This is a genomic window from Amycolatopsis sp. NPDC052450 (assembly GCF_044547565.1).
GTDB lineage: Bacteria > Actinomycetota > Actinomycetes > Mycobacteriales > Pseudonocardiaceae > Amycolatopsis.
This window is the reverse complement of the sequence record NZ_JBIUAQ010000007.1, coordinates 111,487-326,052: the sequence shown is the minus strand read 5'-3', so window position 1 is coordinate 326,052 and position 214,566 is coordinate 111,487. Positions and strand designations below refer to the sequence as shown.

208 protein-coding genes, 3 tRNA genes, 1 pseudogene and 1 riboswitch (1 of these 213 only partly in view) are annotated in these 214,566 nt (G+C 68.1%); of the genes and pseudogenes, 101 read left to right on the top strand and 111 right to left on the bottom strand.

What is annotated here, in order from left to right:
* Window positions 1-84 precede the first annotated feature (84 nt).
* From ACIHAO_RS15605 to ACIHAO_RS15590, 4 genes are all read left to right on the top strand, one after another.
* Window positions 85-2,337, top strand: a complete 2,253-nt coding sequence (locus tag ACIHAO_RS15605; RefSeq protein ID WP_396558247.1) for a DEAD/DEAH box helicase family protein — start codon at window positions 85-87, stop codon at window positions 2,335-2,337.
* Window positions 2,334-3,839: a restriction endonuclease subunit S gene (locus ACIHAO_RS15600; protein WP_396558245.1), complete on the top strand. Its 1,506-nt coding sequence runs from the start codon at window positions 2,334-2,336 to the stop codon at window positions 3,837-3,839. The genes ACIHAO_RS15605 and ACIHAO_RS15600 overlap by 4 nt, the downstream gene beginning before the upstream one ends.
* Window positions 3,836-5,395 (top strand): N-6 DNA methylase, encoded by a 1,560-nt coding sequence (locus ACIHAO_RS15595; protein WP_396558243.1) that lies wholly within the window; start codon window positions 3,836-3,838, stop codon window positions 5,393-5,395. The genes ACIHAO_RS15600 and ACIHAO_RS15595 overlap by 4 nt, the downstream gene beginning before the upstream one ends.
* A gap of 73 nt (window positions 5,396-5,468) precedes the next feature.
* Window positions 5,469-6,119, top strand: coding sequence for a hypothetical protein (locus tag ACIHAO_RS15590; RefSeq protein WP_396558241.1), 651 nt, complete (start codon window positions 5,469-5,471; stop codon window positions 6,117-6,119).
* A gap of 158 nt (window positions 6,120-6,277) precedes the next feature.
* Here the strand turns inward: ACIHAO_RS15590 and ACIHAO_RS15585 are convergent, their stop codons facing one another.
* The 4 genes from ACIHAO_RS15585 to ychF form a co-directional block, all read right to left on the bottom strand.
* Window positions 6,278-6,946, bottom strand: a complete 669-nt coding sequence (locus tag ACIHAO_RS15585) for a hypothetical protein (protein ID WP_396558239.1) — start codon at window positions 6,944-6,946, stop codon at window positions 6,278-6,280.
* Complete coding sequence (locus ACIHAO_RS15580; RefSeq protein ID WP_396558237.1) at window positions 6,943-7,560, bottom strand: helix-turn-helix domain-containing protein; 618 nt, start codon at window positions 7,558-7,560, stop codon at window positions 6,943-6,945. Before ACIHAO_RS15580 ends, ACIHAO_RS15585 begins: the two co-directional genes overlap by 4 nt.
* On the bottom strand, window positions 7,557-7,949 hold the full coding sequence (locus ACIHAO_RS15575) for a hypothetical protein (RefSeq protein WP_396558235.1): 393 nt from the start codon (window positions 7,947-7,949) through the stop codon (window positions 7,557-7,559). The genes ACIHAO_RS15580 and ACIHAO_RS15575 overlap by 4 nt, the downstream gene beginning before the upstream one ends.
* Window positions 7,950-8,068: 119 nt before the next feature.
* Entirely contained in the window at window positions 8,069-9,169 is a 1,101-nt protein-coding gene (ychF, locus tag ACIHAO_RS15570; RefSeq protein ID WP_396558233.1) for a redox-regulated ATPase YchF, read from the bottom strand.
* Between the two features lie 105 nt (window positions 9,170-9,274).
* On the opposite strand from ychF, the gene ACIHAO_RS15565 reads away from it, so the two are divergent.
* Both ACIHAO_RS15565 and ACIHAO_RS15560 read left to right on the top strand, forming a co-directional pair.
* Entirely contained in the window at window positions 9,275-10,738 is a 1,464-nt protein-coding gene (locus tag ACIHAO_RS15565; protein WP_396558230.1) for a DNA-3-methyladenine glycosylase 2 family protein, read from the top strand.
* Window positions 10,738-11,238, top strand: a complete 501-nt coding sequence (locus ACIHAO_RS15560; protein ID WP_016337152.1) for a methylated-DNA--[protein]-cysteine S-methyltransferase — start codon at window positions 10,738-10,740, stop codon at window positions 11,236-11,238. The genes ACIHAO_RS15565 and ACIHAO_RS15560 overlap by 1 nt, the downstream gene beginning before the upstream one ends.
* Before the next feature lie 84 nt (window positions 11,239-11,322).
* On the opposite strand, the gene ACIHAO_RS15555 is transcribed toward ACIHAO_RS15560, so the two are convergent.
* A complete protein-coding gene (locus ACIHAO_RS15555; RefSeq protein ID WP_396558228.1) occupies window positions 11,323-14,274 on the bottom strand; it encodes an AAA family ATPase in 2,952 nt (983 codons plus the stop codon).
* The gene (locus tag ACIHAO_RS15550) at window positions 14,271-15,422 is read right to left on the bottom strand and encodes an exonuclease SbcCD subunit D (RefSeq protein ID WP_396558226.1); all 1,152 of its coding nucleotides are present in this window, start codon (window positions 15,420-15,422) and stop codon (window positions 14,271-14,273) included. Before ACIHAO_RS15550 ends, ACIHAO_RS15555 begins: the two co-directional genes overlap by 4 nt.
* A 178-nt stretch (window positions 15,423-15,600) precedes the next feature.
* On the opposite strand from ACIHAO_RS15550, the gene rmuC reads away from it, so the two are divergent.
* Together rmuC and ACIHAO_RS15540 are read left to right on the top strand one after the other, a co-directional pair.
* Entirely contained in the window at window positions 15,601-16,515 is a 915-nt protein-coding gene (gene rmuC / locus ACIHAO_RS15545) for a DNA recombination protein RmuC (RefSeq protein ID WP_125799405.1), read from the top strand.
* Window positions 16,516-16,850: 335 nt separating this feature from the next.
* Complete coding sequence (locus ACIHAO_RS15540; protein ID WP_396558224.1) at window positions 16,851-17,738, top strand: DUF6542 domain-containing protein; 888 nt, start codon at window positions 16,851-16,853, stop codon at window positions 17,736-17,738.
* Between the two features lie 90 nt (window positions 17,739-17,828).
* On the opposite strand, the gene ACIHAO_RS15535 is transcribed toward ACIHAO_RS15540, so the two are convergent.
* On the bottom strand, window positions 17,829-18,842 hold the full coding sequence (locus ACIHAO_RS15535) for a 4-hydroxy-3-methylbut-2-enyl diphosphate reductase (protein WP_199745370.1): 1,014 nt from the start codon (window positions 18,840-18,842) through the stop codon (window positions 17,829-17,831).
* 151 nt (window positions 18,843-18,993) lie between these two features.
* Between ACIHAO_RS15535 and ACIHAO_RS15530 the strand changes: the two genes are divergently transcribed.
* The 6 genes from ACIHAO_RS15530 to ACIHAO_RS15505 all read left to right on the top strand — a co-directional run bounded on the left by ACIHAO_RS15530 (window position 18,994) and on the right by ACIHAO_RS15505 (window position 23,487).
* Window positions 18,994-19,665 (top strand): lipid droplet-associated protein, encoded by a 672-nt coding sequence (locus ACIHAO_RS15530; protein ID WP_396558222.1) that lies wholly within the window; start codon window positions 18,994-18,996, stop codon window positions 19,663-19,665.
* Window positions 19,662-20,927, top strand: coding sequence for an exodeoxyribonuclease VII large subunit (gene xseA / locus ACIHAO_RS15525; RefSeq protein ID WP_125791902.1), 1,266 nt, complete (start codon window positions 19,662-19,664; stop codon window positions 20,925-20,927). Before ACIHAO_RS15530 ends, xseA begins: the two co-directional genes overlap by 4 nt.
* The gene (locus ACIHAO_RS15520) at window positions 20,924-21,325 is read left to right on the top strand and encodes a hypothetical protein (protein ID WP_396558220.1); all 402 of its coding nucleotides are present in this window, start codon (window positions 20,924-20,926) and stop codon (window positions 21,323-21,325) included. Before xseA ends, ACIHAO_RS15520 begins: the two co-directional genes overlap by 4 nt.
* Complete coding sequence (locus tag ACIHAO_RS15515) at window positions 21,322-21,543, top strand: exodeoxyribonuclease VII small subunit (RefSeq protein WP_396558218.1); 222 nt, start codon at window positions 21,322-21,324, stop codon at window positions 21,541-21,543. The genes ACIHAO_RS15520 and ACIHAO_RS15515 overlap by 4 nt, the downstream gene beginning before the upstream one ends.
* 84 nt (window positions 21,544-21,627) lie before the next feature.
* Complete coding sequence (glpX, locus tag ACIHAO_RS15510) at window positions 21,628-22,698, top strand: class II fructose-bisphosphatase (RefSeq protein ID WP_199754253.1); 1,071 nt, start codon at window positions 21,628-21,630, stop codon at window positions 22,696-22,698.
* Window positions 22,699-22,707: 9 nt separating this feature from the next.
* Window positions 22,708-23,487 (top strand): S1 family peptidase, encoded by a 780-nt coding sequence (locus tag ACIHAO_RS15505; protein ID WP_396558216.1) that lies wholly within the window; start codon window positions 22,708-22,710, stop codon window positions 23,485-23,487.
* Between the two features lie 61 nt (window positions 23,488-23,548).
* On the opposite strand, the gene ACIHAO_RS15500 is transcribed toward ACIHAO_RS15505, so the two are convergent.
* Complete coding sequence (locus tag ACIHAO_RS15500; protein ID WP_396558214.1) at window positions 23,549-24,538, bottom strand: NAD(P)/FAD-dependent oxidoreductase; 990 nt, start codon at window positions 24,536-24,538, stop codon at window positions 23,549-23,551.
* A gap of 113 nt (window positions 24,539-24,651) precedes the next feature.
* On the opposite strand from ACIHAO_RS15500, the gene ACIHAO_RS15495 reads away from it, so the two are divergent.
* The gene (locus tag ACIHAO_RS15495; RefSeq protein WP_396558212.1) at window positions 24,652-26,049 is read left to right on the top strand and encodes a class II fumarate hydratase; all 1,398 of its coding nucleotides are present in this window, start codon (window positions 24,652-24,654) and stop codon (window positions 26,047-26,049) included.
* Here ACIHAO_RS15495 and ACIHAO_RS15490 read toward each other — a convergent pair.
* On the bottom strand, window positions 26,046-26,627 hold the full coding sequence (locus ACIHAO_RS15490; RefSeq protein ID WP_396558210.1) for a TetR/AcrR family transcriptional regulator: 582 nt from the start codon (window positions 26,625-26,627) through the stop codon (window positions 26,046-26,048). The two genes, ACIHAO_RS15495 and ACIHAO_RS15490, sit on opposite strands and share 4 nt — an antisense overlap.
* Between ACIHAO_RS15490 and ACIHAO_RS15485 the strand changes: the two genes are divergently transcribed.
* The gene (locus tag ACIHAO_RS15485; RefSeq protein ID WP_396558208.1) at window positions 26,596-27,126 is read left to right on the top strand and encodes an SRPBCC family protein; all 531 of its coding nucleotides are present in this window, start codon (window positions 26,596-26,598) and stop codon (window positions 27,124-27,126) included. The two genes, ACIHAO_RS15490 and ACIHAO_RS15485, sit on opposite strands and share 32 nt — an antisense overlap.
* Here the strand turns inward: ACIHAO_RS15485 and ACIHAO_RS15480 are convergent.
* Window positions 27,124-27,954 (bottom strand): annotated as a pseudogene (locus ACIHAO_RS15480) (DMT family transporter); the annotation flags it as partial. The gene ACIHAO_RS15485 and the pseudogene ACIHAO_RS15480 overlap by 3 nt on opposite strands.
* Window positions 27,955-28,159: 205 nt before the next feature.
* Between ACIHAO_RS15480 and ACIHAO_RS15475 the strand changes: the two are divergent.
* Complete coding sequence (locus ACIHAO_RS15475; protein WP_396558206.1) at window positions 28,160-29,002, top strand: helix-turn-helix transcriptional regulator; 843 nt, start codon at window positions 28,160-28,162, stop codon at window positions 29,000-29,002.
* A gap of 46 nt (window positions 29,003-29,048) precedes the next feature.
* Complete coding sequence (locus tag ACIHAO_RS15470) at window positions 29,049-30,560, top strand: ATP-dependent DNA ligase (RefSeq protein WP_396558204.1); 1,512 nt, start codon at window positions 29,049-29,051, stop codon at window positions 30,558-30,560.
* Window positions 30,561-30,629: 69 nt separating this feature from the next.
* Here the strand turns inward: ACIHAO_RS15470 and ACIHAO_RS15465 are convergent, their stop codons facing one another.
* The 3 genes from ACIHAO_RS15465 to ACIHAO_RS15455 form a co-directional block, all read right to left on the bottom strand.
* A complete protein-coding gene (locus ACIHAO_RS15465) occupies window positions 30,630-31,007 on the bottom strand; it encodes a hypothetical protein (protein ID WP_125791894.1) in 378 nt (125 codons plus the stop codon).
* On the bottom strand, window positions 31,004-31,345 hold the full coding sequence (locus tag ACIHAO_RS15460; RefSeq protein WP_396558202.1) for a hypothetical protein: 342 nt from the start codon (window positions 31,343-31,345) through the stop codon (window positions 31,004-31,006). Before ACIHAO_RS15460 ends, ACIHAO_RS15465 begins: the two co-directional genes overlap by 4 nt.
* A 180-nt stretch (window positions 31,346-31,525) precedes the next feature.
* Window positions 31,526-32,335, bottom strand: a complete 810-nt coding sequence (locus ACIHAO_RS15455; RefSeq protein ID WP_396558200.1) for an NBR1-Ig-like domain-containing protein — start codon at window positions 32,333-32,335, stop codon at window positions 31,526-31,528.
* Between the two features lie 118 nt (window positions 32,336-32,453).
* On the opposite strand from ACIHAO_RS15455, the gene ACIHAO_RS15450 reads away from it, so the two are divergent.
* Entirely contained in the window at window positions 32,454-33,155 is a 702-nt protein-coding gene (locus tag ACIHAO_RS15450; protein WP_396558198.1) for a Pr6Pr family membrane protein, read from the top strand.
* Here ACIHAO_RS15450 and ACIHAO_RS15445 read toward each other — a convergent pair.
* Together ACIHAO_RS15445 and ACIHAO_RS15440 are read right to left on the bottom strand one after the other, a co-directional pair.
* Window positions 33,099-34,328: an NADH:flavin oxidoreductase/NADH oxidase family protein gene (locus ACIHAO_RS15445; protein WP_396558196.1), complete on the bottom strand. Its 1,230-nt coding sequence runs from the start codon at window positions 34,326-34,328 to the stop codon at window positions 33,099-33,101. The two genes, ACIHAO_RS15450 and ACIHAO_RS15445, sit on opposite strands and share 57 nt — an antisense overlap.
* 73 nt (window positions 34,329-34,401) lie before the next feature.
* Entirely contained in the window at window positions 34,402-34,758 is a 357-nt protein-coding gene (locus ACIHAO_RS15440) for a YybH family protein (RefSeq protein ID WP_396558194.1), read from the bottom strand.
* Window positions 34,759-34,767: 9 nt separating this feature from the next.
* Here ACIHAO_RS15440 and ACIHAO_RS15435 point away from each other — a divergent pair, with 9 nt between their 5' ends.
* Window positions 34,768-35,172, top strand: coding sequence for a winged helix-turn-helix transcriptional regulator (locus ACIHAO_RS15435; RefSeq protein WP_396558192.1), 405 nt, complete (start codon window positions 34,768-34,770; stop codon window positions 35,170-35,172).
* Here the strand turns inward: ACIHAO_RS15435 and ACIHAO_RS15430 are convergent.
* A complete protein-coding gene (locus ACIHAO_RS15430; protein WP_396558190.1) occupies window positions 35,158-35,628 on the bottom strand; it encodes a DUF309 domain-containing protein in 471 nt (156 codons plus the stop codon). The two genes, ACIHAO_RS15435 and ACIHAO_RS15430, sit on opposite strands and share 15 nt — an antisense overlap.
* 35 nt (window positions 35,629-35,663) lie before the next feature.
* Between ACIHAO_RS15430 and ACIHAO_RS15425 the strand changes: the two genes are divergently transcribed.
* The 3 genes from ACIHAO_RS15425 to ACIHAO_RS15415 are packed head-to-tail and all read left to right on the top strand — an operon-like array spanning window position 35,664 to window position 39,771.
* Window positions 35,664-37,103, top strand: coding sequence for a GuaB1 family IMP dehydrogenase-related protein (locus ACIHAO_RS15425; protein WP_396558188.1), 1,440 nt, complete (start codon window positions 35,664-35,666; stop codon window positions 37,101-37,103).
* Between the two features lie 32 nt (window positions 37,104-37,135).
* Complete coding sequence (locus ACIHAO_RS15420; protein WP_396558186.1) at window positions 37,136-38,176, top strand: glycosyltransferase family 2 protein; 1,041 nt, start codon at window positions 37,136-37,138, stop codon at window positions 38,174-38,176.
* Entirely contained in the window at window positions 38,173-39,771 is a 1,599-nt protein-coding gene (locus tag ACIHAO_RS15415) for an alkaline phosphatase family protein (protein WP_396558184.1), read from the top strand. The genes ACIHAO_RS15420 and ACIHAO_RS15415 overlap by 4 nt, the downstream gene beginning before the upstream one ends.
* A 61-nt stretch (window positions 39,772-39,832) precedes the next feature.
* Here ACIHAO_RS15415 and ACIHAO_RS15410 read toward each other — a convergent pair whose 3' ends face one another.
* Window positions 39,833-41,119 carry a PhoH family protein gene (locus ACIHAO_RS15410; protein ID WP_396558272.1) on the bottom strand — a complete coding sequence of 429 codons (1,287 nt, stop codon included), beginning with the start codon at window positions 41,117-41,119 and terminating at the stop codon, window positions 39,833-39,835.
* 730 nt (window positions 41,120-41,849) lie between these two features.
* Here ACIHAO_RS15410 and ACIHAO_RS15405 point away from each other — a divergent pair.
* The gene (locus tag ACIHAO_RS15405) at window positions 41,850-42,098 is read left to right on the top strand and encodes a hypothetical protein (RefSeq protein WP_396558182.1); all 249 of its coding nucleotides are present in this window, start codon (window positions 41,850-41,852) and stop codon (window positions 42,096-42,098) included.
* A 78-nt stretch (window positions 42,099-42,176) separates the two neighbouring features.
* Here ACIHAO_RS15405 and ACIHAO_RS15400 read toward each other — a convergent pair whose 3' ends face one another.
* Window positions 42,177-42,953, bottom strand: a complete 777-nt coding sequence (locus ACIHAO_RS15400; RefSeq protein WP_037306485.1) for an isoprenyl transferase — start codon at window positions 42,951-42,953, stop codon at window positions 42,177-42,179.
* A 132-nt stretch (window positions 42,954-43,085) separates the two neighbouring features.
* Between ACIHAO_RS15400 and ACIHAO_RS15395 the strand changes: the two genes are divergently transcribed.
* Entirely contained in the window at window positions 43,086-43,727 is a 642-nt protein-coding gene (locus tag ACIHAO_RS15395; protein ID WP_396558270.1) for a hemolysin III family protein, read from the top strand.
* Between the two features lie 7 nt (window positions 43,728-43,734).
* Here ACIHAO_RS15395 and ACIHAO_RS15390 read toward each other — a convergent pair whose 3' ends face one another.
* Entirely contained in the window at window positions 43,735-44,160 is a 426-nt protein-coding gene (locus ACIHAO_RS15390; protein WP_396558180.1) for a cytotoxic translational repressor of toxin-antitoxin stability system, read from the bottom strand.
* The gene (locus tag ACIHAO_RS15385) at window positions 44,157-44,573 is read right to left on the bottom strand and encodes a prevent-host-death protein (protein WP_396558178.1); all 417 of its coding nucleotides are present in this window, start codon (window positions 44,571-44,573) and stop codon (window positions 44,157-44,159) included. Before ACIHAO_RS15385 ends, ACIHAO_RS15390 begins: the two co-directional genes overlap by 4 nt.
* A 79-nt stretch (window positions 44,574-44,652) precedes the next feature.
* Here ACIHAO_RS15385 and ACIHAO_RS15380 point away from each other — a divergent pair, with 79 nt between their 5' ends.
* The gene (locus tag ACIHAO_RS15380) at window positions 44,653-45,189 is read left to right on the top strand and encodes a pyridoxamine 5'-phosphate oxidase family protein (protein WP_396558176.1); all 537 of its coding nucleotides are present in this window, start codon (window positions 44,653-44,655) and stop codon (window positions 45,187-45,189) included.
* A gap of 36 nt (window positions 45,190-45,225) precedes the next feature.
* Window positions 45,226-45,972, top strand: coding sequence for a potassium channel family protein (locus ACIHAO_RS15375; RefSeq protein ID WP_396558174.1), 747 nt, complete (start codon window positions 45,226-45,228; stop codon window positions 45,970-45,972).
* Here the strand turns inward: ACIHAO_RS15375 and ACIHAO_RS15370 are convergent.
* Window positions 45,929-47,824: an acyl-CoA dehydrogenase gene (locus ACIHAO_RS15370; protein ID WP_396558172.1), complete on the bottom strand. Its 1,896-nt coding sequence runs from the start codon at window positions 47,822-47,824 to the stop codon at window positions 45,929-45,931. The genes ACIHAO_RS15375 and ACIHAO_RS15370 overlap by 44 nt on opposite strands.
* 99 nt (window positions 47,825-47,923) lie before the next feature.
* Entirely contained in the window at window positions 47,924-48,484 is a 561-nt protein-coding gene (locus tag ACIHAO_RS15365; protein WP_396558268.1) for a hypothetical protein, read from the bottom strand.
* Window positions 48,485-48,666: 182 nt separating this feature from the next.
* Between ACIHAO_RS15365 and ACIHAO_RS15360 the strand changes: the two genes are divergently transcribed.
* Entirely contained in the window at window positions 48,667-49,170 is a 504-nt protein-coding gene (locus ACIHAO_RS15360; protein WP_396558170.1) for a hypothetical protein, read from the top strand.
* Here the strand turns inward: ACIHAO_RS15360 and ACIHAO_RS15355 are convergent.
* Entirely contained in the window at window positions 49,151-51,169 is a 2,019-nt protein-coding gene (locus ACIHAO_RS15355) for a thioredoxin domain-containing protein (protein ID WP_396558168.1), read from the bottom strand. The genes ACIHAO_RS15360 and ACIHAO_RS15355 overlap by 20 nt on opposite strands.
* 63 nt (window positions 51,170-51,232) lie before the next feature.
* On the opposite strand from ACIHAO_RS15355, the gene ACIHAO_RS15350 reads away from it, so the two are divergent.
* Complete coding sequence (locus ACIHAO_RS15350) at window positions 51,233-52,600, top strand: 3' terminal RNA ribose 2'-O-methyltransferase Hen1 (RefSeq protein WP_396558166.1); 1,368 nt, start codon at window positions 51,233-51,235, stop codon at window positions 52,598-52,600.
* Entirely contained in the window at window positions 52,597-55,089 is a 2,493-nt protein-coding gene (locus ACIHAO_RS15345; protein WP_396558164.1) for a polynucleotide kinase-phosphatase, read from the top strand. The genes ACIHAO_RS15350 and ACIHAO_RS15345 overlap by 4 nt, the downstream gene beginning before the upstream one ends.
* Window positions 55,090-55,161: 72 nt before the next feature.
* Here the strand turns inward: ACIHAO_RS15345 and ACIHAO_RS15340 are convergent, their stop codons facing one another.
* Together ACIHAO_RS15340 and mca are read right to left on the bottom strand one after the other, a co-directional pair.
* Window positions 55,162-55,479: a hypothetical protein gene (locus tag ACIHAO_RS15340; protein WP_396558162.1), complete on the bottom strand. Its 318-nt coding sequence runs from the start codon at window positions 55,477-55,479 to the stop codon at window positions 55,162-55,164.
* Window positions 55,479-56,372, bottom strand: coding sequence for a mycothiol conjugate amidase Mca (gene mca, locus ACIHAO_RS15335; protein ID WP_396558160.1), 894 nt, complete (start codon window positions 56,370-56,372; stop codon window positions 55,479-55,481). Before mca ends, ACIHAO_RS15340 begins: the two co-directional genes overlap by 1 nt.
* Window positions 56,373-56,516: 144 nt before the next feature.
* Between mca and ACIHAO_RS15330 the strand changes: the two genes are divergently transcribed.
* The 3 genes from ACIHAO_RS15330 (at window position 56,517) to ACIHAO_RS15320 (ending at window position 58,687) form a co-directional block, all read left to right on the top strand.
* Window positions 56,517-56,972, top strand: coding sequence for a DUF4307 domain-containing protein (locus ACIHAO_RS15330; RefSeq protein ID WP_125799382.1), 456 nt, complete (start codon window positions 56,517-56,519; stop codon window positions 56,970-56,972).
* A gap of 199 nt (window positions 56,973-57,171) precedes the next feature.
* Complete coding sequence (gene greA, locus ACIHAO_RS15325; RefSeq protein WP_125789446.1) at window positions 57,172-57,672, top strand: transcription elongation factor GreA; 501 nt, start codon at window positions 57,172-57,174, stop codon at window positions 57,670-57,672.
* A 211-nt stretch (window positions 57,673-57,883) separates the two neighbouring features.
* On the top strand, window positions 57,884-58,687 hold the full coding sequence (locus ACIHAO_RS15320) for an MBL fold metallo-hydrolase (protein ID WP_396558157.1): 804 nt from the start codon (window positions 57,884-57,886) through the stop codon (window positions 58,685-58,687).
* A gap of 177 nt (window positions 58,688-58,864) precedes the next feature.
* On the opposite strand, the gene ACIHAO_RS15315 is transcribed toward ACIHAO_RS15320, so the two are convergent.
* Window positions 58,865-59,338, bottom strand: coding sequence for an Lrp/AsnC family transcriptional regulator (locus ACIHAO_RS15315; RefSeq protein WP_034305441.1), 474 nt, complete (start codon window positions 59,336-59,338; stop codon window positions 58,865-58,867).
* Window positions 59,339-59,460: 122 nt separating this feature from the next.
* On the opposite strand from ACIHAO_RS15315, the gene hppD reads away from it, so the two are divergent.
* From hppD to ACIHAO_RS15275, 8 genes are all read left to right on the top strand, one after another.
* Window positions 59,461-60,660 (top strand): 4-hydroxyphenylpyruvate dioxygenase, encoded by a 1,200-nt coding sequence (hppD, locus tag ACIHAO_RS15310; protein WP_396558155.1) that lies wholly within the window; start codon window positions 59,461-59,463, stop codon window positions 60,658-60,660.
* A 241-nt stretch (window positions 60,661-60,901) separates the two neighbouring features.
* Window positions 60,902-61,471, top strand: coding sequence for a YbaB/EbfC family nucleoid-associated protein (locus ACIHAO_RS15305; RefSeq protein ID WP_396558153.1), 570 nt, complete (start codon window positions 60,902-60,904; stop codon window positions 61,469-61,471).
* A gap of 32 nt (window positions 61,472-61,503) precedes the next feature.
* The gene (locus ACIHAO_RS15300; protein WP_125791870.1) at window positions 61,504-61,818 is read left to right on the top strand and encodes a type VII secretion target; all 315 of its coding nucleotides are present in this window, start codon (window positions 61,504-61,506) and stop codon (window positions 61,816-61,818) included.
* On the top strand, window positions 61,818-66,740 hold the full coding sequence (locus ACIHAO_RS15295; RefSeq protein ID WP_396558151.1) for a hypothetical protein: 4,923 nt from the start codon (window positions 61,818-61,820) through the stop codon (window positions 66,738-66,740). Before ACIHAO_RS15300 ends, ACIHAO_RS15295 begins: the two co-directional genes overlap by 1 nt.
* On the top strand, window positions 66,724-67,170 hold the full coding sequence (locus ACIHAO_RS15290) for a hypothetical protein (RefSeq protein ID WP_396558149.1): 447 nt from the start codon (window positions 66,724-66,726) through the stop codon (window positions 67,168-67,170). Before ACIHAO_RS15295 ends, ACIHAO_RS15290 begins: the two co-directional genes overlap by 17 nt.
* Window positions 67,170-67,613: a hypothetical protein gene (locus ACIHAO_RS15285; protein ID WP_396558147.1), complete on the top strand. Its 444-nt coding sequence runs from the start codon at window positions 67,170-67,172 to the stop codon at window positions 67,611-67,613. Before ACIHAO_RS15290 ends, ACIHAO_RS15285 begins: the two co-directional genes overlap by 1 nt.
* A 20-nt stretch (window positions 67,614-67,633) precedes the next feature.
* Window positions 67,634-68,500, top strand: coding sequence for a ferredoxin (locus ACIHAO_RS15280; RefSeq protein WP_396558145.1), 867 nt, complete (start codon window positions 67,634-67,636; stop codon window positions 68,498-68,500).
* 119 nt (window positions 68,501-68,619) lie between these two features.
* On the top strand, window positions 68,620-68,898 hold the full coding sequence (locus ACIHAO_RS15275) for a hypothetical protein (protein ID WP_396558143.1): 279 nt from the start codon (window positions 68,620-68,622) through the stop codon (window positions 68,896-68,898).
* A 509-nt stretch (window positions 68,899-69,407) separates the two neighbouring features.
* On the opposite strand, the gene ACIHAO_RS15270 is transcribed toward ACIHAO_RS15275, so the two are convergent.
* The 5 genes from ACIHAO_RS15270 to ACIHAO_RS15250 form a co-directional block, all read right to left on the bottom strand.
* Entirely contained in the window at window positions 69,408-70,565 is a 1,158-nt protein-coding gene (locus ACIHAO_RS15270) for a cystathionine gamma-synthase (protein ID WP_396558141.1), read from the bottom strand.
* Between the two features lie 51 nt (window positions 70,566-70,616).
* Complete coding sequence (locus tag ACIHAO_RS15265; protein ID WP_396558139.1) at window positions 70,617-71,207, bottom strand: hypothetical protein; 591 nt, start codon at window positions 71,205-71,207, stop codon at window positions 70,617-70,619.
* A 46-nt stretch (window positions 71,208-71,253) separates the two neighbouring features.
* Window positions 71,254-71,814: a hypothetical protein gene (locus tag ACIHAO_RS15260; protein ID WP_396558137.1), complete on the bottom strand. Its 561-nt coding sequence runs from the start codon at window positions 71,812-71,814 to the stop codon at window positions 71,254-71,256.
* A gap of 143 nt (window positions 71,815-71,957) precedes the next feature.
* The gene (locus ACIHAO_RS15255; RefSeq protein ID WP_396558135.1) at window positions 71,958-73,379 is read right to left on the bottom strand and encodes a hypothetical protein; all 1,422 of its coding nucleotides are present in this window, start codon (window positions 73,377-73,379) and stop codon (window positions 71,958-71,960) included.
* Between the two features lie 233 nt (window positions 73,380-73,612).
* Window positions 73,613-74,983: a cystathionine beta-synthase gene (locus ACIHAO_RS15250; protein ID WP_396558133.1), complete on the bottom strand. Its 1,371-nt coding sequence runs from the start codon at window positions 74,981-74,983 to the stop codon at window positions 73,613-73,615.
* A 179-nt stretch (window positions 74,984-75,162) separates the two neighbouring features.
* Here ACIHAO_RS15250 and ACIHAO_RS15245 point away from each other — a divergent pair, with 179 nt between their 5' ends.
* Window positions 75,163-76,383 (top strand): acetyl-CoA C-acetyltransferase, encoded by a 1,221-nt coding sequence (locus ACIHAO_RS15245; RefSeq protein WP_396558131.1) that lies wholly within the window; start codon window positions 75,163-75,165, stop codon window positions 76,381-76,383.
* Window positions 76,384-76,498: 115 nt separating this feature from the next.
* Here the strand turns inward: ACIHAO_RS15245 and ACIHAO_RS15240 are convergent, their stop codons facing one another.
* The 5 genes from ACIHAO_RS15240 to ACIHAO_RS15220 form a co-directional block, all read right to left on the bottom strand.
* Window positions 76,499-78,031 (bottom strand): DHA2 family efflux MFS transporter permease subunit, encoded by a 1,533-nt coding sequence (locus ACIHAO_RS15240; RefSeq protein ID WP_396558129.1) that lies wholly within the window; start codon window positions 78,029-78,031, stop codon window positions 76,499-76,501.
* Window positions 78,032-78,255: 224 nt separating this feature from the next.
* The gene (locus ACIHAO_RS15235; protein ID WP_396558127.1) at window positions 78,256-79,524 is read right to left on the bottom strand and encodes a YeeE/YedE family protein; all 1,269 of its coding nucleotides are present in this window, start codon (window positions 79,522-79,524) and stop codon (window positions 78,256-78,258) included.
* 211 nt (window positions 79,525-79,735) lie between these two features.
* Window positions 79,736-80,284 (bottom strand): hypothetical protein, encoded by a 549-nt coding sequence (locus tag ACIHAO_RS15230; protein WP_396558125.1) that lies wholly within the window; start codon window positions 80,282-80,284, stop codon window positions 79,736-79,738.
* A 145-nt stretch (window positions 80,285-80,429) separates the two neighbouring features.
* Entirely contained in the window at window positions 80,430-80,942 is a 513-nt protein-coding gene (locus tag ACIHAO_RS15225) for a hypothetical protein (protein WP_396558123.1), read from the bottom strand.
* Window positions 80,943-81,016: 74 nt separating this feature from the next.
* Window positions 81,017-81,856 carry a Bax inhibitor-1/YccA family protein gene (locus ACIHAO_RS15220; protein ID WP_125791854.1) on the bottom strand — a complete coding sequence of 280 codons (840 nt, stop codon included), beginning with the start codon at window positions 81,854-81,856 and terminating at the stop codon, window positions 81,017-81,019.
* A 315-nt stretch (window positions 81,857-82,171) separates the two neighbouring features.
* Here ACIHAO_RS15220 and ACIHAO_RS15215 point away from each other — a divergent pair, with 315 nt between their 5' ends.
* The 4 genes from ACIHAO_RS15215 to ACIHAO_RS15200 all read left to right on the top strand — a co-directional run bounded on the left by ACIHAO_RS15215 (window position 82,172) and on the right by ACIHAO_RS15200 (window position 87,666).
* Window positions 82,172-83,641 carry a SpaA isopeptide-forming pilin-related protein gene (locus ACIHAO_RS15215; RefSeq protein WP_396558121.1) on the top strand — a complete coding sequence of 490 codons (1,470 nt, stop codon included), beginning with the start codon at window positions 82,172-82,174 and terminating at the stop codon, window positions 83,639-83,641.
* A gap of 10 nt (window positions 83,642-83,651) precedes the next feature.
* A complete protein-coding gene (locus tag ACIHAO_RS15210; RefSeq protein WP_396558119.1) occupies window positions 83,652-84,341 on the top strand; it encodes a class F sortase in 690 nt (229 codons plus the stop codon).
* A gap of 99 nt (window positions 84,342-84,440) precedes the next feature.
* A complete protein-coding gene (locus tag ACIHAO_RS15205) occupies window positions 84,441-86,432 on the top strand; it encodes an SDR family oxidoreductase (RefSeq protein ID WP_396558117.1) in 1,992 nt (663 codons plus the stop codon).
* Between the two features lie 118 nt (window positions 86,433-86,550).
* A complete protein-coding gene (locus tag ACIHAO_RS15200) occupies window positions 86,551-87,666 on the top strand; it encodes a cell division protein DivIVA (protein ID WP_396558115.1) in 1,116 nt (371 codons plus the stop codon).
* Window positions 87,667-87,751: 85 nt separating this feature from the next.
* Here the strand turns inward: ACIHAO_RS15200 and ACIHAO_RS15195 are convergent, their stop codons facing one another.
* Both ACIHAO_RS15195 and ACIHAO_RS15190 read right to left on the bottom strand, forming a co-directional pair.
* Window positions 87,752-89,077, bottom strand: a complete 1,326-nt coding sequence (locus ACIHAO_RS15195) for an amidase (RefSeq protein WP_396558113.1) — start codon at window positions 89,075-89,077, stop codon at window positions 87,752-87,754.
* A gap of 28 nt (window positions 89,078-89,105) precedes the next feature.
* Entirely contained in the window at window positions 89,106-90,200 is a 1,095-nt protein-coding gene (locus ACIHAO_RS15190) for an alkene reductase (RefSeq protein ID WP_396558111.1), read from the bottom strand.
* Window positions 90,201-90,266: 66 nt separating this feature from the next.
* Here ACIHAO_RS15190 and ACIHAO_RS15185 point away from each other — a divergent pair, with 66 nt between their 5' ends.
* Window positions 90,267-90,680: a MerR family transcriptional regulator gene (locus ACIHAO_RS15185; protein WP_396558110.1), complete on the top strand. Its 414-nt coding sequence runs from the start codon at window positions 90,267-90,269 to the stop codon at window positions 90,678-90,680.
* A gap of 6 nt (window positions 90,681-90,686) precedes the next feature.
* Here ACIHAO_RS15185 and ACIHAO_RS15180 read toward each other — a convergent pair whose 3' ends face one another.
* Genes ACIHAO_RS15180 through ACIHAO_RS15170 form a run of 3 tightly spaced genes read right to left on the bottom strand, consistent with a single transcriptional unit; the run spans window position 90,687 to window position 92,133 of the window.
* Window positions 90,687-91,262, bottom strand: coding sequence for a TIGR03086 family metal-binding protein (locus ACIHAO_RS15180; protein WP_396558109.1), 576 nt, complete (start codon window positions 91,260-91,262; stop codon window positions 90,687-90,689).
* Complete coding sequence (locus tag ACIHAO_RS15175) at window positions 91,259-91,753, bottom strand: SRPBCC family protein (protein ID WP_396558107.1); 495 nt, start codon at window positions 91,751-91,753, stop codon at window positions 91,259-91,261. Before ACIHAO_RS15175 ends, ACIHAO_RS15180 begins: the two co-directional genes overlap by 4 nt.
* 29 nt (window positions 91,754-91,782) lie before the next feature.
* Entirely contained in the window at window positions 91,783-92,133 is a 351-nt protein-coding gene (locus ACIHAO_RS15170) for an ArsR/SmtB family transcription factor (protein WP_396558105.1), read from the bottom strand.
* A gap of 269 nt (window positions 92,134-92,402) precedes the next feature.
* Here ACIHAO_RS15170 and ACIHAO_RS15165 point away from each other — a divergent pair, with 269 nt between their 5' ends.
* The 4 genes from ACIHAO_RS15165 (at window position 92,403) to ACIHAO_RS15150 (ending at window position 96,847) form a co-directional block, all read left to right on the top strand.
* Window positions 92,403-93,644: a glycoside hydrolase family 3 N-terminal domain-containing protein gene (locus ACIHAO_RS15165; protein WP_396558103.1), complete on the top strand. Its 1,242-nt coding sequence runs from the start codon at window positions 92,403-92,405 to the stop codon at window positions 93,642-93,644.
* Between the two features lie 154 nt (window positions 93,645-93,798).
* A complete protein-coding gene (locus ACIHAO_RS15160) occupies window positions 93,799-94,791 on the top strand; it encodes an alpha/beta hydrolase family esterase (protein WP_396558101.1) in 993 nt (330 codons plus the stop codon).
* A gap of 108 nt (window positions 94,792-94,899) precedes the next feature.
* The gene (locus ACIHAO_RS15155) at window positions 94,900-95,604 is read left to right on the top strand and encodes a TetR/AcrR family transcriptional regulator (protein ID WP_396558099.1); all 705 of its coding nucleotides are present in this window, start codon (window positions 94,900-94,902) and stop codon (window positions 95,602-95,604) included.
* A gap of 37 nt (window positions 95,605-95,641) precedes the next feature.
* Window positions 95,642-96,847, top strand: coding sequence for a cytochrome P450 (locus tag ACIHAO_RS15150; RefSeq protein WP_396558097.1), 1,206 nt, complete (start codon window positions 95,642-95,644; stop codon window positions 96,845-96,847).
* On the opposite strand, the gene ACIHAO_RS15145 is transcribed toward ACIHAO_RS15150, so the two are convergent.
* Window positions 96,844-97,485: a histidine phosphatase family protein gene (locus ACIHAO_RS15145; protein WP_396558095.1), complete on the bottom strand. Its 642-nt coding sequence runs from the start codon at window positions 97,483-97,485 to the stop codon at window positions 96,844-96,846. The two genes, ACIHAO_RS15150 and ACIHAO_RS15145, sit on opposite strands and share 4 nt — an antisense overlap.
* A 98-nt stretch (window positions 97,486-97,583) precedes the next feature.
* Window positions 97,584-98,381, bottom strand: coding sequence for a TIGR03084 family metal-binding protein (locus ACIHAO_RS15140; protein WP_396558093.1), 798 nt, complete (start codon window positions 98,379-98,381; stop codon window positions 97,584-97,586).
* Between the two features lie 129 nt (window positions 98,382-98,510).
* On the opposite strand from ACIHAO_RS15140, the gene ACIHAO_RS15135 reads away from it, so the two are divergent.
* Window positions 98,511-98,966 (top strand): MerR family transcriptional regulator, encoded by a 456-nt coding sequence (locus tag ACIHAO_RS15135; RefSeq protein ID WP_396558091.1) that lies wholly within the window; start codon window positions 98,511-98,513, stop codon window positions 98,964-98,966.
* Between the two features lie 109 nt (window positions 98,967-99,075).
* Here the strand turns inward: ACIHAO_RS15135 and ACIHAO_RS15130 are convergent, their stop codons facing one another.
* Window positions 99,076-100,194, bottom strand: coding sequence for an acyl-CoA dehydrogenase family protein (locus ACIHAO_RS15130; RefSeq protein ID WP_396558089.1), 1,119 nt, complete (start codon window positions 100,192-100,194; stop codon window positions 99,076-99,078).
* Window positions 100,195-100,271: 77 nt separating this feature from the next.
* Window positions 100,272-100,823, bottom strand: a complete 552-nt coding sequence (locus ACIHAO_RS15125) for a DUF4190 domain-containing protein (protein WP_125792868.1) — start codon at window positions 100,821-100,823, stop codon at window positions 100,272-100,274.
* 224 nt (window positions 100,824-101,047) lie between these two features.
* Between ACIHAO_RS15125 and ACIHAO_RS15120 the strand changes: the two genes are divergently transcribed.
* Window positions 101,048-102,247, top strand: coding sequence for a sensor histidine kinase (locus ACIHAO_RS15120; protein ID WP_396558087.1), 1,200 nt, complete (start codon window positions 101,048-101,050; stop codon window positions 102,245-102,247).
* A gap of 30 nt (window positions 102,248-102,277) precedes the next feature.
* Window positions 102,278-102,925, top strand: a complete 648-nt coding sequence (locus tag ACIHAO_RS15115; protein WP_396558266.1) for a response regulator — start codon at window positions 102,278-102,280, stop codon at window positions 102,923-102,925.
* Here ACIHAO_RS15115 and ACIHAO_RS15110 read toward each other — a convergent pair.
* From ACIHAO_RS15110 to ACIHAO_RS15090, 5 genes are all read right to left on the bottom strand, one after another.
* Window positions 102,898-103,476, bottom strand: coding sequence for a DUF7010 family protein (locus ACIHAO_RS15110; RefSeq protein ID WP_396558085.1), 579 nt, complete (start codon window positions 103,474-103,476; stop codon window positions 102,898-102,900). The genes ACIHAO_RS15115 and ACIHAO_RS15110 overlap by 28 nt on opposite strands.
* A gap of 46 nt (window positions 103,477-103,522) precedes the next feature.
* The gene (locus ACIHAO_RS15105; protein ID WP_396558083.1) at window positions 103,523-104,359 is read right to left on the bottom strand and encodes an alpha/beta fold hydrolase; all 837 of its coding nucleotides are present in this window, start codon (window positions 104,357-104,359) and stop codon (window positions 103,523-103,525) included.
* Between the two features lie 39 nt (window positions 104,360-104,398).
* Entirely contained in the window at window positions 104,399-104,914 is a 516-nt protein-coding gene (locus ACIHAO_RS15100; RefSeq protein WP_396558081.1) for a winged helix-turn-helix domain-containing protein, read from the bottom strand.
* Between the two features lies 1 nt (window position 104,915).
* Window positions 104,916-106,178: a sulfite oxidase gene (locus ACIHAO_RS15095; protein ID WP_396558079.1), complete on the bottom strand. Its 1,263-nt coding sequence runs from the start codon at window positions 106,176-106,178 to the stop codon at window positions 104,916-104,918.
* 102 nt (window positions 106,179-106,280) lie between these two features.
* The gene (locus tag ACIHAO_RS15090) at window positions 106,281-106,709 is read right to left on the bottom strand and encodes a hypothetical protein (protein WP_396558077.1); all 429 of its coding nucleotides are present in this window, start codon (window positions 106,707-106,709) and stop codon (window positions 106,281-106,283) included.
* Between the two features lie 212 nt (window positions 106,710-106,921).
* Between ACIHAO_RS15090 and ACIHAO_RS15085 the strand changes: the two genes are divergently transcribed.
* Window positions 106,922-109,624, top strand: a complete 2,703-nt coding sequence (locus ACIHAO_RS15085) for a BTAD domain-containing putative transcriptional regulator (protein ID WP_396558075.1) — start codon at window positions 106,922-106,924, stop codon at window positions 109,622-109,624.
* 25 nt (window positions 109,625-109,649) lie between these two features.
* On the opposite strand, the gene ACIHAO_RS15080 is transcribed toward ACIHAO_RS15085, so the two are convergent.
* The 4 genes from ACIHAO_RS15080 to ACIHAO_RS15065 form a co-directional block, all read right to left on the bottom strand.
* Window positions 109,650-109,723, bottom strand: a tRNA-Leu gene (locus ACIHAO_RS15080).
* A gap of 202 nt (window positions 109,724-109,925) precedes the next feature.
* Window positions 109,926-111,254, bottom strand: a complete 1,329-nt coding sequence (locus ACIHAO_RS15075; protein WP_007028829.1) for an NAD(P)/FAD-dependent oxidoreductase — start codon at window positions 111,252-111,254, stop codon at window positions 109,926-109,928.
* A gap of 84 nt (window positions 111,255-111,338) precedes the next feature.
* Window positions 111,339-112,031: a uracil-DNA glycosylase gene (locus ACIHAO_RS15070; RefSeq protein ID WP_396558073.1), complete on the bottom strand. Its 693-nt coding sequence runs from the start codon at window positions 112,029-112,031 to the stop codon at window positions 111,339-111,341.
* On the bottom strand, window positions 112,028-112,708 hold the full coding sequence (locus ACIHAO_RS15065; RefSeq protein ID WP_396558071.1) for an endonuclease V: 681 nt from the start codon (window positions 112,706-112,708) through the stop codon (window positions 112,028-112,030). The genes ACIHAO_RS15070 and ACIHAO_RS15065 overlap by 4 nt, the downstream gene beginning before the upstream one ends.
* Before the next feature lie 28 nt (window positions 112,709-112,736).
* On the opposite strand from ACIHAO_RS15065, the gene ACIHAO_RS15060 reads away from it, so the two are divergent.
* Together ACIHAO_RS15060 and ACIHAO_RS15055 are read left to right on the top strand one after the other, a co-directional pair.
* Window positions 112,737-114,233, top strand: coding sequence for a S10 family peptidase (locus tag ACIHAO_RS15060; RefSeq protein ID WP_396558069.1), 1,497 nt, complete (start codon window positions 112,737-112,739; stop codon window positions 114,231-114,233).
* Window positions 114,234-114,368: 135 nt separating this feature from the next.
* Window positions 114,369-115,346 carry a hypothetical protein gene (locus ACIHAO_RS15055; protein WP_396558067.1) on the top strand — a complete coding sequence of 326 codons (978 nt, stop codon included), beginning with the start codon at window positions 114,369-114,371 and terminating at the stop codon, window positions 115,344-115,346.
* An 82-nt stretch (window positions 115,347-115,428) separates the two neighbouring features.
* Here ACIHAO_RS15055 and ACIHAO_RS15050 read toward each other — a convergent pair whose 3' ends face one another.
* The 12 genes from ACIHAO_RS15050 to ACIHAO_RS14995 all read right to left on the bottom strand — a co-directional run bounded on the left by ACIHAO_RS15050 (window position 115,429) and on the right by ACIHAO_RS14995 (window position 128,404).
* Window positions 115,429-117,156 carry a S8 family serine peptidase gene (locus ACIHAO_RS15050; RefSeq protein WP_396558065.1) on the bottom strand — a complete coding sequence of 576 codons (1,728 nt, stop codon included), beginning with the start codon at window positions 117,154-117,156 and terminating at the stop codon, window positions 115,429-115,431.
* 76 nt (window positions 117,157-117,232) lie between these two features.
* Window positions 117,233-118,231, bottom strand: coding sequence for an ABC transporter ATP-binding protein (locus ACIHAO_RS15045; protein WP_125782568.1), 999 nt, complete (start codon window positions 118,229-118,231; stop codon window positions 117,233-117,235).
* On the bottom strand, window positions 118,224-119,216 hold the full coding sequence (locus ACIHAO_RS15040; RefSeq protein WP_396558063.1) for an ABC transporter ATP-binding protein: 993 nt from the start codon (window positions 119,214-119,216) through the stop codon (window positions 118,224-118,226). The genes ACIHAO_RS15045 and ACIHAO_RS15040 overlap by 8 nt, the downstream gene beginning before the upstream one ends.
* A 6-nt stretch (window positions 119,217-119,222) precedes the next feature.
* Complete coding sequence (locus ACIHAO_RS15035) at window positions 119,223-120,176, bottom strand: ABC transporter permease (protein ID WP_125782564.1); 954 nt, start codon at window positions 120,174-120,176, stop codon at window positions 119,223-119,225.
* Window positions 120,169-121,095: an ABC transporter permease gene (locus ACIHAO_RS15030; protein WP_396558061.1), complete on the bottom strand. Its 927-nt coding sequence runs from the start codon at window positions 121,093-121,095 to the stop codon at window positions 120,169-120,171. The genes ACIHAO_RS15035 and ACIHAO_RS15030 overlap by 8 nt, the downstream gene beginning before the upstream one ends.
* A gap of 109 nt (window positions 121,096-121,204) precedes the next feature.
* Window positions 121,205-122,824 carry an ABC transporter substrate-binding protein gene (locus tag ACIHAO_RS15025; protein ID WP_396558059.1) on the bottom strand — a complete coding sequence of 540 codons (1,620 nt, stop codon included), beginning with the start codon at window positions 122,822-122,824 and terminating at the stop codon, window positions 121,205-121,207.
* Between the two features lie 256 nt (window positions 122,825-123,080).
* Entirely contained in the window at window positions 123,081-124,034 is a 954-nt protein-coding gene (locus tag ACIHAO_RS15020) for an exopolyphosphatase (protein ID WP_396558057.1), read from the bottom strand.
* 22 nt (window positions 124,035-124,056) lie between these two features.
* Window positions 124,057-125,253: a lytic transglycosylase domain-containing protein gene (locus ACIHAO_RS15015; protein ID WP_396558055.1), complete on the bottom strand. Its 1,197-nt coding sequence runs from the start codon at window positions 125,251-125,253 to the stop codon at window positions 124,057-124,059.
* A gap of 182 nt (window positions 125,254-125,435) precedes the next feature.
* Complete coding sequence (locus ACIHAO_RS15010) at window positions 125,436-125,951, bottom strand: DUF501 domain-containing protein (RefSeq protein ID WP_396558053.1); 516 nt, start codon at window positions 125,949-125,951, stop codon at window positions 125,436-125,438.
* A gap of 18 nt (window positions 125,952-125,969) precedes the next feature.
* Complete coding sequence (locus tag ACIHAO_RS15005) at window positions 125,970-126,332, bottom strand: septum formation initiator family protein (protein ID WP_396558264.1); 363 nt, start codon at window positions 126,330-126,332, stop codon at window positions 125,970-125,972.
* Between the two features lie 192 nt (window positions 126,333-126,524).
* Complete coding sequence (gene eno / locus ACIHAO_RS15000; RefSeq protein WP_396558051.1) at window positions 126,525-127,811, bottom strand: phosphopyruvate hydratase; 1,287 nt, start codon at window positions 127,809-127,811, stop codon at window positions 126,525-126,527.
* A 104-nt stretch (window positions 127,812-127,915) separates the two neighbouring features.
* The gene (locus tag ACIHAO_RS14995) at window positions 127,916-128,404 is read right to left on the bottom strand and encodes a glyoxalase/bleomycin resistance/extradiol dioxygenase family protein (protein WP_125791800.1); all 489 of its coding nucleotides are present in this window, start codon (window positions 128,402-128,404) and stop codon (window positions 127,916-127,918) included.
* Window positions 128,405-128,476: 72 nt separating this feature from the next.
* Between ACIHAO_RS14995 and ACIHAO_RS14990 the strand changes: the two genes are divergently transcribed.
* Entirely contained in the window at window positions 128,477-128,890 is a 414-nt protein-coding gene (locus tag ACIHAO_RS14990) for a tetratricopeptide repeat protein (protein WP_125782553.1), read from the top strand.
* A gap of 36 nt (window positions 128,891-128,926) precedes the next feature.
* Here the strand turns inward: ACIHAO_RS14990 and ACIHAO_RS14985 are convergent, their stop codons facing one another.
* Window positions 128,927-129,496 (bottom strand): helix-turn-helix domain-containing protein, encoded by a 570-nt coding sequence (locus tag ACIHAO_RS14985; RefSeq protein ID WP_396558048.1) that lies wholly within the window; start codon window positions 129,494-129,496, stop codon window positions 128,927-128,929.
* 54 nt (window positions 129,497-129,550) lie between these two features.
* Between ACIHAO_RS14985 and ACIHAO_RS14980 the strand changes: the two genes are divergently transcribed.
* Window positions 129,551-130,471, top strand: a complete 921-nt coding sequence (locus tag ACIHAO_RS14980; RefSeq protein WP_396558046.1) for an NAD(P)/FAD-dependent oxidoreductase — start codon at window positions 129,551-129,553, stop codon at window positions 130,469-130,471.
* Here the strand turns inward: ACIHAO_RS14980 and ACIHAO_RS14975 are convergent.
* On the bottom strand, window positions 130,444-131,151 hold the full coding sequence (locus ACIHAO_RS14975; protein ID WP_396558044.1) for a murein transglycosylase: 708 nt from the start codon (window positions 131,149-131,151) through the stop codon (window positions 130,444-130,446). The two genes, ACIHAO_RS14980 and ACIHAO_RS14975, sit on opposite strands and share 28 nt — an antisense overlap.
* 154 nt (window positions 131,152-131,305) lie before the next feature.
* Here ACIHAO_RS14975 and ACIHAO_RS14970 point away from each other — a divergent pair, with 154 nt between their 5' ends.
* Window positions 131,306-131,716: a PPOX class F420-dependent oxidoreductase gene (locus ACIHAO_RS14970; RefSeq protein ID WP_396558042.1), complete on the top strand. Its 411-nt coding sequence runs from the start codon at window positions 131,306-131,308 to the stop codon at window positions 131,714-131,716.
* 73 nt (window positions 131,717-131,789) lie between these two features.
* Here ACIHAO_RS14970 and ACIHAO_RS14965 read toward each other — a convergent pair whose 3' ends face one another.
* Genes ACIHAO_RS14965 through ACIHAO_RS14940 form a run of 6 tightly spaced genes read right to left on the bottom strand, consistent with a single transcriptional unit; the run spans window position 131,790 to window position 136,375 of the window.
* Window positions 131,790-132,350: a hypothetical protein gene (locus tag ACIHAO_RS14965; RefSeq protein ID WP_396558040.1), complete on the bottom strand. Its 561-nt coding sequence runs from the start codon at window positions 132,348-132,350 to the stop codon at window positions 131,790-131,792.
* Between the two features lie 8 nt (window positions 132,351-132,358).
* Window positions 132,359-133,732 (bottom strand): hypothetical protein, encoded by a 1,374-nt coding sequence (locus ACIHAO_RS14960; RefSeq protein WP_396558038.1) that lies wholly within the window; start codon window positions 133,730-133,732, stop codon window positions 132,359-132,361.
* Window positions 133,729-134,532: an ABC transporter ATP-binding protein gene (locus ACIHAO_RS14955; protein WP_396558036.1), complete on the bottom strand. Its 804-nt coding sequence runs from the start codon at window positions 134,530-134,532 to the stop codon at window positions 133,729-133,731. Before ACIHAO_RS14955 ends, ACIHAO_RS14960 begins: the two co-directional genes overlap by 4 nt.
* A gap of 17 nt (window positions 134,533-134,549) precedes the next feature.
* Complete coding sequence (locus ACIHAO_RS14950; RefSeq protein ID WP_396558034.1) at window positions 134,550-135,365, bottom strand: zf-HC2 domain-containing protein; 816 nt, start codon at window positions 135,363-135,365, stop codon at window positions 134,550-134,552.
* Complete coding sequence (locus tag ACIHAO_RS14945; RefSeq protein ID WP_125782537.1) at window positions 135,362-135,904, bottom strand: RNA polymerase sigma factor; 543 nt, start codon at window positions 135,902-135,904, stop codon at window positions 135,362-135,364. The genes ACIHAO_RS14950 and ACIHAO_RS14945 overlap by 4 nt, the downstream gene beginning before the upstream one ends.
* A gap of 54 nt (window positions 135,905-135,958) precedes the next feature.
* Window positions 135,959-136,375, bottom strand: a complete 417-nt coding sequence (locus tag ACIHAO_RS14940; RefSeq protein ID WP_396558032.1) for a winged helix-turn-helix transcriptional regulator — start codon at window positions 136,373-136,375, stop codon at window positions 135,959-135,961.
* 67 nt (window positions 136,376-136,442) lie between these two features.
* Between ACIHAO_RS14940 and ACIHAO_RS14935 the strand changes: the two genes are divergently transcribed.
* Window positions 136,443-137,357, top strand: a complete 915-nt coding sequence (locus ACIHAO_RS14935; RefSeq protein WP_396558030.1) for an NADP-dependent oxidoreductase — start codon at window positions 136,443-136,445, stop codon at window positions 137,355-137,357.
* On the opposite strand, the gene ACIHAO_RS14930 is transcribed toward ACIHAO_RS14935, so the two are convergent.
* The 4 genes from ACIHAO_RS14930 to ACIHAO_RS14915 all read right to left on the bottom strand — a co-directional run bounded on the left by ACIHAO_RS14930 (window position 137,354) and on the right by ACIHAO_RS14915 (window position 143,897).
* Entirely contained in the window at window positions 137,354-138,274 is a 921-nt protein-coding gene (locus tag ACIHAO_RS14930) for a MazG family protein (protein ID WP_396558028.1), read from the bottom strand. The genes ACIHAO_RS14935 and ACIHAO_RS14930 overlap by 4 nt on opposite strands.
* Window positions 138,271-139,275 (bottom strand): hypothetical protein, encoded by a 1,005-nt coding sequence (locus ACIHAO_RS14925; RefSeq protein WP_396558026.1) that lies wholly within the window; start codon window positions 139,273-139,275, stop codon window positions 138,271-138,273. Before ACIHAO_RS14925 ends, ACIHAO_RS14930 begins: the two co-directional genes overlap by 4 nt.
* Before the next feature lie 96 nt (window positions 139,276-139,371).
* Entirely contained in the window at window positions 139,372-142,926 is a 3,555-nt protein-coding gene (mfd, locus tag ACIHAO_RS14920; protein WP_396558262.1) for a transcription-repair coupling factor, read from the bottom strand.
* A 56-nt stretch (window positions 142,927-142,982) separates the two neighbouring features.
* On the bottom strand, window positions 142,983-143,897 hold the full coding sequence (locus tag ACIHAO_RS14915) for an LLM class flavin-dependent oxidoreductase (RefSeq protein WP_396558024.1): 915 nt from the start codon (window positions 143,895-143,897) through the stop codon (window positions 142,983-142,985).
* 86 nt (window positions 143,898-143,983) lie between these two features.
* Here ACIHAO_RS14915 and ACIHAO_RS14910 point away from each other — a divergent pair, with 86 nt between their 5' ends.
* Together ACIHAO_RS14910 and ACIHAO_RS14905 are read left to right on the top strand one after the other, a co-directional pair.
* Entirely contained in the window at window positions 143,984-144,748 is a 765-nt protein-coding gene (locus ACIHAO_RS14910; RefSeq protein WP_396558022.1) for a helix-turn-helix domain-containing protein, read from the top strand.
* 47 nt (window positions 144,749-144,795) lie between these two features.
* Complete coding sequence (locus ACIHAO_RS14905) at window positions 144,796-145,980, top strand: PQQ-dependent sugar dehydrogenase (protein ID WP_396558020.1); 1,185 nt, start codon at window positions 144,796-144,798, stop codon at window positions 145,978-145,980.
* Here ACIHAO_RS14905 and ACIHAO_RS14900 read toward each other — a convergent pair.
* Window positions 145,977-146,702, bottom strand: coding sequence for an SDR family NAD(P)-dependent oxidoreductase (locus ACIHAO_RS14900; RefSeq protein ID WP_396558018.1), 726 nt, complete (start codon window positions 146,700-146,702; stop codon window positions 145,977-145,979). The two genes, ACIHAO_RS14905 and ACIHAO_RS14900, sit on opposite strands and share 4 nt — an antisense overlap.
* A 32-nt stretch (window positions 146,703-146,734) precedes the next feature.
* On the opposite strand from ACIHAO_RS14900, the gene ACIHAO_RS14895 reads away from it, so the two are divergent.
* Together ACIHAO_RS14895 and ACIHAO_RS14890 are read left to right on the top strand one after the other, a co-directional pair.
* On the top strand, window positions 146,735-147,256 hold the full coding sequence (locus tag ACIHAO_RS14895) for an isochorismatase family protein (RefSeq protein ID WP_396558016.1): 522 nt from the start codon (window positions 146,735-146,737) through the stop codon (window positions 147,254-147,256).
* 3 nt (window positions 147,257-147,259) lie between these two features.
* Window positions 147,260-147,652 (top strand): NUDIX domain-containing protein, encoded by a 393-nt coding sequence (locus tag ACIHAO_RS14890; protein WP_396558014.1) that lies wholly within the window; start codon window positions 147,260-147,262, stop codon window positions 147,650-147,652.
* 6 nt (window positions 147,653-147,658) lie between these two features.
* On the opposite strand, the gene ACIHAO_RS14885 is transcribed toward ACIHAO_RS14890, so the two are convergent.
* The 3 genes from ACIHAO_RS14885 to ACIHAO_RS14875 all read right to left on the bottom strand — a co-directional run bounded on the left by ACIHAO_RS14885 (window position 147,659) and on the right by ACIHAO_RS14875 (window position 150,019).
* Window positions 147,659-148,294, bottom strand: a complete 636-nt coding sequence (locus tag ACIHAO_RS14885) for a hypothetical protein (RefSeq protein WP_396558012.1) — start codon at window positions 148,292-148,294, stop codon at window positions 147,659-147,661.
* 82 nt (window positions 148,295-148,376) lie between these two features.
* Window positions 148,377-148,970, bottom strand: coding sequence for a TetR family transcriptional regulator (locus ACIHAO_RS14880; RefSeq protein WP_396558261.1), 594 nt, complete (start codon window positions 148,968-148,970; stop codon window positions 148,377-148,379).
* Window positions 148,971-149,068: 98 nt separating this feature from the next.
* The gene (locus ACIHAO_RS14875; protein ID WP_125674120.1) at window positions 149,069-150,019 is read right to left on the bottom strand and encodes an acyl-CoA desaturase; all 951 of its coding nucleotides are present in this window, start codon (window positions 150,017-150,019) and stop codon (window positions 149,069-149,071) included.
* Window positions 150,020-150,192: 173 nt separating this feature from the next.
* Between ACIHAO_RS14875 and ACIHAO_RS14870 the strand changes: the two genes are divergently transcribed.
* The 5 genes from ACIHAO_RS14870 (at window position 150,193) to ACIHAO_RS14850 (ending at window position 155,570) form a co-directional block, all read left to right on the top strand.
* Window positions 150,193-150,264, top strand: a tRNA-Gln gene (locus ACIHAO_RS14870).
* Window positions 150,265-150,307: 43 nt separating this feature from the next.
* Window positions 150,308-152,056 (top strand): diguanylate cyclase, encoded by a 1,749-nt coding sequence (locus tag ACIHAO_RS14865; protein WP_125782517.1) that lies wholly within the window; start codon window positions 150,308-150,310, stop codon window positions 152,054-152,056.
* A gap of 44 nt (window positions 152,057-152,100) precedes the next feature.
* Window positions 152,101-153,588 (top strand): bifunctional UDP-N-acetylglucosamine diphosphorylase/glucosamine-1-phosphate N-acetyltransferase GlmU, encoded by a 1,488-nt coding sequence (gene glmU / locus ACIHAO_RS14860; protein ID WP_396558009.1) that lies wholly within the window; start codon window positions 152,101-152,103, stop codon window positions 153,586-153,588.
* Window positions 153,585-154,565, top strand: a complete 981-nt coding sequence (locus ACIHAO_RS14855) for a ribose-phosphate diphosphokinase (protein ID WP_396558007.1) — start codon at window positions 153,585-153,587, stop codon at window positions 154,563-154,565. The genes glmU and ACIHAO_RS14855 overlap by 4 nt, the downstream gene beginning before the upstream one ends.
* Before the next feature lie 129 nt (window positions 154,566-154,694).
* A complete protein-coding gene (locus ACIHAO_RS14850) occupies window positions 154,695-155,570 on the top strand; it encodes a TIGR03621 family F420-dependent LLM class oxidoreductase (protein ID WP_396558005.1) in 876 nt (291 codons plus the stop codon).
* Here the strand turns inward: ACIHAO_RS14850 and ACIHAO_RS14845 are convergent.
* Both ACIHAO_RS14845 and ACIHAO_RS14840 read right to left on the bottom strand, forming a co-directional pair.
* Window positions 155,564-156,181: an NAD(P)-dependent oxidoreductase gene (locus ACIHAO_RS14845; RefSeq protein WP_125791776.1), complete on the bottom strand. Its 618-nt coding sequence runs from the start codon at window positions 156,179-156,181 to the stop codon at window positions 155,564-155,566. The genes ACIHAO_RS14850 and ACIHAO_RS14845 overlap by 7 nt on opposite strands.
* A 97-nt stretch (window positions 156,182-156,278) precedes the next feature.
* Window positions 156,279-157,400, bottom strand: a complete 1,122-nt coding sequence (locus ACIHAO_RS14840) for a hypothetical protein (RefSeq protein WP_396558003.1) — start codon at window positions 157,398-157,400, stop codon at window positions 156,279-156,281.
* A 341-nt stretch (window positions 157,401-157,741) separates the two neighbouring features.
* Here ACIHAO_RS14840 and ACIHAO_RS14835 point away from each other — a divergent pair, with 341 nt between their 5' ends.
* From ACIHAO_RS14835 to ACIHAO_RS14820, 4 genes are all read left to right on the top strand, one after another.
* Window positions 157,742-158,353: a 50S ribosomal protein L25/general stress protein Ctc gene (locus ACIHAO_RS14835; RefSeq protein WP_396558001.1), complete on the top strand. Its 612-nt coding sequence runs from the start codon at window positions 157,742-157,744 to the stop codon at window positions 158,351-158,353.
* 10 nt (window positions 158,354-158,363) lie between these two features.
* A complete protein-coding gene (gene pth, locus ACIHAO_RS14830; protein ID WP_396557999.1) occupies window positions 158,364-158,960 on the top strand; it encodes an aminoacyl-tRNA hydrolase in 597 nt (198 codons plus the stop codon).
* A gap of 158 nt (window positions 158,961-159,118) precedes the next feature.
* Complete coding sequence (locus ACIHAO_RS14825; protein ID WP_396557997.1) at window positions 159,119-159,478, top strand: DivIVA domain-containing protein; 360 nt, start codon at window positions 159,119-159,121, stop codon at window positions 159,476-159,478.
* The gene (locus tag ACIHAO_RS14820; RefSeq protein ID WP_396557995.1) at window positions 159,478-159,807 is read left to right on the top strand and encodes a DivIVA domain-containing protein; all 330 of its coding nucleotides are present in this window, start codon (window positions 159,478-159,480) and stop codon (window positions 159,805-159,807) included. Before ACIHAO_RS14825 ends, ACIHAO_RS14820 begins: the two co-directional genes overlap by 1 nt.
* Window positions 159,808-159,869: 62 nt before the next feature.
* On the opposite strand, the gene ACIHAO_RS14815 is transcribed toward ACIHAO_RS14820, so the two are convergent.
* The 5 genes from ACIHAO_RS14815 to rsmA all read right to left on the bottom strand — a co-directional run bounded on the left by ACIHAO_RS14815 (window position 159,870) and on the right by rsmA (window position 166,938).
* A complete protein-coding gene (locus tag ACIHAO_RS14815; protein WP_396557993.1) occupies window positions 159,870-161,561 on the bottom strand; it encodes a fatty acyl-AMP ligase in 1,692 nt (563 codons plus the stop codon).
* A 51-nt stretch (window positions 161,562-161,612) separates the two neighbouring features.
* Complete coding sequence (locus ACIHAO_RS14810; protein ID WP_396557991.1) at window positions 161,613-163,388, bottom strand: ATP-binding cassette domain-containing protein; 1,776 nt, start codon at window positions 163,386-163,388, stop codon at window positions 161,613-161,615.
* 66 nt (window positions 163,389-163,454) lie between these two features.
* Window positions 163,455-164,420 (bottom strand): 4-(cytidine 5'-diphospho)-2-C-methyl-D-erythritol kinase, encoded by a 966-nt coding sequence (locus ACIHAO_RS14805; RefSeq protein ID WP_396557989.1) that lies wholly within the window; start codon window positions 164,418-164,420, stop codon window positions 163,455-163,457.
* A gap of 122 nt (window positions 164,421-164,542) precedes the next feature.
* On the bottom strand, window positions 164,543-165,553 hold the full coding sequence (locus tag ACIHAO_RS14800; protein ID WP_396557987.1) for a methionine ABC transporter ATP-binding protein: 1,011 nt from the start codon (window positions 165,551-165,553) through the stop codon (window positions 164,543-164,545).
* Window positions 165,554-165,763: 210 nt separating this feature from the next.
* Window positions 165,764-165,854: riboswitch (SAM riboswitch) on the bottom strand.
* A gap of 247 nt (window positions 165,855-166,101) precedes the next feature.
* Window positions 166,102-166,938 carry a 16S rRNA (adenine(1518)-N(6)/adenine(1519)-N(6))-dimethyltransferase RsmA gene (gene rsmA, locus ACIHAO_RS14795; RefSeq protein WP_396557985.1) on the bottom strand — a complete coding sequence of 279 codons (837 nt, stop codon included), beginning with the start codon at window positions 166,936-166,938 and terminating at the stop codon, window positions 166,102-166,104.
* 40 nt (window positions 166,939-166,978) lie between these two features.
* On the opposite strand from rsmA, the gene ACIHAO_RS14790 reads away from it, so the two are divergent.
* Together ACIHAO_RS14790 and ACIHAO_RS14785 are read left to right on the top strand one after the other, a co-directional pair.
* Window positions 166,979-167,563: a GNAT family N-acetyltransferase gene (locus tag ACIHAO_RS14790; RefSeq protein ID WP_396557983.1), complete on the top strand. Its 585-nt coding sequence runs from the start codon at window positions 166,979-166,981 to the stop codon at window positions 167,561-167,563.
* A gap of 145 nt (window positions 167,564-167,708) precedes the next feature.
* Window positions 167,709-168,731 (top strand): DUF222 domain-containing protein, encoded by a 1,023-nt coding sequence (locus ACIHAO_RS14785; RefSeq protein WP_396557981.1) that lies wholly within the window; start codon window positions 167,709-167,711, stop codon window positions 168,729-168,731.
* A 61-nt stretch (window positions 168,732-168,792) separates the two neighbouring features.
* Here ACIHAO_RS14785 and ACIHAO_RS14780 read toward each other — a convergent pair whose 3' ends face one another.
* From ACIHAO_RS14780 to metG, 3 genes are all read right to left on the bottom strand, one after another.
* Window positions 168,793-170,172 carry a transglycosylase family protein gene (locus ACIHAO_RS14780; protein WP_396558259.1) on the bottom strand — a complete coding sequence of 460 codons (1,380 nt, stop codon included), beginning with the start codon at window positions 170,170-170,172 and terminating at the stop codon, window positions 168,793-168,795.
* Window positions 170,173-170,585: 413 nt separating this feature from the next.
* The gene (locus ACIHAO_RS14775) at window positions 170,586-171,422 is read right to left on the bottom strand and encodes a TatD family hydrolase (protein WP_396557979.1); all 837 of its coding nucleotides are present in this window, start codon (window positions 171,420-171,422) and stop codon (window positions 170,586-170,588) included.
* 7 nt (window positions 171,423-171,429) lie between these two features.
* Window positions 171,430-173,223: a methionine--tRNA ligase gene (gene metG, locus ACIHAO_RS14770; protein ID WP_396557977.1), complete on the bottom strand. Its 1,794-nt coding sequence runs from the start codon at window positions 173,221-173,223 to the stop codon at window positions 171,430-171,432.
* Window positions 173,224-173,285: 62 nt separating this feature from the next.
* Between metG and ACIHAO_RS14765 the strand changes: the two genes are divergently transcribed.
* The 5 genes from ACIHAO_RS14765 (at window position 173,286) to ACIHAO_RS14745 (ending at window position 177,825) form a co-directional block, all read left to right on the top strand.
* On the top strand, window positions 173,286-173,879 hold the full coding sequence (locus ACIHAO_RS14765; RefSeq protein WP_125782481.1) for a PadR family transcriptional regulator: 594 nt from the start codon (window positions 173,286-173,288) through the stop codon (window positions 173,877-173,879).
* Between the two features lie 88 nt (window positions 173,880-173,967).
* Window positions 173,968-174,978 carry an ATP-binding cassette domain-containing protein gene (locus ACIHAO_RS14760; protein WP_396557975.1) on the top strand — a complete coding sequence of 337 codons (1,011 nt, stop codon included), beginning with the start codon at window positions 173,968-173,970 and terminating at the stop codon, window positions 174,976-174,978.
* Window positions 174,968-175,732: an ABC transporter permease gene (locus ACIHAO_RS14755; RefSeq protein ID WP_396557973.1), complete on the top strand. Its 765-nt coding sequence runs from the start codon at window positions 174,968-174,970 to the stop codon at window positions 175,730-175,732. Before ACIHAO_RS14760 ends, ACIHAO_RS14755 begins: the two co-directional genes overlap by 11 nt.
* Before the next feature lie 91 nt (window positions 175,733-175,823).
* Window positions 175,824-176,438 (top strand): glycoside hydrolase family 25 protein, encoded by a 615-nt coding sequence (locus ACIHAO_RS14750; RefSeq protein ID WP_396557971.1) that lies wholly within the window; start codon window positions 175,824-175,826, stop codon window positions 176,436-176,438.
* 109 nt (window positions 176,439-176,547) lie between these two features.
* On the top strand, window positions 176,548-177,825 hold the full coding sequence (locus ACIHAO_RS14745; protein WP_396557969.1) for an aminodeoxychorismate synthase component I: 1,278 nt from the start codon (window positions 176,548-176,550) through the stop codon (window positions 177,823-177,825).
* 1 nt (window position 177,826) lies between these two features.
* Here the strand turns inward: ACIHAO_RS14745 and ACIHAO_RS14740 are convergent, their stop codons facing one another.
* Window positions 177,827-178,786, bottom strand: a complete 960-nt coding sequence (locus ACIHAO_RS14740) for a zinc-binding alcohol dehydrogenase family protein (RefSeq protein ID WP_396557967.1) — start codon at window positions 178,784-178,786, stop codon at window positions 177,827-177,829.
* A gap of 99 nt (window positions 178,787-178,885) precedes the next feature.
* Between ACIHAO_RS14740 and ACIHAO_RS14735 the strand changes: the two genes are divergently transcribed.
* Entirely contained in the window at window positions 178,886-179,440 is a 555-nt protein-coding gene (locus tag ACIHAO_RS14735; RefSeq protein WP_396558257.1) for a QsdR family transcriptional regulator, read from the top strand.
* On the opposite strand, the gene rsmI is transcribed toward ACIHAO_RS14735, so the two are convergent.
* The gene (gene rsmI / locus ACIHAO_RS14730) at window positions 179,437-180,273 is read right to left on the bottom strand and encodes a 16S rRNA (cytidine(1402)-2'-O)-methyltransferase (protein ID WP_396557965.1); all 837 of its coding nucleotides are present in this window, start codon (window positions 180,271-180,273) and stop codon (window positions 179,437-179,439) included. The two genes, ACIHAO_RS14735 and rsmI, sit on opposite strands and share 4 nt — an antisense overlap.
* A 68-nt stretch (window positions 180,274-180,341) precedes the next feature.
* Between rsmI and ACIHAO_RS14725 the strand changes: the two genes are divergently transcribed.
* The 3 genes from ACIHAO_RS14725 to ACIHAO_RS14715 all read left to right on the top strand — a co-directional run bounded on the left by ACIHAO_RS14725 (window position 180,342) and on the right by ACIHAO_RS14715 (window position 183,700).
* Window positions 180,342-181,913: a dolichyl-phosphate-mannose--protein mannosyltransferase gene (locus ACIHAO_RS14725; protein WP_396557963.1), complete on the top strand. Its 1,572-nt coding sequence runs from the start codon at window positions 180,342-180,344 to the stop codon at window positions 181,911-181,913.
* A gap of 84 nt (window positions 181,914-181,997) precedes the next feature.
* On the top strand, window positions 181,998-183,050 hold the full coding sequence (locus ACIHAO_RS14720) for a hypothetical protein (RefSeq protein WP_396557961.1): 1,053 nt from the start codon (window positions 181,998-182,000) through the stop codon (window positions 183,048-183,050).
* Window positions 183,051-183,130: 80 nt separating this feature from the next.
* Entirely contained in the window at window positions 183,131-183,700 is a 570-nt protein-coding gene (locus ACIHAO_RS14715; protein ID WP_396557959.1) for a hypothetical protein, read from the top strand.
* A gap of 78 nt (window positions 183,701-183,778) precedes the next feature.
* On the opposite strand, the gene ACIHAO_RS14710 is transcribed toward ACIHAO_RS14715, so the two are convergent.
* Window positions 183,779-185,551 (bottom strand): serine/threonine-protein kinase, encoded by a 1,773-nt coding sequence (locus tag ACIHAO_RS14710; RefSeq protein WP_396557957.1) that lies wholly within the window; start codon window positions 185,549-185,551, stop codon window positions 183,779-183,781.
* A gap of 185 nt (window positions 185,552-185,736) precedes the next feature.
* Here ACIHAO_RS14710 and ACIHAO_RS14705 point away from each other — a divergent pair, with 185 nt between their 5' ends.
* Window positions 185,737-187,608, top strand: a complete 1,872-nt coding sequence (locus ACIHAO_RS14705) for a propionyl-CoA synthetase (protein WP_396557955.1) — start codon at window positions 185,737-185,739, stop codon at window positions 187,606-187,608.
* Between the two features lie 108 nt (window positions 187,609-187,716).
* Window positions 187,717-189,297: a beta-N-acetylhexosaminidase gene (locus tag ACIHAO_RS14700; RefSeq protein WP_396557953.1), complete on the top strand. Its 1,581-nt coding sequence runs from the start codon at window positions 187,717-187,719 to the stop codon at window positions 189,295-189,297.
* A gap of 55 nt (window positions 189,298-189,352) precedes the next feature.
* On the opposite strand, the gene ACIHAO_RS14695 is transcribed toward ACIHAO_RS14700, so the two are convergent.
* Both ACIHAO_RS14695 and ACIHAO_RS14690 read right to left on the bottom strand, forming a co-directional pair.
* Window positions 189,353-189,964: a TetR/AcrR family transcriptional regulator gene (locus tag ACIHAO_RS14695; protein WP_396557951.1), complete on the bottom strand. Its 612-nt coding sequence runs from the start codon at window positions 189,962-189,964 to the stop codon at window positions 189,353-189,355.
* Window positions 189,954-190,649 (bottom strand): MOSC domain-containing protein, encoded by a 696-nt coding sequence (locus ACIHAO_RS14690; RefSeq protein ID WP_396557949.1) that lies wholly within the window; start codon window positions 190,647-190,649, stop codon window positions 189,954-189,956. The genes ACIHAO_RS14695 and ACIHAO_RS14690 overlap by 11 nt, the downstream gene beginning before the upstream one ends.
* A gap of 40 nt (window positions 190,650-190,689) precedes the next feature.
* Between ACIHAO_RS14690 and ACIHAO_RS14685 the strand changes: the two genes are divergently transcribed.
* Window positions 190,690-191,262 (top strand): TIGR03086 family metal-binding protein, encoded by a 573-nt coding sequence (locus ACIHAO_RS14685; RefSeq protein WP_396557947.1) that lies wholly within the window; start codon window positions 190,690-190,692, stop codon window positions 191,260-191,262.
* On the opposite strand, the gene ACIHAO_RS14680 is transcribed toward ACIHAO_RS14685, so the two are convergent.
* Complete coding sequence (locus ACIHAO_RS14680; protein WP_396557945.1) at window positions 191,216-191,599, bottom strand: DUF779 domain-containing protein; 384 nt, start codon at window positions 191,597-191,599, stop codon at window positions 191,216-191,218. The two genes, ACIHAO_RS14685 and ACIHAO_RS14680, sit on opposite strands and share 47 nt — an antisense overlap.
* On the bottom strand, window positions 191,599-193,122 hold the full coding sequence (gene adh / locus ACIHAO_RS14675; RefSeq protein ID WP_396557943.1) for an aldehyde dehydrogenase: 1,524 nt from the start codon (window positions 193,120-193,122) through the stop codon (window positions 191,599-191,601). The genes ACIHAO_RS14680 and adh overlap by 1 nt, the downstream gene beginning before the upstream one ends.
* A 105-nt stretch (window positions 193,123-193,227) precedes the next feature.
* Between adh and ACIHAO_RS14670 the strand changes: the two genes are divergently transcribed.
* The 3 genes from ACIHAO_RS14670 to ACIHAO_RS14660 all read left to right on the top strand — a co-directional run bounded on the left by ACIHAO_RS14670 (window position 193,228) and on the right by ACIHAO_RS14660 (window position 196,117).
* Window positions 193,228-194,709 (top strand): GAF domain-containing protein, encoded by a 1,482-nt coding sequence (locus tag ACIHAO_RS14670; RefSeq protein WP_396557941.1) that lies wholly within the window; start codon window positions 193,228-193,230, stop codon window positions 194,707-194,709.
* 68 nt (window positions 194,710-194,777) lie between these two features.
* Window positions 194,778-195,578, top strand: coding sequence for an SGNH/GDSL hydrolase family protein (locus ACIHAO_RS14665; protein ID WP_396557939.1), 801 nt, complete (start codon window positions 194,778-194,780; stop codon window positions 195,576-195,578).
* A complete protein-coding gene (locus tag ACIHAO_RS14660; protein ID WP_396557937.1) occupies window positions 195,557-196,117 on the top strand; it encodes a TetR/AcrR family transcriptional regulator in 561 nt (186 codons plus the stop codon). The genes ACIHAO_RS14665 and ACIHAO_RS14660 overlap by 22 nt, the downstream gene beginning before the upstream one ends.
* Here ACIHAO_RS14660 and ACIHAO_RS14655 read toward each other — a convergent pair.
* Window positions 196,102-197,544, bottom strand: coding sequence for a phytoene desaturase family protein (locus tag ACIHAO_RS14655; protein WP_396557935.1), 1,443 nt, complete (start codon window positions 197,542-197,544; stop codon window positions 196,102-196,104). The genes ACIHAO_RS14660 and ACIHAO_RS14655 overlap by 16 nt on opposite strands.
* A 94-nt stretch (window positions 197,545-197,638) precedes the next feature.
* Between ACIHAO_RS14655 and ACIHAO_RS14650 the strand changes: the two genes are divergently transcribed.
* The 3 genes from ACIHAO_RS14650 (at window position 197,639) to ACIHAO_RS14640 (ending at window position 199,962) form a co-directional block, all read left to right on the top strand.
* Window positions 197,639-198,373 (top strand): DUF2786 domain-containing protein, encoded by a 735-nt coding sequence (locus tag ACIHAO_RS14650; protein ID WP_125782440.1) that lies wholly within the window; start codon window positions 197,639-197,641, stop codon window positions 198,371-198,373.
* A gap of 81 nt (window positions 198,374-198,454) precedes the next feature.
* On the top strand, window positions 198,455-199,198 hold the full coding sequence (locus ACIHAO_RS14645; RefSeq protein WP_396557933.1) for a GNAT family N-acetyltransferase: 744 nt from the start codon (window positions 198,455-198,457) through the stop codon (window positions 199,196-199,198).
* Between the two features lie 41 nt (window positions 199,199-199,239).
* Window positions 199,240-199,962 carry a class I SAM-dependent methyltransferase gene (locus ACIHAO_RS14640; RefSeq protein ID WP_396557931.1) on the top strand — a complete coding sequence of 241 codons (723 nt, stop codon included), beginning with the start codon at window positions 199,240-199,242 and terminating at the stop codon, window positions 199,960-199,962.
* On the opposite strand, the gene ACIHAO_RS14635 is transcribed toward ACIHAO_RS14640, so the two are convergent.
* Window positions 199,959-201,329 (bottom strand): UTP--glucose-1-phosphate uridylyltransferase, encoded by a 1,371-nt coding sequence (locus tag ACIHAO_RS14635; protein ID WP_396557929.1) that lies wholly within the window; start codon window positions 201,327-201,329, stop codon window positions 199,959-199,961. The genes ACIHAO_RS14640 and ACIHAO_RS14635 overlap by 4 nt on opposite strands.
* Before the next feature lie 31 nt (window positions 201,330-201,360).
* Window positions 201,361-201,933, bottom strand: coding sequence for a 5-formyltetrahydrofolate cyclo-ligase (locus tag ACIHAO_RS14630; RefSeq protein WP_396558255.1), 573 nt, complete (start codon window positions 201,931-201,933; stop codon window positions 201,361-201,363).
* Between the two features lie 218 nt (window positions 201,934-202,151).
* On the opposite strand from ACIHAO_RS14630, the gene glp reads away from it, so the two are divergent.
* From glp to ACIHAO_RS14610, 4 genes are all read left to right on the top strand, one after another.
* Window positions 202,152-203,423, top strand: coding sequence for a gephyrin-like molybdotransferase Glp (gene glp / locus ACIHAO_RS14625; protein WP_005155621.1), 1,272 nt, complete (start codon window positions 202,152-202,154; stop codon window positions 203,421-203,423).
* Window positions 203,423-204,094, top strand: coding sequence for a GNAT family N-acetyltransferase (locus tag ACIHAO_RS14620; RefSeq protein ID WP_396557927.1), 672 nt, complete (start codon window positions 203,423-203,425; stop codon window positions 204,092-204,094). The genes glp and ACIHAO_RS14620 overlap by 1 nt, the downstream gene beginning before the upstream one ends.
* A gap of 161 nt (window positions 204,095-204,255) precedes the next feature.
* Entirely contained in the window at window positions 204,256-205,065 is an 810-nt protein-coding gene (gene glpR / locus ACIHAO_RS14615) for a gephyrin-like molybdotransferase receptor GlpR (RefSeq protein WP_396557925.1), read from the top strand.
* 71 nt (window positions 205,066-205,136) lie between these two features.
* Window positions 205,137-205,209, top strand: a tRNA-Ala gene (locus ACIHAO_RS14610).
* Window positions 205,210-205,287: 78 nt separating this feature from the next.
* On the opposite strand, the gene xerC is transcribed toward ACIHAO_RS14610, so the two are convergent.
* Window positions 205,288-205,680, bottom strand: a complete 393-nt coding sequence (gene xerC, locus ACIHAO_RS14605; protein ID WP_396557923.1) for a tyrosine recombinase XerC — start codon at window positions 205,678-205,680, stop codon at window positions 205,288-205,290.
* A 619-nt stretch (window positions 205,681-206,299) separates the two neighbouring features.
* Here xerC and ACIHAO_RS14600 point away from each other — a divergent pair.
* Window positions 206,300-208,198: a hypothetical protein gene (locus ACIHAO_RS14600; RefSeq protein ID WP_396557921.1), complete on the top strand. Its 1,899-nt coding sequence runs from the start codon at window positions 206,300-206,302 to the stop codon at window positions 208,196-208,198.
* A 67-nt stretch (window positions 208,199-208,265) separates the two neighbouring features.
* Complete coding sequence (locus ACIHAO_RS14595) at window positions 208,266-208,475, top strand: hypothetical protein (RefSeq protein WP_396557919.1); 210 nt, start codon at window positions 208,266-208,268, stop codon at window positions 208,473-208,475.
* Window positions 208,476-208,650: 175 nt separating this feature from the next.
* Here ACIHAO_RS14595 and ACIHAO_RS14590 read toward each other — a convergent pair whose 3' ends face one another.
* The 4 genes from ACIHAO_RS14590 to ACIHAO_RS14575 are packed head-to-tail and all read right to left on the bottom strand — an operon-like array spanning window position 208,651 to window position 211,567.
* Complete coding sequence (locus ACIHAO_RS14590; RefSeq protein WP_396557917.1) at window positions 208,651-209,898, bottom strand: MFS transporter; 1,248 nt, start codon at window positions 209,896-209,898, stop codon at window positions 208,651-208,653.
* Window positions 209,895-210,242, bottom strand: coding sequence for a VOC family protein (locus tag ACIHAO_RS14585; RefSeq protein ID WP_396557915.1), 348 nt, complete (start codon window positions 210,240-210,242; stop codon window positions 209,895-209,897). The genes ACIHAO_RS14590 and ACIHAO_RS14585 overlap by 4 nt, the downstream gene beginning before the upstream one ends.
* Complete coding sequence (locus ACIHAO_RS14580) at window positions 210,239-210,397, bottom strand: CopG family transcriptional regulator (protein WP_125782406.1); 159 nt, start codon at window positions 210,395-210,397, stop codon at window positions 210,239-210,241. Before ACIHAO_RS14580 ends, ACIHAO_RS14585 begins: the two co-directional genes overlap by 4 nt.
* A 9-nt stretch (window positions 210,398-210,406) precedes the next feature.
* Entirely contained in the window at window positions 210,407-211,567 is a 1,161-nt protein-coding gene (locus tag ACIHAO_RS14575) for an MFS transporter (RefSeq protein ID WP_396557913.1), read from the bottom strand.
* A gap of 77 nt (window positions 211,568-211,644) precedes the next feature.
* Between ACIHAO_RS14575 and ACIHAO_RS14570 the strand changes: the two genes are divergently transcribed.
* Complete coding sequence (locus ACIHAO_RS14570) at window positions 211,645-212,202, top strand: helix-turn-helix domain-containing protein (protein ID WP_396557911.1); 558 nt, start codon at window positions 211,645-211,647, stop codon at window positions 212,200-212,202.
* A 143-nt stretch (window positions 212,203-212,345) separates the two neighbouring features.
* Here the strand turns inward: ACIHAO_RS14570 and ACIHAO_RS14565 are convergent, their stop codons facing one another.
* The 4 genes in view from ACIHAO_RS14565 to ACIHAO_RS14550 are tightly spaced (at most 58 nt apart) and all read right to left on the bottom strand, a layout consistent with a single transcriptional unit that may run on beyond the window.
* Window positions 212,346-212,753 carry a VOC family protein gene (locus ACIHAO_RS14565; RefSeq protein WP_125799319.1) on the bottom strand — a complete coding sequence of 136 codons (408 nt, stop codon included), beginning with the start codon at window positions 212,751-212,753 and terminating at the stop codon, window positions 212,346-212,348.
* A gap of 58 nt (window positions 212,754-212,811) precedes the next feature.
* On the bottom strand, window positions 212,812-213,012 hold the full coding sequence (locus tag ACIHAO_RS14560; RefSeq protein WP_396557909.1) for a DUF1905 domain-containing protein: 201 nt from the start codon (window positions 213,010-213,012) through the stop codon (window positions 212,812-212,814).
* A 2-nt stretch (window positions 213,013-213,014) separates the two neighbouring features.
* A complete protein-coding gene (locus tag ACIHAO_RS14555; RefSeq protein WP_396557907.1) occupies window positions 213,015-214,394 on the bottom strand; it encodes a pyridoxal phosphate-dependent decarboxylase family protein in 1,380 nt (459 codons plus the stop codon).
* Window positions 214,387-214,566, bottom strand: the final stretch of a protein-coding gene (locus ACIHAO_RS14550; protein WP_396557905.1) for a class I SAM-dependent methyltransferase. It continues 453 nt past the right edge of the window; only the last 180 of its 633 coding nucleotides appear in the window; the start codon falls outside the window, past its right edge — the gene reads right to left on this strand; its stop codon occupies window positions 214,387-214,389. Before ACIHAO_RS14550 ends, ACIHAO_RS14555 begins: the two co-directional genes overlap by 8 nt.

Genomic DNA, 214,566 nt, shown 5'->3' with positions numbered 1-214,566 from the left:
GATGTGTCCTCAGTCACAGATGGAGCCCTTCTGGGTCGCGTCCGACGACCCGATCTTGGTCCATCCGCGGCTTACACGGTTGTCATGACACGGCCCCATGATCGGCCGCGGGCGCTGATTCAAATGGCCACCGGTGCGGGCAAGACCTTCACCGCGGTGGCCCAGACCTATCGGCTGCTCAAGCACGCCAAGGCACGGCGGGTTCTGTTCCTCGTCGACCGCAACAATCTGGGCAAGCAGGCTTACGACGAGTTTCGCAAATTCACCACACCCGATGACGGGCGCAAACTGTCGGATATCTACAACGTCGACCGGCTCGGCGCCACAGGGCTTCAAGACACCTCGTCAGTCGTCATCTGCACGATCCAGAAAATGTACTCGCTGCTACGCAACGAGGCACTCGTCGACGACGATCCCTCGGATGAAGCTTCAGATAGCCTCGCCTACGAGGACACCTACGCCACGGACCAACCGATCGAGGTCTCCTACAACCCCGCGGTGCCGATCGAGTCCTTCGATCTGATCATCGTGGACGAGTGCCACCGCTCGATCTACGGCCTGTGGCGGGGAGTACTTGAGTATTTCGACGCGCACTTGGTCGGCCTGACCGCTACCCCAACGCTCCAGACACTCGGCTTCTTCGGGCGCAATCTGGTTTCCGAGTACACCTATCCGCAAGCGGTCGCCGACGGGGTAAACGTCGACTTCGACGTCGTGAGGATGCGAACGGATCTGCGAGAGAAGGGCGCGGCAACGATTGATGCCGGAACGACCGTGCGCGTCAAGGACCGCAAGACGCGACGGCAGCGTTACCAGGAACTGGCCGACGACTTCACGTACACGACTGGGCAAATCGGCCGGACGGTAGTTACGGTCGACGAGATCAGGGCGGTCCTCATCGCCTACCGGGACAACTGGCGGCGCTGGTTCCCTGGCCGAACCGAGCTGCCGAAGACTTTGATATTCGCTATCGGCGAGGACCATGCCGAGGACGTTCTCGCGCAGGTCAAGGACGTGTTCGGACGCGGAGACGACTTCGCGAAAAAGATCACATACAAGAGCCGTCAGGCCGGCGAGGACCCGGACGAGTTGATCCGTTCGTTGCGGACCTCGCCTCGGCTGCGGGTCGCTGTCACAGTAGACATGATCGCAACCGGTACCGACATCAAGGCCCTGGAATGCGTGATCTTCATGCGTGAAGTGCGTAGCGCGGTGCTGTTCGAGCAGATGAAGGGACGCGGCGCCCGGACCATCGACCCGACGGAACTCCACGAGGTCACTCCGGACGCGGACGACTCAGTCCGAAAGGACCGGTTCGTGCTCGTGGACGCGGTAGGCGTGACGGACTCGCCACTTGTAGACGCGAGACCGCTGGTGCCAGCAGGCGAGCGACAAGTTTCCCTGGCGAAGTTGCTCGACAAAGCCGGTACGAAGTCGATCAGTGCAAGTGAGGCCGAGATCATGGCGGGGCGGCTGGCGCGTCTCGACCGACAGCTGACTGACGAGGAGCGGGAGCTACTGACCCGAGCGGCGGGTGGGCGGACTCTGGCAGAGGTCGCAGGCGCCATCGTTAAGGCAGTTGACCCCGATCGGCAGGAGCGTGCACTGGAGGAGGGCGGTCAGACAGCGGCCCGGCAATTGATCGAGAAGGCGATCGCCCCGCTGACCGAGCATCCTGAATTTCGCCGGCACATCATCGAGATCCGGCGGGACAAGGACTACGTGTTTGACGAGTTCACCCCTGTCGAGGTGACCGACCTGGTCGAGGTCCCGCGGGAGGAGCGGGCCAGGGAGCAAGTTAACCGGTGGAGCCGACTCTTGCAGGAGCATCGTGATCGCCTGGCCGCTATCGACATCGCGTTAACCAGTCCCCGCGCTGTATCACCTGCTGAGGCATACGGGGCACTGAAGGAACTCGCACAAGAAATTCGACGTCCGGACTTCGCATGGACTCCGCAGACGTTGTGGGTTTTCTACGAAGACTTGGGCAAAGCAGCCCACTACCCCGGCAAGGAAGCAGGCGTACCAGATCTCATCTCCCTCATCCGGTTTGAACTGGGCGTAGATGACGAACTTAGACCGTACCGGTCGCTGGTGAAGGAACGTCTCGAAGGGTGGCTGCTGAAGCAGCGCCAAGCGGGAGCGAACTTCTCCGAGGAGCAGTTATGGTGGTTGCAGGCCATCGGTAACGTGGTAGCGAGTGACGTCGGCATCAGCCCGGCCGAATTCAATGCCGAACCCTTCAAAGGCAAGGGTGGAGGCCGAGGGTTCGCACACGCTTTTGCGGGGCGAGATGTCCGATCTTTATTGAACGACTTGAATCGAGAGCTGGCTTGAACGGGTTGAACGACATAAAACTTCCAGCCAGGTGGGCTTGGGCGCGCCTCGACGAAGTCGTTGAAGTACTTGACCGTCAACGGGTTCCGGTCAGCGCGCAGGAGCGAGCACAGAGGCCGGGAAGCGTACCCTATTACGGAGCTACTGGCCAAGTAGGCTGGATTGACACTGCACTTTTTAATGAAGAACTGGTTCTTCTTGGAGAAGATGGAGTTCAATTCTTCGACCACAACAAGGCTAAAGCGTACAGAATTTCTGGCCCCACATGGGTAAATAATCACGCACATGTTCTGCGAGTACGCAAAGATGCCACACTTGCCCGCTTTATAACTCACTACCTGAATATCTTCAACTACGAAGGTTATGCCAACGGAACCACTCGCCTCAAGTTGACCAAGTCGGCTATGTGCTCAATACCGGTACCTTTGCCCCCGCTCGCGGAACAGCACCGTATCGTTGAGGCACTAGAAGACGGTCTCTCTCGCCTCGACTCTGCTGCGCACTGCCTCACAGTTGCCCAGGTTCGCACCAGATCGCTTCAAAGATCAGCCATTGCGAGAGCAGTAAACGGCAAACTTAGCGCAAAGGATGATCGAGATGAGTCGGTTGACATCCTGCTCAACAAGGTAAGAACCCAACCCTCTCGAACATCACGAGCAAGGCATCGAGAGGCAAAGCCGGCTGCGCTAAACCCTTACGAGAACCTGCCATCACACTGGACCGTTCAGTCACTAGGAGCACTTTCCCTCAGGATAGATTACGGAACCTCAGCCAAGGCGCACACTGACCGCAATGAAGCAGACGTTCCCGTATTACGCATGGGAAACATTCAGGATGGCCACCTAGATCTACAAAATCTAAAATATCTGCCAGCCAATCACCCAGACGTTGCAAAGCTGTCGCTTGACGACGGAGACCTTCTATTCAATCGTACAAATAGCGCAGAATTAGTTGGCAAGTCTGCCGTTTATCGATCTACGGCAGGTCCCGCCACCTTCGCTTCATACCTCATTCGCTGCCAGCTTGCGCGTGGCGTCGAGCCAGAATGGGTAAGTCTGTGCATCAACAGCTCGGAAGGTCGACGTTACATCCGTTCCGTGGCAGCCCAACAGGTAGGCCAAGCAAATGTTAATGGCACAAAACTAGCCTCTTTCCCAATCCCCCTTCCACCTCATGATGAACAGCTCAGACTACTCGCAGAATTGCATGAGTGGAACGACCAGGTCGAGCGCGCGTCACGCGTCGCTAAGTATGCACTCAAGCGCTCTGCACATCTAAGGCGATCGCTACTTTCCCACGCTTTCAGTGGCAAGCTCGCCCCTCAAGATAGTGCCGACGAGTCTGCTTTTACCCTCCTTGACCGCATTCGCTCTGTGCGTGATACTAAAGACGCAAAGGCCAAGAGTGCCACCCGCTCACCTCGCAAAAAAGCAGCCAGCGCGGATGAATCGACCGAGCCCCCCACCCTCACCATCGCCGTTCAGCAGGAGCTCCCGCTGTGACCCTCGTATCTCCCGTCCACGCTCGCGCACAGACCAATGCGCTGGTTACCAAGCTCTGGAACTACTGCAACGTCCTTCGAGACAACGGTCTTTCCACCATCGAGTACGTCGAACAACTCTCGTACTTGCTCTTCCTCAAGATGGCCGACGAGATCGCCTCAGATCCATTCACTGAGGAAGAGGCCAAAGCTGTCGTATTGGCACCGTATGATTGGAAGTCACTCGCCCGCCTCAAGGGGATCGATCTAGAAGTCCATTATCGCAAGACCCTCGGAGTGCTCGCGAAAAACCCTGGTACCACCCTCGGCACGATCTTCGCCAAGTCGCAGAACAGGATTACCGAGCCCGCACTCCTCGAGAAGCTCGTTGTCGATCTAATTGGCAAGGAAGACTGGACGATCCAGGGCACGGACCTCAAGGGCGACGCATACGAGGGCCTGCTCGCCAAAGGTGCTGAAGATACCAAAACTGGGGCTGGTCAGTACTTCACGCCCCGCGCGCTCATCGACGCCATGGTCGATGTGATGCAACCGGGGCCAGAGGACACGATCACCGACCCCGCCTGCGGCACTGGTGGCTTCCTCATCGCTGCGCATCACTACATCCGCGAGAACCACATGCGGGATCTCTCCCGCGAGCAGCGTCTCGCGCTCGGGTCCGGCAAGATCTGGGGCAATGAGCTGGTCACCGGCACGGCTCGCCTTGCCGCCATGAACATGCTGCTGCATGGTATCGGTGACGCCGACGGCCCTTCACTCATCACCGTGGGCGATGCCCTCGCCGAACAACCTCGTCGGCACGCCTCGCTGGTCCTCGCCAACCCGCCTTTTGGCAAGAAGTCCGCGATCACCGTCGTCGGCACGGACGGTAGGGCGGAGAAGGAAGACATCTCCTACGAGCGGGATGACTTCCGTGCTACCACCACCAACAAGCAGCTCAACTTCCTTCAGCACATCATGTCTCTGCTGGAGATGAACGGCCGCGCGGCTGTTGTTCTCCCGGACAACGTGCTCTTTGAAGGCGGTGCGGGCGAGAAGGTACGCCGCCGCTTGCTCGAAGAGTTCGACCTCCACACCATCTTGCGTCTGCCCACCGGCATCTTTTACGCGGGCGGGGTCAAGGCCAACGTCCTGTTCTTCGAGAAGAAGCCGCCACGCAGCGGCGGCAAACCCAACACGTCACAGCTCTGGGTGTACGACTTCCGTACTGCCAAGCACTTCACCCTTAAGCAGCATCCGCTGCGCCGGGCGGATTTGGAGGAGTTTGTCGAGGCGTACCTGCCAGGTAAATCTCGCAACGAGAGGGTCGAGTCCGAACGCTTCAAGTCGTTTGACTACGAAGAGCTCATCGCTCGGGACAAGGTCAACCTCGACATCACATGGATGAAAGACCCGGCTCTCGACGACGACGACAGCCTGTTGCCGCCCGAGGTGATCGCACAGGAAATTGTGGAGGACCTACAGGCCGCGCTCAGCGAGTTCGCAGCCATCGCGGAGGCACTTGGCGGTGAAGTTCCGGCCGACGTCGATGCGGTCTCGCCAGGGGAAGTGGGGTGACGCCAATCGACTTGCCCCGCCCCTGCTCTTACCGGCATCGTAATGTCGATCAATCGACAGGATGGGGAGCCCGATGACCAACGCACATCCGCAGACGCGTGAGTTCCGGGCTTTCCTGAACAACATCGAGTACGCCCGGAAGATGATCCTGGCAGGACGCAGCCTAGCTGCCTTCCAGTCACCCGTCATCGACATCGGCGACTTCTACCGGGCCGCGTGGGTACAAGCCGTCAGCGCCATCGACCACTGGTTCCACGAGGAGCTTTACCGCCGAGTCGCTGAGCTGACCGCTGAGGACAGCCCCACAATGCCCTACCAGCTCACTAAGTTTGAGCTGCCACTGATCAAGGTGGAAGAAGTACGGCGGGGCACCACCACGCTCGCTGAGGCCGTCTCGGAGCATGTCAGGGCGAAGTGGTCGAACGCAGCCCTCCAGAACCCACGCAAGATCAGCGAGGCACTCAAACTGGTCACAGAGGAAGACATCTGGGCTAAGGCAGCAGCCAAGCTGAACGAGTGGAACCACGGTCGCACGTCCATGAATGCGCAGACTCTGAAGCAGCAGTACAACTCAATCACTGAGCGCCGTAACAAGATCGCCCATGACGCTGACCTGTTGGACGGTGACCTCAAGCGCCGGCGGCCTATCTCGGACGCGGAAGCTACGGACGCCATCGACTGGATCGAGCGAATCGCCCTCGCCATCGCGCATGTCCTCGGGTAGAAGCTCCTCCAGCATGGAGGTACTCGAATCACGGTCGCCACTGGCAACGTTCGCAGCTCACGTACCCAGGTTCTTGAGTTGTTCCTGTCGGTGACTCGCGTCGACTCCGCAGCGGGAGAAGAGCATGAGCCCTCGCATCTCGTCTCGCTGAGTGACGTTCACCGCTGATCACCGCTAGCGCTGGTGTCTCGTTTCACCAGGGTCGCCAGGCCGGTCGCCAGTCCGATGACGAGCAGCGGCACGCAAGCCACAACCGTGGTGACCGGCCACGGGGCGCCGGCGACGTGGGCAGCGGCCATGATGTGGCTGGCGATCTGGGCGCCACCACCCACCACCAGGCTGGCCAAGAATGATCGCCGAGCGAACCGCCGGGAGCGTTCGCTCAGCCGGTCCGAGGCGAGCAGCACCCGCAGGGCATATGCCGAGTAGAACTCGACCGACAGCGGCAGTACCACGGCCGTGTTCAGGGTGAAGCCGCCGCCGACTCCGGGCAGCAGGTTGATCGGTCCGAAACCGGTCAGCTCGCCCAGACGCACCCAGCCGCCCCAGATTGCCACGGCCGCGGCCAAGCCGATGAAAATCAACGGCCAGGGTCGAGGCAGACGGGCGGATGCACCGGGCGAAGCTGGCACTGTTGGCGGCTCAGGTTCGCCAGCGCTGGCGCCAGCTGGCCGTTCGTCGTCGGCGAGAGTGGCCAGGGCTTTGCGGACTTGGTAGTCGGTCGCGCCGGTCATCCTGACCAGCGTCGGGCGGCCGGGCCTGGGGTCGCCAGTTGCGCGAGCTTCGGCGACCGCCTGGCGAACCTGGTCCAAGATGTCGACGCTCATCGAGCGCCTCCGGCGCGGCGGGCGCTCGGGTGGCAGCGCGGACAGAGGGTCGAACGCGTTCGGTCGGCATCGAGCCACACCACTCGGGCCGAGACTGGATCATCCGGTCGGGCATCGCACTGGCCGCAGGGCGGCAGGAGCGGCGAGCGCGCCTCGGGCGCAGGACGGTTCCCTTGACGGTTAAGGAAGGTTCGGGGGCAAGCTTTGCCCCTCGTCGTGTCGCTGTTTGCCCCTCGCGTCGGCAGTGTCTGCCCCTCGCGCTGCTCAACGGGCGGCAGGCTCTGCCCCTCGTCGGCGGATTTGTCCACGAGATGGACAGCGAGGTTGTAGCCGTTGGGGCGCCGATCGGCACGCTTCACGTACGCGGCCACAATCTCGGGGTCGGAGGACCGGATCAGGCCCAGCTCCTCCAGCGCTCGCAGGGCGTAGCGGACCGATCGCTCGGACAGCCGGGTGTACCAGGCCAGCCTCGCCAACGAGGGGAAGGCATTGCAACCATCCGGATCGGCGTGGTTGGCCAGGCCGACCAGCACCATCGCCAGGCTGGACGCGTCGCGGCGGTCGCGAGGGATCGGGGCCGCATTGAGTGCCCAGTGGATCGCTTCGATGCTCACCAGGTCACCGCCTCGGAGAGCGCGTACAGCTCGGCGGCTTCGGCTTCGGTGATTCCGATGCTGCCGGTACGCCGACGAAGGTCCAGCTGGGCCTTGGTCCAGGCGTGGAATCCGTCCCGGACGTCGGTTTCGGCCATGTCCGTAGCAGCGGTGATCTGTGACCAGGAGTCGACAGTGCCTAATCGCAGCAGGTCAGCGACCACGCACCACCGACCGGCGGTGACTTCCTGCGCGATCCGGACTCCGTAGGCGAGTTCGGCGAACAGCTCGCGCGGATCGAGTTGGCGACCGCTGTGCTTGGCCAGGAACGTCCGGCTACGGGCAGTTGACCAGCGCTCGACAAGCGTGTCGACGGAAAACTGTGAGATGTTGTGCGGAGTGACGCTCACGGCGGGGCTCCATCCCGTCGGAGGCCCCGGTCAGCATCAGCGCCGAACGGGGCCGACCTGAAGTCGGGCCCGCTCAGCAGCGCACTACGTGGAGGAAGCCTCGCGGGCTTCCGACACGGTTACGCCTTCGATTTAGATGGTGATCCGTGTCGGAACTCGACCACGTCGCCGTCAGCCATGACGTAGTCCTTGCCCTCCATGCGCACCTTGCCCGCGGACCGGGCGGCGGCCATGGAGCCGTGCTCGATCAGGTCGGCGAAGGACACGACTTCGGCCTTGATGAAGCCGCGCTCGAAGTCGGTGTGGATGACGCCCGCGGCCTGCGGGGCGGTCGCGCCCTGCGGGATCGTCCAGGCGCGGGACTCCTTGGGGCCGGCGGTGAGGTAGGTCTGCAGGCCGAGGGTGTGGAAACCGGCGCGGGCCAGCGAGTACAGGCCAGGTTCGTGCTGGCCGACGGACTCCAGCAGCTCGCGCACGGAGTCCTCGTCGTCCAGCTCCAGCAGCTCGAATTCGACCTTGGCGTCGAGGAACACCGCGTCGGCGGGGGCGACCATCTTGGCCAGCTCTTCGCGACGGGACTCGTCGGTGAGGATGCCTTCGTCGGCGTTGAAGACGTAGAGGAACGGCTTCGTGGTGAGCAGGCTCAGCTCGCGCAGCGCCTCGAAGTCGACCTCCTTCTGCGCCTGGAACAGGGTCCGGCCGCCGTTGAGGATCTCCTTGGCCTTGACCGCGTTGTCGAGGGCTGGCTTGGCTTCCTTCTTGGTCCGCGCCTCCTTCTCGAGCCGGTGCAGCGCCTTGTCCAGGGTCTGCAGGTCGGCGAGGATCAGCTCGGTGTTGATCGTCTCGATGTCGCTCGCCGGGTCGATCCGGTCGTCGACGTGGATCACGTCCGGGTCGTCGAAGACGCGGACGACCTGGCAGATCGCGTTCGCCTCGCGGATGTTCGCGAGGAACTTGTTGCCGAGTCCGGCCCCCTCGGAGGCACCCTTCACGATGCCCGCGATGTCCACAAAGGACACGACGGCGGGCACGGTCCGCTCGGAGCCGAAGACCTCGGCGAGCTGATCCAGCCGCGGATCCGGCAGCGGGACGACACCGACGTTGGGCTCGATCGTCGCGAACGGGTAGTTCGCCGCGAGCACGTCGTTGCGGGTCAGCGCGTTGAACAGGGTGGACTTGCCGACGTTGGGCAGGCCGACGATGCCGAGGGTGAGACTCACGGGCCAGAAGTCTACGTGCCGTCCGCCGCCCCATCCGCCGAGGCCTTGATCGCCGTGTCGGATTTCCGCCAGCCGCGCTCTCGACCTGGTGGCACGATCGGTGTCATGACCGAGCAGACCTTGGCCGAACGGGCCGTGTGGCGCGACACCGAACGGTGTTACCGCGCCGTCGCCGCCCGTGATTCCCGGTTCGACGGCCAGTTCATCATGGCCGTGGCCACCACCGGGATCTACTGCCGTCCGTCCTGCCCCGCGTCGACGCCGAAACAGCAGAACGTCCGTTTCTATCCGACGTCGGCGGCGGCGCAGGCCAACGGCTTCCGTGCCTGCCGCCGCTGTCTCCCGGACGCCGTCCCCGGCTCCCCCGATTGGGACATCCGGGCCGACCTCGCCGCGCGGGCGATGCGGCTGATCTCGGACGGGGCCGTCGAACGCGACGGCGTCCCGGGGCTCGCACGGCGGCTCGGCTATTCCGAACGCCAGCTCGGTCGCGTCCTCACCGCGGAACTCGGTGCCGGGCCGCTGGCGCTGGCCAGGGCGCACCGGGCGCACTCGGCGCGCCTGTTGATCGAGATGTCCGGCCTCCCGCTGACCGACGTCGCGTTCGCGGCGGGTTTCTCCAGCGTCCGCCAGTTCAACGAGACGATCCGGGAGGTGTTCGCGACGACGCCTTCGCAGCTTCGCGCGGCGAGCCTGCGTCGCAGGCGTCGCAAAGCCGAAGAGTTGCCGACCGGGACCCGGCTGAGCCTGCGGCTGCCGTTCCGGAAACCGTTCGACGCGGCCGGGGTGCTGACGTTCCTGGCCGACCGGGCCGTCCCCGGTGTCGAGCACGTGACGCGCGACGAGTCCGGGGTGACCGGCTACGGGCGCACGCTGCGGCTCGCGCACGGCTCCGGTGTCGTGTGGCTGACGGCGAAGGACGACCACGTCCGCAGCGACCTGCGGCTCACCGACCTGCGCGACCTGAGCAGCGCGGTGGCCAGGGTGCGGCGGCTGCTCGACCTCGACGCCGACCCGGAGGCGGTCGCGCGGGTCCTGGGGGCGGACCCGGCACTCGCACCGCTGGTCGAGGCGATCCCCGGCATCCGGGTGCCCGGCACCGTCGACGGCGACGAACTCGTGCTGCGCGCGCTGCTGTCCCCCGCCGAGGCGGCGTCGCTCGCCGACGCCTTCGGCGAACGCCTGCCCAGCTGTGACGAGTCACTGGAAGGGCTGACCACGCTGTTCCCGACGGCGGCCCAGGTCGCCGAACACGGCCCGGAACGGGTGGCCGCCGTGGCCCGCGCGCTGGCGGACGGCGTTTCGGTCCACGTCGGCCGCGATCCCGCGGAGTTGCGCGCGGAACTGCTGGCGATCCCGGGAATCGAGCCGCGGACCGCGGATTACGTCCTGATGCGCGTACTGGGCGCGCCGGACGTCCTGCTGACCGGCGATCCGGCGGTGCGCCGAGGTGCGGCCGCGCTGGGGATCGCCGACGACGAAACGACGCTGGCCGAACGCGGGCGGGCTTGGCAGCCCTGGTCCTCGTACGCCGGCATGTACCTGTGGCGCGCCGAAAAGGGAGAATGATGAGCATCGCGTACTGGTCCACGATGGACACGAAGATCGGCCCGTTCACCGCCGTGGTGGCGGGTGACGGGGCCGTGCTCGCCTCGGGCTGGACCGGCGACGTCGCCGAACTGACGCCGCTGATCTCGCCTTCGCTGGCCCCCGGCGAGGTGAAGGAGCGACGCGACCTCGGACCGGTGAGCACCGCGATCCGCCGGTACCACGACGGCGACCTGGACGCGGTCGCCGACATCGAGGTGCGGCAGCGGTCCGGCGCTTTCCGGGAGCACGCTTGGGAAATCCTGCGGAAGGTGCCCGCCGGCGAGCCGGTGAGCTACGCGGAATACGCGGCGCTGGCGGGGAATCCGGCCGCGGTGCGGGCGGCCGCGTCGGCGTGCGCGAAGAACGCGGCGGCGTTGTTCGTGCCGTGCCACCGGGTGGTGCGGACCGGCGGCGGGGTGGGGAACTTCCGGTGGGGTGTCCCGGCGAAGCAGTGGCTGCTGACCCACGAAGCGGCCTGATTCCGCCCCTTCCGAATGCTAGGAAAGGACCGTTCCTTGCAAATTTTGCAAGGAACGGTCCTTTCCTAGCGCGCGAGGAGCGGGTCAGGCGGCGTGGATCTCCACCGAAGAGCCCGTACGCGACTTCCGGATCCGCAGCCGCGTCGGGATCCGCTGCCGTAGTTCCTCCACGTGCGACACCAGCCCGACCACGCGACCGCCGGCGCGAAGCTCGTCGAGGATGTTCATGACGATGTCGAGCGTCTCGGCGTCCAGCGTGCCGAAGCCCTCGTCGATGAACAGTGTGTCCAGTAGCGCTCCGCCGGTTTCGGCGGCGACGACGTCGGCGAGGCCCAGTGCCAGTGAGAGCGACGCGAGGAAGGACTCGCCACCGGAGAGTGTCTTCGCGGGCCGGACGGTGCCGGAGTAGTCGTCGAGTACGTCGAGGCCGAGCCCGCCTCGGGTGCCCCGCGCCCCGGCGGCGTCGGAGTGCACGAAGGAGTAGCGGCCCTGGCTCATCGTCCGCAGGCGAGCGGTCGCCGCGACCGCGACTTCCTCCAGCCGAGCGGCGAGGACGTACGAGCGCAGCGACATCTTGCGCGCGTTCTGCCCGCGCCCGTTGACCACCTCGGCCAGCGCCTTCAGTTCGCGATACCGCTCTTCGACCGGCGCCAGTTCCGCCATGAAGGACGTCATCCGCTCGGCCAGCCCGGTCAGGTCCGTGTGCCGGGTCGTGGCCGCCCGCAGTGCCGCGAACGCCCGTTCGGCCTCGCCCCGGGTGTCCCGCGCCGCTTCCTCCGAAGTCGCGACGTCGATCTCGTCCTCCGGTGAGATGCCGAACAGTTCCGGTTCGGCCAGCCTGCGGCGTTCGGTCTCTTCCATCATCTTGGCGTCGGCGAGGCTGTTCTCCAGTTTCGTGATCTGCTCGTCCGGCCGCGACGCGGCGCGCATTTCGTCGAGATCCGCGAAACCCTTGGCGCGCAAAGCTTCCTTGACCAGTTTCGCTTGCTCGTCGCGGCGTTCGCGGGCGCCGGCGACGGCGAGCCGTGCTTCGGCCAGCGCGTCGAGACGGGTCGCGAAGCCGAGCAGGTGCCGACGCTTCGCCCCGACGTCGGCGAACTCGCCGCGTGCGGATTCCAACCGTTCTTCGCGTTCGGCCAGCCGTTCGACGAGGCCTCGGGCCTCGGTCTCGACCTCGACGGCGGTCCGCTCGGCGGTGCGGCGACGTTCGGTCAGCTGCTCGATCTTCCGTTCCAGCGCACCGACCTGCGCCTCGAGAGCGGGCTTCCGACGAGCCGCCTCGGACAGCGTGGCGACCAGATCGCGTGCCTCGCCGAGTTCGGCCCGCAGTGTCTCGGCGGTGTGCTCGCCCAGCCGCTCGACCAGGACCGCCAGGCGGTTTTCGGCTTCCTGCAACGCGGCTTTCGCCTTTTCACGCCGCACGTGCGCCTGCTGTTCCGCGACTTCGGCGCGGCGTTCGTCCTCGGGATCGACCAGACCGCCGGTATGCGTCGCCGGCGACGGATGGTCGGTCGCCCCGCAGACCGGGCAGTCCTCACCGGCGTGCAGACCGGCGGCGAGTTCGGCCGCCATCCCTTCCAGGCGCCGCTCCCGCAGGTCCAGCCGGTGCTGACGGGCGTTCTGATGACCGTCCACGGCTTCACCGACCACTTCGCGCGCCTGCGTGACGGCCTGTCGCGCCCGAGGCACTTCGTCGGCGTCGCGCACCAGCGCGGTCAGTTCGTCGGCACGGGTGCGGGCACCGTCGAGCTTCGCGTTGGCCTCGGCGGCAGCGGCCTCTTCGGCCCGCGAGGCCGCGAGCTTCTCCGGCACGGTGCCCAATTCGGCGGCGAAGTCTTCGGCCTGCTTTCGCGCCTTCGCCGCGGCGGCGTCCAGCTGCGCCAGACGAGCCAGATCCCGTTGCTGTTGCTCGCTTTCCGCCACGAGTTCGGCGAGCGCACCCGCCTCTTCACGCAGACTGCCGGCGCGAGCGCGAAGTTCGGCGGCGGAACTGTCCGCGGCGTCGGGCACTTCCTGAGCACGGAGAGCTTCCGCGGACTCGGCCTCCGCGAGCTGAGCCAGCCTGCGTTCGAGGAGGTCGGCGTCGGCGGCCACCGCGGCGGCCCGATGTGCCGCCTCGACCTCTTCCGCCCACTCCGCGCGCTGCCCCGCCTGCTCGGCGATCGCCGAAAGGCGGGTGTACGCGGTGCGCACCCGGCGGATACGTTCAGCGGCCGACCGGTTCTCCTGCCAGACGATCTCGGCCGTTTTCGCCGCCGCGCGGGCTTTCGCTTCCCGCTCCTGTGCCTTGGCGACCCGCTCGGCCGACTCGGCGAGCACCGCGTCGACCCACTCGGCCTGGCCCTCTTCCGGCGCTTCCTCCTGTGCGACCTGCGCGAACCGCGCGACCCACTCCCGCAACGACTGCTGCCGCGCCGACAGCTCGCGGCCACGTTCGGCGCGCAGATTCGCGAACCAGTTCTCGACGTCGGAAAACCGCTCGGTGCCGAACAGCCGCTCCAGCAACTCCTCGCGCTCGGCCGTGTTCGCCCGCAGGAACCGGGCGAATTCGCCCTGCGGCAGCAAGACCACCTGGAAGAACTGCTCGTGCGTCATGCCGATGAGCCGTTCGACGGTGCGCGCCACCTCGTCGATGCGGGTGATGCCTTCGGCGACGTGTCCGGCGGGCACCGTGCCGACCCAGCTCAGCACCGCCTTCGCCTGCTGGAGGGTCATTCCCTCGCCGCGGCGCTTGGGCCGCTGGTACTCGGGGTTCCGCGCGATCCGCATCCGCTGGCCCTGCACGGTCAGTTCGAGGACGACCTCGGTGACCTGGTCGGGCTCGGCGAGATCGCAGCGCAGCCGTTTGACCTCGCCACGTGCGCCGGGAACCGTGCCGAACAGCGCGAACGCGATGGCGTCGAGCAGGGTCGTCTTCCCCGCGCCGGTGTCACCGTGCAGCAGGAACAGACCGTCGGCGCCGAGCGCGTCGAAGTCCACCACCTCGCGGCCCGCGTACGGCCCGAAAGCGGCGACCTCCAACCGGTGCAACCTCATACTTCGCGCTCCCTGCCCGCGGCGCCCAGCGCCGCCAGCACCAGCCGCTCCTCGCTGGCCGACGGCGCGGATCCGCGGCAGTCCTCCAGGAAACTGCGCGTGATCTCGACGTCGGACCGCCCGCGGACGGCTTCGGCGTACTTCAGCGCGGCTCCGTCATGCCCGCCCTCCGGCTGCCAGTCCATGTGCACGGCGTACGGGAACCGCTCACGCAGTTGGCGCATGGCGTCGATCGGGCGGACCCGGTCGGTCACCGTGAAGGAGAGGAAGTGTTCGGTGAGGCCGTCGTGCTCCGGATCCGCAAGGAGGTCCGCCAGCTCGCCGCGCAGCATCGCGAGATGTCGCGGCACCGGCAGTTCGTGGCGCCGGACCTCGGCGAGCCCGCCGGCGTCCAGATCCACCAGCCAGACGGATTTCCGTTGGCGTGTCTCGGAAAACGAGTACGCCAGCGGACTGCCCGAATAGCGCAGGTGCTCGGCGAGGGTCTGCGGGCCGTGCAGGTGGCCCAGTGCGACGTAATCGACGCCGTCGAACACCGAACCCGGCACCTGTTCGACGCCGCCGACCGCGATGGTCCGCTCGGATTCGGTCGGCTCGCCGCCGGTGACGAAGGCGTGCGCGAGCACCACCGACCGCGTCCCGGACGGCCGGGTGGCGAGATCCTCCCGGATCCGCCGCATCGCCTCGGTGAGCACGCCGGTGTGGCCGCGGGCCTCGGGCACGCCGAGGGCGTGGCGCGCGGGCTCCGGTTCGAGGTACGGGATCCCGTAGAGCGCGACCTCGCCGTGTTCGTCGGGCAGCAGCACCGGTTCGGCGAGACCGTCGATCGTGGCACGCAGGTACAGACCGCCCGCCGCGGCGAATTCGGCGAACGCGCCCAGCCGCGGCGCGGAGTCGTGGTTGCCAGGGGTCATCACCAGTTTCGCCCCGGCCTGCCGGATCCTGCCCAGCGCGGTCGTGGCCACCCGGACGGCCTCCGCCGAGGGCACCGCGCGGTCGTAGATGTCCCCGGACACGAGCACGACGTCGACCGCCTCGGCGATCACGAGATCGGCGACGTGGCCGAGCACGGCTTCCTGTTCGGCGAGCAGATCGGCGCCGTGGAAGGTACGGCCGATATGCCAGTCGGACGTGTGCAGGAGCTTCACGCAGCCCAAGGTAGGGCCGCGCACCGGCCGGAGAGGGGAGGCGCGCCCTTGGCGGCACCGCGCTTTCCGACACGCCGGGGACGGCGCAGGTCAGATACGGAGCGCGACCGCGCCGCTGCGTTTTTGTCGGTGGGTTCCGCCATGATGTCCCCGACTCGGATCCGGAGGGGAGGTACCGGTGGCGACGGTGATCACCACCGCGGCCGTCGTGCTCGCGTTGCTGCTGCTCGCGGCCGTCGCGCTGCTGTGGCGGCTGTACAACGACGGCATGCGGCGGGCGGACGCGGCGGCGAAACTGGTCGCCGCCGAACGGTCGAAGGCGGATCAGCAGCAGCTCGCGCTGCGCCGGTACGAGGTGGCGTTCGCCTCGATCAGCGGCCGCGGCGAACTGGGCGAACAGGTGCTCCTGGAGACCGCACGCGCGCTCGGGCTCCGCGAGGAACTGCACTTCACCCTGCAAACGGATCTGGCGGGCGGCGGCGCCGCGAAACCGGACATGGTGCTGCGGGTCGGCGGCGGCCGGACCGTCCCGGTCGACGCGAAGGCCAGCATGGCCTGCTGGGCCGAGGCCGTCGAAACGAACGACCCGGAGGAACGGCTGGACGCGCTGCGCGTCCACGTCCGGCAGCTCCGGTCGCGGGCGGCCGAGTTGGCGGGCAAGGGCTACCAACGCTGGGCCGACGCGATCTACGGGACGATCATGTTCGTCCCGTCCGACGCGGCCGTGGTGGCCGCGCTGGACACCGACCCGGAACTGCTGCGCTGGATGCTGGACAGGCGGGTCTTCGTCTGCGGGCCGACCGGATTCGCCGTACTGGCTTCCGCCGCGCTGTTCGCCGCGACCGAGCGGGCACTGGTCGAGGACGTCGAGCAGGTCCGGGCGGGCGCCGCGGCCGCGCACCGGGCCGCGGGCAACGCGGTCGACGCGCTGAACCTGTCGAGCACCCACCTGCAGCGCTTCATCTCGGCCCGGCGGCGGGAACTGGAGGCGCTCGAGAGCTTCCGGAGCACGGTCTCCCCGCTGACGGACGCCGCGGGCAGCCCGGCGGCGGTCCCGCTGATCAGGAAGGCGGACGAACTCCCGGCCTCGTGAGTGTTCAGGACGGCGGCGCGTGAAGGCCCCCTTCCCTCGGCTCAGCCGAGGGAACTCGACCTTCACACCGTCCCCAGTACATGAAGGACCCCTTCATGTACTTCCGGCGGCCGGCGCGCCCGTACCGCACGGCCGAGCACAGCCTTTCCCACCTGCGATTTCCGGAATCGGAGGCTCCATTTCGCCCGGCCTGACAACCTTGTCGGCCACTTACTCGTAGTACCTCCCGTAAACACCCGGACAGCCCGTACGGGTGGTGCGGAATGACCACTACCAGGCGATAGACACACCGCCTGTTGGCGGTATGCCCGCAGCTTGGATATACGGTGGGGCCTGTGACCGCGATTCGCGATCGCCAGAGCGATCCTGATGCCGACGACGTCCCCGTTGCCTGGGACGAGCGTCCGCTCGTCGGCGCCAGGCGCGGGCTGCCCTGGTGGGCTGCCGTCCTGGTCGGCTTCGGGCTCGCCATCCTTGGCGCCTTCGTCGACATGATGCTGCAGAAGGACCTGGGTCTGCTGTTCAAAGCCTGCTACGCGCTCGGCGCGGTGGCCGCCGTGGTGGCCGTCCAGCGCCGCGGGTTGTTCGGCCCGATGGTGCAGCCGCCCCTGGTCCTCGCCGTGACCGTCCCGGGAGTGATCCTCCTGACCTCGGACGGCAGCAAGGGCACGGACCTGCTTTCGAGAGCCTTCGACGTCGGAACGCCGCTGATCAACGGCTTCCCGACGATGGCCATCACCACCGGCGTCACCTTGGCGATCGGCGTCTTCCGGATCTACCGGGAACGCGATCCCGACGCCCCGGTGAAGGTGAAGCCGGGTACCAAACCGGAACGTCGCGACGAGGCCAAGCCCGCCGTCCGTCCCGCGGCCGCCGCGCCGGGTCGTGGCCGCCCCGCGTCCCGGACCGGGCAGACCCCGCCCCCGCCTTCCCGCCGTGGCGCTCCGCGAGACGGTGCGTCGCGAGAGGGCGCGCCGCCCCGCCGTCGTCCTGTCGACGACGAGCGACGCCCCCGCCGCGACGCCGAACCCGGCGCCCGCAAACCGCCGCCCCCGGGACGTCAGCCTCGGCGGCCGCGGCCGCCTGAAGACGGCGAACCCCGTCGCCGCGACCCGCGCGGCGAAAGCGCCCCCGGTGCCCCGCGCCGCCGTCCGCCGCGTGCGGACGACCCGCGCCGCGGAGGGCAGCCGCCGCGCCGCCGCCCCTGGGACGACGAGCGGTGAAGCAAGGGACCTTTGCTCTCAGCTGAGCCGCTGAACAGCGAAAAGGACCGTCCGAGGAATTCCTCGGGCGGCCCTTTTTCGTAAGGGTCGTCAGGCCTTGGCGGCCTTGCGCAGCTCGTGCGGCAGCGCGAACGCGATCTTCTCGTTGGCCGTGGTGACCTCGTCGACGTTGTCCCAGCCGCGCTCGGCCAGCCACGCCAGCAGATCCATGACCAGCACCTCCGGCACCGAAGCACCGCTGGTGACGCCGACGGTCTCGACGCCTTCGAGCCACGCTTCGTCGACTTCGTGCGCGAAGTCGACCAGGTGCGACGCGCGTGCCCCCGCCTTCAGCGCGACCTCGACCAGCCGCTTCGAGTTGGACGAGTTCGTCGAGCCGACCACCAGCACCAGGTCGCACTCGGCGGCCATGGCCTTGACCGCGACCTGACGGTTCGTGGTGGCGTAGCAGATGTCGTCACTGGGCGGGTCGGCCAAGCCGGGGAACTTGTCCCGCAGCTGATCGACGCGCTCCATGGTCTCGTCCACCGAAAGGGTGGTCTGCGACAGCCAGATGACCTTCGACGGATCGCGGACCTCGACCTTGTCGACGTCCTCGGCGGTGTCAACGAGCTGCACCTTGTCGGGAGCCTCGCCGGCCGTGCCTTCGACCTCTTCGTGACCTTCGTGGCCGATCAGGAGGATGTCGTAGTCGTCCTTCGCGAACCGGTTGACTTCCTTGTGCACCTTCGTCACCAGCGGGCAGGTCGCGTCGATGGTCCGCAGGTTGCGCTCGGCCGCCTCGGCGTGCACCGCGGGCGAGACGCCGTGCGCGGAGAACACCACCAACGCGCCTTCCGGCACCTCGGAGGTCTCGTCGACGAAGATCACGCCGCGGTCGCGCAGGGTCTCCACGACGTGCCGGTTGTGCACGATCTCCTTGCGCACGTACACCGGTGCGCCGTAGAGCTCGAGTGCCTTCTCGACGGCGATGACCGCGCGGTCGACCCCCGCGCAGTAACCGCGGGGCTTGGCGAGCAGGACACGTTTGCCACCTGCCGGCACACCGGACTCGGTGATCGTCGGGCTGCCGGCTGGCGTGATTCCGGGACTCGCAGAACTCATGCCCCCAGGGTACGGGCTGCCCTGGGGGCTCCTCGCACTCACGTTCAGGTGACCAGGGAACCCCTCGAAAGGATGTGCGTGGAGTCACGTCGGGTGAGCCGACCCACCCGTTCGGTTGGGCAGGATGGCCCAAATACGGCAGGCTGGACGCATGAAGCCTCTCCCGCTCCCCCTCCGGGTCGCCGCGGGCCTCGCCGTCACCACCGCCGAGCGGGTTCGCGAACTCCCCAAGCAGCTCACCGGGCTCCCTGTCACGGTGGTCAGCCAGGTGCTCCAGTTCTCCATGCGCGTGCAGCAGCACGTCACCGAACTCGCGATCAAGGGCGACGACGCGCTGTCCGTCCTCCGCCCGGTCGAGGACACGCCCAGCTGGGCCACCTTCGACGAGGATCTCCCGCCCGACGTCGGCGAACGCCGCTACGAACGCGACTCGTGCGTCATCCCGCTGAGGGAGGACGCCGAGAACCCCGAGGTTCCCCGGCCGCGCGCCGAGACCAACGGCCACCTCCCCGACCTCGAAGCGCTCACCGAGGATCCGTGGGCCGAGGAGGAGCGCGCGCTCGCCGAGGACCACGCCGACGGCGAGTTCGACAGTTCCGCGGCGCTCGTCGACGCGAACCCCGCCGGGCTGGACGACTACGACACGCTCACCCTGCCGCAGCTGCGCGCCCGCCTGCGCCGGTTCGACCTCGCGCAGCTGGAGGAACTCCTGACCTACGAACGCGCGAACGCCGACAGGCCGTCGTTCGTCGGCATGCTCGCGCGCCGGATCGGGAACGTGAAGAAGGCCGAGAGCGACGGCGACAGCGCGGAAGGCCGGTGAGCGCCGAGCCCGCCGCCGCTCAGGCCGGTCCGTCCACCACCGCCGAGAACCCGTGGCCGGTCCGCACGGTCGCGCGCAAGGTCGGCGAGTGGATCAACCGGCTCGGCGCGGTCTGGGTCGAGGGCCAGGTCACGCAGATCTCGGCCCGCCAGGGCACCAACACCGCGTTCCTGACGCTGCGCGACCCGTCGGCGGACGTCTCGATGTCGGTGACCTGCCCGATGGGCCTGCTGCGCACGATCGAACCGCCGTTGCGCGAGGGCGCGAGCGTCGTGGTGCACGCGAAGCCGACGTTCTTCATGAACCGCGGTTCGCTGAGCCTGCGTGCCAACGAGATCCGCGCGGTCGGCATCGGCGAACTGCTCGCGCGGATCGAGCGGCTGCGGCGGCTGCTGGCCGCCGAGGGCCTGTTCGCGCCGGAGCGCAAACGCAAGATCCCGTTCCTGCCCAAGGGAATCGGCCTGATCACCGGCCGCGCCTCCGCCGCCGAACGTGATGTGCTGGTGAACGCGCAGTCCCGCTGGCCGCATGTCGCGTTCAAGGTGATCAACACCGCCGTGCAGGGTTCGCTCGCGGTCCCGCAGATCCTCCAGGCACTGTCCAAACTGGACCGTGACCCGGATATCGACGTGATCGTGATCGCGCGCGGCGGCGGCAGCGTGGAAGACCTGCTGCCGTTCTCCGACGAGGCCCTGTGCCGCGCGGTCTCCGCGGCCGGGACCCCGGTGGTCAGCGCCATCGGGCACGAACCCGACACCCCGCTGCTCGACCACGTCGCCGATCTCCGCTGCTCGACGCCGACCGACGCCAGCAAGCGGATCGTGCCCGACGTCCGCGAGGAGACCCAGCGCGTCCACCAGATGCGTGATCGCGGCCGCCGCGCCCTGCACGGCTGGGTGGACACCCAGGTCAGGCTGCTGACCCAGATGCGCAGCCGTCCCGTGCTCGCCGATCCGCTCGGCCCGATCCAGCGGCGTTCGGACGACGTCGAGATCCACCGCGAACGCGGCCGCCGCGCGATGCTCACCCTGCTCGCCAAGGACCAGGCCGAAATCGCCAGCGCCCGCGCGCGGCTGACCGCGCTCGGCCCGGCGGCGACCCTCGAACGCGGCTACGCCGTGGTGCAGTACACCGACGAGCAAGGCAACCTCCAGGTACTCCGGTCCGTCTCCGAAGTCGCGGACGGCGCGAAACTGCGCGTCCGTGTGGTCGACGGCGCGCTCGGCGCCGTCGTCTCGGGCGTGCCGGAGGAGGAGCGTTGACGGCGAGTTTCCTGCCTTTGACCATCGACGCCGCGGAGCGCGCGGACGCGCCGGAGGTACTACGCAACGCGTGGCTGACCGACCGCGCCGCCGCCGAGTGCTGGACGGTGCTGCTCGCGGGATGTGAGTTCTCCACGAAACGTGGCCTCGACGCGCAGCTGCGCAAACTCTCCGAAGCGACGGCCGAGCACGTCGGCACCCGATGGTGGTTCGCGGACGGCACCGCGCACCGCAAACGGGTGGCACGCGCCCAGGAGAACCTCGTCTCGGCGATCGCGGAGGGTGACGGCCAGGAGTTCGCTCTCGCCTTCGTGGGTTACGACAACGCCATGGCCGGCGCGGTAGTGTGCGCGGGTATCGGCAAGCACCGACGTCCGGTAGAAGGAAGCACAGCGTGAGCGACACCGCCGAACTCGGCTACGAACAGGCCCGCGACAGGCTGGTGGAAGTCGTCCGCGAGCTCGAAGCGGGCGGGCTGTCCCTGGAACAGTCGCTCGCCCTGTGGGAGAAGGGCGAGCAGCTGGCGAAGGTCTGCGAGCACCACCTCGAGGGCGCGCGTGAGCGGATCGAGGCGGCGCTGTCCTCCGTCGAGGACGAGACCGGCAACGGTCAGTGACGTTCACCATGCTCGTGTGCCACCGAACAGCCGTGGGTATCTGAGAGACTGTGACCCCGCCGAGTTCCTGACCCGGGAGGCCTCATGCCCACCCCCACCTCGTCCGCCAGCTCTTCTCGACGCCCTGAAGCGCCCGATCGCAACCTCGCGATGGAACTGGTCCGAGTGACCGAAGCCGCCGCGATGGCCGCGGGCCGCTGGGTGGGGCGCGGGGACAAGATCGGCGGGGACGGTGCCGCCGTGGACGCGATGCGCCAGCTGGTCTCGACCGTGTCGATGCGCGGTGTCGTCGTCATCGGCGAGGGCGAGAAGGACGAAGCCCCGATGCTGTTCAACGGGGAAGAGGTCGGCAACGGCGACGGACCCGACTGCGACGTCGCGGTCGACCCGGTCGACGGGACGACCCTGATGGCCAAGGGCATGCCGAACGCGCTGGCCGTGCTCGCGGTCGCCGAACGCGGCGCGATGTTCGACCCGTCCGCGGTGTTCTACATGGAGAAGCTCGCCGTCGGCCCCGACGCCGCGGGCAAGGTCGACCTGGCCGCCCCGGTCGCGGAGAACATCCGCCGGGTCGCGAAGGCCAAGAACTCCAGCGTCTCCGACGTCACCGTGTGCATCCTCGACAGGCCGCGCCACGAAAAGCTGATCCAAGAGGTCCGCGAGGCGGGTGCCCGGATCCGGTTCATCTCCGACGGCGACGTCGCGGGCGCGATCGCCGCGGCGCGGCCGAGCACCGGCGTCGACATGCTGCTCGGCATCGGCGGCACCCCCGAAGGCATCATCGCGGCCTGCGCGATGAAGTGCCTCGGCGGCGAACTGCAGGGCCGCCTGTGGCCGAAGGACGACGCGGAGCGCGAGAAGGCGCTGGCCGCGGGCCACGACCTCGACCGCGTGCTCGGCAACGACGACCTCGTCCGCGGCGACAACGTGTTCTTCTGCGCCACCGGGGTCACCGACGGCGACCTGCTGCGCGGCGTGCACTACCGCGCGGGCGGCGCGACCACCCAGTCGATCGTGATGCGCTCGAAGTCCGGCACGGTCCGGATGATCGACGGCTACCACCGGCTGACCAAGCTCCGCTCGTACTCGTCCGTCAACTTCGACGGCCACCTCGACGATTCACTGGAAGACGACGTCGTTCCCCCGCTCCCCTAAGGAGAATCCGTGCTGAAGCGCGTGCTCGTGGTCCTGCTCGCGGCGATGGTCCTCACGCCGGTCGGACAGGCCACGGGCGCGGGCGACCTCGTCGGCGGCAGAGAGGCCGACGAGCCGTATCCGTTCGTCGCTTCCCTGCATTCGGCCTCCGGCAAGATCTTCTGCGCCGGGACGCTGATCGCGGCGGACTGGCTGGTGACGGCCGGGCACTGCGTCGAGGGCAAGAACCCGGCGAACCTGAGCGCGCGGATCGGCAGCAACGACAACACCCAGGGCGGCGAGATCGCGAAGCCCGCCGAAATCGTCGTGAACCCGTCCTACAACCCCGCGCCCGAGCACGCGGGCGGCGATCTCGCCCTGGTGCGGCTGGCCGCCCCGGTGAAGACGGCGCCGATCACGATCGGCGCCGTCGTGGCGCCGGGGACGCCGACGCGGCTGCTCGGCTGGGGTCAGACGTGCCCGGCTTCGGGTTGCGGCAAGGGGACGGCGAAACTGCAGCAACTGGACACGAAGATCGTCGAAGGTGTGCGCTGCACCGCGAAATTCGACGGCGCCGTCGAGCTGTGCACCGACAACCCCGGCGGGAATTCGGGCTCGTGCTACGGGGATTCCGGCGGGCCGGAGATCGCCAAGGTCGACGGGAAGTGGGTGCTGCTCGGCACGATCAGCCGTCCGGGGAACGCCGACCCGGTGTGCGCGACCTCGCCCTCGATCGCGACTTCGGTGGTGGCCTACGCGCAGTGGATCGCGGAGAAGATCACTCCGCCTACGCCCGCTCCGCCTGCCTGAAGTGCAATGAAGGGGCCTTTCATTGCAAATTTTGCGATGAAAGGCCCCTTCATTGCGCGCGCTACTCCGCGTTACTGGAGTGCCCAGGGAACAGATGCGCGTCCGGGTCCAGCATGACCGCGATGTTGTTCACCGCCGTCGCCGCTTCCCCGAACCCGGTCGCGATCAGCTTCACCTTCCCCGGATACGCCGCGACGTCGCCCGCGGCGTAGACGCGCTCCCGCGGGGTCGCCATGGTCGAGTCGACGGCGATCGCGCGGTGGTCGATCTGGAGTCCCCAGCTTTCGATCGGCCCGAGGTCCGCGGTGAAACCGAGCGCGGCGACGACCGTGTCGGCGCGCAGCACCTCGGGCTCCGAACCCTTGACCTGGACCTCGACTTCCGCCAGCGTGCCGTCGCGGTCGGAGAACCGGGTGACCTCGGCGTCGGTGATGATCCGCACGCCGAGTTCCCGTGCCTGCCGCACGATCGACTCGGCGGCGCGGAATTTCGCGCGCCGGTGCACGAGGGTGACGTTCGCGGCGACCGGATGCAGTGCGAGCACCCAGTCGAACGCCGAGTCCCCGCCGCCGACGACGACCACGTGCTGCCCTTCGTGCGCCTTCAACGAGGGCACGAAATGGACCATGCCGCGCCCGAGCCAGCCGTCACCGGCGGGCAGCGGCCGCGGGGTGAACTCGCCGATCCCGGCGGTGATCAGCACCGCGCCGGCGCGCAGGATCTGTCCGCCGTCGAGGGTGATGGTGACGCCGCCTTCGACGCTTTCGAGTTTTTCGGCCTTGCGTCCGAGCAGATACGCGGGTTTGAACGGCGCCGCCTGTTCGAGCAGGCCCTGCACCAGATCGCGGCCACGGACCTCGGCGAACCCGCCGACGTCGTAGATCATCTTTTCGGGGTACATCGCGGTGACCTGGCCACCGGCCTCCGGCAGTGAATCCACGACGGCCATCGAAAGGCCGCGGAATCCCGCGTAGTAGGCGGCGAACAGACCCGTCGGACCGGCCCCGATGATGACGAGGTCGTACGACGTTTCCCCAGCGGACTCGCTCATTCGGCACTCTCCCGGCCGGTGGTGGGCGGCGTGATCGAGAACACATTCGATCCTAGCCCTCGCGTGCCGAAAGACACGGAGCGCGCCAGAGGTCCCTGCGCGAAACTTGAGGCATGGCTGAACAGGAATACCGGATCGAACACGACACCATGGGCGAGGTGCGCGTCCCCGTCGACGCCCTCTACCGCGCGCAGACGCAGCGCGCCGTCGAGAACTTCCCGATCTCCGGCCGGGGCCTGGAACGCGCCCAGATCCGCGCGCTCGGCCTGCTGAAGGCCGCGGCGGCGCGGGTCAACGCGCGGCTCGGCGTGCTGGACGCCGAGGTCGCCGAGGCCATCGCGAAGGCCGCGGACGAGGTCGCCGAGGGCAAGCACGACGCGCATTTCCCGATCGACGTGTTCCAGACGGGTTCCGGGACCTCGTCGAACATGAACGCCAACGAGGTCATCGCGACGCTCGCGTCGAAGGCGCTGGGCCGCGACGTGCACCCGAACGACCACGTCAACGCTTCGCAGTCCTCCAACGACACCTTCCCGACGACGATCCACGTCGCCGCGACGGAAGCAGTGCTCTCGGATGTGATCCCCGCTCTGGAGTATCTGGCCGGCGCCATCGAGACGCGGGCGGCCGAGTGGGCAGACATCGTGAAGTCCGGCCGTACGCATCTGATGGACGCCGTCCCGATCACCTTCGGCCAGGAGGCGGGCGCGTGGGCATCGCAGGTCCGGTTCGGTGTCGAGCGGCTGAAGTCGGGTCTGCCGCGGCTCGGTGAACTGCCGATCGGCGGGACCGCGGTCGGTTCCGGGTTGAACGCGCCCGAAGGCTTCGGCGGGGCGGTCTCACAGGAACTGGCTTCGGTGACCGGTCTTCCGCTGACCGAAGCGCGCGACCACTTCGAGGCGCAGGCGACGCAGGACAGCGTCGTCGAGACGTCCGGGCATCTGCGCACGGTCGCGGTGTCGCTGAACAAGATCGCGAACGACCTGCGCTGGCTGGGTTCCGGTCCGCGCACCGGGCTCGCCGAACTCGCGCTGCCGGATCTCCAGCCGGGTTCGTCGATCATGCCGGGCAAGGTGAACCCGGTGATCCCGGAGGCGACGCTGCAGGTGGTCGCCCAGGTGATCGGGAACGACGCGGCGGTGGCGTTCGCGGGGGCGGCGGGCAACTTCCAGCTCAACGTGAACCTGCCGGTGATCGCGCGCAACGTGCTCGAATCGGCGCGGCTGCTCGCGGCGGTCTCGCGCCTGCTGGCGGACAAGGTGTTCGCGGGCGTGACGGTGAACGCCGACCGCTCTCGCGAGTACGCCGAGGGTTCGCCGTCGATCGTGACGCCGCTCAACAAATACATCGGCTACGAAGAGGCCGCCGCCATCGCGAAGCAGGCCCTCAAGGAGCTGAAGACGATCCGCGAGGTCGTGATCGAACGCGGTCACGTCGCGAACGGCAAGCTCACCGAAGCCCAACTGGACGAAGCCCTCGACGTGCTCCGCATGGCGCGCGGAGGCCGCTAAGCGCCGAGAGCGACCACAGCCGCGTGGAGCGGTGAGGCGAGCGAAGCCGCGAGCCCACCCGAAGGCGGTGTCTCGGTGAACAGGTGCAGCCACGTCAGCACCGGGCCGAGCAGGATCGCGTGCACGAGAGCCGGATCGGGCCGTCGCGAGAGTTCCCCTCTCTCGACGGCCCGATCCAGCATCTGGACCAGATATCCGCGTTCGCGGCCGAGGAACACCTCACCGAACCGCGCTTCCAGCACCGGATCCGCCCGGACGTCGGCGAGCAGCGAAGGCAGCGCCTGCCGCAGTTCCGCACCGTCCAAAGAGGACTGGATCACTTCGAGGACCGCGGCCACGTCGCCCCGCAGCGAACCGGTGTCCGACGGCGGTTCGAGCTCCACGGGATGGATCACCGCGGCGAACACGAGTTCCGCCTTCGACCGCCATCGCCGGTACACCGCCGCCTTGCCGACCCCCGCCCGCGCCGCGACCGCGTCGATCGTGCAGCGCTGGTAACCGGTTTCGGTCAGCAGCGCCCGCACGGCCTCGCGGACCGCGTCGTCGATGCCCTCTTCCCTCGGCCTGCCTCTCGCCATGCCCACAGTTTACGAGACTGACAGTTCCGTATATCGTCCGGGTATGATCTGGACCAGAACCTCCCGCGGAATCCTGCCCTGCCCGCCGTCCGCGCTCTGGGCGCCACTGGCCGATTTCGCCCGGTGGCCCGAGTGGGATCCCGACCTCGTCAGCGTCGAACTGCACGGTCCCGCCGAGGTGGGATCGACCGGTTTCCTCGTACCGAACGGATTCCGCGGCCGAGTGCACTCACGGGTCGCCGAGCCCTTCACGATCACGTCCCTGAGCGAGCATCGCGAAATCGCCTTCCGCCAGCCGATCCCGCTCGGTGCCATGGATCTCGTGCTGAGCCTGACCGAAGTCGACGGCGGGACGGAGTTCGTCCAGAAGGTCACCTTCGGCGGGCCGCTGCGCTCGGTCATGGTCGCGATCATCGGCGGCGACGTCGTGAAGCACTTCGATGTCAAATGCGCCAGGCTCATCGAGCTTGCGGCGGCGCAGGCCGATCACGACGCCTGAAGACACCAGCGCGACCCCGATCACTTGGGAGAAACGGAAATCCTGCATGCCGAGCAGGAGCGAGACGGCGAGCCCGGAGACCGGCATCAGCCCGGCCAGCACCCCTGCCCGGTCCGCGCCCAGCATCGAAACCGCCGAGTACCAAAGAAGAAACGCGATCGCCGTGACGACGACCGTCAGGTAGCCGAGCGCGATCAGTTCACGCCCGTCCGGCCACGCCCAGGCGCCGGACGGGTCGGCGATCGTGCCGACGACGGCGCCGCCGGCACCCGCGGCGAAACACCCCCAAGTCGCGGTCGCCAACGGTCCGAGCCTCTCGAGCACGCCGACGGCCAGCAGCGTGAACAGCGCTTCGCACACCATCGCCAGCGCCGCGAGCACCAGCCCTTGCCAGCGCGCCGCACCCCCGCCGGACAGCACGGCGATCCCGAGCCCGGCGAGCACCGCCCCGGTCACCGGCGCCCACGACGGCCGTTTCCCCTTGGCCAGCGGGCCGGCGAGCGCGAGCACGAGCGGCGTGCCACCGAGGAACGCCGCCACCAGGCCCGGCTCGGCGTAGCGCTGCGCGAACAGCAGGCACGCCTGGAACCCGATCATCCCGGTCGCCGCCAGGGCGAGCAGCGACGACACGTCGCGCGCCCCCGGCAACGGCAGCGGACGCCCGCTCAGCCGCGCCCACGCCAGCAGGAGGATTCCCGCCAGCGCGTACCGCAGCGCCTGTCCGGTGATCACCGGGTACGCGTCGAGCATCCCCGTCACCGGCACGGACGCGCCGACGATCAGCACCCCCAGTACGCCGATCGTCACGCCTCTTCGTTCGTTGTCCATCCCCCCACGATGCCCACCCTTTGGCCCGCCCCAAAGAGCCAAATCACACACACCCGACCGGACCATAAGTCAGCCGAATGTCCGTGAAGGACTCCTTGAGGGACCCAGAATCCCTCAAGGAGTCCTTCACGGAACTGCGGCGACGACCAGCCTGGGTCTGTCAGGACCAGGCACGCACCCCGCCCGGTCCGGGATACTCGACGGCATGACCGAGACGGCCGAACTGGGCGACTTCCTCAAGGCACGCAGGGCCGCGCTGGACCCGGCGGATCTCGGCCTGCCGACGGGGTTCAACCAGCGGCGGGTCGCCGGGCTGCGGCGTGAGGAGCTGGCGCAGCTGGCCGGGATCAGCGTCGACTACTACACGCGGCTGGAGCAGGGCCGGGCGCGCAACGTGTCCGATTCCGTCCTCGAATCGCTGAGCCGGGCGTTGCGGCTGCACCGCGACGAGGAAACCTACCTGCGCAACCTGGCCGCCCCGAAACGCAAACGCGTCGCGCGGCCGAAGGCGCGGCGGATCCGGCCGGAACTCCAGCTGATGCTGAACGCCATTCAGTCCCCGGCGCTCATGTTCGACCGCTACGGCGACGTGCTGGCCTGGAATTCGCTCGGGACCGCGCTTTCCTTCGACTTCGCCGCGCGCCCGGCGGGCGAGCGCAACATCCCCAAGATGTTCTTCCTCGACGAACGCGCCCGCGAGCTGCACCCGGAGTGGGGAACCGTGGCGAAAGAGATCGTGGCGAACCTGCGCTCCGAGGCCGGGAAGTATCCGGACGATCCGTACTTCGCCCAGCTGGTCGGCGAACTCTCCCTCGGCAGCGAGGCGTTCCGCAAGCTGTGGGCGACGCAAACCGTGCGCGAGAAGGCGCACGCGTGGAAGGTCGTGATCAACCCGATCGTGGGTGAACTCCGGCTGCGCTACGAAACGCTGCGGCTGCCCGACGATCCGGACCAGGCCCTGGTGATCTACACCGCCGAGCCCGGCTCCGACAGCGAACGCGCGCTCCGCCTGCTCGCCAGCTGGGTCGCCGATCCCGCGCACGCCTGAACCCGCTCGGCGCGAAACTGTCGGTGTCCGGGGTCATGATGGACCCATGTTGCTCACGGCGGTGGTGACCGCGTCGGCCGAACTGGCCGCCACGAGGTCCAGGAAGGCGAAGATCGCCACCCTGGCCGCGGTGCTGCGTGCCGCGGGCGAGCTGGAGCTGCCGGCGGTCATCGCGTTCCTCACCGGGCAGCCGACGCAGGGCCGCATCGGCGCCGGCTGGCGGACGCTGGCCGAGCTGAAGACGGCTCCCGCCGCCGAGCCGTCGTTGACCGTGGCCGAGGTCGACACGGCACTCGGCACGGTGGGGGCGGCGTCGGGTTCGGGGTCGGTGAAGCTGCGCGCGGAGACGTTGCGGACGTTGTTCGCCAAGATGACCAAGGAGGAGCAGGACTTCCTGATCCGGCTGCTCACCGGCGAGCTGCGCCAAGGCGCGCTCGAAGGGATCATGGTGGACGCCATCGCGGCGGCGTCCGAGATCCCGGCCGAGGACGTCCGGCGGGCGTTCATGCTGTCCGGGCAGCTGCCGGTGACGGGCCTGGCGGCCATGGCGGGCGGCCAGGAGCGGCTGGCGGAGTTCAAACTGGCTCTGGGCAGGCCGATCCGGCCGATGCTGGCCTCCCCGGCGGAGTCTCTGGACGAGGCCATCACCGAACACGCCGAGGCGATCGTCGAGTACAAAATGGACGGTGCGCGGATCCAGGTCCACCGCGACGGCGACGAGGTGCACATCTACACGCGGACGCTGCGGGAGATCACCGGCAGCGTCGGCGAGCTGGTGGATCTCGTGCGCTCCTTGCCCTGCACGTCGGTGGTGCTCGACGGCGAGACGCTGGCCCTGACCGACGACGGCAGGCCGAGGCCGTTCCAGGAGACGATGAGCCGGTTCGGCAGCAGCCGCGAGGAGCAGGTCAAGGCGCTGCTGCTGCGGCCGTATTTCTTCGACTGCCTGCACCTTGACGGCGTCGACCTGCTGGACGCTCCCCTGTCGAAACGGAACGTCGCCCTGCGGCAGGTCGCGGGCGAGCACGTCATCCCCGGCGAGATCGCGCCCGCCTCGGCCGAGAGCGTGCTGGACGCGGCGATGGCCGCCGGGCACGAGGGCGTGATGGTCAAGGACCTCGCGTCGCCGTACGCGGCGGGCCGCCGCGGGCGCGCTTGGCTCAAGGTGAAACCGGTGCACACGATCGACCTGGTCGTGCTCGCCGCGGAGTGGGGGCACGGCAGGCGCACCGGCACGCTGTCGAACCTGCATCTCGGCGCCCGCGACCCCGACGGCGGGCCGCCGATCATGGTCGGCAAGACGTTCAAGGGCATGACCGACGAGCTGCTGGCCTGGCAGACGAAGACGTTCCAGGAGATCGAGACCCACCGAACGGACTGGGTGGTGCACGTACGGCCGGAGCTCGTCGTCGAAATCGAACTCGACGGGGCCCAGGTGAGCACGCGGTATCCGGGCGGGCTGGCGCTGCGCTTCGCGCGCGTCGTGCGCTACCGGCCGGACAAGGAGGCCGCCGACGCCGACACCATCGACACCGTCCGCGGCCTCCTCAAGCCCTGAACCCCCGCAATTAGTCACCTACTTGCGATCCTTGCGTGCGCAACGACCGCAAGCAGGTGACGAATCGCGTCAGTAGCAGCGGTCCGAAGAGATCCGGTAGGTGTAGTTGTTCGAGAGGTTGGAGGTCACCTCGAACCGGATCTTGTGATACACCGGCGGCTCCCCGAGCACGCCGTGTTTGACCGTGCGTTCCTTGCCCGGCGCGATGGCCCCGCTCCAGAGGCCCTTGTCGAAGACGTCGTCGATGATCTGGACGAGCATTCCCCGATAGTCGTGGTTGTGCACGGTGATGTCGATGCTCTGCCCCGCGCTCACCTCGACGACCTTCGTCTTCCCGCCCATCAGCGGTCCGCCCTCGCAGACCTTCGACGCCGCCGAGGCGGACGGTGCCATCAACAGGGTGCCGGCCAGCGCGACCGGGACGACGGCGAACAGCTTCTTCTTCATCGGTTCCCCACAACGGTCTTGACGACATTGGACTGGACGGCCAGGTCGAGGCCGAATTTCATGTTCCCGCCGCAATAGGCCTTCTCGCCGTTCTTGAAATGCACCGTCAGATCCCCGGCGCATTCGAAGACCTTGACGTCCCAGGTGCGCGTGCCCGGTTTCAGGCAGATCGCGTCCTTCCCGGCCCGGCGCATCCAGCCGTGGTAGCCGGATTCGCAGGTGATGATCGGATCACTGCCCGAAGCGGGCGCCGGAGCCGCCTGTGCGGCGGCGGCAGGCAGGAGCGCCACGGTGAGCGCGGCCCCGGCCAATGCGGCGACCTTGACGTACGGACGCATGGATTCCCTTTCCGCAAATAATGTGAGAGTGTTTCGGAAAATCCCCATCCGGAATTCCCGGACTCCGATGACGTTAAAGGCGGCCGAAGCCACTCGGGAAGCGATTCACGGCCGCGAAATGGCCATGGCCAGGGAATCGATGTCCATGCAGGTCAGCGCTTTGGCCATCGGGGCGGAAGGTCAAATGACGCGGACCGAGAAGAACACGGCGCGGGTGTTCGGCAGCAGGATGTGACCCTGTTCGTCGGCCATCTTCCAGTACACCTGGCAGTGCCCGGGCTTGCCGGGCGCGCGCACTTCGACGGAGACGCGGACGCGTTCGCCGGGCGCGGTCTGCGGGACGGGTACGCGTTCGGGCGTGCCGCATTCGCCGGGGTTCCCGAAGGAACCGGCGCGGACCAGATAGCGGCCGACCCATCCGACCGTTCCCGCGTTGCGGAACTCCCAGGTCTTCACGAAGGTCGACCCGGCCGCGACCTCGCTGCCGTCGGGCACGGTCACGTCGGCGACGAACTCCGACGCGTCGCCGGCCGGAGTGGAGGGCTCGGCACCGAACGGGGCCGCGAAGACGAACACGAGCGCGGCGACGAGGACGAACGCCACGGCTCCGGCGAGGACGAACGCCGTCCGGCGTGAACGCTCCGGAGCGGGGGCGGGGCCGGCGGTCAGCGCGTCCCGCGCGCGTTCCCATTCGCCGCGCCACTCGTGGCGGACCTCGTCCTCGTCACGGCCGAGCACCCCGGCGGCCAGCACGCGGACGAACTCCCACGACGTCTCCCAGCTGGGCAGCCGCTCTCCGCGGGCGGCGGCCGAAAGCGCCGACTTCGATGCGAGCGCGCCGTACTCGTCGCGCATCCGATCGTAGGAAGGGTCACCGGCGGCCCGTTTCAGCTCCCACAGCCGCCGCGCGAATCCGGCGACGGGTCCGTTTTCCTCCGCCGGACCCCGCGCGACCCGTCCGCGGCGTCCGGGCCTCCGCTCGACGTCCATCGGTTCCCACGATATGACCCACCGGCCGGGAAGTCCCGGCGGCGTTCCGCCCCCGATCGAGTGGCGGCGTGCGGTGGTGACGGGACGTCTCCACCCGATCACCCATAAGGTAGGTGGAATGCAGGCTTCCAAGATCGCGCGTGCCTGGTTCGGCGCGACGGCGCTGGTGGTGTTCGCCGGTCTCGCCGCCCAGATCCCGGTGTCGGCGGGCACCACGGGCGGTACCTTCCACACCCCGGCCGGGCGGGTGGCCAACCTGCTGGCCTTCTTCACCATCGACTCGAACATCCTGGTCGGCGCCGGCAGCCTGCTGCTCGCGCTCGGTGTCGCGGGCCGGTCGACCCTGTTCGGCGTGCTGCGGCTCACCGGCCTCGTCGGCATCACCGTGACCGGGGTCGTCTTCCAGGTCGCGCTCGCCGATCTCTACGAACTGCACGGCTGGGCCGTCTTCGCCGACACGATGCTGCACAAGGTGTCGCCGCTGATGTGCGTCGCGGGCTGGCTGCTGTTCGGCCCGCGCGGCCAGTTGTCGTGGCGGGTCCTGTCGTGGTCGCTGCTGTACCCGCTGGGCTGGCTCGCGGTCACGCTGGTGCGCGGCGCGATCATCGGGTTCTATCCGTACCCGTTCGTCGATCCCGGCATCAACAGCTACGGCGGTGTCGCGTTCAACTGCGTGCTGATCGGCGTGCTGTTCATCGGCCTCGCGGCGGCCGCGGTCGGTTTCGACCGCACGTTCAGCCGCAAGGACGAAGTGGACGACTATCTAGCCCCGGACCCGCCGGAAGGCGTTGAGCGGATCCGCGACGCCGGCACGTACTAGCGTCCGGACCGCGCCGAGCCGCCGGTCCACCGGTTTCCCGGCGGCCACCCGGTGCATCTGCTGGGTGTGCCACTGGATTTCGAGCAGGCTGTCGGCCAGCCGGATGCCGGTCTTCGGGGCCGTGCGCTGGGCGCGGACGTCCTCGCCGCCCAGCAGGCGGCCGGGCAGTGCCGGGTCGACGATCAGCGGCCTGCCGAGACCGATGACGTCCAGCGAGCCGGAGCGCAGCGCGTCCGCCATTCCCGCCGGACTGGTGAAGCCGCCGGTGACCATCAACGCGACGTCGGTGATCTGCCGCGCTTTCGCGGCGTAGTCGAGGAAGTAGGCCTCGCGGCTCGCGGTGCTCGATTTGGCCGGCCCCATCATGGCGGCCTTCTCGTAGGTGCCGCCGGAAACCTCCAGCAGGTCGATACCGGCCTCACCCAGTTCGCGGACGACTTCGAGCGATTCCTCCTCGCTGAACCCGCCGCGCTGGAAGTCCGCGCTGTTGAGCTTGACCGCGATCGGCACGGCGTCGCCGACCTCGGCACGCACGCGGGCGACCACTTCCAGCAGGAACCGCCGCCGCCGGAGGGCGTCGCCGCCCCAGCCGTCGGTGCGCTGGTTGGTCAGCGGTGAGAGGAACTGCGAGACGAGGTAGCCGTGCGCGCCGTGGATCTGGACACCGGCGAATCCGGCGTCGACGACGGTCCGCGCGGCGACGCCGAACCGGTCGATGATCGCCTCGATCTCGTCGCCGGTCAGTGCCCGCGGCGTCGCGAACACCGAGCGGATACCGCGGTCGCCGAACGGCACCGCCGACGGCGCGACCGGTTGACGGGTGAGGAAGCGCGGGCTTTGCCTGCCGGGATGGTTGAGCTGGACCCACAACCGGGTCTCGGTCCCGTCCGACGACCGTGCCCACGGCTTGAACCCGGTGGCGTCCGGCTCCTGGGGTACCGCGACGTTGCGCGGTTCGCCGAGCGCGGTCGGATCGACCATGACGTTGCCGGTGATCAGCGTGCCTGCGCCGCCGCGCGACCACGTCCGGTACAGCTCGGCCAGTTCGGCGGTGGGCCGGTTGCGGCGGTCACCGAGCTGCTCGCTCAACGCGGCCTTGGCCAGCCGGTTCGGCAGGATCGCGCCGCACCGCAGTTCGAGCGGCTCGGCCAGCAGTTCCTTGGGCTCGCTCATCGCGCTTTCTCCCGCCGTTACCTACTGAGCAGTATCCCTACTCGAAGTAACATACTCGCGGTATGTCGAGTACTCAAGGTGCGCCGGCACCGAAGGGGTTGTCGATCACGTAGCGCCAGAGCCCGTCCTCGCCACGTCGGGCGACGTCGGTGGCCGTCGCCGCGAGATGCCCTTCGATCACCCAGTCGACGATCAGCAAGGCCAGGTCACCGGCCACGTGCACCTGGCGCGGAGCGACCTTGATGGGCTGCCCGAGCGCGAGGATCCCGCCGTTCGCGGCCCGGCGTTCCGCGCCGGTCACCCGCACCCCGTCCCGGCGGACGAACACGGCGTCCGGCTCGTAGACCGTGTCGAGGATTTCGGCGGATCCGGTGTTGAAGGCGGCCTGGAAGACGAAGGGATGTTCGGCCGCGTCAGCGGTCAAAGGCACACTGGGGGAATGCGTCATGCGGACAGCGAAACCGACCGCGAAGCAGGTCACCAAACGGAAACCTTCGACGGCGAACTTGTCCCGGACGCCCGCGGCCGCACCCGGCGGCCCGAGCCGGACTGTCCCGTCGAGGTCGCGCTCGCCGCGATTTCGGGCCGGTGGACGACGCTCGTGCTGCGGGAACTCATGGGCGGGGCGCGGTCCTTCAGCGACCTTCGCGCGGCGTTGCCCGACCTGTCCGCGAAGGTGCTGACAGAACGTCTCGGCGACCTGACCGCGCGACGCCTCGCCGTCCGCGAGGAGCTGCCGGGCTTCCCGAGCCGGACCAGCTACCGGCTCACCCCGGCGGGACTGGCCCTGCGGCCGCTGCTGATCGAGCTGTATCGCTCGGGCTCGGCGCTACTGGCCTTGTAGGCGCGGCGCGACCGGCTCCACCTGGGCACGCACCTTCACCGCTTCGGCCATCTCCCGCGCCCAAACCTGCAGGCCGGGGATGTCGATCCCGTGCGGGCCGGCCTCGCGGAACGGCTCGATGTTGTCCGCGCCACGCTCCAGCAGCGAGGCCGCGCCGTTCCCGTTCCCCCTGGCCACGTGGGTCAGGCCCACGGCGAGCTGCGCGAGGCCGCGCCACAGCTCCCGTTCCGGCCCGTCGGTGGTCTTCCACGCGTCCTCGAACACCTCGTGCGCGTGGAACGGGCGGCCCGCGTCGAGCAGGCGCTGGGCCTCGGAGAGGGTGTCCTCGGGGCTCCGTTCGATGCCCTCGGGCTGGCGCTCGACACCGTCGGCGCCGTACGGGAGCGGCCTGCCGAGGCCGTCTCGTGGCCGCGCGTTACGGGCTCGTCCGGTTTCGTCACGGTCCCGGTCGGTCATGCCGACATTGTCCCACGCGGGTATCCTGGGGCCTCGTGCGCTTTCTCGACGGGCATCGGCCCGCTCACGACCTGACCTACGACGACGTGTTCCTCTTGCCGAACCGGTCGGACGTGGAGTCCCGTTTCGACGTCGACCTGTCCACTGTGGACGGCACCGGCGCGACGATCCCGATCGTGGTGGCCAATATGACCGCCGTCGCCGGTCGCCGGATGGCCGAAACGGTCGCCCGGCGCGGCGGGCTCGTCGTCCTGCCGCAGGACGTCGACGTGGCCGCGGTCGCCGACATCGTCACCTGGGTCAAGGGCCGTCACACCGTGTGGGACACCCCGCTCGTGCTGACCGGCGGGGACGCGGTGGCCGACGCGCTGAACCTGGTCGGCAAACGCGCCCACGGCGCCGTCGTGGTGGTGGACGAGGACGGCAAGCCCGTCGGCGTCGTCGACGAAGCGGCCTGCGCCGGTGTCGACCGCTTCGCGCGGCTGGCCGACGTCGCGGAGCCCGCGGTCGTCACGGTGCCCCTGAACACCCCGCCGCGTGAGGTGTTCGAGCGTCTGCACGATCACGGCGGCCGTCTCGCGCTCGGCATCGACGAGAACGGCAGGCTCGCCGGCGTCCTGACCGAGATCGCGGCGCTGCGCGCGGAGATCTACACCCCGGCCGTCGACGACGGCGGCAGCCTGCGCGTCGCCGCCGCGATCGGCGTGAACGGCGACGTCGCGGCGAAGGCCGAGGCCGTCCTCGCGGCGGGCGTCGACGTGCTGGTCGTCGACACCGCGCACGGCCACCAGGAGAAGATGATCTCCGCGCTCAAGGCCGTCCGTTCGGTGCACCCGCGGGTCCCGGTGGTCGCCGGGAACGTGGTCACCGCGGAGGGCACCCGCGATCTGATCCACGCGGGCGCGGACGTCGTCAAGGTCGGCGTCGGCCCCGGCGCCATGTGCACCACCCGGATGATGACCGGCGTCGGCCGCCCGCAGTTCTCCGCCGTCGCCGAATGCGCGGCCGCGGCCCGTGAACTGGGTAAACACGTCTGGGCGGACGGCGGCGTGCGGCATCCGCGCGACGTCGCGCTCGCGCTGGCCGCCGGCGCGTCCGCGGCCATGGTCGGCTCGTGGTTCGCCGGCACCCACGAATCCCCCGGCGACCTGCGCTACGACGAGCAGGGCAAGCCGTACAAGGAATCGTTCGGCATGGCGTCGAAGCGCGCCGTCGGCGCCCGCACGCGCACGGACAACATCTTCGAACGTGCCAAGAAGGGCCTGTTCGAAGAGGGCATCTCGGCGTCGCGGATGGCGCTGGACCCGGCCCGCCCCGGCGTCGAAGACCTGCTCGACTCCATCGGCTCCGGTGTCCGGTCGGCCTGCACGTACGCGGGCGCGCGGACGCTGGAGGAATTCCACGAGCGCGCGCTGCTCGGGATCCAGTCCGCCGCGGGCTTCGCGGAAGGACGGCCGCTGCCGTCGGGCTGGTGATCCGCGGCACCTGAAGCACTAGGGTGCACCGGGTGAGACGCCTGAGACGGATCGTGGCGGCGGCGCTGGACCGCCGCCACGCGGAAAACGGGGAAATCGCCGCACTACGGTCCGCGATCGCGGACCAGGCCGAGGAAATCGAGCGGCTGCGCGCGGTGCTGGAACACCACAACGCCTGGCTCGAGGATCACGGCGGGGCCCTGCGCGACGGCGACGCGCGCGCCACCACCGTCGAAGCCAGGCAAGCCGCCCTCGACGCGAGGCAGGAAACGCTCGACGGCTGGCTGAAAAGCCATGACACCGCCTTCGAAGGCCTGCATCTCCGGGCCGGAAGTCTCGAAGCCGCCCGCGACGTCCGCACGTTCACGCACTGGCTCGATCAGCACGAACTCCGGGCCACACCGAAGATTTCGATCGTTCTGCCGACACACGACCGGGCCTCGCTGCTGCCCCGCGCCGTCGCTTCGGTGCGGGCGCAACGCTATCCGCACTGGGAACTGGTGATCGTCGACGACGCCAGTTCGGATTCCACGCCCAAGGTGATCGCCGGTTTCGAAGACCCGCGGATCCGGTCGATCCGGGTCGAACACGGCGGCGTCTGCGCCGCCCGCAACGCCGGGCTCGCCGAGGTCACCGGGGACGTCGTCGCCTATCTCGACGACGACAACACCCTGCATCCGTTGTGGCTCAAGGCCTTGGCTTGGGCGTTCGGTGAGCATCCGGAGATCACGGCGGCCTACGGCGGCTTCGTCATCGACGACATCGGCGGCCTGCCGGAGCTGTTCTTGCGGCGCTACGACCGGGAAACGCTGCTGCGGGAGAACCTCGCCGACATCGGCGCCGTCGCGCACCGGGCGGGTCTTCGCGAGGCCCGGTTCGACGAGTCGCTGGTCGAGATGGGCGACTGGGACCTGCTCCTGGCGCTGACCGCGGACCGCGACCCCTTGGTCGTCCCGGCGATCTCCTGCTACTACACGACGACTTCCGGGGACCGGCTCTCCCACGGGCCGACCTACGACGACGACTTCGCCGCCATCCGCCGCAAACATTCAGGACCGGAGCACCGATCATGACCGAACCCGCCAAGATCCTCGTGGTCGCGCTCGACGCCTGCGACCCCGGCACGATCCGCGATCTCGCCGCGGCGGGTGAGGTGCCGACGCTGGCGCGGCTGCTCGAAACCAGCGCTTCGGCGACCACGCACAATCCCTACGGCCTGTTCGTCGGCTCGCTGTGGAGCAGTTTCTTCACCGCACGCACGGCCGCGCGCACTGGATTCCACTGCTGGGAAGAGGTCGACACCAAGACCTACGAACGGCGGCTGACCAGCCCGCTGGAAATCCGGGGTACCCCGTTCTGGGAGACGCTGTCCGACGCCGGGAAACGCGTCGCCGTCCTCGACGTCCCGCATTCCCGTGCGGACAAACCGCTCAACGGGGTCATGGTGAGCGAGTACGCCTGCCACGACCGGCATTTCGGCTTCCACACTTCACCGCCGGAGCTGGCGAAGGAGATCGAGGCCGACATCGGGCTCACTCCCATCCTCACCGCCGAGCCCGATCTGGTCCGTGACTGGGCACCGGACGACTACCTCCACCGGGAAGGTCCACATAGGACACCCGAAGAGGAGCGCGCGCTGACCCACGGGCTCGTCGCCGGGATCGGGCAGAAGACCCAGGTGTCGACCAAGCTGCTCGCCGAAGGCGACTGGGATCTTTTCCTTTCGGTGTACGGGGAATCCCACAGCATCGGCCATCAGCAGTGGCATCTGCACGATCCCGCGCATCGCGACCACGACTTCACGCTCGCGACCGAACTGGACCCGATCCGCTCGGTCTACCGGAGTCTCGACGACGCGATCGGCGGGCATCTCGCACTGGCCGGGCCGGACACGACGGTCTTCGTGCTGCTGAGCCACGGCATGGGACCGCGGTACGAGGGAAGCCATCTGCTGCACGAAATCCTGCGGCTTCTCGACACGGTGGAGACCGAAGGACTGCGTGGCGGCGGCGCGATGACGCTGGCCAAACGCGCCTATTCCGCGCTTCCCGGTCCTTTGCGGACCAAACTGGCATCGGCCGCGATGCCGCTGCTGCGCAAGCGGCTGGCGGCGGCCCCGCTGCCCGCGGTGCCGAACTGGGCGACCGCCGAACAGCGGTCGAAGCAGCGGTTCTACCTGTCCCCCAACAACTTCGTCTTCGGCGGGGTGCGGATCAACCTGGCGGGCCGCGAACCGCACGGCGTCGTCCAGCCCGGCACGGAGTACGAAGCCGTCTGCGAGCAGCTGACCGAAGACCTGCTCTCACTGGTGAACGTCGCGACCGGGAAGCCGGTCGTGCGCGAGGTTTCCCGCACGAGCGACCACTACGACCGCGAGGCCGACGACACCCTGCCGGATCTACTGATCGACTGGGCCCGCACCGGTCCGATCGAGACGGTCTGGTCGCCCAAGACCGGCGTCGTCCACGGCCCGGACGAGCATTGGCGCACGGGAGACCACCGGCCGGACGGGCTACTCCTCGCCAGCGGGCCCGGTTTCGAACCGGGCGCGAAACTGCCGGATCTGGACGTCGTCGACCTGGGCGCGACGCTTTCGGCCATGCTCGGCGTCGAACTCACCGACGACGTGGACGGACGGCCGCTCCCCTGGGCGAAACCGGTCACCTAGCCGCCATGAAAGGTCCTTTCCTTGCAAAATTTGCAAGGAAAGGACCTTTCATTGCACGCGCCTAGCCGTGGTCCTCCAGCATCTCGGTGACGAGCGCAGCGATCGGCGACCGCTCGGACCGGGTCAACGTGACATGCGCGAACAGCGGGTGACCCTTGAGTTTCTCGATCACCGCCGAAACGCCGTCGTGCCGCCCGACCCGCAGGTTGTCGCGCTGCGCGACGTCATGCGTGAGCACGACCCGCGAGGCCGTGCCGAGCCGCGAAAGCACGGTCAGGAGCACGTTGCGCTCCAAGGACTGCGCCTCGTCGACGATGACGAACGTGTCGTGCAGCGAACGGCCGCGGATGTGGGTCAGCGGGAGCACTTCGAGCATGCCGCGGTCGAAGACCTCGTCGAGGACGTCCTGGCTGACCAGGCCACCGAGGGTGTCGAACACCGCCTGCGCCCACGGCTGCATCTTCTCGCTCTCGGAACCGGGCAGGTAGCCCAGATCCTGGCCGCCGACCGCGTACACCGGCCGGAACACCACGACCTTGCGGTGCTGGCGGCGTTCCATCACCGATTCCAGGCCCGCGCAGAGCGCGAGCGCCGACTTGCCGGTGCCGGCGCGTCCGCCCAGCGAGACGATGCCGACATCGGAGTCCAGCAGGAGATCCAGCGCCACCCGCTGCTCGGCGGAGCGGCCGTGCAGGCCGAACGCCTCCTTGTCACCCCGCACGAGCCGGATCCGCTTGTCCGCGGTGACCCGGCCCAGCGCGCTCGAACTGCCCGCGAGCAGCCTCAAACCGGTGTGGCAGGGCAGCTCACCGACTTCGGGCATCCCGAATTCCGCCGGATCCGCGGAAGACGCGCCGAACAGCGCGTCGAGCAGGGTCTGCGGGACGTCCACGTCCGCCATCCCCGTCCAGCCCGAGGGCGTCACCTCCTGCGCGCGGTACTCGTCGGCTTCGAGACCGACGGCGCCCGCCTTGACGCGCAGGGGGATGTCCTTGGTCACCAGCGTGACCGACGCGCGTTCCGCCGCCAGGTTGAGCGCACAGGCGAGGATGCGGTGGTCGTTGGAGTCGGTGCGGAAGCCGACCGGGAGCACCGTGGGATCGGAGTGGTTCAACTCCACCTGCAGGGTGCCGCCGTGCTCACCGATCGGGAGCGGCGCGTCGAGCCTGCCGTGCTGACGACGCAGGTCGTCGAGCATGCGAAGCGCTTCGCGCGCGAACCACCCCAGTTCGGGATGGTGACGTTTCGCCTCCAGTTCACTGATGACGACCAGCGGAAGCACGACCGCGTGTTCGGCGAAACGAGTCACCGACCAGGGGTCAGAGAGCAGGACCGACGTGTCGAGCACGTAAGTGGACCGCTGGGATTCGGGCGAGATCGAGGCTTTCTCCGGGCCAGGGGCACCGGTCGAAGAACGGCCAGAGGCCTTGCGGGGTGAACGCTGCGCAGTCACGACGGCATCTCCCTCGTGGGCGTGGCACCACGCCCGCACTCGCTGGGCCGGGCACTTCCCTGGCTAACCGTTCCTTCCGACGCTCACCGCGTCAGTCGGCACGACCACGAGGGCCGGGTGCCGGCCCCCTCGTGCATCCACTGGGCGGCTGTGCCGCCCTGTCGACTACCGCCACGACCAGGGCCTCCCGTGAGAGTCCGCATGGGACGCGAACCCTCACTTCCGGAAGGTACCTGCGTCCGGCCGATCGCGCAGGCAGCCACCACGGTGATTCGCCAAACCGTCATCTCACTGTCGGTCGCGTGACATCAACGCCTCGTCACCGTCACGGTGTGTAGTGATGATCTCCATTCAGGGACGCTCGGAGATGCGACCCGGATGGATTAACGCGACAGAGGGCGTTCACCTGATGGGATCGAGGGTTCTACCACGCCTCGTAGCGGAGCGCATTTTGTGACCTGGACAGAGAACCGGACCGAGTGAAGACAGCCATTTCGGGCTCACACAATGGGCTTACGAGACGGTCACAACTCCTGAATAGCGAGTAATTTTCTCACTAGCGGGACACCCCCACCGGATTTCGGTGCCCCCGATCCCTGAATATCTCTACCAAGGAGTGTGCGAAGTGCTGAAGAAGGCTGGTTTCGTTTCCGCCGTCGCCGCGGGCATCATGATGGTCGGCGGGACCGCGTTCGCCGCGACCGGTGACACCACCGGCACCCCGGACCCGACGTTCGGCGACGCCTACAACACCTTCATCGAGGGTGGCGGCGCGCTGGGCTACGGTGCCGCTTCGCTGGTCGCCGGTGCCTACACGGGCGTCGCCACCACCCCGGCCCTGATCCTCCACTCGCTGGAGCACCACGGCCACTGATCTTCAGTGACGACGTCGAAGGCCCCGGAGTGCACGCCGGGGCCTTCGTCATGTCACCGGTCAGGAACCTCGGGAATCTCAGGAACCGAAGCGCCGGTGCCGCCACGCGTAATCGCGCATGGCCCGCAGGAAATCGACCCGGCGGAACGCGGGCCAATAAGCTTCGGTGAACCAGAATTCCGAATGCGCCGATTGCCAGAGCAGAAATCCGGAAAGCCGCTGCTCACCCGAGGTGCGGATAATCAGATCCGGATCCGGCTGGCCGGAGGTGTACATGTGTTCGGAAATGTGGTCGACGTCCAGGATCTTCGCTAGCTCGCGGATCGACGTGCCTTCGTCGGCGTGCTGGAGCAGCAGTTTGCGGACCGCGTCGGCGATCTCCTGACGCCCTCCGTAACCGACCGCGACGTTGACCTCCATCCCGGAGCGCCCCTCCGTGCGCTCCGCGGCCGCGCTGAGGGCCTTCGCGACCTCCGGGGGCAGCAGGTCGAGGGCTCCCACGATGCGGAGCCGCCATGGCGTGTGCGGCGCGGCGAGTTCGTCGGTGACGTCGGTGATGATCTTCAGCAACGGGCTCAGTTCCTCGGCCGCGCGGCCGAGGTTGTCGGTCGAAAGCAGCCACATGGTGACGACCTCGACGTCGGCCTCGTTGCACCAGCTCAGGAAGTCGGCGATCTTCTTGGCACCCGCGCGGTGCCCGTCGGCGACGTCGGTGAAGCCCGCTTCGCGCGCCCAGCGGCGGTTGCCGTCCAGCATGATGGCGATGTGGCGTGGATGGCGCCCCTTGGCCTGCTGGATCAGGCGCCTGCCGTAGGCGCTGTACACGACGTCTGACAAGAAGGACCGAAGACTCACGCCACTGGAGAGTAGTCACCCCGCAAGCCCCAGTGGGACGCGCCACGGACACTGGCGAAAAACCTACGGTGCCGTAACCTGGGAAGAGTGAGCGTAGAGTCCGAACAGCAGCCGTCCGGCCCCGCGCCCTTGGTGGACACACGTCCTCGGTTGCGGGGGCACATCCACTTCTGGTCCTTCTTCGTCGCAGTCGCCGGAGCCGTGACCCTCATCAGTCTCGCCGCGTCCACTGTGTCGCCTATAGCCGCTTTGTCCACTTCGGTCTATGGGCTGACCGTGCTCGGCCTCTTCGGCGTCAGCGCGCTCTATCACCGTCGCTTGTGGAGCCCACGAGCATACGAATGGATGAAGCGCGCCGACCATTCGATGATCTTCCTGTTCATCGCCGGCACCTACACGCCGTTCACCCTTCTGGCGATGTCCCAGCCGACCGGGTACATCGTGCTGGCGATCGTCTGGGGCGGCGCGATCGGCGGCGTCACCCTGAAGATGCTGTGGCCGAACGCGCCCCGCTGGCTGGGCGTGCCGATCTACATCGCACTGGGCTGGGTCGCCGTCTTCGTCCTGCCCGAACTGGGCGCCCACGCCGGCATCGCGGCACTCGTCCTGCTCTGTGTCGGCGGGCTGTTCTACACGCTGGGCGCGGTGTTCTACGCGGTCAAGTGGCCGAACCACTTCCCGGAGACCTTCGGCTACCACGAGTACTTCCACGCCTGCACGGTTCTTGCGGCGACGTCGCACTACGTCGCGATCTGGCTGGCGATGTACTCCTAGCCGCAGGTCAGCAGTTCTCGGTCCAGAATCGCTGAAGCCTCGCGATGGCCTCGGCTTTGGTCATGACCGCGACCTCGGCTTCAGGCAGGCCGACCCGCGACAGCAGCATGTGCACCAGGTCGGCAGGCAAAGATTCAGCCTGCGGCACCGGCACTCCGCGGTCGGGTTTGACGCCGTCCTGCACACACGACCAGAAGCACGGCTCGTCAACGTCGAGCTGATCGCGAAGGATGTGCCTCCAGATACTCTTGCCGTACCCGGTCCGGTCCACCGGATGTGAGATCCGGGTTCGCAGGATGCGGCCGTCCAGGAGGCCGAGTTCGTAGGTGACGTGATGGATACCCGTTCGACCACGAGCGTCACGGACTCTCCGCCACTCTTCGACCTGACAGAACGACTCATGGCCCTTACGAGTGGGCAGTGGCCAGTTCACCGCGCGGCACCCGCCAGCCAATCGCGCAGCTGATCGTCATCGCTCAGGCTGATCAGCTGGACCAAGCCCCAGTTGTCACGGTGATTCGGGGCATCGAGCAGCCGCGACTGCCAGTCTTCCGCGTACTCCCGCAGAGCGTCGACCATCTCGGTCAGCGCCTCGTCGAAGGTGGCACCGTCCGCCGCTACCGGCAAACCTGGAATGAACACGGACCAGCCGCCATCCTCGGCTACGACCTGGGCAGACGCCGGCAGGAGCGACGCGAGGAAGTAGCGCAGACGCTCGACGTCCACGACAGCAGCCTGAGCCGAGTCACGCCGAACCGTGGCGACGCGACCTTTCTCCGCGGCGTCCAGCAGATCCTTCAGGTGCGCACGAGCTTCGGTATAGCTGTCGTAGTGGAGAGCTGACACAGGGGCCTCCCGATAGGTCGTAACTCAGTCTGCCCAAGTACGTCAAGTACGTCAAGTACGTCTGTGTTCACGGTGCCACGTGACCAGGACGGACACACGCGTGTTCCCTCTGGCACAAGAAAGTGCCTTCTTCCGCACCCCCGCCGCGCGAGCCATGATCACCACCATGGCCAAGAACGCACCGCCCCGCCCCCTCGACGACGCGGCTCTCAGCGACTTCCTCGCCGAGCACGCCTTCGGCGCCCTCGCGACCCTCAAGCGCGACGGCCGCCCTCACCTCTCCACGGTCGTCTACACCTGGGACCCCGAGGCCCGCACGGTCCGGATCAGCACGACCGAAGACCGCCTCAAGGTCAAGCAACTCCGCAACAACCCCACCGCCTCGCTCTATGTCTCCAGCGCCGACCACTGGAAATTCGCGGTGGTGGAAGGGAAAGCGGAACTCTCCGAGGTCACCCGGACACCCGGTGACACGGCTGGGCTCGAATATCTCGCCGCTCAGAGCCAAAAGCCGGAGGACGAGGCCGAGTTCCTCGAGACCATCGCGGCCGAGCGAAGGCTCTACATCACCCTCAAAACCGACAAACTCTATGGAACGGCGCTCGACATCGCTTAACGTGCACCTGGAAAAGGCCAGGTGAGGAGTCGCCCGATGTGGGAAAAGCGGATGGAGTGGCCGCTCAACGCCGCCGCCGTGCTGTTCCTGGCGGCCTACGCGTGGCCGATCCTCCAGCCTTCGCTCGGGCACACCGGCCGGGTCTGGTGTGAGGTCGTCACGTGGGTCGCGTGGGCGGTGTTCGCCCTGGATTACGGCGTCCGCCTGAAGCACGCCGAGGACAAGCGGGACTTCCTCAAGAAGAACCTCTTCGACCTGCTGATCATCGTGCTCCCGTTGATCCGGCAGCTGCGGCTGCTCCGGCTGGTCACCGTGCTCAACGTCCTCAACCGCAACGCCGGCCTGTCGTTGCGCGGCCGCGTCGTGGTCTACACGGTGGGCGCGACGGCGCTCGTCGTGTTCTGTTCGGCGCTCGCCGTACTCGACGCCGAACGCACTCAGGCGGACCCGCCGATCACCGACTTCCCGGACGCGGTGTGGTGGTCGATCACGACGATCACCACGGTCGGTTACGGCGACCGCTATCCCATCAGCGGCACCGGCCGGATCGTCGCGGTCGGGCTGATGGTGGCCGGGATCGCGCTGCTCGGTGTGGTCACCGCGACGCTGGCGTCGTGGCTGATCCGCCGGGTGACCGAGGCCGACGAGAACGCGCAGGCCGTGACGCGCGAGCATCTCGACGAGCTGACCCGCGAGGTCAAGGCGTTGCGGGCCGAGCTCGCCGAGCAGCGTGCCGGGGTCAGTCCCGCAGCATCGGAGCCGCTAGGTACTGCTCGGGGATAGCGAAGGCGTCCACGAGTGTCCGCGCGTGCGGGCGCAGGCCGGCGCACAGGGCGTTCACCGCCGCGGTGACGGCCTTCGAGCGCCCGGAGGTCAGGCGCCCGTGTTCGAGGAACCAGCCACGATCCGCCTCGATGTTCGCGAGCGCGTAGAGGTCGCACACCCGCTCCAGCAGTTCGCGGGCCTCGGCGTCGGCGCAGCGCTCGATGGCGTCGACGAACGCTTCCAGCACCACCCGGTCGACGTGCGCGCGTCCGGCACGGAGCACGTGGTCCTGGGCGTCATTGAAGACACCGAAGACGCCGGAGGGGTCCGAGCTACCTTTACGCAGGCGCTGCGCGACGCCGCCGAGTACGTGTTCTTCGCGGTCTTCGAACAGCTTCAGGTGCCACTCGCGGGAGTACAGCACGTCGCCGTCGTCGGCCTCGGTGAGCCGTTCGACGACCTTGCGCGCGGACGTCCGTTCGATCACGGCCTCGACGAGCTGCTCCGCCACGAAACGTGCGGTCGCGAGCGGGCTGAGGTCCTCGAAGTGGTCCTTGTAGCTGGTCAGCAGCCCTTTCGCGACCAGCTGCAGCAACACGGTGTTGTCACCCTCGAAGGTGGTGAAGACGTCCGTGTCGGCCTTCAACCCGGGAAGCAGGTTTTCCGAGAGGTAACCCGAACCACCGCATGCCTCACGGGCGGCCTGGATGGTCGCCGTCGCGTGCCAGGTCGAGACGGCCTTGATCCCGGCCGCACGCGATTCCAGCTCTCGCTGCTCTTCCTCCGGCGCGTCCTCGGCGATGTCGTTCAGCTTCGAAACGAGTGCTTCCTGCGCGAAATGCAGTGCGTACGACGTCGCCAGCGCGGGCAGCAGTTTCCGTTGGTGGGCGCGGTAGTCGAGGATCACGACCTCCTCGCCGCCGGGCCGCGCGAACTGCCGCCGCTGCTCGCCGTATCGGACGGCCAGCGCGAGCGCGCGCTTCGTCGCACTGCCGGCGCTGCCCGCGACGCTGACCCGGCCGCGGATGAGGGTGCCGAGCATCGTGAAGAACCGGCGGCCGTCGCTTTCGATCGGGCTGCTGTACGTGCCGTCCTCGGCGACGTCACCGAACCGGTTGAGGAGTGCCTCGCGCGGAACCCTCACCTGGGTGAAGGTGAGCCGTCCGTTGTCGACGCCGTTGAGGCCCGCCTTGCGGCCGCAGTCCTCGATCTCGACGCCGCTCACGTTCTCGCCGCGGATCGGCACCAGGAACGCGTGCACGCCGCGTGATTCGCCGCCGGTGATCAGCTGTGCGAACACCACCGCGAGTTCGCCGTCGCGGGCGGCGTTGCCGATGTACTCCTTCATCGCGCCCCGGTCCGGCGTGTGCACGACGAATTCGCGGGTGGCCGGATCGTAGGTCGCGGTGGTGCGCAGATGCTGGACGTCCGAGCCGTGGCCGTGCTCGGTCATCGCGAAGCAGCCCAGCAGCTCCAGATCCTTGATCTTCCGCAGGTAGCGCTCGTGGTGGCGTTCGGTGCCGAGCAGTTGCACCGCACCGCCGAACAGACCCCATTGGACACCGGCCTTGACCATCAGCGAGAGGTCACCGAAACCCAGCATCTCGAACGACATCACCGAGCCGCCGACGTCGCCGCCGCCACCGTGCGCCGGGTCGAAACCGAGCCCCGGCCGGTCGGTGCGGGCGAGCAGGCGCAGCCATTCGAGCACCTGGGCCCGGTGGGCTTCGACGTCGAGGTCGACAGGGTCCTTGAAGTCCTCCGCGGCCATCTGCGCGCGCACCGCGCGGCGGAGCCCGGCCCACCGTCCATCGAGGACGGTGGTCAGCGCGTCCGGGTCGATCTTCGCGGAAAGTCCTGGTGTGTCCACGATTCCTCCGATGCGGTGCGGTCTGCGTTCAGCCTGCCGCACCACATCGGGGGTCGCAGCACGAATCCCGGTTGATCGTCGTGACCCCGAACACCCGCCTCAGGCGAGGTCCGGTCCTTGTGAGCGGAGATCGTCCACCTTGGTCATCGCCTCCCGAAGCTCGGCGAGCCAGGCGTCCGCGTGTTCACCGACCAGCCGGACGGCCCACGCGAGCGCCTCCGACCGCGACCGTGCGACGCCCGCGTCGACGAGGGTGTCGAGGACCAGGCGTTCCGGCTGCCGCAGCCTGGTCATGACCGGCGCCGAATGCGTGGTGAACAGGTGCCTCGTGCCGCCGAGGCTCGCGCCCCAGGCGACCTTGCGCTGATACCGGTGCTCGGCCTGGCGCGCGATCTCGATCCGCTCGTCGCGGGTCTCCTCGCGGAACCGGCTGATCCGGCCGTCCTCGGCCGCCGCGCGGGCGGCAGCGTCGGCGTACTCACCGGTGAGCGGCTGGAGTTCGCCGACGATGACGATCTCTTCGCGATCCACCGTGACCTCGGGATCCCCGGTGAACCAGCCCTCCGGGAGCCGTCCGCCGAACCACGCGGCCGCGTCGTCCGCCGAGGGGATGTCCGCCTGCTGCCAGCCGCCCCGGCCCTTCCAGCCACTTCGTCCCATCTGCCTCGCCGCCCTGAAGTAGGTGTGCATGCTCGCCTCCGCGATTACATGATTACAACGCTACCGACGCTACGCTCGCAACGGCCGAGATTCACTCGCGTTCTCCCCCGGCGAAACTCGGGGCAACCTGATGACCTGCGCCGACGTGTTCCCACCAGCAGATGACGGAAAAGGGGAACCTCATGCTGAAAAAGGCCATGATCGGCGCTCTCGTGCTCGGAGCGGCCCAACTGGCGGTGATCGCGCCCGCCACGGCGACCACCGATCCCAGCTGGTACCTCGGCCCGAGTGAAGTCGGGCCCGGGGAGCAGATCTACGCCGAGACCAGAGCCGGAGCCGGCGGCTGTACCCCGAAGGGACCGGTGACCTCGCCGGGTCTCGCCGAGCCGATCACGTGGACCATCGGCGGGAACTTCGGGAAATACGGCGGCTACGGGCGCGTGGTGAAGACTCCCGGCAAGTACGTCGCGACCCTCACCTGCTCCGACGGCCGGAAGTCGACCCGGCCGTTCACGGTGACCGGTGTTCCGCCGACCACCACTACCAAGCCGCCGACATCCACGAAACCGCCGAAGCCGACGAAGTCCACCACGACGAAACCGAAGGCGCCGCAGGTCGCGGTGAAGCCGGCGGGGGCTCCGCAGACGGGTGGCGGCGCCTTCGGCCCTATGGCGTGGGATTGGTGAGCTGAGCGCGCAGATCCCCGGCGGTGGTGACCGGGCGTTCGCAGACATAGCCGCGGCACACGTACGCGGCGGCGGCGCCCTCCACCAGCGGCCGGTCGGCGAGCAGCGGCACTCCTCCGGCGTCCGGGACACCACTCACGACGACGGCGCCGTCCGGTGCCGACGCGACGGCCGCGGCCAGCAAGTCCGCGCGTGAAGCGGCGTCCGTCCCGACGACGGCCACCTGCACCGGACCGGCGGCCGCGGCTTCGGCGACCGTGAGCCAGTGCCCGGCGAACCGGGGCGCGTGGGCGGCAAGCCGTCCCGCGCGCGCCAGCGCCTGCTCGGCCGCCTCGCGGTAGCGGCCCACCTGGTCGTGCCCCGCCAGCACGGACGCGGTCAGCAACGCGTTCGCCAGCGCCGAAGCCCCCGACGGGCTCGCGTTGTCGGTCGGGTCGGAGGGCCGCTGCACCAGCACTTCCGCGTCGTCGGCCGTGTCGTAGTAGGCACCCGTCGAGTCCGGGACGCCGAAATGGGCCAAGGCGAGGTCCAGCAAGGTGACCGAGTCGGCCAGCCAACGCGGCTCGCCGGTCGCCTGGTGGAGTTCGAGCAGGCCCTCGGCGAGGCACGCGTAGTCCTCCAGTACGCCCGCCGTCGTGCCGACGACGCCGTCGCGCGAGGTCCGGCGCAGCCGTCCGTCCACGAAATGGTTGTCCATCAGGAAAGCCGCGGCACGGCCCGCCGCGTCGATCCACTGTGGACGGTTCAGCCGCGAGCCGGCTTTGGCGAGCGCGCCGATCGCGAGCCCGTTCCACGCGGCGATGACCTTGTCGTCGCGGGCGGGCTGAGGACGCGCGTTCCGCGCGGTCAGCAACGCCCGCCGAACTCGCGCATAACGCGTTTCGTCCTCTGGATGCGGCTCACGCAGCCGCAGCGTCGACGCGCCGTGCTCGAAGTTGCCCCGTTCGGTCACCTGGAACAGTTCGGCGGCCCAAGCGCCGTCCTCCTCGCCGAGCACTTCGGCGAGTTGCGCGGGAGTCCAGACATACGTGAGGCCCTCGACGCCGTCGGTGTCCGCGTCGAGCGAAGCGGCGAAGCCCCCTTCGGCCGTCCCGAGGTCGCGCAGCAGGAACTCCGCGGTCTCTTCGACCGTCCGCCGCGCGTACTCGACGCCGGTCACGCCGTGGAACTGCGCGTAGAAACGCAGGAGCAAACCGTTGTCGTACAGCATCTTCTCGAAGTGCGGCACTTCCCAGCGCGGGTCGACGGAGTAACGCGCGAACCCGCCTGCCAGCTGATCGTTGAGCCCGCCGAGCGCCATCGCCTCCGCCGTGTGCTCGACCGGGGAGAGATCGGAGCCGGTGCGTTCGTGGTGCCGGAGCAGGAAGTTCAACGCCATCGTCGGCGGGAACTTGGGCGCTCCGCCGAATCCGCCGCTCGCGGCGTCGTATTCCTTGCGGAGTGAAGCGGCCGCGGCTTCCAGCGCCGCACCGTCCACAACGGACTCCGGCAGCGGCCCGCTCTTCTCGGTGAGGTGGGCGATGATCTGCCGGGCGCCGGAACGCAGTTCGTCCGGGCGCTCACCCCAGGCTTCGGCGACCGCGACGAGCAGCTGCGGGAACGACGGCATCCCCGGCCGCGGCGACGGCGGGTAGTAGGTGCCGCAATGGAACGGCTCACCCTCCGGAGTCAGGAAGCACGTCATCGGCCAGCCGCCCTGACCGGTCATCGCCTGAGTGGCCGCCATGTACACCGAGTCGATGTCCGGCCGCTCCTCGCGGTCCACCTTGATGTTGACGAAGTTCGCGTTCATCAGCGTCGCGGTGGCTTCGTCCTCGAAGGACTCGTGCGCCATGACATGGCACCAGTGACAGGCCGCGTAGCCGACCGAAAGCAGGATCGGCACGTTCCGCCGTTTCGCCTCGGCCAGTGCCTCTTCACCCCAGGGCCACCAGTCCACCGGGTTCTCGGCGTGCTGCAGCAGGTACGGACTGGTCGCGGCCTTCAGGCGGTTCGACATGTCACCAGGGTCGCACGCGGAAAAGCGGGCGCGCAGAACGGCCGTCTGCGCGACACTCGTCCGGTGCTCCTGACCATGACGACCACCCGGAACCCCGCCACCGACCTGGGCTTTCTCCTGCACAAGCAGCCGGAGAAGGCGCAGTCGTTCACGCTTTCGGCCGGGAAGGCGCACGTCTTCTACCCCGAGGCGGCCGAGCAGCGCTGCACGGTGGCCCTGCTGGTCGAGATCGACCCGGTCGAACTCGTGCGCGGCGGCGGGACGTCGTTGACCCAGTACGTCAACGACCGGCCGTACGCGGGCGGCTCGTATCTGGCGGTGGCGCTGCGGGCGGTCTTCACCACGGCGCTGGCCGGGCGGTGCGTGAACCGGCCGGAACTGGTCGACGAGGCGTTCCCGCTGGAGATCCACGTGCCGTCGCTGACCGCGCGCGGCGGTGCGGAGGTCGTCCACAAGCTGTTCGAACCCCTCGGCTGGCAGGTCGAGGCCAAGGCCATCCCGCTCGATCCCGAGTTCCCGCGGTGGGGTGACTCCCGCTACGTCGACCTCCGGCTGACCGGGACTCAGCGCGTCGTCGACGCGTTGCGGCACCTGTACGTCCTGCTGCCCGCTCTCGACGGCGACAAGCACTACTGGATCGGCCAGGACGAGGCCGACAAGTTGCTGCGCGTCGGCGAAGGGTGGCTCGCGGGACATCCGGAACGAGAGCTGATCACCAACCGGTACCTCGAACGCCTGCGTCCGATCGTTTCGTACGCGCTCACCCGGCTGGCTGAAGCGGACGACGTGCCCGCGGAGGCCGAAGCGCGGGTCACCGAACTACCGGACCGGCCCGAACCGCTGGCCGTCCAACGGCACGGGAGCGTGCTCGCGGCGCTCCGGGCGGCGGGCGCGCGGCGGGTGCTCGACCTCGGCTGCGGCGGCGGCGCGCTGCTGCGCGTGCTCCAGAAGGAACCGTTCTTCACCGAGATCGTCGGTGTCGACGTGTCCGCGAGCGCGCTCGACATCGCCGACAAGCGGCTGAAAGACAAGACGCGGATCACCCTGAAGCAGTCCGCGTTGACCTACGCGGATCCGTCGCTGGCCGGATACGACGCGGCCGTGCTGATGGAGGTGATCGAGCACGTCGACGAGGAGCGCCTGCCCGCGCTGGAGCACGCCGTGTTCGGTGTCGCCGCGCCGCGGACCGTGCTCGTCACGACGCCGAACGCCGAGTACAACCGGCACTTCGAATTCCTCGCGGAAGGCCGGTTCCGGCACGCCGACCACCGTTTCGAATGGACACGCGAGCAGTTCCGCTCGTGGGCGGACGGCGTCGCCTCCCGGCGTGGCTACGACGTCCGCCACCTGCCTGTGGGACCCGAGTCCCAAGAATCAGGACCGCCGACCCAAATGGCGGTCTTCACGTCTCGGAAGGAGGCCGTGGCATGAAACTGACCATTCCCGACATGTCCCTCGTCGTGCTCGTCGGGGCCTCCGGCTCCGGCAAGTCGACCTTCGCGCGGACGCATTTCGCGCCGACACAGGTGCTGTCCAGCGACTACTTCCGCGGCCTGGTGGCCGACGACGAGAACGACCAGAGCGCGTCGGCCGCCGCTTTCGACGTGCTTCACTACGTCGCGGCGAAGCGGCTCGAAGCGGGCCGGATCACGGTGATCGACGCGACGAACGTCCAGCGTGCTTCCCGGGCGAGCCTCCTGAAGCTGGCCAAGGAGTACGACGTCCTGCCGACGGCGATCGTCCTCGACCTGCCGGTGAAGGTCTGCCAGCAACGCAACGAATCCCGGCCCGACCGTGACTTCGGCGAGCACGTCGTCCGGCGTCAGCGCGGCGAACTGCACCGCTCGCTGAAGTCGTTGGAGCGCGAGGGTTTCCGCCGTGTGCACGTGCTGCGGAGCGAGGCCGAGGTCGCCGAAGCGGAGATCGTCGTCGAGCCGCTGCGCAACGACCGTCGTGAGCTGACCGGGCCGTTCGACGTCATCGGCGACGTCCACGGCTGCCGCGAGGAACTGGAGGAACTGCTCACCGAACTGGGTTACGTCGATGACGTGCATCCCGAAGGCCGCACCGCGGTCTTCGTCGGCGACCTCGTCGACCGGGGACCCGACACACCCGGCGTGCTGCGCCGCGTGATGGCGATGGCCGAGGCGGGCAGCGCGCTGGCCGTCTGCGGGAACCACGAGCAGAAACTGGTCCGCGCGCTGAACGGGCGCAACGTCAAGACGACGCACGGTCTCGCGGAGTCGCTGGAGCAGCTTTCCGCGCAGGACGAAGAGTTCCGCGCGAAGGCGCACGCGTTCTGCGAAGGACTCATCGCGCACTACGTCCTCGACGACGGCAAGCTCGTCGTCGCGCACGCGGGCCTGCCCGAGAAGTTCCACGGGCGCGCGTCCGGCCGGGTGCGGAGCACCGCGCTCTACGGCGACACGACCGGCGAAACCGACGAGTACGGCCTGCCGGTGCGGCTGCCGTGGGCGCGCGACTACCGCGGCAAGGCGATGGTCCTCTATGGACACACGCCGACGCTGGAGCCGGAATGGGTCAACGGGACCATGTGTCTCGACACGGGCTGTGTCTTCGGCGGCAAGCTGACCGCTTTGCGTTACCCGGAGCGGGAAGTCGTCTCGGTGAAGGCGAAGAAGGTCTGGTACGAGCCGTCACGTCCGCTCGAACCCACGCGGCCGCTGGGCGGACGTGAGCCCGCGATCCTGGAACTGGGCGACGTCACCGGGAAGCGGATCGTCGAGACACGGCACCACGGCCGGGTCGGCGTCTCCGCCGAACAGTCGGCGGTGGCACTTGAGGTGATGAGCCGCTTCGCCGTCGACCCGCGCTGGCTGCCGTACCTGCCGCCGACGATGGCGCCGTGTTCGACGTCCGCCGCGGACGACTACCTCGAACATCCCGAGGAGGCCTTCGCCGAGTTCCGCGCGGCGGGTGTCGATCACGTCGTGTGCGAAGAGAAGCACATGGGCTCGCGTGCCGTCGTGCTCGTGTGCCGTGACGACGACGTGGCTCCCGCGCGATTCGGGATCCAGGGTCCGGGCGCGGTGTACACCCGCACCGGGCGGCCGTTCTTCACCCCGGAACAGAACGCGCGGCTGCTCGCCGGCGTGCGGGAAGCGTCGTCGGAACTGTTCGAGGAGTTGGACACCGGCTGGCTGCTGCTCGACACGGAACTGCTGCCGTGGAGCGCGAAAGCGGGCTCGCTGATCTCGGGACAGTACGCGGCCGTGGGCGCGGCGGCCCAGGCCGTGCTGCCCGCCGCCGTCGCTTCACTGGCCACCGCCGAGGCTCGCGGCGTCGACGTGTCGGAACTGTTGGAACGGACCCGGGTCCGCGAGTCCACTGTGGACGCGTACCGGCAGGCGTACCGGCGTTACTGCTGGCCGACCGACGGCCTCGACGGCGTCCGGCTGGCGCCGTTCCAGGTGCTGGCTTCGGAAGGCCACGCGTACCACGACCGGCCGCACGAATGGCACCTGTCGCTGCTGGACCGGCTCACCGGCGACCTGTTCACCCGCACGCGGACCCTCGCCGTCGACACCACCGACCCGGCGTCGGTGGCACGCGGCGTCGGCTGGTGGCTGGACCTGACCGGCGCGGGCGGCGAGGGCATGGTCGTCAAACCGGCGGCGAACCTGACCCGCGGCGCGCGTGGGCTGGTGCAACCGGGAGTGAAGGTGCGCGGGCGGGAGTACCTGCGGATCATCTACGGGCCCGACTACACGCTGCCGGAGAACCTCACGCGGCTCCGGAAACGCGGGCTGAACCGGAAGCGGGCGCTGGCGCTGCGCGAGTACGCGCTGGGGCTGGAGGCGCTGGAGCGGCTGGCACGCGCGGAACCGCTGTGGCGGGTGCACGAGTGCGTGTTCGCGGTGCTGGCGCTGGAGTCGGATCCGGTCGACCCACGCCTCTGACGCGCTTCGGGCGTGCAATGAAGGGGCCTTTCATAGCAAATTTTGCTATGAAAGGCCCCTTCATTGCAGCGCTCAGTCGGATTTGGCGGTCGGCTTCTCCGTCTTGGCGACCGGCTCAGCGTCAGCCTTCGGGGCTTCGGGAGCCGAAGCCTCCACGGGAGCGGCCGGCTCGTCGAAGCTCTCCGGAAGCCGCTTCAAGTGCTTGGTCATCGACCGCACCAGCAACGCGACGGCGATCAAGAACAGGATCAGGATCAGGAACCCCACCGGCGACGACTTGCCGAAGTCCTCACCTTGGCCGCCGTTGTCGCCGTTGCCGGGCTGCTGTGCCAGGAACTGCGACGTCGCCGTCACCGGAACGACGGCGAACGCCGGCACCACGAAACTCATTAGCCCTCCTTCAAACCGGCGAACAGATCGTCCTCCGGCAGGGTGCTGTCCACCAGTGAGCGGACCAGCTCGTACTCCTCGGTCGGCCAGACCTCGCGCTGCAGATCGCGCGGGACGGCGAACCAGCGGCTGTTCGGGTCGATCTGGGTGGCGTGCGCCTTCAGCGCCTCGTCACGCTGCTCGAAGTAGTCGCCGCATTCGACGCGGGTGGTCACCCGCTCCATGACGTCGGCCTTCTCCGGGTCCCACGACTTGAGCCACTCCTCGTACGGCGACTCCAGGCCGCGGGCGAGCAGTGCCTCGTGGAACACGGTCATCCTGGCGCGCGAGAACCCGTGCACGTAGTACAGCTTCATCGGCTGCCACGGCTCGCCCGCGTCCGGGTAGCGCTCGGCCTCGCCCGCCGCGTCGAAGGCCGCGACCGAGATCTCGTGCGTGCGGATGTGGTCGGGGTGCGGGTACCCGCCGTTCTCGTCGTAGGTGACGATCACGTGCGGACGAAACTCGCGGATGACCTTCACCAGCGCACCGGTGGACTCCTCGAGCGGGATGACCGCGAACGAGCCCTCCGGGACCGGGGGCAGCGGATCGCCCTCGGGCAGGCCCGAGTCGACGAAGCCGAGCCAGGTGTGGCTCACCCCGAGGATCTTGGCCGCGCGGGCCATCTCCTCGCGGCGGACCTCGGTCATGTTGGCCACTACTTCGGGACGGTCCATGGCCGGGTTCAGCACACTGCCCGCTTCGCCGCCGGTGCAGGTCACGACCATGACCTCGTGCCCTTCGGCGGCGTACCTGGCCATGGTGGCCGCGCCCTTGCTCGACTCGTCGTCGGGGTGCGCGTGCACCGCCATCAGGCGGAGGCGTGACTTCGGCGGTTCATTGGCTAGCACCATGCTCCGAACGTCCCCTTCTCGTTCCCTATTCCCCTGCGACCCTGCCTGACGGCCCGCCCTGCCGGGCGCGGATACTCGAGGGGACCACTCGCATACGACCCCATTGTCCCTGCGAGCACGACGACACCGACCGGGAGGCCCGGGTTGAGCACGGGACAGGACGCTCCCACCGCGGAAAGCACTCGGATGGACGTGCCGGAAGGCCGGTACGGCAAACCCCGTGCAGCGAAGCCCGCCGGCTGGCGGCGCCTGGTGTTCGTGGTGATCGCACTGCTGGTCAGCGGCGGTATCGCCTATGTCGCGTACGCGAACTTCGGCAGCGCGCCCATCGAGGGCGAACGCGTCTTGTTCGAGGAGAAGCCGGGCGACGCGATGGAGATCACCATCAACGTGACCAGGGACGACGTGAACCGTCCGGGGGTGTGCGTCGTCCGCGTCCGCGACAAGGCCGGAGCCGAGAGCGGGCGTAAAGAGGTCCTGATTCAGCCTGGTTCGAAGAACAGCCGGGTGACTACCACCATCAAGAGCATCGGAAAGCCGGTCACGGCTGATATCTTCGGATGCTCATACGACGTACCACGGTACCTGTCAAGGCCATAGCGGCCAACGGGGTGAAACGGGCGCCCAACGCCGAGGCGCGACCGAATTCGACCGGCGGCGATGCCTCGCGCCGTGTTACTCTGATCTACCGGCACGGCCCAAGACGGGCCGTGTTTTTCCTTTATCTCAGCCAGGCCGTCGCGCCATGCCGGCCTGGTGGCCGGCTTGTACACCCAAGCCTGGCAGGCCCTACTAGGAGATGGTGACCGTGAGCGACACAAAGGTGACCTGGCTGACCCAGGATGCCTACGACAGGCTCAAGCAGGAACTCGACCACTACATCGAGCTCCGCCCGGTCATCGCTGCGAAGATCAACGACAGCCGGGAAGAGGGCGACCTCAAGGAGAACGGCGGTTACCACGCCGCCCGCGAAGAGCAGGGCCAGCACGAGGCCCGCATCCGCCACCTCCAGGAGCTCCTCCGTTCGGCCAAGGTGGGCGAGCCGCCCGCCAACGACGGCAGCGCGGGACCGGGCAAGGTCCTCACCGTGCGTTACGACGGTGACGACCAGGACGAGAACTTCCTCTTGGCGACTCGCGAAGAGGGCACCGAGGGTGGCCTCGACGTCTACTCGCCGGAGTCCCCCCTCGGCAAGGCGCTGCTCGGCGCCAAAGAGGGCGAGACCCGCGAGTACGAGCTGCCCAACGGCAGCATCCAGAAGGTGACGCTCGTCAAGGCCGTGCCGTACACCGCCAAGTAAGCCCCCCGCGCGCCACTCCGCACGCCGCCTTGCGGCCGAAGGTCCCGGAAATCCCGATGAAGGGGCGCCCTCCGCACGCAGCGCGAGTTGCCTGCGAACCGGCGCCTCTTCGGCGAGTTTTCGTCAGCGCGCGGCAATGAACACCGCCCGATATGGCCGGGCGCGCATATGAGCCGTTAGCGTGACTTCCGGAGAAATCTGGAGGGAAACGATGAGCGAGCTACCGATCTGCGTCGCCTGCGGCATGCAGTACGCGGAACCCCGGTCCGACTGCCCGATCTGCGACGACGAACGTCAGTACGTCCCGCAGGCCGGACAGCGGTGGACCGATCTGAACACCGTCCGCGCGAGCGGGACGTACCGAGCGCGTGTCGAGGAGCAGGGACCCGGCCTCATCGGAGTCGGGTCCACCCCCAACTTCGCCATCGGCGAGCGCGCGCTGCTGGTCAAGGCCGAATCCGGCAACTTCCTGTGGGACTGCGCGGGCTACCTCGACGACGAGCTGGTCGCCGAGGTCCGCGAACTCGGCGGGCTCACCGGAATCGCGATCAGCCATCCGCACTACTACACCACCATGGTCGAGTGGGCCCACGCCTTCGACGTGCCCGTGTACCTGCACGAAGGCGACCGGCAGTGGATCGGCAGGCCGGATCCGGCGATCAAGCTGTGGAGCGGCGCGACCCTCGACGTCGCCCCCGACCTGCGGCTGATCAACCTCGGCGTGCATTTCGACGGCGGCACCGTACTGCACTGGCCCGCCGGGGAGAACGGCCGCGGCGCGCTGCTCTCGGGCGACATCCTGCAGGTCATCCCGGACCGGCGCTTCGTCGGCATGATGTACAGCTACCCGAACCTGATCCCGGAACGCCCGGAGGTCGTCCGCCGCGCCGCCGAAATGCTCGAACCGTACGAGTTCGAGGCGATCTACGGCGCCTGGTGGGACGCGATCATCCGCACCGACGGACACGAAGCGGTCCAGCGGTCGGCGAAGCGGTACCTCGGCCAGGTCGGCTAGCTCCGCGTCCTGCGAGTCATGTTCGCGGTCTTCGCGCCCAGCGGTCCCTGACGGCACGGGCGATGCTGTGGACGGGCCGGGTGGACCGACCCGGAGGCGAGAGCAAAGGTCCCCCGCTCCCTTTCCGCAGGCCAGCCCCCAGGCGATACTCACAGGACACGGCGTAGGTCGCGTCCGCTAGCTCCGCGCCAGTCGTTCCAGCAGCGGCCGTACGCGCGGCGGAACCGGCGTCGACAACGCGATCGACGTCGACGTCCGCCGCACGTACGGCGCGCCGACCACCTCGTCCACCACCCGCTGCAGGTCGTCGTTGTTGCGCGCCACCATCCGCACGAAGAGGTCGCCCTGGCCGGTCGTCGCGTAGACCTCGCACACCTCGTCGATCGCGGACAGCGCCTCCGCGACCTCGGCCCGGCGGCCCTGCGCGATCTCCAGGACGGCGAACGCGGTGAGGCCGTAGCCCATCGCCGCGAGGTCGAGTTCGGGCGGGAACCCGCCGAGGATCCCGCGTTCGGTCAACCGGTCCAGCCGGGCCTGCACCGTGCCCCGCGCGACGCCGAGACGGCGGGCGCATTCGAGCACCCCGAGGCGGGGCGAATCGGTGAGCAACAGCAGCAGCCGCGCGTCCAGCGCGTCGAGTGCTTCCGACATCGGGCCTACTTCCTACACAGGTTGTCCACTTTGACCGCGCTCCCCCGGCCATCACTGGTCATAGTGCACAGCAAAATCTTTGACCATTGCGCATTTTGTCACGCGCTCGGATCCTTCATGGCATGACGCACACAGTGGAACCCCAGGGTGCTCTTGACGACGTGAGCTACGACCAGCTGCGTCAGCTCGTCGGCCTCGTCGACCACGACTCTTCGACCGACCCCTTCCCGGTGAAGTCGATGGACGCGGTGGTGTTCATCGCGGGCAACGCCACGCAGACCGCGTGGTTCTATCAAATCGCGTTCGGCATGCGGCTCGTCGCGTACTCGGGCCCCGAGACCGGGAACTTCGAGCGCAAGTCGTTCGTGCTGAAGTCCGGCTCGGCGCGCTTCGTGATCACCGGCGGCGTCAAGCCCGACTCCCCGCTGCTCGACCACCACCGCCGCCACGGCGACGGCGTGATCGACCTCGCGCTCGAGGTCGCCGACGTCGACCGGTGCATCGAGCACGCCCGCTCGCAGGGCGCCACCGTCCTCGAGGAGCCGCACGACGTCTCCGACGAGCACGGCACCGTGCGCGTCGCCGCGATCGCGACCTATGGCGAGACCCGCCACACGCTGGTCGACCGGTCGAAGTACACCGGCGTGTACCTGCCCGGTTACGAGCCGCGCGAGAGCAGCGTCGTCCGCCCCGAAGGCGCGCCGAAGCGGCTGTTCCAGGCCGTCGACCACTGCGTCGGCAACGTCGAACTCGGCAAGATGGACTACTGGGTCGACTGGTACCACCGCGTCATGGGCTTCGTGAACATGGCGGAGTTCGTCGGCGACGACATCGCGACCGAGTACTCGGCGCTGATGAGCAAGGTGGTCTCCAACGGCAACCACCGCGTCAAGTTCCCGCTCAACGAGCCGGCGATCGCGAAGAAGAAGTCGCAGATCGACGAGTACCTCGAGTTCTACGGCGGCGCCGGCTGCCAGCACATCGCGCTGGCCACCAACGACATCGTCGCGACGGTGAAGGCGATGCGCGCGGCGGGCGTCGAGTTCCTCGACACCCCGGACTCCTACTACGACGACCCGGAGCTGCGTGCCCGGATCGGCGAGGTCCGGGTGCCGATCGAGAAGCTCAAGGAGCACCGCATCCTGGTCGACCGCGACGAGGACGGCTACCTGCTGCAGATCTTCACCAAGCCGATCGGCGACCGCCCGACGGTGTTCTACGAGCTCATCGAGCGGCACGGTTCGCTCGGTTTCGGCAAGGGCAACTTCAAGGCCCTGTTCGAGGCCATCGAGCGTGAGCAGGAGCGCCGAGGCAATCTTTAACGGCGAGGCGCCATCGGCGCAGCGCCGCGGCAACCTCTGACCCCGGCAGTTCGCAGGGCGTGAAAGGGCTCTTCATCGCACTTCGTGTGGTGAGGGGCCCTTTCGCTGCGTGACGGGGCCGACTTTGTCGGCGCTGGGTGGTACACCGGACGGGAACTAAACTTCGAGCACTCCCGGAACCGAAGGCTCCTTCGGACCGTCAGTGTGAAGACGTCAGCATGCAGCTTTTGGAAGGGTCCCGATGCCGGACAACGTCGACGCCAGCGAACGAATGGTGGACAACTGGACGAAGCAGATCCAGGAGACCGCCGCGCGCTATCAGGCGATGGCCGCCCGCATGCAGGGCCAGACCGTGACGGAGCGGTCGAAGGACAACACCATCGAGGTCACGATCGACTCGAAGGGCCTGCTCACGAACCTCGTCATCGCCGAAGCCGCGAGCGGCAAACGGATGGCGGAGGTCTCGTCGCAGGTCATGCGCCTCGTCCAGCTCGCGCAGTCCCGCATCCCGGAACTGCTGCAGCAGGCGATGGCCGAGACCGTCGGAACCACCGACGTGACCGCGAGCCGGGTGATCGCGGAAGCGCAGAGCACCTTCCCGGAGGCTCCTCCGGAGGACGACATCGCCCCGCCGGAGCCCGAGCGGCACCACCGCTTCGGCCCGGAAGAGGAAGAGCCCCCGCCGCCGCCCGCGCAGGCGAATCCGCCCCAGAACCCACCCCAGAATCCACCACAGCCGAAGCCGATCCCGCGCCGCCGCCGCACGCAGGACGACGATGACGACGAATTCGGCGGCAGCATCCTTTCGTAGACGTTCATCCGGCCTGGTAGAGGGGAGAAACCATGGCAGGCAAGGGTTATGAGCTCGGCGCCGACCTCGACGCGCACTCCAAGCAGATCGACGGCATCGCCGACGGGCTGCGCACGGCGGTCGACGCCGCGCAACAGGTGAGCATGCCGACGGACGCGTACGGGATCATCTGCCAGCCGTTCCGGATGATGCTCGACCCGGTCGAGCAGTTCGGCATCGACGCGCTGAACAAGGCTGTCGAGGCCGCGACGACGGTGGCGAACAACGTGCGGTCCGCTTCCAACGCCTACCGGACGCAGGACGAAAACTTCGCCGCCGAGTTCAAGAACGCGCAGGTGCCTGACTGATGCCCGAGGGAAACCCGCTCGTCGCGAAGGCGCCGACGGATGGCGACGGCCCCGGACCGCTGACGGCCGGGAACAGCGATTACGGCTACGCGGCGGGCATCGGTGTCGCCGAGTCGGCCATGGACGCCTTCAACGGCATCTCGAACGGTGACTGGATCGGCGGTGGGCTCGGCGTCCTGAGCCTCGCGGGCGAGATCGCCAGTGCCGCGATCGACCCGTTCGGCTATCTGATGTCGTCGGTGGCGTCGTTCCTGATGGAACACATGCAGCCGCTGAAGGACATGCTGGACGCCGTGGCGGGCGATCCGCCGGTCATCCAGTCGTACTCGGAGACCTGGGGCAACGTCGCCAAGAAGCTGGAAGACACCCAGGTCGACCTGGCGAACAAGGTCAAGAACGGCACTTCCGGCTGGACCGGCGAGGCCGCCGACCAGTACCGCAAGCAGGCTGCGGAGCAGGCAGAGGCGATCAGCGCGGCGGCGACGGTCGCGGGCGGGATCAGCACCGTCGTGATGATCTTCGGCGAGATCGTCGCGTTCGTCCGTGAGTTCATCCGCCAGCTGATCGCGGACGCCGTCGGCAAGCTCATCGCGTGGGTCATGGAGACGGTGTTCTCCCTCGGTTTCGGCACGCCGATCGTGGTCGCGCAGGCCGTCACCGCGATCGCCAAGTGGGCCGCGAAGATCGCCGACAAGCTCAAGGAACTGTGCGACGCGATGCGGCGGGTCTCGCCGCTGCTGGGCAAACTGGCCGATGTCTTCGAGAAGATCATCAAGATCTTCGGCAAGATCGCGGGCAAGGTCACCGGCCTGGACGTGATCAACACCAGGAACATCAAGCCGGGCGGCTTCGTCCAGCGCGGCGGCAGCGGTGGTGGGTCCGGCGGATCCGGCGGCGGCACGGGCTCCGGTGACGGCCCGGACGGCGACGGTTCCGGTAGCGGCTCCGGCGACGGCTCCAACGGTTCGGGCGATGGTTCGAACAGTTCGGGCGACGGCTCCAACGGTTCGAACGGATCCGACGGCGACTCGGGTTCTTCGAGTGACTCCGGTTCTTCCGGTGACTCGGGTCGCTCGGGTGATTCCGGCGGTGACGGCCCGTCGAACACCACGCGAGCCGGTGACGGCGGCGGTTCACCGTCCACAAGGGATGGTGGCGGCTCCCGCTCGGACGGCGGCTCCCCCAACCGTGCGGGCGATGGCGATGGACCGTCCACTTCGGACGGTAACTCCGGTGGCACGCCGGACGGTGGCTCCCCCAGCGCCGCCCGCTCCGACAGCGGGTCTCCCGGCGATTCCGGCACTCCGAACCGCACGCCCGACAACGGCTCCCCCAGCCCGAACCGTGCGGACACCGGCGGCTCGCCCAGCAACACACCCGACGCCGCCCCTCACACCCGCGCCGACAGTGGCGGCTCACCGAGCAACACACCGGACAGCGGCTCCCCCGCGCCCCACACCCGCGCGGACAGCGGCGGCTCGCCGAGCCACACACCCGACGCCCCGAACACCCGCGCGGACACTGGCGGCTCACCGAGTCACACACCCGACGCTCCCAACACCCGCGCGGACACCGGCGGCTCACCGAGCCACACACCCGACGCTCCCAACACCCGCGCCGACACCGGCGGCTCCCCCAGCCACACCGGCGACGGCGGCGGCTCGCCCCGGACGCACGGCGGCGACGGTGGCGGTTCACCCACGCCCCGTTCCGATCCGTCGCCCGGCCAGCACGGCGGCGGTAACGCCGGTGACGGCGGCAGCCCCACCCGGCCGACCGACAGCGGCACGACGACCAGCGGTACCGCACCCACGGCACCCCGTCTCGGCGACGCAGGCCCGTCACACGTGCCTTCGCAGCGTGGCGGTACCGGTGGCGACGGTTCGCCCGGCGTCCCGCCCCAGGGGCAGCCGATGGCAGGCGGCATGCCGCCCCAAGGCGCGCCTGGTGGCACTCCCGGCGGCACCCCGGGTTCGCCCGGCGGCAGGCCGCAGAGCGGCGGCTGGACGGGCACGCCCGGTTCGCCGCGCACCCCGGACACGCACGCCCCGCGCACTCCCGACACCCACACCGGCCCCAGCCGCGGTCCCGGCCAGACCGGTCCCGGCGGACGGCCGGACCAGCCGCAGCCCGTCGCCCGTGGCAACGACTTCGGCCCCGGCGCCCAGCCGCACACCGGCACGCCCGGAACGCACGGCCCCGGCAACCGGCCCGGCGGCACCGGTCCCGGCAACACCGGACCGGGCGGCCGCGGGCCCGGTGGCCACTCCGGGCCGCCGCATTCGCCGGACGGTCACGGCCCCGACGGGCACGGCCCGCGCCAGGACCCGAACGGCCACCCCGACGGTTCACCGCACGACCGCGGCCCCGACGCCGAGCCGGATCGGCCGCTGACGCCCGACGAGGTCAACCAGCGGCATTCCGAAGGCACCCCCGCGGGTAGCTCCTACCATCGCGGGGATCCGGACATGGGCGACCTGCCGCACCGGGTCCAGCCGGATCCGGACGGCCGCTACACGGTCGACGTCCACGTCACCCCGGACGGGCACGCCCGGATCGGCAACCGCACCTACACCCCGGAAGAGTTCGCGGACATCCTGCGGCGCAACGGGGATTACGACGGCCGCCCGATCCGGCTGATCGGCTGCGACGCCGGCTCGAACGACTTCGCGCGCCGTCTGTCGCGTGAACTCGACACCGAGGTGATGGCGCCGAGCAAGCCGGCATGGACCGACTCGAACGGGCGTGTCTTCTCGTCCGACTACGAGATCGGGCCCGACGGCCGCACCCGGCCCCGGATCCCGCCGAACGGTGAATGGGACGTCCACAGCCCCGACGGCACCGCCCGCCGGGCGAGCGACGACGGCTTCACCCCGGACACCTCGCACGCGGACAAGCAGGACGTGGACGCCGACAGCGCCCGCGATCGCGGTCAGGGCGACGATCTCAACCCCCAGCACCAGATCGAAGGACGCTGGGACGAGCCCGATTTCACGCCGCCCGCCCGTCCCGTCCAGCTACGCGACGATCAGTCGTTCTTCGACCCGACGACGCCTCCGCGCAGGCTCGACGCGGACACGCGGTACGACATCACCGACGCGGACGGCAACGTGCGCAGCCGGGTCTACACCGACGGGAACCGCAACGTGACGCACGTCGACGCCGTCGCGCCGAACAGGCTGCACGGCCCCGGTAACCCGGAGATCATGCGCCCGGCGCCGAATTCCGACTACCGCGTGCAGGTCGGTCATCGGCACGACACCTTCCCGACCGACGCGGACGGCAACGTCCGGACGGTGACGCACACCGACGTGAAGACCACGCAAGGCACCCGGGACGTCACGAGGATCGGTGACATCGCGTCCCCGCCGCAGCCCCACGACCAGGTCAGGATCAGGGCGGACGACCCGCGGGCGCCGGGTGCGAACGACGCGTTCAGCCGCCGGACCGATCTGGACGCGAACACCCGCTACCACGTCACGGACGCGGACGGGAACCCACGCGGCAGTTTCCAGACCGACGAGCACCGCAGGGTCAAGTGGGTCGACACCCACGAGGGAGCGAACAACCCGGAGCTGCGGGATCCGCTGCCCAACAGCAACTACCGGGTCGACCGCGGCCCGCTCCACCAGGAATACCACGTCGGACCCGACGGGCGGCCGGAACACGGCCAGGGCTACCACCCGCCGCAGCCGACAGGGACCCCGGTCGATCACCCGAACGCGGTCAAGCAGGACGAGGCATTCAACCGCCGGCACACCGACGAAAACGGGAACCCCAGGCTCGACGCGAACGACAGGCCGACGCTGGCGCCGAACAGTGTGCACCGCCCGACCGACGAGTTCGGCCACCCGCGGGGTGAGTTCCACACCGACGGGACCGGGCACATCAGCCACGTCGACACCACCAGCGGCCAGCGAGCCAGGACCAACCCGGAGGTCGGGGCCGCACCGGACGGCGCGCAGATCACCCAGGACGGTCACTACGGAACCAGGAACGCCAGGAACGTCCAGGATTCGTGGCCCGCGCCCGACCGCGAAGTCACCTACTCGCACCAGGTTCCGCCCAAGAGCGAGAACGCGGTCGCCCATCAGAACAAGGACCCGCGCGGGTTCACCGACGGTGATCCGAGCTCGATGTCCGACGCCCAGCAAAAGGCGATCAGCGACAAGCTCGCGCACAAGGATCCGATCGCGGGCCGGGACAATCTGCCGCCCAACACCCGGATCCACGTGGTGGACAAGGACGGCCTGCCGTACGGGTCGTTCCAGACCGGGCCGGACGGCAAGATCACCCACATGCACACCGGACAGCCGTTCAACGCGGATATGAACAACCCGCCGCCGAACGCGGTGGTCCGGGTCGACCATGGCCTGGAAATGCACGACGCCGACGGCAACCCGCTGGGCAGGCAGTCACCCGGCGAGATCCACCGGACGGACGCGCGAGGCAACACCGTGGTGACGTCGGCTCCCCCGGACCCGGGTGGTGCCAGCAACATCCGGCGTGACGGCTCGGCGCAGAGCCAGGTCGGCGGTTTGGGCGGCAAGGACGCCTCCGGGAAGAACATCGACGACGGCGGCCACCACCGCGGCACGTCCGTCGGCGGCTCCGGCGAAGCGCTCAACCAGGGCTCGCAAGGCCGTGTGGACAACAGCAACGCGGGCGCCAAGGAGCTCAAGGAGACCTACGACGCGGACGACAGCTGGTACCGGATGGAGCGGGATCGGGACGACAGCGGCCTCGCGGGTAGGTTGGAGAACGAGGACACGTTCGAACTTCGGGATGCCGGTATCGACGACGCGCACACCCGTCAATACCGGGCTTACGGCCCGGACACCGAAGGCCGGATCTCGGTAATCGTCAGGAGTTTCCCCAATGACCACAACAACCCACTCTGGCCCGATGACTTCCGGGGGTGAGAGTCACGAGGACCTGATCCAGCAGCTCGGCATCGCGCTGCTGAACCTCGTTCCGGAAGAAGGCTGGCGGCGCATCGACCTGGTCAGCTCGATGACCGTGCCCGTACAGGATCTCGGCCTGACCGTGATCATGGACGACGGCTCCCGTCCGGAGATCGCGCCGCCCACCGAGCTCAACGTGATCCTCGCGAAGCTGCGCACGCTGCTGTACGAGCCCGGCCGCGGAACCTGGTTCTCGGCACGGATTTCGCTGAACCCGCCGGGGCAGATCTTCTTCAACTACAACAACGACTACGAACCGGTCCTCACGCCGCCGATGGAACCGGGACACTACGCCGAAGACCTGAAGAAGTTCCCCCGGGATCCTGAGCACATCCCGGGCTGGCTCGGCGCGAAGCTCGCGGCGGCGGAAGAGAAGGAGCAGAACTGATGCCGATGCCCGTTGTGCCCACGAGCGCGGCACAGGCGAACGAGCTGTTCAAGGACTTCACCACTTGGATGGTGCACTCCGTCCCCGCGGATTGGGAGCAGCTGTTCATCATCTTCCGTTCCGTCGGTGACTACTACGAAATCTCCGCGCAGGTCCTGACCGTGATGGGCACCGCCACCCCGTGGACACCGCCGGAGGGCGTCGCGGACTTCTTCGTGGAACTGCGCGACAGCATGGCGAAGCCGGGCGAAGGCGCGTGGACTTCGATCCGCTATCACCTCGTGCACCCTGGCGGGTACTCGGCCGAGTACAACTGGGACAACGAACCCGTTTGGGATCACGTCCCGCCCGCCGAGTTCTTCGCGCAGGAGCTGGAGCGCTACCCGCGGACCGGTGAACGCGCGGAATGGCTTCAGCGACGTGCCGCCGGCCAGGCGGACTGACCATCGGTGAGCGAGGGCAGATGAGCCGACCACAACAACCGTTGAACCAGCAGCAGCAACAGCAGCTCGTCTGGCAGATCGGCCATGCCCTCGCCACGCCGCTGCCGCCCGGCTGGCAGCAGATGCGCGTCGAGTACCGGGCGGCGGGCAGGCATGTCGAGGCCGACCTGCTCGTCACCGGTCAGGACGGGCTCCCGCGCCCGGTGCCGCCGAACCCGGAGGCCGTGCGGCTGATCGGGAACCTGCGGTCGGGGATGTACCAGCCCGGCCGAGGGACCTGGCTGAGCGCGATCCTGGTCTACGGTTCGGCGACCGTGCTCAGTACGGACTTCCTCGCGGATGTGGAGCCGCCGTGGCGGCAGGCGCCGCCGTCGATCGGCTTCCAGGACGAGCTGCGCTTCTTCCCGCGAGCCGAACAGAACATCCCGCCGTGGCTGCGGCAGCGAGCGGGGCTCGACGCCGCGCCGCGGGCCGAGCCGCCGGTGGCCACTCCGCCCGCGGAAGCGCCGGAAGACTTGAAGTCGCCGCGGGTCTATGACGGACTCGACGAGTCCGGGCGTCCGGTGGTGAACCGCGAGCCGCTGCCCCCCGCCGAACGGGATCGCGTACTGGAGTACCTCGACGGCGCCCCGGTCGTGCTCGCGTCGCGGACTTACGAAGCCGATGCCTTCGATCCCGACAGGGAACCGTTGGTGCCCTTGAACTTCCGCACGGACGGCCGCTGGTACTGGCCGGGCGCGGTCGCCTACTACCTGCGCGAGCACGACGTGGCGCCCGACCCCGAACTGCTCGGCCACATCCGGGCGTCGCGGTTCACCCTGCCCGAGGTCGGCGAGCCCGAACGCGAACTCGCGGTCGCCGCCATCACCGGTCAACCGTCCACTTAGGACGACGTGGTTCGCGGGCCCCGGACGGCCGGATGATGCCACCTGACGGATACGTCACGTGACAAGTTCCCCGTCCGGGTACTCTTGACGATGGCGGCGAAGGCGACCAGGGAGTGCGCATGGCACGGGGGAACATCGGCAGGGTCCGGGCGACCCGTTCCGCCGGGATGCTGCCGGTCGTGCTGGCCCTCACTTCGGCCGCACTGCTGACCGGCGCCGCCGTCTACACGGTCGACCGCGCCGGTTGCGTGGATCCGGGCCAGTACATCCGGCACGACAACCACATCGAACTCGTCGGCGGCTGCGTCGACGGCTCCGAGCTGCCTGCCGCGCCTCAGGGCACTTCGCACGAGGCGGACGCGAAGAGCGGCGTCGCACCCAGCAACTTCCGCCCGTAACCGGGCGCTTCCTCCCACCACACCGCGCTGACCAGCGCGAACGAAGCAAGGGACCTTTGCTGTCACTTATTGAGAGATAAGGCAAACGTGGCGTGAAGGGGCGAGACGGTGGGCTGGTGACGCGGCACCGCACGCGCGTGCTCAGACCCGGATCTGGCGTTTTCAGACTCCGCACTCGCGTGTGCGGCATCCAGGCACGCGAGTCACGCCTTACCGAAGTACATGAAGGCCTCCTTCCTTGCGCTAGACGCAAGGAAGGAGGCCTTCATGTACTTCGCGACCAGCCGCCGAGGCCACAACCGCCCCACTGTCACCAGGGACCACATCCGACGGTAGCGAAGGCCTCCTTCACTACCGTCAGAGTAGGAAAGGAGGCCCTCACTACCAGGAGAACGCGTACGCAGAAGCGGACACCGGCCCCGCGCCACGTTTGACCTTCGGCTCAATGGTTAGCGTGGGTACGCTAACGATAGCAAGGGTCCCTTGCTATCGCCTGGGCTCGGCGGCGGTCAGCCCAGGGCCTTGGCCAGATCGGCGACCAGGTCGCTGCCGTCCTCGATGCCGACGGAGAGGCGCACCAGGTTGTCCGGCACCTCGAGGGTGGATCCGGCGGTGCTCGCGTGCGTCATCTTGCCCGGGTGCTCGATGAGCGATTCGATCCCGCCCAGCGACTCGGCGAGGATGAACAGCTTCGTCTTCGCCGCGACGTCGAGCGCGGCCTGCTCGCCGTCGATGTGGGTGAACGAGATCATCCCGCCGAAGCGCCGCATCTGCTTCGAAGCGACCTCGTGGCCGGGGTGCTCCGGAAGGCCCGGGTAGTAGACACGCTCGACCTTCGGGTGCTTCAGCAGCATCCGGGCGATCAGTTCGGCGTTGTCGCTGTGCCGCTCCATCCGCAGCGCGAGGGTCTTGATCCCGCGCAGGGTCAGCCACGCGTCGAACGGACCGGGCACCGCGCCCGCCGCGTTGCGCAGATAGAACAGCTGCTCGCGCAGTTCGTCCTCGTTCGTCAGGATCGCGCCGCCGACGACGTCGGAGTGTCCGCCGAGGTACTTGGTCGTCGAGTGCAGGACGACGTCGGCACCCAGCGAAAGCGGGTTCTGCAGGTACGGGGTGGCGAAGGTGTTGTCGACGACCAAGCGGGCGCCGGCGCCGTGCGCGGCCTCGGCCAGCGCGGCGATGTCGGCGATCCCCAGCATCGGGTTCGTCGGCGACTCGCACCAGATCAGCTTCGTCTCCGGCCGGATCGCGGCGCGGACCTCGGCGATGTTGCCGAGATCGGCGACCGTGTGCTCGACGCCCCACAGGCTGAGCACCTTGTCGATCAGCCGGAACGTGCCGCCGTACGCGTCGTTGCCGAGCACGAGGTGGTCACCGGGCCGCAGGGTCGCCCGCAGCAGGACGTCACTGGCCGCCATTCCCGACGCGTAGGCCAGACCGTGCCGGGCGCCTTCGAGCGCCGCGAGCGCGACCTCCAGCGCGGTGCGCGTGGGGTTCGCGGTACGGGAGTACTCGTAGTCGCCTTCGCGCGTGCCGCCGACGCCGTCCTGCGCGTAAGTCGAGGTCTGATAGATCGGCACGATGACCGCGCCGGTCCGGGGATCAGGGGTCTGCCCGGCGTGGATCGCGCGCGTCTCGAAGCCCAGCAGAGAGTAATCGTCGGCCATACGGTCCAGGGTACGACCACCCGCTCGAGATCCCATGGTCTGGGACCGAATTCACCACTGCCCGGGTGGTGGTCCACCCTGCCGCGGTCCACCGGGAGCGGGCGGATAGCCGGGCTGCGGGGGCGGATAACCGAAGTTCGGCGGCGGCCCGGCGAGGGCGGGCTGCTTCTTGGCCGCCAGCCAGCGCGCCGTCGGCGGGACCAGCGCCAGCACGAGGGTCGCGATCGCCGGGATCAGCACCACGATGAGCAGCCAGCCGGCGCCGAAGCGCAGCGTCACTCCGCTGTACGTGAAGAAGAAATGTGAGCCGACCGCCCGCATCACGAAGATCGACACCACGAAAAGGATCGTGGCCCCGGCCCCGATCACGGTGAGCACTCGCCCGGCGCTCTTGCGCAGGAGCAGCAGGAGCCCGCCGCTCAGGAGCAAGGCCGCGGAAAGGAAGTCGAGCACCGCGCCGCCGATGAGGACCGAACCCGCGAAATCGAGGAGTTCGATGACGTGGAACGCGAGTCCGGCGAGGAACCAGAGCCCGCCGAGGATCGCGAGGATCCCGGCGATCATCCCGGTGGCACCGCTCGGCTGCCGTGCCATGCCCGGCGGCGGGTAGGCGCCCTGCGGCGGGTACTGCTGATAAGTCATTTCTCCCCCTGTCGGAATCCTCGCCTCATCCTGCCAGCCGGACGCCTCACCAGCCGCCTTGCTGGGGAAACTGATTCTGTTGCCGAGAGGGCTGGGCCGGGGCAGGCCGCCGGCGCAGGTACTTCCACGTCGGCGGAAGGATCGCCAGCAGCAGCGCCAGGAGGCCGAACACGATCATGGCCAAGCGGAGAACAGCGTCGAAGGACGCGAACCGGAACAGGATGTCGAGGTGGATCCGGTACGGCACGCGGAACGCGATCGGCTCCAGCACGACGGCCACGATGGCGAGCAATGAGCCGAGGATCAGCAGGACGGCGCCGATCACCGAACGGAAGAACGTCGTCAGCGCGCCGATCAGCAGGAACAACCCGGCGAGCAGGTAGAGCACCAGTTCGACGAGCGCGAAGCCGGGCAGGTTCGAGAGGCTGAAGCCCGACGGGAGTCCGATGAAGTAGCGGATCGGGATGAAGCCGGACGCGAGAGCACCGAGGAGCCCGAGCACCGCGGCGATGATCGCCGTCGCGCCGGAGGGCCGGGCCTGCCGCGCGGGATAGCCGAAACCTGCCGGTCCGGGCTGCTGTGCGGGATATCCGTACGGACCGGTCACGTCGCTCCCGTCGGCAAGGGGTGAGTCAACGGCGCTCACCCTAGCCCCGCGGACCTGGCCGCGGCAGGCGAATCCGGAAACGCGGGACGCCCCCGGCCGACGGGCCGGGGGCGTCCTGAGCGAAACCGTTCAGCGGTGGCGGATCACCACTGCTGCGGCGGCTGACCGGGCTGCTGGCCCGGCTGACCGAACCCGCCGCTGGGCGGGCCCTGCTGACCGGGCTGCTGCCCGAAACCACCGGGCTGCTGCGGCTGGCCGAAGCCGCCCTGCGGCGACTGACCAGGCTGGCCGAAACCACCGCTGGACGGCCCCTGCTGACCGGGCTGCCCGAAACCACCAGGCTGCCCCTGCTGCGGGAAGCCACCCGAAGGCGGACCGGCCTGGCCGGGCTGACCGTACTGACCGGGCTGCGGCTGACCGAATTGACCCGGCTGCTGCTGGCCGTACTGACCAGGCTGGCCGGGCTGACCCGGCTGGCCGAAGCCACCCTGCGGCGGGCCGCCGAAACCACCGGGCTGGCCACTCTGCGGGGCACCGAGCACCGAACCGCCGCCACCGAGACCGACGAACTGCGCGGTCGCCGGGATCAGGCCCAGCACACCCACGATCAGGATCAGGATGCCGAAGATCAGGTGCGGCAGGCCGATCCCGATGCTGACCCCGCTCGGGACACCGTCGCCCGACGCGGTCGTGGCGCCGAGGAGCAGGATGCCGAAGAGGAGCAGCAGCGCGCCGCCCGCGGTGACCGCGATCGGCACGATCTTCTTGAGCGAGGCCGGGAGCTTGCCTGCCAGCGCGAGGCCGGCACCGGCCGCCGTCGCGATGATCGAAGCGACCAGCAGCAGGATCACGTAGAGCCAGACGGTGCCGGGCGAAGCCAGGCCGAACTGGTCCAGGGCCTTGTTGATGGCCTCTTCGCTCATCCTGGAGGCCTGGGCGTCGACACCCTTGGAGAAGTCGCTCGCGTCACCGAAGTAGACGAAGCTGAAGACGAGACCGAGGAGACCGAGAAGGCCGACGAGGCCACCGGCGATGAACCCGAACAGCGGGTTACCGCCGGCACCACCACCGGCGACGGGGCTGTAGCCCTGCGGCGGTCCGCCGAAACCGGGCTGCTGGCCGAAGCCGCCCTGCGGCGGTCCGCCGAAGCCCTGCTGCGGCTGGCCGTAACCGGGCTGCTGCTGGCCCTGCGACGGGTCGAACCCGCCCTGCTGGGGCCCGCCGAAGCCCTGCTGCTGACCGAAACCGCCACCCTGGGCGCCGTAGGCACCGGCGGCCGGGTTGTCGGCCGCGCTCGGCGGCGGGGCGTACGGGATGGCGGGCGGCTGCGAGCCGGGCGGCACGAGCTGGGTGGACTCGGCGGTCGGGGATTCCCCACCGCCGCTCACCGGCTGCACGACCTGGGTCGCGTTCGCGTCGCCGGAACCGGGCTGGACCGGCTGCACGACCTGTGTGGGCTCCGGCGTGTCGCCGAACCCGCCGCCCTGGGGCTGCTCATAGGAGGGCTGCTGCCCGTACTGCTGTTGCCCGTAGTCGGGCTGGGGCGGCTGGCCGGGCTGGACCACCTGAGTCGGTTCCGGGGAACCGAACGGGTTGTCTTGCTGCGGCTGGGGGCCACTCGGGGGTCCCTGCGGTGGCTGGGCGCCACCCCAAGGCTGATTCGGTGGCTGCGGAGCACTCATTTGGGTCTTGAACCCCCTTGACGAGGACATAAAAGTTCAACTCACCCGACACGCTATCGGATAGCCGGGTGGGCCGCTCGTAACGCCCCGGCCCGGCCATCCGATGAAATGCCTCTTTACCGTCCCGCGAGAAACGCGAGCAGGTCGTGCCGGGTGACGACCCCCGCCGGCTTGCCGTCGACCAGCACCAGCGCGCCGTCCGCGCCCGAGAGCGCGTTCATCGCCACGCTGACCTGTTCACCGGCGCCGATGGTCGGCAGCGGCGGCGACATGTGCTGCTCGAGCCGGTCGGCCAGTTGGGCCTTGCCGGTGAAGAGCGCTTCGAGCAGGTCGCGTTCGTTGACCGCGCCGACGACCTCGGCCGCCATGACCGGGGGCTCCGCGCTGACCACGGGCATCTGGCTGACGCCGAACTCGGACAGGATCGCCACCGCTTCGGCGACGGTCTCGTTCGGGTGGCTGTGCACGAGGCTGGGCAGCGAGCCGCTCTTCTTCATCAGGACGTCGCCGACGGTGGCGCCGCTGGAGTCCGGCGGGAGGAAACCGTAGGAGGACATCCAGTCGTCGTTGAACACCTTGGTGAGGTAGCCGCGGCCGCCGTCGGGCAAGAGCACGACGACGACGTCGTCCGGGCCGAGGCCCTCGGCGAGCTTGAGCGCGGCGGCGACGGCCATCCCGCACGAGCCGCCGACGAGCAGTCCCTCTTCGAGCGCGAGGCGGCGGGTGACGTCGAAGGAGTTCGCGTCCGAGACCGCGATGATCCGGTCGGCGATGTCCCGGTCGTAGGTGTCCGGCCAGAAGTCCTCACCGACGCCCTCGACGAGGTACGGCCGCCCGGTCCCGCCGGAGTACACCGAGCCTTCGGGGTCCGCGCCGATGACCTGGACGCGGCCGTCGCTGACCTCCTTGAGGTACTTGCCGGTGCCCGAGATCGTGCCGCCCGTGCCGACGCCCGCGACGAAGTGCGTGATCTTGCCTTCGGTCTGGCGCCAGAGCTCCGGGCCGGTCGAGTGGTAGTGGCTGGCGGGGTTCTCCGGGTTGGCGTACTGGTTCGGCTTCCAGGCGCCCTCGATCTCGCGGACGAGGCGATCGGAAACGTTGTAGTAGGAGTCCGGGTGCTCCGGCGCCACCGCTGTCGGGCAGACGACGACGCGGGCGCCGTAGGCCTTGAGCACGTTGCGCTTGTCCTCGCTGACCTTGTCCGGGCAGACGAACACGCACTTGTACCCCTTGCGCTGCGCCACCATGGCCAGCCCGACGCCGGTGTTGCCGGAGGTCGGCTCGACGATGGTGCCACCGGGCTTCAGCGCGCCCGAACGCTCCGCGGCTTCGATCATCCGCAGCGCGATGCGGTCCTTGACGCTGCCGCCGGGGTTGACGTACTCGACCTTGGCCAGGATGAGCGGTTGCAGCCCCTCGGCCAGTGCGTTCAGCTTGACCAGAGGGGTGTTGCCCACGAGGTCCACGATGTGCTCGACGTAATCCACTCCGACAGCCTAAACGCCGCAGGTCGTGCTGTGTCCACTCAACCGGGCGGGGTGAAGACCGCAGAGTAAAAGAGTGGCGTGGGTCGCGTTCGTCTTTGACCCGCACCTCCCTCCGGTGGAGGATGCGAGGTGAGCAACCGCTTAGCGCGTCTGGATCGAGAACAAGGGAGTGTCGTTCCATGCCCGAAGCCGTCATCGTCTCCACCGCCCGATCCCCGATCGGCCGCGCCGGCAAGGGATCGCTGGTGAGCATCCGCCCGGACGACCTCACCGCGCAGATGGTCCGCGCCGCGCTCGACAAGGTCCCCGAACTCGACCCGGCGCAGATCGAAGACCTCATGCTGGGCTGTGGTCTCCCCGGCGGCGAGCAGGGCTTCAACATGGGCCGCGCGGTCGCCGTCGAACTCGGCTACGACCACCTTCCCGGCTGCACGATCACCCGGTACTGCTCCTCCAGCCTCCAGACCACCCGCATGGCGCTGCACGCGATCAAGGCGGGCGAGGGCGATGTGTTCATCTCCGCCGGCGTCGAGACCGTGTCCCGCTTCGCCAACGGCAGCTCGGACTCCTGGCCGAACACGCACAACCCGCTCTTCGCCGACGCCGAAGCCCGCACCGCGCAGGTCGCGGCCGAAGGCGCCGACAGCTGGACCGACCCGCGCGAGAACGGCGCCCTGCCCGACGTCTACATCGCGATGGGTCAGACCGCGGAAAACCTCGCGCGGCTGAAGAACGTCTCGCGTGAAGAGATGGACGAGTTCGGCGTCCGCTCGCAGAACCTCGCCGAGAAGGCCATCGCGGACGGCTTCTGGGCCAACGACATCACCCCGGTCACCCTGCCCGACGGCACCGTGGTTTCGAAGGACGACGGCCCTCGCGCCGGCGTCACCCTCGAAGGCGTCTCCGGCCTCAAGCCGGTCTTCCGCCCCGACGGCCGGATCACCGCGGGCAACTGCTGCGCGCTCAACGACGGCGCCGCCGCCGTGATCATCATGTCCGACACCAAGGCCAAGGAGCTCGGCCTGACGCCGCTCGCGCGCGTCGTCTCCACCGGTGTTTCCGGGCTGTCGCCGGAGATCATGGGCTACGGCCCCGTCGAGGCGTCGAAGCGGGCACTCGCCCGCGCCGGGATGTCCATCGACGACATCGACCTCGTCGAGATCAACGAGGCGTTCGCCGCGCAGGTCATCCCGTCCTACAAGGACCTCGGCATCGACCTCGACAAGCTGAACGTCAACGGCGGCGCGATCGCCGTGGGCCACCCGTTCGGCATGACCGGCGCACGGATCACCTCGACGCTGATCAACTCGCTGCGCCACCACGACAAGCAGTTCGGCCTCGAGACGATGTGCGTCGGCGGCGGCCAGGGCATGGCGATGGTCCTGGAGCGCCTCTCCTGACCTTCTGACCTGCGAAAAGGGAGCAAGGGACCTTTGCTACCGGTTGTCTCGACGTCGAGAGAAGCGATAGCAAAGGTCCCTTGCTCCCTTTCGGGCCGGGCCTAGCGGATCATGATCAGTGGGTCATGATCGGCGGGGCGGCGGCGACCTCTCCGTCCGCGCCCTCCGGCAGGGCGGGCTTGGTCTTCGGCAGGAACGCCGCCGGGATCAGGCACAGCGCGAGCAGGATCAACGACCACAGGAACGTCGTCGAGAACGCGTCGGCGGTCAGCCCCGAAGCCGCTTCGTGCGTCGCCGGGTTCATCACCGCGGCCGTCGCGGCCAGCTGTCCCTGTGCGGTCGGCACGCCGAACTTCCCGGCGAGCAACGCCGCCAGGATGATCGACAGCACCGCCGCCCCGATCGCGCCCGCGGTCTGCTGCAGGATGTTCGTCGCCGTCGACGCCTTCGCCATGTCCTGCGGCTTGAGCGTCTGCAACGCGGCCGAGGTGATCGGCATCATCGTCGCGCCCATGCCGAGCCCCATCACGAACAGCGCCGAAAGCAGCAGCCAGTACGGCGTCGCCGCGGTGACCTGGGTGAAGGCGATCAACCCGGCGAGCATCAGCACGAGACCGGGCAGCACGATCTGCCGCGCGCCGATCTTGTCCGCGAGCCTGCCCGCGATCGGCATCGTCAGCATCGCGCCGACCCCCTGCGGGGCGAGCAGCAGACCGGCGTTCATCGCCGACTCACCGCGCGCCAGCACGAAATACGTGGGCAGCAACAGCATCGCGCCGAAGAACGCGACGCAGAAGAAGGTCATCGTCACCATGGCGACGGAGAACGACCGGTTCTTGAACAGCTTCAGATCGAGCAGCGGGTTCGTGACCCGGTTCGCCCGGAACACGAACGCCACCAGCAGCGCGACCCCGGCCAGCGCGGGCAGCCAGACTTCCACCGCGCCGATCCCGCCTGCCGACGGGATGTTCGAAACACCGAAGATCAGCGCCGCCAGCCCCGGCGACACCATCAGCATGCCGAGGAAGTCGAAGCGCTCACTGGGCTCCGGCCGGTCCTTCGGCAGCACACGCCAGGCCAGCACCATGGTGACGAGGCCGATCGGCACGTTGATGTAGAAGATCCAACGCCAGCTCACCGCGTCGACCAGCCAGCCGCCCAGGATCGGGCCGCCGATCGGGCCGAGCAGCATCGGCACGCCGAGCACGCCCATCACGCGCCCGATCCGGTGCGGCCCCGCGGCCCTGGTCAGGATCGTCATGCCGGCGGGCATCAGCATGCCGCCGCCGAAGCCCTGCAGGACCCGGAAGATGATCAGCGATTCGACGTCCCAGGCCATGCCGGCGAGCATCGAGCCGATCAGGAACAGCCCGATCGCGGTCAGGTAGAGCCGTTTGGTGCCGAACCGGTCCGAGGCCCAGCCGGTGACCGGGATGACCGTCGCCAGCGCCAGCATGTAGCCGGTCGCGATCCACTGGATGGTGTCGAACGAGGTCTGGAACTCGATGGTCAGTTTCTGGAGCGCGACGTTGACGACCGTCGTGTCGAGGATCGCCATGATCGCGCCGAGGATGACGACGCCGGCGACCTTGAGCACGCCGGCGTCGAGTTTGTCGCCGCCCGGTGCGGCCGGGCTTTGCGTTGACATGAAAAGTCCGTCCCTGTTACTGAGTGGACGCGACGACCCCCGTGGTCGCGACTACGGAATCGACGCCCGGCACCAGGCCGAGCCTTCCCCAGTCGAGCTTGTGCCTTAAGGCGCAAGCTCGGACATGTAGCCGAGCGTAGCCGAACACGGGTTTTACCTGCCAACTTTTTCCCCGTATGCGGGCCTAAAGGGCAGGCCCGCATACGGGTTATCACGAAGAGTGATCAGCAGACGCTGTCCGTCGGAGCCGGGTTGCCCAGTCCGAACAGCGGCCGCAGCTTGAGCCCGATCCAGGTGCCGCCGAGCGCGAAGACACCCCACAGCCAGCCATGCAGGCTGCCGACCGAGATACCGCCGAGGTACGCGCCGATGTTGCAGCCGCCAGCCATCCGCGCGCCGACGCCCATCAGGATCCCGCCGAGCACCGCGGCGACGGCGGTCCGCCACGGGATCGAGCTGTGGATCTTCCACGCGCCCGCCGCCGCGGCCGCGACCCCCGCGCCGATCATGATGCCGATGTCGGTGAGGCTGTTCTTGTCCTTCCAGATCGGCCCGGCCAGCGAAGCCGCGTTCGCCTTGAGCCGCCAGAATTCCCAGGTCTCCGGGTGCAGCCCGAACACCTGCAGGATCTTGGCGCCCCACAGGCTGAACGCGCTCGTCACACCCCAGATCCCGCCGGACACCAGGAAGACGGCGCCCGCCAGCACCCCGAGTACGACGGCGCCGACGAGGATCGGCCAGGAACCGCGGTAGATCCGGGCGAAACCACGCGCGGTCGGGACGACGTCGACCGGCGGCGGGTTGCGGCGCTTCTGCACGAACCGCGTCCCCAGCACGATCGCGGCGAGGACGGCGACGGTGATCACCCACGAACCGAACCAGCCGACGTGGTCGGCGAGTAGGACGCCCTTGAACTCGGGCCAGCCCGAAAGCAGCGGATACGCCCACGTGTAGAGGACGGAGCCGGTGATGAAGCCGCCGAGGGTCAGGACGATCGTCGACTGGCCGGAACCGACCGCGAACAACGTTCCCGACGCGCAGGCGCCGCCCAGCTGCATGCCGATGGCGAAGATCGTCGCGCCGACGAACAGCGCGAGCCCCAGCCCGCCCGCGGTCGGGTTCGGCGTGCTGCCGAAGAGGCCGGACCCGGTGCCCACGATCAGCGCGATCAACGTCGCGGCCGTCCCGAGCAGCAGCGTGTGCGCCCGCAGCCCCTGGCCGTTCCCGACCGCGATCAGCTGGCGCCAGGCCGAGGTGAAACCGAACCGGGAGTGGAACAGCGCGAGCCCGAGCAGGAGGCCGAGGATCAGCAGGACACCGAACTTCGCCCCGTGCGCCGCCCAGACGTACCAGGTCAGTCCGGCCGCGAGGGCACCCGCGACCGCCAGCGGCACGATCTTGACCGGCTCCTCCGGTCGCGGGACCGGGGCGGCGCAGGAGGTCGGGAAGTCGAGGAGCTTCTTCTCACCGGCTTGGGTTTCTGTCGTCGCCACCAGGACTCCAGGTCGATCGGCGGGGTGGGGGACGAGCAACGTTAGGACCGGTGACCGCCCGGTCGCAGCCCGTCCCACACTGTGCGACGAATGGCGGCGCGCGCGGGGCCGGATGGCGGCGGCGATACCAAAGGTCCCTTGCTCCGCCGGAACGCGCGAAGGCCCCATTCCCCGGGCTGAGCCGGGGGAAGGGGCCTTCACGTGCTTGTGGTTACGGCGCCGTCTTGATGCAGACCGTGGTCGGCGGTGTCGAGTACACCGCCACTCGCGTCGCTTCGGTGCCCTCACACGACGCCTGATCAGCGACGTTGGCGATCTTCACCAATTCCGCGTCCTTGGCGGGATCGGTGCAGGCCACCTTCTGATAGCCGGCCGTCTTCGACATGTAGCCCTTGAGGCAGTCGCCCTGCTTGGCGTTGGCCATCAGGCACAGCTTGTACGAGATCCGGCCGGACATCGAGATGCTGTCGTAGTCGCCCTCCGGGCATGCCTCGTCGCCGCCCACGCGGGCGGCGATCTTGACGTTGGCCTCCTGCGCGCCGCAATCGGCCTTCTTCGGCTCGTCGGCCGTCCGGGAGAACTCGGTCACGCTGAGGCATTCACCGGCCTGGGCGTTGCCCGTGCCGGTGAAGTGGTTGACCAGGAAGAGACCGCCGCCGATCACGACGACGAGCACCGGGATGGCGAAACGCAGCCAGCGGAGCTTGGATTTTTTGGGCGCTTCCGGCTGTCCGAAAGCGTCGGGCTGTCCCACCGGCATTTGGCCCCCAGGGGCCGGCTGGGAAGTGGTCACCGAGAAACCTCACAGTTGTGAAGAGGAAATGAGAACCTCGGTATCCAACACTCACCGTGTTCGACCCCTGGAAGCGGCCCCCCAAACGGGTGAAAGCCACTGGCTGAGGCCGCTATTTGGTGCTCTTCACACAGACCGTCGAAGGCGGAGTCGAGTAGCTCTTGAGATGCGTCGCTTCCGTGTCGTCACAGGTCGCGACACCGTCGACCACCTTCAGGACCTCCGCGTCCCGCGCGGGGTCCGAGCAGGGGACCTTCTGATACGCCACGCTGTCGGCGAGGAAGTTCTCGAGGCAGTCGCCCTGCTTCGCGTTGAGCATCATGCAGAGCTTGTACGAGGCGAACGTCTTGTCGACAGTGAGCTGGTCGTACTCGCCCGCCGGGCACGCGCCACCGGCGTCGGTCTTCGCTCCCGCCTTCGCGTTGGCCTGGGCCGAGCCGCAGTCCGCCTTGACCGGATCGTCGTCGACGTCGCCGAACCTGGTGACCGCGTAGCAGCCGCCCGCCTGGACGTCGTCCGTGTCGGCGAGATGGCCGATGATCCACGAAGACGCGCTGAGCACCACGATCGCGACCGGCACCAGGATGCCAACCCAGAACCATGGGGAACGCCTGTGTTCGGTCATGCCAGCAGGGTATTCGCCGCCACGGAAAAGGGCGCCCCGATCGCTCGGGACGCCCTTTCGCGGAGAGACTCCGGTCAGTCGTTTTGGAAGTACGACAGCAACCGCAGGATCTCGAGGTACAGCCAGACCAGCGTGGTCATCAGGCCGAAGGCGACGTACCAGGACCACTTCGAGGGCGTGCCTTCGCGGATCATCCGGTCGGCCTGGTCGAAGTCGAGCAGGAAGCTGAACGCCGCGACACCGATCACCACGAGGCTGAAGATGATCGCGATCGGACCGCCGTCACGCAGCGGATTGAAACCGAAGAAGAGGCTGGTGACGAGGTTGACCAGCATCATGATCGCCACGCCGACCACGGCGCCGATGATCCACTTCGTCAACTTCGGGGTGACCTTGACGGCACCCGTCTTGTAGACGACCAGCATCGCGAGGAAGACACCGGCGGTGCCGACGATCGCCTGCAGCGCGATACCGGGGTACAGCGCTTCGAACAGACCGCTGATCGCACCGAGGAAGACACCCTCGACGGCCGAGTAGGCCAGCGTGAGCGGGCCGCTCGGCATCTTCTTGAAGATGATCACCAGCGAAATCACGAGGCCGACGATCATCGAGCCGACGAGCACGCCGATCACGGCGCTGGGGATGCCCAGGATCTTGCCGGACCCCGACAGCGGGATCTGGCTGATCGCCCAGATCGCGGTGAGCACACCGGTCACCAGCGCGGTGCCGAGGCTCAGCGCCGTCTTGATGACGACGTCGTCGACGGTCATCGGACGGTCGCCGGCGCCGGCGGAGGTCTGCGGAGGACCGTAGCCGGGCACGCCGCCCTGGGGTTGGTTGAAGCCTACGTTGGGTCCGTACTCCGCCGCGCCACGCGGCAGGTTCCGGAACGCCGGGTTGCTACTGGATCGCACCTGATCCTCCTGGATCTACTGGCACCTGCATCGGGTTCAACGACCGCGTGGGCCGCCCGGTTCCCGTCGAAGTAAAGACGACTTTACTCACAATCGGCGCGACGCCCATCCCCCACACCGTATGCGGCGGAGATCACCGACCGTTCACCGATACCCCACCTGATGACCTCTTGCCAAAACCGCTGATCACACGCGATTCTCCACGGTGCGTGTTCGGATAAACACCGAAGGCGTGTCGGGGAACCTATCGATCGTGTGACCTGCGTCGACGTAAAGGCGTTGAAGGCAGCGCACGGCCAAAGGAGTCAACACACCATGGGGTGGACCACACGCCCGAGCGTGCGTTCGCGCGCCTTGACCAGCCTGATCGCGACGTGCCTGCTCGGCGCTTTGTCCGCCACCGTCGCGGCGACACCGGCCTCGGCCGCCAAGGAAGAAGGCGTCGGCTATCAGGTCACGCCCGGCCAGACGGTCAACGGCGAGTCCAGAGACCGCGACTGGCTCGGTTCCTACGTCGTCGACAGGAAGCACGTGTTCTGCGTCTCCTTCCAGTTGAAGGCGCCGGACACGAACGAGAAGTACAAGCCCGGTGACGAACTCCTCGACAAGTGGGGCGCGAAGCTCCCCGAGGACACCGCCGCCAACATCTCCTACCTGCTGCTCCGCTACGGCGGCACGAAGGACAACGCCGAGGCCGCCGCGCTCGCGCACCTTCTGCACTCCTACACGTCGAAGCCGCGTACCGCGGACGACCTCAAGCCGACCCTTCCTCCGGAGAAGATCGGCTACGACGTCCAGACCCACCTCGACAAGCTGAAAGCGCAGCACTCCGACGCCGCAGCGGCCGTCGAGAAGCTGACCAAGGACGCCGAGGCGAACCGCGGCCCGTGGACCACCGCGATCGCGCCGCCGAAGGAAGACCAGCACATCGGCACCGCGGGCGAGTGGACGATCAGCGTCAAGAACGCCAAGGGCAAGGGTGTCTCCGGCGTGCCGGTGCAGCTCACGCCGTCGAACGCGACCGTCGACAGCGGCGAGAGCACCAAGCCAGCGTCGACCTCGAACGCGAAGGCTGGGAAGGCCACCACGGTGAAGACCGGCGAGGACGGCACCGTCACGGTCAAGGTGACGCCGACCGGTGACCAGCCGAAGCTGTCGAGCTCGCTGTCCGCCCCCGCGGACCGGCCGTACGTGCAGTTCCCCGTCGAGACCGGCGTGCAGAAGGTCGTGTCGACCGGCGGCGAGAAGGAACTGAAGGCCCAGGGTGTCGCGGTCGTCTCGAAGCCGGGCAAGGTCCAGGTGACCAAGGTCGACGCGAAGACCGGCAAGGGCATCGCCGGCGCCGCGCTGCGGATCACCGCCAAGGACAAGGCCAGCGCCGCCGCCGGCCACGACGGCAAGCCGCTCAACGGCGCCGACGGCAAACCCGCCGTCGTCACCACCGAGGGCGAGACCGGCACGGTCACCGTGGAGAACCTGCGGGCCCCGCAGGAGATCTGCGTGGTCGAGGTCAGCGCGCCGCCGGGCTACACCAACGCGTTCGACCCGAAGAATCCGCCGTCCGCCTGCGGTGAGCTCAAGCCGGGTGAGACGCTGGCGCTCAAGGTCGCCAACACGCCCAACGAGGTACCGCGCACCATTCCCGCCGGCGACCGGCCGGTGGCGATGATGCAGGGCACCGTCGAGAATTCGGCGTCGACCGCCGGGATCCTCGGTGTCGGCGCGCTCGCGCTGCTCGGTTCGGTGCTGGTGGGCGTGGCCGCGCGGCGGTCTTCGCGACGCTAAGGATTCGGGAATGTCAGTACGACGCGGGTTCGCGCTGGGAGCCGTCACGGTCCTGTGCGCGGACCTCGTCGCGGCCTTGATCATCTGGCCGCCGACGACCGTGGTGGCGGGGACGGCTCAGCCCGCTTCCGTCGCCGTCGCCGGCGGCGCCCCGGCCGCGCCCGCGCAGCAGGAGCTGCCGCCTCCACCGGACATCGTTCCCACGACGCCGACGGCCGCTCCCCCGCCGTCGTCTTCGAAACCACCCGAGGCTCCGAAACCCCAGGGTCCGGGGACGATCCAGCTGCCCGCCGGTGGCGCGGCGAAACTCGTGCGCAAGGAACTCGGACCGGGCGCGGAGCTTCCGGTGCCGGAGAACCTCGGCGAGGTGACCTGGTGGGGCGCCGAACTGAGCGCGGCCACCGGCGCGAGCGTGTTCGCCGGGCACGTGAACTGGAAGGGCGCGACGGGCCCGTTCGCGGAGCTGTGGACCGAACGGATCGGCGGCGCCGTCACCGTGGTCGACAAGGCCGGGAAGTCTTGGCGGTACAAGGTTTCCCAGCTGATCACGCTGAAGAAGAACGAACTGCCGCAGCGGGCGGACGAGCTGTTCGGCCAGTCCGGTCCACATCGGATAGTCCTCGTGACCTGCGGCGGCCGCTGGGTCGGCGGGGAGACCGGCTACGCCGAGAACAGGGTCGTCATCGCCGACCCGGCGTAGTTACCCGTGAGTAACTTCACCGGCGCCATGGTGGTCCTCGCCGTCTTCATGCAGCACAATGCCGGTGGACGCGGGCGAGCACGGTGAAGGGTGAAGCACATGGCGACTTTTCTGGTGACCGGGGCGACCGGACTGATCGGGCGCCACTTCACCCGGCTGCTGCTCACCAGGCAGGACGTCGAGAAGGTCGCGCTCGTCGTCCGCGCGTCCTCACGGGACAAACTCGCGAAGCTCGTGAACGCCTGGCCGCATCCCGAACGTGTCACCCTCGTCACCGGTGACCTCGGCGAGCCACTGCTCGGCGTCGGTGAAGACGACCGAGAGATGCTCCGCGGTGTCGATCACGTCGTCCACCTCGCCGCCCTCTACGACCTCACCGCCGACGACGAAGCCAGCATCAAGGCCAACGTCGAAGGCACCGCGCAGGTGATCGCGCTCGCCGCCGGACTGAACGCGGGCTGCCTGCACCACGTGTCCTCGGTCGCCGTCGCCGGTGACCACGAGGGCATGTTCACCGAAGAGATGTTCGACGTCGGCCAGCGGCTGCTCACGCCGTACCACCGCACGAAGTTCGAGGCGGAACGCCTCGTGCGCGAACAGCAGGACGTGCCGTGGCGGGTGTACCGGCCCGCGGTCGTCGTCGGGGACTCCGAGACCGGCGAGATGGACAAGATCGACGGCCCGTACTACCTGTTCCCCGCGATCAGCAGGCTCGCCGGGCTGCCCGACGTGCCGATCGTCGGCCCCGACCTCGGCGACACCAACGTCGTCCCGGTCGACTACGTCGCCGAATCGCTGAACGCCCTGGTCACCACGAAGGGGCTCGACGGGCGCGCGTTCCACCTGGTCAACCCGGAACCCCAGCCGGTCGTCTCGGTCTACAACGCCTTCGCGAAGGCGGCGGGCGCGCCGACGATCTCCGTGCAGCTCAACGACCGCTTGTCCAAGGGCATCGTCAACCTGGTGAAACTGAGCGAGCACATCCCCGGCTTCACGATCGCGCGCGACGCCGTGATGGAACGGCTCGGCATCCCGCCGGTGCTGCTGGAGACCATGGCGTTCCCGTCGGTGTTCTCGTCGGCGTCGACGCGCAAGGCGCTCATCGGCTCGGGCGTCGAGGTGCCCCGGATCGAGGACTACGCGCCCACGCTGTGGCGCTACTGGCGTGAGCACCTCGACCCGTTCCGCGCCCGCAAGCACGGCCCGCGCGGTGAACTGGACGGCCGCCGCGTGATCATCACCGGCGCGTCCTCCGGCATCGGCCGGGCGACCGCGATCAAGGTCGCGGCCGCGGGCGGCGTGCCGCTGCTCGTGGCGCGGCGCCGTCACGAACTCGAAGAAGTGCGGGACGAGATCATCGCCGCCGGCGGCACGGCGTCGGTGTACCCGGCCGACCTGACCGACGAGGAATCGGTGCACAAGGCCGTCGACGCGATGCTCGCCGAGCACGGCCGGGTCGACATGCTCGTGAACAACGCCGGCCGGTCGATCCGGCGATCGATCAAACTCTCGTACGACCGGTTCCACGACTACGAACGCGCGATGGCGATCAACTACTTCGGCGCGGTGCGGCTGATCCTCGCGGTCCTGCCGCATATGTCCGAGCGGAAATTCGGGCATATCGTCAACGTGTCGTCGATCGGTGTGCAGGGAATCGCGCCGCGCTTTTCGGCATACGCGGCTTCGAAGGCCGCTTTGGACTATTTCTCGCGGATCGCCGCAACCGAGACCCACGGTGACGGAATCACCTTCACGACCATCCACATGCCACTCGTGCGCACGCCGATGATCCGGCCGACGAAGATCTATGACGCGTTTCCGACCAAATCCCCGGATCAGGCCGCGGACATGGTGATGAAGGCGCTGAAGGAACGCCCGAAGCACATCGGCACGCCTGCCGGACAAGCGATCGGGCTCGCGTACACGCTCACGCCGGGGCTGACGGATGCCGTGGCCTACCAAGGATTCCGCGTGTTCCCGGACTCCGCGGCCGCGGGCGGCGAGGGCGGTCTCAAAATCGGGAAGGGCGAGCAGCATCTGTCCCGTGCGGCGATGGCGCTCGCCCGGCTCAGCCGCGGCTTCCATTGGTGACACTGCGCACACGGGTGGCGGCCATTCAGGTGAGGGATCGCAGCTGAGAGCCGACACACGTCGGTGAATCACCAAGCCTGACAACGGCGACGCCGGGTACGCAGGTACCGTCGTGACCATGGTTCCCGAGCGAGACAACGGCCTGTTGCCCCTGCGGCGCGAGTACACCCAGGCCTGGCACGGCTTCGACCGGAACGAAGTGCGCCAGTATCTGGATCATCTCGAATCCCAGCTGCATCGCGTGATCACCGACCGCGACGCCGCGATCGCGCAGGCGACCTCGGCCACCCGCGAACTCGAAACCGTCCGCCACGAGGTGGCGAAGCTGAACGCCAGGATCGAGGAGCTGAAGAAGCCGCCGGAGCGGCTCGAAGACCTCGACGAGCGGATGCAGCGCACCGTCACGCTCGCTCAGGCGCGCGCGGACGAGATCACGAAGCGTGCCGAGGTCGCGGCCGAGAAGCACTGGGCGTCCTCGAGCGAGGCTTCGAAGAAGCTCCGTGAGCGGTACACGCGGCTCGTCGCCGAGCTGGACAAGCAGGCGGACGCACTGCACTCCGAACACGAATCCGCGCTCGCCGAAACGCGGGCCGAGGTCCACCGGCTGACCGTCGAGGCCGCCCAGCGCCGGGAACTGCTGGACAACGAGGCCGAGCGCAAGCGCCGGAAGATCGAGCGCGAGTTCGAGCAGACCATCGCGGCTCAGCGCGCCTCGCACGAGAAGCACATCACCGACCAGCAGACGGCCAGCAAGAACCAGGCCGAACGCCGGATCGCGGAGGCCACCGCGGAGGCGAAGCGCCGCATCGACGAGGCCACGGCCGAGGCCAAGCGCCGTCTCGACGAGGCCACGACGACAGCCGCCCAGCGCACGACCGCCGCCCAGCGGAAGGTCGAGCGGCTGGCGGAGATCCGCGAGCAGGCTCGCAAGAGCCTGATGCAGGCCGACGAGGTCCTGAAGGGCAGCGAGGCGATGCTCGCGGCGCTGCCCGAGGAGTCGGTGATCCCGCACGCTTCGAAGCTCGTCGGCGGCGACAGCAAGGCCGCGGAGACGAAGCCCGCCGGCAAGCCCGCCGAGCCGCCCGCGTCGAAGGCCCCGGCTCCCGCCAAATCCGCTCCCGCCAAGCCCGCTTCTCCGGCGCCTGCCGCCGCTGCGCCGAAGAACGGACAGAACGAGCAGGGCGGCCCGAAGGCGAACGGCCAGAAGCCCTCACCGGCCAAAACCGGCTCCTGACCTGCGCGAAGTAGCAAGGGACCTTTGCTGTCACTCTCTCTTGGAGAGCGATAGCAAAGGTCCCTTGCTCTCTTTTCGGACGCCGTCAGGAGGCGGTGGTGCGAGGCCAGGGATTGGCCGCTTCGAGCTGGGCGGCGAGGCCGAGGAGGAGTGCTTCCCCGCCAGGTGCGGCGACGAGCTGGACGCAGGCCGGGATGCCCGAAGGATGTACGCCGACCGGCACCGACATCGCCGGGTAGCCCGCGAGATTCCAGAAGCCCGCGAAGCCCGCCACGCGTACGGACGGCAGGACGTTGGCGATCCACCGGGCTTCGTGCCACCTGCGTGCCTTGAGCGGAAGGGTCGCGAGCATCGGCGTCACCAGGACGTCGTGGTCGGCGAAGAACTCCTCGGCACGCTCCAGCCAGCGCTCACGGGTGCTGTCCCGGACACGCTTGGCCAGCAGCCGCCCAAGCCGGACGTGTGTGCGCGTCCGGGGCTGGAGAGCACCGAGATCGAAGCCCTCGGCCTGCTCGGCAGGGCCCGAGACCCAGCGCGCGAAGAGACCACCGACCGCTCCGGCGCTGTATCGAGGCGCGCCGGGCGCGACGGTGTGCCCGGCCTCGCGGAACAGCTCGCCGGCCCTCGTGACGGCTCGGCCGAACGCGCGCGGCAACGGCGCCCTCGTCAACGGGACCTGAGTCGACAGCGCGATGCGGGACCGCTTCGGATCGGTAACGTCCGCCAGGCCGGGCTTCTCGGCGAGGACTGACATCAGCACGGCCGCGTCGGCCACGGTGGTCGTCATCGGACCGTGTGTGGACAGGCCGAACCAGCCGCTCTCCCCCGGTACGCGGACCACGTCCTTACCGGGTTTGAGACCGACGAGCCCGCACATGGCGGACGGCAGCCGGATCGAGCCGAGACCATCGGTGCCGTGCGCGATGGGCACCAGCCCGGCCGCGACGGCCGCGGCACTCCCGCCCGACGAACCGCCCGCGGCGTAGGACGGGTTGCGCGGATTGCGCGCCACTCCGTCCGGACCGTCGCTCGACGGCCAGACACACAGCTCCGGCACCCGGGTCAGGCCGACGATCACCGCACCGGCGGCCCGCAGTCGCCGCGCTATCTCACCGTCCTCTGTGGACAGCGCGGACGAGCCCGCACGCGAACCCCACGAGGCGTATTCGCCCTCGACCGGCGCGACGTCCTTGACCGCGATCGGCACGCCGGCCAACGGCAGGTCGGCCAGGTCCGCGCGTTCGGCGACGGCGGCCGCCTCGGCCAACGCCTCCTCATGCCTGACCCGGCGAAACGCGCCGACCACCCCGTCCGCCGCCGCGATCCGGGCCAACGCCTCTCGCGTCACCTCGACCGGGTCGAGCTCCTTGGCACGCACAGCCGCCGCGATTTCCACTGCCGTCTTGACCATCCCCGCACTGTAGAGCGGCCGGTGAAGATCAGCTGCGCGCCGAACAGGCGAACTTCGCCGAGTCCGGTCCGTACGCCGGGAATTCGGTGTAGCCGTCGAGCCGGGCGCCGTAGTAGACGTCGTGGTCGGCCCGAGCGAGCGGGGCACCCAGCGCGAACCGGGCGGGCAGGTCCGGGTTCGCGATGAACAGCCGTCCAAAGGCGACCACATCGGCGAGACCGGCTTCGATCAAGGACTCACCCTCGTCCCGGGAAGTCGGTTCCTCCGAACGCAGGTTCGCGACGAGCGTCCCCGGCCACAACGGCCGCAGGTGGGACAACGCCTCAGTGTCAGGAGTGTCGATGACGTGCAGGTACGCGAGCTCGTACCGGCGTAGTTCCTCGAGCAGTCGTGAGTACACCTCCTTCCAGTCGTCTTCCACGATGTCGTTCTCCGGGTTGCCCGGCGAAATCCGCAGAGCGACCCTGACCGCACCGATCCGCTCGGTCACGGCTGCCACCACCTCGAGCGGGAAGCGGAGCCGGGCGGCGACCGAACCGCCGTAACGGTCCTCCCGGAGATTGGTGTTGCGAGCGAGGAACTCCTGGATGAGGTAGCCGTTGGCACCGTGGAGTTCCACGCCGTCGAATCCCGCCTCGACGGCCCGGCGTGCCGCCTCGGCGAAGCCACGGACGACCTCACCTATCTCCTCCTCGCCGAGCGCGCGCGGTTCGACCGTGTCCGTCCAGCCATCGGCCGAGAAGATCCGCCCGGCCTGCCGGACCGCCGACGGCGCCACCGGCGTCCGGCCCATCACACCGGGATGACTGACCCGGCCCGAGTGCCAAAGCTGCGCGAAGATCCGGCCGCCTTCCTTGTGCACGGCTTCCGTCACCGCACGCCAGGCATCGGCCTGCCGTTCCGTCGCGAGTCCGGGGATGCCCGGACCGCTCTTGCCGGTCTGGTCGACCCAGACGCCTTCGCTCACGATCAGCCCGGCGCTCGCGCGTTGCGCGTAGTACTCGGCCGTCCGCGGATGCGGCACGCCTGTGACATCGTCGGCGCGCCCCCGGGTCATCGGGGCCATCGCGATGCGGTTCGGCAACTGGATCGCCGTGCCACGGAATGCTTCGAGCAACCTCATGAACGCGAAGCTAAACCCTGACACCGGCGTCACGGTCAACCTCGATTCCGCGGCTACTGTGGACCGATGCGGATCGGCGAACTGGCGAAGCGGACCGGAGTGAGCGTCCGCTCGTTGCGGTACTACGAAACGGAAGGCCTGCTGCGTCCCGATCGATGCGGCAACGGCTACCGGACCTTCACCGAAGACGACATCGCCAGGGTGCTGCAGATCCAGCTCTTCTATTCGGCCGGGTTGTGCAGCGGCAAGATCGCGGAACTCCTTCCCTGTGTTTCCGGGGACCACGCGCATTTGGTGCCTTCGCCGGGAATGGCCGGCGAACTGGAGATCGCCAAGACTCGGATCCAGAACCAGATCTCCTTGCTCACCACCTCTCTATCGGTTCTGGAGCGTGTCCTGGCCGCGGCCAAGGGGACCGACACCGCCGAGGTACCGGTTCCTTCCCGGCCCGTCCGGCGGCACCGTGGAATCCATGTCTGACCCTGATCAGGCTTTCGGGTCGCGGCCCAGCAGCCCGAGCAGCCTGTCCTGCAAGGGTGCGCCTTCGGGCACCTTCACTTCAGGGCCGAAGACGACGATGCCGGGCCCGAAAGCGCCGGGGATCCTCATCTGTTCGGGGATCGCCTGAACGCCGGGCCACATCCGGGCGACCTCCTCCGGATCGATCGTGTCGTCCTGACCGGTGGCACGGGCCAGATCCCAGCCGTGGAGCACCATGTCGGCGCTGACGACCTGGTCGATGTGCTGTTCGGCGGTCATCTTCCCCGCCGGTGTCTCGTGCTCGGTGGCCGCGAGCACGGGGTCGGCGAGGATGGCTTCGACATCGGCCCGAGCCGCCCGGAGGGCGCCGAGCGGATCATCCGAGAGCGAGGGAGCGGGCCCGAGATCACGTCCGAAGGGACGCAACATCGCGCCGTGCATGTCGACGATGTGCCCGACGACATCCCTGGCAGTCCACTCTTCACAGGGCGACCTGTTCTCCCATTGCCCGGATTCGACGGCGGCGACCTTGCTCTCGAAGGCGTCGGCCCGGACGCGGTAGCGGTCCGCGATGGCGGTCATCGTGTTCCCGCCCTCTCCGGAGTGGCGACGACCTCGGCCAGCTTGTCGAAGCCCTCACCGACACCCCGCTCCATCCCGGATTCGAGCACTGCGTCCCGGATCCGCTCCGAGGCGTACCGCACGACCTGCGTCAGCGTGGTGACTCCGCCGTGTTCGACCAACGTCAGCGTCGCCAAGGCTTGACCTTCCGAGGCATCGCAATCCTCGTTCGTCTCGAGGGAGACGAGCCTTTCCGGACGGTCGATCTCCTGGTAGACCCCCTGCAGCAGCATCTCCGTCCCGCCGTCTTGGCGCAGCCGGTAACGCCATCCGCCGCCGACCCGCAGGTCGATCTCGCATTCGACGACCTCCCAGTCGCGCGGGCCGAACCAGCGGCGCACCAGTTCCGGTTTGGTCCACGCGTCGAACACCAACGCCCTCGGCGCGTCGAAGGACCTCGTCATGACGATCTCGAGATCGCCGGATTTCGTCACGCTGAGAGTGCGTCCCATCGTGCTGTTCCTTTCCGCTCGTGCGGTGGTCAATCGGTCTCGTCCCGACGCTCCGGGTGCTTCATCTCTTCGTCCAGGACGAGGTCCAGCCGCGAGAAGGTCTCGTCCCAGTGGCGGCGGTAGCCGCCGAGCCATTCGTTCGCGTTCTTCAGCGGATCGGCCACCAGACGGCAGGGGCGACGCTGAGCATCGCGCCCCCTTGCCACCAGCCCTGCCCGCTCCAGCACCTTCAGATGCTTGGAGATGGCGGGCTGGCTCATCGCGAACGGCTCGGCCAGCTCCGTCACCGTGGCCTCACCGCGGGCGAGCCGCGCGAGGATCGCGCGGCGGGTGGGGTCGGCGAGTGCCGCGAAGGTGACATCGAGCAGATCCTGTGTCACGGTCGCCCGCCTTCCATTTCCTGAGTTCGAACGGTTCTCACGACTTCCAGTTCTCACGATCGGCGGTCATCGGCGCCGCGACGATGGATAACCTTGCGGTTTCATAACCATGTGGTAATCTACGGCGGAGCAGATCGAGTTGTCAAGTCCGAGCAGCGGCTTGACGAGGGAGAACACGAAAGAGGAAGGGGGTGGGACCGAGCCGGTCTCGCACTAATGGACACGCGAGCGCGTACGAAAGGGCAACTGGGGTTACCGTCGATACCGGCATGGACGACGAACGAAACGAGCCGATGAACTCCGGGCGACCGAAGACGACGAAGCGGTGGGCGGCCGTCATCCTGGGAGCGGCCACCGTTCTCCTTACCAGCGTGCAATGCGGCACGGCGGACGACCAGGCAGGCTCGGCACAGCCAGCGGGGACGGTACCTCCGCCGAGCAGCGGTGTCGCGTCGAGCCCGTCCAGCTCAGGCAAGCCCGCGCCCTCGCCGTCACCGAGGGCGGAGCAGGCGCCTGCTCCGGGTTGCGAAGCCGTCGTCGCCGGGATGAGCCCCCGGCAGCGGCTGGCCCAACTGGTAGTAGTCGGTGTGAACGCCGGTGACCCGCAGGCAGCGGTGAAACTGGTACGCGATCAGCAGGTCGGCGGGATCTTCCTCGGCGGCAACGAGACGGCCCTGTTGCAGAACGGCGTGCTGGACGAGGTCCAACGCGCCGCGAAGATCCCGGTATCGGTGGCGATCGACGAGGAAGGCGGTCGTGTTCAGCGGATCGACGCCCTCGACGGCAACATGCCCAGTGCCAGGAAGATGGCCTCGACCCTGACGCCGGCGCAGGTGCGGAAGAAGGCCGCCGAGCGAGGACGGCAGATGCGAGCTCGTGGCGTCACCGTCGACTACGCGCCCGACGCCGACATCACCGACCAGCCGGACCGCGACATCGTCGGCGACCGGTCGTTCGGCTCGGATCCGGAGGTCGCGCGCAAGTACGTCCTGGCGTTCGCGCAGGGCCTGCGGGACGCCGGGGTGCAGCCGGTGCTGAAGCACTTCCCCGGGCACGGGCACGCCACCGGGGACTCCCACAAGGGACTGGTGCGGACGCCGCCGCTGGCCTCGCTGCGCAAGGTCGACCTGGTGCCGTACCGCGACATCGGCGAGTACGGCGAGATCGGGGTCATGGTCGGACATCTGGACGTACCCGACCTGACCGGCGGGACACCGTCGACCCTGTCGGCGCCGGCGTACCGGCTGCTGCGGAAGGACTACGCGTTCGACGGCCCGGTGATCACGGACGATCTCGGGGCGATGAAGGCGATCACGTCGCAGTACCCGTTGCAGACGGCTGTGCTCAAGGCCTTGCAGGCCGGGGCGGATCAGGCGTTGTGGTCTTCCGGTGGCAACGTCGGCACGGTGCTGGCCACGCTGGAGCAAGCGCTCGCGTCCGGCGACCTTCCGGCCGCCCGGGTCGACGAGGCAGTGACCCGTGTGCTGGCGGCGAAACACGCCTGCGGCTGACCGGCTCCAGCCCAGCCCCGCGAGGCGCTCAGGCCGGGTCGCCCGGCGGGGTGACGTGAGAAGCGGTCCGAAAACTCAATGAACACAATGCTGACCAGGCCCGCGTCAGGGGTGACCCTGATCACCGCCCTGCCGCCCGATCAAGGAGGATCGCGTGCCTGGTCCCACGATGTCCCTGCGCCGTCTCGCTCTGGCGGCCACCGCCGCTGCCGGACTGAGCCTGCTCGCCGCGCCGGTGGCGTCGGCCGTACCGGTTGCGTCGGCCGCACCGTTGGCGTCGGCCGCGCCAATGGCGTCGGCTGCGCCGTCGCCGATCGATCAGCCGGTGCGGACCACCGGCTGTCACCGGCCGTCCCCGGTGCCGGCCGGGGCGACGACACTGCGGACCGTGACGTCGGGAGGCTTGGTCCGCGAGTACACGGTGCACGTTCCGGCGCGATACCGGCCTTCGCGGCCGTACCCGCTGGTGTTGTCGTTCCACGGCCACAAACGGACGTCGAAATACCAGGAGGAGCTGTCCGGGTTTTCCGCGTATGACGCGATTTCCGTCTACCCGCAAGGACTTGCGGGCACTGACGGAGAGTCGGCGTGGACCGGCGCGCCGTATTCCGCGGCCGCTGACGACGTGCTCTTCACCAGCGATCTGCTGAACACGCTCCAGCGTGAACTGTGCGTCGACTCCCGCCGGATCTACGCGACGGGCAAGTCGAACGGCGGTGGGTTCGTCGGCGTCCTCGCTTGCCGTATGCCGGGCCGGATCGCGGCGTTCGCCCCGGTCGCCGGCGCGTTCTATCCGCAAGGCGGCGAATGCCACCCGTCGCGTCCCGCGCCGATCCTCGACTTCCACGGAACGGCCGACGCGACGATCCCTTACACCGGAAATCCCGCAAAGGGCCTGCCGACACTGCCGGACTGGCTCGCCGCGTGGTCCGACCGGAACGGCTGCTTTCCGCGCCCGGTCCAGTACTCGCCGCAGGCCGACGTCACCGTCCAGCGCTGGCTCGGTTGCTCGCTCCAGCACTACCGGGTCGAAGGCGCCGGGCATGTCTGGCCGAGCACGGCGCCGAACAACGACTCCGCCACTCCGACCGTCATCGACGCCACGCCGGTCATCTGGAACTTCATGCTCGCCCACCGTCTGCGTTAAGAACTCGTCCATTTCCTTGCCGGATCCCCGCGCCTGGCGCTACCGTCGAACCTGACCGGATGACCAGATGAACAAATCTGGTCACAAAGTCAGAGACTGGGAGCGCACGTGGCAGAACGTCCGGACCGCACCGCCGGCCGCGCCGATCGCATCCTCGACGCGGCCGGTGTCCTGCTGTCGCGGCTGGGCTATCGCAAGGTGACCATCGAGGACATCGCGAGCCAGGCGGGCATCGGGAAGGGCACGATCTACCTGCATTGGCCCACCAAGGAAACCCTCTTCCACGCGTTGCTCCTGCGTGAATCCCTTCGAGCCGCCGAGACCATTCTCGATCGGCTGGAGGAGGATCCGGCGGAAGTCGTCCCGCATCGGTTCCATCGGGCCGTTTTCCTGCACACCCAGCGAAACCCGTTGCTCGGCGCACTCATCACCGGCAACACCGAAATGCTGGGGAGATTGAAGAAACATCCCTTGCAGGATCAGGACGCGGTCGTGACCGATCGGTACCTGAAGACGATGACCGACCGGGGCCTCCTGCGCGGCGACATCCCGAACCTGCTCTTTTCCCTCCGCGCCTCGGCGCTGGGGTTCTACCTGATGGACAGCTTCACCACCGACGGCACCGGCCTCACCTCCGAAGAGAAGGCCGACGCCCTCGCGCACATCATCCGGACGGCGTTCGAGCCGCCGGAGCCACCGTCCACGGCGAATGTGGCCGCCACCGCGGCCGAAGTGATCCAGGCGTTCCGTGAGCTGATCTCGTCCTATCGCGCCTGGATCTACCGGAAGGACGGTGCCGGGGAGCCCGCTTGATCCGAGCTCCTCCACCACGAGAAGAAGGGGGCAAGCCATGACCACGATCGCCGAAACCTGGGGTGTCCACGAAGGCCAGTTCTGGCTTCGAGGAGAATTCCCGGCCGACCCGGTCCACTTCGACGCCGAGACGGGTATGTGGAACGTCTACGGCCACGCCGAGGCGTTGGAGACCCTGAGTGATCCCAAGGTGTTCTCCTCCGACACCGCCCGGCTGATCCCTCAGGAGATCGCACCGGACAAGGAACTGTTCGTCGAGGGCAACCTGCTCCAGATGGACCCGCCGGACCACAAGAAGCTGCGCACGCTGGTGAGTCACGCCTTCACGCCGAAGGTCGTCGCGGATCTCGAACCGCGGATCGCCGCGTTGACGAACGAACTCCTCGACGCGGTCGACGGCGCGGACTCGATGGAACTGGTGACACATCTGGCTTATCCGCTGCCGGTGATCGTCATCGCCGAACTGCTCGGCATCCCGGCGAGCGATCGCGACCTGTTCAAGGAATGGGTCGACACGATGCTGCGGAACAGCCAGCAGCGGTCGCTGATCAAGCAGACCGAAGAGGACAAGAAGGCCTCCGAGGAAACCGCGGAGCAGCTGAAGAACCTGGTGAACTACCTTGCCGAGCACGTCGAGGACCGGCGGCGGAACCCACGCGAGGACCTGCTGACCAAACTCGTCGAAGCCGAGGTGGACGGCACGAAACTCACGCAGAACGAGGTCGTCAACTTCGCGAACGTGCTGCTGCTCGCCGGGCACATCACCACCACGATGCTGCTCGGGAACACGGTGCTGTGCCTGGATTCCCATCCGGACGAGTACCGGCGCGTCCGCGAGGACCGGGCGCTGCTGCCCGCCACCATCGAGGAATCGTTGCGCTTCCTCAGCCCGTTCGCCCTCGTCGCCCGCGCCACGACGACCGACGTCGAACTGGGCGGAAAGACGGTCCCCGCGGACAGCATGCTCGCCATCTGGGTCGCGGCGGCGAACCGGGATCCGCGCACGTTCAAGGATCCGGGCACCTTCGATCCGGCGAGGTCGCACAATCCGCATCTGGCCTTCGGCCGCGGGATCCATTTCTGCATCGGCGCCCCGCTCGCCAGGCTGGAAGGCAAGACGGCGCTCAACATCCTGCTGGACCGGTTCCCGGCTCTGCGTACCGATCCGGCCGTTCCGCCGTCGTTCATCCCCAGCCCGAACATGACCGGGGTGAACAAGCTCCAGCTGCTGCTGAAGCCCTAGCGGCCGGCGAACCGGGAGGCGAGCGGCACCACCACTCGCGGAGTCCGCTTTCCGGAGGTGTACCGCAATTCGGTGATGTTGCCGTTCGGCACCTGATAGGTGTCGGCGAACGTCCGGAATCCGCGCATGGCCTCGCTGTCCGGGGTGGTGATCCCGGTCAGCAGTGACCACATGACCGCTCGGATGAAGAGCCCGTGCGTGAAGACGGCGATCGGGCCCGGTTCCCGTTCTCCCAACCGCGCCAGGAAGTCCTGGGTCCGGGCGTAGAGGGCAGCGAAGGATTCCGCGCCGTTCACCGCGTGGTGGGGGTCGGCCCGATCCCAGTAGGCCTCGGTGTACGGCTTACGGGTGGCGGTGGTGGTGACCTGTCCATGGAGTTCGCCGAGAAAGGTGAACTCCTGGACAGGCCACTCCTCGACCTCCGCGCCGGGGAACCGCTCGATCGTCGGCTCGGCGGTCTGCCGCGCCCGCACGAACGGAGACGTCACGATCAACCGAGGCGGTTCGGCCAGCGAATCCGCGATTTCGACGGCTTGCCGCCTGCCGAGTCCGGTCAGCGCCGAAGCCCCTGGCTCCCCGCCGGGAAGACCCGCGTTGGACTCGCTTTCCCCATGCCTGATCAGCCACACCCTTGCCACGATCGCCTCCTAGACCCCGTGTGCCGACGACGATCGCACCGAGCGGAGTTGATCGCGACTTCCAGGATGCCGTAATCGCCACCGAAGTGGCGCGGTTTTCAGCGGTCGAACTGTCCCGGCGCACGTCCCTCGCCCGCGGGGCCGCGGTACGCCTGCGCGATGTCCAGCCAGTGATCCGCCAGTGCGCCTTCGGCTTGGATGTCGAGGTCCTCGCGATGACGACGCCGCGTCACGAGGAGACAGAAGTCCTCCGCGCTCCCGGTGATCCGCTGCCGCGAGTCCTCGGGTCCGAACGTCCACAACCGGCCGGACGGCGAGGTGATCTCGAACCGGAATTCCTGCTCCGGCGGGGTCAGGCCCCGCGCCTCGTAGCCGAAGTCCCGCACCCGGACGGCGAAGCCGACGAGGTACGCGAGCCGGTCCGTCCGCTCCGGCCGCACGCCGAGCGCGTCCGCGACGTCCTGCCCGTGGGCGAACAGTTCCATCATCCCGGCGCAGGCGAGGATCGCCGGCGGCAGCGGGTTGACCAGCCACGGCACGACCTGGTCAGCCGGCACCGCGGCGAGCGCCTTGATGCCGGCGTCGCGTTCGGCGCGCCAGCGGCCGAGCAGGACCTCGTTGGGGTCGCCGAGGTAGTCGTCGAGGGCCGCATTGACGGCGGCGTCGAACCCGCGCACCATCGAGCTCTTCATGACTTCGGCGAACTTCCGCGGTTCGCCCGCGGACAATCCGGCGATTTTGAAGATGAAGGAGAGATGGGCGATCTGGTGTTTGACCGACCAGCCCGCCGCGGGTGTCGGCAGCTCCCATCCCGCGTCGTCCAGGCCGGCCACCAGGGCGTCGACCTGTTCGCCCTCCGTGGTGAGGTCCCTGATCACGTTCCGGAAGTCAGTCACCGTGCCGTCCTCTCGCCGTTTCCACCCTTTCGAATGATGCGGACGCGCGGGGCCGTCGTCTTCTCCTGATGAGCCCAGTCGAATTCCGGGCTTGATTCTGGAGCCAGGTCCAAGTTCTACCCTCGTGTCATGCGAACCGAAGCGACGAAGGCGACGACGGCGTTGGCGGCCTTGTCCATGTCCCAGGTGACCGCCCGCGCCGGGGTGCGACCGGACACCGTGCGCTACTACGAGCGCATCGGTCTCCTGCCCGCCCCGGCGCGGACGACCGGGGCGCATCGGCGCTACGACGAGAACGTCATCGACAGGCTGCGGTTCATCCGCGGCACCCAGCGGCTCGGGCTGACGCTGACGGAGATCGGTGACCTGCTGAGCGTGCGCGACACCGGGGTCTGCCCGTGTGAACCCGCCGAAACCATGCTGGAACGCCATCTCACCGAGATCGAAGCGGAGATGACGCGGCTCGGCGAACTGCACGCCGAACTCACTTCCATGCTGTCCGGGATGTCCGGCGCCAAGTGCGCCGATCCGCTTCCCGGCGCCTGGTGCCCGCCTGACCGCGAACCCGAGGGAGGAGGTGGATGACCATGCGTATCGACGATTGTTGCGATTGCGACTGCAGCGGCACCGGCTGCTGCTGACCCGCTTCGGCGGGACCGGCCGGGCTTGACGTCACCCGGCCGGCCATCCGAGGTCAGTCCTGCGGCAGGAGCACCGTCTTGCCGATCCGGTCCTTGCAGACTTCGGCCGAGTAGGCCATCAGGCCGCCTGCCTGCGCGTCCCGGAACAGCCGTTGGATCGGCGAAGTGCGCAGGAAGCCCGAACCGCCGCCCGCCTTCAGCGCCAACTGGGCGACGTCACGGGCGATCTCGTTCGCGAGCACCTTCGCCGTCATGGTCGCGGGCAGGAATTCCGGCGAGTTCTGATCCGCCAGCCACGCCATGTTCCGGGAATACATACGCGCGGCTTCGAGGCGCGTGTGGACGTCCGCGACTTCGAACCGCAGCCATTGCATTTCGGCGAGCGGCTGTCCGGTCACCGGGATGACTCGGCTTCGGGAGTGCGCGACCAGAGCGTCCTCCGCCGCGTCGGCGATCCCCAAGGACAAGAAGGCGAGCCCCGCCGCGATGTGGTTCGGGCGTTGCCCGGCCGAGGGCGGGCACCTGCGGTCGTCTCGCAGGACCGTCCCTTCGAAGGAGACGAGCTGGCTCCTGCTGGCGCGCAGTCCCATCGTGTCCCAGATGGGCACGAAGGTCATCGTTTCGTCCGGCGATACGCCGAAGAACGTCGGCACGCCGTCGACGAGCGCGTTCACCAGGAAGTGGTCGGCGACCTCGCAGCCGGAAACGAACCGCTTGGCGCCGGTGAGCCGGTGCCCGCCCTCGGCTGGCTCGGCGATCTGTTGCGGCATCAGGAACATGTTGCCGCCGCTCGGTTCCGACAGCGCGTTGGCGAACCGCTTGCCGTCGATGAGTTCCCCGGCGTAGAAACGGCCCACGTCGGGAGCGGACAGCTGGACCAGCCCGACCGCGGCGCCGATGTGCATCACCCAGACGCACGCCGTCGACGAACAGGCGGCGCTGAGGATCCGGACGATCTCGCCGTAGGAGCGGTAGCTGAGGTCTTCACCGCCGAATTCCGCGGGCAACGTCGCCCTGTCGAGTCCGGTCGCGTGCAACGCGCGGAGGTTGGCGATGGGCAGTTCGGCCGTTTCGTCGAACTCGGCGGCGCTCGCCGCGAAGTCGCCGGCCAGTTCGGTGACGGTTTCGATCCAGTGGCGTTCGTGGGCGGGCGGGGCGAACGGATGGGTCATGACCGCATCATGCCGGAATCGCGAAGGCCTCCCCGCCACCCCGAGAATGGCGAAGGAGGCCTTTCACGGTCCGGCCGTCACACTCCGGTGCAGGCGGCCATCGCGAATTCGCCGGAAGCGGTCTTGGTCGAAACCACGGCGCCGTCGACGGTGATCTTGCAGGTGACGGAGCCGCCGGTCTCGCCGGTGGTCACGGTGAGCGTCCCTCCCTTGTAGACGCCCTTGTTCTCGACTTCCTTGTTCCACGGCAGCGCCGGAACCGTTTCGGTGACGGGGTTGAGCACCTCGCCGTAGATGACCTCGACGTTCGTGGCGTCACCGGTGATCTCGTAGGACACCTTCGCGGTGCGGTTGATCTCGTTGTTGACTTCGTTGACCGCCGCGTTGAACACGAAGATCCACACCACGCAGACCACGAGGCCGAGTGCGGACAAGGCGATACCGGTGATGGAGAGCCCCTTGTTGGAGGCCTTCCCGTTCTTGACGCGGATCAGCCCGATGATCGAGAAGATCAGGCCGAGGATCACCAGCGGCCACGCGATGACGCCGACGAACGGGATCGGGGAGAAGACCAGCCCCACCAGGCCGAGGACGAAGCCCGTGACGCCGATGCCGTTGCGGGGCGGCATCGGACTGGCTGGGGCTTGCGGGGCCGGCGTGTAGGGGGTTTGCTGGGTCACGGGGGTTTTTCCTTTCCAACGGGATGAACGAGGCGGCATACAACCAGTGATCCCGAGGTGGCCGCATCGTCCTCGGCGCGCCGACCCGTTACGACGAAAGTCGTAATTCGCGTGTTTCGAAGGATCGGTTCCGCTGATGCGGGTCGCCCGGCCCGCCTGCGTACGCTCAGCGCATGGCAAGGCGTGTGCTCGGTGTGGTGCTCACCGTGGTGGCGGTCGCGGCGTGCGTGATCAGCAGCATTTTCGTCTTCAGCGCCCAGGGTTATCTTCCGGCGACGCGCTCGTTCGACCCGACCTGGTGGTCCGCGCTCGGCTTCTTCACCGGTATCGGCGCCGCGGTCATGCTCTGCTGGCGGCACAAATGGCCGGAACTCGTCCTCGCCATCGCCTTGGTACCACCGCTTTGCTTCCGCTCCGACGCGCTGGCCGCGTTGGTCGCCCTCGCCGCGGTGGCCGCGCGCCGCCGCGACCGTTTCCTTTGGCTCGGGTCCGTGCTCGTCTACCTCGCCACGGCGTGGGCGTTGTTCGGCGACGCCAACCGCCATCCCGACGTGACCGTCGCGGGGCAGATCGTCGGCAAGCAGTTCTCCGCGGTGCAGCTGATGGGGACGCTGACGGTCGCCGTCGTGATGACGGCCGTGCCGCTCACCGTCGGGGTCGTGCGCGGGATGCAGGACACCCTCGCGATCCGTGAGGCCAAGGAAGAGGAACTCCGCGCCGAAATGACCCGCCGCGCGGAACGCACCCGGATCGCGCGCGAGATGCACGACGTCCTCGGGCACCGGCTTTCCCTGCTGTCCCTGCAGGCGGGCGCGCTCGAAGTCAGCAAAGGACCCGCGACGACGGAAGCGGCGAAAACCGTCCGCACGACGGCGCGCCAGTCGCTCGAAGACCTGAGGCAGGTCATCGGTGTGCTGCGCGATGGCCAGGGATTCGGCGAAAACGGGGAGAACGGCACGCATCCGGAACCGCCGCAGCCGACGCTGGCGGACATCCCCGAACTGGTCGCCAACGCCCGGCGGGCCGGGCTCGGGGTCAACGTGACGATCCTGCTCGACGACGCGGGCGGCGCGCCGGCGTTGCTCGGCACGACCACGTACCGGATCGTCCAGGAGTCGATGACCAACATCCTGAAACACGCTCCGGGTGCGACGGCCGAGGTTTCGGTTCGCGGAGGGCCGGGGAACGGGCTCACCGTCGAGGTCGTCAATCCGCTGCCCGCGACGGCTCCCGCCGGCAAGGCGCCGGGTGCGGGTTCCGGGCTGACCGGGATCGGCGAACGCGTCACGCTGATCGGCGGGAACGTCAGCACCGGCCCCACCGAAGAGCGCACATTCGCCGTCCGGGCTTGGCTACCTTGGGGACACCACTAACCTGTCCGGGTGAACCAGCGCCCACTGCGAGTGCTGCTCGTCGACGACGATCCCCTCGTGCGAACCGGCTTGTCGATGATCCTGTCGAGCGCGGGCGACATCCGGGTCGTCGCGGAAGCCGGCGACGGGGACGAGGCCGTGCCGAAGGTGACCATGCACGCTCCCGACGTCGTGCTGATGGACATCAGGATGCGGCGGATGAACGGCCTCGTCGCGACCGCCGCCGTCACCGCGCTGCCCAACCCGCCGAAGGTCCTCGTCCTGACCACGTACGACCTCGACGAGTACGTGTTCGACGCGCTCGGCGCGGGCGCCAGCGGATTCCTGCTGAAAGAGGGGTCACCGCAGGAGATCATCGACGCGGTGCGCGTGGTCGCGGCGGGTGAGGCGATGCTGTCGCCGCGGACGACGCGGACACTCATCGGGCATTTCGCCGCGACCAGGACGAGCCCTCGCCGCCATCGGGCGCGAGCCGGGCTGAGCACTCTGACCGAACGCGAGCGGGATATCGTCACGGCTGTCGCGCGGGGCGGGACCAACGCCGAAATCGGCGCGGAACTCCACCTGAGCGAAGCGACCGTGAAGACCCACATCACCCGCATCTTCGCGAAACTCGACGCGACCAACCGGGTCCAGCTGACGATCTTCGCCTACGAAGCCGGGCTTGTCGCTCCCTGACGGTCCGTCGCGAGCAACCCGGCGGCGACGGTCGCCCAGAGCACCACAGCGCCGCCGAAGCCCGGCACGAGCTGCCACGCGGCCGTCCACCCCGCGATCGCGAGCACGGCCGCCAGCACGGCGACGGCGCACAACAAAGCACTCAGCACCAGGAAACGCCGCGAGCCGAACAACTTCGCGAACGGCAAGAAGTGCAGACCGACCACGAACAACACCCACGCGGGCACGGCTTCGGGACTTTCGAAGACCGCCGAGAGCACCCGTGCCCCGGCGAAGATCCCCACCAGCATGAGCAGCACGGCGATTCCGTACCGCTTGCCGAACGGGCTTTCCTCCCGGCCTCCGCCCGCGGGCAGACCGGCACCCCGGCGGGCGGTCAATGCCAGCCAGCCGCCCAATGCCAGCACCACGACGACACCCACCACGACCAGCGGCGTCGATCCGGCGGATGAGGCGCCGAAGAACCACCACCCGGCACCGAATCCCACGCCGATCGCGGAACTGATCAGCAACGTGATCAGCTGCCCTTTGGTGAATTGTCCGTCCGTCATCGCTTTCGGGTCTCCTCCTCCCCCCGGCGGAACAGTACCCGCGGGACTACGCGAGCCCGGCGAGGACGGCGGCCGCCTCCTTCGGGTGGATGAGGAAACGGACGTGGCTGCTCACGAGCGAGCGCACGTCGGTCGGGTTGTCCGGGGTGAGCGCGTCCGCCTCCTTGATGAAGCGGTCCTGCAGCGCCGGCGGCATCGACCGGTCCTCGGTGAGCCTGAGATAGGTGCGCGGGATCCGTCCCCACGTGGCCGCGTCGGCGAGTTCGGTCCCGGCGTCGAGGCTCTCGTCCGGCTCAAGAGTGTTGAGGTAGGCGAAGAATTCCTGCTCGGTGCCGTCTTCGAGCATCGCGGTCTTCAACGCGGCCAGCAGCGCGGGATCGGCGATGCGCCAGTTCATCCGTAGCGCTCCGAGCACGGCGGGATCGGCGACGACGACACCGCCGACGTCGTTGAGCGCGCTGCTCGCGTACTCGGGTCCCTGCATGTACTCGCCCACCGTCGCGTCGACACAGCACCACGCGGAGATGTAGACGATCCGGTCGATCAGTTCCGGGACGGCGTTGCCTACCCCGGTGAGCGTGACGCCACCCCGGCTGTGCCCGACCAGGATGACCGGCCCGTATTGGGCGACCTGGCGCACGACGTCCACCACCTGCTCGACGGCCTCGGCCAGCGTGGCACCCGCCTGGTTCGACGGTGCCGTGGCCAGCGCTTCGAGGTCTTGCGGCGCCTGGTAAGCGGCGTGGAAACCGGCGGCGAACCCGTGTCCGGGAAGGTCGACGGCCAGTGTGCGATGGCCGAGCAGGGCGAGTTCGCGTTGCAGCGGACCCCAGGTGAACGAGGCACTGCTGGAACCGTGTACGAGAACGTAGGTCGGAGTCACGGCTCGTATCCTGGCATCCCGGCTTTGCTCCGGCGGTGATCAGTCCGCGATGAGCACCTGGCCCGCCCCGTCGAACCGGTAGCCGACCCCGCGCACCGTCGTGATCGGCGTCAGCGCGGGTTCGAGTTTCCCGCGGATCTTGCGGACATGGACGTCCACGGTCCGCACGTTGCCGCCGGACAGCCCCCACACTCGCGCCATCAGCGTGAGCCGGTCGAAGACGCGGTCGGGATTCCGGCTCAGGAACAGCAGGAGGTCGAATTCCAGTCTGGTGAACTCCAGTACCTCGCCACGCAGCAGCACTCGCCGCGAATCGGGTTCGATGCGCAGTGGTGGCGCGGGCTCGCCGGATCGTCGCCGTCGTCCGGCGAGTTCGATGACCTGGCCGGAATCCGCCGGGACGGTGCGTGCCGTCAGGGTCACGCCGACAGTGTCCTCAAAGGACTCAAGGAGGCGCGCGGCGATCGCGGCGGCGTGTTCGGAATCGGTGTTCACCCGTAACGCCAGCGTCAGTTCGACGGCCGGTTCCTGGCTCACCGCGAGCGGCTGTGTCATCTCACACCACCCGGACCGGATGCCGGACGACGGCGTCGAACAGGTAACCCTGGGAGTTGAACGGGGTCACTTCCGGCTGGGTGGCGCCGGTGATGTCCGTGGCCCGTGCCCGGAGCGTATGGGCACCGGAAACCGCGGGGCGCCACGGGAATTCCCAGCGTTGCCAGCCCCGATCCGCCGCCGCGCCCACGAACTTCGCTTGTCGCCAGCCGCCGCCGGCGTCGACTTCCACCCGGCGGATCCGGCCGTTGCCCGACCATGACCGGCCACGCAGCACCTGCCTGCCGCCTGCGGTGAACTCGGCGTTCCAGGGCAGTTCGAACGCGCTCTTGACCACCTGCCGGGTGACGACCGTGCCGTCGCTCGGATAGTCCGGCCCGAGCAGCCGGTAGTACTGCGTGCTCCACGGCGACACCAGTGGCGTTTCCGAGACTTCGATACGCCCCAGCCATTTGATGGACGAGATCCCGGCCCAGGACGGCACGACGAGCCGCACCGGATGGCCGTGGTCCGGCGGGAGCGGGCGCCCGTTCATCTCGTAGGCCAGTAAAACGTCCTGCAACGCTTTCGCGACCGGCAGCGGGCGGCGCACCTTCCCCAGGTCGACCCCGCCGGTGACGTAGTCCGCGTCCAGCCCTTCCGGCAGGACGTCCACCGCGTGCCGCGTCAATCCCGCCTTGGCCAGCACGGTGGAAAGCCGGACACCGCGCCAGCGCGCGACCCCGATCGCGCCGAGCTTCCACGCCGTGCCGGACACCGCCTGCCCTTGCTGACCGGTGAAGAAACTCCGTCCGTTGCCCGCGCATTCGATCGCGGAAGTGATTGTCTCCGTAGGCAATCGGAGCAGGTCGCGGTAGGTGAATTCGACGGGCCTGTCCGCCGTCGGCGCGCCGCGCAACCCGGTTCCGAACAGCTTCAGCCGCCAGGTGCCCGCGTCGATCGACGGTGTGGCGGTGTGGTTTCGCACGAAGAACCGCTCGACCGGCGTCAGGTAACCCTGTCCGCTCAACGCTTCCCAGCGCGTCTCCGCGTTGGTGCCGTAGACCTCGAAGATCTCCGAGGGCAAGGGCTTCACGATCGGTGAGGCCGCTGACGCCGTCCCGGCCGGAATCGTGCCGAACGCCGTCAGCGCGAGTGACCCGCCGGCCGCAAGCCGAAGCAACCCTCGCCGCGATATCCCGTCACCCCGCGCCTCCCCAGCACGCCATTGGGCGAACCGAACGCGGTCGTAGGTGGCTTCGTCGGTCAGGCCGGTTCCGGTCATGCGGGTCATTGTCGGCAGCGGCGGTCCGCGCGGACCAGGACGTCCACAGAGCGGAACGGCGAACCCGGAAGGCGGCGGCCTTCCGGGTTCGCCGTCAGGGCATCAAATGACCGCGACGTACTTCACCCAAATGCACAGTCCGCTGTCCCATTGCACGTCGACCTGGAACCACACACCGTCGGTCTGCACCGCGGTGTTCTGCATGTTGATCACCGCGTTCCCGATGAATTCGACGCCACCGCTTCCCGATTCGGCGACCGAAAGCACCGCCCCGTGACCGGGACGGAGACCGCCGATCGGCAGCCAGAGATTTCTCAGCCCCTTGACGCCGCAGTACTGGACTCGCCCGCCGTGGGCGGTCCCGGGAGCGAGGGCGGTTCGGTCACCTTCAGCCTTCTCCGCCTGCAGGACCCGCTGCGACGAAACACCGGAGCCCCTTTCCTCCGACGGCGACGCCTGTGCCGCGGCGGTGCCGAAACCCGCCGCGGTCACCAGCGCGAACACCGCGGCCCACCTCAACGCTTTACTCATTGTTTCTCCCCTGAGCTCGGAATTGTTTACCGGACCCCCACTGTGCGCTCTCCGGCGTACAAGTTCGGTACTCACCCGAGTACCGGAGAAGCTGCCTGAAAGGGCGAGATCATTGACACCGGGTGCCGGAATTGCTGGAATCGCCTCAGCGATCCGGGGGGCGGGTTATGGAATTCCGAATATTGGGTCCATGGGAAGTGGTCGCCGAAGGGGTGCCTCGATCAGTGGGGCCGGGGCGGCGGCGCGCGGTGCTCACGGCGTTGCTGCTGCATTCCAACCGGGTCGTGCCGAGTACCGAATTGATCGACATGGTGTGGGGTGAGCCGGCACCCCGGTCCGCCGCGGTCAACCTGCGCACCCACATCGCCGGTTTGCGGCGGGTGCTCGCACCGGAGGGCGAGCGGCGGTTGACGGCGGGCAACGGCGGTTACCGGATCTCGGTGCGGCCGGAGGAGATGGACCTGACCGTTTTCGAAAATCTCGTGGCCCGAGGCCGCGCCGCCCAGCGGGCAGGCGAGCACGCGGCCGCCGCACTGCGGTTCGGGACAGCGCTGCGCCTGTGGCGCGGTCACCCCTTCGACGACGTCGAGTTGCACGGGGCCGCGGCGGCCGAAGCGGCTCGCCTGAACGAAATCCGGCTCACCCTCACCGAGGAGCATCTCCGCGCGCGGCTGGGCACCGGGGACGGCACCGTGGTCGGGGAACTGCGCGGTCTGGTGGTGGCACATCCGCTTCGGGAACCGCTGTGGATGTTGCTCATGCTCGCGCTTTACGGCACCGGGCGCCAGGCCGACGCCCTCGCCGCCTACGACCAGGCCAAGGAGCGTCTCGCGGGCGATCTCGGCATCGACCCCGGCCCCGCGCTGAGAGATCTGCGCCAGCGGATCCTCACCCATGATCCGGCACTTCCCGGCACGGACATCCGGGAGCGCCCGGCGATCGCGCATCGACGGCCGCTGACTTCACTCATCGGCCGGGACTCGGAGCTGCGGACACTGGCGCGGCTGCTGGACGGGCAGAGGCTGGTGACCGTGGTCGGTCCCGCGGGAGTCGGCAAGACCCGGCTGGCCGTCGAGCATCTGGCAGGCCGGGAGGCGTGGCTGGTCCGGCTCGCCGATGTCGGTCAGGCGGCGGTGGTGCCGCAGGCCGTCGCGGACGGCATCGGCCTGGTCAAGATCGCGGGAGATCCGCGGCGCGCATTGGTCCAAGCACTGGCGGTCCGCTCCGGCCTGCTGGTCCTCGACAACTGCGAGCATCTCGTCCCGGCGGTCGCCGGGCTCGTCGCGGAGCTGCTCGCCGGTTGTCCCGGGCTGCGCGTCCTCACCACCGGCCGGGAACCGTTGGACATCGACGGTGAGGTGATGCTGCCGTTGAGTCCGCTGCACACCGAAACGGCCGTGACGCTGCTCGTCGATCGGGTGCGCGCGGCCCGCCCCGGCTGGACGCCCTCGCCCGGCGAGCTCGCTCACGCGACACGGGTGTGCGAGGCGCTGGACGGTCTCCCCCTCGCGATCGAACTCGCCGCGGCGCGCGCGAAGGTCCTCGGACTCGGGGAAATCGCCGAAGCGCTGTCAGATCGTTTCGCCGTGCTTGGGCCGGTGCCCCGCGGATCACTGACACCGCACGCGACGCTCCGCGAAGCCATCGCCTGGAGCGTCGAACCGCTTTCCGCCGCCGACCGGACGCTCCTGCTGAGTCTGTGGCCGTTCGAAGGCGGCTTCCCCATGGCCGCGGCCGCGGGCAACGCGTCGGAGCTCGCGTCGCTGTCCTCGCTGATCTCCCGCTCGGTGGTGATGGCCGACACGACGACGACGCCTTCGCGCTATCGGATGCTGGAAACGATCCGCGCCTACTGCGAGTCGGCGGATCCGGCGCCGGACGTCACCCGGGACCGGCACGCCGCCTGGGTGCGGGGGCTGGCCGCCGAGTGCGCCGTGATGTTCACCGGCGACCGATCAGGCCTCGCCGTGGCCGCGTTGAACCGTGAGTGGCCGAATCTGCGCGCCGGCATCGGTCACGACCTTGCCCACCGGCCCGCCGCGGCGCTGCGCACGGTCGGTTTGCTCGACTGGTTCTGGACCCGCAGCGGTCACCTCACCGAGGGACGGGAGCTGGTCGGCGCCGCGCTACGCGCCACGACCGGCGCGGCGACGGCGGACCGGGCACGCGCGCTCTCCGCGGCCGCCAACCTCGCCTACTTCGCCGGCGACATCACCGAAGGGCGCCGCCTCGGCGACGAGACCTTCGCTCTCACGGACGGGCAAGCCGACGAAGAGCACCAGATTCTGCACGGCTCGGCGCTCTTCTATCACTCGGTGGCGTGGTTGCACACCGGCGAACTCGGCCGAGCACGGGCCGCCGCGGAGAAGGCGATCGTCTTCGGCGCGCTGACCCGGTCGGACTGGCTGGTCCTGGGAGCCCGCATGGTCCTCGGTGCCGTTCTCGTCGAGCTGGGACAAGTCCGCGCCGGTGAGGAGACGCTGGCCGAGGTCGCCCGCTCGGCCGTCAACGGCTGGCTCGCGGGATGGGCGGAGTTCGCGCTCGGCAAGTCCCTGCTGGGGCGCGCGAAAACCGCCGAGCAACTCGGCGACGCGGCGGGCGCCGTGCGACGGGCCATCGTCCGGTTCCAAGCCGAAGGCGACGTCTGTCATGTCCTCTTCACGATGAACGTCGCAGTGGAGCTGCTGCTGCGCGTCGGCAGGCCCGTCGACGCGGCCATCTTGGAAACCGCGATCGTCCACCGCGCGGACCAGCTGGGATTGGACCGGACGAGCGTCTCCTACGCCGGCGCGGGCCCGCACGAGACCGAGCTGGCCGAAACACTCACCCCGGCGCAGCGCCGCACCGCGAACGCCGAGGGCGTCCGCCTGAACTGGACGGAAATGATCGAACTCGCCATGACGGCGACGATCTGACGATCTCGGTGGATAAGGCTGGCTGTGCCCCGGACGGGGATCGAACCCGCACTGGGTCGATTTTAAGTCGACTGCCTCTGCCAGTTGGGCTACCGGGGCACGGGACAGCCTAGGCGATGTCCTTCAGTTCGCGGCACCGCCTGGTACTCCTCGAAGCGAGCAGCAGCAGCCTGATCGACACGGCACGCCGGCCGAAGCGCCTCTTCCTTCCGGAATGCCTGCACCGGCACACCATAAACGCCGTGAAGGCCTCCTTCCCTACCTTGAGCGTAGGGAAGGAGGCCTTCACGGACTTACCGACTCAGGACTTCGACAGCCGGTCGAATTCCTCGCGCGGGTTGTTGATCTGGCCGAGCGAGATGACCTCGCGCCGGAACAGGCCACCGAGCATCCAGTCGAACAGGATGCGGATCTTGCGGTTCCACGTCGGCATCGCCTTGAGGTGGTACGCGCGGTGGAAGAGCCAGGCCGGGAAGCCCTTGATCTTCAGGTTCAGCGCGTCGGCGACACCCTTGTGCAGGCCGAGGCTGGCCACCGCACCCAGGTTCTTGTGGTAGTAGTCCTTCGGCTTGCCGCCGCGGATCACCTTGATGATGTTCTTCGCCAGCAGACGCGCCTGGCGAACGGCGTGCTGCGCGTTCGGCGGGCAGGTCGCGGTCGGGTCCTGCTCGGTGCGCGACAGGTCCGGCACGGCGGCGTTGTCACCGGCGGTCCACACGTCGGGGTGCCCGACGACCTGCATCGCGGCGGTGGCCTCTACGCGGCCGCGCTTGTCGAGCGGCAGGTCCGAGCTGGCGAGCACCGGGTTCGCCTTCACACCGGCGGTCCAGATGATCGTGTCGGTGTCGAACTCGGTGCCGTCCGAGAGCACGACGTGACCGTTTTCGAACGACTTCGCCGCTGTCGACAAATAGACTTCGATGCCGCGCTTTTCGAGCTGCTCGACGGTGTACACACCGAGCGTCTCGCGCACCTCGGGGAGGATCCGCCCGGCCGCCTCGACGAGCACCCAGCGGATGTCCTCGACCTTGAGGTTCGGGTAGTAGTTCTCCACCGCGAAGCGGGTCATGTCCTCGAGCTCGGCCAGCGCCTCGATGCCGGCGAACCCGCCGCCGACGACGGTGAACGTCAGCAGGCGTTTACGCTGCTCGGGATCGAGCGTGCTGGCGGCCTCGTCCAGCTTCGTCATGACGTGGTTGCGCAGGTAGATCGCCTCACCGATGGTCTTGAAGGCGATACCTTCTTCGACCAGGCCCGGGATCGGCAGGATGCGCGCCACGGCGCCGAGCGCGACCACGAGGACGTCGTAGTTCAGCTGCTCGACGTGCCCGTCGGCGGCCTCGACCGTCACGGCTTTGCGCTCGTGCTCGATCTTCGTCACGCGCGCGGTGAGCACGTGGCAGCGCTTGAGCACGCGCCTCAGCGGCACGACCACGTGCCGCGGTTCGATCGCACCGGCCGCCGCCTCGGGCAGGAAGGGGGCATAGGTCATGTGCGGCTGCGGGTCAACGACCGTCACGGACGCTTCGTTGGCCCGGAGCATCTTCTGGAGCCCGTACGCCGTGTAGAGCCCGACGTATCCACCACCAAGGACGAGGATCCGTGTCGGTTCCGACTTAACACCAGCCATATTCCTATAGTCGCACCCATCTGCTGAGATCGCTCGGAGACCCCATCCGGCTGTGACCAGCGTCGCCACGGCTTCCGCACCGATTCAGTTCAGGCCGGCCACCGAGGTCGCGGCGGCCAGGACGTCGCACACCATGTCAAGCGTCAGGCGGCCGGTCTGGACATTGCGCTGCGACACGTGATAACAGCCGAAAAGGCGCAGGTCGCCGAGGTCCACTTCGACTCCGTGGCCGAACTTCGGGCGTGGCGCGGGCACCGGCCAGCCCGCTTCCGCGAGCACCGGCAGCAGCGCCTGCCAGCCGAAGGCGCCGAGCACCACGACGGCTTTCAGCGTCGGCCGCAGTAGCGCCAACTCCGCCGCGAGCCAGGATCGGCAGGTTTCCCGTTCCCCAGGTGTGGGCTTGTTCGCGGGTGGCGCGCATCTCACCGGGGAGACCATCCGGGTCCCCCGCAGCTCGAGACCGTCACCGATATGGGTCGACGTCGGCTGCGAAGCGACCCCGACCCGGTGAAGTGCTTTGAAGAGAACGTCACCGGACGGGTCGCCCGTGAACAGGCGGCCGGTCCGGTTCGCGCCATGCGCCGAAGGAGCGAGGCCGACGATCGCCAGCGACGCGTCCGGCGGGCCGAAGCCGGGCACCGGCCTGGCCCAGTAGGTCTCGCCGGCGAAGGCCGCGCGTTTGACCACCGCGATCTCCTCGCGCCACGCGACCAGCCGCGGGCAGGCGCGGCAGCCGATGACCTCGGCGTCGAGTTCGGCGAGGGAATGGAACCTCATAACGCCTCCTTCAACGCGTCGCGGGCGAGACGGTCGGCGTGCCGGGTCGTCTCCGGCTGACGGAACGAGGGGCACAGCCGCAGCACCTGGCGGCACGCGTTGTCCAGCGAGATCTTGTGGCCGACGGAGACATAAACGGGTTTCACGCCGTCCTGGGTGCGCAGGACCGCGCCGACGACCTCGCCGTCGTCCAGCAAGGGTGCCCGCGAGCCGCGTACCGCGCCGGGTTCGCCGTGCTCGCCGACGAACCGGGTCTTGCCGACCCCGATGGACGGCAAGCCGGTCACGACACCGACATGGCACGCGAGCCCGAACCGGCGCGGATGGGCCAGGCCGTGCCCGTCGCAGACCAGGAGGTCCGGGACGTGGTCGAGCGCGCGGAGGGCGTCGAGCAGCGGGGGCAGCTCGCGGAAGGCGAAAAGTCCGGGTTCGTACGGGAACGAAACCCGGGAAACGACGGTGCGCTTTTCCACGACGCGGAACCCGGACGTTTCGAGGGTGACCGCGGCGGCGGCGATCAGGTCGCTGCCCTCGTCGTAGGCGACGTCCAGTCCGGTGACCGTGACGATCTCTTGTGGACAGCGGTCCACGGGATCGACCAGGCCACGGAGGGTTTCCTGGATCTCGATCGCCTGCTCAGCGGTGCTCGGGCGATCATGCGCCGTGACGATGTCCACTCCTACAGACTGCCAGTAAGTTGGGGGTATGCCGGACACCAATCCCGATTCGAAGGCCGCCGACGAGAAGGACGCCCCGTCGGTGGAAACCAAGGTCGAGCCGACCGACGACCTGGTCACCACGAAGCACACGTTGACGCTCAAGCGCAAGAAGCTCGCCTACACGGCCCAGACCGGGCGGATCGTGCTGCGGAAGGAGGTCATCACCGACGGCAAGTCCGAGGGCTACAAGGCCAAGGCCGAAGTGTTCGTGACCTCCTACACGCTCGACGACGCGGAGCCCGGCTCGCGCCCTGTCACGTTCGCGTTCAACGGCGGGCCGGGCTCGGCGAGCGTCTGGCTGCACATGGGCCTGCTCGGCCCGCGCCGCGTACTCTCGGGCGACGTCGACGACCCGGTCACGCCGCCCTACGGGTTGACCGACAACCAGGAAACCCTGCTGGCACACAGCGACCTGGTGTTCATCGACCCGGTGTCGACCGGCTACTCACGCGCCGTGGACGGCGAGGCGGCCAAGGAATACCACGGCTACACCGCCGACATCGAGTCCATCGGCGAGGTCATCCGGCTGTGGGTCTCGCGTAAACAGCGCTGGCTGTCACCGAAGTTTCTGGCGGGCGAGTCGTACGGCACGCTGCGCGCGGCCGGGCTGGCGGCTCATCTGCAGGAACGCCACGGGATGTACCTCAACGGGCTCCTGCTGATCTCGTCCGTGCTGGATCTGGGCACCCTGCGGTTCACCGAGGGCAACGACCTGCCGTATTCGCTCTACGTGCCGACGTACGCGGCGATCGCGCATTACCACGGCCTTCACGGCGACCGGCCGCTCGACGACGTCCTCGCCGACGCCGAGGACTTCGCGGCCAAGGAACTCCCCTGGGCCCTCGCACGCGGAGCGCGTCTGTCCACTCAGGACCGAGCGGAGGCCGTGGCGACGCTCGCTTCCCTGACCGGGCTCAGCGAGTCCTATGTGGACCGTGTCAACCTGCGGATCGAGCACGTCCGGTACTTCACCGAGCTGCTGCGAGACAAGGGACTCGTCGTCGGCAGGATGGACGGCCGGTTCACCACCTGGGAACCCGACGGCGGCCGCGAGCACATGAGCGACGACCCGTCGATCTCGCGGATCATCGGCGCCTACACGGGCGGGCTCAACCACTACGTCCGCGCCGAACTCGGCTACGAGAACGACCTGCCGTACGAGGTCCTGTCGACGGACGTCTTCAAGGCCTGGTCGTACTCCGACTTCGAGGGCCGCTCGGTGTCCTCTGTGGACTCGCTGGCCTCGGCCATGCGGGCGAACCCGCACCTGCGGGTGCACGTCGCCTTCGGTCACTACGATGGCGCTACACCGTACTTCGCTTCGGAGCACGTGCTGGCGCGCCTTCAGATCCCGGAGGAACTGCGGGAGAACATCGACACGGCGTACTACCCGGCCGGGCACATGATGTACGTACACGAAGAGTCGCGGGTACGGCAGGCGAAGGACCTGGCGAAGTTCATCAAGACCGCCTCGGGCAAGTAACCCTTCTCGCGCCTTTCGGTTACGCGCGAGCCCACCCCTCGTACTGCAATGAAGGGGCCTTTCATAGCAAAATTTGCTATGAAAGGCCCCTTCATTGCAGTGGTACGGCGAGTTCTGTCGGTACCGCGGACCACCATGATCGCCATGTACCTCTCAAAGAACCCACTCACCGATTCCCACCTGTGGCAGTACAGCCGAGACGGTGTCATCCAGGTGACAACCCTCGAAAAGCTCGGGGTTTCACCAAGTACCTCGTATCGAAGGTGTCAGCCTGGAGGCCGATGGACCCATCTGCTTCCAGGAATCGTTCTGCTGTCTCGCGCCAGACCGTCAGCAAGGCAACGCGTCGAAGCCGCGTTGATGCACGCCGACGGCCTCGGCATCGTCACGGGATTCGAAGCGGCACGGCGTTACGGACTACGCCAAACCCCCGCCGGGGATTATGTCCATGTTCTGATTCCTCAACTGCATCACATCAGAAGCTCCAGGTTCGTGATCGTCGAGAGGACGATCCACATGCCCGGAAGCCGGGTGTTGAGCCGAGTCCCGCTCGCGGAACCTCCTCGCGCGGTACTCGACGGACTCCGACGCATACGGGAGCTCGACCCGGTGCGCGCGCTGCTGCTCGAAGCGGTCGAAACCGGACTGTGCACACTGAGCGAACTTCAAGTCGAACTGGAGTCTGGCAGCAAACGGGGGACCGCATTACCCCGCGCCGTGCTTCGCGAACTCGAAGCCGACGTCGCGTCCGTGCCGGAAGCCTCGGCGCTCTCGATCTGGCAGCGCGCCGGTCTGCCGCCTGCCGAGCGGAACGTCAAGATCTTTGACGCCCACGGCAACTACATCGGTAAACCCGACTCGTGGTGCGATGAGCTAGCCATGGCTTGGGAGATCGATTCGTACTCGTTCCATTTCGGCAGGGATGCCTTCAGAAAGACGCTCCATCGCAACAATCGGTACGCGGCAGCAGGGATCATCGTGGTGCAGACACTTCCGGCTCGGCTACGAGATGAACCCGAGAAGGTCATGGCGGAGCTTCGGGCCGCCGCGGTAGCAGCAGCACGACGACCGCGACCCACCATCATCGTCGCTCGGGAGGAGCGAGCGGCTTGAACACCCGCCCGTGCAATGAAGGGGCCTTTCATAGCAAAATTTGCTATGAAAGGCCCCTTCATTGCACTAACGAACCGAGGGATCAGCCCCGCAGGTACTGCGAGCCCCGCGTAACGGCCGACCAAGCGTCCACGGCACCGTGACCGTAGAAGCCGTTGAACGAAGCGTCACCGGTGCAGGTCGCGGTGAACGACGCGTCCCGGCCTTCGTCCAGGTAGTCGACGGTGCGCGGCACCGGGCAGGCGACGTCCGAAGCCGTGCCCTCGAGCACCCGCTGCACGGCGTCCGGGTTCATGCCGAAGTCGCGCGAACCCTTGCCGTACTGCGAAACGATCAGCCCCGCGACACCTGCGGCGTGCGGGGACGCCATCGACGTACCCTGCAGCCACTGGTAGTAGCCGACGCGGCCGTCGGCGGCGGTCGCCTTTTTGATGCCGGCGGTGACACCGTCGGGGGTGATGTTCCCGGCCTCGTCGATGTTGCCTTCCGCGACGCCGACGTTGCGCGGGTACGTCGAGAGGATCTGGTTCTCGAGCGTGCGGAACCACGGGGTGCCGAAGCCGTCACGGAAGTAGCCGCCGGGTGCGGAGACCGAGATCTGCTCGACGCCGTAGTTCGAGTAGTCCGCCTTCGCCTGCGAAGGACCGAAGGAGGAGACACCGATCGTGTGCGGGCCTTCGATGGGCAGTGAGAGGCAGCTCGCGTTGTCGATCTGCCGCGGGTGCGTGCTGTTCGACGGGTAGCCGGGGCTGGAAGCGTCCGGCTGCGGGGCGGCGAGGTCGCTGTGCTGGTTGCCCAGCGAGACGACCTGGGTGACGCCCTTGCGGTGCGCGTAGTTCAGCGCACGGGTCGTCGCCTCGATGACGGTGCGCTGCTCGGCCTGCTGCGCGGGCGTGTCCGCGGGGTTCGCGGTGCAGTTGTACAACCACGGGTCGGTGAAGAAGCTCATGTTGACGACGTCCACACCGGCGTCGCCGGCGTAGGTGATCGCGTCCACGGTCGACTGCAGGAAGAAGAAGCCCGAGTCCTGCCCGGCGCGGATGTTCACCAGTGTCACGTTCGGCGCGACACCCGAAACACCGAAGCCGTTCGCGGCGGCGCCGATGGTGCCGGCGACGTGCGTGCCGTGCCCGTTGTCGTCGTGGTCCGCCGGGTCGACGCAGCTGCGGTATTCACACGGTCCGTCGACCACGGCGCCGTTGACGTCGGCGACGATGTCCTTCGTGAAGTTCCGCGACGCCGCGCGGTCGAAGTTCGGCGCGATGTCCGGGTGGTTCCCGTCGACGCCGGTGTCGATGACGCCGACCTTGACGCGCTTGTCACCTGGCTGCTTGGTCCGCGAAAGGTCCGAACGGACGGACTTGAGTCCCCAGAGCTGATCGTCGAGCGGGTCCATGCCGACGGCCTGCGCTTGCGCCGGCTTCTTGGCGGACGGGGCCGCGGCGCCGCGGCCTTCCTTTTCGACGACGCTCGGCTTGACCTTCGCCTTGCCGTTCTTCGGCGCGGTGCCGATCGGCTTCGCTTTGGCCGCACCGAAGACCGAGCGGTCCGCGGAGACCCGTTCGGCGAAGCCGTTGGCGGGCGCGGTCGCCGTGATCAGGCCGACCGCGGCGTTGCTCGCCACGACGGTGCCCCCGGCGGCGCGGACCGCCTTCTCCACCGAAGCGGCACTTTGCCCTTCACGGGCCAGAACGGAGAATTCGGTGGCGGCGCCGGAAAGCTGTGGTTGCGCGGACGCCACCGGCGCGGCGACGATTGCACCGAACAGCGGTACCGCCAGCGCGATGGCGAGAGATCTGGGCTTTTTCACTTCCTGCCTCCTGAAGAAAACTATTCGTGCAAGCTACGTCAACGATCTCTTCTTATCAACGAAGTCCCTACGAAAGTCAGGGGACGACCGTTTTCTCCTCCGCGAAATGGCAGGCCGACAAATGCCCGCCGGACCGCGTGATCAATTCGGGTACCTGATCCGCGCAAATGTCCTGCGCCTTCCAGCACCGCGTGCGGAACCGGCAGCCCGACGGCGGATCCAGCGGGCTCGGCACGTCGCCTTCCAGGCGGATCACCTGCCGCTGCCCGCGCAACGCCGGATCCGCGACCGGCACCGCGGACAGCAACGCCTGCGTGTAGGGATGCGACGGATGCTCGTAGATCTCCTCTTCGGTCCCCATTTCCACGATCTTGCCGAGATACATCACCGCGACCCGCGTGGAAAGGTGACGGACAACGGACAGGTCGTGTGCGATGAACACATACGAAAGGCCGAATTCCTTCTGCAGTTCACCGAGCAGGTTCATCACCTGCGCCTGGATCGAAACGTCCAGCGCGGAAACCGGCTCGTCGCAGATGATCACTTTCGGCCGCAACGCCAGCGCCCGCGCGATCCCGATGCGCTGACGCTGCCCGCCGGAGAACTGGTGCGGATACCGGTTGATGTGCTCGGGATTCAGCCCGACGACGTCGAGCAACTCCCGCACCTTCGCGGCCCGCGAGCCCTTCGGCGCCACCTCGGTGTGGATCTCGAAGGGTTCACCGATGATGTCGCCGACCGTCATCCTCGGATTCAGCGACGTGTACGGATCCTGCAGCACGATCTGGATCTCACGCCGCAACTTCCGGAGTTCGGCTCCCCGCAACGCGAAGATGTCGCGGCCCTCGAAGGTCGCGAGGCCGCCCGTGGGTTCCTCCAGCCGCATCAGCACCTGGGCCAGCGTGGACTTGCCGCAGCCGGATTCGCCGACGACGCCCAGCGTTTCCCCTGGCATGAGGTCGAAGGAGACGCCGTCGACGGCCTTCACCTGCCCGATGGTGCGTTTGAAGAGGATCCCGGCCCGCACCGGGAAGTACTTCACCAGGTTCTCGACCCGCAGAATGGGTTCAGACACGGCCGCTCACCACCTCGTCGGCGAAGTGGCAGGCGCTGACCCGGCCGAAGCCGAGGTTGTGCAGGGCCGGCCGTTCGGTCTCGCACCGGCTCTCCGCCCGCGGGCATCGCGGATGGAACGGGCAGCCGGGCGGGACGTTCAGCAGGCTCGGCGGCAGTCCCTTGATGGTCTCCAGCGTCTGTCCTTTGAGGTCGAGCCGCGGCAGCGAGGCCATCAGCGCCTCGGTGTAGGGGTGCCCCGGCGAGCGGAACAGGTCGGCGACGTCGGCCTGTTCGACGATCCGGCCGGCGTACATCACGGCGATCCGGTCGGCGACCTCGGCGACCACCGCGAGGTCGTGCGTGATGAGGATCAGCCCCATCCGCCGTTCGGCCTGGATTTCCGCCAGCAGGTCCATGATCTGGGCCTGCACGGTGACGTCGAGCGCGGTCGTCGGCTCGTCCGCGATCAGCAGATCGGGGTCGAGCGCGAGCGACATGGCGATCATCGCGCGTTGCCGCATCCCGCCGGAGAACTGGTGCGGGTACTCGCGGACCCGGCTGGCGGCGGCGGGGATGCGCACGGTGTCGAGCAGTTCGATCGCCCGTTTGCGTGCGTCCTTTTTGGACATCCCGAGCCGGACCCGCAGCTGTTCCTCGATCTGGAATCCCACGGTGAAGACGGGATTCAGCGCCGAAAGCGCGTCCTGGAAGATCATCGCGATCTCGCCGCCCCGGACTTCACGCCGCCGTTCTTCCGTGGCCGTGAGCAGATCCTCGCCGCGGTAGCGGACGGCGCCTCCGGTGACGACGGCGGGCGGGCTGTCGAGGATGCCCATCACCGTCTGCGCGGTCACGCTCTTGCCGGAACCCGATTCTCCCAGCACGGCAAGGGTTTCCCCGGCGTGCACGGAGTAGTCGACGCCGTTGAGCACGGTCGCGACACCGTCGGACGTGCGGAACTCGACGTGGAGGTCTTCCACCTCTAGCAGCAATTCGTCGGTCACAGCCGCTCACCGGGCCTTCGGGTCGAGCGCGTCGCGGATCCCGTCACCGAGCATGACGAAGGCGAGCACGGTCATGGTGACGAATCCGGCGGGGAACAACAGCATGTGCGGATTCACCCGGAAGTAGTCCCGCGCGTCGCTGATCATCACGCCCCACGAGACGACCGGCGGCCGCACGCCGACACCGAGGTACGCCAGCGTCGCTTCCGCGCCGATGAACGCGCCGAGCGCGATGGTCCCGTAGACGAGCACCGGCGCGACCGTGTTGGGCAGCAGATGCCGGAACACGATGCGCGGCGTGCTCGCGCCGAGTCCGCGCGCGGCCTTGACGTAGTCGAGTTGCTTGGCCACCAGCGTCGCCGACCGCATGATGCGCATCGCCACCGGCCAGCTCAGCGCGGCGATCGAAACCACCACCTGCACGATGATGGTGACCGCGCCGGGATTCGAGCCGGGTGCGTTGAAGGTGGTCAGGATGACGATCGCGCCGAGCACGAACGGCAGTGCCGCGAAGATGTCGCCCACCCGAGAGAACAGGCTGTCGACGAGGCGGCCGTAGTACCCGGCGACGATCCCGACCACCGAGCCGATCAGGATGGTCAGCACCGTGGCGAAGACGCCGACCAGCAGCGATGCCCGCGCGCCGTGGATGGTCCGCGCGTAGACGTCGTAACCCTGGTTGTCGTAACCGAACCAGGCGTCCGCGGACGGTCCTTCGTTGGCGTGGAGCAGATCGCTGAAGCCGGCGGGCCGGGAACTGAACAGGTCGGGCGCGATCGCGATGAGCACGACGAGCACGATGATGACGGCGGAGATGACGAACGACGGCCGTTTGCGCAGCATCCGCCAGGCGTCGCCGCCGAGGCTGCGTGGTTTGTGCGCCACCGCGGAATCGTCGGCGACTCCGGCGCCGGCGACGTCCACAGAGGACACGCCGCCCGCCACATTGGGGTCAGTCATAACGGATCCTCGGGTCGAGAACGGCGTAGAGCAGGTCGACGATGAGACTCACCAGCAGGTACACCATCACCAGCAGGACGACGACGCCGGTGACGGTGGCGCCCTCCCGGTTCTGGATACCGCGGAAGATGAGCCCGCCGATGCCGTTGATGTTGAACACGCCTTCGGTGACGATGGCCCCGCCCATGAGCGCGCCGATGTCGGTGCCGATGAAGGTCAGCACCGGGATCACCGAGTTCCGGAGCAGGTGCACGCCGACGACGCGGCTGCGCGGCTGCCCTTTCGCGATGGCCGTGCGGACGTAGTCGGCGTGCCGGTTTTCGGCGATGCTCGCCCTGGTCAATCGGGCGATGTAGGCCATGGAAAGGCTGCCGAGCGCAATACCCGGCACGATCAGTTCGCCGATCGTGGCGTCCTCGGAGACGCTCGCGTCGATGATGCCCCATTCCGAACCGAGGACGATCTGGAGCACGATCGCGGTGACGAACACCGGGATCGAGATCAGGAACGTGGTGGACATCAGCACGAGGTTGTCGAGGAAACCCTTGCCTCGCAGGCCGGTCAGGATACCGGCGGACAGGCCGATGATCGCTTCGATGGCCACCGCGATGAGGGCGAGGCGGACGGTCACCGGATAGGCGTTCCCGATCAGCTCGCCGACCGAGACACCGTTGAAGGTCTCGCCCCAGTCGCCGGTGAACAGGTTGCCGAGGTATTTGAAGTACTGGACGAAGATCGAATCGTCGAGGTTGAACTTCGCGGTCATCATCTCGATGTAGGCGGGCGGGCAGGTGACCTGACCGCATTTGCCGGCGAACGGGTCGCCGGGTACCGCCCACACGAGGGCGTAGATGAGGAACGTCGTGCCGAAGAAGACCGGGATGAGTTGGAGTAGGCGTCGGAGGATGTACTGGGACATGGGCGTGCCGTCCTGGGGATCGCGTGGTGGGAGCTGTCGGTCCGGCGGGCCGTGAGTGGCGATTCGGCCAAGAACCCGAATCGCCGCTCACGACCGCACAACCACGCGATTACTTCGCCGCGACCTCGATGGACGCGTAGTCCGCGAGACGACCGAAGTCGAGCTTCACGGTCTTGAGGCGGTTCGACTTGCCGCCGACACCCTTCTCTTCCCATACGGGGATCTGCGGGAGATCCTTCGCGATCAGGTCCTCGGCCTGCTGGTACAGCTTGATCGCGGCCGCCTTGTCGGCGGTCTGGTCAGCCTGGGTCAGCAGCGCGTCGACGGCCGGGTTGTTGTAGGTGGAGTCGTTCGACGAACCGGTGCTCTTGTAGCGCGGGTTCAGGTAGTTCTCGATCGACGGGTAGTCGGCGGACCAGTCGGAGCGGCCCATGCCGGTGAGCTGGCGGTTGTTCACGATGCTGCGCCACTGCCCGAAGTCGGTCGCCGGCACGAAGTCGCATTCGACGCCGAGCGCGTTCTTGATGCTGTTGCACGCCGCGACCAGCGGTTCCTTACGGCCACCGTCGGCGTTCGACGCGATGGTCAGCTTGCCGGTGAAACCGGACTTCGCGAAGAACTCCTTGGCCTTCACCGGGTCGAACTTGCAGAACTCGCCGCAGACACCGGGCCGGTAGCCCTCGATACCGCGGGAGACGTAGCCATCGGCGGGCGCGTAGGTGTCGTTCATGACGGTCTTGACGATCTGCTCGCGGTCGATGGCCAGCGAGATCGCCTTGCGCAGGTCCAGGTTGTTGTAGCCGGGCACGTAGTACGGGAGCGCGAGCGCGCTGATGCCGAGCAGCTTCCCTTCGACCAGACGCTCACCGAGGTCGGTCTTGTACTTGCCACCGGCCTTCGCCGCGGGCGGGAGCGCCTCCATGAAGTCGAGGCGGTTGCTCAGCAGATCCTGGTACGCGGTCTCCTGGCTGGTGTAGATGCGGACTTCGAGGTCCTTGAACTTGACCTTGTCCTCGCCCTGGTACTCGTCGAACCGCGTGAGCTTCATGTTCTGGTTGGGCGTGCGCGAAACGAACTTCAGCGGCCCGTTTCCGATCGGGGCCTTGGCGAACGCCTCCGGGTCGGCGAAGAACTTGTCCGGCAACGGCGCGAAGGCGAGGTAGCCGATCTTGGTGGAGAACACGGAGAACGGGCCCTTGAGGGTGGCCTGGAACTCGTAGTCGTTCACGACCTTGAGCCCGGACATCTCCTTGACGGCGGGCTCTTTGGCGCTGATCTCGTCGTAGCCCTGGATCTGCTCGAAGAACGACGCGTTCTGCATGCCGTTCTTGCCGTTCGCGCTGTAGTTCCAGGCGTCGACGAAGTTCTTGGCCTTGACCTCGGTCCCGTCGTGGAACTTCCAGCCCTTTTTGATCTTGATGTCGAAGACCTTCGAATCGGTCGTGGTGATCGATTCGGCCATCAGGTTGTACGGCTCGGCGGTGTCGGATTTGTAGCCGACCAGCGCCGAGAAGACCGGCTTGAGGGCCTTGGACCCACCGAGCTCGTTGGTGTTGGCGGGAATCAGCGAGTTCTCCGGCTCGGTGCCGTAGACCGAAACCGCCGCGTTGGCGTCAGCGGCACCGGATCCCTTGTTCTCACCGGACCCACCACCCCCACAGGCCGTCAGCAGCAGGGCCGCCGTGGCCACCACCGCCGTCGCTCCCCAGAACCCGCGTGAAGCCCGCATGTCCCCTCCAACTCTCGTCGTCGGATTGTCGGCGGGCGCTGGTCGCGCCCTACCGCCCAGAAGGTGAGACGACGCTATGGGACAGGTGAAGCCGATCACAGTGCGTTGGTGTTGCAAATGTGTGACGGTCTTCCGGACCACCCGGTCAGAGCACAACGTTGGTAGGAACAACGCTGCGCCGAATGGTCTAATCCGGACTGGAGGTCACCGCTTGATCACCTAAAGAAATGGCTTCACGTAAGAGAAAACCCGGCCCTCAGGCCAACGAGAGCGCGATCCCGTCGAGGATGTCGTGCTCGGAGATCACCAACTCGCGGGGACCACCGCGCGTGGCGAACTGCTCGGCCAGCACCTGCACGATCACCGAACCGCCGCCGATCACATCGACCCGGCCCGGGTGGATCACCGGGTTCGCCGCGCGGGTCGCGTGGTCGGCCGTGAGAAGCGACCGCGCGACACGGTCGATGTCCGCGTGGGAGAGCTTCGAGAGATGGGTGCGCTCGGAGTCGTACTCCGGCAGGCCCTGCGCCACGGCCGTCAAGGTCGTGACCGTCCCGGCGACACCGATCCACGTCTTGGCGGTGGACACGTCCACGACGTCGAAGGCCTCGGTGAGGACCTTGGCGGCCAGATCGCGGGCTTCGGCGATCTCGGCCGCTGTCGGCGGATCGGACTTCAGCGCGCGTTCGGTGATCCGCACACAGCCGATGTCGACCGACTTGGCCGCGATGACCTCGGCCTGGCGGCCGTCCCAGGTCCCGACCACGAGTTCGGTCGAGCCGCCGCCCACGTCGACCACCACGAACGGGCCGTCGTCGGGATCCTGCTCGCCGACGGCGCCGGTGAAGGACAGCCGCGCCTCTTCGTCCCCGCTGATGACTTCGGCCTCGGTGCCGAGCACCTCGCGCGTCATCGCGAAGAACTCGTCGCGGTTGCTCGCGTCACGAGTCGCCGACGTCGCGACCATGCGGACCTTCTCGACGCCCTTGCGGCGCGCGGCGATCGTGTAGTCGGCCAGCGCCTTGCGGGTGCGCTCGAGCGCCTCGGGGGCCAGCCTGCCGGTGGCGTCCACCCCCTGGCCGAGGCGGACGATCCGCATCTCGCGGTGCAGGTCGCGCAGGTCGACCGTCCCGTCGTGACGGGGGGTCAGCTCGGCGACGAGCAGGCGGATGGAGTTGGTCCCACAGTCGATCGCGGCAACACGAGGCATGCCGCCAGAGTAGTCAATGCGATCAGGGGGACTTGGTACCGCTGGTTTCCGTCGGCGTCGTTGTCGTTGTGGTCGTCGTCGGCGAAGTACAGCTCGACGGCGGAGGCGTGGTCGAACTCGTGGTCGTCGGGCTGGTGCTCGTGGTCGAGGCCGTCTCCGTCACGGTGACCGTCGGGCATTGCGGTGGCTTCGAGCTTGACGACGATTTCGATGACGAAGAACTCGAATTCGTCGGCGACAGCGAACTCGACGGCGGCGGCGTCACCGAACCGGGTGGCGTCGACGGCACCGGAGGCGGCGGCACCGACGCGGGCGGCGGGGCGGCACCGGCGTTGGGGGCGCCGATGGGCACCCTGCTGTCCGGCGTCGGCAGCACACCCGTGCGGTAGGCCTCGGCCCAGATCAGCACGGTGTTCACGTAGGTGTCGGAGTTGTTGTAGCGGAAGACGGCCGCGCGCAACTGGTCCGGTTTGGACAGATCGAGCCCGCCGGAGCACAGGTACCGCCCGGTGCCCAGCGCCGCGTCGAAGATGTTGTTCGGGTTGGACTCGCCGTCGCCGTTGCCGTCGGAGGCGTAGCCCTTCCACGTCGACGGGATGAACTGCGTCGGGCCGACGGCACGGTCCCAGACCGTGTCACCGTCGAATTTGCCGCCGTCGGTGTCCGGGATGGCCGCGAACGGTCCGGCGCCGTTGAGCTGCGGGCCGAGGATGGGTTCGAGGGTGTTGCCCTTCGCGTCGACGTAGCCGCCGCGCGCGTGGTTGGACTCGATGCGGCCGATACTCGCGATCAAAGCCCAGTCGATGTGACAGGTGGGCTGTTCGGCGATGAGGATGTCGGCGGCGTTGCGGTACGCGGCGAGCGCGGTGACCGGGATGCCGAGCGGTCCGCTGGGGAGTTCGTCCGCGGGGAGCGGGAGCGGGGTCGGGGCGTTCGGCAGGCTGCCGTCGACACCGATCTGCTGGACGAGCGGGTTCTTCGGGTCATAGCCGCCGACGAGGGCGACGTTGTCGGAATGAACCGTGCTCGCCGTCGCGGCCCAGCTGCCGGCACCGATGACCGCGGCGCAGGCCGGGACGATGGCGAGGACACCTCCGGTCACCGCGGCGATCGTGCGGTGCCGGAGACAGAGTCTCCGGACGGCTCGAGGTACGTGTCTCAGGCGAGAGCCCACGGATACAGCACCGGTCACCGCGCCTGGCACGTGCCTCACGCGCATACCTCAGAACCCTCCCGGCGGATCGCGATCCGGCGATCCGGTACTTGCCCACCCCGTCAACCCCGACCGTGCCCAGCCTGCCGCATACGGTGACCGGTTTCACCCCATAGGGGAAGACCAGTTGGTCGACATCGGGTGAATTAACCCACCTGGAGGAACTATCTGTGCACCAGGGGTCGGTGTTACCCCTGGCAGTCGCCCGACGGCCATCCGTTGGCTTTGAGCAGCGCGAGGGTTTCGTCGCCGAACGGGTTCACACCGGGGCCGACGGCGAGCGTGTGCGCCAGGTGGACGTGCAGGCATTTGACGCGTCCGGGCATCCCGCCCGCGCTGACCTCGTGGCCGAGCGGGTCGATGGCGTCGCGTTCGGCGAGGTAGCTCTCGTGGGTCCGCTGGTAGGTGGCCGCCAGCTCGGGGTCCTCCGCGAGCCGGTCGGTCATCTCCTTCATCAGCCCGGACGCCTCGAGCGTGCCCACCATCGAAGTCAGCTTCGGGCAGGTCAAGTAGTAGAGCGTGGGGAACGGGGTGCCGTCGTCGAGGCGGGGACTGGTCTGCACGACCGACGGGTGGCCGCTCGGGCAGCGCGCGGCGACGGCGCGCAGCGCACGGGGTGCCCGGCCGAGCTGGTCCGCGATGATCTCGCGGTCGGCGTCGGTCACAGGCTCGAAGGAAGACTTTTCCGTGCTGTTCACGCCCATAAGGCTAAACGGAGAGCTTCAGCCGCCCGCGACCTGATCCCACAGCTTCTCGTACCAGGAGCCCGCGGGCACCGGCTGCTGACCTTGCGGCTGTCCCGGTTCGGGCGGCTTGTCCTCGGGGAGCTGCACGATGTACGGCGTCTCCCCGGGCTTCACGAAACCGAACCGCTTCCGCGCCTCCGCCTCGATCTGCGCGGGATCGCTCAGCTCGGCCTTGCGGCCTTCCAGCTGGGTGACGCTTCTCTGCAGTTCGGACTGCAACTGCTGCTGCTCGTTCACCTCGGACTTCTGGCTGAGGTACGTGCGCAGCGGGACGGCGATGGTGAACGCGAGCGCGCACACCACGATCGCCACCACCGCGGCCCGGCGGGTGGTGGACATGCCGAGCACCTTCGCGGCACCCGATGCCCGTTTCGCCGCCAGGCTGCGGCGCAGCCGGGTTCGGGCGCGGACCTCCGTCGTCGTCGTGCGGCGGGCACTCTCCGGACGGCGGCCCCTGCTGGAGCCACCGCCGCCCGCGCGCCCGCTGCTACGACGGGTCGTCCGCGCCCTCCCCCGGTCCGCCATGGCTGATTACCCCTCCGGGCTGAACCGCGGGAACGCGAGGTCGCCGGCGTAGCGGGCCGCGTCGGCGAGGGTCTCCTCGATGCGGAGCAGCTGGTTGTACTTGGCGATCCGCTCGCCGCGCGCCGGGGCGCCGGTCTTGATCTGGCCGACACCGGTCGCGACGGCCAGGTCGGCGATGAAGGTGTCCTCGGTCTCGCCGGACCGGTGGCTCATCATCGACTTGTAGCCGTACGAGGTGGCCAGCGAGATCGCGTCGAGGGTCTCCGACAGCGTGCCGATCTGGTTGACCTTCACCAGCAGCGCGTTGGCGGCTCGGCGGGTGATGCCCTCTTCGAGGCGGTCCGGGTTGGTGACGAACAGGTCGTCGCCGACGATCTGGACCTTCTCGCCGACCTCGGCGGTCAGCTGGACCCAGCCGTCCCAGTCGTCCTCGCTCAGCGGGTCCTCGATGGACACGAGCGGGTAGTCGCGCAGCAGTTCGGCGTAGTAGGCCGACATCTGCTCGGCGCTCTTCTTCGCGCCTTCGAAGGTGTACGCGCCGTCGGAGTAGAACTCCGTCGCGGCGACGTCGAGCGCGAGCGCGACGTCGCGGCCCGGGGCGTATCCGGCCTTCTCGATCGCCTGAAGGATCAGGTCGAGCGCCTCGCGGTTGTTCTTCAGGCTGGGCGCGAAGCCGCCTTCGTCGCCGAGGCCGGTCGCCAGGCCGCGGCCCTTCAGGACCGACTTCAGCGAGTGGTAGACCTCGGTGCCCCAGCGCAGGGCCTCGCGGAACGACTCGGCGCCGATCGGCGCGATCATGAATTCCTGGATGTCGACATCGGTGTCGGCGTGCGCGCCACCGTTGAGGATGTTCAGCATCGGCACCGGCAGCACGTGCGCGTTCGGCCCGCCGAGGTAGCGGAACAGTTCCAGTTCGGCCGAATCGGCGGCGGCCTTCGCGACGGCGAGCGAAACGCCGAGGATGGCGTTCGCGCCGAGGCGGCCCTTGTCCGGGGTGCCGTCGAGATCGACCAGCTTCTGGTCGACGATGCGCTGGTCGACGGCGTCGGTGCCGACCAGGTCGGGGCCGATCTCGTCCAGGACGGCCGCGACCGCGCGCTCGACACCCTTGCCGTTGTACCGGCCGGTGTCGCCGTCACGCAGCTCGACGGCTTCGTGTTCGCCGGTGGACGCACCCGAGGGGACCGCGGCCCGCGCCAGCGTGCCGTCGTCGAGAGCCACCTCCACTTCGACCGTCGGGTTGCCTCGCGAGTCCAGAATCTCGCGAGCGCCTACCTGCTCGATGAGCGCCACGCCATGCTCCTCATGTGGGTTGTGCCTGCGGTGACCGCGCCCAGCCTAGCCGTCACCGCAGTTCACCCGTTGGAGGCACGCGCCACAATGCGCGCCGACCAGACCTACGAGTCGGTTGGTTCACCTGCGCGAACTTCCCGCCAACCGGACGGAAGCTCGACGGTGTCGGAGAACTGCTGCCAGAAGGTCCAGCTGTTGCCCCCGATGTCGGAGACGGTGAACACCCGGGCGCCGTAGGGCTGATCCTGGGGCGCGTCGATGTCGGCGTCGTCGCCCAGCGCGGCGCGGACGCGCTCGTACTGCGCGTCGGCGTCGGGGACGTACACGATGTTCAGCTGTCCGACCGGGCCGTCGACGCCCTTCGCCTGCCAGTACTCGGGACCGACGCCGGCCAGCTGGATCTTGGCCGGGCCGGCGCACAGCGTGGCCTGGAACACCTCTCCGGAGGCGTCGGCGAAGCGCACTTCCTCGGTGAACCCGAACACTCTGACCAGCCACGCGACCGCCTCGGTCGCGTCGGCGTAGTAAAGGTACGGCGCGAGCCCGAGGTAGCCGGGCTCGGTTTCGGGCCTATCCGCTTCGGCACTGCTCATGGCAGGACAGTCCACCATGACCGTTTCAGCGCCTCGTGAACGGCCCTGCCCCCGCGTATCATGGAGCGGACCATGATGGATGCCGAACCCGCCCCAGAACCCGGTCAGGACCCGTCCGGCGAGTCGCGGTTCCGTGCCTTCCGACAGGCGGAGGCACTGGTCGAAAGCCGCAGGCCGCTCGACGCCCTCAAAGCCCTCGAACCCCTGCTCGAAGAGGAAACCGACAAACCGAGTGTCCAGTTGCTGGCAGGCCGCGCGTACTTCCACTCCGCACAACTGCGCCGGGCCGAACGTGCCTTCACCCGGGTGCTGGAACTGGACCCCACCGATCATTACGCCCGGTTCGTGCTCGGGCGGACCCTCCAGCGCCTCGGCCGGTTGACCGAGGCGCTCGCGCAGATGCGGATCGCGTCGGCGATGCATCCGATCCCGGAGTACCTGGAAGCGATCAGCGAAGTCAGCGCGCGGATCGCGTTGCGCGACTGACCTGCTCGCCGCCGCGGGAGCAAGGGACCTTTGCTCTCACTTCGACCTGGCCCGCAGGTGGGCCCGCTCGCCCTGTTTGCCGAACAGCACCAGCAGCTCCACCGGCCCAGGCCCCGCGCTGCCGAACCAGTGCGGCACCCGCGTGTCGAACTCCGCGGCCTCGCCGGGCCCCATCGTGAAGTCACGGTCGCCGAGCACCGCCCGCAACCGTCCACTGAGGACGTACATCCACTCGTAGCCCTCGTGTGTCCGCTGCACCGGTTCGATGTCCTCGACCGGGATCAGCAGTTTGAACGCCTGCGGCTGACCCGGTTGCGCGGTCAGCGACCAGGCGGTGAACCTGCCGAACTTCTGCGCTTTCATCCGGACGCGGGGATCCGCCGGTTCGGGCTCGCCGACCAGTTCGTCGAGCGGGACCTGATGTGCCGCCGACAGCGTGAGCAGCAGCTCCAGCGTGGCCTTCCGGGTGCCCGATTCGAGCCGCGAGAGCGTACTGGCGGAGATCCCCGTCGCCTCCGAAAGCGCGGAAAGGGTGGTGCCGCGTTCCTTGCGAAGCTGCTTGAGCTTCGGGCCGACCTCGGCGAGCCGCCGTTCGATGTCCTCCATGCCCCCAGTTTGCCAAATCGGCAATGAACTTTGCCAACTTTCGAAGAAGTCCGGATGCTCGGGAGCATGAACAACGACTACGACGTGGTGATCATCGGTGGCGGCGTCGCGGGCCTCAGCGCGGCGCTGGTCCTGGGCAGGGCGCGGCGCAAGGTCGTCGTGATCGACGGTGGAACCCCGCGCAACGCGCCCGCCGCGCACGCGCACGGTTTCCTGACCAGGGACGGCATTCCACCCAAAGAACTGCTGGAGATAGGCCGTGAGGAGGTGCGCGGCTACGGCGTCGAGATCGTCGACGACGTCGTCCACCGGTTGCGGCACGACAAGGCGGTGGAACTGGCGAGCGGCCGGGTCGTCAGCGGTCGCCGCATCGTGGTGACCACCGGGCTGGCCGACGAACTGCCGGACGTCCCCGGCGTCGCGGAGCGATTCGGCGCCGACGTGCTGCACTGCCCGTACTGCCACGGCTGGGAAGTGCGCGATCAGCGCTTCGGCGTGCTCGCGACCTCCGGGAAATCGGTCCACCAGGCCCTGATCGTCTGGCAGTGGAGCAAGGACCTGACCTTCTTCACCCATACACAGCAGATCTCGGCCGAAGACCGGGCGAAGCTGACCGGGCTGGGTATCCGGATCGTCGACGGGAAGGTGTCCGAGCTGGCCGTCGAGAACGACCGGCTGACCGGCGTCCGGCTCGTCGACGGCGAGTTCGTCGAACGCGATGTCGTGTTCGTCGGCCCGAAGTTCGTCCCGCACGACCGGCTTCTCGCCCAGATCGGCTGCGCGCGCACCGAAAGCGGCTCGATCGCGGTGGACGCGCAGGGCCGCACGAACGTGGACGGGGTCTGGGCGGCGGGGAACGTCGTCGATCCGATGGCGCAGCTGGTCGTCGCGGCGGGCGACGCCTACCGGATGGCGTCGGCGCTCAACTTCGACCTGGTGCTCGAGGATCAGGGCGCGACGCTGGCGTCCGCGTAGGCGTCGGCCGCGCTGAAGACTTCCTGGGCGTAGGGCACGGCCGGGTTGAACGTCCGCATCGCCTTCCACCAGCCGACCGGGGTGGCGACGTCGTCGCCGTCCGCGCACAGGAACCGGGAGGTGGCGAAGGCGGCGTCGTCGAGGTCCTTCGGATCCGGCTGTTTGCCGTCGCTCCTGGCCCGGGCGCCGTGTTTGGCCCAGACGTCGGGCGGGAGCGCGATCGCGCCGGGCCTGTCCCGCGCCGCCTCGACCTGGGAGATGCCCGCGAGCGTCGCCCACGAGAGGTGACAACCCGGCTTCTGCCGCCGAAGCCACATCTCGGCGCGGCCGTAGGCGGACAGCTCGGTTTCGGACAGCCGGGTCTTCGCCGCCACCCGTTTCGCCCAGGTCTCGAGTTCGGCCGCGTCGGAAACGGTGGGCCGGTCGGGCGGCGCGGCGAGCCCGGCACGCGGCGTCGCCGCCCCCGGCTCAGGTTTCTGGTCGGGGACCGCGAGCGCGGGCTGGGGCTGCGACGGCGGGGGCGGTTCCTCCCCGCCCGGCCGGTGCACGCCGACGGTCATGATCAGCACCACGCCCGTGAGCACGAGCCCGCCCGCGAACGCGAGCCTGGGGACGTACGGCGGCAGAGGGCGCGCAGGGTGCTCCGGGGCGTCGGTGCTCGACTGGGTGGTTTCGGCCACCCGGTCAGGTTACTTCGCCACACTGCCGGGCGATGACCCATTCGGCTTACGAAGCCGACCGACGGTAAAGCGGATCGGCGATTCCGGCTGTCGCGAAGATACCGTCCACCGCGCGCTTGACCTCAAGTTAAGTGGAGGTCACACACTGGATCACATGTTCAGTGAAGCGGAACTCGACTACCTCGCCACCCAGGGACTCGGACGGCTGGCGACGGCGCAGCCGGACGGCACGCTGCAAGTCAGCCCAGTCGGCTACACCTACAACACCGAGACCCGGACGATCGACATCAGCGGCTACGAACTGGCGAAGAGCAAGAAGTTCCGGAACGTGGCCGCCAACGGGCAGGCCGCGTTCGTGGTGGACGACATGCCGTCGCAGGATCCGCCGAGGATCCGCTGCCTCGAGATCCGCGGCCGGGCCGAGGCGCTGACCGGCGCCAACACCCCCGACGGCCACCTCGACGGCGCGGTGATCCGGCTCCACCCCTCGCGGATCATCAGCCTCGGCGTCGACGACCCGGACCACGACCCGCTCGATCTCGTCCCGCACAACCGAAACGTCTGACCGGGGACGTCTTGAAAGGGTCGTTCCTGACGAATTTCGTCAGGAACGACCCTTTCAGGACACTTCGGCGAAGTCAGCGACGGGCGCCGTAGACCGCGTAGCCACCGAAGCCCACGACGGCGAACACCACAGCGGTCCACAGGGCGGCGGCCACATCGGCGGGTTGGAACAGCCAGGTCACCACCAGGTTCACGGTGCCCGTATCCGACGACGTCATCATGTTCACGAAAGCGACCACGAACGCGAGCAGCGGCAACGTCCACCCGAAGGCCCCGCCGAACAGCACCGCGGCGAGTCCGGCGAGACCGAGCAGCCCGGCCGTGTTCCGCACGATGATCTCCATCGGCACCCGCTCCGCCTCCCACAGCCGCGGCAGGAGCACGGCTCCGACGCCGAGGCCGCCGATCAGCAGCAGATGCAGACCGCGACGGGGAAGCCACCGGATCGCGGCGGTCCGGTCGAGATCGACGTCCTGCCCGCTCAGCCCGGTGGCCGTCACCGCGACCGCCACCGCGAGTGCCAGGGAAACCGGGATCTCCGACCAGCGGTCCCGCGCCAGGAACCAGATCACCGCCATGCTCACCGCCAGCGCCGCGAACGACGCGGGCATGGCACGCGAGCGCGCGTACAGCACCGCCCACCTCATCGGGCGCCGCCGAGGAGGACGTCGAGCTGGTTGCCCTGGCAGGTCAGGCCCGCCTGCCGCTGCGCGATGATCCGCGTGCGCTGCACGTCGGGCGGCAAGGCCCGGAAGGTCTCCCAATCGCGGAGGACCTCGTTCTTCTTCTCTTCGCTCAACCAGGAACCCTCGAGCATCTTCCACTCACCGAGGAACCAGCTCGACGTGATCGACCGCGCGGTGAGTTCGTCCAAAAAGGCCCTGTCGGCGCCGTAGATGGTGTAACAGGTCGGCGTCCCGGCGCCGGCGACCAGTGCCCGCGTCAGGTCGTCCGGATTCTTGATCGAGCGGAAGGACCATTCCAGCAGGTCGACCAGGACGGTGTCGGCGGCACGCGGCGGCACCTCTTCGGAAGCCACCCGCCGGTTCAAGGCCGTGACCCTGACCGGTGCGTCCGGCAGTGTTCCCAAGAGCCGCAACGCTTCTTTGCCAGGCCCCGCGATACGGGCGAGGTCGGGTTCGAGCATGCGAGGAACACAGACCGGGCCGTCGCAGACCATCACCGTCGCGCGAGGGTCGACGGTCTTGGCCTCGGCGTAGGTCGCGGGAAGGAGGGGCATCGCGACCGCGAGCGCCACCAGCGCGGGAACGACGGAGAGCGCCTTCGACCGCTTGGAGCGGGACGCCAGCAGGAGGAATCCGGTCGCGGCCAGCCCGGCGAGCCAGACCCCCTGTCCGAGATCCACCCGGCTCGCGGTGGTGATGAACGGATCGTTGGTGACGTCCATCGCGGGAGAGAGCGAGTAGGTCCGGGCCGGGACAGCGCCCACGAGCACGCTGCCCTGTGACCCGCCGATCTGCACCACGAGCACGGTCACGAGAGCGGCGACGGCCACCGCGGGCGCGGTCAGCGGATGCGGCAGCAACCGGCCGATCCCCAGCCCGATCCAGGCCCCCGCGAGCATCGCGAGCGCACCGACCACGACGAGCGGCAGCCAGCCGAAGGTGAAGAACGCGCCACTGAAGATCACTTGGACGGCACCGACGGCGAAGATCAGCAGATAGCCCAGCGCCAGCAGGCCACCCAGCGCACCGGCGAGTTTCGCGGCCCGGTGCCAGCCTGGCCGCGGCATCGTGGTGAGCAGTTCGGCCATTCCGGACCGGCGGTCCCGCATGCCCTGGATGGCCCCGGCGCCGATCGCGATCGGCCACAGGAAGACCAGCAGGAAGCGGCTCCACTCCGCGGCGGGCACCCAGTTCTCGTCCCAGGCGAGCGGCGCCTTCGACCACGGCCCGCTGAACGAATACAGGAATCCGAACGCGACGACGAGAATGGCGAGCGTCGCCCATGGGGCGATGGAACGGCGGATTTCGGTCCACAGGACACGGATGTTCACCAGTTCCCCCGCCCCGGCTCGTGCCCCAGCAGCGCCGAGTAGCCGCGCTCGATCGGGCTGTCTCCGACGTGCTCCTCGCTCCCGGCCGCGGCCAGTTCGTCCGGCGTCCCCTGGAAGACGAGTTTCCCGTTTTCGAACAGGACGACGTCGGTGCAGGCCGTCGCGACGTCCTCGACGAGATGCGTCGAGACGACCACGCAGGCCTCACGGCCGATTTCCTGAAGGAGGTCCCGGAACCGCACGCGCTGCGCGGGGTCGAGTCCGGCGGTCGGCTCGTCCAGCAGGAGGACGTCCGGATCGTTCACGATCGCCTGCGCGATCCCGACCCGCCGCACCATGCCGCCGGACAACGTCTTCATCCGGTCGTCGGCGCGATCGGCGAGACCGACCCGTTCGATCGACCGCTGCACCGCCCCCGGGATGTCTTCCTTCGCCATTTCCTTCAGCCACGCGATGTACTCGACGAACTCGCGGACGGTGAAGCGTTTGTAGAAACCGAAATTCTGCGGCAGGTAGCCGATACGGCGGCGTAGGCGGCGCTGATCGGTGAGTCCCCCGACGGATTCACCGAGCAGCGCCAGCCCTCCCTCCGCCGGCCGGAGCACCGTCGCCAGTGCCCGGATCAGCGTGGTCTTCCCCGCCCCGTTCGGGCCGAGCAGACCGTGCACCCCCGTGCCGAGTTCCAGGTCGAGCCCGTTCACGGCGAACTTGCGTTTGCCGACCCGGACCTTCAGTCCCTCCGCCTTGATCTGCCACGCGTAGGTCGTCGGCGCGACCTCCGCGGCCCCGACAGCACGCATCATGTTCTCCCCTTCGTTCATCGTTCGGATCCGGTGAGCAGGCCGAAGACGCTCCGCCGGAGCATCACCACGACCGCGGTCAGCGCGAAGATCGCGCCCCACACCGGGAGCAGCCGGGGTTCGAGCGCGGTGGCACGCCCCTGTGAAGCCACCGCGGGCGCCAAGATCACCGCCGCCCAGATCCCGGCCAGGACGTAAGCCGCCCGCACCACCCCGATGACACCGCCGAGCGCGAGCGTCCCGGTGGTGAAGGCCAGGCTCGGCAGGAGACCGAGCCCGAATCCGTCGCCGCCGAGCCAGCCCGAGAGGGCCTGTATCGGCAAGACGACGGCGAGGACCGCCGTCGTCCGGCGCAGCAGCAGGTACAGCCCGGCCCTCGGTGTGGAAGTGACGAGTTCGTAGGCGGGATCGAGTCCCTTGGACCACGACACCGCGACCCCGAGCACCGGCAGCAGCGGCGAGAAGAGCTGGACGAACGAGTACCCCTCGGTTCCGGTGAACCCGGCCCAGTCCAGCAGGAAGCCCAATGCCGGGATCAGGACGATCATCGCCAGCCACGGCAGCATCACCGGCGTCACCCAGGTGTGCAGCCGTCCGGCCCACCGGCTTCGCATCGGCCCGGGCCCCGTTTCGGCGAGTTTCGGATCCAATCCGGCCCAGACGTCGTCCACCAGCGCCGACACCGCCGGCATGCTGACCGCGGACAGCCTCCCCCGGCATTCCGCACAGGATTCGAGATGGGCTTCGACCGCCCAGACCTCGTCACCGGCCAAGCCGTCGTCCCCGCGGACGTAACCGGCGAGGAGCTGTTCGGACACGTGTTCCTTGTTCACGACAGCGCCTCCCGCATCGCGATCCGAGCCCGCCTGGCGCGGGTTTTGACGGTTCCTTCCGGCAGGCCGAGCAGGACCGCGGTCTCGCGGACGGTCAGTCCGTCGAGCACCATGGCCTGCAGGACCTGGCGTAGTTCGGGAGCGAGCCGGCGCAGCGCGTCGCCGACGTGGTCGCCGACCGCACCGGCCAGCGCCTCGTCCTCGGCGGCGGGCGCGACGGCCGCTTCGGCGACCGGCAGCGGCTGCGCGTATTTCGCCCGGCGGCGGAAGGCGTCGACCAGCCGCCGCGCGGCGATCGTCCACAGCCAGCCGACGGCACTCCCGCCGACGGCGGAACCGGCGAACGCCCCCGCCGCGCGCCAGACCGCGAGGTAGGTCTCCTGCATCACCTCGGCGACGATCTGCTCGTCGGCGCAGCGACGGCGCAGGCGCACGGCCAGCCACGGCGACGTGCGGCGGTAGAGCTCCTCGAACGCCGCACGGTCACCTTTGGCCGTGCGGCGGACGAGCTGCTCTTCGTCCGGTTCCGTTCCCTTCACACCCGGCAAGACGCGGAGACCGTCGAGACGGTTCTCACTCGATTGTGTTCCGCATCACAGCGGCCGTGCGGCTTCGGAGGCTTTCTCGTCGAAAGCGGAGCGGGCGGCGAAGATCTGGTCGACGTTGTCGACGGCCCATTCGGCGACGGCGTTCGTCAGCCTGCCGACATCGACACCGAGCGCGGTGAGCCCGTACTCGACCCGCGGCGGAACGGTGGGATAGACGTCCCGCCGGACCAGCCCGTCCCGCTCCAGAGAGCGGAGTGTCTGGGTCAGCATCTTCTGGGTGATGCCGTCGAGCAAACGACGAAGTTCGCTGAACCGCATCGGCCGCTCATAGCGCCGGATCGCACCGAGGACATAGAGGGCCCACTTGTTCGCGAGCACCTCGATGACCGTCCTGGACGGGCAGTCACGACCGTGCACCGCCACCCATTCTTCGAATATCCGCCGCTCATCGAAGGTACCCATGAGGTACCTAGATATCAGGAGGGTGCCTACTTCACAACGGGTACCGGGCCCCGACATGCTCGTTTCCATGCGAAAGATCCAGCAAGTCTCCTTCGGCGGGCCCGAAGTCCTCCACCTCACCGAATCGGAAAAGCCTGTTCCAGGCGAGGGCCAGGTCCTGGTGCGCGTCCATGCCGCCGGAGTGAATCCGGCGGATTGGAAGATCAGGAAAGGACTGGTCGTCGGCCGACTGCCCTTGACCGTGGGGCTCGATTTCTCGGGAGTGGTCGATTCGGGTGGGACACGGTTCCGGCCGGGAGACGAGGTCTACGGCGTCATGTTCCCGCCGAACGGCTCGTACGCCGAGTACATCGCGGTCAGCGAGGACGCTCTCGCGCCGAAACCGAAAAGTCTCGATCACGTCGAAGCGGCCGCACTCCCGATCGCGGCGCTGACCGCGTGGCAGCCGTTCACCCGGCTCTTCCCGGTCGGGCCGGAGCACCGGGTACTCGTCCACGCCGCGGCGGGCGGAGTCGGTCATCTCGCCGTCCAGATCGCGAAGGCGCGGGGCGCGTACGTCATCGGCACGGCGCGCGAGGCCAAGCACGACTTCCTCCGAAGTCTCGGCGCGGACGAGCTGATCGACTACACGGCCGGCGATTTCGCGAAATCGCCGGCCGTCGACGTCGTGCTGGACCCGATCTCCGGCGACTACGGTCCTCGATCCCTCAACACGCTCAAACCGGGAGGTTCGCTGATCGACATCGTCGGGCACGGCCCGGACCGGACAGTGGTCCGGCGGAAGGCCGAGGAACTCGGTCTCCGTTTCACCGAGTTCTACGTTTCCGCGTCCGGTGCGGATCTGGCCGAAATCGCCGTTTTGGCCGACGCCGGTTCAGTGCGGGCCTCGATCGCCGACGTCCTCCCGCTCGAACAGGCGGCGAAGGCGCACGAACTGAGCGAATCCGGACGCGTCCAGGGCAAGCTCGTGCTGACGATCTAACCGGGCCAGAACTTGCGCCAGCCGTCGGCCTCCAGCGTCGTCGGTTCCAGACCGGCGTCGCGCGCGGCCTGTTCGGCGTCGCGGATGTCGCGCGCGAACCGCTTCGCCACGGCACGGAGCTCGCCTTCGGGATCGATCCCCGCCCGGCGCGCGGTCGCGGCCACCCGGAACAACTGGGCCGCCGCTTCGGAACCTTCGGGGAACAGGTCGAGCGGGATCCCGGCACGGCCGCTGCGCTGCCCGAGTTTCCCGGCGAGCGCCACGGCGGGCTGGCCGAGCGCGACGCCGTCCACAATGGACTGGCGGCTCTTCTCGGCCTGTTTCAGTTCCTCCCACTTGAGGTTCTGGTCGCTGACGGTCTCGACCCGGGGAGCGTCGGCGAAGACATGCGGATGACGGCCGACGAGTTTCGCGACCAGTTCGGAAGCGACCTCGTCGATCCCGAACGGATCTTCCGCGTCTTCGAACGCGACGCGCGCGTGGAAGAGCACCTGAAGCAGGACGTCGCCGAGTTCCTCGCGCAAGGCGGCCCGGTCGCCCTCCTCGATCGCGTCGAGCAGCTCGTAGGTTTCCTCGACCAGGTACTGCCGCAGCGACTCGTGGGTCTGGACGGCGTCCCACGGGCATCCGCCCGGCGAGCGGAGGCGGTCCATCACGTCGGCGGCCTCGACCAGCGGCGGAACGGGCGCTTCGATCACCCGCGCACCGGCCCCGATCAGCGCCGCTGCCGTGGGTTCCCTTCGCGAACCGGCGATGAGCACGAGGTCGCGCACCCGCGTGTCACCGAGCGCCGGTACCCCGAAGACCTCGGGATCGACATCGGAAGCCGCGTACACGGCACCGCTGCTGCGCAAGATCGGGAGTGCCGCGGCGGGCAGCGTCGCCCCGCGGGCGATCACGACGACGGCAGCGGTCACGGGTTTTGCTGGGCGGCACCGTGCACAGGCAGCACGATGCCCTTCTTCGAAGCTTCGTTGGGCGCGAGGTCCATGCCGACAACATCCCACACGCCGTAGCGCGGGTTCACCTTGAGGTCGACCTGGTCGAGGTACGACTGCAGGAGCCGGATACCGACCTTCGCCAGCTGCTGAGCGCTGGGCTGCGCGGCCTGATCCGAAGCGACGGGCTTGTCGGCGGTCCGCTCACGCACCACGACGACGACCCACAGCGGCTGCTGCGGTGTCGGCTTGAACGCGGCGACGGTGTTGGGTTCGAGACCGAAGAGGACGGTGGCCGCGGTCGCGGGCGACTGCATCGCCGGCAGTTTCTGTCCGGTGCCCGCCTGCATACCGGGCGTCTGCTCGTCCTGCGCGATCAGCTCGGCCGCCGCGTTCGGCGAGGCGGCGAAGCGCCGGGCCTTCTCGATCGCCTGTTCGCGCAACTGGTCCGCGTCGGCACCGGTGGCGTCGGTCGAGGAGACCGAGCTGAAATCGAACGAGACGCTGAGCTTGTCCAGGTACTTCATCGCGAGCTGGGTCTGGATCGCCGCGTCGACCAGGGATTCACGGTGGTCCCGCACCCTCGCCACGAGCTGCTGGACGCTGAGCTCGGGGTCGTCCTGCGGGTTGGCCTCCATCGGCTTCGCCAGCGGATCCTTCTGCAACGCGTTCACCACGAGGGACTCGTCGACCCCGATGCCTTCCCGCTGACCGGCGCGCACGGTGAGGTCGTGCAGGATCTCCTGGCGGACGATTTCGCGGCCGACGAGGTCGAGCTTGTGCTCCTTGGCGAGCTGCTGCCCGTACGGGTGCTCACGAACCGCCTTGTCGATCAGCTGCTGCACGCGATCCACCGAAACGGTCTTGCCGCCGACGATCACCGCCGTACCGACCTGCCCGGGTCCGGCGTTGCATCCGGCGAGAAGGAGAGAACCGGCAAGAACCCCGACCAGCGCGCGACGGCGCCCCATGATCCGCATCACAGCGCCTACCCTCTCACACCGCTCCGGGCGGGGAAACCAGTCGTGAGTACCGACGCCTTCCCGCACCCTGGCCCCAGTCCCGCCCGGGGCCGGTCACGCGACGGGTGCCGGTGACTTCATCAGATTCGTCAGCAGCTTCGCGCACCAGTCCAGCAGCTCCTCATCCCGCAGTGTCGGAGCGCCGATCCGGCCGCCCGCCGGGCCCTCGGTCGGCCGCGGCACGGAAACCGTGTTCGTCACCGCCTTGTAGAGAGCCTTGGGGTACAAGCGCTTCAGCCGCACCAGCTGCGAATCCGCCAGCGACAGCGGCGCGAACCGGATCGACGTGCCCTGCACGGCGACCTCGGTGACGCCCGCCGCGCGGCAGGTGTGCCGGAACGCGGCGACGGCGAGCAGCCTCCGCACGGGGGCGGGCGGCTGACCGTAGCGGTCGATCAGTTCCTCGCGGACGGCGTCGAGCCCCGCCTGGTCGGGCGCGGCCGCGATCTTGCGGTACGCCTCCAGCCGCAGCCGCTCACCGGGGACGTAGTCGTGCGGGATGTGCGCGTCCACCGGGAGGTCGACCCGGACGTCGGCGAGTTCTTCCTCCTCCGCCGTGTCCGCACCCGCGTGACGGCGGAACGCGTCGACCGCTTCGCCGACGAGCCGCACGTACAGATCGAAACCGACGCCCGCGATGTGCCCGGACTGTTCGGCGCCGAGGATGTTGCCCGCACCGCGGATCTCGAGGTCCTTCATCGCGACGGCCATGCCCGCGCCCAGTTCGGTGTTCTGCGCGATGGTCGCCAACCGGTCGTGCGCGGTCTCGGTGAGCGGCGCCTCCGGCGGGTACAGGAAGTACGCGTACCCGCGCTCTCGCCCGCGCCCGACCCGGCCGCGCAACTGGTGCAGCTGTGCGAGCCCGAGCAGGTCGCCTCGTTCCACGAGAAGCGTGTTCGCGTTCGAGATGTCCAGCCCGGTCTCGACGATCGTGGTGCAGACGAGCACGTCGTACTCGTTCTCCCAGAAGCCCTGGATGATCTTCTCGAGTTTGTCCTCGTTCATCTGCCCGTGCGCGGTGACGACACGCGCCTCCGGCACCAGCTCGCGAATGCGCTTCGCGGCCTTCTCGATCGAGGAAACCCTGTTGTGCACGTAGAAGACCTGGCCGTCGCGCAGCAGTTCGCGCCGGATCGCGGCGCCGACCTGTTTGTCGTCGTACGCGCCGACGTAGGTCAGGATCGGGTGCCTGTCCTCGGGCGGGGTCAGGATCGTGGACATCTCACGGATCCCGGCGAGCGACATCTCCAGCGTCCGCGGGATCGGCGTGGCCGACATGGTCAGCACGTCGACGTGTGTCCGCAGCGCCTTGATGTGCTCCTTGTGCTCGACGCCGAACCGCTGTTCCTCGTCGACGATCACCAGGCCGAGGTCCTTGTACCGGACCCCGGTCTGCAGCAGGCGGTGCGTGCCGATCACGATGTCGACGTCGCCGGAGGACAACTGTTCGAGAACCGCGTCGGATTCGGTCTTGTTCGTGAACCGCGAGAGCCCCCTGATCTTCACCGGGAACGAACTCATCCGTTCGGTGAAGGTGTTCAGGTGCTGCTGCGCGAGCAGCGTGGTGGGCACGAGCACGGCGACCTGCTTGCCGTCCTGCACCGCCTTGAACGCCGCGCGCACCGCGATCTCGGTCTTGCCGTAGCCGACGTCGCCGCAGATGACGCGGTCCATCGGGACGCCGCTTTCCATATCCGCCTTGACCTCGTCGATCGCGGCGAGCTGATCGTTGGTCTCGGTGAACGGGAAGGCGTCCTCCAGTTCGTTCTGCCACGGCGTGTCCTGCCCGAACGCGTGCCCTGGCGCGGATTGCCGCGCGGCGTAGAGCTGCACCAGTTCGGCGGCGATCTCCTTGACCGCCTTCTTCGCCTTGGCCTTGGTGTTCTTCCAGTCGGACCCGCCGAGTTTGTTCAGCGTCGGCAGCTCGCCGCCGACGTAGCGGGAGACCTCGTCGAGCTGGTCGGTCGGCACGAACAGCCGGTCCCCCGGATGCCCGCGTTTGGAGGAGGCGTACTCCAGCAGCAGGTACTCGCGGGTGGCGCCGGCGACGGTGCGTTGCACCATTTCGATGAACCGCCCGATGCCGTGCTGGTCGTGCACGACGTAATCCCCCGTTTTGAGGGCGAGCGGGTCGACGGCGTTGCGGCGCCGCGACGGCATCTTGGTGCTGAAGTCCTTTGTGGACGTTCCGGCGCCGGAGCCGCGGCCGGTCAGATCCGATTCGGACAGCACGACGAGGGCCCGCTCCGGCGAGACGAAGCCGTCCGACAGGCCGCCGCACGTCACCGTCACGACGCCGGGCGTCAGCGGACCGGTGATGCCTTCCGCGAGCGACGCGGGCACCTCTCCGGCCGAAAGCTGCTCGACGGCGCGGGCCGCGGTGCCGTGCCCGGCGACGACGAGGACCGCCGTCCCGCCCGCGGCCGTATGCGCGCGCAGATCGGTCGTCGCCCGCTCGACCTCGCCGCGATAGTTCGGCGCGGCCTCGATCGAAACGCGGTAGACGTCGGGATCGTCGCTGGCCAGCTGCGTCAGCGTCCACCAAGGGCGCTTCGTCTCCTGAGCGTGCTTCGCGATCTCCGCGAGGTCCTGGTACGCCGACGCGCCGAGGTCGATCGGCGCCTGCCCGCCCGCGGCGGCCGTGGTCCAGGACGCTTCGAGGAACTCCTGCCCGGTGCGCACCAGGTCGGCCGCACGGGCGCGGATCTTCTCCGGATCGGCCAGCAGCACGTGCGTGCCCTGGGGCATCGCGTCGGTCAGCAGGTCCAGCTCGCCCTCGCACAGCACCGGGATGAGCGCCTCCATGCCCTCGACGGGGACCCCGCCGGAAAGCTTGGTGAGCATCTCGGTGAGCTGGGCGTCCGCTTCGTACGTCGTCGCCAGCTCGGCTGCCTTCGCGCGCACCTGCTCGGTGAGCAGCAGCTCACGGCACGGCGGCGCGCTGACGTGCCGGATCTCCCCCGGCAGCGACCGCTGGTCGGACACCGCGAACGCGCGGATCTCGCTGACCTCGTCGCCCCAGAACTCGACGCGCACCGGATGCTGCGCCGTCGGCCCGAACAGGTCGAGGATGCCGCCGCGCACGGCGAACTCGCCGCGCTTCTCGACCATGTCCACCCGCGTGTAGGCGAGCTCGACCAGCTGCTCCAGCAGCCCTTCGAAACTCTGCTCCTCGCCGACCACCAGATCGATGGGCGCGAGCGAGCCGAGCCCGGGCGCCATCGGCTGGATGAGGCTGCGGACGGTCGCGACGACGACGCGCAGGTCGTCGGCCCCCGTCTTCAGGCGATGGAGCACCTCCAGCCGCCGCCCGACGGTGTCCGCCCGCGGGGACAGCCGCTCGTGCGGCAGCGTCTCCCAGGACGGGAAGTCGGCGACGGCGCCTTCGCCGAGGAACGACTTCAGTGAAGCGGTCAGCTCGTCGGCCTCGCGGCCGGTGGCGGTCACCGCGAGCACGGGGCGGCCGGCGCCCTCGTCCGCGGCGAGGGCGCCCGCGACCAGCTGGCGGGTGGCGATCGCGCCCTGGAGTTCGAGCACCGGGGCACCGGCCCGCTCCACGACCCCGCGAAGGGCCGGATCGGGAAGGATGGAATGAAGGAGTCCGGACAATGGAGCGTTTGTCACCGTCCCAGCCTACGTGGGGGCACCGACAGTCCGCCGCGCGATTACCTCGGCAGTGCGCCGGCCACCTTCGGGAGCTGCTCGTCGAACTCGGCCGGTTCCTGTGTCGCGACGCGGATCAGGATGTGTTCGGCGCCCGCGTCCTGGTATTCGCGCAACCTGCCGGCGACTTGCTCGGCGCTCCCGGCGATCTGCACTTGGATCTTCTCGACGAAGTCCAGCGGGACGCCGTAATTCCGCTGTGCGTAGTCCTCCAGCCGCTCGCGGGCCCTGATCGGGTCGTTCTCGATGAGCACTGTCGCGAACAACGCGGGCGTCACGGGGCGGACGGCCGTTTCGCGGATCTTCGCGAGGCCGTCGGCGTAGTCCGCGACGTCGGGCGGATACGGCAACCAGCCGTCGTAGAGCCGTCCCGCCCGGTCCAGCGCGCCCGGCGTGAACGCGGCCAGCCAGACCGGCGGGCCACCGGGACGATGCGGCTCCGGGTACTCCGGAAGCGTGTCGTAGTGCAGGACCTCGCCTTGGAACGGGCCGCTCTTCCCGCTCCAGACGTGCCGCCACAACGCGACGATGTCGTCGAGCCGGGCGCGGCGGCGTTCCCACGGAACGCGGGTGAAAGCGAATTCGGGTTCGCTGCGGCCCGCGAACCCCGCGCCGACGCCGAGCGTGACCCGGCCGCGGCTGAGCAGGTCGAGCGAGAGGATCGCGTTCGCGGAAAGGACCGGATCCCGCAACGCCGGGAGCAGCGCGGCGGTGCCGAGGGTGACGCGTTCCGTTCTGGCGGCGAACGCGCCGAGCAACGTCAACGGATCGATGGGTGCCTTCGCGAGGGTGTCGCCGACCCAGACCGAATCGAAACCGAGGCGTTCGGCCTCGACCGCGACGGCGACCATTTCCGGCGCGGTGCGCCCGGCGTCGAGGATGGATCGATAGGTGGGGACGACCAGACCGAATTTCATGCCGGAAGCATCGACGCGGCGGGGAATGGTCTCAATTCCTTCGAGGGAATGGCGGCGCCGCGCGCGACTCGGCCAAGATGACGACCATGGTTTCCGGATTCGGCCCCGCGCTCCGGGGCTGGCGCGAGCGGCGGCGGTTGTCCCAGCTGGAACTGGCGCTCCGGGCCGGAACCACCCAGCGGCACGTGAGTTTCCTGGAGGGTGGCCGGTCGATCCCCGGCTGCGGCCTGGTGCTGCGCGTCGCCGAATCGCTCGAACTCCCGCTCCGGGAACGCAACGGCCTGCTGCTCGCGGCCGGCTTCGCGCCCGGATTCCCCGAAACGGAACTGGACGATCCCCGGTTGAAGCCGGTCCTCGACGGCATGCGGCGGCTGCTCGACGGGCACCGGCCGTATCCGGCCATCGTGGTCGACCGGTACGGCGTGCTCGTCGCCCGCAACGACGCGCTCGGCCTGCTCTTCGAGGACGTGGCGCCGGAGCTGCTGGAGGAACCGGTCAACACCCTGCGGCTCGCGCAGCATCCGAAGGGGATGGCGCCGCGGGTGCGGAACCTCGCGGACTGGGCGCGGCACATCCTGGAGCGGCTGACGCAGGAGATCGCGCACGCGCCCGACGAGCGGCTCACCGCGTTGCTGGCCGAACTCGAAGGTTACGTTCCGGAGCCGGGACCGCCAGGGCCCGATCACCTCGGGTTCGCGGTGCCGATGCGCCTGTCCACTTCGGCGGGTGAACTGCGCCTGATCACCGCCATCACGACGTTCGCGACCGCCGCCGACGTCACGGTGTCGGAATTGAAACTGGAGACGTTCCTTCCCGCCGACGCCGAAACCGCCGCGATCCTCACCGGATGACCGGTTCGTTCCTCGCGGGCGATGGGCGAGACTGGCATGCTGATGCCATGCGCACAACCGCCGTCGTCGCGTTCGCGTCCCTGTCCTTGCTGGTCACAGCCTGTTCCGGGGCGGCGAGCGAACCGGTGCAGAGCGCCCCGCCGGTCACCTCGAAACCCGCCGTGACCACACTGAAGGTCGAGCAGGTGACGGCCGGGCTCGAACACGGCTGGGACGTCGGCTTCCTGCCGGACGGGAAGATCCTCGTCACCCAGCGCCCCGGGAAGCTGGCTCTGGTCGACGGCGGCACGAAGCGCGACGTCGCCGCCGACTTCTCCGATGTCCACGTACGCGGCGAAGGCGGTCTGATGGGGATGGTGATCAGCAAGGACTTCGCGACTTCGCGCGAATTCATCACCTGCCAGACCCACAAGGAGGGTGACAAGGCCGTCGACATCCGGCTGGTCACCTGGCGGCTTTCCGACGACGGCGCGAGCGCCACGAAGGTCAAGGACCTGCTGACCGGGCTGCCGGTGAACTCCAGCGGCAGGCATTCGGGCTGCCGTCCCGCGTTCGGCGCGGACGGCGCGCTGCTCGTCGGCACCGGCGACACGGCCCGCCCCCAGCACCCGCAGGACCGGACGAGCCTCGGCGGCAAGGTGCTGCGAATCGACGCGAAGACCGGGAACGCCTTGCCGGACAACCCGTTCATCTCGTCGGCGAACCCGAACGAGCAGCGTGTGTTCACCTTCGGGCACCGCAACGTCCAGGGCGTCACGGTGCGGCCGGGTACCGGTCAGGTGTTCACCGCCGAGCACGGGCCGACCATCGACGACGAGGTCAACCTGGAACGCGCGGGCGCGAATTACGGCTGGGACCCGTCGAAGGGCGGCACCGAGACCAGCTACGACGAGAGCGTGCCGATGACCGACAAGCAACGCTTCCCGGACGCCGTCAGTCCTTTGTGGACGACCGGCGAAATCACCGAAGCCATCTGCGGTGCGGAATTCCTCACCGGATCGCAGTGGGGCCCGCTCGAAGGCTCGCTCGCCGTGACCGCGTTGAAGGGGCAGAAGCTCCTGCTGTTCCGCCTCGACGACACCGGCAAGGTCACCGAAGTGACGCTGCCGCCGGAGTTCGACGACAAGTTCGGCAGGCTCCGCGCCGTCCGCGGCGCGCCGGACGGTTCCCTCTACGTGACAACGTCGGAAGGCGAGGACGACAAACTGCTCCGCGTCACCCCTGGCGCCTAGCTCCCGAGGTACGCGCCGCCGTTGACGTGGACGACCTGACCGGTGACGTGCCGCGCTTCCGGACTCGCCAGGAACGCGACTACTTCGGCGACGTCCGCGGGCTCGCCGGCGCGTTTCGTCAGCGTGTTGCCGATCAGCCACGCCCGGCGCTCGTCGGAGAGCTTGCCCTGGAAGAACTCGGTGTCGCCGACCAGTCCCGGCGCGACGATGTTCGCGGTGATCCCCCGCGGTCCGAATTCCCTTGCCACGTCGACGTTCCACGCTTCCAGCGCGGCCTTGGCGGCACCGTAGGAACCGGCTCCGGTGTGGGCGGCGATGGAGCCGATGGTGACGATCCGCGCGCCGTCGGCGAACCGTTCCCGCAAGGCACGGGTGACCAGTACGGCACTGAACACGTTCGCGTCGAGGTTGGCCTGCCAGTTCGCGGCGAACGCCTTCAGGTCTCCGGCCGATCCGTTCCGGAAATCGGTGTTCCCGCCCGCGTTGTTGACCAGGACGTCGACGTGCCGCGGCAGTTCGGCCAGTGCCCGCTCCACCGCGTCCGGGTCGGCCGCGTCGAACGGGACCGGGTGCGCGCCGAGCAACGTGGCGGCTTCGGTGAGGACCTGTTCGCGCCGGCCGGTGATCGTCACCCGGTCGCCTCGTGCGGCGAACGCCGCCGCGACCGCGTAGCCGATTCCCGTTCCGCCGCCGGTGACCACGACTTCCCTGTGCTTCCCCATACCTGCAGCATAGGGACACTAGGCTTCCTCGTATGACGAAGATCGACCCGGCGACGACCGCGCTCGTCCTGATCGACCTCCAGACGCGGATCGTCGCACTCGAGACTGTCCCGATCGAAGGCACCGAAGTCGTGTCGAACGCCGTCCTGCTGCGAGACGCCTTCAGCGCGGCCGGCTCACCGATCGTCCACGTGCGGGCGCACCGGCCGGGTGTCGACGAGCAGCCGCCCGGCAGTGAACTGGTCTCCGAACTGACGCCCCGCGAAGGCGAGCACCTGATCACCAAGCACACGATCGGCGCGTTCTACCGCACCGGACTCGACGAACTCCTGCGCGGACTCGGCGTGAAGACGCTGGTGCTCGCCGGGATCGCCACGGAGTACGGCGTCGAATCGACGCTGCGTGCCGCGATCGACCACGCCTACGAGACCATCGCCGTTTCGGACGCGATGGCGGGCATCGCCGCGATCTCCCACGAATCGGCGATCACGAAGGTGTTCCCGAGGCTGGGCGAAGTGCTCACGACCGCCGAGACCGCCGCGGCGCTGGGCTGAACCATGATCGACAAGATCGCTTGGCTGCACCTGCGCGACGGCCGGGTCCTGACCGCCCGCTCGCGCGGCAAGTCCGTGTTCTACCTGCCCGGCGGCAAACGCGAACCCTGGGAAAGCGACGCCGGGACGCTGATCCGGGAGATCCGCGAGGAACTGACCGTCGAGATCGATCCGGCGAGCATCGCGCCCGCCGGGGTCTTCGAAGCGCAGGCCGATGGCCACGCGTCCGGCCTCGTGGTCCGGACGACCTGCTACACGGCCGAATTCAGCGGAACTCTCGTGGCAAGCAGCGAGATCGAGGAACTCGCGTGGCTGGGCTACGAAGACAGGGACCGGCTCTCCGCGGTGGGCAAGATCGTCTTCGACCACCTGCGGGAGACCGGCCTCCTGCGCTGACGACCGCTACTTGAGCTTGTCCAGGCACAGCACCCGAGACTGCGGCAGCCCGCCGGCGCCGGACCGCTGCCATGCGATCTTCTCGTCGGTCGACGGCACCTGGGTGCACACGGTGCTGTCGTCGACGAGGATCGCCGTGCTCTTCTCAATGGCGAGCACCTTGTACGCGGCGTTCGCGCAGTCCACCTTCGTGAGCTTCTTCGCCTCGACCACGTCGGCCGGGAGGCAGTCACCGACGACCGGCGCCCGCTCACCCGGGTTCTTCAGATCTTCGAGGCACAGCAGGGTGCCGTCACTGCTGCCCTTCTTCCCCTGGAAGAAGTACGCGTCGGTCGTCGGATAGTCGTCGCATTCGGATCCACCCGAGAGCTTGAGCCCGATTTCGGACTTTCCGTCCTGCTTGCCGACGACCTTGAAATTCGCTTCCGGCGTTCCGCATTCGGATTTCTCGACGCTGTCCGCGTTGCTGACATCGCCCTTGAGACAGGCGCCGACCTCGGCGCTCGACGCCGTGAACGGATTCGCCACGAAGAACGCGATCAAGGCGATGACGCCGAAGATGCCCAACCGGATCACCGGTTTGAGCCAGGTTCTCTTCTTCGGAGCCGGCTGTTCCACGGCAGGCGCGGGATAGTTTTCCACGGTGCTTCCCCCAGTGAGATGATCTCTACGGGGGACGTAGCGCTCATCGCCGGGAAAACGTTACGGCCGCGCGACGCAGGTCTCAGTACAGCCGCAGCTTCGGTTTGTGTTCCAAATTGGACAGACCGTTCCAGGCGAGGTTGACCAGATGCGCGGCGACCTCGTCACGTTTCGGCTTCCGGGCGTCGAGCCACCATTGCCCGGTCAACGCGACCATCCCGACGAGCGCCTGCGCGTACAGCGCGGCCAGCTTCTCGTCGTAGCCCCGCGCGGCGAACTGCTGCGCGAGGATGTGCTCGACCTGGCTGGCGATGTCGTTCAGCACCGTCGAGAACGTGCCCGTCGAACTCGCGACCGGCGAATCCCGCACCAGGATGCGGAAACCGTCGTGGGAATCCTCGACGTAGGAGAGCAACGCGATCGCCGCCTGCTCCAGCATCACCCTCGGGTGCCCGCCGTGGAGCGTGGAGACCATCCGGTCGAGCAGCGACTGGGTCTCGCGGTCGACGACGACGGCGTAGATGCCTTCCTTGCCGCCGAAATGCTCGTACACCACCGGTTTGGAGACATTCGCGCGGTGCGCGATCTCTTCGATGGACGTGCCTTCGAAACCCTTCTCCGCGAAAAGGGCCCTGGCGACGTTGAGCAGCTGCTGCCTGCGCTCGGTCCCCGTCATCCGCACCCGGGCCACCGGGGCGACAGGACGCGCCCCGGTGACCGCTTCACGTTTGGTCCGCCTTCTCCCCGCCATCGCAGAAGACTAACGCGACCTCGCTATTTGCTTTCAGTGGCGATGCGCGCGAGGCGCTGCGGGGTCGGCCAGCGCACGTCATAGGCCCAGCCGAACTTCTCGAAGATCCAAATGAGACGGGCGGAAATGTCGATTTGGCCGCGCTGGACACCGTGCCGTGCCGAGGTCGGGTCGGCGTGGTGCAGGTTGTGCCACGACTCGCCGAAGGAGAAGATCGCCAGCGGCCAGAAGTTGGCCGATTTGTCGCGGGCGGCGAACGGGCGCTCACCGATCATGTGGCAGACCGAGTTCACCGACCAGGTCACGTGGTGCAGCACGCAGACGCGCACCAGACCGGCCCAGAAGAACGCGGTCACCGCGCCCCAGAACGACCAGGTGATCAGTCCACCGAGGATCGCGGGCAGCACCAGGGTGAGCAGGCTCCACAGCCAGAACAGGTCGTCGACCTTCTTGATGGCCGGATCCTTCACCAGGTCCGGCGCGAAACGCTCCGCGTTGGTCTGGTCGCGGTCGAACAGCCAGCCCATGTGCGCGTGCCAGAAACCCTTGGCGATGGCGACCGGTGTCGTCCCGAACAGCCACGGCGAATGCGGGTCGCCGTCGCGGTCGGAGAAGGCGTGGTGGCGCCGGTGGTCGGCGACCCAGGTGATCACGGGGCCCTGGACGGCCATACTGCCGGCGATCGCCATCGCGACGCGCAGCCACGGCTTGGCCTTGAACGAGCCGTGCGTGAAGTAGCGGTGATACGAAACGGTGATACCGAGTCCGCTGATCGCGTAGAAGACCACGAAGAGGCCGACGTCGACCCAGGTCAGTCCCCAGCCCCAGGCGAACGGGACGGCCGCGAGCAGCGCGGCGAGCGGGAAGATGACCCCGAGGTAGACCGAGAGCTGCACGCCGCTCGATCGATGTCCTTCGATTACCGGCTTGGGGCCCTTCGCGGGCTTCTGGGAACGGTCCAGGGTAGCCGTCATGCAGTCACTTCTTTTCTATGCGCAACCCTCGAGGTTTCCCTAAGGGTGACCTTACCTACGATGCCGTAAGTTACGGTACAGGAGGTTTCGTCCCCTGTGGAGTGCCCGCGAAGGTGAGGCAACCCCCGGGCGCACGCGGGCGTCTCCGGCATGGCTATCCTGACCAGGATCGATCCGCCGTAGTGTAATCGGCAGCACTTCAGATTTTGGTTCTGACAGTTCAGGTTCGAATCCTGGCGGCGGAGCAGACGAACAGATGACCAGCGGCGTTTTCAACGGTGGGGGTGTGTGCGGCTGACCGAGGACGCGACGACCAGCAGCAGGCGGCCGGCGCTTGCGGAGATGTCCGACGCCTGGCTTCATGGTCGCGCGCGCGAACTCGGTGCGGCCATCCAGCGCGTCAGCTTCGCCGAACAGCTGGACATCGTCACCAGTCTCGACGAACTCCTCGACGAGACGCAGCGCCGCGGCGAACCCTTGCTGGTCGCCCAGCTGCTGCGCTACTCGGCGATGGCGAGGCTGGTCACCCGCGGTCTGGCCGCCGAAGCCGAACCCAGGCTCGACGAGATGCTCGCGCACACCAGGCGGCACGGTCTCGCGCTGATGCGGGCCGACGCGCACGCCATGCGCGGCCGCCGTCTGGTGATCGCCAAACAGGAGGACGCCGCCCTCACCGAGATCGCCAGGGCGCTGGCCATCCTCGACGACTCCGCCGTTCCCGACCGACAGGTCGGCAGGCGCAACTGGGACCGGATGCTCTCCACGACCCTGGTCGACTGCTGGCTGGTGCTGAACCAGCTGGGCGTCTACGAGGCCGCGGAAGAGGCCATCGCCCGCGCCGCGCAGGCGATCCGCGACAGCGCGAGCCCGCACGAAATCGCGCTCCAGCTGATCAACCGGGTCAAGATGCTGCTGGGCTGGGGCCTGCGGCTCGAACGTATCGAGCGCTACGACGAGGGAGCGGACAAGTTCCGCACCGCGGCGTCGATGGCGCAGGCGGCCGAAGGCCCGTTCACCGAGTCGCTGTTCCCGCGCAAGGCCGGGGTGCCCGCGATCGACCAGGTCGGCGTACTCGCCGCGGCCGCCGCGCTGGCGTCGCCCGATTCATCCCATATCGACCGGCTGAACTCGCTGCTGCATCCGGAACTGGTGTTCCCGCACGAACGCGAGATCATCGCCATCGCGCTGGCCCGCTGCCTGGACAACGAAGGCCGCCGCGAAGACGCGCTGCAGGTACTCAAGGACGTTCGCGAGGACAACGAGGACGGCTCGCTGCCGTCGATGCGGTTGAACCTCGCCCGCGAACTGGCCAGGCTCGACACCACCCCGGACTACGCGTCCGGGGCGAGCCAGTCGCTGATCGACTACGCGACCATCCTCGAAACGGAGATGTGGTCGCTGCGGGAATCGCAGATCGCGACGCTCAACGCGCGCCGGGAGCACGAACGCCTGTCCGCCGAGCACGGGGCGATCACCCAGCAGGCGTTGCAGGACCCGCTCACCGGGCTCCCGAACCGCCGCGCGCTCGACGAAAAGCTGCGTTCGCTGGCGTCCTCCGCCGACGCGCAGCCGCTCGCGGTCGCACTGGTCGACCTTGACGGCTTCAAGGACGTCAACGACAAGCAGTCGCACGCCGAGGGCGACAACGTGCTCCGTGTCATCGCGAGCACGCTGCGCGACGCCCTGCGCGGCGACGACGTCGTCGCCCGCTACGGCGGCGACGAGTTCATCGTGCTTCTACCTGGGGCTCCGGCGTCGGCGGCGAAGCAGGCGCTCGGTCGTTCTGTGAATGCCGTCGCATCTCTGCCGCACCACCTTTCGCACGGGGTCACCCTCTCCGTCGGGCTCGTCTCCCTTCGGCCGCAGGAGCGGGCCGAACAGGTCCTCGCACGTGCCGACGCGGCCATGTACCAGGCGAAACGCGGCGGCGGGAACCAGGTTTCGTCGGTGAACTCGATGGCCATCGATCCGGCGACCGGATGGCCTGGTGAGGATGCTCCGACCGACCCCGCGTGGGACGCCGAGCAGCCCACGTAGGATCAATGCCCGACAACCACCGTTGGTGAAATGTTGGGAGTGCCGTGACCGGCCCGCTGAGCACGTTGATCCTCGCCGCGGGTGAGGGCACCCGCATGCGCTCGTCCACCCCGAAGGTGCTGCACCCGATCGCCGGCCGTCCCCTGGTCGAGCACGCGGTCCGGGCCGCCGCGGGACTGAGCCCGGACCATCTGGTCGTGGTCATCGGCCACGGTCGCGACTCGGTCGGCGCGCGGCTGGCGGAGGTCGGCGAGGCCCTCGGCCGCGAGGTCGTCACGGCCGTCCAGGAGGAACAGAAGGGCACCGGGCACGCCGTCTCGTGCGCGCTCTCCGCACTGCCCGCCGGGCTGACCGGCACCGTCGTCGTCAGCTACGGCGACGTCCCGCTGCTCGACACCGAAACGCTGTCTTCCCTGGTCGCCGAGCACAACTCCACCGGAAACGCGGTCACCGTGCTGACCGCGGTCGTCGAAAACCCGACCGGCTACGGCCGGATCGTCCGCGACGAGAACGGCGTCGTCACCTCGATCGTCGAGCAGAAGGACGCCACCCCCGAACAGCACGAAATCGCCGAAATCAATTCCGGCGTCTACGCCTTCGACGCCTCGATCCTGGTCGACGGGCTTTCGAGGCTTTCGACGGACAACGCGCAGGGCGAGCTCTACCTCACCGACGTCCTCGGCATCGCCCGCGGCGACGGCAAGGGCGTCGGCGCGCTGGTCATCGACGACCCGTGGGTGACCGAAGGCGTCAACGACCGCGTGCAGCTCTCCGTCCTCGGCGCCGAACTGAACCGCCGGATCGTCCGCGGCTGGCAGCGGGCGGGCGTCACCGTCGTCGACCCGGCGAGCACCTGGATCGACGCGGGCGTGACCCTGTCGCGCGACGTCGTCATCGAGCCCGGCGTGCAGCTGAAGGGCTCGACGTCGATCGGCGAGGGCGCGCAGATCGGCCCGGACAGCACCTTGGAGAACGTGTCCGTCGGCGCGGGGGCGTCGGTGGTGCGGACGCACGGTTCCGATTCGGAATTGGGCGACGGCGTGAAGGTCGGCCCGTTCACCTACCTGCGTCCCGGATCCAAACTGGGGACCAAGGGCAAACTCGGCGCGTTCGTCGAAACGAAGAACGCCGACATCGGCGCCGGGACGAAGGTTCCGCACCTGACCTACGTCGGCGACGCGACCATCGGCGAGAACAGCAACATCGGGTGTTCCAGCGTCTTCGTCAACTACGACGGCGTGAACAAGCACCACACCACGATCGGCTCCCATGTGCGGCTCGGCGCGGACAACACGTTCGTCGCCCCGGTGACCATCGGCGACGGCGCCTACAGTGGGGCAGGCAGCGTGATCAGGCAAGACGTGCCCCCGGGCGCACTCGCCGTGTCCACCGGGCCGCAGCGCAACATCGAAGACTGGGTGACCCGGCGCAGGCCGGGCACACCCGCGGCGGAAGCAGCTTCCGCCGCGAAGCAGGACACCACCGCCGTGTCCGATTCGAATAAGGGAAACGACGGGGAGTCGCCAGCATGAGCTCGAAGTCCGGTACACCGAAGAAGAACCTGATGCTCTTCTCCGGGCGCGCACACCCGGGACTCGCGGAGGAGGTCGCCAAGCACCTCAACGTGTCGGTCGTTCCGCAGACCGCGCACAACTTCGCCAACGGGGAGATCTTCGTCCGGTTCAACGAATCGGTGCGCGGGACCGACGCGTTCGTGATCCAGAGCCACCCGGCGCCCATCAACGAGTGGGTGATGGAGCAGCTGATCATGGTGGACGCCCTCAAGCGCGCGAGCGCCAAGCGGATCACCGTGATCATGCCGTTCTACCCGTACGCGCGGCAGGACAAGAAGCACAAGGGCCGCGAGCCGATCTCCGCGCGCCTGATCGCGGACCTGTTCAAGACCGCGGGCGCCGACCGGATCATGACGGTCGACCTGCACACCGCGCAGATCCAGGGTTTCTTCGACGGCCCCGTCGACCACCTGCTCGCGCAGAACGTGCTGGCCGCGCACATCAACAAGACCTACCAGAACGAGAACATCACCGTCGTCTCGCCGGACTCGGGCCGGGTGCGGCTCGCCGAGAAGTGGGCCGCCCAGCTGGGTGACCGGCCGATCGCCTTCATCCACAAGACCCGCGACCCCGACAAGCCGAACCAGGCCGTCGCCAACCGCGTCGTCGGCAAGGTCCGCGGCCAGCTGTGCGTGCTGATCGACGACATGATCGACACCGGCGGCACGATCGTGAAGGCCACCGAGGCCCTGCTCGACGAAGGCGCGGCCGACGTCGTCATCGCCTCGACCCACGGCATCCTGTCCGACCCCGCCACCGAGCGGCTGTCGAACTGCAAGGCGCGCGAGGTGATCGTCACCAACACGCTGCCGATCCCGGAGGAGAAGCGGTTCCCGGGCCTGACCGTGCTGTCCATCGCGCCGCTGCTGGCGCAGGCCATCCAGCAGGTCTTCGAGGACGGGTCGGTCACGTCCCTCTTCGACGGCAACGCCTGACCCCATCGCAGCAAGGGACCTTTGCTATCGCTCTCTCCCGGAGAGTGACAGCAAAGGTCCCTTGCTTCGTTTTCGGCTCCTCGCGAAACGGCGCGCGCCCGGACACCCGGCGTGACTAGGTTGCCGTTCATGGGGAAATTCAAGTTCGGCGTGAACCTGTGGGGCGCCGAGAACCGCGAAGACTGGGTCGCGAAGTGCCGTCGCGCCGAGGCCCTCGGACTCGATGTCATCTCCGTGCCCGATCATCTCGGGCCGGGACGGAACGCGCCTTTCCCGGCGCTGACCATGGCCGCCGCCGTGACCCGACGGCCACGCGTCGGCACTCTCGTCACCAACATGGCCTTCTACAACGCCGCGCTCTTCGCACGCGACGCCGTCACGACGGTGAAGATGACAGGCGGCCGGTTGGATCTCGGCCTCGGCTCCGGCCACATGAAATCGGAATTCGACAGTGCCGGCCTGCCGTGGATCCCGGCCAAGGAACGGATCGAGCACCTCGCCGAGAGCCTGGATCACCTGCGCGAACACTTCGCCGGCGAAGGGGTCACACCCCCGCCGCTACTCCTCGCGGGCAACAGCGACGGCGTGCTCTCCCTCGCCGCCCGCGAAGCCGACATCGCCGGCTTCGCGGGCCTTCGTCAAGCGCCGGGAAAGCCGCCGGGCACCTTCCGCCTCGACGACGCCGATCGCATGGACGAACGTGTCGCCTTCTTCCGCTCGCACACGAACGGCCGGACTCCCGAACTGAACATGCTCGTCCAGCGGGTCGTGATCACGGACGACCGGCGCGCGGCCGCCAAGGCCTGGCGTGAAGAGGTCAAAGACCAGGACGGCCTCGACGTCGACACTCTCCTCGAAACACCTCAGCTGCTTTTCGGCACCGTCGCCGAAATCGTCCGGCAACTCCAGGAGCGTCGCGAGCGGTACGGATTCTCCTACATCACGGTGTTCGAGCCGATGCTGGAAACGTTCGCGCCGGTCGTGAAGGAACTGTCCGGTCAGTAAGCGACGCAGAAACGCTGACGGCGGTGTTCCGGCTTGTCGATCTCGTCGACGAACGCGATCGCGTAGTCGGCACCGCCGATCTTCGAACCGCCGTTCTCGTCGGTGAGGAGCACGTCGCCGCCGAGCCGGAACTCACCGGTCCGCTCGCCCTCGGCCCACGCGCCGAACTCCGCGGCCGGGCTGACGTAGAACCAGTCGACATCCTCGGGAAGCTTCCGGAACGCTTCCAGCACCTCGGCGTGCGCCCCGGCTTCACCCTTGTACTCGTCCGGGAACTCGGGGGTGTCGATCAGCCGCGGCCCGCCCTCGGCCACGTGCAGGCTGCCCGCCCCGCCGACGACGCCGATCCGCGCGCCGTTGTCCTTCGCGACCTGGGCGATCGAGGGCACCGCGTCGAGCAGGCCGCTCTGCCCGTGCACCGCGATGACCAGGACGTCGGCGCCCTTGGCGACATCGGCGAGGAAGGCCTCGTCGTACAGCGACCCGGCCCGGGTCCCCTCACCTTCGGCGTTCCTCGACACCGCCAGGACCTCGTGACCGCGGCTACGAGCCTCCTCCGCGATCTTCCCGCCCGCGTATCCGGTTCCTCCGAAAACAACCAACTTCGCCATTCGCGTTTCTCCCTTTTCATCGGCGACCACGCCGATGTTAAGAACGCGAGTTCGGCTACTTCAACGTATGCAACGCACCCCGAGGTGAGTGTGCAGGTCAGCCACCCAGCGTGGCGAACTCGGACTTGAGCTTTTCGCGAACGCCGTTGACGTCGACCGGGACCCGGACTTCGCCGCGCGCCGACGGCTTGGCCTGGACCTGGTAGCTGGCGTTCCGATTCGGCAGCTTGAACTTGACCTCGCAGGTCATGCTCGTCGTGGTGTCCGGTGCCGCGTCGGCGGCCGCCGTGCAGGACTGCGCGCCGAGGGACTGCGCGGTGAAGTCGACGGTCAGCGTCAGGTGCACGGGAGTCCCGCTCACGCCGCCGATGACGGTGTTGGCGACGTCGATGGTCGCCCGGCAGCTTCCGACGAAGTCCGTGCAGTCCAGCTTGTCGTTGACGACGCTGACGTTGACCTGGGTGAGCGCGTCGAACGGCTGCCCGATCCCGCCGACCGCGGCGTCCAGATCGGTCTGGAGTTTCTTGAGCGCGTCCCCCGCGAGCGGCTCGACCCGCATCTCGGCACCGAGTGTCTTGCCGCCCGCCGCCGCGACGAGGGAAGGCGCGAAACTGACGACGCGGTGCGGCGCCGCGGCGGTCACCCTCAGTGCCCCGAGCCCGCTCCCGACGTCGTAGACCTCGGTCCCGTCCGGCAACTTCGACCGGACCGGATCGGTCAGCGGGTCCAACCCGGCCACCGCGGTCCGCAGTGTCGACGCGGCCTTGCGGGGGTTGAGCACCTCGACAGCGTTCACCGGCAGGTCCGAGCTGTCCGTGCGCACCCAGCCGGTGCCGTACAGGTCGCTGTTGCCGAGCCCGTGCGCCTTCCAGTACTCCGGGGTCGCCGAGACGTACAGCTGTTTGTCCGCCGAGATGACCTGGATGGCCTTGCCGTCGACCGGAAGCGCACCGTGCGCGCTTCCGTTACGAGTGATCCGGAACTGCAGTTCGGCAGGCTGACCCGAAGCATCCTTGATTGTCGACTTGTAGACAACGGCCGGTGCCTGTTCGAGTGCCTTCAGCGCGCTCTCGACTGCGCCGCGCTGCTCGGCACGCCGGTCCACCCGCTGTTGCTCGGCCGGCGAGATCCCCGCCGCGCCGTCGATCGCGACATCGCAACCCGCCAAGAGGCAGCACAGGGCGACGATCGCGCCGATCCTCGACCGTCGTGCCGGCATACCGCCCCCTTTGTTCTCAAGTGCGAGGAGATCACACCTTAGAAAAGGGGTCACGCACCACCGCATCCGCGGGTTCCCGAAGCAGCTGTCACCGAGTTGTCACCTGAACGAGCCACCCGGCGGGACCCCTGCACGACCGGTTGGTCTACACTTTCCCGGTCTCGGCGAGGCGGGTTCCGTGAGCACCTGGTGCCCGACGTGATCGACGCGGCGGCTTGAGTGGCCACACGCGGTCGAGCACGCCTGTGGAATTCGCCGCCGAACACCAGAACCGCCCCGAACCATCCCCACCTCAGCATGATTTCGCTGAACATGTTGGTGAATTGAAGGAGTGCTACACCGTGTCCGAGGTACGCCTGTCCGTCGAGCCCCGCACCGAATTCGGCAAGGGTGCCGCGCGCCGCACGCGTCGCGCCGGCAAGATCCCCGCGGTGCTGTACGGGCACGGCTCGGAACCGCGCCACTACGCCCTGCCCGCCCTCGAGTTCGCCCGCGTCGTGCGTGAGAACGGCAGCAACGCCGTCATCACCCTCGACCTCGAGGGCAAGAGCGAGCTGGCGCTGACGAAGACCATCGTCGTCCACCCGCTGAAGAACTACATCGAGCACGTCGACCTGCTGGTCGTCATCCGCGGCGAGAAGGTCACCGTCGACATCCCCGTCGTCGTCACCGGCACCCCCGGCCCCGGCACCCTGGTCACCACCGACCTCGACGCCATCCAGATCGAGGTCGAGGCGCTGCACATCCCCGAGCAGGTCGAGGTCTCGGTCGAGGGCGTCGTCGCCGGCACCCAGATCAACGCCTCGGACGTCGTCCTGCCGAAGGGCGCCTCGCTGGTCACCGACCCCGATGCACTGGTCGTCGCCGTGAACGAGTCGCCGTCCGAGTCCGCGCTCGAGGGCGACGAGGGCACCGGCGAGGCGGCCGAGACCCCCGCCGAGGACGCCGAATAAAGTCACTGGTGTGACCGAAGCAGTACTTCCCGGGGCCGGCGAGCAGATCCTGCTCGCCGGCCTTGGCAATCCCGGCCCCCAATACGCGGGCAACAGGCACAACGTCGGCTTCATGGTGCTCGATGAGCTCGCCCATCGCGTCGGCGGCAAGTTCAAGGCCCACAAGAGCGGCGCCGAAGTACTCGAAGGCAGGCTCGCCGGGCAGCGAGTGGTCCTGGCCAAGCCGCGCTCGTACATGAACCTCTCGGGCGGCCCTGTCGTGGGCGTGGCCCGTTTCTACAAGATCCCCCCGGCTGGTGTCGTGGTCGTTCACGACGAGCTGGACGTCGACTTCGGCGCGCTCAAGATGAAACTGGGCGGCGGCGACAACGGTCACAACGGTCTCCGCTCGATCACCAAATCTCTCGGCACGAAGGACTACTACCGTGTCCGTTTCGGCGTCGGCCGCCCTCCGGGACGGCAGGATCCGGCGGATTTCGTGCTGAAAGACTTCTCGACAGTCGAGCGCAAAGAGCTCGCTTTCGAGATCGATCGTTGCGCCGACGCCGTTGAAGCGCTTATCAGCACCGGCCTCGCCGCGGCCCAGAACACCTTCCACGCTGGGTGAAACCGCTCACATGGCGGTGTGTTACAACTCGTCACTCGAAGGCGTTTCACCACGCCCCTGATCGAGTCGTGGAATAGCGCGAGCTCTTCCGGGGAACTCTCAAACCCGTTAGGACGGAACGCGGAGATCGCATTCCCCACCGAACCGGAGAGAGTTTCATGTCGTTTACGGCCGAAGACATCACCGGCGCCACTTTCCCGAACGCCCCGATCGGGCGGCGAGGATACGCCAAACACGAGGTCGACGCGTTCTTGGAGCGGATCGCCGACACGATCTCGGACCGGGACGACCTGACGGCCGCCGAGGTCCACCACGTCATGTTCTCGCGCCCGTTGATCGGCAAGCGCGGCTACGACGAACGCGAAGTCGACGATTTCCTCGACAAGGTCGAAGGGCAGCTCGCCCACCGGACCGGCCAGCACGTACTCGGTGTGCCCGGCGCGCGTGGAGAAGACGAGGCGACCGCCGAACGCGCGGTTCCGGACCGCGGTCCCGTCGAGTTCCTGCGGGAGCGCTAGTGCCCATAACCGCGTTCGAGGCCAGAACCCGGCAGTTCGACCGGGCGCCGATCGGCGCCCGGGGCTATCACGAACCGGCGGTCGACGCGTTCCTCGAGCGGGTCGCGGCGACTCTCGACGGCGACGACGACTTGTCGGTTTCGGATGTTCACAACGTGGCGTTCGCCAAAGCGCCACTTTCGAAACGCGGCTACGACCCGGCGGCCGTCGACGCGTTCCTCCGGGACGTCGAGGGAACGCTGGCCGGACTGTCTCAATCGGCCGGCTACTACATCGCGCCCGCCTTGGAACACACCCACAGCCGTAAGCCACCCTGGCGACGCCGCTGACCAACGGGAGGTGCTGCGAAAGGGCCGGGCCCGCGATATTCGCGGACCCGGCCCTTTTCGTCTCAGCTGGTCGCCGCGTTCTTGGCGATCTTGTCCGCGAACTGGGTGGCGGTCGCGGCCCGCTTCACCTTGCCCGAGGGCGTCTTGGGCAGGCTTCCCGCCGGAAGCACCACAACCGCGAAGGGCCGCATGTCGACGGCGCCGCGCACCTTGGCCGCGACCTCCTTCGCCAGCGCCTTTTCAGTTTCCGGGTCCCCGGCGAGTTTCGATTCGACGACGACGGCGAACCGCTCCCGGCGACTGCCGGCGCCGATCCGCACGGCCACGGCGTTCCCCGCCCGGACCCCCTCGACCGAGGTCGCCGCCCGTTCGATGTCGGTCGGGTACAGGTTCCGGCCGCCCATGATGATGACGTCCTTGCGACGGCCGCAGATTACGATCATGCCGTCGACCAGGTAGCCGAGGTCGCCGGTGAGCAGCCAGCCGTTCTCGTCCTGTGTCGCGAGCGGGCCTTCCATGGTCAGGTAGCCCGGCGTCACGGCCTCGCCGCGCAGGCGGATCTCCCCGACCTCGCGCTCGCCGAGCACAGTGCCTTTGTCGTCGACGATCTCGGCTTCGAGCCCGTCGAGCGGCGGCCCGAGCACCGCGAAGGACCGGACCTCATCGGTCCCGCGCCGCGGGTCGCCTTCGGGGACCGGCACCGCGCGGTTGTCCGCCTCGAGCGCGTCGGCCTCGATGACGTCCAGCGTCAAACCGGTGAACAACGGCGCGAACGAAACCGCGAGAGTCGCCTCCGCCATGCCGTACGCCGGGAAAACGCATTCGGCCGGCATCTTGAACCGGGACCCCGCTTCGACGAACGTCCGCACGGCCGTCTCGTCGATCGGCTCGGCGCCGTTCAGCGCGATCCGCAGCTTCGAGAGGTCGTAAGCGTTGTCATCCTCGACACGGGCCATGCGCCTGCCCACGATCGCGTAGGCGAAGTTTGGCGCGGCCGTGGTCGTGCCGTTGTACTTGCTGATCAGCTGCGGCCAGATCAACGGTCCCGACAGGAACTCGAGCGGCGTGATCTTGACGAGTTCGACGCCGAACGTCATCGGGACCGTCAGGAAGCCGACCATCCCCATGTCGTGGAACGTGGGCAGCCACGAGACCATCACGTCGACGTCGAAATCGAACTCGGCACGTTCGACCATCGCCTTGACGTTCGAATACAGGTTTCCGTAGGTGATCCGAACGGCCTTCGGATCGGCCGTCGACCCACTGGTCAGCTGCAACAGCGCGGTGTCCGATTCGGCCGTCGGCACGGGCTCCGCCAACGGTTCGGCCTCGAGCAGCTCGGTGATGACCTGGAAGGCGATGCCGTGCTCGGTGAGTACCGGCGCCAACTGGTCGAACGGCTCACCGAGCAGCACCAGGCCGGATCCGATCATCCGCAGCACACGAACCGTGTCCTCGGCCCATTCGGCGAGGTCGGTGCGCTGCGTGGGCTGGTGCAGCATCGTCACGCTGCCACCGGCGAGCCATACCGCCTGAACCGTCGGCGCGATCAGCGACGGTGCCGCCGCCAGGACCGCCACCGCTTTGCCGGGCTCGAGCCCGGCGGTCACCAGACCGCCGGCGACCCGCTTGGCTTGCTCGTGAATCTCGGCCCACGTACGCCGAACCGGCTCTTTGGGCTCCCCGGTGACCATTCCCCGCTGCTGACCTCGCCCCGCCGCGGTGGCGACGAGCGTGTCCACGAACCGACTCATGCGCGTCACACTACTGTCCGCGCCGAACGACGCGCTCGCCGTCGAGTGAACTCACTCCGCGTCTTCGGAGGTCTCCAGCCACTGGGCTTCGACCTCCTCCTTCTCCGTTTCGACGGCTTTCAGTTCGGTGTTCAGCTCGATGAGCTTCGTCGGGTCGGTGGCCGCGCCGAGCAGTGCCGCATGCAGCTTCTCTTCCTTCGCGTGCAGCTGGTCGAGCTTGCGCTCGAGACGGGACAGCTCCTTCTGCGCCGCTCGCTGTTCCGCGGCGCTCTTCTTGGGCGCGGAAGCTTGCCCGTTGCCCTGCTTCCGGTCGGCACCGGCCTTCTCGAGGCTCTTGGCTCGCCGGTTCAGGTACTCCTCGATCCCGCCCGGCAGATGCGTCACCTGCCCGTCCCCGAACAGGGCGACGATCGTGTCGCAGACGCGTTCCACCAGATACCGGTCGTGCGAAACGACGACGAGGCTGCCCGGCCACGAATCGAGCAGGTCTTCCAGCTGTTGCAAAGTGTCGATATCGAGATCGTTCGTCGGTTCGTCGAGCAGCAGCACGTTGGGCTCGGCCATCAGCAGCCGGCACAGCTGGAGGCGTCGCCGTTCACCACCGGAAAGGTCTTCGACCGGAGTCCACTGCCTCGACGCGGGGAACCCCAGCTTTTCGGCCAGCTGCGAAGCGGTGAGCTCCTGCTTGCCGAACACGACCCGCCCCGACACCTCTTCGATCGCCTGCAGCACGCGCAGATCGCCCGGTAGATCGTCGAGCTCCTGCCGCAGGTGCGCGAGGCTGACCGTCTTGCCTTGGATGCGCCGCCCTGTTTCGGGCTCGGTGTCGCCGCCGAGCAGCTTGAGCAGTGTCGTCTTGCCGGACCCGTTGACGCCGACCAGACCGATCCGGTCGCCGGGCCCGATCCGCCACGTGACGTGATCGAGCAAGGTGCGGTCGCCGCCGACGGTCAACGTGGCGTCCTCGATCTCCAGCACGGTCTTCCCCAGCCGGCGCCGGGCGAACGTCTGAAGTTCGACCGAGTCCCGGGGCTCGGGCACGTCGGAGATCAAGGCTTCCGCGGCCTCGACGCGGTAGCGCGGCTTCGACGTCCTGGCCTGCGGGCCGCGACGCAGCCACGCGAGCTCTTTACGCGCCAGGTTCTGCCGCTTTTCCTCGGCCGTCGCCGCCAGCCTCGCCCGCTCGGCCCGAGCGAAGATCCAGTCCGCGTATCCGCCTTCGTACTGCTCGACGCGACCGTTGGTGACCTCCCAGGTCACACTCGCGACCGTGTCGAGGAACCACCGGTCGTGCGTGACGACCACGACCGCGATCCTGCGGTTGAGCAGGTGATCCGCGAGCCAGCGCACACCTTCGACGTCGAGGTGGTTGGTGGGCTCGTCGAGTACGACGAGGTCCAGTTCACCGGTGAGGGCCGCCGCCAGCGCGACGCGGCGCCGTTCGCCACCGGACAGGTTCGCCGTCGCCTTCTCGATTCCGAGGGCGGTGATTCCCAGACCATCCATAATGGACCGGACTCGCGCGTCAGCGGCCCACTCGTGCTCCGCGCCGTAGCGCTCCAGCACGACATCTCCGACCGTGCTGCCGTCAGGGAGTTCGGTCCGCTGGGTGACCACGGCCATCCGCAAGCCCCGGACTTGACTGACACGTCCGGTATCCGGCTCGGCGATCCCCGCGAGGACCTCCAGCAGCGTCGTCTTCCCGCCCCCGTTGAGACCGACGACACCGATACGCTGCCCCTCCGCCACACCGAGCGAAACACTGTCGAGCAGCGGGCGCACCCCGAAGGACTTGCTCACCGACTCCAGGTTGACCAAGTTGGCCATGCCTCAGCCGATCCTTTCCAAAAGCTTGCAACACAACGAATTAGTCGGTGTCCATTTCGGACACCCTCATGCGTGCACCCGAGGCGGCGACGGTCGCGGCGCGTCATCCCCGCCGACCAGCCGGGCTCCGGGGACCGGCCCGTGTGCGACACGCACCGTGCGACAGACCCCCGCACCGGACAGCTCCGCGGCGACCTCGACGGCCGATTGCGCGTCCGCGCACAGAAAGGCGCAGGTCGGCCCGGATCCGGACACGGTGCCTGCGAGCGCACCCGCGTTGACCCCGGCCCGCAACGTGCGCCGCAGTCCCGGACGCAACGAGACAGCGGCCGCCTGCAGGTCGTTGCCGAGAAGCAACGCCAGCTGCCGCGGATCACCGGACGCCAGCGCCTCGACCACCGGAGTGTGCGAACCGATCCGAGGCGGGCTGCCCTCTTCACGCAGCCTGTCCAGCTCGCCGAACACCCGCGGAGTCGAAAGACCACGCTGGTCGAACGCCAGGACCCAATGGAACGTGTGCCTCGACAAGACCGGCACCAGCTGCTCACCCCGGCCGGTACCCAGCGCGGTTCCGCCGTAGAGCGCGAAAGGAACATCGCTGCCGAGCTTCGCGGCGATACCCGCCAGCTCGTCTCTGGAGATGTCGAGCTTCCAAAGCGACGCGAGGCCCACCAGGGTCGCGGCCGCGTCGGCGCTGCCACCGGCCATCCCGCCCGCTACCGGGATGCCTTTGCGCAACACCACGCGGACCTTGGACTCGGCGTCCGCCTTGCCGGCGTGGGCCGCCAGTGCCTGCGCCGCCTTCCAGGCGAGGTTGTTGGCCCCTGTCGGTACGACACCTTCACCTTCGCCGTAGACCTCGACGCCTGGGTCTTCAGTGACCGCGACGGTCACCTCGTCGGTCAGGGAAAGCGCCTGGAACACGGTCACCAGCTCGTGGTAGCCATCCGGGCGTACGTCACCGACCGACAGGTGCAGGTTGACCTTGGCGGGGACCCTGACGGTCACTGGGGGCGGTACGACGGCGAGCACCAGTCAAGACTACGTGGCCGCTCCACTTGTGCTGTCACCAGGAGAAAAGAGAACGGGACGGGTCACACACGAAACGGGCCGCCCGGACAGCTTTCGTCCTGGACGGCCCGTTCGCGGAGGAATCAGGCGGCGACGCCCTGCGGTCCGCGGACCGGGTGGGTCACGTGGCCGCCGCGTTCGGCGATCCAGGCGAGCGCGGCGTCGGCGCGCTCACCGCGCACACCGAGGCGGAACCGGCCGACCGGCGTGTCACCGATCCGGGTCAGACCGCCGCCGATGGTGGCGAGTTCGACGTCGAAGCGACCGGCGGCTTCCGGCAGCAGCGCACCGACCGAAGCGAAGCCGACGAGCACGACGTCCACCGCGCGGTCGTACTTCGAGGCCTGCGTCCGCCCGGTCTCGATCGCGGGAAGCAGCGCCTGCGCGGTCCGGCTGTTCGGGTCGGAGACCAGGTCGAGCACGGTTCCCCGTTCGATGATCGCCCCGGCCTCCAGTACCGCGACGTCATCGCAGACACGGCGGACCACGCCGGCGTCGGGAGTGGTGAGCAGCACGGTGACTCCGAGCTCGGCACGCGCCCGGTCGAGCACGGTCAGAACCGCGCCGGACTCTTCGGGCTGCACACCCGCGGTCGGGTCGTCGGCCAAGAGCACGGACGGCCCGGCGGCGAGGGCCTTGGCGATGGCCACCCGGCGCAGCTGCCCTTCGGTCAGGTCGCCGGGCCGCTGCCCCGCCCGGGGGGTGAGCCCGACCAGGTCGAGCAGGTTGCCGACCCGGTTGCGACGCTGCGGACCGTCGAGGCCGAGCTGTTCGAGCGGCGAAGCGATGTTGCCGGCGATGGTGCGCTCGGCGAGCAATTCCGGTTTGGTGCTCACGACACCGACCTGGCGGCGGATCTCGCGCAGGCGACGTCCGTCGAGGGTTCCGGTGTTGAGGCCGTCGAGCCGGACGACGCCGCGGTCGGGGCGCTCCTGCAGGCCGATGCAACGAGCGAGGGTCGACTTGCCGGAGCCGGCCGGACCCACGACTCCGAACAGCGAGCCCGCTTGGATGTCCACGCTCACATCGCGCAGGGCGACGACGGGATTTCCGTTGAGGGGAAAGGATTTGGACAGGTTTTCGACAGTGATCACGAAGGGCTCCATGCACATGGGGCGCTGCATCTTTCGAGCGCGCCGACCGTCACCGAGTAACCGTCCGGAACGGACGGATTCAGAGATAAGGGAAAGAACTCAGGCAGTAACGGTGGAGCGTCGACACGCACTTACCGTGCGGCGACCTTCATCGACAACGCGTCGCCTGGTCAGCAGGAGCGGGTGGGTGACCCTGTTCATTAGGCACAGCCTCCATCGGTCCTGGCTGTAGCACCTGCCCTGTGGAGGGTGGTTGCTGCGACTTCGGCGAGCCAGGTCTCTCAGTCGCTCGGGATGGTTCACTGAGTAAAACCGATCCCACTGGATGAAAGCAAGCGCGTAGGCGCAGATCACACGCCTGGTCGCGTCCACCATACAGGATCCGCTGTCCATAATATGAGACAGCGACAGTGGTGCGTGGACTTCGACAGCGACGCTGCCTGCTAAGACGGGTCGTGCTCAGGCAGATCGAGAAGAGGACTTACGCACTCGTGCTGACCTTGACCAACTCGCGTCGGCGCGGTGCCGGTCACATCTGCCGCGGTCGGTCAGACGGCCGCGGCGGCGATCCGAGCGAACTCGTGCACGTCCAGCTGCTCCCCGCGGGTCTTGGGGTCGATCCCCGCCTTTTCGAGCAGCTCCCCCGCGCGTTCGGCGGAACCGGCCCATGACGCCAACGCGGCACGCAAAGTCTTCCGCCGTTGGGAGAAGGCGGCGTCGACCACCGCGAACAGCCGCTCCCGGTCGACGGATGCCACCACTTCGCCCCGCTCGAAAGCGACCAGTGCGGAGTCCACATTCGGAACCGGCCAGAACACCGCACGGGGCACCGCGGCGACCTTGCGTGTCTTCCCGTACCACGCCAGTTTGACGCTGGGCACGCCGTAAGTACGGCTCCCCGGCCCTGCCGCCATCCGATCCGCGACCTCGGTCTGGACCATCACTAGGCCGCTGGTCAGCGACGGCAGCTCGGCGAGCAGGTGAAGCACGACGGGAACCGCGACGTTGTACGGCAGATTCGCGACGAGCGCGGTCGGCTGCGCGGGCAGGTCGTCCGCCGTGATCCGCAAAGCGTCCGCACCGACGACCTTCAGTCTTTCGGCCCCGCCTCGTTCGGCCACGGTGTCCGGCAGTCGCTTCGCCAGCACGGGATCGATCTCGACCGCGACGACCTCGGCACCGGTCGCGAGCAGTCCGAGGGTCAGCGAGCCGAGGCCCGGCCCGACTTCCAGCACGACATCACCTTCGCCGATCCCGGAAAGATCGACGATGCGGCGCACGGTGTTGGGATCGTGCACGAAGTTCTGGCCGAGCTTCTTGGTCGGACGTACGTCCAGCTCGGCCGCAAGCGCCCTGATCTCCGCAGGGCCGAGCAGTTCAGTCACCCGACGATCGTAGTCAGCCGCGGCAAGCGACGATCGGCCGGTGGACGACGTCGTACTCGAAGGTGAGAAAGTCCGGCTGCGCGACTGGCGGCCATCCGATCTTTCATCACTCGAAGACCTGCTCGATCCCGCGCGGCCTTGGCACAAGACCAACGGGCCCTACTTCGGCACCCCGGCCGCGGCCGCTGTCGCATCCACGGCGGTCGAACTCACGACCACCAAGGCCGAACGGCCCGATCCCCGCGCCGGCCTCGCCGTATGCGACCTGACCGACGGCAGGTTGATCGGCCGGGTGAGCTGGTACTGGGAAAGCCGGGAGACCGACTGGCGGCGGATGGGGCTGGTCATCTACGACGAGCGGTGCTGGGGCGGCGGCTTCGGCACCGAAGCCTTGCGCTTGTGGACGACTTACCTGTTCTCCCGCACCGACACGCTGCGCTTGGACTTCGCGACGTACTCGGGCAACCCGGGAATGATCGCCGTGGGACGACGACTGGGGTTCGTCGAAGAAGGCCGGTTCCGGCGCGCTCGACGCTGGTCCGGCGGCGTGCACGACGCCGTCGTCTACGGGGTGCTCCGCGCGGAGTGGGAACAGCTCAACCCCTCAGGCCGGGGTCCGGCGTGATCCGGCCCCATCATCCTTGTGGCGTTTCGAACTGACACCTATCCCACTCCAGAGTGATACGCGCAGGTCGGCGCCCTCGGAGCGTGATGATCATCCACCCGATCGATACCGTGCATTCGTTCGAATTTGCCTCGACAATCGAGGGATGACCAGCACAAACATTCCCAAGGCCTTCCCGCTCAACCTGCCGGAAGGTGACGCCGAACTGCTTCTCGACGAGTTGCAGACACGGCTACGCGAAGGGCGACGTCTGTTCGCCGAAGTCGGCCAGATCCTGGCCGAGATCGAGTCCCGTGGTGTCCGTGAGCTCTACGGATACAACTCGATCGCCGTCTTTTACGAGCATGTGGCCCGGGTGCCTCGAGCGGAGGCCCAGAAGGTGACCGCCCGAGCGGTCGCGCTCAATTCGAGACGGGTGCGCGACGGCACGTCGATCGACCCCGTCGCGCCTTTGACCGGTACCGCGGCCTCCACCGGCGCACTGGCCGAGGCCGGCATCGACCGGATCGTCACCGTCATGAAGCGGCTGCCCGACCACCTCTCCGCGAGCACGCGGCACGAGGCCGAGAAGGGCCTGGTCGAGCTCGCCCGCGTCGCCAGACCACGCGACGTCACGGTTGCGGGGACGGAGTTGCTCGCCGATCTCGACCCGGACGGGAATCCCAAAGAGGATCCCCGTCCGAAACTTCAGCGAAGCGAGTTCTGGTTGCGTCAGAAGCGCACCGGTCGTTGGGACCTGCGTGGCAACCTCGACCCCGAAACAGGCGCCCGCCTGAACGCGCTTCTCGTACCGCGGGCGTATCCGGCTCCGAACGGAGAAGCCGACGACCGCACGCCGGCGGAGAGACGCGGTGACGCACTCTCGGAGATCGTCGATCTCGCGGAAAGCAGCCCGGACATCCCATTGCCCCGACAGGCGTCGGAGCGGGTCACCGAGCAGCCTCCTCCTGCGGAGTCGGTCGAGACCCCCGTAAGCCGCCCCAGACCGCCCCAGGCACGGTCTCAGGCCCACCAAAGCCCACACCGTGGTGACGGAGGCCTACGAGAGGGCAACGCGGCTCAGCGATCCCGGAATGTGGCCCACCTACGGCCGCCTCGCTGGTGGGCGCGACTGTCGAGACCGAGATCCGGAGGTACTACACCGCCGCAGGAGCCCTTAACGGCCTGAAGGCCACCTTGCGGGACGGAACCCACACGATGGCCTTCAGGAAAGGAGAACTATTCGGCGGTCAGGCCTTCTTGCCACAGTGCGGCCAAGCGCCGTAGCCACCGCGGTCCTCGCGGACCTTCTCGGCGACAGCGATCTGCTGGGCCTTGCTGGCCTGGTGCGGGTAAGCGGCGTACTGATCGCCACCGTAGGCATCCCAGGTGCTCTTGTTGAACTGCAGGCCACCGTAGTAGCCGTTGCCGGTGTTGGCGGACCAGTTGCCGGTCGACTCGCACTGCGCGATGCGATCCCAGGCGCCGGCGTCCCCGATGACCGGATCGGCGGGCTTCTTCGTACCGACCTTGACGATCTTGGGCTTGGCCTCGGTGATGACCTCTTCCGAGACCTTCTCGCGGCCGACCTCTTTGCCGTTGCGGTTGGTGACCTTGTAGGTCACGGTCTTCTGGCCCGCGGTGCCCGGGTCTTCGACCTTGGTCTTGCCCTTTTCGAGCTCCGGGTCGTCGACCTTCTGCTCGGGCGGAGCGATTTCCTCGTTCTGCTTGACCATGGTGACGCCGGTCCGGCTGATGTGGACCTCGGCGCCGTCGACCAGCTTGACGTCGAGGCCGCCGACGGCCTCGTCGTCCGGGCCGAGGGTCATCCGGAGCTCACCGAGGAATTCCTTGGTGGTGACCGAGTTGGTCTGAACCTTGCGCGGGTCGTTCGCGCCGTCGTAGACCGTGACGTTCTTGAGGGTCTTGACCTCGACGGTGGCGCCCTCGAGCGGCAGCTCACCGTTCTGCGGGAGCGACGTCCAGGTGCCGGCCTTGGCGAGGTCGGCGCGACCGAGCTGGTTCAACGCTTCGCCGAGGTTGGTCGCGCGGACCCAGGACTCCTGCTGCGGTGCGCCGTCGACGATCAGGTTGAGCTTGCGGCCGCGCTCCAGCTTGATGACGCCGCCGTCGCCCACCTCGGCCTGCGGCGAGGGCGAGAGCGAGTCGTGCGCGCCGACCGAAAGACCGGCGTCTTCGAGGACCTCGCCGACCGTGTCGCCGAAGCTGTGGACGGTCTGCTGCTTGCCGTCGACGTCGAGCGTGACGCTCTTGTTCATCGCCATCGCTGCCGCGCCGCCACCGCCGAGGGTGAGCAGCACCGCCATGACGGTTCCCTTGAGGAACCGCTTCTTCCAGACGCGGGTCGAGTTCGCGATGACCTCGTCCTTGGTCGCGGCCTTCATCGGCGCGCCCGCGGTGCGGTCTTCGGCCAGCTCGTCCGGAATGACGATCGGCGGAAGCATGGTGGTCTCGGCGCTGATCAGCCGGATCAGCTCGTCGACGTCGACGTCGATCTCGGCCATCAGGGTGTCGGCGTCGGGGCCGAGTGCGGCCAGGACGTCCTGGTGCGTGATGCGCGGATCGTCGGAGTAGTCCAGCTGACCGTACTGAGTGTCGCGGTCGAGCACGGCAACCGAACCGGAGGAAGCGAAGGTGTTCGTCTCTGCGCCGAGGCGCGAGCCATCCTGCCTACTGCTACCAGTCACTGGGTCGTTCCCTTTCCCAAGACGTCGAGGAGCTCGACAACCACTCCACTACGTCCTTCGTCTCGATGCGCACTTCGGCACACCTCTAGAAGTCCGACACCCGCAGCCAGCGCCATCGTCACGGTTCCAGGCCGTACCTCTCCTGGTTCCGCTTCCCCGACGTGCACTGACGTGACTGTGGGCGTAACAGCCGGAAACCGCATGAGCGGGCACCGACCGGCACGATCACGGGACAGTAACGAACCTCGCCGGGTTGCGCAAACACCGCCCGGAGTGTCGTGACGTTGGTCACTCATCAGAGTGGACCATTGCTGATCACTAATGTCGCAATCCGTTCAACCGGTGGTGACTGTCGGCAAACCGAAGACCCGCTCAGCGGTCACTCGTACCGATTCGGCCACCTCGTGCACCGCCTCGCCCCTGAGCGAGGCGAGGTGGCGAACCGTGTAGGCGGCGCAGTAGGGCTCGTTCGGTCGCCCGCGGAACGGATGCGGCGTCAGGAACGGCGCGTCCGTTTCGACGAGGTACTGGTCCGCCGGCACGATCCGTGCCGCCTCGTGCAACCCGCGGGCGTTGCGGAAACTGACCGTTCCCGCGAACGAGAGGACATATCCCGCGTCGACGCACCGGCGCGCGATGAGCTCGTCCCCCGAGAAACAGTGGAAGACGACGCGGTCGGGCGCTCCCTCTTCTTCGAGGATCCGGAGGACGTCGTCGTGAGCGTCTCGATCATGGATCATCAGCGGCTTGCCGATCCGCTTGGCGAGATCGATGTGCCACCGGAAGGCGTCCTGTTGCGCGTCGTGAGGCGAGTAGTCCCAGTAGTAGTCGAGGCCGGTCTCGCCGACCGCGACCACTCTGGACTCTTTCGCGAGACTCTCCACTTCGGATTTCTCGGCCTCGCCGAATTCCTTGGTACGGGTGGGATGGATCGCGACGGCGGCCCAGACCCGAGTGTCCCAAGTGGACGCTTGCGCGGCCCAGCGAGCGGACGCGAGATCGTCCGCGACGGTGATCACCCGCGAAACACCGGCGCGTTCGGCGCGGTCGACCATGGCCGTCACATCAGCCGCGGTGACCGCGCCGCACGCGTCGAGGTGGGTATGCGCGTCCACCACCGAAACCGGCAACCTGTCCGGGATCGGCGGCAGCTCCTTCTTCTCCGCACCCATCAGCTGATCATTTCGAGATCGGCGCCCATTCGGGACCGGTCTCGCCGAGTTCCGGGTCCAGCTTGGCGAACAAGGGGGTCGGCTTCTCGAGCGGCTTGCCGACCTCGATCGGCACGGACTTCCAGCGCGCCTGCTCGGTCTTGTAGTCCCCGGTGATGATGGGGTTGATCCGGCCGGGGATGTCGAGGTCCTCGACTTCCTGCAGTTCGGGCTGGGCCGCCCAGACACCGGTGCCGCCGAGTGCCTCGTGCACCTTCTGCGCCGAGTGGGGCAGGAAGGGGGTCAGCAAGGTGTTGGCGTCCGAGACGACCTGCAGCGCGGTGTGCAGGACACTGTCGCGGCGAGCGGGGTCGTCCTTGAGCTTCCAGGGTTCCTGGTCCGAGAGGTACCGGTTCGCGGCGGTGACGACGCGCATGGCCTCGCTCGCCGCGGCCTTGAACCGGGACCGCTGCAGGTGGGCTCCGGCGGTGTCGAACGCCTTGCGGGAAAGCTCCTTGAGTTCCTCGTCGGCGGCCGTGGGAGCGGCGGGACGCGGAATGGCTCCGACGTTCTTGTGGGCCATGGAGATGGACCGGTTGACGAGGTTGCCCCACTCGTTGGCCAGCTCGAAGTTGGTCCGGCGGACGAATTCGTCCCAGGTGAAGTCGGTGTCCTGGGTCTCGGGTCCCGCGACCGAGATGAAGTACCGGAGCGTGTCCGGGCCGAACTCGCGCAGGAAGTCGTGGACGTAGATGACCGTGCCGCGCGAGGTCGAGAACTTGGAGCCGCTCATCGTGAGGAACTCGCTGGAAACGATCTCGTCGGGCAGGTGCAGCTTGCCGTACTTGCCCGCCACGCCGCCGCGATCGCCCTCGCCGTTGTGGCCGAAGAGCAGCGCGGGCCAGATTTGGGCGTGGAAGGTGATGTTGTCCTTGCCCATGAAGTAGTAGGAGCGGGCGTCCGGGTTGTTCCACCACTCCTGCCAGGCGTCCGGGTCGCCGGATCGGCGCGCCCACTCGACGCTCGCCGAGAAGTAGCCGATGACCGCGTCGAACCAGACGTAGAAGCGCTTCATCGGCTGATCGCGCCAGCCGTCGAGCGGGATCTTCACGCCCCAGTCGAGATCGCGGGTGATCGGCCGCGGGCGCATGTCGTCGATCAGGTTCTTGGTGAAGTTGAGGACGTTCGGGCGCCAGTCGGTCTTGCTGGACAGCCATTCGCCCAAGGTCTCGACGAACGCGGACAGGTCGAGGAAGTAGTGCTCGGTCTCGACGAATTTCGGCGTTTCACCGTTGATCCGCGACTTCGGGTTGATCAGCTCCGCGGCGTCGAGCTGGTTGCCGCAGTTGTCGCACTGGTCGCCGCGTGCGCCGTCGTAACCGCAGATCGGGCACGTGCCCTCGATGTACCGGTCGGGCAGGGTCCGGCCGGTCGACGGGCTGATCGCGCCCCGGGTCGTCTTGGGGACGACGTAGCCGTTGCGGTGCAGCGCGAGGAAGATCTGCTGCGTGACGTCGGCGTGGTTACCCGTGGTGGTGCGGGTGAACAGGTCGTAGGTGAGACCGAGTCCCTGCAGGTCCTGGCCGATTTGACGGGTGTACTTGTCGGCCGTCTGCTGGGAGGTCATGCCTTCTTTGTCGGCCTGGACGGTGATCGGGGTGCCGTGTTCGTCGGTACCGGACACCATGAGCACCCGGTTGCCGGCCATTCGCTGGTAGCGGGAGAAGACGTCGGACGGGACGCCGAATCCGGACACGTGGCCGATGTGGCGGGGGCCGTTGGCGTAGGGCCAGGCCACCGCAGTCAACACTGGGGTGCTCATGCTTGTTTAGCCTACGGACGTCGTCTAAGGCATTGTTGTCCGGGAGAGGATCGGAGGCCTCGGTGTCCGCCACGCGTCTGCTGGTGCTGGGTGTCGTGCGCATGTACGGGAAGGCACACGGCTACCAGGTCCGGCGCGAACTCCTCTCGTGGGCGGCCGACAAATGGGGCAATGTCCAGCCGGGTTCGATCTATCACGCGTTGAAGAAGATGACCGCCGAAGGCCTCCTGGAACAGGTCGAGGACGTCGAGGCGGGCGGCGGGCCCGACCGGACCGCGTACAGGCTGACCGAAGACGGCGAGACCGAGTTCCTCGTGCAGCTCGGCAGGGCGTTGTCGAGCGACGACGCGACCGGGTACTCGCTGTCGGCGGCGGTCACGTTCATGCCGACGTTGCCCCGCGCGCAGGTCCTGGCTCTGCTGAAACAGCAACTGGCGAATATGGAAGCGCACGCCCAGTCGACTCATTACGCCCGCGAACACGCCGTCGACCTGGGGAAACCGCCTCACGTCAGCGAGCTGTACCGCCTGTGGAGCGCGCACGCGGAAGCGAACGTGACTTGGATGCGGGATCTGATCGGACGTCTCGAAGCCGGCGAGTACGTGATGGCCGGCGAAGGTGACGACGAACCGGTGTTCGGCGCACCGCCCAAGTAATCAAATTTGACCACGGGACGACTCCTAGGGCACAGTGCGTCCAGTCACTAGTCAAACTTGACTAGTTGAGCATCGGAAAGGGGTAGACATGATCAAGGCACGCGGCCTTGAGCGGCGTTTCCGCCGCAAGGGCCGCAATGGGGGCGAGGTCCACGCCGTCAAAGGCGTCGATCTCGACGTGTCGGCCGGAGAACTGGTCGGCTTCCTCGGACCGAACGGCGCGGGGAAGACCACGACCCTGCGCATGCTGACGACGCTCCTCAAGCCCACCGCGGGCGAAGCGACGGTCGGCGGCTGCGACCTGCTCACCGACCCGCTGGGGGTGCGCCGTCGGATCGGCTACGTCGCCCAAGGCGGCGGAACCGCCCCGGCGAGCAAGGTCGTCGAGGAGATCGAGTTCCAGGGCAGGCTGTACCGGATGAGCAAGGCGGACGCGCTCGCTCGCGGGGCCGTCCTCGCCGAGCAACTGGACCTGGCCGGGCTCGACCAGCGCACGACCGCGACCCTGTCGGGCGGGCAGCGCCGCCGGCTCGACATCGCGCTCGGGCTCATCCACTCACCCGGTCTCGTCTTCCTCGACGAACCGTCGACGGGGCTCGACCCTCAGAGCCGGGCGAACCTGTGGGACCACATCCGCAGGCTGCGCGACGAGCAGGGAGTCACGGTCTTCTTGACGACGCACTATCTGGACGAGGCCGACGCGCTCTCGGACCGGCTGATCGTCATCGACGACGGGAAGATCGTCGCCGAGGGAACACCGGACTCGTTGAAGGCGAGGGTCTCCGGCGACAGTGTCGTGATCGGGGTCTCACCGGAATCGGCGGCGGAGACCGCGGAGATCGCGGGCCGCCTCGAAGGGGCGCACGAGATGGCCGTCACCGAGGGCACCGTGCGGTTCCGGGTGCCGCGCGGGGACACCGCGATGCCCGAATTGCTGCGGGCGCTGGACGCGCGCGGCATCGCGATGACGTCCATGCAGGTGCACCGGCCGACGCTCGACGACGTCTTCCTGACCCTGACGGGACGGAGCCTGCGCGACGCCGAAGAGGGCGCGCCGGTCGACGACGCCGCGGAAAAGGAGGCCACTCATGTTGCATGACACCTGGTTGATCTTCCGCCGCGACATGCTCGCGGCGCTGCGCAACCCGACGTGGCTCGTCATCGGCATCATGCAGCCGCTTCTCTATTTGTTCTTCTTCGGCCCGCTCCTGGTGAAGGCGCTCAACGCGCAAGGCCTGTCCGATGTGGACGGCTGGATGATCTTCACTCCGGCGATCATCGCGCAGCTCGCGCTGTTCGGCAGTTCGTTCGTCGGGTTCGGGCTTCTCGCGGAGTTCCGTTCGGGCGTGGTCGAGCGGATGCGGGTCACGCCGGTGAGCCGGGTGGCGTTGCTGCTGGGCAAGGTGCTCGCCAACGCGCTGCAGACCGTCGTCCAGGCGTTGCTCATCATCGCGCTGGCTTATCTGGTCTTCGACCTGAACGCGCCGTTCAGCGGCGTCCTGCTCAGCCTGGTGATCGTCTTCCTTCTGTCGGTCACGTTGGCGTCGTGCTCATACGCGCTGGCGCTGACCCTCAAGAGCGAAGACACCTTCCCGGCTTTGCTCAACGCGGTTCTCATGCCGTTGCTGCTGCTTTCCGGAATCCTGATCCCGATCACCTCGGGCTCGGCGCCGGAGTGGCTGTACACGATTTCCCGGATCAATCCGTTCCGGCATGTGGTGGACGTCGAGCGGAACAGTTTCCGCGGTGACTTCTCGATGGACGCGTTGTTCACCGGGAGCGTCGTGGTGCTGGTCATGGCCGTTCTGGCCATCTGGTGGGGCGCGAGGACGTTCCAACGCGAAAACGCCTGAGACACGCTGTACCGAAAGGTCACCTTACGGCCGGTCCGCCGACGTAAGGTGACCTTTCGGTCGTACTGGGGCGAATTCGAGGCAGGTGAGTTTGATCGATCCGGAAGGTGAGCACGGCGTCACCCTGTCCCACCGCGAGACGGTGACGGACTGGGCGGCGGTGCGCGGCGCCGACATCCGGTTCGCGTCGGTCACCGTCACCGAGAACACCAACTGGCGGGACGTCGCGGCGGAACGCAATCTGGCGGGCGCGCAGCACGCCGGTATCCACACCGGCGCACGGCACTACGCACGGCCCGGCGCCGTCCACGACCAGGCCGACCATTTCGTGCGGACGGCGAGCGCGCTCGGCGCCTTCGCACCCGGTTCGCTCGCGCCGGCGCTCGAAGTGGAGGCACCCAGCGTCGACGACCGGTTCATCAAGGCGTGGATCAAACACGTCAGGCAGGCCGCGCGCGTCGAACGCGTTCTCGTGTACGCCGGGCTCGACTGCTGGACGAATCGCTTGCGGCCGGACAAGTGGGCGGACAGCGAAGTGGTGTTGTGGCTGGTCAGGCACAACGAGATCCCGGGAAGGCCGGGTTGGTTCCACTCGCGGCTGGGACTGCACCAGCACGGTTTCGGCACCGGGCTGCCCGGAGTGAACGGACCGATCGCGCAGGACGCCGTGGTCTACCCCTTCAAACTCACGGACGTGCTTCTGTAGTGCCCCCTCCGTGACGATGGATACGCGTGTTGTCACCGCATGGTCGCGGATCTCACTTTCCGGCGGAGGCGGGTTGCGTTTCCGGCCACTCGGACGGTGACAATATCGCGTGCGGTTGATGTGCCGGAGGCTGCGGACGGACGTCGGGCCCGAACGGGCACTGACGGTTCTCGGCGTACGCGCCAGGCGCCTCGGGCTCGCTCCACCTGCCGCGCTTTGCGGCGACTGGTTTTCTTCGCGCGCGGTCATCGCGCTGAGCGCTTCCCTGGCTCCCGTCCGGGATGCGGCCGAAGCCTTCGCGATCCCCGCTCGGATGCCTTTTGTTCGTGACGCGGTGCCCGGCGCCGTCGGGGGCGGCTGGTTCGGTTACCTGGGTTATGACCTGATCGATCCGTCGGGCCGTTCTGGCGCGCTTCCTCCGGCGGCCTGGGGTTGGGTCGACAGGGTGCTGCGGCTGGACGCGGACGGTTCGTGGTGGTTCGAAGCCCTGGTTCCCGACGGCGCCCCGGATCCGGTCGACGAAGTGGCCGCGGTGGAATCCTCGCTCGCCGAGGTCCCCGAAGCACCGACTTGGAGTTCCGGCCCGTTGTCACGTCCGCTTCCGTCGGAGCACTACGACGCCGTCAAGGCGTGTGTGCACGCGATCGAAGCCGGCGAGCTGTTCCAGGCGAACATCTGCGCACGCTTCAGCGGGGAGTTCACCGGCGATCCGATCGCTTTGTTCGCCGAAGGCACCCGTCGCCTCGGAGCCCGCCGGGCGGCGTTCCTCGCCGGCGGCTGGGGCTCGGTCGTCTCGTTCTCCCCTGAACTTTTCCTTGCCAGGCAAGGGCAGCGTGTCCGGTCGACGCCGATCAAGGGCACGCTGCCGCGGCGGGACGCCTCGGACGAACACCTCGCGCAGCGCCTGCGGGAATCCACCAAGGACGTCGCCGAGAACGTGATGATCACCGATCTCGTCCGCAACGACCTCGGCCGGGTCTGTGCCACCGGCACGGTGCGTGTCCCCGAACTGCTCGCGGTCCGGCCGGCGCCGGGCGTCTGGCATCTCGAGTCCACTGTGGAGGGATTGCTCGCCGAAGGGATCGACGACGCGGCCTTGCTCGCGGCCACCTTCCCGCCGGGTTCGGTGACGGGCGCGCCGAAGATCCGGGCGCTGGATCTGATAGCCGAGCTGGAACCGGCCGCGCGCGGCGTCTACACCGGCGCGATCGGACTCGCGTCGCCGATCGCCGGACTGGAACTGAACGTCGCGATCAGAACCTTCGAAATCCACGAAGGCACGATCGAACTGGGAGTCGGCGGCGGGATCACCGCCGACTCCGACAGCGAAGCGGAATGGCAGGAATGCCTGCACAAGTCCGCTCCGCTGGAGCGCCTGCTCGGCTGAGCTACTTGGCGGGGTCCAGCAGGAGCTTGCCCATCGTGCCGCGCGAGCGCAGGGCCTCGTGGGCGGCGCGTGCGTCGGACAGCGCGTACTCGCCGCCGGCGATGGCACGCACCCCGCCCGCGAGCGCGAGTTCGAAAAGCTCGTCGAGCGCGCGGCCGAAAACGTTTCCGGGGAGTTTGAAGGCGTGCGGCAGCCACATGCCGGACACGGTGGTGCTGTGCCCGAGGAGGTTGCGGGCCTCGACCGGCTTCGGTTGCTCGCGGCTGGCCATGCCGTAGAACGCGAGGCGGCCGAACGGCGCGAGGGCGGCGATGCTCTGGTCCGTGACGGTGCCGCCGGTCATGTCGAGCACGACGTCGACGCGCTTGCCGCCGTTCGCCTCGCGAAGCGCGTCGGTCATGTTCTCGGCGCGCGAATCGATGGCGACATCGGCACCGAGCTCGAGGGCGAGGGCGCGCTTCTCGTCGCTGCTGGCGGTCGCGATGACCCGGCTCGCTCCCCAGGCTTTCGCGAGCTGCACGGCGATGGAGCCGACCCCGCCGGCGGCCGCGTGCACGACGACGGATTCGCCGGGTTCGAGGTGGGCGGTCTTGCGCAGCAGGAGCGAGGCGGTGGTGCCCTGGACGATGAAGGACAGCGCGGTCAGGTCATCGACGCCGTCGGGCACCTCGAAACTGGTGACCTCGTCGGCCACCGCGCGCTCGGCGTAGCCGCCGCCCCCGTTGAGCAGCGCGACGACACGCTTGCCGTCGGCGGTCCGGCCGACGACCTCGCCACCGGGCACGAGCGGGAGCTTGCTCGGCGCGAGGTAGGAGTTCTCGGCCTGGTGCGTGTCGGCGTAGTTGACGCCGATCCGGTCGACCTCCACCAGCCGCTGCCCCGGGCCGGGGACGGGATCGGGCAGGTCGACGAGGTTGAGCACCTCGGGTCCGCCGAATTCGGTCACCTGTACTGCGCGCATCCGCATCCTCCTCGTCGAGATGAGACATTCTTGCATATGTCTCATACCTGAGACATGGCGTGATATGTTTCACTCATCGAAACCGCACTGGAACGCCAGCTGACTTCGCCGCGCCCGGACGCTCTGCGCGCGTTCACGATCGCGCGCGCCCGGTTCCTGGAAGGGCGCCGGGTGGACATGGGTGACCTCGCGGCCGAGCTGGGGATCAGCCGCGCCACCCTGCACCGGTGGGTCGGCGGCCGGGATCAGCTGCTCGGCGAGATCCTGTGGTCGATGACCGTGGAGGTCTTCGAAGCGCGCGCTTCGGGCAAACTCGGACGCGGCGCGGAAGGGATCGCGGAGCTGGTCGGCACCTTCGTCCGGACGGTGAACGACTCGAAACCGTTCCGGGAGTTCCTGCGCAACGAGCCCGAGCGGGCGCTGCGGATCCTGACGACGAAGGCCAGCGTGGTGCAGAGTCGCGCGATCGCGAAAATGCGCGAGTTCCTGGACGAAGAGGTCGAGGCCGGACGGCTCACCCCGCCCCTGCCGGTCGAGGACCTCGCGTACCTGCTGGTGCGGATCGGCGAGTCGTTCATCTACACCGATGTCATCACCGGCGCGGAGCCCGATGCCGCGAAGGCGTATGCGGCCGTGACGGCCTTGCTGTCCTAGCTCTTACGGGAGGCGAGCACGGCGTCGTAAAGCTCCTTCTTCGACACACCTGTCGCCTCGGCGACTTCGGCGGCGGCGGACTTGAGGCGTTCACCGGCCGCGACCCGCGACGAGACTTCCGAGACCAGGTCCTCGACGCTGACCGAACGCGGGGGCGCACCCGAGAGAACGACGGTGATCTCGCCCTTGACCCCGTCCGCGGCCCAGGCGGCCAACTCCGGCAGATTGCCGCGTTTGACCTCTTCGTAGGTTTTGGTCAGTTCGCGGCACACGGCGGCCCGACGGTCGGGGCCCAGGACTTCGGCGGCGTCGGCGAGCGTGCTCGCGAGGCGGTGTGGAGATTCGAAGAACACTGCCGTGCGGGGCTCGTCCTTCAGCGAACCGAGCCATTTCGCGCGTTCACCGGGCTTGCGCGGGGCGAAACCTTCGAAACAGAAACGGTCACACGGCAGGCCGGACAGCGCGAGCGCCGTGGTCACCGCGGACGGGCCGGGAAGGCAGGTCACCGGCACGTCCGCCTCGACACAGGCCGCCACCAGACGGAACCCGGGATCCGAGACGCTCGGCATTCCGGCATCGGTCACCAAGACCACCGTCTCACCCGACTTGAGCGATTCGAGCAGTTTCGGCAGGCGCGCGGTCTCGACGTCCTCGTAAAAGCTGACCACGCGGCCGACCGGCGAAACGTCGAGGGCGGCGGTGAGGGAGCGCAGGCGCCGGGTGTCCTCCGCGGCGATCACGTCGGCCGTCGCGAGAGCTTCGGACAGGCGCGGCGAAGCGTCACGGACGTCTCCGAGCGGGGTGGCTGCCAGCACGAGGCGTCCTTCGGTCATTCCCGAAGGTTAACCGGTTCGCAGATCCGGACACCGAGTTCACTCTTCCGCCCGTAGGATCATGCCCCGTGACCGCACTGCTGACCCGTGACAACGAGAGCGTGCGGCCGGATCCGGTCGACGCGCTCCGGCCACCGAGCGATCGGGAGGCCTCACTCCTCGGCCGCGGCATGCCGACCGATCGCCTGCGCGGCTGGGTCGTCACGCTGGTGCTGACGCTCATCGGCGGCATCGTCCGGATCCAGAATCTGGGAACGCCCACGGACAAGGGCACGCCGGTCTTCGACGAGAAGCACTACGTCCCGCAGGCGTGGCAGATGCTGCGCAACGGCGGTTACGAAGACAACTACGGCTACGAACTGATCGTGCACCCGCCGCTGGCGAAACATCTCATCGCGATCGGCGAGTGGCTGTTCGGCTACAATGCCTGGGGCTGGCGGATCATGCCCGCGCTGGCGGGCACGCTGATCGTGTTCCTGGTCATCCGGATCGCCCGGCGGCTCACCCGCTCCACCCTGCTCGGCGCGGTCGCCGGAATCCTGGTGATCAGCGACGGCGTCCTGCACCTGCAGTCACGCATGGGCATGCTCGACATCTTCATCGCGTTGTTCGTGCTGGCCGCGTTCGCCTGCGTGCTGTGCGACCGCGACCAGGTGCGGCAGCGGCTCGCCGTGGCCGTCCGCGAAGGCTGGATCGACGAATCGCGGTTCGGCCCGAAGCTGGGTTTCCGGTGGTGGCGGTTCGCCGGCGGCCTGATGATCGGGCTGACCTTCGGCGTCAAATGGTCGGCGCTCTACTACATCGCCGCCTTCGGGCTGCTCACCGTGTTCTTCGACGTGGCCGCGCGCCGGGCCGCCGGCGTGCAGCGGCCTTGGCTCGGCACGCTGCGCCGCGACGTGCTGCCCGCGCTGTGGGCGATCGTCGTCATCCCGATCCTGGTGTACCTCGCCTGTTACTGGGCCTGGTTCGCGAGCGAGACCGCGACCGACCGCAACTACGTGGCGATCAAGGACATCGATCCCGGTTTCTGGGCGTGGATGCCGCCCGCGTTGCGGTCGCTCGGCGACTATTCGATGAACGTCCTCGACTTCCACGCGAACCTGGTGACGCCCAAGGACAAGCCGCATCCCTGGGAGTCGAAGCCGTGGACCTGGCCGATGGGACTGCGGCCGATGCTCTACGCGTACGCGGGTGGCACCGACGCGACCGGGTGCGGCGAGTCGACCTGCGTGCGGGCGACGATGCTGATCGGGACGCCGGCGATGTGGTGGCTGGCGCTGCCGATGCTCGGCTGGAGCGTGTGGCGGTCGTTCTTCCGCGCGGACTGGCGCTACGCCGCCGTGCTCGTCGGCTACCTGGCCGGGTTCCTGCCCTGGTTCACCAACCTCGACCGCCAGATGTACTACTTCTACGCGACGCCGCTGGCGCCGTTCCTGATACTCGGGTTGACGCTGATCCTCGGGCATATCCTCGGCAGTGCGAAACGCGGATTCGAACGCCGGGGCACCGGCATGCTCGTCGTCGCTCTCTACGTGGGGCTCGTCGTGGCCAACTTCGCCTGGCTGTGGCCGATCCTCAACGGCAACGCGATCACCAACGAGCACTGGAACGCCGAGCTGTGGCTGCCGTCCTGGAAGTGACCGCCACCGGTTGCCCCAAGGCCCAGCGAAGCTCCTGAAAGCGACTTAGACTCCTGCCCGAATCAGGGATTTCTGGGGGTCATCATGTCTCGTTGGCCGTATTTCGTGGCCATCGCACTGCTGCTGACGGGGTGCTCGAGCGCCGTCGACGGGAAAGCCTTCCGCGAAGGTGCCGCTCCGGGCGCCACCGCCGGCGGCGAAGCGAAGTATCCGAAGTACGACCCGCCCGCGGACGGGTCGGGTTTCAGTGATCAGGCGCTCGATCAGCCGCTGGCCCTGCCCGTGAAGCAGGGTGAAGAAGGCTGCGATTGGCTGGAAGTGATCAAACCCGATCTCCAGCCGCTCGGCCTGGTCAGCACCAAGGGCACGCTCAGCGGCTGCCAGTTCGTGTTCCCGAACAACAAAGGCGCCCAGGTGCACGCCTACAGCCCGTACAGCTGGATCACGCAGGACGCCCCGGTGATGGAACCGGTGGAGATCGCCGGGATCAAGGGCCGGACCTATGCCTTCGACCCGGAACCGGCGACCTTCTGCTCGGTCAACATGGACGTCCGCGCCTACGCCTCGATCGCCGTCGACGCCTATGACGTCGACAACGACGAAGGAGGGGTCCGCGCCGAACACTGCGAACTGGCGAAGAAGGTCGCCGAAGTGGTGTTGAAGAAATTCGTGCCGCTCGCCGGGGGCAAGCCGGCACCGAGCACCGTTCAGGAGCCACCGGCGGAGGCGTTGAAGAACGCCGACATTTGCGAGGTCGTCAAGTTCACCCACGCGAATTACGCGGGTGTCAACGCGGGCCGTGAAGGCGCTCAGAAGGGCGAGAGCCCCGTCGGACCGACCTGCACCCACGAGGTCCCTTATGCGAAAGCCGTCGGGATGTACACGACCGGCACCGGCGGTCTCGATGCCGTGCCGCCGAAGCAGGGCGCGGACGTGCGGGAAGGGAAGTTCGGCCTGCTGAAGGCCAGGTACGAGCAGACCGAGGAGACCTGTGCCGTGAGCACCCAGCTCCCCAACGGTCAGGTGGTGCAGGTCGATTTCATCGGTAAGAAGAAGGAAGCGATGAAGCGGACCTGCGTATCCGCGCAGCTCATCTTGGCGGTGTCGATGGTCGCCCTGATCGAGGGCGACGCATAGCGCGTTTCCCGATTCGCCTGTGACACTTAGGGCTCAGTTGTTACTCTCCCCTGGTCAACAGCAGTCCGACAGGGGGCATCATGACGATCCGACCGCTCGGAGCGGCCTGCGCGGCCGCGGCCTTGTTCTTGATCGCGGGCTGCGAGGAGCAGACACCGGGGACCGCGTCGCCGCAGACTTCGGCCGTTCCGAGCGCTTCCGAAGCGCCGAGCAGCAGCTCAAGCGCGCCTACGTCGACTACGCGCAGCAGCGCTACAGCCCCTTCGGCGACCGCCGGGACGGTCACCAAGCCCGCCACCGGCGGGGCGGTGGCGCATACGCCGGACGGCGCCGCGAGCGTGATGGAGGAGTTCCATCACGCGCTGGGCGCCAAGGACCTGGACACCGTGTGCCGGATTTCGGCGCCCGCCTACGACGGCGGGATGAAGGAGTGCCGCAGCCTCACGCCGATGCTGTTCGAGATGTTCACGCCCGCGGATCTGAAGAACCTGAAAGCCACCCGGGTCGACCGCGCGAAGGTGAAGAGCAAGGGGCCCGACCAGGTGACCATCCCGCCCAACGCGATCGCGCCGAAGGCGACGATCATGGACGGGGATCCCAAGATCTTCACCATGGGCTGGCGCGGCGGGACCTGGGTCATCATCGAGTGAGAGAGCAAGGGACCTTTGCTGACGTTCGTTAGTGCACTAACGAACGCCAGCAAAGGTCCCTTGCTCTCTTTCCGCAGGTCAGCGCGGGTGACGCTGGGGCTGCGGCTGCTGATGGGGCTGCGGTTGCGACTGCGGAGGGCGGCGCGGGACGATCTGGGTGACCGGGCCGTCCGGCGACTTGCCCGCGCGAGCGAGCCAGCCTTCGACGTCGCGCCGCACGGCGCTGAGCGTCGGACGGTGGCGGGGTTCCTGGTCCAGCGAAGCGATGAGGATCCGCGCGTGCGCGCTGCGGTTCGGCAGCTTGGACACCGGTTCGGCACGGGCGGCGGCCATCAGCGCGGCCATCGGGGTCTCCCGGGTACCGCGCGGAGGCTGGCCTGACAGCGCGTAGCTGACCGTCGCGGCGAGCTGCCAAGCGTCCGAAGCCGGGCTCGCCGGCGAGCCCATCGCCTGTTCGGGAGCGACGAAGTCCGGCGTACCGATCATCATCCCGGTCGCGGTCATCTTCGAGTCGCCCTGGCTGCGCGCGATGCCGAAGTCGATGAGATGCGCGAGCCCGTTGCGGTCGAGGATGATGTTCGACGGCTTGAGGTCCCGGTGCAGCACACCCTTCTCGTGCGCCGCGGCGAGCGCGCCCGCCATGGTCGACCAGAGCCGTCCGGCGGCGATGTCGTCGAGCGGGCCCTGCGAGTCGACGATCTCGGCCAGCGAGCGCCCTTCGAGGTACTCCATGACCAGCGCGAGCCCGTCGGGTTCCTCGACGAGGTCGTACACCTTGACGCAGTTGGGGTGGTTCACCACGGCCAGCGCCCTGGCCTCGCGCTGCATGCGCTCTTCGGTGTCCCGGTCCGGCGCGTGCGCGATCTTCAGCGCGACCGTGCGGTTGAGCTGGGTGTCGACCGCTTCCCACACGGTGCCGAAGCCACCGTGACCGAGCCGCCGGACGCGCTTGTAGCGGCCGCCACCGGAGTTGCGGGAACCCGGAGGCTGCGGGACCGGGCCGGGGGCCGCGGCCAGCGCGGGAGGTTCGGGCGCCTGCGCCAGCGCGGTCGCCGGGTACTGCTTGGCGGGCGGGGGCGGCAACTGCTGCTGCGGTTTCGGAGCGGGCGGCTCCGGGCGGTACGGCTCGATCTTCTGCCGGGGCTGCGGGTCCGGCCGGTTGATCACCGACCACGGCGGCGGGCCCACCAGCGCGACCGGGATCAGCCCCAGCACGCTGAACGGCAGGAACCCGAGCCAGAAGTGCACGGCGGTGTTCGCGCCCATGCCGATGCTCGCCAGCACCATCAGCACGAACGGGATCCAGAAGAACCGCGAAGGCCACTTCGGTCCGCGGCGGAACGCGGTCCGTGCCTGCAGCATCACGAAGAGCAGCGACAGCGCGGGCAACCCGACCAGCAGGATCAGATAGAAGATGTAGCTCAGCTGCATCCCGCTCGGATAGAACAGGACCTCGTACACGTTCTGGCCGCGACCGAGGTACTCGCTCTGCGCGCCGATCAGCGGGCTGTAGTCGGAGTTGAAGGTCGACAGGTCGCTGCCGGAGAAGCCCGACTTACCGCCCGACTTCGACGACGCGGCCTCCTGGTAGACCTGCGAAACACCGGTGGCCAGCAGCCACGGCAGCAGGAATACGGCGACGACGCCGATCCCGCCGAAGATGGACAGGGTCACCACGTCGTAGCGATTGCCGGTGCCTTTGCGGATGATCGCGACGACCATCGCTCCCAGTGCGGGCAGCAGCGCGACCAGCGCTCCCGCGGTGCTCGTCGCCCACACCCAGTCCCCTGGCCAGATCCCTGGCCCGAACAGGCTGTGCGCGAACGAAAGCAGCGCGCTCGCTAGTCCCATGGACCCTGCTCCCCTCGCTCGTCGAGGCCGTTTCCGGCGTTTTTACCCCTAGTCCAGCTTAGGACGCTCCATGCCCGCGCAGGGTTGCCGGGTTGTCGCGGGCGTCTCCCCGCCGTTATCACCGGACCCCATCATGGCCGGAAGTCCACGATGGGGTCCGGTACCCGAGCGCGAAGGAGCATTCGATGCACGCCGAGACGTATCAGCGGAGCCTCGAAGACCCGGAGGGTTTCTGGCTCGAAGCCGCACAGGCGATCGACTGGATCCGCCCGCCGACGCAGGCCCTCGACGCGTCGAAGGCGCCCTTCTACCGCTGGTTCCCGGACGGGGAGCTGAACACGGCGTTCAACGCGCTCGACCGGCACGTGCGGGACGGCCGTGGCGAGCAGACCGCGCTGATCTGGGATTCTCCCGTCACCGATTCGGTACGCCGGTTCACCTACGCGGAACTTCTGGACGACGTCGCGCGCTTCGCGGGCGCGCTCGCGTCTCTCGGTGTCGGGAAGGGCGACCGCGTCATCGTGTACATGCCGATGGTCCCCGAGGCCGCGGTCGCGATGCTCGCGTGTGCCCGGCTCGGCGCGGTGCACTCGGTGGTGTTCGGCGGGTTCGCGCCCAAGGAACTGGCGGCGCGGATCGAGGACGCGAAACCCAAAGTCATCGTGGCCGCTTCGTGCGGGATCGAGCCGACGCGGGTCGTCGAATACAAGCCGATCATCGACGAGGCGCTCGCGGGCACGGTCCACCAGCCGGACAAGGTCGTGGTGTTGCAGCGGGAGCGTGCTCGCGCCGAGATGGGAGCGCGCGACGCGGACTGGACCGAATTGGTCGCGAAGGCTTCCCCCGCCGATCCGGTGCCGGTCGCCGCCACCGATCCGCTGTACATCCTGTACACCTCCGGCACCACGGGGAAGCCGAAGGGCGTCGTGCGCGACACCGGCGGGCACGCGGTCGCGCTGGCCTGGTCGATGGGCGCGATCTACGACATCCGGCCCGGTGACGTGTGGTGGACGGCGTCCGACGTCGGCTGGGTCGTCGGCCATTCCTACATCGTGTACGCGCCGCTCCTCATCGGGGCGACATCGATCATGTACGAGGGCAAACCGATCGGAACCCCGGACGCCGGCGCGTTCTGGCGGGTCATCGCCGACCACGGGGTGAAGGCGTTGTTCACCGCGCCGACGGCGTTGCGGGCGATCAAGAAGGTCGACCCTGACGCGGCCGAAATCGAAAAATACCAGCTCAGCGAGTTCAAGACGTTGTTCATGGCCGGTGAACGGCTCGATCCGGAGACCTATCACTGGGCGCACGGCAAGCTCGGCGTGCCGGTGATCGACCACTGGTGGCAGACCGAGACCGGCTGGCCGATCGCGGCGAACCCGCGCGGGCTGGAGCCGATGCCGGTCAAACCCGGTTCCGCGACGAAACCAGTGCCAGGGTGGGACGTGCGGATCCTGGACCAGGCGGGCGAGCCGGTCCCCGCCGGCCGGGAAGGCGCCATCGCCATCAAGCTGCCGCTGCCGCCGGGATCGCTGCCCACGTTGTGGCAGGACGACGAGCGGTATCGCGAGGCGTACCTTTCGCGGTACGACGGCTACTACCTGACGGGTGACTCCGGATACGTCGACGAAGACGGCTACCTGTTCGTCATGGGCCGAACCGACGACGTCATCAACGTCGCGGGCCACCGGCTTTCGACCGGTTCGATGGAGGCCGTGCTGGCCTCTCACCCCGCCGTCGCCGAATGCGCGGTGATCGGCGTCCGGGACCAGCTCAAGGGGCAGCTTCCGCGCGGGTTCGTGGTGCTGAAGTCGGGCGTGGACTTCGACGCCGAAACACTCAAATCCGAATTGGTCGCGCTGGTGCGGCGGGACATCGGGCCGGTCGCGGCGTTCCGTGACGTGTCCATTGTGGACGCGTTGCCGAAGACGCGCTCCGGGAAGATCCTGCGCAAGACCATGCGCGGGATCGCCGACGGCCGCGACGAGCAGGTGCCCTCGACCATCGAAGACGCGAGTGTTCTCGATGCCTTGAAAGCGGTTCTGCGCGGCGGATGACCGATGATCGGCACGGCGTACTGGTCCGATCGGGTGTTGTCGTGTTTGCCCTATTGGTCTATACCTCTATAGCCAGAGAGTCTCCAGGTACCCGACCGGAGGTGCTCCATGAGTAAACGTCTGTCCAGAACCGTGCTCGGCGTGGCCGTCCTGAGTCTCGTGACGTTCGGCCTGCCCGCGACGGCGAGCGCGGGACAGCACGCGAAAGCCGAACGGACCGTCGCCGAGGTCGTCCCCGCGCCTGTCGACGCGAAACCCGATCCTCGCGCGGACTTCCGGCTCAACCCCGCCACCGTCATCCGCACCGACCGCGAAGGCAAGCAGGTCGCCGAGTACCTGGCCGGGCTGCTCAGGCCCGCCACCGGCTACCGGTTGCCCGTCGTCACCGGCCACCGCGGCGGTGGCCACGCCATCTCCCTCGAAACCGGTCGCGCGAGCGACCGGGTCGGCACCGAGGGCTACCAGCTCAAGGTCTCGTCGTCCGGCGTGACACTGAAGGCGAACACCGACGAGGGCCTGTTCCTCGGAGTGCAGACACTGCGTCAGCTGTTCCCGTCTGCGATCGAGGCGAAGACCGTCCAGAAGCGGTCATGGGTGGTTTCGGGCGGCACAGTGCTCGACTATCCGCGCTTCGGCTACCGCGGCGCGATGCTCGACGTCGCCCGGCACTTCTTCACGCCGGCGCAGGTCAAGCTCTACATCGACCAGATCGCGCAGTACAAGATCAACATACTCCACCTGCACCTGAGCGACGACCAGGGCTGGCGGATCGAGATCAAGAGCTGGCCGAAGCTGGCGACCGTGGGCGGGCAGACCGCCGTCGGTGGCGCCCCCGGCGGGTACTACACGCAGGAGCAGTACAAGGACCTGGTGCGCTACGCGGCTTCGCGGCACATCACGATCGTTCCCGAAATCGACATGCCGGGGCATACGAACGCGGCCCAGCACTCCTACGCCGAACTGAACTGCGACGGGGTCGCGGTGCCGCCGCGCACCGACATCGAGGTCGGCTACAGCTCGCTGTGCATCAACAAGGACATCACCTACAAGTTCGTCGACGACGTCATCCGCGAACTGTCGGCGATCACCCCCGGGAAGTACATCAACATCGGCGGCGACGAGGCCCACTCGACCACCCCGGCGGACTATCAGACCTTCGCCACGAAGGTGCATCCGATCGTCGCGAAGTACGGCAAGACGATCACCGGCTGGCACGACATCGCCAAGACGAAACCGCCGGTTTCGGCCGTTCCGCAGTTCTGGGGTACGACCGGCACGGACGCCAACGTGGCCGAGGCCGCGGCGCGCGGCAACAAGATCCTGATGTCGCCGGCGAACAAGGCGTACCTCGACATGAAGTACCACCCGCAGACCCCGCTCGGGCTGAGCTGGGCCGGGCTGATCGAGGTCAAGACCGGTTACGACTGGGATCCGGCCACGTATCTGCAGGGCGTGTCGGAGAAGAACGTCATCGGCGTCGAGGCGCCGCTGTGGTCGGAAACGCTGATCACGAGTGACAACATCGAGTTCATGGCGTTCCCGAGGCTGCCGGGGCACGCCGAGATCGGCTGGTCACCGAAGGCTTCCCGGACCTGGGACGCGTACCGGCTCCGGCTGGCGAAGCAGAGCCCGCGGTGGGTTCAGCAGGGGATCGACTTCTACCGGTCCACGCAGGTCGACTGGAAGTAGTTCCCGAGTGTCATGAAAGGGTCGTTCAGGACGAAAAATGTCCTGAACGGCCCTTTCATGACACGACCGCGGCGTCGAGGCGGGCGGTGATGGCAGCTCTGGCCAGCGCGTAGGGCTCCGTACCGCCGAACATCACCGAATCGGCGTTCGCGGCCCGTCCGAGCGCGTGCAGTTCGAAGGCCAGCCGGTTCACGTCGACGGACTCCCGCAGGTCCCCCGCCTTCCGCGCCTCGACGACGGTGGACCGGATGAACTGGGCGAAGCCCCGGCTCGCCTTCGCGACCGCGTCGTGGACCCGGCCGGTCCGCGCGTCGAACTCGGCGCCGGCGTTGAAGAAGAAACAGCCGCCCGGGAAGACGCGGCGTTCCGAGTAGTCGAGCCAGTTCGCGCACAGCGCGCGCAGCCGGGCGATGCCCTGCTCGACCTCCAGTGTCGGCTCGACGACGTTCTCCGCGAAGATCGCGCTCGCCGTCTCGACCGCCGCGAGCTGCAGTTCCTCCTTGGAACCGAACAGCGCGAACACCCCGGATTTGCTCAGTTCCAGCTCGGTGGCGAGCCTGCCGAGTGACAACCCGTCGAGTCCTTCGACGGACGCGATGTCGACGGCGCGCCGGAGCACGATCCGCCTCGTCGCGTCGCCGCGGGCCACCCGGCCGTCAACCGGCATTCCGTTCCTCTCGCCGCCGTTTCGCCGATTCCAGGCCGTCACGGTACTGCCGGGAAAGCGACGGCGCCGCGAGCACCCGGTCCAGCAGCGCCCAGTACGCGTCCTGGCGGTCGTCGTCCAGCTGGGCGACGTTGGTGAACGACGCGACGTACACCTCGGCGATCGTCGGATTCACCGGATCGCGTTCTTCGAGCGTCATCCGCCCCGAAGTGGGGACCTCACCCGTCCGGAGCACCCGCAGGTACCAGCCGCTGCGGCCGGAGTCGATCATCGCCGGGATGACGTCCTTGCGCCCGGTCTTCATCGCGAGTTTGAAGCACGGCGTCCGCGGCTGCGAGACCTGGACCAGCGCCTCGCCCCAAGCCCAGACGTCGCCGACGCGCACGTCGTACTCATCGGCGCCGGTCACCGACGCGTTCTCCCCGAAATCGCCCGCGACCACCGGAAAACCCTGCTCCGACCAGGCCGCGTAGTGCGTCGCGGGGTAGACGTAAACCGCTTTGTCGACGCCGCCGTGGACACTCCGGTCCGCCTGATCGTCACCGGCCAGATTGATCTCGTCCAGCTTCAGGAACGGCGTCTCCACCCGCGATTTCGCAATGGCGCTGTACACCGGGACGTCGCGCTTCGTTCCCAGCACGGACGGCCGCCCGACGAAGACCTGGTTCACCTCGAGTGTGCTCACACCCTAGAAGATAGCACGATCGTTCGTATACTTTGACTCCATGGACTTCCTCGCACTGACGACCCGGGCGCATCACGCCACCGGGACCACGATCGCCGGAATCGGCGCGGACGACTGGGACCGCTCGACCCCCTGCGCCGAATGGACCGTCCGCGACATCGTGAAACACCTGATCGACAACAACGAGCACCGCGCCGCGCAGGCGACAGGCCTTCCCCGGAAGACCCGGCCAACAGCGGACGACGACCTCGCCACGTCTTACGAAGAGAGTTCCGCCGAGTTCCTCGCGGCCTTCAGCGCGCCGGCGCTCGAAAAGACCTTCGACTTCGGGAACTTCGGTCCGCTCCCTGCCAAGAACGCCTTGGCCGTGCTGTTCGTCGACACGCTCACCCACGACTGGGACCTCAATACCGCTCTCGGCCGTGAACACCGCTGGGACGACGAGCTCGCGGCGGCCGCGTTGACGGTGGCGAGCCGCTACCCCGACGTGATGCCGGTGCGCGGGCCCGGCGGCGCCTTCGACCACGCTGTCGAGGTACCGCCGGACGCCACGCCGGGCGACCGGCTCATCGCGTTGCTGGGCCGTTCAGCTCGGCCGATTCCTCATCGCTGAACAGCCGGGAGCGGACCAGGAAGCGGACTCCTTCGGGCGCCTCCAAGGAGAATCCGCTGCCCCGGCCGGGGACGACGTCAATGGTCAGATGCGTGTGCTTCCAGTACTCGAATTGGGGGCCCGACATCCACACCGGAACGTCGTCGATGCCCTCGACGCTCAGGTCACCAAGGTGGACATCGGCCGCCCCGGTGCGGAATTCGCCTGCCGGGTAACACATCGGGGCGCTCCCGTCGCAGCATCCGCCGGACTGGTGGAACATCACCGGCCCGTGGAGTGACACCAACCGCCGCAGCAGATCCGCGGCGGCCGGTGTCAAGCCGACCCGCTCGGCCATCAGAAGAACCCGAGCGCACTGTCCGAATAGGACACCAGCATGTTCTTGGTCTGCTGGTAGTGGTCCAGCATCATCTTGTGGTTCTCGCGCCCGATCCCGGAAGCCTTGTAGCCGCCGAAGGCCGCGTGCGCCGGGTAGGCGTGGTAGTTGTTGACCCAAACCCGGCCCGCCTGGATGTCGCGGCCGGCGCGGTAGGCGGTGTTGCCGTCGCGCGACCAGACACCGGCACCGAGGCCGTACAGCGTGTCGTTGGCGATCTTCAGCGCGTCGGCGTAGTCGTCGAACCTGGCCACCGAGACGACCGGGCCGAAGATCTCCTCTTGGAAGATCCGCATCTTGTTGTCGCCTTCGAACACCGTCGGCTGCACGTAGTACCCGCCGGACAGTTCGCCGCCGAGGTCGCTGCGCTCGCCGCCGGTGAGGATCTTCGCGCCTTCCTTCTGGCCGATGTCGATGTAGGAAAGGATCTTCTCCAGCTGGTCGTTGGAAGCCTGCGCGCCGATCTGCGTCTCGGTGTCGAGCGGATGGCCCTGCTTGATCTTCTTGACCCGCTCGACGGCGTCGCCGAGGAACCGGTCGTAGATGCCGGACTGGATCAGCGCCCGCGACGGGCAGGTGCAGACTTCGCCCTGGTTCAGCGCGAAGAGCGCGAAACCTTCCTGTGCCTTGTCGTAGAACGCGTCGTTGGCCGCGGCGACGTCGTCGAAGAAGATGTTCGGGCTCTTGCCGCCGAGTTCGACGGTGACCGGGATGATGTTCTCGCTGGCGTACTGCAGGATCAGCCGTCCGGTGGTGGTTTCGCCGGTGAACGCGACCTTCCGCACGCGGTTGCTCGACGCGAGCGGCTTGCCCGCCTCGACGCCGAAGCCGTTGACGATGTTCAGCACGCCCGGCGGGATCAGGTCGCCGATGAGCGACATCAGCAAGTGGATCGACGCCGGGGTCTGCTCGGCGGGTTTGAGCACGATCGCGTTGCCCGCGGCGAGCGCGGGCGCGAGCTTCCAGACCGCCATCAGCAGCGGGAAGTTCCACGGGATGATCTGGCCGACGACGCCGAGCGGTTCGTGGAAGTGGTAGGCGACCGTGTTGTCGTCGATTTGGGAGATGCCGCCCTCCTGAGCGCGCAGGGCGCCGGCGAAGTAGCGGAAGTGGTCGATCGCGAGGGGGATGTCGGCGGCGAGGGTCTCGCGGACCGGTTTGCCGTTCTCCCACGATTCGGCGACGGCGATCGCTTCGAGGTTCTGTTCCATCCGGTCGGCGATCCGCAGCAGCACGTTCGACCGCTCGTCCACCGACGTCCGGCCCCAGGCCGCGGCCGCGCCTTCGGCCGCGTCGAGCGCGCGGTCGACGTCGGCGGCGGTACCGCGGGCGATCTCGGTGAACACCTGTCCGGTCACCGGGGTCGGGTTTTCGAAGTACTGACCGCTCGCGGGCGGTACGTACTCGCCTCCGATGTAGTGGTCGTAGCGCGACTCGTAGCTGACGACGCCGCCTTCGGTGTTCGGTGCCGCGTACTTGGCCATCTTTCCTGCCTCATCGCTCGGGGTGACGGATGGCGGCGAAGCTAGGCCGGGTGAGGTTGCACGCACGTTGCAACGAAGTGAGCGCGGTCACCTATCCTCGAAAACGTGGCGGAGCTGCCCGGAGGTGAAGCGTCGCCGCGTGACCCTCAGGCGTACGCGCGGCTGCTGAAGGACGTCCACGACGCCGTCCTCTCCGGTGTTCCCGCGCCGCGTTCCCCCAGGTCGATCGTGTCGGCTTCGTGGAATCGCTCGCTCGCCGCGCGCGTCGACCCGGACAAGGGCGTCGCGCCACTGGTCTACGACTCCGGCGAAGTGCACGGGCTGCGCGACGAGCATCCGCTGGCACCGGTGCTGCCGATCCTGCGGCAGACGCTGGTGAGCATCGCCGACGACGCCGAGCACATGATGATCGTGACCGACGCGGCCGGGCACATCCTGTGGCGTGAGGGCGCGGCGGGCGTGCTGCGGCGCGCGGACGGCGTGATGCTCGCCGAAGGCACCCGGTGGAGTGAAGACGTCATCGGGACGAACGCGATGGGCACCACACTCGCCACCGGGGAACCGGTGCAGATCTACTCGGCCGAACATCTGGTGCGGACCTATCACGGCTGGACCTGCGCGGCGGCGCCCGTGCGCGACCCGGAGACCGGCGCGCTGCTCGGGTCGATCGACGTCAGCGGTCCGCTGCGGACGGTCCATCCCGCGATGCTCGCGCTGGTGACGGCGGCCGCGCAGCTCGCCGAAGGCCAGTTGCGGGCGCGGCTCGCGATGCGTGACGAACGGCTGCGAGCCGCGAACATGACTCACCTGGAAGCGTTACGCGGCGCGCCGGGAGCCCTGCTGTCGGCGAAGGGTCGCGTGCTGGCGGCCGAAGCATGTGGCGATCTTCCCTCCACTGTGGACATCCGGCCCGGCGGCGGCGCGGTCACCCTGCCCGACGGACGGCTCGGCACGGTGGAGCCGCTGAGCGAGGGCTACCTGCTGCGCCTCCGGAACCGGGCTCCGTCGAGGCGTCCCCGGCTCGCGCTGGAGTTCCTCACCGATGGGCCACCATCGACCACAGTGGACGGTCGCGAGGTGCCGTTCACCTTGCGGCACGCGGAGATCCTCACCCTGCTCGCCCTGCATCCGGGCGGTCTTTCGGCGGAGCGGCTGGCCTTGCTGCTCTACGGCGAGAGCGGCAACCCGGTGACCGTGCGCGCGGAGATCCACCGGCTGCGGACACAGCTCGGGTCGGACATCGTGCGGACGCGGCCGTACCGGCTTTCCGCCGAGGTGGACGCCGACTTCCTGCGGGTCCGCGCGGCGCTCAGGACGGGCGACGTCCTCGGCGCCGCGAAAGCGTTCCGCGGTCCACTGCTCCCCGAATCGGAGTCGCCCGCCGTACGCGAGGAGCGCGAGTCGGTCACCGCGTCGGTCCGCCGCGTCGTGCTCGGCAGCGGGGAAGCGACGGCGCTGTGGTCGTACTGGGAGACGCCGTGTGGCGCCGACGACCTGGAGATCGTCGACGCGCTGTGCCGGGTGCTCCCGGACGGCGATCCGCGGCGTGCCGTCGCCTTCACCCACCGTGCTCGCCTGGAGCACTGAGTAGACAGCGTCTACATCAGTTTGATAGACAGTGTCTACAAGGTGAACTCGCGGTTACGGAGATCTGGATGGGCTACCAACGTTTCGTCGCGCTCGGCGACAGCTGCGCCGAAGGGCTGGCCGATCCGCATCCGTCGGGAGGCTTCTACCGCGGCTGGGCCGACTTCGTCGCGGCACGTCTCGCCGAAGAAGAGCCCGATTTTCGCTACGCCAACCTCGCGGTCCGCGGCCGCAGGCTCGACCAGATCCACGCCGAGCAGACCCCGGCGGCGAGCGGGCTCCGGCCGGATCTGATCGCGTTGTTCGGCGGCGGCAACGACGTGATGAGCCGCGGCTGGGACGCGCGCACGGTCGCCCGCCGCGTCGACACGGCCATCCGCGCCTGCACCGAGATCGCACCGGTGGTCGTCACCTTCACCCTCAGCGACATCTCCCACCGCATGCCGATGGGGCATCGCATGCGCCCGCGCCTCACCGCGCTGAACGACGCCGTCCGCGAGGCGTCCGTCAGCTACGGCGCGACCCTCGTCGACCTCTGGCCGGACGACGCCGCGCACGATTCCCGCTATTTCGGGCCGGACCGGCTGCATCTGTCCGAGCAGGGCCACCGCCGCCTGGCCGGGCACGTGCTCGGCAAACTCGGCGTCAGCCACGACCCGGCCTGGCTCGCGCCACTGCCCGGTTCGGCCGGGCGCCCCGGCCTGCGCGCGGATCTGCGGTGGCTGACGCGGGAGGTCCTCCCGGTCGCGGTCACCCGGTTCCGCAACCGGCTCGTCGGCCGCCAGCCGGGCGACGGTTTCCTGCCGAAACGCCCCGAACTCCTGCCCGTCCACGAGGAGACCCTGTCGTGGGCGCCCGAACCCGCCTGATCGACACCGCGGCGAACCTGCTGGCCGAAGAGGGCGTCGGGGCCGTGACGCTGCGCGGGATCGCCAAGGCCGCCGGCGTTTCGCACGGCGCGCCGCTGCGGCATTTCCCCGGCCGCGCCGCCCTGCTCTCGGCGGTCGCCACCCGCGGCTACACCGAACTGCTCGATCGCGGCACCGGCCTGCCGGACGGGACACCGCGCGAACGGCTCATCGCGGCCTGCCACGGCTACCTCGATTTCGCGCTGGCCAATCCGGCGATGTTCGAGCTGATGTTCCGCCGCGACCTGATCGACGCGGACGATCCCGAACTCACGCGGGTGAGCAGCGCGGTGTTCGACTTCTTCGCCGCGATGGTCGCCGAGCTGCAGGAAGGCGGCTGGCACCCCTCGACCGATCCGCGGCTGCTCGCGTCCTCGCTGTGGGCGTCGCTGCACGGTCTCGCCCAGCTGTGGTTGTGGGGCGGGCTGGCCGGCGCGAGCTTCGCGCCGTCACCGGAAAGGGCGCTGGCCGTCACGCTGGACGCCTACCTCGGGTCGTGAACCAGACGCTCGAAATCCTTGCCCAGCACGGATTTCACGGCATGCCAGCCACCCATTCCGTGCACGCCGGGCCCTGGCGCCGTCGCTGCCGAACACAGGAAGACGCCGCCGAGCGGGGTCCGATGTGGATTCCAGCGCGGGACCGGCCGTCCGAGCATCTGCCGCAGATCCACCGCTCCGGCGGCGACGTCACCGCCGGGATAGTTCGCGTTGTAGGCCTCGAGTTCCGGCGCGGTGACACAGCGGCCCGCCAGGATCGTGTCGGAGAACCCCGGCGCGAACCGTTCGATCCGCCGCCGGACGAGTCCGGTGACGTCTCGCGGATCCCCGTGCGGCACATGGCAATACGCCCACACCGGCCGTTTGCCCGGCACCCCGCGGGACGGGTCGATCGCCATCGGATCGGAGACGAGCACGAACCGGTCTTCCGGATCTTCCCCGCGCGCGATGGCGTTTTCTGCGGCGTACACCTGCTCGCGTGTTCCGCCGAGATGGACGGTGCCTGCCTTGCCGACCTCCGGTACGGCCCACGGAACCGGTTCGGACACCAGGAAATCGACCTTCGCCACGCCGGGTCCGTAGCGATAGGACTCCAGCGCCTTCCGGTATCGCGGCGGCAGCAGGTCACGAGCGATTTCGAGGAAACCCCGCGGGGCGATGTCGAGGATCACCGTGCGCGACTTCGCCAGCTGCCGCAGATCCGTGATCCGGCTGCCGGTGTGGATCCGGCCGCCGTGCGCGCGGACGTCGGCGGCGAGAGCCTCAGTGATCGCTTGGCTTCCGCCGCGGACGATCGGCCAGCCCGTCGAATGCGCGAGATGGCCGAGCAGGAGCGTCGCGCCCGCGGCGGCGAGCGAAGGCTGACGGCCCATCACATGCGCGGAGACACCGGAAAGCAGGGCGGGTGCTTCGGGACCGGTGAACAGGCGCCGCTCCAACCCGGAAGCGAGCATCGTCATCCGGGCCGGGAGAAGGGCGGCGATCCGAGGGTCGCGGGGCGGATGGCGCAGGTCGCCGAGCAGCAGATCAGCCAGTTCACGGCTGTGCCCGGCCAGCGGTCCGAGCAAGCGACGCCACCGTGGGCCGTCCGTACCAAGGGCATCACAGGTCCGGTCGAGATCTTCATAGGCGAGTCCGGCCCGGTTACCGTCGAGCGGGTGCGCGTACGCGATCTCCGGCCGCAGGAGGTCGACTCCGTGCCCGGCGAGACCGAACCAGCGGAAGAAAGGCGACGCCGCCGCCAGCGGATGCCCGGTGGCGCAGATGTCGTGACGGACTTCGTCGTCGAACAACGACGCCGTCCGCGTTCCGCCGCCGATCTCGTCCGCCGCTTCGTGCACTTCGACCGACAGACCCGCCCTGACCAGCAAGACCGCCGCCGCGAGCCCGTTCGGGCCCGCACCGACCACCGACACGTCGATCGCCATACCGCCCCCTTGCCGGGATGCGGACATCCCGCCCGAATATTGTCGGACCTCTCTCCTAGATTGATCCGCTCCAACCCAATCAGGAAGGAGGGTCATGCCCGACCATGACACGCTGCTCGCGCGCGTCCGGAAACTCCTCGCGAAGGCGGAGGACCCGGCGGTCACCGAGGCCGAAGCCGAGTCGTACAACACCAAGGCCGCCGAACTGATCGCCAGGTACGGCATCGATCAGGCGTTGCTGGCCGCCTCCGGGGCGACGGCGGACGAGATCACCCAGATCATGATCCCGCTCGACAACCCGTACAGCCGGGACAAGGCGGGGCTGCTCACGAACATCGCGCATCCGCTGCGCTGCCGGGCCCTGCTGCACCGGCTCGGCCAGTCGGTCACCGCGGTGACGGTGTTCGGCTTCCGCTCCGATCTGGAACGGACGGAACTGCTGTACACGAGCCTGCTGCTGCAGGCGACCACCCAGCTGACCCGGGTCCGCCCGGAGAACCGGGTGTTCGCGGGCGAATCCCTGGCCGCGTACCGGCGCACCTGGCTGCACGGATTCTCCGGCGCGGTCTACGAACGGCTCCGCAACAGTGAGGACACCGCGGCCCGCACCCACACCACCGCGGCGGGCCATCGCTCCGCCGAACTGGTCATCCAGGACCGGACGGCGATGGTCAAGCAGGCGTACGACGAGCAATACGGAGATCTGCGCTCGGCGCCGCCGAGGCGGTTGTCCGGCAGCGGCTACCTCGACGGCCACTCCGCCGGCGAACGCGCCAACCTCAACACCACCGGCATCACCGGACGGCGCCGCGCCCTGCCCGTACGCTGACCGCTCGCACCACCTCGCACGGATGACGCCGTGCCCGAAAACCACCTCGTGAGAATGCGTGTCCTCGGCTCTACTGAGGACATGATCGTGATCGAAGACCTGGCCACCCGGCCCGACCTGCGCGAGCCCGCGCTCGCCCTCGGCGGTGTCGGCGGCGAGTTCCTCCAGCACGACCCGGCCGGTCTGCTGGCGAAGTCGTCCCACCTCGCCGCCCGCTGGCCGGAATACTTCCTCGTGCTGCTGGAAGACGATGTCCCGGTGGCGAGAGCGGCCGCCGTCCCGGTCGGCTTTCCGACGGCCGAACGCCCGGAACTGCCGGACCACGGCTGGGACGCCGCCTTGATCTGGGCCGCGGAAGATCTGCTGAGCACCCGTGAGACGAAGACGCTGATCGCACTCGAAGTGATGGTCGCGCCAGGCCGTCGCGGCGGCGGCCTGGCCACAAAAGCGTTGGAAGCACTGAAAAAGCGCGCCTCGGAAACAGGTATGCGCAAGCTCGTCGTGCCGGTCCGCCCGGCAGGGAAGGAGAAGGCACCAGGACTGTCCTTTGAGGACTACATCGCCCGCCGTCGCCCGGACGGACTGCCGGAGGATCCATGGCTGCGCACGCATGAACGGCTCGGCGCCCGGTTCGTGAAGGTGGCGCCGTTCGCGATGACGGTCAGCGGCACGTTCGCCCATTGGAAGGCGTGGACCGGCGTCGAGCTCCGGGACGGCCTCACGGCCGTGCCGGGCGGGATCGCGCCGGTGCTCGCCTCCTCGGCATTGGACCTAGGCGTCTACGTAGAGCCGAACGTCTGGCTGGAGCACCCCCTCCGACGGTAAATCCGTGGCCCCCGAACGCGTCCCGGAACTATCGTCGCCGAATGCCTGACGCGCTCTTCGCCCACGCCCGGCTCGCACCCATCTACGACGCCTTCGACGGTGCTCGCGACGACCTGGACCACTACCTCGCCATCATCGGCGAACTCGGGGCGAAGAGAGTGCTCGACGTCGGCTGCGGCACCGGCTGCCTGGCGGTTCTCCTGGCCGGGCGCGGGATCGAGGTCGTGGGGGTTGATCCTGCCGAGGCATCGCTGGAGATCGCGAAAGCCAAGGATCCGGAAGGGAAGATCACCTGGATCCATGGTGACGCGAAGGCCGTGGGCGCGGCGGGCGCCGATCTCGCGGTGATGACCGGGAACGTGGCCCAGGTCTTCCTGACCGACGTCGAATGGCGCCGGACGCTCGAAGGCGTCCGCACCGCGTTGGTACCCGGTGGTCACCTGGTGTTCGAGATCCGGCGCCCCGATCGCCGCGTATGGGAGGACTGGGCCGCGGACACCGCGCACGACATCATCGACGTTCCAGGTGTCGGCGAGGTCGAGCAATGGCGCGAGGTCACCGAGGTGGACCTTCCGTTCGTGTCGTTCCGGTACAGCTACCGGTTCGCCGACGGCGAGGTCGTCACCTCGGACTCGAAGCTGTGGTTCCGCGAACGCGAAGATCTCGAATCCTTGCTGGCCGAACACGGCTTTCGCGTCCTGGACGTCCGGGACGCCCCCGACCGTCCAGGACGCGAGTACGTGTTCATCGCCCAGCGGGACTAGAGGACTTCGCCGTCCGGAACGGTTTTCGGCCCGGTGATCTTCACGTCGCCGCGGACGACGACGTTCTTCCCGAAGGTGACGTCGCCGTCCACCGAAAGGCTCGTGCACTCCTTCAGCGAAGGGGCGGAAGGGATACGCGCGTCGAAGTCCGGCAGGAGCTTGTAGAACTCCTTGCTCAGCGACACGACCGGCGGGGTGGTGAACTCCGGGATCATCTCCCCGCCCTCGTCGAGCACGTACGCGTCGGACCGGACGACGAGCAGGTCGTCGGTGGTCTTCACCGGCGCGAAGCGGCTTCGCGGGATCTCGATGGCCTGCGCGCCCTCGACCGAGCCGATCGCCGCGCCCATCGCCGTCTCGAGCTGGATCACCGGCGTACTGGCCGAATCGGCCGGATCGACGGTCTTCCGGTTCACGATCAGCGGCAACTGCGGCGCGGCCGGGTCGGCGTCCTGCAGGGCTTTCAGCCGTTCCAGATCGACCCAGATGTTGTTGGTGTTGTAGAAACGCCATTTGCCGACATCGCCGAACGAATCGTCGCCGTCGGGGACCTGCGCGGATTCACGCAGGACGATCCGGCCCGCGCGCCGCGCGAGGTGCCCGCCCTTGCGGTCGGCCGCGGTGCCGAGCACGGTCTCCATCGCGAACGGGACGTTCTCGCTCGCGAGCCACGCGGCGATCCGCGCGTCCGGCAGCGCGCCGAGGTTGTCGGCGTTGGACACGAAACACCAGCGGATGCCCTCCGCCAGCAGAGTTTCGAGCATCCCGCTCACCGCGAGCGCGATGTAGATGTCGCCGTGTCCCGGCGGGCACCATTCGAGTTCCGGGTTCGACGGCCATTCCGCGGGCCGCCCGTCGGCGGTGATCTTCGGTTCGCGGCCCTGCAGGAAGTCGGCCGGGATGACGTCGTCGGCGAGATCGGGGTACTTCTTCAGCAGTTCAAGTGAAGGTTCGCGGGTGCCCGCCGAATTCATCAGGATCAGCGGAAGCCGCGCGTTGTACTTCTCGCGGGTCGAAAGCACCTGCATGGCGATGACGTCGAGGAACGTCTTCCCCGGCTTGATCTCCAGGAGCGACTTCGGACCGGTGAGCCCCATGCTCGTGCCCAGCCCGCCGTTGAGCTTCAGGACGGCGGTGCGGTCCAGCACCCGGCGCGCTTCTTCGGCGTCCGGCTCGGGCAGGTCGACGAGCCTGCTGATGTCCTCGAGGGGTTCGAGTTCGCTTCCCGGCAATTGACCGGCGCCGGGTTCGGACAGCTGCTCGAGACGCCTTCGCAGGGCGGCCAACTCCATGTCGTGGGCCCCCGCGGAACGCATTTTCGACAGCGTTTCGGCGAACTGATCGGACAGGTGCGCGTCAGAGCTCATTGTGCCCTTTCTGAACCACTGCGTCGGGGCGTCAGTCTATTACCGGTCGCGGCGCCAGGCCGTGCTCCGGGGTCAGTACCCCGGTCATGCGGACGTCATGCGGTTCCGCGGGCAACTCACGCACGAGTTCGGCGTCCCGGACGACGGCGACCAGCGCGGCACCGGGCGCGGCGAAGGCGAGCGACCGGTCGTAGTAGCCGGCGCCCCGGCCCAGCCGGACGCCTTGATCGTCGACGGCGAGCGCGGGGATCAGCACCAGATCGGCCTCCCCCAGCGTGTCGGGACCGAGACGGCGCCCCGTCGGTTCGAGCAGCCCCCGCAGCCGGCCGGGCCCGAGGCTCGGCGGGCCTTCGTAGCCGGCCCACTCCAGCGGCCCCGGCGCTTCGGGGACGATCGGCAGCAGCACACGTTTCCCCAGGTCGAGAAGTTGATCAAGCAGTCCCGTCGAGCCCGGTTCGGTACCGAACGGGACGTAGGCGCAGACGACCTCACCCGGTAGCCGGGCGGCCGCGACAGTGAGCGCCGCGGCCTCCCGCAGCCGCTCTTCCGCCACCTGCGAACGTCGTTCGGCGGTTATCCGGGAACGCCACTCCGCTTTGCTCAGGTGTTCATTGCCGGGCTCGACCACGCGGTCAGGTTAGGCTTCACGCCTATGACAGGCGCAGCGACCACCCCGGCGGCACGGACCACGAGGAGCTTGCCCGATCGGGCGATTTCCGCGGCTTCGGACCGCATCACTCCTGGTAACGGTGGTGAACTTCAGTTCACCGACGGGCCTTCATCGCGTGCCTGGTCGAACGAACGGATCGAGATCCCCCAGTCATGACGGAGCCCATCGCCGAAGCGGCAGAGACCGAAGACGCGGGACAGTTCCGTTCCGTCGAGGATCAGATCGCGCTGACCCTGGACGCCGCGGTACGCCCGCGTCCGGTCCGGGTCGCCATCTCCGAGGCCCAAGGCCTCCTGTGCGCCGAAGAGGTCGTCGCCGAACACGCGCTGCCCGGTTTCGACCAGGCGGCCGTCGACGGCTACGCGGTACGAAGTGTCGATGTCCGCACCGCGGGCCAAGAGCCGGTGCAGCTGCCGGTGGTCGGCGAGATCGCGGCCGGTTCCCGCCAGCCGCGGCGGCTACAGCCGGGCCAGGCCGTGCGGGTCGACACCGGCGCGCCATTGCCGACGCTCGCCGACGCCGTCGTCCCGACCGCTTACACCGACGGTCACCAGGCCAAGGTCACCGTGCACAAGTCCGTGCCGTCCGCGGGCTACGTCCGAAGGACCGGCGAGGACGTGCAGATCGGCGACGTCGCCGTACGCAAGGGCGACACCATCGGCTCGGCCCAGGTCGGCCTGCTCGCCGCCGTCGGCCGGGCGAAGGTCCTGGTCTATCCGCGGCCGCGGGTTTCGATCGTGTCGGTCGGCGACGAACTGGTCGACATCGACCGGACGCCGTCGGTCGGGCAGGTTTACGACGTCAACTCCTACGCGCTGTCCGCCGCCGCGCGCGACGCGGGCGCCGAGGTGAGCCGAGTCGGCATCGTCCCCGGCGATCCGAAACGACTGCGTGAGATCGTCGAAGGCCGCCTGCTGATGTCGGAGATCGTCGTCGTCGCGGGCGGCGCCGGCGGAAGCGCGGGCGACGAGGTGCACGCGGCACTGTCCGATCTCGGCCACATCGACATGACCCGCGTCGCCATGCACCCCGGTTCCGTGCAGGGCTTCGGCAGGCTCGGCCCCGATTCGGTGCCGACGTTCCTGATCCCCGGCAACCCGATGAGCGCGCTGGTCGTGTTCGAGGTCCTGGTCCGCCCGCTGATCCGCGCCGCGCGCGGCACCCGCAACCCGCATCGCCGGATCGTCGGCGCGCGGCTGCTCTCCCCGATCACCTCGACCAAGGGCCGCAAGGGTTTCCTGCGCGGGCAACTCCTGCGCGACGAGGGCAACGGCGAGTACCTGGTGCAGCCGCTCGGCACCTCCGGCGCCCATCTGCTGGCGTCACTGGCCGAGGCGAACTGCCTGATCAACATCGACGAAGACCTCACCGAGGTCGCCGCGGGCGAGCAGGTCAAGGTGACCTTCCTGGCCCAGCGGGCGTAATGGGCGCACCGATTTCCGGCGTCGCGTATCCGATCGAAAGCAGGCATCCGGGCTGGCCCGCGAAGCTGGGGCCGCTCCGGGTGCCCGCCGGGATCCTCGCCGTCCGGCCGGTCCGGCTACGGGACGCCGGCGAGTGGAGCCGCGTCCGGCTGCGGGACCGCGAACACCTCGAAATGTGGGAACCGACCGGTGTCGGGCCGTGGCCGGACCGCAACGCGTACTGGTCGTGGCCGTCGCAATGGCTGGCCCTGCGCGGGCTGGCCCGGCGCGGTCAATGTCTCCCGTTCACCATCACGGTGGATGGACGCTTCGCCGGACAGATCACTGTGGGTAACGTCATCCGAGCTTCACTCCGGTCCGCCTGGATCGGCTACTGGGTGTCATCGGACATCGTCCGCGGCGGCGTCGCGACCGGCGCCGTCGCCCTCGTCACCGACCACGTCTTCGACTTCGGCGGGCTACACCGGCTCGAGGCCACCGTCCGCCCCGAAAACACCCCCAGCCTGCGGGTTCTCGCCAAAGCGGGGTATCGCCAAGAAGGTCTTTTCGAGCGATATCTCGATGTCGCGGGCGGCTGGCGCGACCACTTCTGCTACGCCGTCACCAAGGAAGAAACCGGTGACGGACTGGTGTCGCGGCTCGTCGCGAAGGGCCTCGCGGAGCGCGTTTGACCCCGTCACCGGGTCGTTCCGGTGACCGCGTTACCACAAGCTGTGAGATTCACCTAATTTGGTGATGCATTTTCCGTGATCGAAACCGGCGAGTCTGCGCGGCGTGTGTGACTGTTGTGGCTAGCGTGACTACAGCAGTGGATCGGGGGAGGTGACGGGAGATGCCCAGTTCGGTGATCATCGTCGCGCTCGCAGCGGCATGGCTCGTCGTTCTCGTGCCCATGGTCGCCCGCAAGCGCCAGCAGGTCGCACGGACGACGGACTCGGCCTTGGCGGCGCGAGTCGTGCGGAGCGGGAGCACACGCCACGAGGGACCGGAGGAGTTCGCGATGGCGGAGAACACGGAACCATCGGTAGAAGACGACCTGGCCGAACTCGAGGCGGAGCTCGACGCCGACCTCGAAGACGAGGAGCCGGAAGCCGAACCGCTTCCCCAGCCCTCGCACGCGGCCCGTCCCGAAAGAGAACGCCAAGGCGCCGGCTACCGGCCGGGCCGGGGCGGATTCGACCCGGAGGCGGCGGATATGGCCGCCCGCGCCAAATACGCGTTCCGGCAGCGGGTCGTCATCGCACTCCTGGTGCTGGTCGTCACCACCGCGGCCGTCGCCGGCTTCCTGACCCCGACGGTCTGGTGGGCGAACGGTGTCGTCGACGTGGGCCTCATCGGCTACCTCGCGTACCTGCGCCGCCAGGTCCGCATCGAAAACGAGATCCGGCAGCGCCGCCTCGCCCGCTTCAACAACACCCGCGCCCCGCGCCGTCCGGCGACCGCCGACGACGAACCCCACGAGTCCCACGAGGACGTCGAGGTCGTCGCCGCCGAACGCCCGGCCGTCGTGGAGCGCAAACCGTCCCCGATGTCCCGCCTCCGGCGCCAAGCCGTCGTCGTCGACCTCGACGACGAGGACCCGGCCTTCCACGAGCTCGACGAGCCCGGGACCAGGCCTTTCCGCCGGGCCGCCGGAGAGTGACCCCCGGATTTTGGGGCTCCATGAGCCACTGATAGGCTCATGGAGCTCCAAATGAGGGGCAAGCTTCACCAGGGGCTGTAGCGCAGTTGGTAGCGCGTCTCGTTCGCATCGAGAAGGTCAGGGGTTCGATTCCCCTCAGCTCCACAGCAGCTCAAAGGCCCTTCCCACGGATATGGGAAGGGCCTTTTTGCTACCCGTACAGCAGCGAAGTACAGCAGCAGATCATTGCAAGCTGTCTCCGAGTTTCTTAAGCGCCGCCCGCGTCTGGTCCGACGAAATCTCGGTGTAGATCTCCATCGTGACCGCGAACTGAGCATGCCGGAGAATCCGCATCGCGACCCGAGGGTGCACGTCGAGATCCGCCAGCAGCGACCCGCAGGAGCGGCGACCGTCATGCACGGTGATGTACCGGACGCCCGCCTTCCTGCATCGAGTCGCCCACGACCGGAGGAAGTTACGCGGCTCGATCGGCGTGCCGTGCTCAGTCGTGAACACGAGCCCACTGTCTAGCCAGGCATCAGCCTTCTCCTTGTCCCGGCCCCGACGCTCCAACCGCAGCTTCAACGCCGCTGTGACGATGTCGATCAAGGGCATGATGACGGGCGGCGCCTTCACTTGGCGATGCAGGCACTACCCTGGCTCCTCCCAGCTGCCAGGAGGTATTCCGCTCCAACGGCTCGAAGTTGATCGCACTATCTGGAGCCCGAGCGCCAGCGTCTACGACCTGACCTGACCTCGGTGCACCGGGAAACGTCGCCGTTGCCAGCGGCCATGGACGGTCCAGCGATGCTCGCCCAGCGCGGCCGCAGTCAGCGCCGCCGACCGCCACACCGAACTCATGCAGCGCATCGACAGCACCCAGATCAGGCCGGGAGTGCTCGATGCTGGAGTGAAGCATGTACGCCCGATCGCAACGGATCTTATCCGACCCGCCGGAAAAGCCTTTCGATAGAGAACCTTCACTTCCAGGAGTGGATCACGCCCAGCACAAACGCTTCAGAGCTGCTCTACGTCAGAAAGTCTTTGCGATCATCAAAACGCCACCGGGCACCAGTAGGAACTAGTCCTTCGTAAGCTGATTCCGCGACTCAACCTAACATTAGGTCACATCGGGGCATCAAAGGCGCATCATTGCTACGCCAACCGGGTATTTCTGCGCAGCACATGGTGCAGATCCGCCGACGCCGGCGACTACACATCGCAACCTGAAACGTTGAACTCCGGGGAGGTCGCGATGCCAAGATTTCGCGATCGAAGTGCGGGGCAAGCTCGCGCGCTTCGAGTCTTTGGCAAAAAAGTCGACGAAGTCAAACAGGACGCAGGCTATCCGACCGGATGGCTGCTTGCTCCCCACCCGATTGTTTTCTTGTCGGCTGTCATTCTAGCAGCAGCCGTGACGGTCTCTTGGGGGGCGAATGTCAACACTTTGACGATCGTAACTAAATCCGTACTTGGAACCATAAGCGCCGCACTCCTTATTTTCCAAGGGTTCGCCGCGATTTTCGCATGGCGGCTCGTGACATTATACGGCCACAAGAAGATTCCACGAAACCCAGACGACGGCATCGGCAAGGCGGTTCACTACGAGATAACCCCGGACTACGTCAGAAGACTACTCAAAGATGGCTATAAACGATTCCATCACATGGAGCTGGATCTAGTCATTGATCTACTCCTTGAGCCACATCGATTCAATCTGCGGATCACCGAAGAGATCGTCGCCGAGCAGCCCGTTTCTCGCTGCACAGTCACCAAAGACATTCGCTTGGAGAAGGTGGATATCAAAACACCCTTACTCGTTCCGATAGCGGACTTTCCAAAGGGTGTCCTACTGGACGGCTTAGAAGTGACCGTCGATTCAAAGCCGGCGACGATACTATCCTATGATGAAAGTCTTCGCGTATCGGCAGCACTATTGCTCACGGCGCGCGCAATCGAGTATCTAGGCGTTCTGGAAGTTACTGATTCGGACGAAGTTCGGCTCACCACGAGTGATCGAACTGTGATCAGTCAATTTCGCAACCAAATCAGCTCGGATATGTATGAGATCGCCCGACCCGCGAGCAGTCTCACCGACAAGGAGAAGTCTGTAGCAGAACTTGACTTGCCAGCTTCGAACGGAACGCCTCAACCTTCGCGCGCAGAATGGCTTATATCCAGACTTCGAGCAAATTATGTACTGTACGCCGTCGTTGAAGAACCACGAGCATCGCTGAAAGTCACATACAGTCGCTTCACCGCACTACACGGAAAAGACGCCGTAAAGTCTCAAGCAGGACGCCGCCTGGATCGGGTGGCGGAAATCAGGTTTCGCCTCGGGCAATTTCCGGTTCGAATCACCTACACCACACCATTGATATACAAATGCGAAAGTTACCATCTTCGCGTGGTGCTCCCTTCGGGCCTTTATGTCCATACACACGAACTACATGAACGAGTAAGCAGCACCGGCCTCGAGCCCAGGCAACAACAGTATTTCAAGGCACTTGCAGGCCAAACAGAGTCCGACGATGGTGATCCTCCGACTTACATGCGAGCCAGAGATCATCGAGCGTTGCCGTATGCTCACTTCTACGCGCGCAATGGTTATCAAATGAAGAGAGTGCTGCACACTCACGTGCTTAATGTCTTCGAAAGCCCTCTTGCCACCCTGCGACTTGCCGCAACACTCCTGTTTCTCTCGTCACTGGGTATCATAATCGCAGGTGTGACACTGGTTGACCAGGCTGGAAGTTACAGTCTTAAGAGTGGAATTATTGCCGTGGCGATATCAGCGCCCGGCGTGCTCGCCTCATGGTCGAGGCAGGTTTTCGGCATCGAAGCCTTGCAACGATCGTCGCTCATGACTCAAATCGCACTACGCTCAACAACGGCATTTTCGCTGGCCGGTCTGGCACTTGCGGTTCTCGCAGACACAGGAGCAATAAGATGGCATGTCGAACTGCATCTGTTTTCACCTCACGGGCCCCTCGTACCCGTATATGACGGGTATTGGATACTGTTGATATGCTTATCCAGCCTTACGAGCATGCTGGTTTGGTGTCGATATCATAAGCGACGCATGCAGTATCTGGCGCTTCGTCGAAGATCATTGACATCTGTCCACAATCGGAGCATGGGAGAAGACGCGTGAGATGTGTTAAACTTGTATGTTTGGTCGACACTACGCCGATTGACCGAGTGAACGAGAGAGGTTCATCGTGAATGATCCGACAACCGTTGAGATCCATGGTGAAGCGTTCACCTACCCGGCGCGAATCACGAAAGATGCCAACGGGGAAGACCTGCGCAAAGCGGCACAGGTTGTGCGAAGCCTGACGGCGAGTCAGTTTGACCAAATTCTCGGCGATGTTGATGACTGGCCACGCCCGAAGCCTCATGTCAACGCAGACCGTACGGGAAGCAGTTGAGACCCGCTGGTCATCTGGCTGCAACTCGCCAGGTCGTCGACACCGTACTGCGGTCCGAGGCACATGCACGAGTACCAGCCTCTAAGGGACGCGTCGACTCGACAGCACACCCCCGGATTACGGTCGATACCGCTTCGCCAGGGAATCCCTCTGAGTAACACCGAATCGGAATAGATCACCTCGCTGCGAACGCGGCTGCCGCCAAGGCTGCCGCGAAAAGCGCGTACGAAGCCAGCAGTCCAGTGCCCGATGAGCTCAACGCGCCACCCACGGCACGCCCCAGCAACTGCCCGACGCATTCCGCGGTGATGACCGCGGTCGCAAGCTCCGCCGCGGTGAAACCGCTCGCGTCCGCGGTCGTGGCTCTGAGGTACAGGTCCGGATAGGCGAGTCCGACGCCGATTCCGGCGACGGTCCAGGCGATGAGGGATACGGCGAACGACCCGCCGAAGGCAACGACAGCGGTGCCGAGGGCGGTCAGGCTCAGGCCCACGACGGGAAAACGCGCCGAGGGGAACTTGGCGGCCACCAGGCTGGTCACCGCCCAGCCGAGCGGGGCGGCGCTCAGGACGATCGCCGCCTGCCCGAGGCTCACCTGGTATTCGCTCGTCAGCAGTACGGTGATCAGGCTGTCCGCGCCGAAATAGCCGATCGCGAACAGCGCCATCGCGCCGAGCGCGGCGGGGGTTCCCGGCCGCAGTCGTGCGGTGCCCGGAGGCAGGATCGCGATCATCCCGGTGACGGTGATCGCCGCCCCGGCGAGCGCGAGCGGCCAGAAGCCGTTGCTGAACACGATAAGTGCCGCCCCGAGCGGCACCGACAACGTCCGCGGCAAGGGCCGCGGAGCGTCGTCGCGTGTGTCGTCGCGGGCGGCGCGTATGACCAGCAACCGTCCGAAAAGGACGAACGGCACCGGCAGCAGCAGAGTCCATCGCCAGCCGACGAGCCGTTCCAAGCCCAAGGTCGCCGCTGGGCCTGCCAGTGCGGGCACGATCCACATCGCCGAGGACGCCGCGATCACGCGGATCCGCAGCCGGTCATCGAGATGCCGGATCGCCGAGCTGACACCGAAAATCGCCAGCAGACCGCTGGCGAGCCCGGCGGAGAACTGGCCGAGGGCGAACATCCACGCCGTCCGCGCCATCGCGGCCAGGAAGAGCCCGCCGAGGTAGGCGATCATCCCGATGGCGAGAGTGCCGCGCGGCCCCAGGCGGGCGAGAACCCGGCTCGCCAAGGGAAGTGCGACGAAGAGCCCCAGCGTCGAGCCGGCGATCAGGAGCCCGAGGTCGCTCCTCGCGTCGAGATCGCCGGCGACGACGGGCAGCAGGGTGGAGGCGACGAATCCGGTGACGGCCGCCGCGAACTCGAGCGCGACGATGCCGACCGCGAGGAACAGCGGTCCCGCGCGCCGGGTTCCGATCACGTGTAGAGGTCTCGGTCGTACAGGTTGAGCTGCACCCAGACACCGTCGGGATCCTGGACGCGCATCGAATATCCGAAGCCTTCGTCCATCGGCGGACCCGGCTCGAATCCGGCGGCCCGCAGGCGCTCCGCTACGTCTTCCAGGGGTTCGTCGACTTCGAAGGCCAGTTCGCATCGGCCCACGTCGTCGCCGGAAGACCGGTGGATGGCCAGCATCCCACCCTCGGCGGGCATCTCGACCCAGCCGCCAGGGCGTGACACCGGCCCGGCCCGCAGGCCGAGTGCCTCGTAGAACCGCGTCATGGCCTCGACGTCCGCGCTGTAGCGGATCGGCATGATCTTCATCGTGCGCGTTCCTCACTGGTCCGCAGGTACTCCTCCAGCACCCGTTCGACGAACGACGAAAGCGATTCGTCGGCGTCGACGGACGCGTGCTTCACCCGCTTGATGAGGTCGTTCGGCAGATAGACGTTGAATTGCCGTTTGGCGACCTGGGTCATGCTCGCATGCTAGCAAGTGAGCATGCGGTCATGCGGGCGATCGCGGAGCACCAGCGGGATCGTGGCCAGCGCCAGTGCGGCGCCGATCCAGGGGATGGCGGTCAGCGAAGCGCCCAAGTTCAGTGCCCCGGCGGCGAAGGCCGGAGTGAGGCTGATGCCCAGCTGGAAAGCCGAGACCGTGGTCGCGCCGGCGAGGGTCGGGGCGGAAGAGGCGATGGTGAACACCCGCCCGTAGAGCGCCGGGTTGAGCACGAAGGCCGCGACTCCCAGTAGGAACACCGTAGGCACGACAACCCAGGCGGAAGCAGCGAAGAGGGCGAGCAGCGCCGAAAAGACCGCGATGCCGACGGCGCCGCCGAGCAAGGCGTCGTGCGGGCGCTTGTCGGAGATCCGGCCGCCGAGGGACAGCCCGGCGAAGGCACCGATTCCGAACAGCGCGAGGACCGCGGGGATCCAGACCGCCGGAAGGACGTCCGTCAGCATCGCCGCCAGGTAGTTGAAGGACACCATGTACGCGGCGGTGCTCAGGATCGTGATCGCGTAGATGCCCCAGAGGCGTGGCGTCCGCATGGCGAGCAGTTCCCCCGCAAGGCTCGGCGCGGCGGACGCGGTGGCGGGCAGGCCGACGGCGCACGCGACCACGCCCAGCACGGTGAGCAGCACGACGCCCCAAAAGCCGCCGGTCCAGTCGGTGAGGTTGCTCAGCAGGGTGCCCGCCGGTCCCCCGGCCACCATGGCGACGCTGAGTCCGGCGACGACGACGCCGGAGGCGCGGGCGTTGCGGTCGGGAGTCACCAGGCTGATCGCCGTCACGGCCGCGACGGCGAAGAAACCGGCGTAGGCGAGACCGGCGACGAACCTGGTGACCAGCAGGATCCAGTAGTCGTCGGCGAGCAGGCCGGTCGCGATGGCGGCGGCGAAGACGGCCTGCGTGGTCATCAGGGCCGTTCTCCGCGGCCACTTCAGGCTCAGCACGGCGAACGGTGGGCCGCCCAGCACGACGCCGAGGGCGAACGCGGTGATGAGCGCGCCCGCGGACGACAGGGAGACGCCGAGATCCGCGGCGGCCGAGGGCAGGACCCCGGCCATCAGGAACTCGGCGCTCCCCATCGCGAACAGGCTGAAAGCGAGGAGATAGACCCCGAAGGGAAGGCGCTTGGTCTCGATCATGGCGCCAGCATCGGTGGTTTCTGGCTGTTTCGGCAAAGAACTTTGCCGGAACCGGGACGATCTGCTGTGCTGGCGAAATGGAGAGCGACCCCACTGTCACCGCGGCGATCGAATCGATCGCGCCCCGGCTGCGCCGTGCCCGGGAGAAGAAGGGCACGACGCTGATGGAACTCAGCCGCGCCACCGGCATCTCCACCAGCACCCTGTCCCGGCTCGAATCCGGACAGCGGAAGCCGAGTCTCGAACTGCTGCTGCCGGTGATCGCCGCGCTGGGCCTGCGTGTCGACGAGATCGTCTCGTCACCGAGAGTGCTCGAACCGCCCTCGGACGGCCGTGTCCTCATCCCGCTCACGCGGCACGAGAACGGGCCCCGTGCCTACAAGATGACGATCCCGGCCGTCAACGACGAGCCCCGGCCGCGAACGCACGCCGGCCGAGAATGGCTCTACGTACTGCGGGGAAGGCTCCGGCTCGTACTCGGCGACCAGGACGTCGTGCTCGGTCCCGGCGAGGCCGCCGAGTTCGACTGCCGGACGCCGCATTGGTTCGGCGCCACCGGCCGCGGGCGGGTCGAGGTGCTCAGCCTGTTCGGCAAACAGGGCGAGCGGGTCCATGTCCGCGCCCGCACCCGGTGAACTCAGTGCGTTTGCCGGAACCCGCGACCGCGATCGACGTCGGCAGGACGCGACCTCGTCATCCACCCCACGATGCCTTCGGCCGGGCGGGTTCAGGCGTCTGGTCACCTTTCGGGTGAGTCCGCTGCTCCGCCTACCTGTACTCAGACGCGCTGCTGGATACGGATCAGGTTCCCGGACGGGTCGCGGACGGCGCCGTCACGCAGGCCGTACGGCTGGTCGGTTGGCTCCTGGATGACCTCGGCGCCCGCCTCCTGGAGGTGTTTGAAAAGGCCGTCGAGGTCGTCGGAGGAGAACAGGATGCTCGCGTAGGTGCCCTTGGCCATCATCTCGCCGATGACGCGGCGCTCGTCCTCGGTGATACCCGGGTCGACGGCGGGCGGGTGCAGCACGATCGACACGGGCTGCCCCGGCGGGCCGACGGTGATCCAGCGCATGCCGTCGTAGCCGACGTCGTTGCGCACCTCGAAACCAAGGGTGTCGCGGTAGAAGGTCAGTGCGGCTTCGGGGTCGGTCTGCGGGAGGAAGCTCCCGTGAATGGCGATGTCCATGACGGTCACGCTAGGTGAGACCGGTTCGCCGCGCTTCTCGATTCCTGATCGGTCTCGGCTAGGAGATCCGCTTGGTCAGATGCACGGTGACCCGGTCGCCGATGTCCTTCTGGATGATCTTCCGGAACGGCTTGCGCAGCGGCATCATGTGCACTCCACCACCGATGGGCAGCATGCTCACCTCGTAGTCGTGGCCGTCCACGGTGCCGCTGACCTTGACGGCCTTGCCGGTACCGAAGAACTCCGCGGAATCCGGCATGTTCACGCACGGCCGGCCGCTGGCTTCTCACTCTTCCTTGCCGCCTGGATCGCGGCGACAGCGCGGTCGACGTCGGCTTCGGTGGTGCTCCAGTTGGACACGGAGATGCGCATCAGACGCCTCCCGTGCCAGGTGGTCGCGCCCAACCAGCACTCGCCGGAACGCTGGACGGCTTCGACGATCCTGTCCGTTTCGTCGCCGAAGCTGACGAGGACCTGGTTCAGCACCACGTCGTTCACGACGGTGATGCCTTCGCTCGCTTCGAGTTCCCCGGCGAACCTCCTTGCCAGCGCGCAGCATCGTTCGACCATCTCGGCGATCCCGGCGCGGCCCAGTTCGCTGAGCGCCGCCCACGTGGCGAATCCTCGTGCCCGGCGGGAGGACTCCGGCACGAAGTCGCTCGGTGCCCGCACCCCGCCGTCTCCCTGGCCTGTCAGGTACGCGGCGGTGAGCGCCATCGCGGCCCTGTGCGACTCGGGATGGGCGCAGAAGGCGTAACCGCTGTCGTACGGGACGTTGAGCCACTTGTGCCCGTCGACCGCCCACGAGTCGGCCGTTTCCAATCCCGCGGTCAGCTGCCTGAGCGAGGGGGCGGCGGCCGCCCAGAGCCCGAAAGCGCCGTCGACGTGGACCCAGGCTCCGTGCCGGTGGGCGATCTCCGTCGCGGCGGCGAAATCGTCGAAAGCGCCGGTGTTCACGTTGCCCGCCTGGAGGCAAACGATTGCGGGCCCGTCGAGCGCCTTCTCGAGAGCCGCGACGTCGATGGCGCCTTGGCCATCCGCGCGCACCGGCTTGACGGCGTCGGTGCCCAAGCCGAGCAAGCGGAGGGACCGGTCGATCGTCGCGTGCCGCTCTTCACTGGCGATGACCCGCAGCGGCGGGGCCCCGGGCAACCCCCGGCGCTCGACGTCCCATCCGGCCCGCGCCAGCACGTGATGCCGGGCGGCGGCCAGGCAGACCGTGTTCGCGCCCTGCCCGCCGGTCACGAACCCGAAAGAGGCACCGGACGGGAGTCCGAGAACGTCCTTGAGCCATTCGCCCGCCACTTCCTCGACGATCGCGGCGGCGGGCGAAGTGACCTTGTTGAACGCGGGCTGGTCCCAACCGGTCGCCAGCATGTCGGCCGCCGTCGCCGCTTCGAGCGCTCCGCCGGTGACGAAGCCGAAGTACCGCGGCCCGGTGTTCGCCACCAGCGCCGGCTCGACGGCGTCGGCCAGCCGCCGGATCACGTCGGCGGGTGGCACCGGTTTCTCGGGCAGGTCGCCGAGCTTTCCCCGGACACCGCTCGTGTCGTGCGGGAAGACCGGGCCGTCGGCGACGCTTTCGCGGTAGTCCGCCACGCGAGCGGCGACGTCGGCCAGCAGACCGCGCAATTCAGTCATCCGACGGCTCTCTTTCGATCGTCGCGAACCAGGCGGGGGCGCCGTTCTCGTCGTGGAACCTCGTCCTGACGCGCTCCTCCTCGATGGTCTTCACCCGCCATCCTGCCCCGAAGGGCTTTGTCAGCGCTTCGCGTTTTACGGGATGCGGCCCGGCGTTCTCGCCCTCGCTGAA

Bases quoted from the DNA above. Each gene is read 5' to 3' on its own strand.
- ACIHAO_RS15605 (WP_396558247.1), top strand. From the start codon at position 85: ATGACACGGCCCCATGATCGGCCGCGGGCGCTGATTCAAATGGCCACC.
- ACIHAO_RS15590 (WP_396558241.1), top strand. From the start codon at position 5,469: ATGACCAACGCACATCCGCAGACGCGTGAGTTCCGGGCTTTCCTGAAC.
- ACIHAO_RS15585 (WP_396558239.1), bottom strand. From the start codon at position 6,946: ATGAGCGTCGACATCTTGGACCAGGTTCGCCAGGCGGTCGCCGAAGCT.
- ACIHAO_RS15565 (WP_396558230.1), top strand. From the start codon at position 9,275: ATGACCGAGCAGACCTTGGCCGAACGGGCCGTGTGGCGCGACACCGAA.
- ACIHAO_RS15560 (WP_016337152.1), top strand. From the start codon at position 10,738: ATGAGCATCGCGTACTGGTCCACGATGGACACGAAGATCGGCCCGTTC.
- ACIHAO_RS15555 (WP_396558228.1), bottom strand. From the start codon at position 14,274: ATGAGGTTGCACCGGTTGGAGGTCGCCGCTTTCGGGCCGTACGCGGGC.
- ACIHAO_RS15535 (WP_199745370.1), bottom strand. From the start codon at position 18,842: ATGAGTTCTGCGAGTCCCGGAATCACGCCAGCCGGCAGCCCGACGATC.
- ACIHAO_RS15530 (WP_396558222.1), top strand. From the start codon at position 18,994: ATGAAGCCTCTCCCGCTCCCCCTCCGGGTCGCCGCGGGCCTCGCCGTC.
- glpX (WP_199754253.1), top strand. From the start codon at position 21,628: ATGCCCACCCCCACCTCGTCCGCCAGCTCTTCTCGACGCCCTGAAGCG.
- ACIHAO_RS15500 (WP_396558214.1), bottom strand. From the start codon at position 24,538: ATGAGCGAGTCCGCTGGGGAAACGTCGTACGACCTCGTCATCATCGGG.
- ACIHAO_RS15495 (WP_396558212.1), top strand. From the start codon at position 24,652: ATGGCTGAACAGGAATACCGGATCGAACACGACACCATGGGCGAGGTG.
- ACIHAO_RS15485 (WP_396558208.1), top strand. From the start codon at position 26,596: ATGCCCTCTTCCCTCGGCCTGCCTCTCGCCATGCCCACAGTTTACGAG.
- ACIHAO_RS15490 (WP_396558210.1), bottom strand. From the start codon at position 26,627: ATGGCGAGAGGCAGGCCGAGGGAAGAGGGCATCGACGACGCGGTCCGC.
- ACIHAO_RS15475 (WP_396558206.1), top strand. From the start codon at position 28,160: ATGACCGAGACGGCCGAACTGGGCGACTTCCTCAAGGCACGCAGGGCC.
- ACIHAO_RS15470 (WP_396558204.1), top strand. From the start codon at position 29,049: ATGTTGCTCACGGCGGTGGTGACCGCGTCGGCCGAACTGGCCGCCACG.
- ACIHAO_RS15465 (WP_125791894.1), bottom strand. From the start codon at position 31,007: ATGAAGAAGAAGCTGTTCGCCGTCGTCCCGGTCGCGCTGGCCGGCACC.
- ACIHAO_RS15460 (WP_396558202.1), bottom strand. From the start codon at position 31,345: ATGCGTCCGTACGTCAAGGTCGCCGCATTGGCCGGGGCCGCGCTCACC.
- ACIHAO_RS15455 (WP_396558200.1), bottom strand. From the start codon at position 32,335: ATGGACGTCGAGCGGAGGCCCGGACGCCGCGGACGGGTCGCGCGGGGT.
- ACIHAO_RS15450 (WP_396558198.1), top strand. From the start codon at position 32,454: ATGCAGGCTTCCAAGATCGCGCGTGCCTGGTTCGGCGCGACGGCGCTG.
- ACIHAO_RS15445 (WP_396558196.1), bottom strand. From the start codon at position 34,328: ATGAGCGAGCCCAAGGAACTGCTGGCCGAGCCGCTCGAACTGCGGTGC.
- ACIHAO_RS15435 (WP_396558192.1), top strand. From the start codon at position 34,768: ATGCGTCATGCGGACAGCGAAACCGACCGCGAAGCAGGTCACCAAACG.
- ACIHAO_RS15430 (WP_396558190.1), bottom strand. From the start codon at position 35,628: ATGACCGACCGGGACCGTGACGAAACCGGACGAGCCCGTAACGCGCGG.
- ACIHAO_RS15415 (WP_396558184.1), top strand. From the start codon at position 38,173: ATGACCGAACCCGCCAAGATCCTCGTGGTCGCGCTCGACGCCTGCGAC.
- ACIHAO_RS15375 (WP_396558174.1), top strand. From the start codon at position 45,226: ATGTGGGAAAAGCGGATGGAGTGGCCGCTCAACGCCGCCGCCGTGCTG.
- ACIHAO_RS15365 (WP_396558268.1), bottom strand. From the start codon at position 48,484: ATGGGACGAAGTGGCTGGAAGGGCCGGGGCGGCTGGCAGCAGGCGGAC.
- ACIHAO_RS15360 (WP_396558170.1), top strand. From the start codon at position 48,667: ATGCTGAAAAAGGCCATGATCGGCGCTCTCGTGCTCGGAGCGGCCCAA.
- ACIHAO_RS15355 (WP_396558168.1), bottom strand. From the start codon at position 51,169: ATGTCGAACCGCCTGAAGGCCGCGACCAGTCCGTACCTGCTGCAGCAC.
- ACIHAO_RS15345 (WP_396558164.1), top strand. From the start codon at position 52,597: ATGAAACTGACCATTCCCGACATGTCCCTCGTCGTGCTCGTCGGGGCC.
- ACIHAO_RS15340 (WP_396558162.1), bottom strand. From the start codon at position 55,479: ATGAGTTTCGTGGTGCCGGCGTTCGCCGTCGTTCCGGTGACGGCGACG.
- mca (WP_396558160.1), bottom strand. From the start codon at position 56,372: ATGGTGCTAGCCAATGAACCGCCGAAGTCACGCCTCCGCCTGATGGCG.
- greA (WP_125789446.1), top strand. From the start codon at position 57,172: ATGGTGACCGTGAGCGACACAAAGGTGACCTGGCTGACCCAGGATGCC.
- ACIHAO_RS15320 (WP_396558157.1), top strand. From the start codon at position 57,884: ATGAGCGAGCTACCGATCTGCGTCGCCTGCGGCATGCAGTACGCGGAA.
- ACIHAO_RS15315 (WP_034305441.1), bottom strand. From the start codon at position 59,338: ATGTCGGAAGCACTCGACGCGCTGGACGCGCGGCTGCTGCTGTTGCTC.
- hppD (WP_396558155.1), top strand. From the start codon at position 59,461: ATGACGCACACAGTGGAACCCCAGGGTGCTCTTGACGACGTGAGCTAC.
- ACIHAO_RS15305 (WP_396558153.1), top strand. From the start codon at position 60,902: ATGCCGGACAACGTCGACGCCAGCGAACGAATGGTGGACAACTGGACG.
- ACIHAO_RS15300 (WP_125791870.1), top strand. From the start codon at position 61,504: ATGGCAGGCAAGGGTTATGAGCTCGGCGCCGACCTCGACGCGCACTCC.
- ACIHAO_RS15295 (WP_396558151.1), top strand. From the start codon at position 61,818: ATGCCCGAGGGAAACCCGCTCGTCGCGAAGGCGCCGACGGATGGCGAC.
- ACIHAO_RS15290 (WP_396558149.1), top strand. From the start codon at position 66,724: ATGACTTCCGGGGGTGAGAGTCACGAGGACCTGATCCAGCAGCTCGGC.
- ACIHAO_RS15285 (WP_396558147.1), top strand. From the start codon at position 67,170: ATGCCGATGCCCGTTGTGCCCACGAGCGCGGCACAGGCGAACGAGCTG.
- ACIHAO_RS15280 (WP_396558145.1), top strand. From the start codon at position 67,634: ATGAGCCGACCACAACAACCGTTGAACCAGCAGCAGCAACAGCAGCTC.
- ACIHAO_RS15275 (WP_396558143.1), top strand. From the start codon at position 68,620: ATGGCACGGGGGAACATCGGCAGGGTCCGGGCGACCCGTTCCGCCGGG.
- ACIHAO_RS15270 (WP_396558141.1), bottom strand. From the start codon at position 70,565: ATGGCCGACGATTACTCTCTGCTGGGCTTCGAGACGCGCGCGATCCAC.
- ACIHAO_RS15265 (WP_396558139.1), bottom strand. From the start codon at position 71,207: ATGACTTATCAGCAGTACCCGCCGCAGGGCGCCTACCCGCCGCCGGGC.
- ACIHAO_RS15245 (WP_396558131.1), top strand. From the start codon at position 75,163: ATGCCCGAAGCCGTCATCGTCTCCACCGCCCGATCCCCGATCGGCCGC.
- ACIHAO_RS15240 (WP_396558129.1), bottom strand. From the start codon at position 78,031: ATGTCAACGCAAAGCCCGGCCGCACCGGGCGGCGACAAACTCGACGCC.
- ACIHAO_RS15230 (WP_396558125.1), bottom strand. From the start codon at position 80,284: ATGCCGGTGGGACAGCCCGACGCTTTCGGACAGCCGGAAGCGCCCAAA.
- ACIHAO_RS15225 (WP_396558123.1), bottom strand. From the start codon at position 80,942: ATGACCGAACACAGGCGTTCCCCATGGTTCTGGGTTGGCATCCTGGTG.
- ACIHAO_RS15215 (WP_396558121.1), top strand. From the start codon at position 82,172: ATGGGGTGGACCACACGCCCGAGCGTGCGTTCGCGCGCCTTGACCAGC.
- ACIHAO_RS15210 (WP_396558119.1), top strand. From the start codon at position 83,652: ATGTCAGTACGACGCGGGTTCGCGCTGGGAGCCGTCACGGTCCTGTGC.
- ACIHAO_RS15205 (WP_396558117.1), top strand. From the start codon at position 84,441: ATGGCGACTTTTCTGGTGACCGGGGCGACCGGACTGATCGGGCGCCAC.
- ACIHAO_RS15200 (WP_396558115.1), top strand. From the start codon at position 86,551: ATGGTTCCCGAGCGAGACAACGGCCTGTTGCCCCTGCGGCGCGAGTAC.
- ACIHAO_RS15195 (WP_396558113.1), bottom strand. From the start codon at position 89,077: ATGGTCAAGACGGCAGTGGAAATCGCGGCGGCTGTGCGTGCCAAGGAG.
- ACIHAO_RS15190 (WP_396558111.1), bottom strand. From the start codon at position 90,200: ATGAGGTTGCTCGAAGCATTCCGTGGCACGGCGATCCAGTTGCCGAAC.
- ACIHAO_RS15185 (WP_396558110.1), top strand. From the start codon at position 90,267: ATGCGGATCGGCGAACTGGCGAAGCGGACCGGAGTGAGCGTCCGCTCG.
- ACIHAO_RS15180 (WP_396558109.1), bottom strand. From the start codon at position 91,262: ATGACCGCCATCGCGGACCGCTACCGCGTCCGGGCCGACGCCTTCGAG.
- ACIHAO_RS15175 (WP_396558107.1), bottom strand. From the start codon at position 91,753: ATGGGACGCACTCTCAGCGTGACGAAATCCGGCGATCTCGAGATCGTC.
- ACIHAO_RS15165 (WP_396558103.1), top strand. From the start codon at position 92,403: ATGGACGACGAACGAAACGAGCCGATGAACTCCGGGCGACCGAAGACG.
- ACIHAO_RS15150 (WP_396558097.1), top strand. From the start codon at position 95,642: ATGACCACGATCGCCGAAACCTGGGGTGTCCACGAAGGCCAGTTCTGG.
- ACIHAO_RS15135 (WP_396558091.1), top strand. From the start codon at position 98,511: ATGCGAACCGAAGCGACGAAGGCGACGACGGCGTTGGCGGCCTTGTCC.
- ACIHAO_RS15130 (WP_396558089.1), bottom strand. From the start codon at position 100,194: ATGACCCATCCGTTCGCCCCGCCCGCCCACGAACGCCACTGGATCGAA.
- ACIHAO_RS15125 (WP_125792868.1), bottom strand. From the start codon at position 100,823: ATGCCGCCCCGCAACGGCATCGGCGTCACGGGCTTCGTCCTCGGCCTG.
- ACIHAO_RS15120 (WP_396558087.1), top strand. From the start codon at position 101,048: ATGGCAAGGCGTGTGCTCGGTGTGGTGCTCACCGTGGTGGCGGTCGCG.
- ACIHAO_RS15110 (WP_396558085.1), bottom strand. From the start codon at position 103,476: ATGACGGACGGACAATTCACCAAAGGGCAGCTGATCACGTTGCTGATC.
- ACIHAO_RS15100 (WP_396558081.1), bottom strand. From the start codon at position 104,914: ATGACACAGCCGCTCGCGGTGAGCCAGGAACCGGCCGTCGAACTGACG.
- ACIHAO_RS15095 (WP_396558079.1), bottom strand. From the start codon at position 106,178: ATGACCGGAACCGGCCTGACCGACGAAGCCACCTACGACCGCGTTCGG.
- ACIHAO_RS15090 (WP_396558077.1), bottom strand. From the start codon at position 106,709: ATGAGTAAAGCGTTGAGGTGGGCCGCGGTGTTCGCGCTGGTGACCGCG.
- ACIHAO_RS15075 (WP_007028829.1), bottom strand. From the start codon at position 111,254: ATGGCTGGTGTTAAGTCGGAACCGACACGGATCCTCGTCCTTGGTGGT.
- ACIHAO_RS15070 (WP_396558073.1), bottom strand. From the start codon at position 112,031: ATGAGGTTCCATTCCCTCGCCGAACTCGACGCCGAGGTCATCGGCTGC.
- ACIHAO_RS15060 (WP_396558069.1), top strand. From the start codon at position 112,737: ATGCCGGACACCAATCCCGATTCGAAGGCCGCCGACGAGAAGGACGCC.
- ACIHAO_RS15055 (WP_396558067.1), top strand. From the start codon at position 114,369: ATGATCGCCATGTACCTCTCAAAGAACCCACTCACCGATTCCCACCTG.
- ACIHAO_RS15035 (WP_125782564.1), bottom strand. From the start codon at position 120,176: ATGACTGACCCCAATGTGGCGGGCGGCGTGTCCTCTGTGGACGTCGCC.
- ACIHAO_RS15030 (WP_396558061.1), bottom strand. From the start codon at position 121,095: ATGTCCCAGTACATCCTCCGACGCCTACTCCAACTCATCCCGGTCTTC.
- ACIHAO_RS15025 (WP_396558059.1), bottom strand. From the start codon at position 122,824: ATGCGGGCTTCACGCGGGTTCTGGGGAGCGACGGCGGTGGTGGCCACG.
- ACIHAO_RS15020 (WP_396558057.1), bottom strand. From the start codon at position 124,034: ATGCCTCGTGTTGCCGCGATCGACTGTGGGACCAACTCCATCCGCCTG.
- ACIHAO_RS15015 (WP_396558055.1), bottom strand. From the start codon at position 125,253: ATGCGCGTGAGGCACGTGCCAGGCGCGGTGACCGGTGCTGTATCCGTG.
- ACIHAO_RS15010 (WP_396558053.1), bottom strand. From the start codon at position 125,951: ATGGGCGTGAACAGCACGGAAAAGTCTTCCTTCGAGCCTGTGACCGAC.
- ACIHAO_RS15005 (WP_396558264.1), bottom strand. From the start codon at position 126,332: ATGTCCACCACCCGCCGGGCCGCGGTGGTGGCGATCGTGGTGTGCGCG.
- ACIHAO_RS14995 (WP_125791800.1), bottom strand. From the start codon at position 128,404: ATGAGCAGTGCCGAAGCGGATAGGCCCGAAACCGAGCCCGGCTACCTC.
- ACIHAO_RS14990 (WP_125782553.1), top strand. From the start codon at position 128,477: ATGATGGATGCCGAACCCGCCCCAGAACCCGGTCAGGACCCGTCCGGC.
- ACIHAO_RS14985 (WP_396558048.1), bottom strand. From the start codon at position 129,496: ATGGAGGACATCGAACGGCGGCTCGCCGAGGTCGGCCCGAAGCTCAAG.
- ACIHAO_RS14980 (WP_396558046.1), top strand. From the start codon at position 129,551: ATGCTCGGGAGCATGAACAACGACTACGACGTGGTGATCATCGGTGGC.
- ACIHAO_RS14970 (WP_396558042.1), top strand. From the start codon at position 131,306: ATGTTCAGTGAAGCGGAACTCGACTACCTCGCCACCCAGGGACTCGGA.
- ACIHAO_RS14955 (WP_396558036.1), bottom strand. From the start codon at position 134,532: ATGCGTGCTGTCGGGGCCGCGGAGGTCGCGCCGACGACCTACGCGTGG.
- ACIHAO_RS14940 (WP_396558032.1), bottom strand. From the start codon at position 136,375: ATGGGTACCTTCGATGAGCGGCGGATATTCGAAGAATGGGTGGCGGTG.
- ACIHAO_RS14935 (WP_396558030.1), top strand. From the start codon at position 136,443: ATGCGAAAGATCCAGCAAGTCTCCTTCGGCGGGCCCGAAGTCCTCCAC.
- ACIHAO_RS14925 (WP_396558026.1), bottom strand. From the start codon at position 139,275: ATGCGGATCATGGGGCGCCGTCGCGCGCTGGTCGGGGTTCTTGCCGGT.
- ACIHAO_RS14915 (WP_396558024.1), bottom strand. From the start codon at position 143,897: ATGAAATTCGGTCTGGTCGTCCCCACCTATCGATCCATCCTCGACGCC.
- ACIHAO_RS14910 (WP_396558022.1), top strand. From the start codon at position 143,984: ATGGTTTCCGGATTCGGCCCCGCGCTCCGGGGCTGGCGCGAGCGGCGG.
- ACIHAO_RS14905 (WP_396558020.1), top strand. From the start codon at position 144,796: ATGCGCACAACCGCCGTCGTCGCGTTCGCGTCCCTGTCCTTGCTGGTC.
- ACIHAO_RS14900 (WP_396558018.1), bottom strand. From the start codon at position 146,702: ATGGGGAAGCACAGGGAAGTCGTGGTCACCGGCGGCGGAACGGGAATC.
- ACIHAO_RS14895 (WP_396558016.1), top strand. From the start codon at position 146,735: ATGACGAAGATCGACCCGGCGACGACCGCGCTCGTCCTGATCGACCTC.
- ACIHAO_RS14890 (WP_396558014.1), top strand. From the start codon at position 147,260: ATGATCGACAAGATCGCTTGGCTGCACCTGCGCGACGGCCGGGTCCTG.
- ACIHAO_RS14880 (WP_396558261.1), bottom strand. From the start codon at position 148,970: ATGACGGGGACCGAGCGCAGGCAGCAGCTGCTCAACGTCGCCAGGGCC.
- ACIHAO_RS14875 (WP_125674120.1), bottom strand. From the start codon at position 150,019: ATGACGGCTACCCTGGACCGTTCCCAGAAGCCCGCGAAGGGCCCCAAG.
- ACIHAO_RS14855 (WP_396558007.1), top strand. From the start codon at position 153,585: ATGAGCTCGAAGTCCGGTACACCGAAGAAGAACCTGATGCTCTTCTCC.
- ACIHAO_RS14850 (WP_396558005.1), top strand. From the start codon at position 154,695: ATGGGGAAATTCAAGTTCGGCGTGAACCTGTGGGGCGCCGAGAACCGC.
- ACIHAO_RS14845 (WP_125791776.1), bottom strand. From the start codon at position 156,181: ATGGCGAAGTTGGTTGTTTTCGGAGGAACCGGATACGCGGGCGGGAAG.
- ACIHAO_RS14840 (WP_396558003.1), bottom strand. From the start codon at position 157,400: ATGCCGGCACGACGGTCGAGGATCGGCGCGATCGTCGCCCTGTGCTGC.
- ACIHAO_RS14825 (WP_396557997.1), top strand. From the start codon at position 159,119: ATGTCGTTTACGGCCGAAGACATCACCGGCGCCACTTTCCCGAACGCC.
- ACIHAO_RS14815 (WP_396557993.1), bottom strand. From the start codon at position 161,561: ATGAGTCGGTTCGTGGACACGCTCGTCGCCACCGCGGCGGGGCGAGGT.
- ACIHAO_RS14810 (WP_396557991.1), bottom strand. From the start codon at position 163,388: ATGGCCAACTTGGTCAACCTGGAGTCGGTGAGCAAGTCCTTCGGGGTG.
- ACIHAO_RS14785 (WP_396557981.1), top strand. From the start codon at position 167,709: ATGACCAGCACAAACATTCCCAAGGCCTTCCCGCTCAACCTGCCGGAA.
- ACIHAO_RS14775 (WP_396557979.1), bottom strand. From the start codon at position 171,422: ATGGGTGCGGAGAAGAAGGAGCTGCCGCCGATCCCGGACAGGTTGCCG.
- metG (WP_396557977.1), bottom strand. From the start codon at position 173,223: ATGAGCACCCCAGTGTTGACTGCGGTGGCCTGGCCCTACGCCAACGGC.
- ACIHAO_RS14760 (WP_396557975.1), top strand. From the start codon at position 173,968: ATGATCAAGGCACGCGGCCTTGAGCGGCGTTTCCGCCGCAAGGGCCGC.
- ACIHAO_RS14755 (WP_396557973.1), top strand. From the start codon at position 174,968: ATGTTGCATGACACCTGGTTGATCTTCCGCCGCGACATGCTCGCGGCG.
- ACIHAO_RS14740 (WP_396557967.1), bottom strand. From the start codon at position 178,786: ATGCGCGCAGTACAGGTGACCGAATTCGGCGGACCCGAGGTGCTCAAC.
- rsmI (WP_396557965.1), bottom strand. From the start codon at position 180,273: ATGACCGAAGGACGCCTCGTGCTGGCAGCCACCCCGCTCGGAGACGTC.
- ACIHAO_RS14720 (WP_396557961.1), top strand. From the start codon at position 181,998: ATGTCTCGTTGGCCGTATTTCGTGGCCATCGCACTGCTGCTGACGGGG.
- ACIHAO_RS14715 (WP_396557959.1), top strand. From the start codon at position 183,131: ATGACGATCCGACCGCTCGGAGCGGCCTGCGCGGCCGCGGCCTTGTTC.
- ACIHAO_RS14710 (WP_396557957.1), bottom strand. From the start codon at position 185,551: ATGGGACTAGCGAGCGCGCTGCTTTCGTTCGCGCACAGCCTGTTCGGG.
- ACIHAO_RS14705 (WP_396557955.1), top strand. From the start codon at position 185,737: ATGCACGCCGAGACGTATCAGCGGAGCCTCGAAGACCCGGAGGGTTTC.
- ACIHAO_RS14700 (WP_396557953.1), top strand. From the start codon at position 187,717: ATGAGTAAACGTCTGTCCAGAACCGTGCTCGGCGTGGCCGTCCTGAGT.
- ACIHAO_RS14695 (WP_396557951.1), bottom strand. From the start codon at position 189,964: ATGCCGGTTGACGGCCGGGTGGCCCGCGGCGACGCGACGAGGCGGATC.
- ACIHAO_RS14685 (WP_396557947.1), top strand. From the start codon at position 190,690: ATGGACTTCCTCGCACTGACGACCCGGGCGCATCACGCCACCGGGACC.
- ACIHAO_RS14680 (WP_396557945.1), bottom strand. From the start codon at position 191,599: ATGGCCGAGCGGGTCGGCTTGACACCGGCCGCCGCGGATCTGCTGCGG.
- adh (WP_396557943.1), bottom strand. From the start codon at position 193,122: ATGGCCAAGTACGCGGCACCGAACACCGAAGGCGGCGTCGTCAGCTAC.
- ACIHAO_RS14665 (WP_396557939.1), top strand. From the start codon at position 194,778: ATGGGCTACCAACGTTTCGTCGCGCTCGGCGACAGCTGCGCCGAAGGG.
- ACIHAO_RS14655 (WP_396557935.1), bottom strand. From the start codon at position 197,544: ATGGCGATCGACGTGTCGGTGGTCGGTGCGGGCCCGAACGGGCTCGCG.
- ACIHAO_RS14650 (WP_125782440.1), top strand. From the start codon at position 197,639: ATGCCCGACCATGACACGCTGCTCGCGCGCGTCCGGAAACTCCTCGCG.
- ACIHAO_RS14645 (WP_396557933.1), top strand. From the start codon at position 198,455: ATGATCGTGATCGAAGACCTGGCCACCCGGCCCGACCTGCGCGAGCCC.
- ACIHAO_RS14640 (WP_396557931.1), top strand. From the start codon at position 199,240: ATGCCTGACGCGCTCTTCGCCCACGCCCGGCTCGCACCCATCTACGAC.
- ACIHAO_RS14635 (WP_396557929.1), bottom strand. From the start codon at position 201,329: ATGAGCTCTGACGCGCACCTGTCCGATCAGTTCGCCGAAACGCTGTCG.
- glp (WP_005155621.1), top strand. From the start codon at position 202,152: ATGACGGAGCCCATCGCCGAAGCGGCAGAGACCGAAGACGCGGGACAG.
- ACIHAO_RS14620 (WP_396557927.1), top strand. From the start codon at position 203,423: ATGGGCGCACCGATTTCCGGCGTCGCGTATCCGATCGAAAGCAGGCAT.
- glpR (WP_396557925.1), top strand. From the start codon at position 204,256: ATGCCCAGTTCGGTGATCATCGTCGCGCTCGCAGCGGCATGGCTCGTC.
- ACIHAO_RS14600 (WP_396557921.1), top strand. From the start codon at position 206,300: ATGCCAAGATTTCGCGATCGAAGTGCGGGGCAAGCTCGCGCGCTTCGA.
- ACIHAO_RS14585 (WP_396557915.1), bottom strand. From the start codon at position 210,242: ATGAAGATCATGCCGATCCGCTACAGCGCGGACGTCGAGGCCATGACG.
- ACIHAO_RS14580 (WP_125782406.1), bottom strand. From the start codon at position 210,397: ATGACCCAGGTCGCCAAACGGCAATTCAACGTCTATCTGCCGAACGAC.
- ACIHAO_RS14575 (WP_396557913.1), bottom strand. From the start codon at position 211,567: ATGATCGAGACCAAGCGCCTTCCCTTCGGGGTCTATCTCCTCGCTTTC.
- ACIHAO_RS14570 (WP_396557911.1), top strand. From the start codon at position 211,645: ATGGAGAGCGACCCCACTGTCACCGCGGCGATCGAATCGATCGCGCCC.
- ACIHAO_RS14565 (WP_125799319.1), bottom strand. From the start codon at position 212,753: ATGGACATCGCCATTCACGGGAGCTTCCTCCCGCAGACCGACCCCGAA.
- ACIHAO_RS14560 (WP_396557909.1), bottom strand. From the start codon at position 213,012: ATGCCGGATTCCGCGGAGTTCTTCGGTACCGGCAAGGCCGTCAAGGTC.
- ACIHAO_RS14555 (WP_396557907.1), bottom strand. From the start codon at position 214,394: ATGACTGAATTGCGCGGTCTGCTGGCCGACGTCGCCGCTCGCGTGGCG.